The organism is Microbulbifer sp. S227A (assembly GCF_049800935.1).
Genome location: NZ_JBNAFZ010000006.1, coordinates 115343 through 339139 on the forward strand (window position 1 = coordinate 115343; position 223797 = coordinate 339139).

At 62.6% G+C, this 223797-nt stretch carries 215 protein-coding genes, 4 tRNA genes, 3 pseudogenes and 1 riboswitch (1 of these 223 running past the window's edge); of the genes and pseudogenes, 120 read left to right on the plus strand and 102 right to left on the minus strand.

Features of this window, described 5'->3' with window-relative positions:
• Nucleotides 1-2121, plus strand: the 3' portion of a protein-coding gene (gene uvrA, locus ACP15R_RS15375) for an excinuclease ABC subunit UvrA (protein ID WP_424987560.1). It extends 753 nt beyond the left edge of the window; only the last 2121 of its 2874 coding nucleotides appear in the window; the start codon falls outside the window, past its left edge; it ends in the stop codon at nucleotides 2119-2121.
• A 12-nt stretch (nucleotides 2122-2133) separates the two neighbouring features.
• Here uvrA and ACP15R_RS15380 read toward each other — a convergent pair whose 3' ends face one another.
• On the minus strand, nucleotides 2134-2481 hold the full coding sequence (locus ACP15R_RS15380; RefSeq protein WP_424987338.1) for a hypothetical protein: 348 nt from the start codon (nucleotides 2479-2481) through the stop codon (nucleotides 2134-2136).
• Nucleotides 2482-2625: 144 nt separating this feature from the next.
• Here ACP15R_RS15380 and ACP15R_RS15385 point away from each other — a divergent pair, with 144 nt between their 5' ends.
• Nucleotides 2626-3216, plus strand: coding sequence for a VOC family protein (locus tag ACP15R_RS15385; RefSeq protein WP_424987339.1), 591 nt, complete (start codon nucleotides 2626-2628; stop codon nucleotides 3214-3216).
• A gap of 64 nt (nucleotides 3217-3280) precedes the next feature.
• Here the strand turns inward: ACP15R_RS15385 and ACP15R_RS15390 are convergent, their stop codons facing one another.
• The 10 genes from ACP15R_RS15390 to ACP15R_RS15435 all read right to left on the minus strand — a co-directional run bounded on the left by ACP15R_RS15390 (nucleotide 3281) and on the right by ACP15R_RS15435 (nucleotide 12601).
• Nucleotides 3281-4153 (minus strand): substrate-binding domain-containing protein, encoded by an 873-nt coding sequence (locus ACP15R_RS15390; RefSeq protein WP_424987340.1) that lies wholly within the window; start codon nucleotides 4151-4153, stop codon nucleotides 3281-3283.
• A complete protein-coding gene (locus ACP15R_RS15395; RefSeq protein ID WP_424987341.1) occupies nucleotides 4150-4281 on the minus strand; it encodes a hypothetical protein in 132 nt (43 codons plus the stop codon). The genes ACP15R_RS15390 and ACP15R_RS15395 overlap by 4 nt, the downstream gene beginning before the upstream one ends.
• Nucleotides 4278-5588 carry a c-type cytochrome gene (locus tag ACP15R_RS15400; protein ID WP_424987342.1) on the minus strand — a complete coding sequence of 437 codons (1311 nt, stop codon included), beginning with the start codon at nucleotides 5586-5588 and terminating at the stop codon, nucleotides 4278-4280. Before ACP15R_RS15400 ends, ACP15R_RS15395 begins: the two co-directional genes overlap by 4 nt.
• A 2-nt stretch (nucleotides 5589-5590) precedes the next feature.
• On the minus strand, nucleotides 5591-6844 hold the full coding sequence (locus ACP15R_RS15405) for a formate dehydrogenase subunit gamma (protein WP_424987343.1): 1254 nt from the start codon (nucleotides 6842-6844) through the stop codon (nucleotides 5591-5593).
• A gap of 78 nt (nucleotides 6845-6922) precedes the next feature.
• Nucleotides 6923-7516: a formate dehydrogenase FDH3 subunit beta gene (gene fdh3B / locus ACP15R_RS15410; protein WP_424987344.1), complete on the minus strand. Its 594-nt coding sequence runs from the start codon at nucleotides 7514-7516 to the stop codon at nucleotides 6923-6925.
• Nucleotides 7517-7528: 12 nt separating this feature from the next.
• Entirely contained in the window at nucleotides 7529-10345 is a 2817-nt protein-coding gene (locus tag ACP15R_RS15415) for a formate dehydrogenase subunit alpha (protein ID WP_424987345.1), read from the minus strand.
• Between the two features lie 215 nt (nucleotides 10346-10560).
• Entirely contained in the window at nucleotides 10561-10752 is a 192-nt protein-coding gene (locus tag ACP15R_RS15420) for a ubiquinol-cytochrome c reductase iron-sulfur subunit N-terminal domain-containing protein (RefSeq protein ID WP_424987346.1), read from the minus strand.
• Between the two features lie 59 nt (nucleotides 10753-10811).
• Entirely contained in the window at nucleotides 10812-11423 is a 612-nt protein-coding gene (locus ACP15R_RS15425; RefSeq protein WP_424987347.1) for a TorD/DmsD family molecular chaperone, read from the minus strand.
• Nucleotides 11424-12047 (minus strand): DUF3306 domain-containing protein, encoded by a 624-nt coding sequence (locus ACP15R_RS15430; protein ID WP_424987348.1) that lies wholly within the window; start codon nucleotides 12045-12047, stop codon nucleotides 11424-11426. It abuts the gene before it with no gap.
• On the minus strand, nucleotides 12044-12601 hold the full coding sequence (locus ACP15R_RS15435) for a DUF3305 domain-containing protein (protein ID WP_424987349.1): 558 nt from the start codon (nucleotides 12599-12601) through the stop codon (nucleotides 12044-12046). Before ACP15R_RS15435 ends, ACP15R_RS15430 begins: the two co-directional genes overlap by 4 nt.
• A 217-nt stretch (nucleotides 12602-12818) precedes the next feature.
• On the opposite strand from ACP15R_RS15435, the gene ACP15R_RS15440 reads away from it, so the two are divergent.
• On the plus strand, nucleotides 12819-14774 hold the full coding sequence (locus tag ACP15R_RS15440; RefSeq protein ID WP_424987350.1) for a 4Fe-4S binding protein: 1956 nt from the start codon (nucleotides 12819-12821) through the stop codon (nucleotides 14772-14774).
• Here ACP15R_RS15440 and ACP15R_RS15445 read toward each other — a convergent pair.
• On the minus strand, nucleotides 14768-15496 hold the full coding sequence (locus ACP15R_RS15445) for a hypothetical protein (RefSeq protein WP_424987351.1): 729 nt from the start codon (nucleotides 15494-15496) through the stop codon (nucleotides 14768-14770). The genes ACP15R_RS15440 and ACP15R_RS15445 overlap by 7 nt on opposite strands.
• 65 nt (nucleotides 15497-15561) lie before the next feature.
• Between ACP15R_RS15445 and ACP15R_RS15450 the strand changes: the two genes are divergently transcribed.
• From ACP15R_RS15450 to ACP15R_RS15465, 4 genes are read left to right on the plus strand one after another with little or no spacing between them, the layout of a single operon-like run.
• A complete protein-coding gene (locus ACP15R_RS15450) occupies nucleotides 15562-15756 on the plus strand; it encodes a DUF6494 family protein (protein ID WP_424987352.1) in 195 nt (64 codons plus the stop codon).
• 3 nt (nucleotides 15757-15759) lie between these two features.
• Entirely contained in the window at nucleotides 15760-16821 is a 1062-nt protein-coding gene (locus ACP15R_RS15455; protein ID WP_424987353.1) for an Mrp/NBP35 family ATP-binding protein, read from the plus strand.
• Nucleotides 16818-17528: a DUF4444 domain-containing protein gene (locus tag ACP15R_RS15460; RefSeq protein WP_424987354.1), complete on the plus strand. Its 711-nt coding sequence runs from the start codon at nucleotides 16818-16820 to the stop codon at nucleotides 17526-17528. The genes ACP15R_RS15455 and ACP15R_RS15460 overlap by 4 nt, the downstream gene beginning before the upstream one ends.
• The gene (locus ACP15R_RS15465; RefSeq protein WP_424987355.1) at nucleotides 17525-18004 is read left to right on the plus strand and encodes a DUF6505 family protein; all 480 of its coding nucleotides are present in this window, start codon (nucleotides 17525-17527) and stop codon (nucleotides 18002-18004) included. The genes ACP15R_RS15460 and ACP15R_RS15465 overlap by 4 nt, the downstream gene beginning before the upstream one ends.
• Nucleotides 18005-18015: 11 nt before the next feature.
• On the opposite strand, the gene ACP15R_RS15470 is transcribed toward ACP15R_RS15465, so the two are convergent.
• Complete coding sequence (locus ACP15R_RS15470) at nucleotides 18016-18525, minus strand: flavin reductase family protein (protein ID WP_424987356.1); 510 nt, start codon at nucleotides 18523-18525, stop codon at nucleotides 18016-18018.
• A gap of 311 nt (nucleotides 18526-18836) precedes the next feature.
• On the opposite strand from ACP15R_RS15470, the gene ACP15R_RS15475 reads away from it, so the two are divergent.
• Both ACP15R_RS15475 and ACP15R_RS15480 read left to right on the plus strand, forming a co-directional pair.
• A tRNA-Ser gene (locus tag ACP15R_RS15475) sits at nucleotides 18837-18926 on the plus strand.
• 349 nt (nucleotides 18927-19275) lie between these two features.
• A complete protein-coding gene (locus tag ACP15R_RS15480; protein WP_424987357.1) occupies nucleotides 19276-20112 on the plus strand; it encodes a DUF3883 domain-containing protein in 837 nt (278 codons plus the stop codon).
• 3 nt (nucleotides 20113-20115) lie between these two features.
• On the opposite strand, the gene ACP15R_RS15485 is transcribed toward ACP15R_RS15480, so the two are convergent.
• The 5 genes from ACP15R_RS15485 to ACP15R_RS15505 all read right to left on the minus strand — a co-directional run bounded on the left by ACP15R_RS15485 (nucleotide 20116) and on the right by ACP15R_RS15505 (nucleotide 24058).
• On the minus strand, nucleotides 20116-20499 hold the full coding sequence (locus ACP15R_RS15485) for a hypothetical protein (protein ID WP_424987358.1): 384 nt from the start codon (nucleotides 20497-20499) through the stop codon (nucleotides 20116-20118).
• Nucleotides 20496-21821, minus strand: coding sequence for a recombinase family protein (locus ACP15R_RS15490; protein ID WP_424987359.1), 1326 nt, complete (start codon nucleotides 21819-21821; stop codon nucleotides 20496-20498). The genes ACP15R_RS15485 and ACP15R_RS15490 overlap by 4 nt, the downstream gene beginning before the upstream one ends.
• Before the next feature lie 2 nt (nucleotides 21822-21823).
• Nucleotides 21824-22321 (minus strand): DUF2924 domain-containing protein, encoded by a 498-nt coding sequence (locus ACP15R_RS15495; RefSeq protein WP_424987360.1) that lies wholly within the window; start codon nucleotides 22319-22321, stop codon nucleotides 21824-21826.
• Between the two features lie 397 nt (nucleotides 22322-22718).
• On the minus strand, nucleotides 22719-23636 hold the full coding sequence (locus ACP15R_RS15500; protein ID WP_424987361.1) for an ImmA/IrrE family metallo-endopeptidase: 918 nt from the start codon (nucleotides 23634-23636) through the stop codon (nucleotides 22719-22721).
• Complete coding sequence (locus tag ACP15R_RS15505; RefSeq protein WP_424987362.1) at nucleotides 23633-24058, minus strand: helix-turn-helix domain-containing protein; 426 nt, start codon at nucleotides 24056-24058, stop codon at nucleotides 23633-23635. The genes ACP15R_RS15500 and ACP15R_RS15505 overlap by 4 nt, the downstream gene beginning before the upstream one ends.
• A gap of 63 nt (nucleotides 24059-24121) precedes the next feature.
• On the opposite strand from ACP15R_RS15505, the gene ACP15R_RS15510 reads away from it, so the two are divergent.
• Nucleotides 24122-24709: a hypothetical protein gene (locus ACP15R_RS15510; protein WP_424987363.1), complete on the plus strand. Its 588-nt coding sequence runs from the start codon at nucleotides 24122-24124 to the stop codon at nucleotides 24707-24709.
• Here the strand turns inward: ACP15R_RS15510 and ACP15R_RS15515 are convergent.
• Nucleotides 24676-25650, minus strand: coding sequence for a hypothetical protein (locus tag ACP15R_RS15515; protein ID WP_424987364.1), 975 nt, complete (start codon nucleotides 25648-25650; stop codon nucleotides 24676-24678). The two genes, ACP15R_RS15510 and ACP15R_RS15515, sit on opposite strands and share 34 nt — an antisense overlap.
• Nucleotides 25544-25945: a hypothetical protein gene (locus ACP15R_RS15520; RefSeq protein ID WP_424987566.1), complete on the minus strand. Its 402-nt coding sequence runs from the start codon at nucleotides 25943-25945 to the stop codon at nucleotides 25544-25546. Before ACP15R_RS15520 ends, ACP15R_RS15515 begins: the two co-directional genes overlap by 107 nt.
• Before the next feature lie 27 nt (nucleotides 25946-25972).
• Here ACP15R_RS15520 and ACP15R_RS15525 point away from each other — a divergent pair, with 27 nt between their 5' ends.
• Complete coding sequence (locus ACP15R_RS15525; RefSeq protein WP_424987365.1) at nucleotides 25973-26407, plus strand: hypothetical protein; 435 nt, start codon at nucleotides 25973-25975, stop codon at nucleotides 26405-26407.
• Nucleotides 26408-26496: 89 nt separating this feature from the next.
• On the opposite strand, the gene ACP15R_RS15530 is transcribed toward ACP15R_RS15525, so the two are convergent.
• The 4 genes from ACP15R_RS15530 to ACP15R_RS15545 all read right to left on the minus strand — a co-directional run bounded on the left by ACP15R_RS15530 (nucleotide 26497) and on the right by ACP15R_RS15545 (nucleotide 33255).
• Nucleotides 26497-26787 (minus strand): DUF6127 family protein, encoded by a 291-nt coding sequence (locus ACP15R_RS15530; protein ID WP_424987366.1) that lies wholly within the window; start codon nucleotides 26785-26787, stop codon nucleotides 26497-26499.
• Between the two features lie 19 nt (nucleotides 26788-26806).
• Nucleotides 26807-27256, minus strand: coding sequence for a hypothetical protein (locus ACP15R_RS15535; protein WP_424987367.1), 450 nt, complete (start codon nucleotides 27254-27256; stop codon nucleotides 26807-26809).
• 142 nt (nucleotides 27257-27398) lie between these two features.
• On the minus strand, nucleotides 27399-30692 hold the full coding sequence (locus ACP15R_RS15540) for an AAA family ATPase (protein ID WP_424987368.1): 3294 nt from the start codon (nucleotides 30690-30692) through the stop codon (nucleotides 27399-27401).
• 391 nt (nucleotides 30693-31083) lie between these two features.
• Nucleotides 31084-33255 carry a trypsin-like peptidase domain-containing protein gene (locus tag ACP15R_RS15545; RefSeq protein ID WP_424987369.1) on the minus strand — a complete coding sequence of 724 codons (2172 nt, stop codon included), beginning with the start codon at nucleotides 33253-33255 and terminating at the stop codon, nucleotides 31084-31086.
• 144 nt (nucleotides 33256-33399) lie between these two features.
• Between ACP15R_RS15545 and ACP15R_RS15550 the strand changes: the two genes are divergently transcribed.
• Together ACP15R_RS15550 and ACP15R_RS15555 are read left to right on the plus strand one after the other, a co-directional pair.
• Entirely contained in the window at nucleotides 33400-34536 is a 1137-nt protein-coding gene (locus ACP15R_RS15550) for a hypothetical protein (protein WP_424987370.1), read from the plus strand.
• Nucleotide 34537: 1 nt separating this feature from the next.
• Complete coding sequence (locus ACP15R_RS15555) at nucleotides 34538-36529, plus strand: OmpA family protein (RefSeq protein ID WP_424987371.1); 1992 nt, start codon at nucleotides 34538-34540, stop codon at nucleotides 36527-36529.
• A 208-nt stretch (nucleotides 36530-36737) separates the two neighbouring features.
• Here ACP15R_RS15555 and ACP15R_RS15560 read toward each other — a convergent pair whose 3' ends face one another.
• Nucleotides 36738-37397 (minus strand): response regulator transcription factor, encoded by a 660-nt coding sequence (locus ACP15R_RS15560; protein WP_424987372.1) that lies wholly within the window; start codon nucleotides 37395-37397, stop codon nucleotides 36738-36740.
• A 740-nt stretch (nucleotides 37398-38137) separates the two neighbouring features.
• Here ACP15R_RS15560 and ACP15R_RS15565 point away from each other — a divergent pair.
• The 5 genes from ACP15R_RS15565 (at nucleotide 38138) to ACP15R_RS15585 (ending at nucleotide 45656) form a co-directional block, all read left to right on the plus strand.
• A complete protein-coding gene (locus tag ACP15R_RS15565; RefSeq protein ID WP_424987373.1) occupies nucleotides 38138-39175 on the plus strand; it encodes a helix-turn-helix transcriptional regulator in 1038 nt (345 codons plus the stop codon).
• A complete protein-coding gene (locus ACP15R_RS15570; protein ID WP_424987374.1) occupies nucleotides 39175-39663 on the plus strand; it encodes a hypothetical protein in 489 nt (162 codons plus the stop codon). Before ACP15R_RS15565 ends, ACP15R_RS15570 begins: the two co-directional genes overlap by 1 nt.
• A 64-nt stretch (nucleotides 39664-39727) precedes the next feature.
• Nucleotides 39728-41479, plus strand: a complete 1752-nt coding sequence (locus ACP15R_RS15575) for a type I secretion system permease/ATPase (RefSeq protein WP_424987375.1) — start codon at nucleotides 39728-39730, stop codon at nucleotides 41477-41479.
• Nucleotides 41476-42852 (plus strand): HlyD family type I secretion periplasmic adaptor subunit, encoded by a 1377-nt coding sequence (locus ACP15R_RS15580; RefSeq protein WP_424987376.1) that lies wholly within the window; start codon nucleotides 41476-41478, stop codon nucleotides 42850-42852. Before ACP15R_RS15575 ends, ACP15R_RS15580 begins: the two co-directional genes overlap by 4 nt.
• Nucleotides 42853-43115: 263 nt before the next feature.
• Nucleotides 43116-45656, plus strand: coding sequence for a calcium-binding protein (locus tag ACP15R_RS15585; RefSeq protein ID WP_424987377.1), 2541 nt, complete (start codon nucleotides 43116-43118; stop codon nucleotides 45654-45656).
• A gap of 209 nt (nucleotides 45657-45865) precedes the next feature.
• Here ACP15R_RS15585 and ACP15R_RS15590 read toward each other — a convergent pair whose 3' ends face one another.
• The 3 genes from ACP15R_RS15590 to ACP15R_RS15600 all read right to left on the minus strand — a co-directional run bounded on the left by ACP15R_RS15590 (nucleotide 45866) and on the right by ACP15R_RS15600 (nucleotide 48008).
• Entirely contained in the window at nucleotides 45866-46180 is a 315-nt protein-coding gene (locus ACP15R_RS15590) for a hypothetical protein (protein ID WP_424987378.1), read from the minus strand.
• Between the two features lie 470 nt (nucleotides 46181-46650).
• Nucleotides 46651-47418 carry a nuclear transport factor 2 family protein gene (locus ACP15R_RS15595; protein WP_424987379.1) on the minus strand — a complete coding sequence of 256 codons (768 nt, stop codon included), beginning with the start codon at nucleotides 47416-47418 and terminating at the stop codon, nucleotides 46651-46653.
• 83 nt (nucleotides 47419-47501) lie between these two features.
• A complete protein-coding gene (locus ACP15R_RS15600; protein WP_424987380.1) occupies nucleotides 47502-48008 on the minus strand; it encodes a nuclear transport factor 2 family protein in 507 nt (168 codons plus the stop codon).
• A gap of 400 nt (nucleotides 48009-48408) precedes the next feature.
• On the opposite strand from ACP15R_RS15600, the gene ACP15R_RS15605 reads away from it, so the two are divergent.
• The 10 genes from ACP15R_RS15605 (at nucleotide 48409) to ACP15R_RS15650 (ending at nucleotide 56752) form a co-directional block, all read left to right on the plus strand.
• Entirely contained in the window at nucleotides 48409-49659 is a 1251-nt protein-coding gene (locus ACP15R_RS15605) for a GAF domain-containing sensor histidine kinase (RefSeq protein WP_424987381.1), read from the plus strand.
• Entirely contained in the window at nucleotides 49656-50399 is a 744-nt protein-coding gene (locus ACP15R_RS15610) for a response regulator (protein ID WP_424987383.1), read from the plus strand. The genes ACP15R_RS15605 and ACP15R_RS15610 overlap by 4 nt, the downstream gene beginning before the upstream one ends.
• A gap of 134 nt (nucleotides 50400-50533) precedes the next feature.
• Nucleotides 50534-50743, plus strand: a complete 210-nt coding sequence (locus ACP15R_RS15615; protein WP_424987384.1) for a tautomerase family protein — start codon at nucleotides 50534-50536, stop codon at nucleotides 50741-50743.
• On the plus strand, nucleotides 50740-51630 hold the full coding sequence (locus ACP15R_RS15620; RefSeq protein WP_424987385.1) for an SMP-30/gluconolactonase/LRE family protein: 891 nt from the start codon (nucleotides 50740-50742) through the stop codon (nucleotides 51628-51630). The genes ACP15R_RS15615 and ACP15R_RS15620 overlap by 4 nt, the downstream gene beginning before the upstream one ends.
• Before the next feature lie 75 nt (nucleotides 51631-51705).
• Complete coding sequence (locus ACP15R_RS15625) at nucleotides 51706-52905, plus strand: ABC transporter substrate-binding protein (RefSeq protein WP_424987386.1); 1200 nt, start codon at nucleotides 51706-51708, stop codon at nucleotides 52903-52905.
• A gap of 99 nt (nucleotides 52906-53004) precedes the next feature.
• Nucleotides 53005-53898, plus strand: coding sequence for a branched-chain amino acid ABC transporter permease (locus tag ACP15R_RS15630; RefSeq protein WP_424987387.1), 894 nt, complete (start codon nucleotides 53005-53007; stop codon nucleotides 53896-53898).
• A 4-nt stretch (nucleotides 53899-53902) separates the two neighbouring features.
• The gene (locus tag ACP15R_RS15635; protein ID WP_424987388.1) at nucleotides 53903-54826 is read left to right on the plus strand and encodes a branched-chain amino acid ABC transporter permease; all 924 of its coding nucleotides are present in this window, start codon (nucleotides 53903-53905) and stop codon (nucleotides 54824-54826) included.
• Complete coding sequence (locus ACP15R_RS15640) at nucleotides 54823-55578, plus strand: ABC transporter ATP-binding protein (RefSeq protein WP_424987389.1); 756 nt, start codon at nucleotides 54823-54825, stop codon at nucleotides 55576-55578. Before ACP15R_RS15635 ends, ACP15R_RS15640 begins: the two co-directional genes overlap by 4 nt.
• Nucleotides 55568-56269 (plus strand): ABC transporter ATP-binding protein, encoded by a 702-nt coding sequence (locus tag ACP15R_RS15645; protein WP_424987390.1) that lies wholly within the window; start codon nucleotides 55568-55570, stop codon nucleotides 56267-56269. The genes ACP15R_RS15640 and ACP15R_RS15645 overlap by 11 nt, the downstream gene beginning before the upstream one ends.
• Before the next feature lie 21 nt (nucleotides 56270-56290).
• Entirely contained in the window at nucleotides 56291-56752 is a 462-nt protein-coding gene (locus ACP15R_RS15650) for an OsmC family protein (protein WP_424987391.1), read from the plus strand.
• 11 nt (nucleotides 56753-56763) lie between these two features.
• Here the strand turns inward: ACP15R_RS15650 and ACP15R_RS15655 are convergent, their stop codons facing one another.
• From ACP15R_RS15655 to thiD, 11 genes are read right to left on the minus strand one after another with little or no spacing between them, the layout of a single operon-like run.
• Nucleotides 56764-57411 carry a TenA family protein gene (locus ACP15R_RS15655; RefSeq protein ID WP_424987392.1) on the minus strand — a complete coding sequence of 216 codons (648 nt, stop codon included), beginning with the start codon at nucleotides 57409-57411 and terminating at the stop codon, nucleotides 56764-56766.
• 11 nt (nucleotides 57412-57422) lie between these two features.
• Nucleotides 57423-58172, minus strand: coding sequence for an ABC transporter permease (locus ACP15R_RS15660; RefSeq protein WP_424987393.1), 750 nt, complete (start codon nucleotides 58170-58172; stop codon nucleotides 57423-57425).
• Nucleotides 58163-58894, minus strand: coding sequence for an ABC transporter ATP-binding protein (locus tag ACP15R_RS15665; protein WP_424987394.1), 732 nt, complete (start codon nucleotides 58892-58894; stop codon nucleotides 58163-58165). The genes ACP15R_RS15660 and ACP15R_RS15665 overlap by 10 nt, the downstream gene beginning before the upstream one ends.
• Nucleotides 58894-59574 carry a thiaminase II gene (gene tenA, locus ACP15R_RS15670; protein ID WP_424987395.1) on the minus strand — a complete coding sequence of 227 codons (681 nt, stop codon included), beginning with the start codon at nucleotides 59572-59574 and terminating at the stop codon, nucleotides 58894-58896. Before tenA ends, ACP15R_RS15665 begins: the two co-directional genes overlap by 1 nt.
• Nucleotides 59571-60509: an ABC transporter substrate-binding protein gene (locus ACP15R_RS15675; protein WP_424987397.1), complete on the minus strand. Its 939-nt coding sequence runs from the start codon at nucleotides 60507-60509 to the stop codon at nucleotides 59571-59573. Before ACP15R_RS15675 ends, tenA begins: the two co-directional genes overlap by 4 nt.
• Nucleotides 60506-61501, minus strand: a complete 996-nt coding sequence (locus ACP15R_RS15680; RefSeq protein ID WP_424987398.1) for a ThiF family adenylyltransferase — start codon at nucleotides 61499-61501, stop codon at nucleotides 60506-60508. Before ACP15R_RS15680 ends, ACP15R_RS15675 begins: the two co-directional genes overlap by 4 nt.
• Entirely contained in the window at nucleotides 61498-62094 is a 597-nt protein-coding gene (locus tag ACP15R_RS15685) for a thiamine phosphate synthase (protein WP_424987399.1), read from the minus strand. Before ACP15R_RS15685 ends, ACP15R_RS15680 begins: the two co-directional genes overlap by 4 nt.
• Nucleotides 62091-62864 (minus strand): thiazole synthase, encoded by a 774-nt coding sequence (locus ACP15R_RS15690; protein ID WP_424987400.1) that lies wholly within the window; start codon nucleotides 62862-62864, stop codon nucleotides 62091-62093. The genes ACP15R_RS15685 and ACP15R_RS15690 overlap by 4 nt, the downstream gene beginning before the upstream one ends.
• Nucleotides 62865-62866: 2 nt before the next feature.
• Nucleotides 62867-63064, minus strand: coding sequence for a sulfur carrier protein ThiS (thiS, locus tag ACP15R_RS15695; protein WP_424987401.1), 198 nt, complete (start codon nucleotides 63062-63064; stop codon nucleotides 62867-62869).
• Complete coding sequence (locus ACP15R_RS15700; protein ID WP_424987402.1) at nucleotides 63048-64043, minus strand: FAD-dependent oxidoreductase; 996 nt, start codon at nucleotides 64041-64043, stop codon at nucleotides 63048-63050. Before ACP15R_RS15700 ends, thiS begins: the two co-directional genes overlap by 17 nt.
• The gene (gene thiD, locus ACP15R_RS15705; protein ID WP_424987403.1) at nucleotides 64040-64849 is read right to left on the minus strand and encodes a bifunctional hydroxymethylpyrimidine kinase/phosphomethylpyrimidine kinase; all 810 of its coding nucleotides are present in this window, start codon (nucleotides 64847-64849) and stop codon (nucleotides 64040-64042) included. Before thiD ends, ACP15R_RS15700 begins: the two co-directional genes overlap by 4 nt.
• Before the next feature lie 53 nt (nucleotides 64850-64902).
• A riboswitch (TPP riboswitch) is annotated at nucleotides 64903-65002 on the minus strand.
• A gap of 195 nt (nucleotides 65003-65197) precedes the next feature.
• On the opposite strand from thiD, the gene ACP15R_RS15710 reads away from it, so the two are divergent.
• The 4 genes from ACP15R_RS15710 (at nucleotide 65198) to ACP15R_RS15725 (ending at nucleotide 67317) form a co-directional block, all read left to right on the plus strand.
• The gene (locus ACP15R_RS15710; RefSeq protein ID WP_424987404.1) at nucleotides 65198-65647 is read left to right on the plus strand and encodes a YtoQ family protein; all 450 of its coding nucleotides are present in this window, start codon (nucleotides 65198-65200) and stop codon (nucleotides 65645-65647) included.
• A gap of 149 nt (nucleotides 65648-65796) precedes the next feature.
• Nucleotides 65797-66228: a large conductance mechanosensitive channel protein MscL gene (mscL, locus tag ACP15R_RS15715; RefSeq protein WP_424987405.1), complete on the plus strand. Its 432-nt coding sequence runs from the start codon at nucleotides 65797-65799 to the stop codon at nucleotides 66226-66228.
• 95 nt (nucleotides 66229-66323) lie between these two features.
• A complete protein-coding gene (locus ACP15R_RS15720; RefSeq protein WP_424987406.1) occupies nucleotides 66324-67130 on the plus strand; it encodes a mechanosensitive ion channel family protein in 807 nt (268 codons plus the stop codon).
• Nucleotides 67131-67240: 110 nt separating this feature from the next.
• Nucleotides 67241-67317, plus strand: a tRNA-Met gene (locus tag ACP15R_RS15725).
• An 81-nt stretch (nucleotides 67318-67398) separates the two neighbouring features.
• Here the strand turns inward: ACP15R_RS15725 and ACP15R_RS15730 are convergent.
• Together ACP15R_RS15730 and ald are read right to left on the minus strand one after the other, a co-directional pair.
• A complete protein-coding gene (locus tag ACP15R_RS15730) occupies nucleotides 67399-68532 on the minus strand; it encodes a hypothetical protein (protein WP_424987407.1) in 1134 nt (377 codons plus the stop codon).
• 224 nt (nucleotides 68533-68756) lie between these two features.
• Nucleotides 68757-69872, minus strand: coding sequence for an alanine dehydrogenase (gene ald, locus ACP15R_RS15735; protein ID WP_424987408.1), 1116 nt, complete (start codon nucleotides 69870-69872; stop codon nucleotides 68757-68759).
• Nucleotides 69873-70013: 141 nt separating this feature from the next.
• Between ald and ACP15R_RS15740 the strand changes: the two genes are divergently transcribed.
• On the plus strand, nucleotides 70014-70472 hold the full coding sequence (locus ACP15R_RS15740; protein ID WP_424987409.1) for an Lrp/AsnC family transcriptional regulator: 459 nt from the start codon (nucleotides 70014-70016) through the stop codon (nucleotides 70470-70472).
• Between the two features lie 40 nt (nucleotides 70473-70512).
• On the opposite strand, the gene ACP15R_RS15745 is transcribed toward ACP15R_RS15740, so the two are convergent.
• From ACP15R_RS15745 to ACP15R_RS15770, 6 genes and pseudogenes are all read right to left on the minus strand, one after another.
• Nucleotides 70513-70740 carry a WGR domain-containing protein gene (locus ACP15R_RS15745; RefSeq protein WP_424987410.1) on the minus strand — a complete coding sequence of 76 codons (228 nt, stop codon included), beginning with the start codon at nucleotides 70738-70740 and terminating at the stop codon, nucleotides 70513-70515.
• Between the two features lie 54 nt (nucleotides 70741-70794).
• Complete coding sequence (locus ACP15R_RS15750; RefSeq protein WP_424987561.1) at nucleotides 70795-71166, minus strand: winged helix-turn-helix domain-containing protein; 372 nt, start codon at nucleotides 71164-71166, stop codon at nucleotides 70795-70797.
• Nucleotides 71140-71223: pseudogene (locus ACP15R_RS15755) on the minus strand (DNA-binding response regulator); the annotation flags it as partial. The pseudogene ACP15R_RS15755 and the gene ACP15R_RS15750, both read right to left, overlap by 27 nt.
• Nucleotides 71212-71496 (minus strand): annotated as a pseudogene (locus ACP15R_RS15760) (response regulator transcription factor); the annotation flags it as partial. The pseudogenes ACP15R_RS15755 and ACP15R_RS15760, both read right to left, overlap by 12 nt.
• The gene (locus tag ACP15R_RS15765; RefSeq protein WP_424987412.1) at nucleotides 71493-73427 is read right to left on the minus strand and encodes a PAS-domain containing protein; all 1935 of its coding nucleotides are present in this window, start codon (nucleotides 73425-73427) and stop codon (nucleotides 71493-71495) included. The gene ACP15R_RS15765 and the pseudogene ACP15R_RS15760, both read right to left, overlap by 4 nt.
• Nucleotides 73428-74027: a 2-hydroxychromene-2-carboxylate isomerase gene (locus ACP15R_RS15770; RefSeq protein ID WP_424987413.1), complete on the minus strand. Its 600-nt coding sequence runs from the start codon at nucleotides 74025-74027 to the stop codon at nucleotides 73428-73430.
• Nucleotides 74028-74233: 206 nt separating this feature from the next.
• Here ACP15R_RS15770 and ACP15R_RS15775 point away from each other — a divergent pair, with 206 nt between their 5' ends.
• The 10 genes from ACP15R_RS15775 (at nucleotide 74234) to ACP15R_RS15820 (ending at nucleotide 85238) form a co-directional block, all read left to right on the plus strand.
• The gene (locus ACP15R_RS15775) at nucleotides 74234-76207 is read left to right on the plus strand and encodes an AMP-binding protein (RefSeq protein ID WP_424987414.1); all 1974 of its coding nucleotides are present in this window, start codon (nucleotides 74234-74236) and stop codon (nucleotides 76205-76207) included.
• Nucleotides 76208-76279: 72 nt separating this feature from the next.
• Nucleotides 76280-77098 carry an ABC transporter ATP-binding protein gene (locus ACP15R_RS15780; protein ID WP_424987415.1) on the plus strand — a complete coding sequence of 273 codons (819 nt, stop codon included), beginning with the start codon at nucleotides 76280-76282 and terminating at the stop codon, nucleotides 77096-77098.
• Nucleotides 77099-77127: 29 nt separating this feature from the next.
• Entirely contained in the window at nucleotides 77128-78138 is a 1011-nt protein-coding gene (locus ACP15R_RS15785; protein WP_424987416.1) for a branched-chain amino acid ABC transporter permease, read from the plus strand.
• A gap of 2 nt (nucleotides 78139-78140) precedes the next feature.
• Complete coding sequence (locus tag ACP15R_RS15790) at nucleotides 78141-78398, plus strand: hypothetical protein (protein ID WP_424987417.1); 258 nt, start codon at nucleotides 78141-78143, stop codon at nucleotides 78396-78398.
• A 2-nt stretch (nucleotides 78399-78400) separates the two neighbouring features.
• On the plus strand, nucleotides 78401-79477 hold the full coding sequence (locus tag ACP15R_RS15795) for a branched-chain amino acid ABC transporter permease (protein WP_424987418.1): 1077 nt from the start codon (nucleotides 78401-78403) through the stop codon (nucleotides 79475-79477).
• 93 nt (nucleotides 79478-79570) lie between these two features.
• Complete coding sequence (locus ACP15R_RS15800) at nucleotides 79571-80854, plus strand: ABC transporter substrate-binding protein (protein WP_424987420.1); 1284 nt, start codon at nucleotides 79571-79573, stop codon at nucleotides 80852-80854.
• Nucleotides 80855-80923: 69 nt separating this feature from the next.
• Entirely contained in the window at nucleotides 80924-81760 is an 837-nt protein-coding gene (locus ACP15R_RS15805) for an ABC transporter ATP-binding protein (RefSeq protein ID WP_424987421.1), read from the plus strand.
• The gene (locus ACP15R_RS15810) at nucleotides 81748-82218 is read left to right on the plus strand and encodes a hypothetical protein (protein WP_424987422.1); all 471 of its coding nucleotides are present in this window, start codon (nucleotides 81748-81750) and stop codon (nucleotides 82216-82218) included. The genes ACP15R_RS15805 and ACP15R_RS15810 overlap by 13 nt, the downstream gene beginning before the upstream one ends.
• A 22-nt stretch (nucleotides 82219-82240) precedes the next feature.
• Nucleotides 82241-83464 carry a phenylacetate--CoA ligase family protein gene (locus ACP15R_RS15815; RefSeq protein WP_424987423.1) on the plus strand — a complete coding sequence of 408 codons (1224 nt, stop codon included), beginning with the start codon at nucleotides 82241-82243 and terminating at the stop codon, nucleotides 83462-83464.
• 103 nt (nucleotides 83465-83567) lie between these two features.
• Nucleotides 83568-85238, plus strand: a complete 1671-nt coding sequence (locus ACP15R_RS15820; RefSeq protein ID WP_424987425.1) for an ABC transporter permease — start codon at nucleotides 83568-83570, stop codon at nucleotides 85236-85238.
• Nucleotides 85239-85281: 43 nt separating this feature from the next.
• Here ACP15R_RS15820 and ACP15R_RS15825 read toward each other — a convergent pair whose 3' ends face one another.
• The 3 genes from ACP15R_RS15825 to ACP15R_RS15835 all read right to left on the minus strand — a co-directional run bounded on the left by ACP15R_RS15825 (nucleotide 85282) and on the right by ACP15R_RS15835 (nucleotide 88425).
• Complete coding sequence (locus ACP15R_RS15825; protein WP_424987426.1) at nucleotides 85282-86148, minus strand: CobW family GTP-binding protein; 867 nt, start codon at nucleotides 86146-86148, stop codon at nucleotides 85282-85284.
• A 114-nt stretch (nucleotides 86149-86262) separates the two neighbouring features.
• The gene (locus tag ACP15R_RS15830) at nucleotides 86263-87156 is read right to left on the minus strand and encodes an adenylate/guanylate cyclase domain-containing protein (protein ID WP_424987427.1); all 894 of its coding nucleotides are present in this window, start codon (nucleotides 87154-87156) and stop codon (nucleotides 86263-86265) included.
• 252 nt (nucleotides 87157-87408) lie between these two features.
• Nucleotides 87409-88425 (minus strand): Fe(3+) ABC transporter substrate-binding protein, encoded by a 1017-nt coding sequence (locus ACP15R_RS15835; RefSeq protein WP_424987428.1) that lies wholly within the window; start codon nucleotides 88423-88425, stop codon nucleotides 87409-87411.
• Between the two features lie 225 nt (nucleotides 88426-88650).
• On the opposite strand from ACP15R_RS15835, the gene ACP15R_RS15840 reads away from it, so the two are divergent.
• The gene (locus tag ACP15R_RS15840; RefSeq protein WP_424987429.1) at nucleotides 88651-89421 is read left to right on the plus strand and encodes an IclR family transcriptional regulator; all 771 of its coding nucleotides are present in this window, start codon (nucleotides 88651-88653) and stop codon (nucleotides 89419-89421) included.
• Between the two features lie 2 nt (nucleotides 89422-89423).
• Here the strand turns inward: ACP15R_RS15840 and ACP15R_RS15845 are convergent, their stop codons facing one another.
• Nucleotides 89424-89828 (minus strand): rhodanese-like domain-containing protein, encoded by a 405-nt coding sequence (locus ACP15R_RS15845; RefSeq protein WP_424987430.1) that lies wholly within the window; start codon nucleotides 89826-89828, stop codon nucleotides 89424-89426.
• A gap of 114 nt (nucleotides 89829-89942) precedes the next feature.
• Here ACP15R_RS15845 and ACP15R_RS15850 point away from each other — a divergent pair, with 114 nt between their 5' ends.
• From ACP15R_RS15850 to ACP15R_RS15865, 4 genes are read left to right on the plus strand one after another with little or no spacing between them, the layout of a single operon-like run.
• A complete protein-coding gene (locus ACP15R_RS15850; protein WP_424987431.1) occupies nucleotides 89943-91217 on the plus strand; it encodes an NAD(P)/FAD-dependent oxidoreductase in 1275 nt (424 codons plus the stop codon).
• Between the two features lie 3 nt (nucleotides 91218-91220).
• Nucleotides 91221-93308, plus strand: a complete 2088-nt coding sequence (locus ACP15R_RS15855) for a hydantoinase/oxoprolinase family protein (RefSeq protein WP_424987433.1) — start codon at nucleotides 91221-91223, stop codon at nucleotides 93306-93308.
• Nucleotides 93305-94951 (plus strand): hydantoinase B/oxoprolinase family protein, encoded by a 1647-nt coding sequence (locus ACP15R_RS15860; protein ID WP_424987434.1) that lies wholly within the window; start codon nucleotides 93305-93307, stop codon nucleotides 94949-94951. Before ACP15R_RS15855 ends, ACP15R_RS15860 begins: the two co-directional genes overlap by 4 nt.
• A 4-nt stretch (nucleotides 94952-94955) precedes the next feature.
• Complete coding sequence (locus tag ACP15R_RS15865; protein WP_424987435.1) at nucleotides 94956-95705, plus strand: SDR family NAD(P)-dependent oxidoreductase; 750 nt, start codon at nucleotides 94956-94958, stop codon at nucleotides 95703-95705.
• 52 nt (nucleotides 95706-95757) lie between these two features.
• Here ACP15R_RS15865 and ACP15R_RS15870 read toward each other — a convergent pair whose 3' ends face one another.
• Genes ACP15R_RS15870 through ACP15R_RS15880 form a run of 3 tightly spaced genes read right to left on the minus strand, consistent with a single transcriptional unit; the run spans nucleotide 95758 to nucleotide 99066 of the window.
• Nucleotides 95758-97902: a protein kinase domain-containing protein gene (locus tag ACP15R_RS15870; protein ID WP_424987436.1), complete on the minus strand. Its 2145-nt coding sequence runs from the start codon at nucleotides 97900-97902 to the stop codon at nucleotides 95758-95760.
• Nucleotides 97889-98599, minus strand: coding sequence for a hypothetical protein (locus tag ACP15R_RS15875; protein WP_424987437.1), 711 nt, complete (start codon nucleotides 98597-98599; stop codon nucleotides 97889-97891). The genes ACP15R_RS15870 and ACP15R_RS15875 overlap by 14 nt, the downstream gene beginning before the upstream one ends.
• 41 nt (nucleotides 98600-98640) lie before the next feature.
• Entirely contained in the window at nucleotides 98641-99066 is a 426-nt protein-coding gene (locus tag ACP15R_RS15880) for a hypothetical protein (protein WP_424987438.1), read from the minus strand.
• Nucleotides 99067-99306: 240 nt separating this feature from the next.
• Between ACP15R_RS15880 and ACP15R_RS15885 the strand changes: the two genes are divergently transcribed.
• Both ACP15R_RS15885 and ACP15R_RS15890 read left to right on the plus strand, forming a co-directional pair.
• Nucleotides 99307-100794: an aldehyde dehydrogenase family protein gene (locus tag ACP15R_RS15885; RefSeq protein WP_424987439.1), complete on the plus strand. Its 1488-nt coding sequence runs from the start codon at nucleotides 99307-99309 to the stop codon at nucleotides 100792-100794.
• A 46-nt stretch (nucleotides 100795-100840) separates the two neighbouring features.
• Nucleotides 100841-101722 carry an NAD(P)-dependent oxidoreductase gene (locus tag ACP15R_RS15890; protein WP_424987440.1) on the plus strand — a complete coding sequence of 294 codons (882 nt, stop codon included), beginning with the start codon at nucleotides 100841-100843 and terminating at the stop codon, nucleotides 101720-101722.
• A 27-nt stretch (nucleotides 101723-101749) separates the two neighbouring features.
• On the opposite strand, the gene ACP15R_RS15895 is transcribed toward ACP15R_RS15890, so the two are convergent.
• The 5 genes from ACP15R_RS15895 to ACP15R_RS15915 form a co-directional block, all read right to left on the minus strand.
• Entirely contained in the window at nucleotides 101750-103006 is a 1257-nt protein-coding gene (locus ACP15R_RS15895; protein ID WP_424987441.1) for an FCSD flavin-binding domain-containing protein, read from the minus strand.
• Between the two features lie 25 nt (nucleotides 103007-103031).
• A complete protein-coding gene (locus tag ACP15R_RS15900; protein ID WP_424987442.1) occupies nucleotides 103032-103391 on the minus strand; it encodes a c-type cytochrome in 360 nt (119 codons plus the stop codon).
• A 169-nt stretch (nucleotides 103392-103560) separates the two neighbouring features.
• Nucleotides 103561-103890: a thiosulfate oxidation carrier complex protein SoxZ gene (gene soxZ, locus ACP15R_RS15905; RefSeq protein WP_424987443.1), complete on the minus strand. Its 330-nt coding sequence runs from the start codon at nucleotides 103888-103890 to the stop codon at nucleotides 103561-103563.
• Between the two features lie 34 nt (nucleotides 103891-103924).
• Nucleotides 103925-104341 (minus strand): thiosulfate oxidation carrier protein SoxY, encoded by a 417-nt coding sequence (locus tag ACP15R_RS15910; protein ID WP_424987444.1) that lies wholly within the window; start codon nucleotides 104339-104341, stop codon nucleotides 103925-103927.
• A gap of 391 nt (nucleotides 104342-104732) precedes the next feature.
• Nucleotides 104733-105908, minus strand: coding sequence for an acetyl-CoA C-acyltransferase family protein (locus ACP15R_RS15915; RefSeq protein ID WP_424987445.1), 1176 nt, complete (start codon nucleotides 105906-105908; stop codon nucleotides 104733-104735).
• Between the two features lie 186 nt (nucleotides 105909-106094).
• Here ACP15R_RS15915 and ACP15R_RS15920 point away from each other — a divergent pair, with 186 nt between their 5' ends.
• A complete protein-coding gene (locus ACP15R_RS15920) occupies nucleotides 106095-106661 on the plus strand; it encodes a helix-turn-helix domain-containing protein (protein WP_424987446.1) in 567 nt (188 codons plus the stop codon).
• Nucleotides 106662-106665: 4 nt separating this feature from the next.
• Here the strand turns inward: ACP15R_RS15920 and ACP15R_RS15925 are convergent, their stop codons facing one another.
• The 3 genes from ACP15R_RS15925 to ACP15R_RS15935 are packed head-to-tail and all read right to left on the minus strand — an operon-like array spanning nucleotide 106666 to nucleotide 108972.
• Complete coding sequence (locus ACP15R_RS15925; RefSeq protein ID WP_424987447.1) at nucleotides 106666-107784, minus strand: CaiB/BaiF CoA transferase family protein; 1119 nt, start codon at nucleotides 107782-107784, stop codon at nucleotides 106666-106668.
• A complete protein-coding gene (locus ACP15R_RS15930) occupies nucleotides 107784-108452 on the minus strand; it encodes a DsbA family protein (RefSeq protein ID WP_424987448.1) in 669 nt (222 codons plus the stop codon). The genes ACP15R_RS15925 and ACP15R_RS15930 overlap by 1 nt, the downstream gene beginning before the upstream one ends.
• 10 nt (nucleotides 108453-108462) lie before the next feature.
• The gene (locus ACP15R_RS15935) at nucleotides 108463-108972 is read right to left on the minus strand and encodes a DUF721 domain-containing protein (RefSeq protein ID WP_424987449.1); all 510 of its coding nucleotides are present in this window, start codon (nucleotides 108970-108972) and stop codon (nucleotides 108463-108465) included.
• 82 nt (nucleotides 108973-109054) lie between these two features.
• On the opposite strand from ACP15R_RS15935, the gene mutY reads away from it, so the two are divergent.
• The 5 genes from mutY to ACP15R_RS15960 all read left to right on the plus strand — a co-directional run bounded on the left by mutY (nucleotide 109055) and on the right by ACP15R_RS15960 (nucleotide 113075).
• Nucleotides 109055-110110, plus strand: coding sequence for an A/G-specific adenine glycosylase (gene mutY, locus ACP15R_RS15940; protein WP_424987450.1), 1056 nt, complete (start codon nucleotides 109055-109057; stop codon nucleotides 110108-110110).
• 36 nt (nucleotides 110111-110146) lie between these two features.
• Nucleotides 110147-111280, plus strand: a complete 1134-nt coding sequence (locus tag ACP15R_RS15945; protein ID WP_424987451.1) for an alkane 1-monooxygenase — start codon at nucleotides 110147-110149, stop codon at nucleotides 111278-111280.
• 89 nt (nucleotides 111281-111369) lie between these two features.
• Nucleotides 111370-111750, plus strand: a complete 381-nt coding sequence (locus ACP15R_RS15950) for a response regulator (protein WP_424987452.1) — start codon at nucleotides 111370-111372, stop codon at nucleotides 111748-111750.
• Nucleotides 111751-111887: 137 nt separating this feature from the next.
• Nucleotides 111888-112070: a hypothetical protein gene (locus tag ACP15R_RS15955; protein WP_424987454.1), complete on the plus strand. Its 183-nt coding sequence runs from the start codon at nucleotides 111888-111890 to the stop codon at nucleotides 112068-112070.
• A gap of 15 nt (nucleotides 112071-112085) precedes the next feature.
• Nucleotides 112086-113075, plus strand: a complete 990-nt coding sequence (locus ACP15R_RS15960; protein WP_424987455.1) for a Hint domain-containing protein — start codon at nucleotides 112086-112088, stop codon at nucleotides 113073-113075.
• 9 nt (nucleotides 113076-113084) lie between these two features.
• Here ACP15R_RS15960 and ACP15R_RS15965 read toward each other — a convergent pair whose 3' ends face one another.
• A complete protein-coding gene (locus ACP15R_RS15965) occupies nucleotides 113085-113945 on the minus strand; it encodes an N-formylglutamate amidohydrolase (RefSeq protein WP_424987456.1) in 861 nt (286 codons plus the stop codon).
• Between the two features lie 147 nt (nucleotides 113946-114092).
• Between ACP15R_RS15965 and ACP15R_RS15970 the strand changes: the two genes are divergently transcribed.
• From ACP15R_RS15970 to ACP15R_RS15980, 3 genes are all read left to right on the plus strand, one after another.
• Nucleotides 114093-114167: transfer RNA gene (locus tag ACP15R_RS15970), tRNA-Val, on the plus strand.
• A 78-nt stretch (nucleotides 114168-114245) separates the two neighbouring features.
• The gene (ykgO, locus tag ACP15R_RS15975; protein WP_005850168.1) at nucleotides 114246-114371 is read left to right on the plus strand and encodes a type B 50S ribosomal protein L36; all 126 of its coding nucleotides are present in this window, start codon (nucleotides 114246-114248) and stop codon (nucleotides 114369-114371) included.
• A gap of 406 nt (nucleotides 114372-114777) precedes the next feature.
• Nucleotides 114778-116220 (plus strand): NAD-dependent succinate-semialdehyde dehydrogenase, encoded by a 1443-nt coding sequence (locus tag ACP15R_RS15980; RefSeq protein WP_424987457.1) that lies wholly within the window; start codon nucleotides 114778-114780, stop codon nucleotides 116218-116220.
• Nucleotides 116221-116272: 52 nt separating this feature from the next.
• On the opposite strand, the gene ACP15R_RS15985 is transcribed toward ACP15R_RS15980, so the two are convergent.
• Complete coding sequence (locus ACP15R_RS15985; RefSeq protein WP_424987458.1) at nucleotides 116273-117118, minus strand: DUF4437 domain-containing protein; 846 nt, start codon at nucleotides 117116-117118, stop codon at nucleotides 116273-116275.
• 498 nt (nucleotides 117119-117616) lie between these two features.
• On the opposite strand from ACP15R_RS15985, the gene ACP15R_RS15990 reads away from it, so the two are divergent.
• The 4 genes from ACP15R_RS15990 to dctP all read left to right on the plus strand — a co-directional run bounded on the left by ACP15R_RS15990 (nucleotide 117617) and on the right by dctP (nucleotide 121453).
• The gene (locus ACP15R_RS15990; protein WP_424987459.1) at nucleotides 117617-118402 is read left to right on the plus strand and encodes an SDR family NAD(P)-dependent oxidoreductase; all 786 of its coding nucleotides are present in this window, start codon (nucleotides 117617-117619) and stop codon (nucleotides 118400-118402) included.
• 44 nt (nucleotides 118403-118446) lie between these two features.
• Entirely contained in the window at nucleotides 118447-118989 is a 543-nt protein-coding gene (locus ACP15R_RS15995) for a TRAP transporter small permease (RefSeq protein WP_424987461.1), read from the plus strand.
• 75 nt (nucleotides 118990-119064) lie between these two features.
• Nucleotides 119065-120351 carry a TRAP transporter large permease gene (locus ACP15R_RS16000; RefSeq protein ID WP_424987463.1) on the plus strand — a complete coding sequence of 429 codons (1287 nt, stop codon included), beginning with the start codon at nucleotides 119065-119067 and terminating at the stop codon, nucleotides 120349-120351.
• A gap of 49 nt (nucleotides 120352-120400) precedes the next feature.
• The gene (gene dctP / locus ACP15R_RS16005) at nucleotides 120401-121453 is read left to right on the plus strand and encodes a TRAP transporter substrate-binding protein DctP (RefSeq protein WP_424987464.1); all 1053 of its coding nucleotides are present in this window, start codon (nucleotides 120401-120403) and stop codon (nucleotides 121451-121453) included.
• A 150-nt stretch (nucleotides 121454-121603) separates the two neighbouring features.
• On the opposite strand, the gene ACP15R_RS16010 is transcribed toward dctP, so the two are convergent.
• Nucleotides 121604-121975 carry a winged helix-turn-helix transcriptional regulator gene (locus ACP15R_RS16010; protein WP_424987465.1) on the minus strand — a complete coding sequence of 124 codons (372 nt, stop codon included), beginning with the start codon at nucleotides 121973-121975 and terminating at the stop codon, nucleotides 121604-121606.
• 200 nt (nucleotides 121976-122175) lie between these two features.
• Between ACP15R_RS16010 and ACP15R_RS16015 the strand changes: the two genes are divergently transcribed.
• The gene (locus ACP15R_RS16015) at nucleotides 122176-122904 is read left to right on the plus strand and encodes an SDR family NAD(P)-dependent oxidoreductase (RefSeq protein ID WP_424987466.1); all 729 of its coding nucleotides are present in this window, start codon (nucleotides 122176-122178) and stop codon (nucleotides 122902-122904) included.
• 128 nt (nucleotides 122905-123032) lie between these two features.
• On the opposite strand, the gene ACP15R_RS16020 is transcribed toward ACP15R_RS16015, so the two are convergent.
• From ACP15R_RS16020 to ACP15R_RS16030, 3 genes are all read right to left on the minus strand, one after another.
• Nucleotides 123033-124163, minus strand: a complete 1131-nt coding sequence (locus ACP15R_RS16020) for a mandelate racemase/muconate lactonizing enzyme family protein (RefSeq protein WP_424987467.1) — start codon at nucleotides 124161-124163, stop codon at nucleotides 123033-123035.
• A gap of 16 nt (nucleotides 124164-124179) precedes the next feature.
• Nucleotides 124180-125784 carry a GMC family oxidoreductase gene (locus ACP15R_RS16025; protein ID WP_424987468.1) on the minus strand — a complete coding sequence of 535 codons (1605 nt, stop codon included), beginning with the start codon at nucleotides 125782-125784 and terminating at the stop codon, nucleotides 124180-124182.
• 75 nt (nucleotides 125785-125859) lie between these two features.
• Complete coding sequence (locus tag ACP15R_RS16030) at nucleotides 125860-126723, minus strand: 3-keto-5-aminohexanoate cleavage protein (protein ID WP_424987470.1); 864 nt, start codon at nucleotides 126721-126723, stop codon at nucleotides 125860-125862.
• A 224-nt stretch (nucleotides 126724-126947) separates the two neighbouring features.
• Here ACP15R_RS16030 and ACP15R_RS16035 point away from each other — a divergent pair, with 224 nt between their 5' ends.
• Nucleotides 126948-127709, plus strand: a complete 762-nt coding sequence (locus ACP15R_RS16035) for an SDR family NAD(P)-dependent oxidoreductase (RefSeq protein ID WP_424987471.1) — start codon at nucleotides 126948-126950, stop codon at nucleotides 127707-127709.
• 15 nt (nucleotides 127710-127724) lie between these two features.
• Here ACP15R_RS16035 and ACP15R_RS16040 read toward each other — a convergent pair whose 3' ends face one another.
• The gene (locus ACP15R_RS16040; RefSeq protein ID WP_424987472.1) at nucleotides 127725-128435 is read right to left on the minus strand and encodes a GntR family transcriptional regulator; all 711 of its coding nucleotides are present in this window, start codon (nucleotides 128433-128435) and stop codon (nucleotides 127725-127727) included.
• Nucleotides 128436-128545: 110 nt separating this feature from the next.
• Between ACP15R_RS16040 and ACP15R_RS16045 the strand changes: the two genes are divergently transcribed.
• The 4 genes from ACP15R_RS16045 to ACP15R_RS16060 all read left to right on the plus strand — a co-directional run bounded on the left by ACP15R_RS16045 (nucleotide 128546) and on the right by ACP15R_RS16060 (nucleotide 131861).
• Nucleotides 128546-128857, plus strand: coding sequence for a TRAP transporter large permease subunit (locus tag ACP15R_RS16045; protein WP_424987473.1), 312 nt, complete (start codon nucleotides 128546-128548; stop codon nucleotides 128855-128857).
• A gap of 93 nt (nucleotides 128858-128950) precedes the next feature.
• The gene (locus ACP15R_RS16050) at nucleotides 128951-129130 is read left to right on the plus strand and encodes a hypothetical protein (protein ID WP_424987474.1); all 180 of its coding nucleotides are present in this window, start codon (nucleotides 128951-128953) and stop codon (nucleotides 129128-129130) included.
• A 13-nt stretch (nucleotides 129131-129143) separates the two neighbouring features.
• Nucleotides 129144-129932, plus strand: coding sequence for a 3-hydroxybutyrate dehydrogenase (locus tag ACP15R_RS16055; RefSeq protein WP_424987475.1), 789 nt, complete (start codon nucleotides 129144-129146; stop codon nucleotides 129930-129932).
• Between the two features lie 9 nt (nucleotides 129933-129941).
• A complete protein-coding gene (locus ACP15R_RS16060) occupies nucleotides 129942-131861 on the plus strand; it encodes an acyl CoA:acetate/3-ketoacid CoA transferase (RefSeq protein WP_424987476.1) in 1920 nt (639 codons plus the stop codon).
• Nucleotides 131862-131870: 9 nt separating this feature from the next.
• Here the strand turns inward: ACP15R_RS16060 and ACP15R_RS16065 are convergent, their stop codons facing one another.
• The 4 genes from ACP15R_RS16065 to ACP15R_RS16080 all read right to left on the minus strand — a co-directional run bounded on the left by ACP15R_RS16065 (nucleotide 131871) and on the right by ACP15R_RS16080 (nucleotide 135619).
• On the minus strand, nucleotides 131871-132401 hold the full coding sequence (locus ACP15R_RS16065; protein WP_424987477.1) for a gamma carbonic anhydrase family protein: 531 nt from the start codon (nucleotides 132399-132401) through the stop codon (nucleotides 131871-131873).
• Between the two features lie 39 nt (nucleotides 132402-132440).
• Nucleotides 132441-133421, minus strand: coding sequence for a LacI family DNA-binding transcriptional regulator (locus tag ACP15R_RS16070; RefSeq protein WP_424987478.1), 981 nt, complete (start codon nucleotides 133419-133421; stop codon nucleotides 132441-132443).
• A 334-nt stretch (nucleotides 133422-133755) separates the two neighbouring features.
• Entirely contained in the window at nucleotides 133756-134814 is a 1059-nt protein-coding gene (locus ACP15R_RS16075) for an ABC transporter ATP-binding protein (protein ID WP_424987479.1), read from the minus strand.
• Between the two features lie 25 nt (nucleotides 134815-134839).
• A complete protein-coding gene (locus ACP15R_RS16080) occupies nucleotides 134840-135619 on the minus strand; it encodes an IclR family transcriptional regulator (RefSeq protein ID WP_424987480.1) in 780 nt (259 codons plus the stop codon).
• Between the two features lie 122 nt (nucleotides 135620-135741).
• On the opposite strand from ACP15R_RS16080, the gene ACP15R_RS16085 reads away from it, so the two are divergent.
• The 26 genes and pseudogenes from ACP15R_RS16085 to ACP15R_RS16210 all read left to right on the plus strand — a co-directional run bounded on the left by ACP15R_RS16085 (nucleotide 135742) and on the right by ACP15R_RS16210 (nucleotide 167356).
• Nucleotides 135742-137010, plus strand: a complete 1269-nt coding sequence (locus ACP15R_RS16085; RefSeq protein WP_424987481.1) for an ABC transporter substrate-binding protein — start codon at nucleotides 135742-135744, stop codon at nucleotides 137008-137010.
• Between the two features lie 139 nt (nucleotides 137011-137149).
• A complete protein-coding gene (locus tag ACP15R_RS16090) occupies nucleotides 137150-138079 on the plus strand; it encodes a carbohydrate ABC transporter permease (RefSeq protein ID WP_424987482.1) in 930 nt (309 codons plus the stop codon).
• 1 nt (nucleotide 138080) lies between these two features.
• Nucleotides 138081-138929: a carbohydrate ABC transporter permease gene (locus tag ACP15R_RS16095; protein WP_424987483.1), complete on the plus strand. Its 849-nt coding sequence runs from the start codon at nucleotides 138081-138083 to the stop codon at nucleotides 138927-138929.
• The gene (locus ACP15R_RS16100; protein ID WP_424987484.1) at nucleotides 138926-141010 is read left to right on the plus strand and encodes an alpha-galactosidase; all 2085 of its coding nucleotides are present in this window, start codon (nucleotides 138926-138928) and stop codon (nucleotides 141008-141010) included. Before ACP15R_RS16095 ends, ACP15R_RS16100 begins: the two co-directional genes overlap by 4 nt.
• A complete protein-coding gene (locus ACP15R_RS16105; RefSeq protein WP_424987485.1) occupies nucleotides 141007-141798 on the plus strand; it encodes an SDR family NAD(P)-dependent oxidoreductase in 792 nt (263 codons plus the stop codon). Before ACP15R_RS16100 ends, ACP15R_RS16105 begins: the two co-directional genes overlap by 4 nt.
• A 6-nt stretch (nucleotides 141799-141804) precedes the next feature.
• Nucleotides 141805-142716, plus strand: coding sequence for a 2-dehydro-3-deoxygalactonokinase (locus ACP15R_RS16110; protein WP_424987486.1), 912 nt, complete (start codon nucleotides 141805-141807; stop codon nucleotides 142714-142716).
• Nucleotides 142713-143318, plus strand: coding sequence for a 2-dehydro-3-deoxy-6-phosphogalactonate aldolase (locus ACP15R_RS16115; protein ID WP_424987487.1), 606 nt, complete (start codon nucleotides 142713-142715; stop codon nucleotides 143316-143318). The genes ACP15R_RS16110 and ACP15R_RS16115 overlap by 4 nt, the downstream gene beginning before the upstream one ends.
• Nucleotides 143315-144166 carry an SMP-30/gluconolactonase/LRE family protein gene (locus ACP15R_RS16120; RefSeq protein WP_424987488.1) on the plus strand — a complete coding sequence of 284 codons (852 nt, stop codon included), beginning with the start codon at nucleotides 143315-143317 and terminating at the stop codon, nucleotides 144164-144166. Before ACP15R_RS16115 ends, ACP15R_RS16120 begins: the two co-directional genes overlap by 4 nt.
• Nucleotides 144166-146097 carry a beta-galactosidase gene (locus ACP15R_RS16125; RefSeq protein ID WP_424987489.1) on the plus strand — a complete coding sequence of 644 codons (1932 nt, stop codon included), beginning with the start codon at nucleotides 144166-144168 and terminating at the stop codon, nucleotides 146095-146097. Before ACP15R_RS16120 ends, ACP15R_RS16125 begins: the two co-directional genes overlap by 1 nt.
• Before the next feature lie 163 nt (nucleotides 146098-146260).
• Nucleotides 146261-147595: a hypothetical protein gene (locus ACP15R_RS16130; RefSeq protein WP_424987490.1), complete on the plus strand. Its 1335-nt coding sequence runs from the start codon at nucleotides 146261-146263 to the stop codon at nucleotides 147593-147595.
• Nucleotides 147592-152004 (plus strand): hypothetical protein, encoded by a 4413-nt coding sequence (locus tag ACP15R_RS16135; protein ID WP_424987491.1) that lies wholly within the window; start codon nucleotides 147592-147594, stop codon nucleotides 152002-152004. The genes ACP15R_RS16130 and ACP15R_RS16135 overlap by 4 nt, the downstream gene beginning before the upstream one ends.
• A gap of 25 nt (nucleotides 152005-152029) precedes the next feature.
• Nucleotides 152030-152449, plus strand: a complete 420-nt coding sequence (locus ACP15R_RS16140) for a hypothetical protein (RefSeq protein ID WP_424987492.1) — start codon at nucleotides 152030-152032, stop codon at nucleotides 152447-152449.
• 85 nt (nucleotides 152450-152534) lie between these two features.
• On the plus strand, nucleotides 152535-155138 hold the full coding sequence (locus tag ACP15R_RS16145; RefSeq protein WP_424987493.1) for an AsmA-like C-terminal region-containing protein: 2604 nt from the start codon (nucleotides 152535-152537) through the stop codon (nucleotides 155136-155138).
• Between the two features lie 137 nt (nucleotides 155139-155275).
• Nucleotides 155276-156358 (plus strand): AI-2E family transporter, encoded by a 1083-nt coding sequence (locus tag ACP15R_RS16150; protein ID WP_424987494.1) that lies wholly within the window; start codon nucleotides 155276-155278, stop codon nucleotides 156356-156358.
• Between the two features lie 171 nt (nucleotides 156359-156529).
• Nucleotides 156530-156742 (plus strand): hypothetical protein, encoded by a 213-nt coding sequence (locus ACP15R_RS16155; RefSeq protein ID WP_424987495.1) that lies wholly within the window; start codon nucleotides 156530-156532, stop codon nucleotides 156740-156742.
• Nucleotides 156743-157586: 844 nt separating this feature from the next.
• A pseudogene (locus ACP15R_RS16160) lies at nucleotides 157587-158742 on the plus strand (IS256 family transposase).
• 494 nt (nucleotides 158743-159236) lie between these two features.
• Complete coding sequence (locus ACP15R_RS16165) at nucleotides 159237-160172, plus strand: helix-turn-helix domain-containing protein (protein ID WP_424987497.1); 936 nt, start codon at nucleotides 159237-159239, stop codon at nucleotides 160170-160172.
• Between the two features lie 229 nt (nucleotides 160173-160401).
• Nucleotides 160402-162102 (plus strand): AMP-binding protein, encoded by a 1701-nt coding sequence (locus ACP15R_RS16170; protein WP_424987562.1) that lies wholly within the window; start codon nucleotides 160402-160404, stop codon nucleotides 162100-162102.
• 494 nt (nucleotides 162103-162596) lie between these two features.
• On the plus strand, nucleotides 162597-163733 hold the full coding sequence (locus ACP15R_RS16175) for an amine dehydrogenase large subunit (protein ID WP_424987498.1): 1137 nt from the start codon (nucleotides 162597-162599) through the stop codon (nucleotides 163731-163733).
• Between the two features lies 1 nt (nucleotide 163734).
• A complete protein-coding gene (locus tag ACP15R_RS16180) occupies nucleotides 163735-164265 on the plus strand; it encodes a MauE/DoxX family redox-associated membrane protein (RefSeq protein WP_424987499.1) in 531 nt (176 codons plus the stop codon).
• A gap of 1 nt (nucleotide 164266) precedes the next feature.
• Nucleotides 164267-164857: a redoxin domain-containing protein gene (locus tag ACP15R_RS16185; protein WP_424987500.1), complete on the plus strand. Its 591-nt coding sequence runs from the start codon at nucleotides 164267-164269 to the stop codon at nucleotides 164855-164857.
• A 30-nt stretch (nucleotides 164858-164887) separates the two neighbouring features.
• On the plus strand, nucleotides 164888-165415 hold the full coding sequence (locus tag ACP15R_RS16190; protein ID WP_424987501.1) for a methylamine dehydrogenase light chain: 528 nt from the start codon (nucleotides 164888-164890) through the stop codon (nucleotides 165413-165415).
• The gene (locus ACP15R_RS16195) at nucleotides 165412-165858 is read left to right on the plus strand and encodes a c-type cytochrome (RefSeq protein ID WP_424987503.1); all 447 of its coding nucleotides are present in this window, start codon (nucleotides 165412-165414) and stop codon (nucleotides 165856-165858) included. The genes ACP15R_RS16190 and ACP15R_RS16195 overlap by 4 nt, the downstream gene beginning before the upstream one ends.
• Before the next feature lie 7 nt (nucleotides 165859-165865).
• Nucleotides 165866-166309 carry a c-type cytochrome gene (locus ACP15R_RS16200; protein WP_424987504.1) on the plus strand — a complete coding sequence of 148 codons (444 nt, stop codon included), beginning with the start codon at nucleotides 165866-165868 and terminating at the stop codon, nucleotides 166307-166309.
• Nucleotides 166310-166364: 55 nt separating this feature from the next.
• Nucleotides 166365-166991, plus strand: a complete 627-nt coding sequence (locus tag ACP15R_RS16205; RefSeq protein WP_424987505.1) for a ferric reductase-like transmembrane domain-containing protein — start codon at nucleotides 166365-166367, stop codon at nucleotides 166989-166991.
• Complete coding sequence (locus tag ACP15R_RS16210) at nucleotides 166988-167356, plus strand: cytochrome c3 family protein (protein WP_424987506.1); 369 nt, start codon at nucleotides 166988-166990, stop codon at nucleotides 167354-167356. Before ACP15R_RS16205 ends, ACP15R_RS16210 begins: the two co-directional genes overlap by 4 nt.
• A gap of 89 nt (nucleotides 167357-167445) precedes the next feature.
• Here ACP15R_RS16210 and ACP15R_RS16215 read toward each other — a convergent pair whose 3' ends face one another.
• The 4 genes from ACP15R_RS16215 to ACP15R_RS16230 are packed head-to-tail and all read right to left on the minus strand — an operon-like array spanning nucleotide 167446 to nucleotide 173388.
• Nucleotides 167446-168399 (minus strand): glycine betaine ABC transporter substrate-binding protein, encoded by a 954-nt coding sequence (locus ACP15R_RS16215; protein ID WP_424987507.1) that lies wholly within the window; start codon nucleotides 168397-168399, stop codon nucleotides 167446-167448.
• A gap of 54 nt (nucleotides 168400-168453) precedes the next feature.
• The gene (locus ACP15R_RS16220) at nucleotides 168454-170001 is read right to left on the minus strand and encodes an ABC transporter permease (RefSeq protein ID WP_424987508.1); all 1548 of its coding nucleotides are present in this window, start codon (nucleotides 169999-170001) and stop codon (nucleotides 168454-168456) included.
• Nucleotides 170002-170005: 4 nt separating this feature from the next.
• Nucleotides 170006-171067, minus strand: coding sequence for a quaternary amine ABC transporter ATP-binding protein (locus tag ACP15R_RS16225; RefSeq protein WP_424987509.1), 1062 nt, complete (start codon nucleotides 171065-171067; stop codon nucleotides 170006-170008).
• Entirely contained in the window at nucleotides 171064-173388 is a 2325-nt protein-coding gene (locus tag ACP15R_RS16230) for a DUF1989 domain-containing protein (protein ID WP_424987510.1), read from the minus strand. The genes ACP15R_RS16225 and ACP15R_RS16230 overlap by 4 nt, the downstream gene beginning before the upstream one ends.
• Nucleotides 173389-173584: 196 nt before the next feature.
• Between ACP15R_RS16230 and ACP15R_RS16235 the strand changes: the two genes are divergently transcribed.
• The gene (locus ACP15R_RS16235) at nucleotides 173585-174583 is read left to right on the plus strand and encodes a LacI family DNA-binding transcriptional regulator (RefSeq protein WP_424987511.1); all 999 of its coding nucleotides are present in this window, start codon (nucleotides 173585-173587) and stop codon (nucleotides 174581-174583) included.
• Nucleotides 174584-174593: 10 nt separating this feature from the next.
• On the opposite strand, the gene ACP15R_RS16240 is transcribed toward ACP15R_RS16235, so the two are convergent.
• The 3 genes from ACP15R_RS16240 to ACP15R_RS16250 form a co-directional block, all read right to left on the minus strand.
• The gene (locus ACP15R_RS16240) at nucleotides 174594-175904 is read right to left on the minus strand and encodes a TRAP transporter large permease (protein ID WP_424987512.1); all 1311 of its coding nucleotides are present in this window, start codon (nucleotides 175902-175904) and stop codon (nucleotides 174594-174596) included.
• Nucleotides 175901-176395, minus strand: coding sequence for a TRAP transporter small permease (locus tag ACP15R_RS16245; protein WP_424987513.1), 495 nt, complete (start codon nucleotides 176393-176395; stop codon nucleotides 175901-175903). Before ACP15R_RS16245 ends, ACP15R_RS16240 begins: the two co-directional genes overlap by 4 nt.
• 84 nt (nucleotides 176396-176479) lie before the next feature.
• A complete protein-coding gene (locus tag ACP15R_RS16250; protein ID WP_424987514.1) occupies nucleotides 176480-177496 on the minus strand; it encodes a TRAP transporter substrate-binding protein in 1017 nt (338 codons plus the stop codon).
• A 327-nt stretch (nucleotides 177497-177823) separates the two neighbouring features.
• Between ACP15R_RS16250 and ACP15R_RS16255 the strand changes: the two genes are divergently transcribed.
• From ACP15R_RS16255 to ACP15R_RS16295, 9 genes are all read left to right on the plus strand, one after another.
• Complete coding sequence (locus tag ACP15R_RS16255; protein WP_424987515.1) at nucleotides 177824-178513, plus strand: GntR family transcriptional regulator; 690 nt, start codon at nucleotides 177824-177826, stop codon at nucleotides 178511-178513.
• Nucleotides 178514-178626: 113 nt separating this feature from the next.
• Nucleotides 178627-179376: an SDR family NAD(P)-dependent oxidoreductase gene (locus ACP15R_RS16260; protein WP_424987516.1), complete on the plus strand. Its 750-nt coding sequence runs from the start codon at nucleotides 178627-178629 to the stop codon at nucleotides 179374-179376.
• Between the two features lie 114 nt (nucleotides 179377-179490).
• Complete coding sequence (locus ACP15R_RS16265) at nucleotides 179491-180477, plus strand: tripartite tricarboxylate transporter substrate binding protein (protein WP_424987517.1); 987 nt, start codon at nucleotides 179491-179493, stop codon at nucleotides 180475-180477.
• A 94-nt stretch (nucleotides 180478-180571) separates the two neighbouring features.
• Nucleotides 180572-181045: a tripartite tricarboxylate transporter TctB family protein gene (locus tag ACP15R_RS16270; RefSeq protein WP_424987518.1), complete on the plus strand. Its 474-nt coding sequence runs from the start codon at nucleotides 180572-180574 to the stop codon at nucleotides 181043-181045.
• Between the two features lie 6 nt (nucleotides 181046-181051).
• Entirely contained in the window at nucleotides 181052-182557 is a 1506-nt protein-coding gene (locus ACP15R_RS16275; RefSeq protein ID WP_424987519.1) for a tripartite tricarboxylate transporter permease, read from the plus strand.
• Nucleotides 182558-182632: 75 nt separating this feature from the next.
• Complete coding sequence (locus ACP15R_RS16280) at nucleotides 182633-183595, plus strand: DUF1403 family protein (RefSeq protein ID WP_424987520.1); 963 nt, start codon at nucleotides 182633-182635, stop codon at nucleotides 183593-183595.
• On the plus strand, nucleotides 183592-184203 hold the full coding sequence (gene scpB / locus ACP15R_RS16285; protein ID WP_424987521.1) for an SMC-Scp complex subunit ScpB: 612 nt from the start codon (nucleotides 183592-183594) through the stop codon (nucleotides 184201-184203). The genes ACP15R_RS16280 and scpB overlap by 4 nt, the downstream gene beginning before the upstream one ends.
• A 116-nt stretch (nucleotides 184204-184319) precedes the next feature.
• On the plus strand, nucleotides 184320-185009 hold the full coding sequence (locus tag ACP15R_RS16290; RefSeq protein ID WP_424987522.1) for a GntR family transcriptional regulator: 690 nt from the start codon (nucleotides 184320-184322) through the stop codon (nucleotides 185007-185009).
• A 195-nt stretch (nucleotides 185010-185204) separates the two neighbouring features.
• Nucleotides 185205-185954 (plus strand): VPLPA-CTERM sorting domain-containing protein, encoded by a 750-nt coding sequence (locus tag ACP15R_RS16295; protein WP_424987523.1) that lies wholly within the window; start codon nucleotides 185205-185207, stop codon nucleotides 185952-185954.
• Between the two features lie 23 nt (nucleotides 185955-185977).
• On the opposite strand, the gene ACP15R_RS16300 is transcribed toward ACP15R_RS16295, so the two are convergent.
• Nucleotides 185978-187462 carry an inorganic phosphate transporter gene (locus ACP15R_RS16300; protein WP_424987524.1) on the minus strand — a complete coding sequence of 495 codons (1485 nt, stop codon included), beginning with the start codon at nucleotides 187460-187462 and terminating at the stop codon, nucleotides 185978-185980.
• A 62-nt stretch (nucleotides 187463-187524) separates the two neighbouring features.
• Nucleotides 187525-188007: an NUDIX hydrolase gene (locus ACP15R_RS16305; RefSeq protein ID WP_424987525.1), complete on the minus strand. Its 483-nt coding sequence runs from the start codon at nucleotides 188005-188007 to the stop codon at nucleotides 187525-187527.
• A gap of 220 nt (nucleotides 188008-188227) precedes the next feature.
• Here ACP15R_RS16305 and trxA point away from each other — a divergent pair, with 220 nt between their 5' ends.
• From trxA to ACP15R_RS16325, 4 genes are all read left to right on the plus strand, one after another.
• Entirely contained in the window at nucleotides 188228-189142 is a 915-nt protein-coding gene (gene trxA / locus ACP15R_RS16310) for a thioredoxin (protein WP_424987526.1), read from the plus strand.
• A gap of 27 nt (nucleotides 189143-189169) precedes the next feature.
• A complete protein-coding gene (locus tag ACP15R_RS16315; RefSeq protein WP_424987527.1) occupies nucleotides 189170-189814 on the plus strand; it encodes an LON peptidase substrate-binding domain-containing protein in 645 nt (214 codons plus the stop codon).
• Nucleotides 189811-189996 carry a Trm112 family protein gene (locus ACP15R_RS16320; protein ID WP_424987528.1) on the plus strand — a complete coding sequence of 62 codons (186 nt, stop codon included), beginning with the start codon at nucleotides 189811-189813 and terminating at the stop codon, nucleotides 189994-189996. Before ACP15R_RS16315 ends, ACP15R_RS16320 begins: the two co-directional genes overlap by 4 nt.
• Before the next feature lie 73 nt (nucleotides 189997-190069).
• Nucleotides 190070-190261, plus strand: a complete 192-nt coding sequence (locus ACP15R_RS16325) for a hypothetical protein (RefSeq protein ID WP_424987529.1) — start codon at nucleotides 190070-190072, stop codon at nucleotides 190259-190261.
• A 12-nt stretch (nucleotides 190262-190273) separates the two neighbouring features.
• On the opposite strand, the gene ACP15R_RS16330 is transcribed toward ACP15R_RS16325, so the two are convergent.
• On the minus strand, nucleotides 190274-191536 hold the full coding sequence (locus ACP15R_RS16330) for an FAD-dependent monooxygenase (RefSeq protein WP_424987530.1): 1263 nt from the start codon (nucleotides 191534-191536) through the stop codon (nucleotides 190274-190276).
• A gap of 48 nt (nucleotides 191537-191584) precedes the next feature.
• Here ACP15R_RS16330 and ACP15R_RS16335 point away from each other — a divergent pair, with 48 nt between their 5' ends.
• The 5 genes from ACP15R_RS16335 to ACP15R_RS16355 all read left to right on the plus strand — a co-directional run bounded on the left by ACP15R_RS16335 (nucleotide 191585) and on the right by ACP15R_RS16355 (nucleotide 199192).
• Nucleotides 191585-192913 (plus strand): amidase, encoded by a 1329-nt coding sequence (locus ACP15R_RS16335; RefSeq protein ID WP_424987532.1) that lies wholly within the window; start codon nucleotides 191585-191587, stop codon nucleotides 192911-192913.
• 106 nt (nucleotides 192914-193019) lie between these two features.
• Nucleotides 193020-194201 (plus strand): aminotransferase class I/II-fold pyridoxal phosphate-dependent enzyme, encoded by a 1182-nt coding sequence (locus tag ACP15R_RS16340; protein WP_424987533.1) that lies wholly within the window; start codon nucleotides 193020-193022, stop codon nucleotides 194199-194201.
• A 13-nt stretch (nucleotides 194202-194214) separates the two neighbouring features.
• Nucleotides 194215-197136 carry a DNA translocase FtsK 4TM domain-containing protein gene (locus ACP15R_RS16345; protein ID WP_424987534.1) on the plus strand — a complete coding sequence of 974 codons (2922 nt, stop codon included), beginning with the start codon at nucleotides 194215-194217 and terminating at the stop codon, nucleotides 197134-197136.
• Between the two features lie 74 nt (nucleotides 197137-197210).
• Nucleotides 197211-198503 (plus strand): hypothetical protein, encoded by a 1293-nt coding sequence (locus ACP15R_RS16350; protein ID WP_424987535.1) that lies wholly within the window; start codon nucleotides 197211-197213, stop codon nucleotides 198501-198503.
• A gap of 80 nt (nucleotides 198504-198583) precedes the next feature.
• The gene (locus ACP15R_RS16355; protein ID WP_424987536.1) at nucleotides 198584-199192 is read left to right on the plus strand and encodes a LolA family protein; all 609 of its coding nucleotides are present in this window, start codon (nucleotides 198584-198586) and stop codon (nucleotides 199190-199192) included.
• Nucleotides 199193-199237: 45 nt separating this feature from the next.
• On the opposite strand, the gene ACP15R_RS16360 is transcribed toward ACP15R_RS16355, so the two are convergent.
• The gene (locus tag ACP15R_RS16360) at nucleotides 199238-199825 is read right to left on the minus strand and encodes a hypothetical protein (RefSeq protein WP_424987537.1); all 588 of its coding nucleotides are present in this window, start codon (nucleotides 199823-199825) and stop codon (nucleotides 199238-199240) included.
• Between the two features lie 238 nt (nucleotides 199826-200063).
• Here ACP15R_RS16360 and hspQ point away from each other — a divergent pair, with 238 nt between their 5' ends.
• Nucleotides 200064-200390, plus strand: a complete 327-nt coding sequence (gene hspQ, locus ACP15R_RS16365; RefSeq protein WP_424987538.1) for a heat shock protein HspQ — start codon at nucleotides 200064-200066, stop codon at nucleotides 200388-200390.
• A gap of 13 nt (nucleotides 200391-200403) precedes the next feature.
• On the opposite strand, the gene ACP15R_RS16370 is transcribed toward hspQ, so the two are convergent.
• From ACP15R_RS16370 to ACP15R_RS16380, 3 genes are all read right to left on the minus strand, one after another.
• Complete coding sequence (locus tag ACP15R_RS16370; RefSeq protein ID WP_424987539.1) at nucleotides 200404-201981, minus strand: gamma-glutamyltransferase family protein; 1578 nt, start codon at nucleotides 201979-201981, stop codon at nucleotides 200404-200406.
• Nucleotides 201982-202223: 242 nt separating this feature from the next.
• Nucleotides 202224-202670 carry an ATP-binding protein gene (locus tag ACP15R_RS16375; RefSeq protein ID WP_424987540.1) on the minus strand — a complete coding sequence of 149 codons (447 nt, stop codon included), beginning with the start codon at nucleotides 202668-202670 and terminating at the stop codon, nucleotides 202224-202226.
• A 19-nt stretch (nucleotides 202671-202689) separates the two neighbouring features.
• Complete coding sequence (locus tag ACP15R_RS16380; protein WP_424987541.1) at nucleotides 202690-203028, minus strand: STAS domain-containing protein; 339 nt, start codon at nucleotides 203026-203028, stop codon at nucleotides 202690-202692.
• 92 nt (nucleotides 203029-203120) lie between these two features.
• Between ACP15R_RS16380 and ACP15R_RS16385 the strand changes: the two genes are divergently transcribed.
• Entirely contained in the window at nucleotides 203121-204296 is a 1176-nt protein-coding gene (locus ACP15R_RS16385) for a thiolase family protein (protein WP_424987563.1), read from the plus strand.
• Nucleotides 204297-204339: 43 nt separating this feature from the next.
• On the opposite strand, the gene ACP15R_RS16390 is transcribed toward ACP15R_RS16385, so the two are convergent.
• From ACP15R_RS16390 to glpD, 10 genes are all read right to left on the minus strand, one after another.
• A complete protein-coding gene (locus ACP15R_RS16390; RefSeq protein WP_424987542.1) occupies nucleotides 204340-205485 on the minus strand; it encodes an HPP family protein in 1146 nt (381 codons plus the stop codon).
• Nucleotides 205486-205712: 227 nt separating this feature from the next.
• Nucleotides 205713-207197 carry a glycerol kinase GlpK gene (gene glpK, locus ACP15R_RS16395; protein WP_424987543.1) on the minus strand — a complete coding sequence of 495 codons (1485 nt, stop codon included), beginning with the start codon at nucleotides 207195-207197 and terminating at the stop codon, nucleotides 205713-205715.
• Between the two features lie 106 nt (nucleotides 207198-207303).
• A complete protein-coding gene (locus tag ACP15R_RS16400; protein ID WP_424987544.1) occupies nucleotides 207304-209025 on the minus strand; it encodes an extracellular solute-binding protein in 1722 nt (573 codons plus the stop codon).
• A gap of 74 nt (nucleotides 209026-209099) precedes the next feature.
• Nucleotides 209100-209372 carry a DUF2160 domain-containing protein gene (locus tag ACP15R_RS16405; protein ID WP_424987545.1) on the minus strand — a complete coding sequence of 91 codons (273 nt, stop codon included), beginning with the start codon at nucleotides 209370-209372 and terminating at the stop codon, nucleotides 209100-209102.
• A gap of 13 nt (nucleotides 209373-209385) precedes the next feature.
• Nucleotides 209386-209730, minus strand: coding sequence for a hypothetical protein (locus ACP15R_RS16410; protein WP_424987546.1), 345 nt, complete (start codon nucleotides 209728-209730; stop codon nucleotides 209386-209388).
• Nucleotides 209730-210506 carry a carbohydrate ABC transporter permease gene (locus ACP15R_RS16415; protein WP_424987565.1) on the minus strand — a complete coding sequence of 259 codons (777 nt, stop codon included), beginning with the start codon at nucleotides 210504-210506 and terminating at the stop codon, nucleotides 209730-209732. The genes ACP15R_RS16410 and ACP15R_RS16415 overlap by 1 nt, the downstream gene beginning before the upstream one ends.
• A gap of 63 nt (nucleotides 210507-210569) precedes the next feature.
• Nucleotides 210570-211439: a carbohydrate ABC transporter permease gene (locus ACP15R_RS16420; protein ID WP_424987547.1), complete on the minus strand. Its 870-nt coding sequence runs from the start codon at nucleotides 211437-211439 to the stop codon at nucleotides 210570-210572.
• Nucleotides 211439-212521: an ABC transporter ATP-binding protein gene (locus ACP15R_RS16425; RefSeq protein ID WP_424987548.1), complete on the minus strand. Its 1083-nt coding sequence runs from the start codon at nucleotides 212519-212521 to the stop codon at nucleotides 211439-211441. Before ACP15R_RS16425 ends, ACP15R_RS16420 begins: the two co-directional genes overlap by 1 nt.
• Before the next feature lie 12 nt (nucleotides 212522-212533).
• Nucleotides 212534-213622, minus strand: a complete 1089-nt coding sequence (locus ACP15R_RS16430; RefSeq protein ID WP_424987550.1) for an ABC transporter ATP-binding protein — start codon at nucleotides 213620-213622, stop codon at nucleotides 212534-212536.
• Entirely contained in the window at nucleotides 213619-215232 is a 1614-nt protein-coding gene (glpD, locus tag ACP15R_RS16435; RefSeq protein ID WP_424987551.1) for a glycerol-3-phosphate dehydrogenase, read from the minus strand. The genes ACP15R_RS16430 and glpD overlap by 4 nt, the downstream gene beginning before the upstream one ends.
• 266 nt (nucleotides 215233-215498) lie before the next feature.
• Here glpD and ACP15R_RS16440 point away from each other — a divergent pair, with 266 nt between their 5' ends.
• Nucleotides 215499-216266, plus strand: coding sequence for a DeoR/GlpR family DNA-binding transcription regulator (locus ACP15R_RS16440; protein WP_424987552.1), 768 nt, complete (start codon nucleotides 215499-215501; stop codon nucleotides 216264-216266).
• Between the two features lie 8 nt (nucleotides 216267-216274).
• Here the strand turns inward: ACP15R_RS16440 and ACP15R_RS16445 are convergent, their stop codons facing one another.
• The 3 genes from ACP15R_RS16445 to hemC all read right to left on the minus strand — a co-directional run bounded on the left by ACP15R_RS16445 (nucleotide 216275) and on the right by hemC (nucleotide 219014).
• On the minus strand, nucleotides 216275-216955 hold the full coding sequence (locus ACP15R_RS16445) for a GNAT family N-acetyltransferase (RefSeq protein WP_424987553.1): 681 nt from the start codon (nucleotides 216953-216955) through the stop codon (nucleotides 216275-216277).
• A 91-nt stretch (nucleotides 216956-217046) separates the two neighbouring features.
• Entirely contained in the window at nucleotides 217047-217997 is a 951-nt protein-coding gene (locus tag ACP15R_RS16450; RefSeq protein ID WP_424987554.1) for a fatty acid desaturase family protein, read from the minus strand.
• Nucleotides 217998-218042: 45 nt separating this feature from the next.
• Nucleotides 218043-219014 (minus strand): hydroxymethylbilane synthase, encoded by a 972-nt coding sequence (hemC, locus tag ACP15R_RS16455; protein WP_424987555.1) that lies wholly within the window; start codon nucleotides 219012-219014, stop codon nucleotides 218043-218045.
• Between the two features lie 100 nt (nucleotides 219015-219114).
• On the opposite strand from hemC, the gene hemE reads away from it, so the two are divergent.
• Complete coding sequence (gene hemE, locus ACP15R_RS16460; RefSeq protein ID WP_424987556.1) at nucleotides 219115-220158, plus strand: uroporphyrinogen decarboxylase; 1044 nt, start codon at nucleotides 219115-219117, stop codon at nucleotides 220156-220158.
• 75 nt (nucleotides 220159-220233) lie between these two features.
• Here hemE and ACP15R_RS16465 read toward each other — a convergent pair whose 3' ends face one another.
• Together ACP15R_RS16465 and ACP15R_RS16470 are read right to left on the minus strand one after the other, a co-directional pair.
• Nucleotides 220234-221433, minus strand: coding sequence for a winged helix-turn-helix domain-containing protein (locus ACP15R_RS16465; RefSeq protein WP_424987557.1), 1200 nt, complete (start codon nucleotides 221431-221433; stop codon nucleotides 220234-220236).
• On the minus strand, nucleotides 221430-222455 hold the full coding sequence (locus ACP15R_RS16470) for a LacI family DNA-binding transcriptional regulator (RefSeq protein ID WP_424987558.1): 1026 nt from the start codon (nucleotides 222453-222455) through the stop codon (nucleotides 221430-221432). Before ACP15R_RS16470 ends, ACP15R_RS16465 begins: the two co-directional genes overlap by 4 nt.
• A 112-nt stretch (nucleotides 222456-222567) precedes the next feature.
• Between ACP15R_RS16470 and ACP15R_RS16475 the strand changes: the two genes are divergently transcribed.
• Nucleotides 222568-222644: transfer RNA gene (locus ACP15R_RS16475), tRNA-Arg, on the plus strand.
• A gap of 224 nt (nucleotides 222645-222868) precedes the next feature.
• Nucleotides 222869-223654: a hypothetical protein gene (locus tag ACP15R_RS16480; protein WP_424987559.1), complete on the plus strand. Its 786-nt coding sequence runs from the start codon at nucleotides 222869-222871 to the stop codon at nucleotides 223652-223654.
• Nucleotides 223655-223797 lie beyond the last annotated feature (143 nt).

The following is a 223797-nucleotide window of genomic DNA, read 5'->3' on the forward strand; positions in this document are numbered from 1 at the left end:
TTTGCCTGCCCGGTCAGTGGGTTCACCATCCCCGAGATCGAACCGAGGCTGTTTTCGTTCAACGCCCCGTTTGGGGCCTGCCCGGAATGTGACGGGCTGGGCAAGGAGCTGTTCTTTGACGAACGATTGGTGGTGCCGGATCAGAACCTGAAAATCTATGACGGCGCGCTGGCTCCGTGGCGCAAGGGCAAGAGCCCCTATTTCCTGCAAACCATCGAGGCGATTGCCAGGCATTACGAGTTTGACCGCAACACCAAGTGGAAGGATTTGCCCAAACATGTGCAGCAGATTTTCCTCTATGGGTCGGGCAAGGAAGAGATTCCGTTCCGCTATGACGAGGGCGGGCGTGTCTACGAGGTGACGCGCGTGTTCGAAGGCGTGATCCCGAACATGGAACGGCGTTACCGCGAGACCGACAGCAACTGGATCCGCGAGGAATTCGAACGCTATCAGAACAACCGACCCTGTGGAGCCTGCAACGGCTACCGGCTGCGCGATGAGGCGCTGGCGGTCAAGATCGGCCCGGCCAGGGGCGGCAAGGACGAGCTGCTGCATGTGGGGCAAGTGGTGCAGATGAGCATCCGCGAGGCCTATGCCTGGTGCCAGAAGGTCCCGGATTACCTCAGCAACCAGAAGAACGAGATCGCCCGCGCGATCCTCAAGGAAATTCGTGAACGTCTGGGTTTCCTGAACAATGTCGGCCTGGAATACCTGACGCTGTCGCGTTCGAGTGGCACGCTCAGCGGCGGGGAAAGCCAACGTATCCGTCTGGCGAGCCAGATCGGTTCGGGTCTGACCGGGGTTCTCTACGTGCTCGACGAACCCAGCATCGGCCTGCACCAGCGCGACAATGACCGGCTTCTGGACACGCTCAAGAACCTGCGCGACCAGGGCAATACGGTGATCGTGGTCGAACATGACGAAGAGGCGATCCGCGAGGCGGATTACGTGTTTGACATTGGCCCCGGCGCCGGCGTGCATGGCGGTCAGGTGGTCGCCAAGGGGGCTCCGGCCGAGATCGCGGCGGACGCCAACAGCATCACCGGGCAATACCTGTCTGGCACCCGGTCGATCCCGATCCCGTCGGAACGGCGCAAGGGCAAGGGCAAGGCGATCAAGGTCGTCAAGGCGACCGGTAACAACCTGAAAAACGTGACGGCGGAGTTTCCGCTGGGCAAGTTCGTCTGTGTCACCGGGGTTTCCGGCGGCGGCAAGTCCACCTTGACCATCGAAACCCTGTTCAAGACCGCGTCGATGCGGCTGAATGGTGCGCGCCAGACGCCGGCACCCTGTGAAACCATCAAGGGGCTGGAACATCTGGACAAGGTGATCGACATCGACCAGCGGCCCATCGGGCGCACACCCCGGTCGAACCCGGCAACCTATACCGGGGCTTTCACACCGATCCGCGACTGGTTCGCGGGCCTGCCCGAGGCCAAGGCGCGCGGTTACAAGCCGGGCCGGTTCAGCTTCAACGTCAAGGGCGGGCGCTGTGAGGCGTGCCAGGGCGACGGGCTGATCAAGATCGAGATGCACTTTCTGCCCGATGTCTATGTCACCTGCGAGACCTGCAAGGGCGCGCGGTACAATCGCGAGACGCTGGAGATCCGTTTCAAGGGAAAGAGCATTGCCGATGTTCTGGACATGACCGTCGAGGACGCACAGGAATTTTTCAAGGCGGTGCCGTCGATCCGCGAGAAGATGGATGCGCTGATGCGGGTCGGGCTTGGCTATATCAAGGTCGGGCAGCAGGCCACCACGCTGTCGGGCGGCGAGGCGCAGCGGGTCAAGCTGTCAAAGGAACTGGCCAAGCGGTCGACCGGGCGCACCTTGTATATTCTGGACGAGCCGACAACCGGGCTGCATTTCGAAGATGTGCGCAAGCTGCTGGAAGTGCTGCACGAGCTGGTGGAACAGGGCAATTCGGTGGTGGTGATCGAGCATAACCTTGACGTGATCAAGACCGCCGACTGGATCATCGATATCGGCCCTGAGGGCGGCGATGGCGGCGGCGAAATCGTCGCCACGGGAACGCCCGAAGCGGTTGCCGAGGTCGAGAGCAGCCATACCGGGCGTTACCTGAAGCCGATGCTCACCGGGGAACGGCTGGCGGCGGAATAGCGCCGCCAGCCCCTAGTTCAAAAGCGCGGCCGCGGCGCCGATGAAATCAAGCACTTCGCGGGTCTCGCGGTTGACCCGAAAGATGTTGTCGCCAACGCGATAGTAGGTCTGGCGCGGGTCGAGCCCGTAACGTCCGGGCCGATCGACAATCACGTAATCGCCGATGATCCGGTCGCCAACGCGATACGGCGTGGCATGTTTTTTCGCCTGTCCCGGCGGTACGCAGGCCGGCGATTTCTTGGCCAGCCCCGGCGGGCACCCCGCGATGATATGCGGTTTGTCCTTGGCGTCGACGGAGATGGCCGAGGCCAGCAGAGCCACACAGAAGCCAAGGGCCGGGATAACATAGGTCAGTCGCATGGTTCGCTCTCCTTTGACCAGATATAGGGGCGTGCATGGCGCAAGTCGCGGGGAGGCATCCTCCGTCGGCAAGGCGTTGCCGGTCGCGAATGGATGACAGGCGGGAATTCGCGTGGCAGGCTGGGGCCAGAGAGAGGAGCCAGCATGCGCAAGTTGCAGACCCAGGGGGTGCATCACATCACCCTGACCGGAGCCGACCGGCAAACCACCATCGATTTCTGGGAAGGCGTTCTGGGGATGCCGTTTGTGTTTGATCAGCCAAACCTGGATAATCCCGACGAAGGACATGTGTATTTCGATCCGGGGGACGGGCGTCTGATCACCGTTTTCACTGATGAAAGCCGCAAGGGCACACCGGATCGCACCCCGACCGAGCCGGGATGTGTGCATCATCTTGCCTTTAACGTGAGCCAGGCGACGTTCTGGCAGGCGGTCGAGCGGCTGGACGAGCGCGGTATCCGGCATTCCGGTCCGAAGGATCGCGGGTTCATGGATTCGATCTATTTCAAGGACCCGCTGGGATTGCTGATCGAACTGGCCAGCTATCGTTTCGAGCCGCCGGCGGGGTGCAGCCATGCGGATGTGATGATCCGGGCGCATCGTCACCGCGTGGCGCGCGGCGATCATCACATCGACCGTATTCACCTGGCGGATGCCATCGAGGATCTGGTTACGGCGGGCCAGGACAGCCTGTCGTCGGACCGATCGCCGAAAGACCCTTATGCTTCGCGGTGATGAGGCAGGCTGAGGGGCGCTGCCCCTCAGACACCCCGGAGTATTTTTCCAAAGATGAAGGGGGTTAACCGCTGGCGCCGTTGTGGTGGATGGTTCCGAGGCCGGTGAGATCGTAGCCGGGCAGTTCGGTGGCGCGCGCGGCGCAGGCAGGGGAGGCGAGAAAGCGCATGAGTTTTTGCAGCGGCGGGTCGAACCAGGCGCGCCGCCAGATCGCCAGGTCGAACCGTTCGACGGTGAGCGGAATGAAGTCGAGCCCGTAGAGCCCGGCCAGCGCACCCAGTCCGAAACCCACTTCGGCCTTGCCGTCATGCAGGGCGATGGCGAGTTCCTCTTCGGTGCGCGCCCGGGTGGGCAGGGGGGCGATGTCATGCAGGGTCAACCCCGCAGCCGTCAGTCGGGTTTCGAATTCGCGCTGGCTGGCGGCGCTGGCCTGGCGCAGGGCGACACGGTGGCCGGCGAGATCGGAGAAATCGGAAATCCCGCTGGTGTTTGGGGCCAGCAGCAGGCCCCGTTGCCGTTCGGTGATTTGCACGAGGACCACCGGGGCTTCTCCGAGGGTGTCGCGCAGGGCGGTGCGGTTCCAGCCGTCATCCTCGCGGATATGCAGCCCGGCGGCCTGTGCGGACCGTGCGGCGAGGCGGTCAAGCCCGTCATAGGAGCCGTCATAGAAGCTGGCCAGTTCCGAGCGGCTTTCGCGCAGGGCCCAGTCGAGCAGGGGATCATGGCTGCCGGCGATGATCGGCGGCAGGGGGGCCTCGGCCACTTGCGGGCCGCTGCGCGAGGCATTCAGCCAGGCGGTGATTTCAGCGCGGGGAAACAGCAGCTTGCCGACCGCCCGCACGCAGGGAACCTCGCCATTGGCGGCGAGATCATAGACCTTGCGCTCGCCGATGCGCAGCAGGTCGGCCAATTCGCGCGTGGTCAGGTAGTCGCTCATCTGCTGTCAAGGCGGACATCGGGGCCGCTGCCGTTCTGGGCAGCGGAGAAGCCGGCCCTGTGCAGCCCGTAGGAGGCAAGGACCGCGATCAGGGCGATCATGGCAAAGGCGCTCAGCATGGGTTTCATTCAATGGTTTCTCCGGCTGTGGCTCGGCGTATAAAGGCAATCAGGTCGGCCCGGTCGCCGGGATCGGTGATGCGTTGCATCGGCATCTTGCTTCCGGGAATGTAGTGATCGGGGCCGAGATCGAAAAGCGCATTTATGCTGTCGGCGGTCCAGACGATGCCGGATGTGCTGAGGCGGGGGGAATAGGCGTAGTCCGGCACGGTTCCCGCCGGGCGCCCGAACAGCCCGTACAGGGATGGACCGGCGCGGCGGGCGCTGCCGGGGGTCAGGCTGTGGCAGATTGAGCATTTGCGCAGGAATTGCCGCTCGCCATTGCTCATTTCGGCGGGGTCCCTGAGATAGCTGTGTTCGTTCGTGCCCATCGGACCATGGGCACCAAGCTCGCCCAGCGGCCAGCTGTACATGGCCTCGTCCAGCCCGCCCGCATGGATGTTCGCGCCGTCCCGTGAAAAGGCCAGCGCCCAGACCGGGCCGCGCAGGGTGGCGCGAAAGTCGTGGGCGATGCGCCAGCGATCTGTGTCGATGACCATGATATAGCCCTCGCCATCGCCGACCGCGAGGAACCGGCGATCCGGCGACAGGGCCATCGCGAGGATCGGCCGCCGATCCAGGGTAAAGTCATGCAGTTCGGCCCCGGTGACGTGATCGACGATCCGTGTCACCCCGTCGACGGCCCCGTAGGCAAGCCATCCCGCCGTCGGGTTCAGGACAATTTCGTTGATGCCAAAGCCATGATTGACGAGGATTTGCTGCTGGCGGGCCTGTTCGACATCCCAGAGGCGGATCGTGCCGTCCACCGATGCCGAGTAGAGCGTGCCGCCATCGGGGGAAAAGGCGACATTGTTGACCCCCTGATCGTGCCCGTGGAGCATGGCATGCGGTGCGGTGCCGTTCTCGCCGGGCAGGGGCCACAGGCCGATGGAGCCATCCCAGCTTGCCGAGGCGAGAAGATCGCCACCGGGGGCGGCGGCAAGGTCGACGATCTTGCCCTTGTGCGCGCCGATTGTCTGGCCGCGATCCCCGGCGATATCCCAGGTGCGTATCTGGAAATCATCGCCGGCCGAGGCCAGGGTTGCCGGGCTTGCAAACAGGACCGTGTTGACGGCGGCGCGGTGCCCTTCGAACCAATGCGGTGCATTGCCGGTCCACAGCCCGACCGCGTTGTCGAAGCTGGCGGTTGCGATCTGGCCCGTCGGGGACACGGCGATGTCCATGATCGGCCCACCATGACCCTTGAGCGTAAAGAACGCCTGTGCCGCTGCCGGCAGTGGCAGCAGGGCAGCGATCAGGACGAAGGCGCGCCACATGGTTACTCGGCGGGGGTGGCAGAGCCGCTGGCTGCTTGCCGGGCCTTGACCTCGTCGACCCAGAGGCCGTGATGTTCGCGGGCCCATTGCTCGTCCACTTCGCCGGTGCCCATGGCATCAAACGCGCCTTCCATGCCGATGGTGCCAAGGTAGATATGGGCAAAGATCATCGCCATGAAGACAAAGGCGATGATGGCATGCCACAATTGGGCGTATTGCATCTCTTCCTGCGCCGCCAACTGTTCGGGGAGCGGTGCAAGCCCGACCCAGCCGGATGCGCCGATGTCGTTCAGGATGGCAAAGGTCTTGGCAAACATCGGCATTTCAAACGGGAACAGCAGCGACAGTCCCGAGGCGCTGATCGACAGGCCCAGCACGACACAGCCCCAGAAGATCATCTTCTGTCCGGCATTGAACTTGCGCGCGGGGGCGTGCACGCCCTTGGAAAACAGCCCGCCGCCCTTGGCCAGCCACACGAGGTCGTGGCGGTTGGGGATGTTGTGCAACGTCCAGTTCAGGATCACGATGGCCAGCCCGAGCATAAAGGCCCAGGCGACATTGTTGTGGACCCATTTGCTGGCGATGGCGATGGTGGAAAAGAACTGGTGTCCGAAAACCGGGATCAGCACGGTGCGCCCGAACAGCGAGATCAGCCCGGTTGCGCCGAGGATCAGGAAGCTGCCCGCAAACAGCCAGTGACCAAAGCGTTCGAAGCTGGTGAAACGGGTGAGGGTACGCCCCGCCTTTTCGCCCTCGATCCGAATCTTGCCGCGCAGCAGGTAGAATAGCGCCAGCAGGATCAGGGTGCCGCCCAGCAGCCAGGCACCATATTGCGCCAGAGGGCCTTGCCGGACCTGTAGCCACCACATCCCGCCATCCTGCATGATGACATCCGCCGCCGGGCTGCGCGAAGTGACGGTGATGTCGGCGCTGCCATAGCGCATGGCGCGCAGCAGTTCGGAATCCGAGCTGCCGCCCAGAGTACCAAGCTGTGCGGCGATGCCGCTGGCGCTGTCGGGATCGCCGGTGGCGTTGCGGCGAAAGCTGTCGTCGATTGTCTCGCCACGCTGCCGGGCGAGGATATCCGCCAGTGTCTGCGCGCCGCCGGTCGCCGCGCGGCTGTCGCCCGGCGCGGCGGGGACCGGACCGGGATCAACCGCAAGGGGTTCGGTCAATTGCCGCACGGTGGCATCCTGTGCGGCGGCCGATAGCGGCAGAAGCAGGCCGACAAGCAGCGTCAATAGGCGAAGGCGCATCTTGCGTGTCCCATTCTTGGTTCGGTCGGTTGCGACTTTGTCGGGCGGCAGCAGGTGGCACCGCCCGATTGGCAGGGGTTAGCCGCCCTTCTGTTCATAGGCGGTGCCCCAGCCCCAGGCCCCGGTGCCGAACCCACGGGCCACGACGCGTTCGCGGTAGATCGCCGAAACCACGTCGCCATCCCCCGCCAGCAACGCCTTGGTCGAGCACATCTCGGCGCAGATCGGCAGCTTGCCTTCGGCGATCCGGTTGCGGCCATACTTGGCGAATTCGGCGGTCGAGTGGTTCTCTTCCGGGCCGCCGGCGCAGAAGGTGCATTTGTCCATCTTGCCACGCGATCCGAAATTGCCCGCCTGCGGGTATTGCGGCGCGCCAAAGGGGCAGGCGTAGAAACAATATCCGCAGCCGATGCACAGGTCCTTGGAGTGCAGCACCACGCCTTCTTCGGTCTGGTAAAAACAGTCCACCGGACAGACCGCCATGCAGGGTGCGTCGGAACAATGCATACAGGCCACCGAGATCGACCGCTCGCCGGGTTTGCCATCATTGATGGTGACCACCCGCCGCCGGTTGATGCCCCAGGGCACTTCGTGTTCGTTCTTGCAGGCGGTGACGCAGGCGTTGCATTCGATGCAGCGTTCGGCGTCGCAGAGAAACTTTGCTCTTGCCATGTCTCTTACTCCTTATGCTGCCGAGATCTTGCAGAGAGTGGCCTTGGTCTCCTGCATCTGGGTGACGGAATCATAGCCATAGGTCTGGGCGGTGTTGCTGCTTTCGCCGAGCACATAGGGGTCTGCCCCGCTCGGGTATTTGTCGCGCAGGTCCTTGCCTTCGAAATGACCGCCGAAATGGAAGGGCATGAAGGCGACTCCGGCCCCGACCCGCTCGGTGATCATCGCCATGACCTTGACCTTGGTCCCTTCGGCCCCTTCAACCCAGACTTGTGTCCCGTCGCGGATACCCAGGTTGTTGGCGTCCCTCGGGTTGATCTCGACGAACATGTCCTGCTGAAGTTCGGCCAGCCAGGGGTTGGAGCGGGATTCCTCGCCGCCGCCCTCGTATTCAACCAGGCGCCCCGACGTCAGGATCATCGGGTAATCCTTGGAAAAGTCGTTCTTCTGGATCGAGGCATACATGGTCGGCAGGCGATAGAACTTGCGATCCTCGTAGGTGGGATAATCGGCCACCAGATCGCGGCGCGGCGTATAGAGCGGCTCGCGATGGACGGGGATCGGGTCGGGGAAGGTCCAGACCACGGCCCGCGCCTTGGCATTGCCGAACGGGGCACAGCCATGGGCGATGGCAACCCGCTGGATTCCGCCCGACAGGTCGGTTTTCCAGTTGGTCTTGGGCCCGGCCACGGCGTCGATTGCGGCACGTTCCTCGGCGCTCAGGTCGCCATCCCAGCCGAGATCCATCAGCATCTGCATGGTGAATTCGGGATAGCCGTCCTGGATCTCGGAGCCAACGGAATAGACACCATCCGCCAGCAGGTTGTCGCCATCGCGTTCCACCCCGAACCGGGCGCGGAAGGTCAGACCACCCTCTGCCACCGGTTTGGACATGTCATAGAGGTTCGGCGTGCCGGGATGGTTCATCTCGGGCGTGCCCCAGCAGGGCCAGGGCATGCCGTAATAATCCCCGTCCGCCGGGCCGCCGATCGCCTGCAAGGTGGTGCGGTCGAACGTGTGCTGGTTGGCCATGTGCAGCTTGATCCGCTCGGGCGACTGGCCCGTATAGCCCACCGTCCACATGCCGCGATTGAATTCGCGGGTGATGCTCTCGACATTGGGGGTTTCGGGGTTGTCCATCTCGATATTGCGGAACAGCCGGTCGGCCCAGCCGAACTTGTTGGCGAACTTGGCCATGATGACCTCGTCCGGCAGGCTTTCAAACAGCGGTTCCACCACCCGGTCGCGCCATTGCAGCGAGCGGTTCGATGCGGTGACCGAACCACGTGTTTCAAACTGCGTGCAGGCGGGCAGCAGATAGACGCCATCGCTGCGGTCATGCAGCACCGCCGAAACCGTCGGATAGGGATCGACCACGACCAGCATGTCAAGCTGCTCCATCGCGGTCTTCATTTCCTTGCCGCGCGTCTGGCTGTTGGGGGCGTGGCCCCACAGGACCATGGCGCGCACCTTGTCGGGGTTGTCCATGTTGTCCGGGTCTTCGAGCACGCCATCGATCCAGCGGCTGACCGGGATGCCGGTGACATTCTGCAACGAGCTTTCCTTGCCCTCGCTGTCGGTCATGCTGGCGAACTGGGCCGCGAGCCAATCGGGGTCTTCATCCCAGACACGCGCCCAATGCGCCCATGCGCCCGCCGAAAGGCCGTAATAGCCGGGCAGGGTGTGCGACAGGACGCCAAGATCCGTGGCCCCCTGAACATTGTCATGACCGCGGAAAATATTGGTGCCGCCGCCGGAAACGCCCATGTTGCCAAGCGCAAGTTGCAGCACGCAATAGGCGCGGGTGTTGTTGTTGCCATTGGTGTGCTGGGTGCCGCCCATACACCAGATCACGGTGCCGGGGCGGTTGTTCGCCATGGTCCGGGCCACGCGGCGCAGCTGGCTGCCCGGTGTGCCGGTGACGCGCTCGACCTCTTCCGGGGTCCAGCGGGCGACCTCTTCGCGGATCTGGTCCATCCCCCAGACGCGGGTGCGGATGAACTCCTTATCCTCCCAGCCGTTGTCAAAGATGTGCCACAGGATACCCCAGACCAGCGCCACGTCGGTGCCGGGACGGAAGCGCACATACTCATCCGCATGGGCCGCCGTGCGGGTAAAGCGCGGATCGCAGACGATCAGAGGCGCGTTGTTCTGTTCCTTGGCTTTGAGCAGGTGAACCAGCGAGACCGGATGCGCCTCGGCGGGGTTGCTGCCGATCAGGAAGATCGCCTTGCTGTTGTGGATGTCGTTATAGCTGTTGGTCATGGCGCCGTAGCCCCATGTGTTCGCCACGCCGGACACCGTTGTTGAGTGACAGATGCGCGCCTGGTGGTCGACATTGTTGGTGCCCCAATAGGCCGCGAACTTGCGGAACAGATAGGCCTGTTCGTTGTTGTACTTGGCCGAGCCAAGCCAATAGACGCTGTCGGGCCCGCTTTCTTCGCGGATTTTCATCATGCCGTCGCCGATCTCGTCGATCGCCTGTTCCCAGCTGATGCGCTTCCACTCGCCGCCTTCCTTTTTCATGGGGTATTTCAGGCGGCGTTCGCCGTGGGCGTGTTCGCGAACCGCGGCCCCCTTGGCGCAATGCCCGCCAAGATTGAACGGGCTGTCCCAACCCGGTTCCTGTCCGATCCAGACACCGTCCTGGACCTCGGCAATCACGGTGCAACCGACCGAGCAATGGGTGCAGACGGATTTGACGGTTTCAACCGCGGCTCCGGCGGCGGTCTGGGCGTTGGCGGGGGCAACCGTGCCGCCCGTGGCGCTGATCGCGGCGAGCCCGCCGATGGCAAGCCCCGAACCCCGCAGAAATGCGCGGCGATCCACGGATGTCTCTGTAACGTCAGACAGGATACTTGCCCGTTGGGGACGACGTGATCCCCCGTTGGTCTTTTTCCTTAGCATGTTCTTTCCTCCGTGCTGGCCAATGCGGCGGGCTGGGTGTCTCCGGTTCGGCGTTGTCAGGGCATCATGCGGTCGCCTGTTTCGGAGCCCGTCGTCCGGTCAGGAGTGCCGGGCGCGGTCGTGGTTTGGGGCGCGGCTCAGAACCGGGCCGATTCGAGATAGGCGCGGGTATGTGCCGTGTCCTGAAGCCGGGTCTCGTCAACCGGCAGGGCGGCGGCCTCGGCCTGGGAACCACCAAGCGCGGCGGCGGCAACCGCCGCGGGGGCCGCGCTGCCCGCCAGTTTGAGGAAATCGCGGCGGCTGCTGCCGTCTTCCTTGGGTTTGCGCATCGGAGTGTCTCCTTTCCGTTATGCGATGTGCCCCGTCGGCGGGGCGGTGAAGGGCGGGATCAACCCGCGAGCATCCTGAAACCGTCGCGTTCGATCTCCATGAAGATCCGGCCGGCGGTGCCGACCGAAGCGTAGAGAACCGAATGTTCCGCGGCTTCGAGATCCGAATAAAAATGCCCGGCCCAGGGGCCGATATGGCGCGACCAGAAGGTTTTCTGATCGTCCAGCGGTGCCGGGGTGCCAAAGCGGCCGACGATCATCCCGGCCATCATCTCCATCAGGCTGGCGATGTTGTCCTGGGGTTCGTAGACATTGGGCGCGCGGCTGATTCCCCGCGCGGCCATGTCCGCGCGCAGCTGGGCAAGGGGTTTCTCGTTGAGGAATCCGGTGAGATAATAGCTTGCATAAGGCAGCAACTCGCCCCGGCCCAAGCCGATGAAGAGCGCGTTGAACTCGCGCTCGGCGGCGGCAGGGCGGGTGACACGGGCGACCCGCGCCATCGCGCCGATCGCACGGCCCAGATCGCTGTCGTCGCCGTCAAGCGCCACCATCTGGTCAAGCACCAGCTGGTCCGGCGGGCCGGCCAGCAACAGGCCGAGAAAGTTGTAGAAATCCGCGCGCAGCCGGTCTTCGGCGGGTACGTCGGTGGCGGATATGGCGGCGTTGGTCATTCAGGTGGCCTCGCGTGCTGCGGGGAAATCGAAACGCATCCGGCGGGCCGTGGGGCGGTCGACAGGCGCGTCGGGGTCCCCGTGGGGGACCGCCTCCTTGCCTGTGTCGGCCGCCGGGGCGGCCTCCGCCACGCGGGCCGCGACCGTTGTGCCCGGCTCGTCCGCGGAGTTGTCCGGGGCAGGGTCAGGGTCAGCGACTTCGGCATTCGCGGTGCTCGCGGCCTTTGAGGTTTCGATATGGGCCAGCATGCCCTTGCCCACCTGGTAGGCCGATTTCAGGTTGTCGATGACGGTGGCCTTGTCGGTAAAGTCTTCGCCATAATCGACCAGGCCGTCCACGTTGGCCAGAACCGGGTTGAGCCGCCAGAAGCGCCGCAATGCCCGGCGTCGCAGGCGGTCGGGGACGAGCCGGTCCATGAAGGCGCTGACATTGTCGTCAGCCCCGAGCGTATCGGGATCCGGCAGGTTCAGTTCCCGCAGGATCTCGGCATCGTCGCGGGTTTCAAGCGCGGCGCGTCGTTGGTCGATCTCGGCCTCGGCCATCGCCTGGGCTTCGGTGCCGGATTCGGCCTCGACGGCGGCGCGTCGGCGCGACCAGAAATCACCGTGATCGCGCGGGTTCATGACAGCCCCCTGCCGGGTGCCCGGTAGACATCGGAGTCCTGCCGGATGCGGGCGTCGCCCTTGCCGTCCTGCAAGAGATCGATCCGCTCGCGGTCGCGGCGGCGCTTGACGAAGGTTTCATGTTCGTGATGCGCGAGCGCGAAATCCCGTACCCATGCGACGAGCCCCTCGGGCATCGGCACTTTTTCGACGATGTCCTCGCCATTGTCGGCATAGTCCTGACCTTCATAGGGCGACGCCGTCAGGAGCAGCATGGTCAGCGGCGCGCCTTCGTCCCCCTCGTCGCGCATCACGACATAGATTGACGGGCTGTGATCGGACAGGTTTGCAAGATAGGCTTCGGTATCGCTGGCCCAGAGCGTCAGGGGCAGCGTCGCGGCATGGTATTCCACCGCCTCGCCCTCGCGCCGCAGCGTAACCCACCGGGCCGGCGCGGCCCCGGGCAGAACGGCGACCGCGGACCAGTTCCATTTCACCCAGCGGGTGACACCGGGCGTCTTGCGAACAACTACCCCAAGGGGCATTTCGATCTTGTTTCCGACCGCTTGTGACACGTTTCCTCCCTCACGCGCCCGTCGACTATGGGACAGAATTCTGATTTCGCCAAGTTTTTTGCTCGCGCCCGTGTCGACCTGCGACCAAAGTCGTAGTCGTTCGGGGCGGTTGCGCCGGTTGCCGCGCGGTTCCGGCTTTACCTTGCAGACATGCTTGGCCTAGGCTCGCGTGACGCCGCTGCCGGGGTGCAGCGACATGGAACCGGGGAGGGATGCCATGGCCAAGTCACTGATCCTGTGTGATTGCATGGGGACACAGCGCATCGATCCGGAGGTCATTTCCGAAGCTTGCGGGGTGACATGTTCACGTGTTCACACGGCGCTTTGCACCACAGAAACCATGTCCGCCGCAGCGTTGATGGAGCAGGGCGACGCGATTGTCGCCTGCGGGCAGGAGCGGTTGCGCTTTGAGGAATTTGCCGAGGAAGTCGGAGTGGAGCCGCCGGGATTCGTCGATCTGCGGGATCGGGCGGGCTGGTCGCGGCAGGGGGCGGATGCGACGCCCAAGATGGCGGCGCTGGTGGCCGAGGCGCTGTTGCCCGCATCCGGGCGGCGCAGCATCGACGTGGTGTCGGAGGGGGTGTGTTTCATCACCGGCCCGGGCGAGGTGGCGCTGGAGCTGGCGGCACAGCTTGCCGATGCCCTGGCCGTCACGGTGCTGTTGACCGACGATACCGAGCCACCGGCGGTGCGCAGCTTTGACGTGGTGCGAGGGCGGCTGACGCGGGTCAGCGGGGCGTTTGGCGGTTTCGAAATCCTGATCGACGCGCTGCGGCAGATCGCACCGGGCGGGCGCGGTGCCTTTGGCTGGACCGAACCACGGTATGGTGCGCGTTCGACCTGTGACATGGTGATCGACCTGACCGGAGCCGCCCCGATGGTGCCGGCCCCCGACAAGCGCGAAGGTTATCTGCGTGCCGATCCGCGCGACCGGAGCGCGGTGCAGCGGGTTGCGTTCGAAGCGGTTCAGATGGTCGGGACATTCGAAAAGCCGCTCTATCTCAGGCTGGACGAGTCCCTTTGCGCGCATTCCCGGGCGGGACAGGTCGGCTGTTCCAACTGTCTGGATAGCTGCCCGACAGGTGCGATCGTGCCCGATGGCGACCACGTGGCGATTGACCCGATGGTGTGCGCCGGGTGCGGTGCCTGTGCCGCGCTGTGCCCGTCGACGGCGATCACCTACCAGGACCCGCCGGTCGGGCATGTGATCGCCCGGATGTGCGCGCTGGCCGAGGGATTCCGGGCCGCCGGGGGGCATGCGCCGCGCCTGTTGGTGCATGACGCGCATGGGGCCGAGATGATCCGTCTGGCCGCGCGGTTTGGACAGGGGCTGCCGGCGGATGTGATCCCGCTGGAGCTGGGCGTGGTGTCCGGGTTCGGCCATGCGGAGATGCTCGCGGCGCTGGCGCAGGGCTTTGCCTCGATCCATGTGCTGCTTGGGCCCGCGACCGAACGGGATGCATTGTCACGCGAGGCCGGGCTTGCCGAGGCGATGGGCGCGGGCGGGCGGGTGACGGTGCTGGACGAGGCCGATCCCGACCTGATGAGCGATGCGCTCTATGCCGCCACCGCCGGGCCGGTCGATGTTGCGCCGGTCCTGACGCTGGGCAATCGCCGCCAGATCGCGCGGCTGTCCGCGCAGGCGTTGAACCCGGCGGCGGATGCTCCGCTGTCCCTGCCCGAGGGCGCGCCCTATGGGGCGGTTCTGGTTGATGCCGACGCGTGCAGCCTGTGCCTGTCTTGCGTGTCGCTTTGTCCGTCAGGCGCGTTGATCGACAATCCGGACAAGCCGCAATTGCGGTTCCAGGAGGATGCCTGCCTGCAATGCGGGATATGCCGCACGATCTGTCCCGAAGAGGCGATCACGCTCGCGCCAAGGATGGACACCAGCGATGCCGCCCTGACGCAGCGCGTGCTGAACGAGGAAGAGCCCTTTGCCTGTATCGAATGCGGCGCGCTGTTCGGGGTGAAATCGACGGTCGAGCGGGTGATGGACAAGCTGGCGGGCAGCCATCCGATGTTCGCCAGCAGCGAGCAGGCCAGGATGATCCAGATGTGCGATGATTGCCGGGTCAACCGCCAGTTCCACAGTACCGACAATCCGTTCGCGGGCAAGGACAAGCCACGGGTTCGGACCACCGAGGATTACCTGTCGGGGCGGCGGGATCACTGAAAGGCGAGCGGTGCACCGAGATCGGCGGCGCGGGTGCGCGCCACATGGGCAATGATCGCGTCGATATCATCCACCGTCAGCTCGAGCGGTACGATGGGCGGCGGGCGTTCGGGATCAAAGGGCGGGGTCACGCCGTCAATCTGGGTAAAGGCGCCATGGGGGTTGCGGATAAAGAATTGCTCGAACCGTTCGAGCCAGTCGGGCAGGCTGCGCAGCACCGCAAAAGAGGGGGTCGAGCCCAGCCCGTTCATCCGGTTTTCGGGGCCGACCACGTGACAGCGCCCGCAATGCAGCAACGACAGCTCCGCCCCGCGCGTGACATCGCCGGAGGGGGCCGGGGCCTTGACCGTTTCCGTCACCCCGAACCGCGCGGAAAAGGGGTGGCCCTGATCCGGCCGGAATCCGTCGATGGTGGATTTGCCCACCTCGGAGAGCAGCCAGTCAAGAAATCGCTGGTGGCGCGGGTCATCGCCAATGCGCAGATGATAGGTGGTGGTGCCGTCGCGGAACACCGGCACGCCCGGCGGCGAGACGCCAAGGACCATAGGGCCGGATGGATCGGCAACCACCCGGATCGAGGTCTTGAGCGAAAATCGCGGCAGGATATGTTTCAGCAGGCCGCTGTCGGTCACGCGGTCCGGCGCCGCGAGACCAACGCTGTCCTGGGCGGCGACCGGGCTGGAACTCAGCAACAGAGTGAGGCAAAGAAGCAGCGCACGCATCTTGCGGATCCTACGGGGGCATGGGGCGCTGCGTCAATTGCAGGAACCGGATGGAGAGACAGACGATGAGCGAAGATTTCAACATGTCGATGCGCAAATTCCTCAAACAGGTGGGTGTCACCAGCCAGCAGGCGATCGAGGACGGTTTGCGCAAGGCGGGCGAAACCCGGGGCAAGAGCTATGAAGCCAGGGTGGTTCTGACCATCGACGGGCTGGATGTCGAACATGTGGTGACCGGCACCATCAAAGGGGCCGAATAGACCATGGCAACGCGCGAATCGGTTCTGGCCGAGCTGAAACAGATCACCGATCCCGCAAGCGGGCAGGACATTGTCGCCGCCGGGATCGTGCGGGCGCTGAACGTCGAAGGCGGCGCGGTGCGGTTCGTGCTGGAAATCGACCCGGCCCATGCCAAGGCGATGGAGCCGGTCCGCGCCGAGGCCGAGGCGCGGGTGCGGGCGCTGGATGGTATTGCAACCGTGTCGGCGATGTTGACCGCGCATAGCGACAAGGCACCGCCCGATCTGAAACCGGCCAAGCCGGCGGAACCCAAGGGGCCGCAAAAGGTGCCGGGGGTCGACCGGATCATCACCATTGCCTCGGGCAAGGGCGGTGTCGGGAAATCGACCGTATCGGCAAATCTCGCCTGTGCGCTCGCCGCCGAGGGGCGGCGTGTCGGTCTGCTCGATGCGGATGTCTATGGCCCCAGCCAGCCGCGTATGCTGGGTGTTTCGGGGCGTCCGGCCAGCCCGGATGGCAAGACGATCCTGCCCCTGCGCAACCATGGCGTCACGATGATGTCGCTGGGCCTGATGACAAACGAAGATCAGGCCGTGGTCTGGCGCGGCCCGATGCTGATGGGGGCGTTGCAGCAGATGATGATGCAGGTGCAATGGGGGGCGCTGGATGTGCTGGTGGTCGACCTGCCGCCGGGCACCGGGGACGTGCAACTGACCCTGTGCCAGAAATTTGCCGTTGACGGGGCAATCATCGTCAGCACGCCGCAGGACGTGGCGCTGTTGGATGCGCGCAAGGGGATCGACATGTTCAAGCAACTGAACACGCCGATCCTGGGCATGATCGAGAACATGAGCACGCATGTCTGCTCGAATTGCGGTCACGAAGAGCACGTGTTCGGCCATGGCGGCGTTGTTGCCGAGGCCGACAAGCTGGGCGTTCCGCTGCTCTCGGAAATCCCGCTGCACCTGGATATCCGGCTCGCCGCCGATGGGGGGGCACCGGTGGTGGTGAGCAAACCCGACAGCCCGCAGGCCGAGGCGTTTCGCCATGTCGCCCGCAACCTGATCGCCAAGGGGCAGGCATGACCCGGACGCCACGCTTTCCGCCCTTGATGGTCGGCGTGGCGGTCGCGGGGCGCGACGACCCGTTCGATATGGCCCGCGTCATGGCGGCGCGCGGCTGTGACAGCGGCACCATCGTGCACAATGTGCAGGCCGACCGTCTGCGGGCCGCGATGGTGTTCGCGCCCGAGGTGACGGTCGAGGACGCCATGGTGATGCTGCCCCTGTGCGGTGTCGGGTTCCAGAATGCACTTGGGGCGCTGTCCCCGCCCGAAGTGGCAGTGCATCTCGACTGGGCTGGCGGTATCCGGGTGAACGCCGGGCAATGTGGCCGCTTGCAGGTTGCGGTGTCGCCGGGGCCGGTGGATCAGGTGCCGGATTGGCTGGTCATCGGGCTGGACCTGGCGATTCTGCGCACCGGCGACCGTCCGGGGGATACTCCCGACGTGACGGCACTCTATGACGAAGGCTGCGCCGAAGTGGATCCGGGGCAATTGCTCGAAAGCTGGGCGCGGCATTGCCTGGTCTGGATCAACCGCTGGAGCGATGAGGGCAATGCGCCCCTGCACGACGCCTGGTCCGGGCTGCTGCATGGTATTGGCGAACCGGTTGCATATGCGGGGCTGCGTGGTTCCCTGCTTGGCGCGGATGAGCGTTTCGGTATGCTGCTCCGCGACGAGGAAACCACGCATCTGGTGCCCCTGAGCGCCCTGTTGGGAGAAAACACATGAAGCTGGCCCGGGCCATCCATTTCGACGACAGCGACCGAAACGTGTTCCACAACCCGGCGCGCACCGGCGAATGGTGCATTTCCGGCGGGTTCGAGTTTTCCAACTGGACCCAGGCCGACCTGAGCGGCAAGTCCCGGCAGGCCTTTGCAAATGGCTGGCTGGGGCTGGAGACATTTGGCCGGGTGACCTTTGTCGCCGTCACCCAGGCGGAACCAGCCGAGGTCGCAACGCTGACCGAGGCATTGGCGCGGCATTTTGTCGACCTGTATGGCGCGCCGTCGGTGGACGAGGCGCGGGGTGTCGCGCAACAGGAGATCACCCATATGGCCGATCTCTGCGACGAACATGACGCCAATACGCTGATCACCGTTTCGCGCGAGCTGACCGATGCCGGGGTGCGCGAGGCCTATCGCACGATCACGGCGCAGGCCGCCGGGCTTGACCAATTCGCGGTGCATGGCTCGCCCGATGATTGACCCGAGGGGCGTTAACCCTGTGGATCAAAGCCGGTAAAGCCGCCGTACTGGCCGGATTTATGCAGCAGCCCGGTGCCCTCGCTGCGCATGACCCGCTGCACCTCGCCAACGATGATCGTGTGATCCCCGGCATCGTGCAGCGCCGCCCGCCGGCAATCGAACCGCGCGATGCACCCTTGCAGGATCGGCACGCCCGCCGCGTCCGGCTGCCAATTGGTGGGCGAGAAATCGGTGCCGATCCGCGAGAAATGCAGCGCCAGATCCATCTGGTCCTCTGCAAGTATGTGGATCGCGTAGGCGTCCGCCGAGGTAAAGGCGTCGTAGCGCTTGGAGTGTTTGGCGGCGCACCAGAGCACCATCGCCGGCTCCAGGGAAACCGAGGCAAAGGAATTCGCCGTCATCGCCAGCGGGCCGTCCGCGGTCGCGGTGGTGACCACCGTCACGCCAGTGCCAAAACACCCGAGCGCCATGCGATAGGCGCGGCTGGTGTCAGGGCCGGGAACGATGGTGAGGTCGGACATGAACGCGTGCTCCTGTTTTTCTGAAACGTTGGGTGCCATGACTGCCGGGTTTTGTCCATGCCTCACCCCCGGTTGGGCGCGTGATGGCACCGCGCGACCACAGCTGGCACGGGAATCGGGTACAACCGGACAGGCAGCGACCCATTGTTCTCACAGCGCCTGCAATCCATGGCTCCGGCCACAACACGCCCGGATCGTTCCGCGAAACAATGGCCCGACACCACGGATTCGCAGCCGGAACGCAAGCAGCGCCGCCAGCGTCGTTTTCCACCTTGCAATACCGCGCATGTTCCGGCACATATCGCCCCCACGGAGAGGTGGCCGAGTGGTCGAAGGCGCACGCCTGGAAAGTGTGTAGGCGGGAGACCGTCTCCAGGGTTCGAATCCCTGTCTCTCCGCCACCAACCATTCGCAAACCCGAGATGAGGTTCCTAACGAGGCCTTTTTTCTTTTTGGTTCAAAGGGGTTTAGCGATGCCATCCGACTTTCGGAGACTGGTAGTTTGGCCAAAATCGGTCTCCGAACGTCCCGCGTCTCTTTCCATCCGTCCCGCACCCAGATTAAGACGGAAGTGAAAATAGTTGTCTTTTCAGAGGCTTGGCGAGAATGGACTGCGCCGCAGTTGCAGTGAATTTGACCGCTAGGGGTGCGAACAAAGACAACCGAAGGCGGCGTGGTTGTGCGTGTTGGTGCGAACGATCACGAGAAGTCTCTGATGACAAAGAGACTTTCCGCTCATAGCCTGGCGGCATGTCGAATGGGCCCTGGACAGACGAAGAAAACGATCTGATCGTCGCAGATTACTTTGCGATGCTGGCCGATGACATCGCTGGGCACCGCTATAACAAGGCCGAGCATCGACGGGCGCTTCTGCCGTTGCTGAACGATAGATCTGAGGGATCGGTCGAGTTCAAGCACCAGAACATCAGCGCAGTGCTAAAGGGGCTCGGGGAAGCCTGGATCCCCGGCTACAAGCCTGCATTCAATTTCCAAATGACCTTGGTGGATGCCGTGGCGCGCTGGCTGGCGCTGAACCCGGCGTGGCTTGGTCGCGGTCCCGCTGCGCGACCGCCGACCGGCCTGGCTGACGCCGCGCCGATCTGGATCGGGCCACCGCCGACGCTGTCGAACCAGCCACCGCCGCAGGAGCTGGAGCAGATGCTGCACGTCGCCCGCAAATTCGATGTCGCGGCGAGAGACGAGAAAAACCGCGCCCTCGGCCGTGCCGGTGAGGAGCGCGTCCTGGCGCACGAGCGTGCAGCCCTTAAATCAGCGGGCCGCGAAGACCTCGCGCGCAACGTCCGATGGGTTTCGGAGGAGGATGGTGATGGAGCCGGCTACGATATCGCCAGCTTCGCACCGGACGGTCGTCCGCGCCTGATCGAGGTGAAAACGACGAACGGCTGGGAACGCACGCCATTCCATATCAGCCGCAATGAACTGGCCGTGGCCGAGGAGCGGCGCTCGGAATGGTCCCTGTTCCGCCTGTGGAACTTCGCGCGCGAGCCAAAAGCGTTTGAGCTGCACCCGCCGCTAGACGCGCATGTCTCTCTGACCGCGACGTCCTTTCAGGCGAGTTTTCATTGAAGGTCAGCGAAACGTTCGCTTAGCCTGCTCCTGCCATGTCTCCCCAGCCAGAAAACAAAGATCGTACAAGCTGACCATCGACGCCTCGCGCCCACATGTCAGTCGCTTCAGCACCTCCGGCGCGAGGTATGCAAGCCGTAACTGGCGGCTGACATGACGTTCGGCCAGACCGACGGCTTCGGCCAGTTCCTGGATTGTGGCGAACTCGCCCGCTTCCATGCGACGGCGCCAACTCCATGCGCGGCCGATGGCGCGCAGGATGTGGGGATCCTGTGCCTGATCCGCACTCGGGCTATGGTCGGCGGGAGGCAGGATCTTCGGTCGCCCGTTTTTCTTCCGTACCTTGAGCGGGATCAGTATGCGGATGGTGTCATTGGAATTGGTCATTCGGCGGCCTCCATCTCGCGCGGGGCGAACATCTCGCGGATGACCCCGGCGATGCCCTCCCGCCGGATATCGACCTCGAGCCCAGCGGCCGTCACCGTGATGCGTCGCACAAGGAGCTGGATGATCCGTGCTTGCTCGGCGGGGAACAGGCGGGCCCATAGCGTATCGAACTCGTGGAGCGCTCCCAACGCGTCGGCTTCGGAGATGTCGGCGGTGTTGGATTTTAGCGCCGACAATACCTGCGTGACGACCTCTGGCGTTTGCAGGATCCGTCTGATTTCGGTCACCACCGCCTCCTCGACCATCCCAGCGGCCAGCCGCGTCGGCGCGGTCTCGTCGCCGGTATCGCGGTTCCGGATCACGTCCATGGACACGTAGTAGCGGTAGAGTTTTGGGCCTTTCTTCGTGGTGGTGGGGGTCATGGCCGCGCCGGTTTCCGAGAAGATCAGCCCTTTGAGCAGCGCCGGTGTCTGTGCGCGGGTGTTGTTGGCGCGTTTGCGGGGGCTCTCCTGCAAGATGGTGTGGGCGCGATCCCAGAGGGCCTCGTCGATGATGGCATCGTGCTCGCCGGGGTAAGCCTTGCCCTTGTGGACGGCTTCGCCGCGATAAACCCGGTTCTTGAGCAACCGGTAGAGATAGCCCTTGTCGATCCGTGTCCCCTGCTTGTTGCGGGCTCCTTCGCGTCGGAGCTCCCGCGCCAGCACGGTGGCGGATCCAAGTTCGACAAAGCGCTCGAATATGTGCTGCACCTGCGCGGCCTCGTCCTCGTTCACGATGAGCTTGCGATCGACGACATCGTACCCGAGGGGGACATAGCCCCCCATCCACATGCCCTTCTTCCGGGAGGCGGCGACCTTGTCACGGATCCGCTCGGCCGTCACCTCCCGCTCGAACTGCGCGAAGCTGAGCAGGATGTTCAGCGTGAGCCGCCCCATCGACGTTGTCGTGTTGAAGGACTGGGTCACCGACACGAAGGTCACGCCGTGCCGGTCAAAAAGTTCGACCAGCTTCGAAAAGTCCATCAGGGCGCGGCTGAGGCGGTCGATCTTGTAGACCACGATCACATCGACGAGGCCATCTTCGACATCGGCGATCAGCTGTTTCAACGCTGGGCGGTCCAGCGTGCCACCGGAAAACCCACCGTCGTCGTAGCGCTCGCGCAGGCAGGCCCAGCCCTCGGAGCGCTGACTGGCGATATAGGCCTCGCAGGCCTCGCGCTGCGCATCGAGGCTGTTGAACTCCATATCGAGCCCTTCTTCCGTGGACTTGCGCGTATAGATCGCGCAGCGCAAGCGGCGGTTCGGACGCGTGTTGGTGTCCATGGTCAAACCTCCCGCGAACGGGTTTGCAGGCCGAAGAAGCGGTAACCGTTCCAGCGCGTGCCGGTAATCTCCCGAGCGATGCCGGAGAGCGACTTGTATTTGCGGCCTTGCCATTCGAACCCGTCTTTCAAAACGGTCACCGTATGCTCGACGCCGTTCCATTCACGGATGAGCTGTGTGCCCGAGACGGGATTGCGAGGGTCCGTGATCTGATGCTTGCGGCGCGCGATCCCTTCGACCTCGTCGGCGAGCAGATCGAGCATGCGCCGCGTTTCGCGATCTGGCCCGCCATAGGTGAGTTCCTGAATGCGATAGGCGAGCCTGCCTTCCAAGAATGCGCGGCTGTTGTTGGGCGCTGAGCTGCCCATCAGGGTTTCCCATTCGGCCTTCAATTCCTTGACTGACAAGGTCTTCAACGCGGCCAGACGCGACAGGACCGTTTGGTCCAGGCTGGCATCCTGGCCCGGAACGGGCGGTGTTATCTTACTCTGATGCTTCATCAATTCCTCCGATGCGGATACGTTTTCTGCGACGACCACCGCTCTTTCGGGGCGGTAAGTCCACGAAACGGTCTCCGGTTTCGGCAGATAAAGAGCTGGACTTGTCGGCAAGAACACGAACCAAGCCGACAGCGAGGATGTGGCCGATTTCTTCGAGGCGCGCCTCAGGCGACATACGCTTAGGGCATAGGGGATTGGGCCCGGAAATTGGGCCTTCTGGATCAGGTGACATGGCGGCTTTTCGCGATTGAGATGATGTCCAAACGGTATCGCGAAATCGGGAAAACACAAGTATTTCAATAATTTGTGGAAGTCTTCGACCTGTGCGAAGAGACGCGCAAATCTGCGTATGCGTTTTGTCAGTTCATTGGCCGTCCTAACCGGGCCTCATGGCGAATCACCGCCCGGAAGCGCCCATGAATTTGTCGAACGCATCGACGGTAGCTTCTTCCTCGAGTTCGGCCATCTCCCAACGCGAGGGCGCCTGGTCTGGATAGAGCAGCAATGAGATCGACATCTCATTGCCCGGGGAGAACACCGTCATCTCGCGGACCGGTTCGTTGCCCAGCCAGACCCCGGCCGGATGCTCAACGCCGTGGCGACCTGTGTCCCAAACGACTTCCTGCGCCGCCAATGACGCTGCGGGCAATTCCGTCACGATTTGGCGTGCCCGGTAGAAGATCCCGGACTTCAACAGCGGTTCGCTGGACCAGGCCCAGTCGATGAAGCCTTCCTTGCCAACCACGATCATCGCGCGCTTGTCGGTGATCGTCATCCATTTCAGGATCGCGGCTGTGAGCGATACGGCATATCGATCTGCGAGTTTGGTCATCACGTCGATGTCGACGATCCGTCCTTTGATCTGTTCGCGGAAGTCGTCCAGCGGCATCAGCAGGTAGGAGGCGAATGTGTTTGCCTCCGCCTCGATCTTGTTCCGAGCCTCATCCCAATCGGCCATGTTGCGGTTGGTGCATTGCAGTCCCTGTGGATGCAGCTGCCGGTGAAGTAGGTAATGGCCCAGCTCATGGGCCAGCGTGAAGTTGCGCCGCCCCGGCGAGCGGACCGTCTCGTTGTAGATGATGCCCCACTCTCCAGAACCGTCAGGATTGGGCATCAGCATGCCTTCGATGCCCTTGGACAGGTCCAGCCCGCCGACCATTGTGATCGGCGCGTCCGGAAAGACCTGACGCGAGAAATCCTGCGCGAGCCCCGCCACATCGATGGGGAACCGAGGCAGGCCATGGACTGCTTTGTGCAGCGACAGGATCTGCGTCAGGCGGATCGCCCAACCCTGTGGTGTCTTGGGCAGGCTCAATCCTTCTTTCCCCACATATCGATCATCTGGTTGATTTTCTGTTGGTCTTCGGGATCGAGCTTGCTGAACTTGCGGAAGAACGCCTCCTTCAGAACCTCGTCACCGGGCTCCTCGCTGTCATCGAGTAGATAGTCGGTCGTGACCTCCAGTGCTTGGGCAATGCGGGTCAGCTTTTCGCCGGACGGTTTTCGTGTATCGCGGTTCTCGAGCTCCCAAAGATAGCTTTTGCTGGAGTCGGTCAGCGCCGCGAGCTTGTCGAGGGAGTACCCCTTCTCCTTGCGGTGGCGCTTGATCTTGGCGCCGAGGGACGTGGTCATCGTATCATCCTTGATTTCCTTGGTTGGAGGACGCTTGTTCGATATGCCGAACAAAAATGTTCCGCGCAAGTAGACCTGGCGCTTTGTTCGGTATATATCGAACATGATCGTATCGCATTTTCGCGATTCTGTCGTCCTCCTCCCTCCCAGGCTTAGAAAGGCCACGTCATGACAGCGATTGCTTCCTTCCTCCGCAAAACCCCGATTCCCCGGCTGCAGGACTATTTTACCGCAGGCGGCTTCACCTCCCTTCCTCCGGTCGACTGGACCAAACCCGAGCCGGAGGTTGTCGAGCCTTTAATCAAGGCCGTCGACGACATGGACGATGCTGAAAAGCAGCGCGTCATCCTTGATGCCGGGCGCGTTGCCACCCTCGCGGATGAGCCCGGACAGAATGCCTTGCAGAATGTCGTGCTGGATCGCGCGACGTTCGACACGCTCGAAGGCCCCAACAACCGGTCACTCTGGGTGTTCTTGAATGAGGCAGACCGGTTCCGGCTGGCCGAAGAGGTCCGCTATAACGACGAGCGCCGTCGTGGGCGGTCCTGGAGCGGCTTCGGTGTCGATGAAGGTCTGAACGTAAAGAAAGACCCGATCTCGATTGCGGCCTTCACTGCCGCGATCCGTGAGCGGTTCGAAACGCCCAACGTGCATGTCGACATCTTTGATCGCCATCGGGTGATCCTCGACGGTGAAGAATGCGAACTCGTTCAGGTGGCTGTCTACCGTGAAGGCCGCCCCGAGGACACCCGTTGATGCAGACGCCACAATTTCTGCTCTTTGATCCAGTCAAATAGCACGGACCGGAAACTGCCGGTTGTCGGGCCGAAAAAGCCGAAACTCACTCCGGCGAGATACTCCGCTTTCTTTCGGCTGGTCCAGATTTCAGCACCTGTTTGATCCTTGGCGCTGTGATTTCGCAGGACCTGCATCAATCCCTTGGCCGGTTGCGGAGCATTAGCTGCGAAATGCGGTTCTAATGCAGCAAGAATGGCCCGCCCCTTCTTCTGGGCATTATCCGCAACAAAATCGGTCGGGTCCGGTCCGAATACATAAAAGGAAGAGGCCAGGAAATCGTGCGGGCATTGCAACCTGTTCTTCTTCGGCACACCGCTCAGTTGGAATTCCTCTAGCGGTAGTCCGAACCACTCCGCCGCCAGTTTCGAGGTGACCCCGGCTATGAACTTTTCGCCCTCAAAGCGCTTGCCGCGCGGTTTAACGTAGGTGTTGTTACCCTCGCCATCGCTTTCTTCCGATTGCACCTCTATCGTCAGGTTTTTCAGTGCTTTCTTGGCGACCTCATAGGCCGATGCCCTCATCTCGTCCTTGGTTAGGGTTTGGAGGTAGTCCTTCAAAATGCCACTTTCGTCATTGTAGCGATCCCCTGCATCTAGACCCAGGTACTGCTCACCGATAGAGTTATTCATTCGCCGCATGTATTCACAGGTGGAATAGCCTTCGTTCTCATTCCGGAGGATTTCCCTGACTGCTGCATCGGTACCAACCAGGACCCCATAGGAATCCGCCTCGCAAGCGCCCTGTTTGCGAATGTCGACCCAATACGCCTCACGCTTGTCACGGCAATGTTCATCAGTGTTTTCCAGGCGCAGTTTTGTTGGATTCTCTCTCGTTGGAATTTCGGATGGTACGGTGTCTGCCCCATTCTCCGAGGTATCGCCCTGTGCCGGCGCGCTCAAAAGCTGGAGCCCGTGTCGGGACGGTGCAAACGCATAATCCCTGATCGAGCGCGGCGAGTTTCTTGTGCTCAGCAATATATGCCTGCACGTTTTTTGGTCTAGGCATGCGGAGTTTTGCAAGTTGATCCAGTATTTGCGCCTTGGTTTCCGGGCTGCCGAGTGGCGAAGCATGTACTTTCTTGTCGGCTTCTAGGAAATAGTCGCCGTCATCATAGCGGGTGGCGACACGACGCCAGTCCTTCAGGCGTCCGAACATGATCTCGATCCGGTTGCGTCGTTTGAGCAGATCGGGCATGTCTACGAGGGTCTTCTCGAGCGCACCGTGGACCACGTGCACGGCGTCACGTTGCAGCTGAAAGCAAGTGCCAATGTCGGAACTAGCCTGGCGACGCTTCGCGAACTCGAACAGGCACGTGAAAGCGGGCAAGGCGCGCTGATCAAGCTTCTCCAAGACAAGACGGAACGAAGCCCAAGCGCAATCGGCGCTGACTTGTCTGAAAACGCTGACCTAAGTGACATATCGGGTCTGTTGTCCTCTTGTCGCGGTGACGCGGAGCTTCGGGATCGCATCCTGCCCTTCGTGCGCCTCCTCGAAACCGACCCTTGGGGCTTGCCTAGCCGTTCCCTCAGCGCCTGCAGCTTGTCGAGCGCGGGCTCGTTGATCAGTAGCTTGCCGGTGCCCCGGCAGGCGATCTCGGCGGGCGAGAAGTTCGGCCAGCGCCAAGCACCCTTGGGCACCTCGCGCCAGTGCTGGTAGAAAATCGTGGTCATGGGGGTCCTCCAGAAACGAAAAAAACCCGCCACGGAGGCGGGTCGATTGGACTGATAGTTTGGAGTGGCGAGCGGCTATGGACCGCCACCGAAGATTTTGAGCTTGATCGCGATGCCCGCGAGCAGCGCCAGCATCACGCCGTTGGTGATCATGCGGACGGCGGTCTGCATCGCGGTGCGGCGCACCAGCCGGACGCAGTCGAGCAATGATCGCAGATCCCGTATATCGAGCGCCGCTTCTTCACCGTCGAGACCAACATCGGCGAGCGCGCGCTTGGCGCCTTTCTCGGCGGCCCGTGCCAGCATCGCCTCGAACTCGGCGTCGGGCATGCGCACGAAACCCTGATCGGATCGGGGTGGTGTCATGAGGTAATCCTCTCTCCGATCAGCCGATCTTGCAGCCCCAAAGGGACGTGTGATCGGCCGCGAAATACCCATCCTGCGCGCGGAAATACCCATGGAGCTCAATGGTATCGCCCGCCACCAGCGGCACCATCGTCTGCAGCCAGAGGGCCGTGGCTTCCGAGACATGCGCGCCACTGATCTCGCCATAAGACCCTCGGATTTCGGTCCCGCCGTTTAGCACGAGCCGCCCGCGCATCCGGGCCGAGGTGCTGGAATTGACCTTGTAGAGCAGCGTCGCGCCGAAGAGGTAGGTGCCGTCCACGGGCGTTGTGAACAGGTTGGTCCCGGCATCAAAGGCACCCTGATCGTTATAGTCGGTGTTGTTGAGGCCGATCTTCGTCCAGCTCCCGACGCCGACATAGTTGTCGTAGTTGGTGTACGCCTTGAAGCGCGGCAATTGCGGCTGAGCGAAATGGGGGATCGTGATCACGACCGTATCGCTCTCCTGCGCAAAGAGATTCTCAAGAGCATGGCTGTCCGGCCGATACCTGACTTGCTACACCGGCGGGCAGCGAAAGACATGAATCTGTCAGGCATCGAGGTGCAGGAGGATCAGCCGATCGTATTCAGTATCAGGTCGGCAATTGCGGATGGCGGCGACCACGAGGCGCTGCTGTTCGGTGGCGACTACAATGAAAGCGACCCGCCGATGCACGCCTGGCCATTGCGGCACCTGCACCCTCGCCAGTTTCGTCGGCCCAAGCCAGCGCCCGCTGCGCTGCCCGCCTGGCGTTACCTTCTTGCCCGGCATCCGCAAGTACATCGGCGAGCCATCCGAAAATCAACGAGAGGTACAACCGCATGCCCTGCGCATCCAGCCAGTTGGCAGTAATTTCCAACTCGTTGATATTATGGAATTTTCGGCTGATTTTCCAATCTGCATAACAGAACAGACATCGGGCGGTTCCGATCAGATAAGACGCGCCTACTCGTTCCGAACGCTGGCGCGACCGCTGCGCATATGTACGCGCCTTGTGCCAGTTTCCGCGCCAGAGGTAGATGATCGAGCCGAGGTTCAGGATCGAGCTCTCAATCTCGTGCTTGAATTTCTCAACTCGTGCTAATGCCGCATCGAGCAGCGAGATCGCTGTTTCAAACTGTCCTTGTTCCGCATGGAGCATCGCAAGAACCGAGCTGGAATAGGTAGATGTTACTGGCGCATGGTCTGCCTGGGCCGGAAACCTATCCTTGAGAGCGATTGCCTTTTCTATCAAATCCCGGGCCGCCGAATAGTCGCAGATGGCTGCCAGTGCAGTTCCGTGGACGGCCATGGACTCGACTGCGAGGCGATCCAACCCGCGACTCCGGGCAAGCGCAATCGAGCGGACAAGATGATTGATCGCCTCCTGAAATCGACCCTGCACCAGCAGATTGTACCCCAGCCAGTACGATACCTCGGCCAATCTCGGTGAATCCTCTGCAGCTTCGGCCAGAGCGTTCGCGCGCTGGAGAACCGGGATGTGCTCGACCGAAGCAGAATACACGCAGGGCCTCGCCCAACGCAGTGCGATGGACAGCCAGCGATCTTGCAACTCAGGGCTGGAGGACAGGCGACCGATCATCTCGAGTGCAGTGTCATACTGGCGAATGGCCTGATCCAAGGAAGACAACGCAAGTGCCTTGTTCCCAGCCTGCTCGGCATAATCCGCGGCGGCTTCGTGATCCCCGGCCTCAACAGCATGCAATGCCAGTTGCTCGACGATATCATTCGTGCTTTCCGCATCTTCGACACGTCTGCGCAAGGCGGTGAGATAGGCGGCATGCAGCGCCTGACGGCGCGCCCTGGGGATCATGTTGTACACGACATCGCGCTTGATCCCGTGCTTGAATCTGAGCGATTCCCCTGTCAGCGTCTCACTAAGTATCCCCAGATCGCAGAGGCGCTCGAGGCTGGCGTCGGATACCTCATGACCAACCACCTCATTGAGCAGGTCAACATCGACAATCTCGCCATGGGGTGCGATGGCAAAAAGGATCGCGGCGTCACCAGGCGCAAGCAGATCGATCCGATGAACCAGCAGCGCCTGCAGGCTGGCGGACAGAGCACTGAATCCCTGCCCTTCGCCGGTATTCTCCCGCGCCATGGAATGGCATATTTCCTCCAGAAACAGTGGATTTCCACCGGATTTGTCGAACAGCAATCGGCGCAGTTTCATATCGGCTGGCCGGCGAAGAAGCTGTTCGATACACCTTTCCACTTCCCTGACATTAAAGGGCGGCAGGTGAATCTGATGCGAGGCGCGCACCAGACCATCGTCAATCGAAACTTCGCGTGACGCGATCACCAATAGGACACGGCTCACGTCGAGGATGCGCATCACGTCCTGCAGGACCAGGCGCGACGCCTGATCGATCCATTGCCAGTCGTCGACGAATATGATGGTGCGCCGGGTTTCGATGACCTCGGCAATTGCCTTTGCCATTTCGCCTGCATCGCGCAACGGCTCGGTGTGTGCAGAATTAAGCTGACGGATTATTGCATGTATAGGCTCGAACGGTGCACTTCGGTCATAATGGTTGCAGCCAACTGCGATGACGCGATCAGAGTCATCGCTGATCTCGTTGAAGAATTCAGATACAAGGCGGGTCTTTCCGACACCGGCGGCGCCATGGAGGCTTACGATCTGTGACGTCCCCGCGCAGACCTCGTTCCAGGCGAAACGCAAGATCCCAAGGAACGGCGCCCGGCCGATGAATGTGGTCTGATACCCGGCGTCAGCTTCGGCGATTGCACCACCGGCCGCGCGATCGAGCACTTGAACCTCGGGTAAACCAAGGGCGGGGTTTGGTTCTTCACTCAAGATGAACAAGTGCCGGAGGCGCCGAATGGCTTGCCTTGTGGCGCAGATTGCGGGCTCGCGGAATTGGCACGCAAGAGTGCGTGCATTGTCAAGCACCTGCCCTGAAACCTGCATCTCCGCTCCGGAAAACTCCACGTCACGCAGGTTGAGCAGGCCAGTATCCAGCCCGATTCCGAGCATGGTATCCTGCGCATCCCTTGCTGCCGACTGAATGCAGTTCTGAAAAAGGTAACGCAGGTCGATCGCCGCCTCTAGGGCATCACGCGCATCGCTCTCCCTGGCAACGGGCAGACCAAAGAGCGCACACAGATCCGCGCCGGGGTCGGAAATCAACCGGCCTCCATTGTCATGCAGAAATGTCGTGGCATTCTGAACAAACCGAAGCTTCAATTCATCAAATGCAGTGTCTGAGCATAACCGCGAAGGACGCAGGCACAAGCTCAACACGCATAGAAACTTGCGTTTCTCTGTCGGCTCCGTGTCGCCGTGCAACTCCGGCAAATGGACGGCAAGATCGTGCCGCGCCTGCCCCACCAGCGCCTGCAATTCCAGTGATGGCTCTTCCTCCCAAGCGTCCGAAAGCGCATCCCAGAGCCGTTTGTATACACGCAAAAGCTCGACGACATTTCCGGTTCGAATATGTTCTTCAATGACAGGGCGTGCGGCGATTTCAATCGAAGGGTCAATGCGATTTAGCAGCGAAGCGACAGGCAATTGCAGTTCCGGTGTCGCGCCGCTCGTCAGCTTATTAGTAAGTGCCTCGCAAACGGTGGCTTTCGTGATTCGACGGCAATCCCAAAGCCATTCCGAGAAAGCCGGGTCGAGATCTTCGAATCCATAGAGCAGGCGGTCCAGGTTGACCACGCTCCCGAAATCCGATTGTTTTGGGGCTCCGTCTCTGATCGCATCGATATCGGTTTCGATCTGTTCGCAGTCAATTTCGATGCTGTCTTTGGAAATTGTGAGAAAATTTGCACCAAAGCCGTTTAGCGTATCCTTCAGTTGATGAAGGCATTGTCGCAAGGAGGTTCGGGCCGCCGTTTCGGGTTTTTCGCTCCAGAGCAATCCGGTCAACCTGTTGCGGGATGCATATGGGTATTCGGAAAGAAGTAGGTAGGCAATTAGGGCAGCGCCCTTCGTGACTGAAATACGAATCTCAGAACCATCCAAGTCGAACAGGCGAAAACCGTCAACTAGCTGGCATCTATATGAAGCCGGTCCCGACAAAAGGTCCTCAAAATATCACGCATTCTCAGAGGCGAAAAGCAAAATTGAAACATATCACCTAACGAAGCCACCCTAAGGTTGCAGACTATCCGTTAAGTTGAATTATTCATAGCCTTTTTCTGCCCGGCAAAATGGGATCGGCTTTTGGCAACCGGGATAGTGATCTTGGGCCGAATGCAGAAGAGCAATCTGCATCCCGCAAGTTTAACAGCCTATCCGGCTCGAATTATCAGGCCAAGAGCGCTTCCATCTCGTGGTTCCAGCTGCCGGTGGCGAAGGACAGCTTGCTGTATTGCAGCTCGGCCACGGCAAGCTTTGTACTCGGCCCGAAAATCCCGTCCTGCTTGGATTTTACAAGGGCTTGCAAAGCTGCAACCTGCGGGCCCGTAGACCCATGGCGCAGGCAGGACAGCGCCGCGCGGGCGTTATCATCCACAGCTTGAGCAAAGGCAGCGGCCTCATGACCGGTGATCAGGAGAACCGGATAGGTTTCGCCGTGGTTCTTGCCATCAAAGCCGGCGCTCTTGCGGAAACGGCTCCAGTTTCCGGTACCTGTTGTATGAGATGTACCGTGTCCGCTCTGCCGACCGGAAAGTGTCAAGCAACCCTGCGATGAAAAGCTGCCGGGAATGAAACCTGGATGGATATTGTCCGCCGGGCGGCATTTGTCCCAGATGTCCCACGTACCATATGTCAGGTCGTTGGCGGTGCGAAGTGTCGTGACCGTTGAGCGATTTGCGGGTTCTGGCCCGTCGCCCTGTCGCAGCACATAGGTCACCGCGCCGTTCTTGGCGGAATAATGGGTGCCCACGCAGTACTCGTAACATCCCGTTGGAAGCATATTGCACAATGTCGAGCCGATATTGAAGTTGACGTTGTCGTAATAACGCTTCATCTCGGTTCGCCGGGGCACTGTCGAGCCGGTATAGGCTGAAAGTTGATTGCTGGCCCGGTGCCAGACTCCGATAATACATCTCGGTGTTTCATGATCGACAGTGGCGGTAGTCAGCGAAATATCGTCACGCTTTTCAGCCATGTCGGTTCCGTCGGCAAGCCGACATCCACGCAACGCGAAGATCACCGTGTTCAACGGGCCGTCGTGCAGGACAAAATGACTGGTATCTGCGATTTGCTGCAAAAGTTCCGCATTCAGATCAAAGGTCGCATCGGCGGCAGAGCTCGGCAGGTGCCAGGTGTCGGGGGCATTCTTGCTGTTGGATGGCCAGCTCGCAGCGGTAAACGACAGGCTCGGCCTCGTGCTTTCGGGTTCCGGCGCGCGAAGCACCGAACCAGTCTGACCGATGCCTTCGGCCCAGTCATCCGGATCCGGGGTCCGAACTTCCGTTGCATCTGCCATTGCACCGAGAAATACTGGTGGGACGGAAGTCGGAATCGGCAACGCTGGTCCAGAACGAACCGACTGCAACGCCGCATCGATCTGTTCCGCGTCACTTCCGGGCATATCGCGATGGCGGGAAATGTCCTGCAAGATGCTGCTAATACGAATGCCGCGATTTGCAACATAGCCCTGGTCCGGCGTTCCATCAGAAATTGCCATATGATGCAGCGCTGCAATCTGCCATTCGGTATTGAATACAGGAGAGCCCGAAGAGCCAGGCAGGGTATCGGATTTGTAGTAGAGGTGAAGCTCATCTCGACCGACAACCTCGTTGCCGCGCACCACCACCTTTTTGAAGTTACCTCCCGGGTGCTGAATGATACAGACATGCTCCCTTTTCAGAGCCTTGCCTGACCGGGGCAGCAACTCGATATAGCCGTATTGTTCCAGCGGTGTACCGCTCGTGGAGTGCGCTGCGACCTTGACGATGGTATAGTCAAGCGCCTTGGACGTCATGAACAGTGCATCCGAAAGCTGAAAATGCTGTGCCCGCAACGGGGTGTTATCAGCGTTCAGTTGGTGATCGAAAGTGACCAGCGCCAATCTCGCCGCATCGCGCGAAGGGATCACATGGTTGTTGGTCATCAGAAGTCCTGGCGCGATCAGGAATCCGGTGCCATAGCCGCCTTGGGCGCCGCGAACATAAACTCGGCCCACTGCCCGCCCGACTTCGTGACCCAGTGAGAGGAAATAGTATTCATCCAGATCGTTTGTGTTGATAATCGCTTCGTAACTGCGCGTGCCCGAATTACGAGAGTATTCGAGCCGCGCTTCGATCCTTTCCCTGTCTTCCTCGGTATAGTCTTCAGCATTCAAACGGTTGAACTCGCGCAGCGCAGCATCGTGTTGCTGCCGGCTATGTTTGGAGTCAACATCAGTTGTGTCAGATAGCGCTCCGCCAGTGCTTTGAGGATGTAGCATCGGTACGGGGCTTTCGCCGAACCCTTGAAATGCCCGTGCTCTTCGGGAACGGTCAAGCAACTCTTTCTCGCAGTCAAACAAGCCCGCGAACGGCTGGTTCGCCTCGCTTCAACTCAGGGAGCCGCGCTTTCGGCGGCTGAAGCTCGCACCTTTCACGTTTCTTGGCGCAACCTCACCTGGATCGATTGCGTGATGCACAGGCGCGAACAGGCGGCAATTGGCGGGATGACCGACGCCCGCACCAAAGTTCTCACGTTACTAAAAGAAATGGAGTCTACCGATCTGTACGATGTCGCGAAACAGGAACTTGATCGCGCGGCCGAGGCGATAGAGACGGAGTTTCACGAGAATGTCGTGGCTCCGCTGACGACAAGATTGAAAAATCGCAACGAGGACAATGAATTCGCAAAAAACCTCGCCCGAGGCATCGACCTGTCAGAAAAGGCGCTGTCAGACGCCGAAAACACGCAAGTCCGGCGCGGCGAGGTCGCCGGAACAGCGGAGCGTTACATCGATGGGTGTGGCCGAATGATCGTCCGCAAGCGACCGATTGTGCCTTTCGGCGTCAATCCCGAAACACGAGATTCAGAACCGTTCGCCACACCGATCGAGGATTCCGGTGGCGGGACCATCCACCGCTATTACCTTGACTGGACATATGCCGCCCAAAACACGGATATTCATGGACAATGCGGTAAAATCTCGCTTGGCGCCGAGAGCTCGAATTTGCCGCTCAGAGAACAGTTGATCGAACTGAACCGGGCGTTTCGAGGTGTCAGGGAAGCGGATTTGGAAACGCTCGATCTGTCGTTTCCGTCGATCCGCAATGCACTTTGTGAACGCAAACGCGATGATTCCTTCAACCAGCCTTCTAGCCCCCAGGAACAGATCGTATTGCGTTGGCACCGGGCACATCCACATCGACAGATCGAATTACGCCGCAACACACGCGGATTTGTCGTGATCGGCCTGGCCTGCTGCGGCGAGGACACGAAATCCGACCAAATCTGCGAGAATATCGCCGCATTGCTTTCCGATCTGGTTCGCACGCAAGTCAGAACGCCGTTTCACGCGCTGATGTCTCTGCAGCCACGCGATGGGGTCGTCTACATTCCACCGGCCTTTGTGCCGCCGGTCAGGATCGCACCCCAGGTCCCTATGGAAGCAGCCACACTGGGCCAAGCGGTCAGCGCGATACTGGACAACGGAATTCAAGCCGACCAGCAGGACGAATTTGGCCTGCCAAGTACAGTAATCAGAACGCTCGCGGACCGGTATCGTCGCGTGTTGCACGAAAACCTGGACGCTCTGGATCAGATTCAGAACGCGATTGACGTGAGCCGATTTCAAAAGGAGCGATAACATGAAGCGAGGCGATACTGGGAAGTTCCTGGCGTTTTATCAGAACCTTTTGAGCATCACTGTGGCCCTGAGTATTTTGTTGTTGTTCTTGCCCAGCCTACTCTGGAGCAACCCGCTGAATCTCGTCGGGTATTGGCTCCCAAGCTCAAGGCCGGAATTTCCGGGGTTTTTCACAGATCGCCAGAGCCTTGGTGCCTTGTCCCTGACAATTGTTTTCGTTGCCGCATTGCAAATATGTGCAGTGCACTTCTTCAGGACTTGCATCGACAAGGGCAGAAAACTGGGTTCGTGGCGCGGTTGGATCTTCTGGAATATGTTCCAAAGCCGTAATGTCTGCGTCCTGCTGCACATTTTCACCTACTTTGTGGTCTTCGTTTTGACCTACCTCATTCTGGGTTGGGTCTCGCAGGGGTTGCAGCAACTTGACCAAGAGATGATCCAATCCAATCAGCGCAGAGCGAGCTATCGCGAGGAACTCAAGAAGGTCCTATGGATTGCGCCTTTGCTCAGTCTTACGGGCACGCTGTACGTATACCGACTGTTGGGAGACATCAAGAACGGCGTGCTTGCAAACCCGCTCCTGTCCGACGTGATTTCGGAACTGAGCAGGCTGGCCGACCAAAGTGAACGCTTTTTGAGAGAAATTCAGGCCGATGACAGGGTGATGGACGTGAAGGGATTCAGGATCGCGATCGACCAGCGCGAAAAACGGTACAAGAGGGCCGTCAAGCTGGCACACGAGCGAACGCTGCGCCAAACAGCACTTGTGGCCACCGCCCTGACCATTGTCTCCAGTATCGGTCCTTTGCAAAGAATGGAGCCGAAGGATCTGCCGACGCTGCCGTCCAGCGCGATTGTCCAGGAGTTGCGTCAGGCATTCGAACACACCCGCAAGAACTCATCAGCAACGCCTCTTCAAGTCGCGTCGATCGCGTCCTCTGGTGTATACCCCACCGGCGCAGCGCCAACGCCCTTGCACAATTATTGCGAAGAGAGCGCTCTACTCCGCAATCCGCAGGACGGGCCGGTGCTAACGGATGAACAGCTCCTAAAGCGCGTAACGGCCTGCAGAGTGATGGCAGCCCGGGCGGCTATTTCGCTGAACAACAAACTTTTCGACAATGAAGGCGTCGCATCGCAGACGCTGCAGAACCTTGCCGGCCTTCAGACACGGGTCGATGACTATATTGCGGAAATCAACAAGCACACGCAACTGCTGACGCAGGGTGTGGTCATGCCGGTGCAGATCGAGTTTGTGGATCACGACAAGAATGGACCCGTTGACCTGGTTTCGCTGCTCACGCCCGATAATCCTGTTCCGATCAGCGTTACACTGTCCCTTGGCAAAGCTCCGTTTGAAGGCAACACGGCGTTGGCGGACCAACTGAATGGCAATGAGGCCGCTTCACTGCCGCTGCGCGCCGCGCTCACCATTGAGACGGTTGAAGGTCCAGCGGGCGAAAGGCTTGCACCGGGGTCCCCTGTCGAGGTTCCGGTCGCGGCAAAGCTCATCGAACCACTCGGATTGCGCGACATCGTAAGCTCTGAACTCGAAGAACCGTTTCTTGTGCGCCTTCAGACCGAGCAGTCCGGAGAAGTCATGGACGCTTCCCCACGATGCCTCAAAAGCCCCTGGGAGTTCAGGTTCGGTATCGGGATGCATGCTTTCGATCTGGGGCTGGACCAGCACAGGGAGGCCATGATTGGCCTGATTGGAGAGCTCAAGCAGCAACGGAACGACCGGACACGCCTGCTGCTTGTCGGTCACGCGGATCCGCAGGGCAACGTGCTGTTCAACTACAATCTCGCTGAGCGTCGGGCAGAGGCCATTCGGATTGCGATCCTGAACCAACTTAAAGGGTCCGGCGCCGAAGTCGAATTTGCCTCATCTGTTCTCAGCATCGGCGAGCAGGAACGCGTCGGCATAGGCCTGTCCTTCACTGCGGAAGACAATGCTGAGCAACGCAAGGTCGAGGTTCGGATCTGCGGGTGAGGCTTTCGAACGGGTGTTGTCACATTAGCTCAACCAGTCTTCAGGCGGCATTGCCAAGTTGATCCGTCAAGGCAATGTGTTCACATGGCACAATTCTCAGTGAAAATCTGCGGCGTTACCGGATCACATCTCCGCGGAAATCAACAGCAGGGTGCTGACCGAACGGGGACGGGTTGGAAGCGGCTTTCGCGACCGTGTGTCACCTGAATCAGTCGGGGAAATTCTGTGTTGCCCAGACCGCCGCCTGGGTACGGTTATGTGCTCCGATCTTGCGAAAGCAGCCCCTGAGATGAACCTTTACGGTGCTTTCGACGATATCGAGCATCTTGGCGATATCCTTGTTGGATTTGCCGTCGCGCACCTGTCGGAGCACCTCTTTTTCGCGCGCTGACAGCTTTGCAAGCGCGATCTGCGCCGAACCTATCGGATTTGGTCGTTCACCAAGTTCGGGTTTCGGCGATGACTCGCAAAACAGCGGCGAGCTTTGCGAGAGGCTTTCGGTAGAATACCCGCGCGGTGCCGTCGTGCCACTGAGCGGGTCGACACGCGCGGTATCGTCGGTTTCGGGTTTGCGGATTTTCGACGGAACGATGCTGAACCCCTCCTGAATGACCTTGAGGATCCTTGCCAGCGTCTCCAGCGACCGATCGTCCGGGACGGTTGCATCAGCGAGTCCGGCGATCTCGTCCAGATGTTCATGCGGCAGCGACGAGGAAACCAGCGCCACGACGCTGAATTCGGGAAACCGTTTCTTGAAGCTCTCGATGCCAAGCAATCTCAGGTCTGCGCCGTAGGGCACATGCAGCACCACATGCATCAGGTCCTGTTCGGGATCAGACCTGTCGAGGCTTTCTGAAAGCTCTGACAAGGACGAATGCACCCCGGTCGCATTGATCCCTTCGCATATGCAATGGGAGACAATTAAATCACGATACAGGCTCAGCGATGAAACTACTGAAATTTCCATAACAAATCGACCAAACTACAATGCTTAAACTGTTCAGCTAAAAATTGCTTAACAAGAGATGGGACGGCTCGCGATTAACGTCCATCTCACTCCTCCACGCCAAAGAGTAGCACAAACTCGCAATTCACCACCTATTATCCTTAACAAACTGTGCAATATGTTGACTGAAAATGATAAAAAGCACTCGGCATTGAGGGGAGCGGCAACCTTAGCGAAAGCTTGTTAGGCGGTAAGCTAAACCGTAGATTGCATAGCGAATCGCATCGCCTGAAAATACGGCGGACCGTTCTTTTGCTACCTGTCTCTGAGGTGCATGGATGTTTCACCGATAGGCAGACAGATATTGGCCTTTGGATCAGGTTCCGGGCGCAATGACTACTCCTTTGGTGTAGAACTTGGAGCCTCATACACGATCGGAGTATGTCCAGGTCGCGATCACTACCCTGTCCGACCAGTGCGCTTACCCCTCGCTACAAGAATAGGTTGTGTCGGCATTCACCTTTCGAAGCGGTGTTTTTTCATCGGGTCTAGGTTAAAATCATATTCAGAGTGGACCAATTCATTAAATCAAAATCCGAATCGTCAGCAGAGGAATTCGTCAAAGAAATATTTTAGTTGAGCCTTTTTTGGGGGGAGCTTTTATGGGTGCGATTGAAGGTCGCTTTTTTACTTCGGCCATGTGTTTGCATAGTGCGTATTTACTTGATTTCATTACTTCTATTGCAGATCAAGCGATTGCCCGTCTGGAGTGTGAGCCGGGGCATCTGATTTTCACGTCGGAACCGTCCTGGGGGATCGAGCCGGAGGGTGACATACCATCGTGCAGGGAAGCCAGGGGAACGTTGGAGGTCACCGAAAGTGATCTTGGGGCGTCGGCCCTGTCGGCGTTTCTGGATCATCCTGATCTTGGTGCCAAAGGTGCTGGGCGCCGCAATTGGCGGGGATTTCGATGTCGTTTCAGCGACGGTCAGGAAGACCTGCTCGTCTTGCGGAATGTCGACAATCCACGAGAGGCAGAAAGCTATCTCACATCGGTCTGGCCGGCATTGCGCCGCGCCTGTTTGAACGCACAATATTCGTCTGGACCGGACCTTTCCGACGATGCGCTGCTCTGGGTGATCGACCAGAAGGTCAATGCCGCGATTTTGGTCATTGACGCGCATTGCCGAGTGCTCAAGACCAATGCCGCCGCCGACGAGTTTCTGGAAGGGGGACGTCTGCTGCAACTTGGTCCGCAAGGACTGGTTTGCGCCAGCCGCAAGGAAACCGAGGCCCTGCGCGCGGCGGTGCGCGAAAGTTATCAGAGCGATTCAGACACAAAGCGCGAGTTTGTCCTGTTGCTGCGCGGCAAATCCGGAACCGCGCATATGCCAATGTCATTGTCGACCTATGTGCAGGCGGAGACCGGGGCGCGCCTGATCCTGCTGATGCTGCCGCGCCCGCCGGATCACGAGAGGATTGAGGGCCTGGCCCGCCAGATGGGGCTGACCCCGTCGGAAGCACGCGTCGCCGCGCTGATCCGTGAGGGCCATTCCAACAAGAAGGCCGCCGAAATCGCAGGTCTCAAGGTCGAGACCTTCAATACCTATGCCAAACGAGCCCTGTCCAAGATGAACGTCAAGTGCCGTGCCGAGATGGCACAGATGCTCACCTGGCAGGCCGCGCTGGAGCGCCCGTGATGAACATGAACGTGACCAACACCGACAAAGACATTGAAGCCACCCAGGCCCCGGCCCCGCAGCGGTCGGCAACCCTGAACGAGGCCGACATTGCCATGCTGCACAAGACGCTGGGGCAGGGGCTGGCCGGATTCGCGCGGCAGGGCGACATTGTCGAACTGCACAAGCGTATCGGGGAAAAATTCGAGAAACTGCCGGGCGAGTTGAACGCGCTCGACAAGGAAACCCGCGACACCCTGCTGGCCCGGGTCGAGGCGCTGGAAACCGGGTTGAACAGCCTGGAAGCGGCGCTGCGGATCGAATTGCCGCCGCTGCTGACCCGGACCATCGACGAGGCGGCACGGGAAGCCATCCCGCGGCGGCGCGGCGGCATCCTGAAGTTTTTCTTCCTGCTCTTTGTTGCCGGCGGCGGCGTTGCCATCGGTGCATTCTATCACGCGCCGATCATGGAGTTTGCCGCCCGCCTGCCGGGCTATTTGTCGTACTGAGTTCAAGGCCCGGTATCCCGCGCTGCCGCGTTTCGTTCCGGCCTGTTCGTAAAAGGAAAATCCGATGCAAAGAAGACAAGTCTTCGATGGTCAGCGCAGCCTGGTCGTGGCGATATTCGTCGCCAGCCTCTGCCTGAACCTGCTGATATTGACCGCCCCGATCTACATGTTGCAGGTATTTACCCGTGTTCTGTCGTCCGGCAGCTACGCGACGCTGCTGTTCCTGACAATCGGTGCCGCGATCGCTCTGATCTTTTTCGCGCTGTTTGACGCCCTGCGTCAGCGCCTGGTGTCGCGCCTTGGCAACCGGCTCGAGGCCGGTCTGGGCCCGGTGATCCTGAGCGCGGTTGTGCGTGGCACCGGCGGTGTTTCTGATACCCAGCCGGTGCGCGATCTGCACGAGCTGCGCGGCTTTGTCATCTCGCCCTCCTTCACCTCGCTGCTCGACGCGCCGTGGTCGATCCTCTTCGTGGCGCTGATCTATGTCTTTCATCCGTTGATGGGGGTGGTTGCCACCATCGGTCTCTTGATCCTTCTGGTGCTTGGCATCATCAGCGAACTGACAGGGCGCGAACCGGCCAAGGCCGCTTCGGGCAGCGTGCGCGAGGCCAATTCCGCCGCCGACGAAATCCTGCGCAATGCCGAGATCGTGCGCGCCATGGGCAAGACTCCGACGTTGATTCAGCGCTGGCAGAACCTGTCCTTTGCCTCGATCCTGTTCGGAACCCGTGCCAATGATCGCATCGCCTCGATGACATCAATTGCCAAGATGGTGCGCATGATGTTGCAGATCGGTATCATGGGTATCGGTGTCGTGCTGGTGCTGCAAGGCCAGCTGGGGCCGGGCATGATGATCGCGGCATCGATCCTGCTCGCCCGTGCGGCGGCACCGGTTGAACAATCGATTGCCGGCTGGCGGGCGCTCTTGTCGGCGCGGCTCGCGCTGCAGCGGCTGAATGCGCTGCTTGCGGAAACCGAGATCGAAGCCGACCGCATGGAATTGCCCGAACCCGAGGGCTTCCTTTCGGTCGAAGACGCCACGGTCGTGACGCCGAACCGCCAGGACCCCCTGGTCATGGATGTCAGCTTCAGGCTCAAGCCCGGCGACAGCCTCGGGTTGATCGGGCCATCGGGTGCCGGCAAGACGACGCTGGCGCGGGCTCTGGTCGGGCTGCAACCGCTGATCCGGGGGTTCGTTCGTATCGACGACGCCGCGCTGACCGACTGGCCGGCCGAGCAACTCGGACGCAACATCGGGTTCCTGCCGCAACGCGTGGACCTGTTTGACGGAACAATCGCAGAAAATATTGCCCTGATGGACCCGGAGGCGAAGCCCTCGATGATCGTCGAGGCGGCGAAACGGGCCAATGTGCATGAGCTGATCCTGTCGATGCCGGGTGGCTATAACGCGCAGGTCGGACCGCAGGGCAACCTGCTGTCCGCCGGACAACGGCAGCGCATCGGCCTGGCGCGGGCGTTCTATGGAGAACCCCGGCTGATCGTGCTGGACGAGCCCAACGCCAATCTCGATCCCGAGGGCGAAGAGGCGCTCGCCGAGGGCATCCGCGCCGCCACCGCCGCCGGTGCGGTGGTCGTTGTCATCACCCATCGCATGAGCCTTTTGAAGGCGGTGAACCACGCCGGGCTGATGGAAGGCGGTCGACTCGTGCGGTTCGGCAAGTCCAGCATCGTTCTGAACGAAGAGTCCGGACACATGGCCGCGCGGGTGAGCGGGGGCGACAAAAAGCCCAACGTCTATGTGCTCAACCGCAAGGACAGGGTTCAGACCGACAAGCTGGTGGAGGCGTCGCAATGAGCACCGAATTGACCCAACGGCGGGGCACCGAACCCTCATTGCCGGACCGGCTGCCGCAGACCGGCACCATCGTATCGGCACCGCCGACCCGGATCGGCTTTCTGGTGTTTCTTCTCATTCTGCTCTGTGCCGGACTATGGGGCGGGCTGGGAATCTGGGCGGCGACGGCGCCGTTGCAAAGCGCGGTCATTGCCCAGGGCAGTTTCAAGGTCGAGGGCAACCTGCCTTCGATCCAGCACCTCGAAGGCGGGTTGGTGCGCAAGGTCCGGGTGGCCGAGGGCGACCACGTCGCCAAGGGGCAGGTCTTGGTCGAGCTCGAGACCGTCGCCTCGACCGCACAGGACCGCATCCTGATGAACGAGCTGGTCAACGGGCTGGCGGTCGATGGTCGTCTGGCCGCCGAAATGAGCGACGCGGACGTGATGGTGTATGGCGACGAACTGCAATTGCTGGTGGACAATTACGCGCCTTTCGCGGAACTCGCCGAAACCCAGCATGACCTGTTCCTGACCAATACCGAGATGTGGAAAGGCCAGGTTGCGATCCTTCAGGAACGCTGGGACGAGTTGCAGCAACAGCTACAGGGGCAGATCGCGCGCCGGGATGCGTTGCGGCAACGTCTCGAGATCGTCCAGGCGGATTTGCGCGATCTCAAGGGGCTTCTGGACAAGGGATTGGTGACCAAGACGCGATACACCGCCCGGCGCGAGAACGAAATCGCCCTGCTGGGTGATCTGAGCGTGATCGACAGCCAGACCGAGGCCGTACGACAGCGCATATCCGAAACCAGCGAGCGCATCCTGCAGGTGCGCCGCGAACGGGCCTTGCGGATTTCCGGCGAAAGGCAGGCCATCACGCAGGAAATTTTCGAGATACGCCAAAGGCTTGTCGCCAATGACAATGTGCGGGAACGGGCGCTGATACGGGCACCGGTTTCGGGCCGCGTGATCGGGCTCAGGGTGAATGCCCATGGCGAGGTGATCGGCCAGGGCCAGCGCATCATGCAGATCGTGCCCAAGGACGCGGTGTTTATTGCCGAAGGCCGCGTGCGCCCGGCCGATGTCGACCAGGTGAGCGAGGGCATGCAGGCCCGGGTGCGCCTGACCGCCTATAATTTCCGCACGACTCCGCCCGTCGACGGCACCGTTCGCCACGTTTCGGCGGATGCGCTGACCGACGACGCGTCCGGTGCCGACTATTACCTGGTCAAGATCGAGGTGCCCGAAGAGGTTCTGGCCGGTTTGCCGGAGGTCGATGTTCAGCCGGGCATGCCCGCGCAGATCATGATCACGACAGGCGAGCAGACAGTCGCCGATTATATCCTCAGCCCGGTGCTGGCGGGTGTGGAAACGGCGCTGCGCGAAAGCGACTGACCTATCCGCGGACCGGATGGTGGGCGGCGGCCTCGGGAGGCCGCCGCCATTTGTTCTTCTGCCGGTTGATGCCGGTGCATCTATCCGGCTGAAACTTCGTCTGATTTCGCCTTTTGTCCCTAAATGGGGGCAGTTGGCTCCGGGGAATGGTCGTCTACTCGTCTCAGAGCGTTTTTTTGTGCTCGCTTTCCGCGTCAGCAATCGAAGCGGGAGGTCGTGTTATAGGGCCGGCTATTCGGTCCGCGTTATTTATGGAGACAGATATGCCTACTAATCCAACACCATATGACAATTGGGGCGAATGCGATCCGAACAAGCCATTCCCGGATCCGGAAGATCCCGTACTTCAGCTAAAGGATGACGACGACGTCGGCACGCTCATGTCGGATTTCGACGCCGATCACGTCGAGGCGGGCCGCGGAAACGATACCATCTTTGGCAACGAAAACTGGAACTATATCAACGGCGAACAGGGGCAGGATAGTCTCTGGGGCATGGATGGCGAGGACTGCATTTATGGCGGGTCCGGCGACGACTATATCTACGGATATGACGGCGATTACGACTTCCTGCCATTCAGCTTCAATGATGATGACTATCTGAACGGCGAATGGGGCGATGACTGCCTCTGGGGCGAGTACGGCAACGACAGCATGATCGGCGGCTTTCAGAACGACGTCATGTGGGGCGGTTCCGGCGACGACATCATGTCCGGCGACGACGCCACCATCGATACCGACAGCATCTATGACGGCAACGACTGGATGGACGGCGAGTCCGGCAACGACTGCATGGACGGCGAAGGCGGTGACGACTGCATGTGGGGCGGCGAAGGCTATGACCTCATGTATGGCGGCTCCGGCAACGACCGCATGGATGGCGAATCCGGCGAAGACAAGATGGCCGGTGGTCTCGGTCATGACCTGATGCTCGGTGGCGAAGACGCCGACGAGATGTATGGTGATGTCCGCGTTGGCCTGGGTCCCAACCTGAACTACGGCACCGACACCTCCAAGGATGGTGACGACTGCATGTTTGGCGAAGGCGGCAATGACGAAATGGACGGTCAGGGCGGCGACGACACCATGTTCGGTGGCGCCGATGACGACCTGATGTTCGGTGGCCGCGGCAACGACACGATGAGCGGCGGCGAAGGCAAGGACACCATGAATGGCGATGCCGGCCATGACATCATGCGTGGCGGCGGCGGTGCCGACATCATCGACGGTGCGGCCGGGGTGGACATCCTGTTTGGTGACAACGGCAACATCACGGGCTTCCCGGTGATCCCAAAGCACCCGGTCTATGATTGTGACGAAGACTGGGCCTGCCCGCCCATTTCCTTTGGCGCACAGTCGAACAAGCATGACGGTGAATGCCCCGAAGCCCTGGCACCGGAAGGTGACAGCGAATTCGAAAGCGCCGATATCATCACCGGTGGCGGCAAGAGCGACTGGATCTTTGGTGAAGGCGGCAATGACCGTCTCTATGGCCAGGCCGGTGACGACTTTGTGTCCGGTGGCAAGGGCAAGGACAAGGTCGCGGGCGGCAACGGCGATGACTTCCTCGTTGGCGACCAGGGACACGACAAGATCAAGGGTGGCGACGGCAACGACATCGCCTATGGCGGTACGGGTCATGACAAGATCAAGGGCGGTGAAGGCGACGACACGCTGAAAGGCAATGACGGCAACGACCTGATGTATGGCGAGGCCGGTGAAGACTGGATGGAAGGCAACAACGGCAGAGACAACATGTATGGCGGCACCGAAGGTGACACCATGCAGGGCAACGCCGATACCGACTACATGTATGGCGAAGACGGCGACGACATCATGTGGGGTGATACGGGTCACGAAGCAGACCTGAATCAGGACGGCATCTGCGAAGACTACAGCCCGCTGCCCGAACTGTCGCGCCCCTATGATTGCGAAGACGGCCCGGATGTGTCCGGACCCGCAGGAGAAGGCGCCCGGGACTACATGTATGGTGGCGAAGGCGACGACATCATGCTTGGCCAAGAGGGCGACGACGTGATGCGTGGCGAGGATGGCGAAGACGTCATGTTTGGCGGTGTCGGCAATGACGATGTCGATGGCGGCAACGACGACGACGTCATCTTTGGCATGGATGGTGACGACAACCTGAAAGGCGGTCGGGGCGATGACTGCATCAGCGGTGGGGAAGGCGACGATACCATTGATGGTGGCCGCGGCGACGACTTCATCCTTGGTGGTGCCGGTGACGACGATCTGACCGGCGGCAGCGGCAAGGACGTCTTCTTCTCGGAGCTGACCCTGTCTTATGACGATGACGACGGGTATTCGTTCACCTCGGGCGACGGCACCGATATCATCCGTGACTTCGACTTCAACGAAGATCAGGATGTGCTCGGCTTCCGCGTCACCGTGGACGAAAGCGCCGAAGGCACCCTGGGCAGCACCATGGCGCAGATCCGGACCCGTATCTTCGAGCTGATCGACGAGGCGGCCGTGGTCAAGGAAGAGGACGCCGGTGTCGGGTCCACCGAACTCGATACAACGATCGAGATCGGTGGCCACAAGCTGATCCTGCAGGATATCAACTGGCAGGGTGTGACCGATGCGGACTTCCGCTTTACCGAGTTCAGTTCGCTGGGTCAGGATGCAAACATCCAGGGTGGTGTCGGCATCAATGCCACGGCAAACGGCCTGGACTCGGGCGGCTATACCGCCGTTGGGTCCTGGGACGCCGAGAACGACCTCTACTGCCCGAAATGCCCGGTCGAGGAAGACTGGCTGTGCGATGTGATCACACCCGTGTAAGGGCCTGATCAGGTTAGGCTGCCGGAGCCCACTCACAATCTCTCGGCAGCCTGGCGTCCTATTCCGCTCGCTCGGCTATCCCCCCAAAGGGTTCTGGTCGAGAGGACGGGATCAGGGCGCCACTATGCTGAGAGTATCGTGAAAATGAAAACACCCGGCGCCAGATGCGCCGGGTGTTTCATGTCTGTTCCGGTTGTTGTGACGTTCGCTCAGTTCACGCTGGCCGGAGCGGGCTTTTGCGGATCAAGCGGGTTGTGCTTGATCCAGTCATTAGTTCCCGGATAGGCGTGCAGAAAATAGGAATTCGCGGAGTCGATCCGCGCCGCAAAAATTCGGTCCGTGTCTTCAAGATGCGGTTTCAGGTGATCCAGCAATGTCTTTGCGCTGCCGGACTTGATATTCACCAGACAGGAATTGTTCATGATCCTGTGACCCCGAAGCTTGTTCAGTTCGGCGACGAAACCAGAATAGTGATCATAGCCGTCATCGTGGTTCAGGTCGAATGATACAAAAAACACCGGCATTATTTGTTACTCCATCAATTTCATTTGCAATACGGCAATTTTAACACGGAGTTTTGCGATCTGGCCAGAAATTTGCGGGCTCAATGGCGTTGTAAGATTGCCCCGATCAGTAAATCACAAGTTGCAACATTCAATATGCGGTGCCGCGTTTTGCACCAAGGTTTCTGACAATTTCTATTCCCCGGGGGCGGGGCGAGTCGTTTCCGATCGACGGTCATAGGTCAGGCAAGCCATGGTTCGGCGGGATCGCTTGTGCATTCGTCACACCCGGCTGAGAAACTCAAATGGGAGTCGAACTGGGCAGATGTCCGGTCTGCCCGCATTCGAGAGACATCGACAGCGCATATCCCCGAACAGGTCCCTGCGCAGAGAAAAGCCGGGTTTTCTGCCTCTGGTCAAGAAGCCATGCGCCTTTGACATTTGCCGCCCGTGCCGCGCTGTTCCGACGCGAAAGCAGGCGGAGTGCAGCGTCAGAATTTCCCCGAATTTCCCCATGTTTCGCGCGGGCCGATGGTTTCGGCGTTTGTCCATTGTTCGACGATCTTGCCGTCCGCAACGCGGTAGACGTCGAAGACCGCGAGGTCTTTGCCGTTGGCGTGCCGCTTGGCGTAGGTGGCGACAAAATCGCCCTGGCCCACGAGCTTGAACAGGAACTCGAAATCTCCGGCCTCGTCCGAGGCCAGCCATTCCACGAGCCCGTCGCGACCGTCGGCGGGCGAGGGGGCGTGCTGGATGAGGTCTTTGGCAACATAATCCGGCAGCTTGTCGAGTTGGCGCTGTTGCAGCACCTGCTTGGTATATTCGCGGACCAGCACCTTGTTGGCCTCGCTGTCGGCGGCGGTGTCGACCGTGCGGGTGCCGCCCGCCATGTCATGGCCCGAACGGGTTTCGGCGACATAGGGGGCGATGGTGTCCCAATGTTCGAGGATCAGCCCGGTCTCATCAGTGTGAAACAGGTCCATCGTGACCCATTCCGCCGCGCCGTCATTCAGCGACTGGTAGGCCGAGCAGAACACCCAGGGGCCGTCCTGGAAAATCCGCCTGATCTCGATATCACGTTTCGGATTGCGCGCGACGAAGGGTTCGAAAAAGGCCAGGAAACCTTCTGCCCCGTCCCCCACGCCGGTGGAATGCTGGGTATAGCGGTGGCCGGTATAGTCCAGAACGGCCTGCCGGGCGTTGCCGCCGGCGATCCCTTCGAGATAGAGGCGGCGGACATTGTCCAAACCCTTGCCCATGATCGGTCTCCTGATGTTCCGTGCCGGTATCCCAGACTGGTTTTGATGCGTGGGGCGGGTGGTATCGCACCCGCCCCGGCTGATCAGCCGTGATAGGCCTGGCTGACAGCATAGCTGTCTTCGAACCAGTGCCAAAGCACGACCTTTCCGTCCTTTACCTTGGCGCGCAGGGCAAAGGAAAAGTCACCCGTGCTTTTGCCGGTCTTGGTTGCGGTTGCCGCCATAACGCCGAACACCGCGACGGTGTCGCCGGAGGCAAAGGCATCGGTGTTTTCCCATTTGGTCGTCGTCAGGTTTGCACCAAAGACCGGCAGGAATTCGAAGATGGCCGTCTTGCCCTTGATGTCGCCAAGGATCCACGGCAGCGACGAGTCGCCTTCGTTGTGCCAGACCATGTCGTCCGCCATCAGTTCATTCATCTTGTCCATGTCGCCGCTGCCCATGGCGCCCATGAAGGCCATGACCGTATCAAAAGTGGCCTGGGATTGTGCGTCCATTTCCTGTGCTCCTGCTTTGCTTGCCAGTGTTGCAGTCAGCGCCGCCGCGGTCGAGGTTGCGAGAACGGCGCGTCGGGTTGGGTTGGTGTTCATGTGGTCCTTCCTTTCATGTCGTGGCCACCCACTCGTCCACGGGGATCGTGGGGGCTTCATTCGGCCCGAGTTGAGGCTGGGGATCGAGGCGGCATCCGTGCCCCTGAGCCTGCCAGCCGCCTGGCCCGGCATCGCGGGTTCCGGGTCAGGCCCAAGGTCATAACGGGTCCGGCAGTGCCGCCGCCGGTGACGATGTGGTCAAACATTTCTCATCGTTCTTCCCCGATCCGGGAACCCTGGCTCGTGTGAATAAGGCCCCATTGGGTGACGGATACAACAGGGGGAGCAATGTGCCTTTTGATGCAGGGCCGAATTTGCGGCGCTTGACCCGGGCACGCGGGCTGCATGATAGTGTTCACGTTAACATCCGGGAGAGAAGCCGTGTTGCGGATGGTTTGCCATGGTCACTGAAACGTCAAACAGCTGGTTGTTGGGGCGATTGCGCGCAATTTCCCGCGCGATTGCGGGACCGCTCGAACATGATCTGGTGCTGCGCAGCTTTGTTGACGAAATGCAAAAACTCCTGCCGCATGATCACCTAGATATCGTGCTGCTGCATGGCGCGGGGATGCAGGTCTGTTACGAGGCCGGAATTTCCACCAGCTGGACCGACAGCGGAAAGTCGCTGCGACCCACCGCCACCAGCCCGATCCGTGATCTGCTGCTGGGCCGGGTCGACTGGATTGTGTCCGGCGATGCCCAGACCGACAAGCGGTTCCTGTTCCTGGGGGCCGATAACGGGCCGATCTTTGACGCCAACCTGCGCAGCCGCATCATCGTACCGCTAACGATCCAGGGGCAGATCATCGGATCGCTGGCGGTCAGCCGTTGCACCGTGGGGGCCTATGACGAGACCATGCTCGACCGGGTGCGGGCGGTTGCCGATCTTCTTGCCCCTTATCTCTTTGCCATCGAGGAAGGCCGGCGCGCGCGGGTTGCGGCGGTGGCCGAGGCCGAAGCAATCGGACGGGAGGAAGCGCTGAGGATCGGGGCACAACGCCTGACCGAAGGCATGGAGCACGAGCGCCAGCGGCTTGGCATGGACATTCACGATCAGACGCTTGCCGACCTTGCCCGGATCGTGCGCCGACTCAGCCGCGCCCGGCGGCAACGGCCCGGCGACACCCATGAACTGATGCTGATCGAGAACGAGCTTGGTGCCGCGCTGAACGACCTGCGGGGGATCGTCGAAGACATGCGGCCCGGCATCCTGCAACTGTTCGGCTTTACCGAAGCGGTGGAAGCGCATCTCGACCGGTCCTGTTCGAACGCCAACGCCTTGCTGTCCAAACATGTCATCGATGACACCGCGGGGGCGGTGGACCGTTTGCCCGACACCATGCGCACCACCCTGTTCCGGATCGTCCAGGAGGCGGTCACCAATGCCGTTCGCCATGCCGATGCCGCGACGATCACGGTCAGGGTATCCGAGACAGAGGGCCGGCTCTGTGTTGTCGTGGATGACGACGGTGCCGGCATTCCCGAGGCCGCTCATACCTCCAGCGGCGGGTTGAGCAACATCCGCACCCGCTCTAGGCTGATCTCGGCCAGTGAAAGCATCCATGCGCGCCCGGGCGGCGGCACGCGGGTGGAGATCCGGTTGCCCGGCCTGCCAGAGCGAAACGTCGCAACGGAGACACCGATATCATGACCATGCTCATCGTCGAGGATGACGCGCTGCACCGGACCTTTCTGCGCTCTGCATTGCGGCATGCGATGCCCGCCGACATCGACATCATCGAGGCCGAGAACGGTGCGCGCGCGCTGAAGCTTGCCGAAGAATGGGACGTGGACGCGGTGGTGCTGGATTTGCAGATGCCCGAATTGAACGGTGTCGAGGCGGCGCGCCGGCTGTGGCGGCGGCGTCCCGAAACCCGGATCCTGTTCTGGTCGAACTATTCAGAAGAGGCCTATGTCAGGGGCATATCGCGGATCGTGCCAGACAAGGCGGTGTACGGGTATATCCTGAAATCTGCCGCCGAGGACATGCTGCAACTTGCGATCCAGGGGGTTTTCATCGGCGGGCAATGTGTCATCGACCGCACCGTGCGCGAACTGCAGAACGCCGACAGCCCGCCGCAGGGCGCGCTGACCGAATCCGAGCGCGAGGTATTGCGGGATCTGTGTGTGGGTCTGACCGACAAGGCCATCGCGAACCGGCGGCGGATCTCGTTGCGAACGGTGCAGGCGCGGCTACAGGCGCTCTATGGCAAGCTTGGTCTCGACCGTGGCGATTCATCCTGCGAGGCGTGGGGCGAGACCTTCAACATGCGCACCCGCGCGATCTCTACCGCGCTGACGCGCGGGCTGGTGACGCCGGACCAGCTTGCCTCGGACGATGCCGAACTGGAACGCTGGCTATCGGACAGGCTGGCCGAGCGCGACTGCTGAGATCCGCAAGGCTGCGCAGGGGTATTGCGGATTCCCGCAATATTCTCTGCGGAGACCCTCGCAGACAGGTTGTCGCACCTTGCCTAGGCTTGCTCTCAGGACCCGCGAGTTTCCGGTCCCGAGAGGAGGAGCATATGCCATTTGTGAATATCCGCCTGGTGCGGGAGGTGATTGCCAACGACCCGGAAGGGATCAAGGCAAAGGTGTCGACATCCGTCACCAACGCCCTGTCAGAAGCCGCGGGCATCCCAAAGGAAAACGTCTGGGTGGTTTTCGAAGAGGTCGCCGAGGTTGACTGGTTCGCCGGCGGCACCCGTGTCAAAGAATTGCGGGCCGGATCATGACCGCCGAGTCGAGAGACCCCCGATTTGCCGAGGTGATCGGCGAGGATGTCGTGGTCGAACAGCTTGGCACCGGGTTCGAGTTTACCGAGGGGCCGATCTGGCACCACCTCGAGCGTCACCTGACCTTTTCGGACATGCCGGGCGACCACATGCGCCGCTGGGATCCGGATACCGGTGCCATCAGCACGTTCCGCAAGCCATCCGACATGGCCAACGGAAATGCCTATGACCGGCTGGGCCGTATGCTGTCCTGCCAGCACGCGACCAGCAGCGTCACCCGCACGGAACCGGACGGTTCCATCGTGACGCTGGCCACGCATTTCGACGGCAAGGAGCTCAACAGCCCCAACGACATCGTCGTTCACAGCGACGGCCGCATCTATTTCACCGACCCCACCTATGGGCGGATGCCGGTTTTCGGGGTCGAGCGCGCCTGCGAGTTGGATCATCGCGGGGTCTATTCGATGAACGAGGACGGTTCGGACCTGCGCTGTCTCGCGGATGATTTCGGTCAGCCCAACGGGCTTTGCCTGTCGGTGGATGAAAGCGTTCTTTACGTGAATGACACCGAAAACCTGCATGTGCGCAAGTTCACGCTCGCGCCGGACGGTTCGCTGGCCGGTGGCGAAGTCTGGGTCAGGCCCGAAGGGGCCGCGGCGGGGCATCCGGACGGCATGAAGGTTGATTGCAAGGACAATCTCTATTGCACGGGCCCCGGCGGGGTTCACGTGTTCGCGCCCGACGGCACCTGCCTGGGCGCGATCCTGGTCCCGGAACTGGTGGCGAATTTCACCTGGGGCGATGACGACATGCGCAGCATCTTCTTTACCGCCTCGACATCGCTCTACCGGTGCAGAACCCGCACTCCGGGGCTGCATCTTTTTTGACGACCCGGCCGCGGAGGAGCGGCCAAACCTAAGGCATTGCCAGGCAAATGGCCACATAACGGGAGGATTCCAACCATGAAATACAAGGCACTCATTAGTTCCGGCGTGATCGGCACCATGCTCGGCCTCGGCGCCACCGCTGCGGCGGCGGCAGAAGATGAAATCAGGATCGGCGCGCTATATGCCACGTCAGGCCCCTGTCTGATCTTTGGCGATCTCGCGCTCAAGGGGCACCAGATGCTGGTCGACAAGATCAATGCCGAGGGCGGGCTGAACGGCAAGAAGGTCGTGACCTATCACCGCGACAGCAAGTGCAACCCCGGCGAGGCCACATCCGCCGCCCGCGACCTGATCACCAAGGACGAGGTCGATTTCCTGGTTGGCGGTATCTCGTCCTCGGAGGGACAGGCGATTTCCGAAGTCGCCAAGCAGGAAGGCGTGGTCTATATCGCGTCGATCCCCAAGACCACCGAGATCACCAAGCCCGAGAATTTTCACAAATACGTCTTCCGGGCGGCGGCCAACACCAATACCGAGGGAAAATCCGCGGCCGTCATCGCCGACCGGCTGGGGCTCGACAAGATTTGCACGATCTTGCTGGACTATTCCTATGGGTACAGCCTGGACGAGGCCTTTGGCGCGCATCTGAAAGAGATCCGCCCGCAGGCCGAGATCGTCGAACAGGTCTGGCCGAAATTCGGCACTGCCGATTACACGCCTTTCATCACCAAGGTGATGGGCGCGGATTGTGACGGCGTCTTTGCCAATATCTGGGGTGGAATTTTCCCGACCTTCGCGAAACAGGCCAAGCCGTTCGGGTTCTTTGACAAGTTCCAGTATATCAGCGCCGGCGAAGTGGGCGCGCCGGTCGTGTCCGAACAGATGGGCGACGACATGCCGTCCTCGATCTGGACCAACACCTACGAGGCCTTCTATTTCTCGCCCAATGACGATCACAAGGCCTTTGTCGCGGAGCTGAGCGAGGTGCTGGGACAGGAACACACGCCCTCCTGGCCGTCGACCGGGTATATCGCCACCCAGTGGCTGGCCGAGGCGATCGAAAAGGCCGGCAGCGACGACACCGATGCGGTCATTGCCGCGCTCGAAGGGCTGACGATCAACACGATCATCGGCGAACAGACGATGCGCGCCAGCGACCACCAGGCCAATCGCGGCCAGTTCTGGGGCCAGATGGGCGACAGCACGCTTGAAGGGTATCCCTACAAGATGCTGAACGGCATCGAATATGTTCCGGCCGACGGGCTGATGGACTGAGTTTCTCCCTGTCCGGCCCGTCCAGAAGCCTGCGCTTCGCCAACCGGACGGGCCGGTCTTTTTCCGAGCGACCAATCATCTCCGAAAGGAACCGGACGGATGTTCGATAATCCTGTGCTGCTGTTTATCCAGCTCATGAATGGCCTGTCCTTCGGGCTGAACCTTTTCATCATCGCGGCGGGCCTCACGCTCATCCTCGGGGTCCTTGGCGTACTCAACTTCGCCCACGGCGCGTTCTACATGATCGGCGGCTATGTGTGCTTTTCGCTGGTCAATCTGCTGGGCGGGTTTCCCGGTGGCTTCTGGCTGGCGGCGCTGGGCTCTGCGGCGGTGCTGGCGGCAATTGCCTGGGGCATCGAGCGTTCGATGTTGCGCCACCTTTATGACCGGGATCATTTCTACCAGTTGCTCTTTACCTTCGCGCTGGTTCTGATGATCGGCGATTTCGTCAAGTTCTTCTGGGGCAGCAACATGTTGTCCGTCTCTTTCCCGGCGGGGCTGGACGGCGCGGTCAACCTGGGGATTGCCTGGTATCCGGCCTATCGCCTGGTGCTCTGCGTGCTTGGCGTGGCGGTGGCGATCGCGCTCTGGTTCTTTGTCAACAAGACCCGTGCCGGACGCCTGGTGCGGGCCGCGCGGCAAGACAGGGAAATGCTCCAGGCACTGGGCATCAACGTGGGGCGCATCTACATGCTGGTCTTTGTCACCGGTTCGGCGCTTGCGGGCTTTGGCGGCGCACTGGCCGCGCCCGCTATTGCGCTGGCACCGGGAATGGACGCCGAGATCATCGTCGAATGTTTCATCATCGTCATCATCGGCGGGCTGGGCAGCCTAGGCGGCGCTTTCCTGGGGGCCATCCTGCTGGGGCTGCTGTCGGCCTTTGGCATCCTTCTCATTCCGGAACTGGAGATCGTCATGGTCTATCTGATGATGGTGCTGGTGCTGCTGATCCGGCCCTGGGGCCTGCTCGGAAAACCGCAGGCGGGAGAGTAACATCATGTCACGACTTTCTACACCGATCATCTCGATGGCCGCCCTGGTGCTGTTTGCGCTGTTGCCGCTGACGGGGGACTGCTTCTTTATCTATCTCGGCACCGAGATCATCATCTTTGGGCTGTTCGCCCTGAGCTTCAACCTGCTGCTGGGCTATGGCGGCCTGCTCAGCTTTGGTCATGCGGCGTATTTCGCGATGGGGGCCTATGCCTGTGCGATCTTCCTGACGACGCTGGAACTGCCCTTTGTGCTGGCCTTTGCCGGGGCGGTCGCGTTCAGCGCGGCGGGGGCGGCGATCATCGGCTTTTTCTGCGTCAAGCTGACCGAAGTCTATTTCGCCATGCTGACGCTGGCTTTTGGCCAGCTGGTCTGGGCCGTCGCCTTCAAATGGGTGTCGGTGACTGGCGGCGATACCGGCTTTATCGGCGTCGCGGTGCCCCAGGCGCTGAAATCACCAACCACCTTCTACTATTTCGCGCTGGTCATCTGCGTGCTCTGCGTGGCGGCGATCTGGGTGCTGGTCCACTCGGCCTTTGGCTTTACACTCCAGGCCACGCGCGAGAACCGGAACCGGGCTGAGTTCATCGGCGTCAACGTTCGCAGGGTCCAGCACGTGGCCTTTGTCATCGCGGGAATGTTCGCGGGGGTGGCCGGGGCGCTGTTCACGCTGTTCAACCACTCGGTCTTTGTCGAGAGCGCCTGGTGGTCGGCTTCGGCCGAGGTACTGATCATGACCGTCCTGGGCGGTGTGGGGTCGTTCTTTGGCCCGCTGATCGGGGCCGGCGCGCTGATCGTCTTTGACCGGATCACCACCGAGTTCACGGTCTATTGGCCCACCGTGCTGGGAGCCATTCTGCTGGTGGTGCTGTTCTTCTTCCCGGACGGGCTGGTCGGGGCATTCAAGAAACGCGGAGGGCGAAACAAATGAGCCTGCTCAGCATCAAGTCCCTGGGGATGAATTTCGGCGGGTTCCAGGCGCTCAACGGGGTCAACCTGTCGCTGGACGAGGGCGAGAAACACGCCATCATCGGCCCCAACGGCGCGGGCAAGACGACGTTCTTCAACTGCATCACCCGGCATCTCAGGCCGACGGAAGGCAAGGTGAGCTATCGTGGCAAGGAGCTTACGGCGCTCAAGCCCTACCAGATCGTCAAGCTGGGCATTGCCCGGTCGTTTCAGCGGATCAACATCTATCCCGAACTTTCGGTCTTTGAGAACGTGCAGGTCGCGCTGATCGCCGACCGTGGACAGATGTTCAACATGCTGCGGCCGGGGGCCTCGCTGTTTCGCGAGGATGTCATGCGCATGCTCGACCTTGTGCATCTGGGCAACGAGGCCGGGAACACGGCGGGCGTGATGTCCTATGGCAAGCAAAAACAGCTGGAACTGGCGGTGGCGCTTGCCTCGGAACCGGACCTGCTCTTGCTTGACGAGCCGACCGCGGGCATGTCGCCGCAAGAGACGATCGACAGCATTTCGCTGATCGGCCAGATCGCCGAGTCGCGAAATCTGACGCTGCTGTTTACCGAGCATGACATGAACGTGGTGTTTTCCATCGCCGACCGGCTGTCGGTTTTGCATCACGGCGAACTGATCGCGACCGGCAATCCCGACGAGATCCGGCAAGACCCGGATGTGCGTCGCATCTATCTGGGGGAGCATGCCGACAATGCTGCTTGATGTCGAAAACATCCGAACGTCCTATGGCATCTCCGAAGTGCTGTTCGGGCTGTCTTTCAAGGTTCAACAAGGCGAGGTTGTCGGTCTGCTGGGCCGCAACGGCGTGGGCAAGAGCACGACGATGCGATCCATTGTCGGGCTGACCCCGCCGCATCAGGGCGCGATCCGCTGGAAAGGTGCGGATATGCGCGGGCTGTCCACATTCCAGATCGCCCGCAACGGCATCGGCTTCGTGCCCGAGGATCGCCGGGTCTTTCCGGAGCTTACGGTCTGGGAAAACCTCGATATCGCGCGGCGGGCCGGGACAGGTGGCGCGGATTGGACCGAAGAGCGGGTCTTTGCGCTGTTTCCGGATCTCGAACGCATCCAGCTGCGCAAGGGGGGCTATCTGAGCGGCGGGCAACAACAGATGCTGACCATCGCACGTGCGCTGATGGGCAATCCCGAGCTGTTGCTGCTTGACGAACCCTCCGAAGGGCTGGCACCGCTGGTGGTTGACGACCTGCGCGACCAGATCGCGACGCTCAGGCAACAGGGGCTGTCGGTGGTGCTGGCGGAACAGAACCTGGAATTCGTCCTGTCCCTCAGCGACCGCGTCTACATCCTGGAAAAGGGCGAGATCCAGTTCGAGGGCCTGCCCGATGACGTACGCGGCAATACCGAACTGATCGAACGTTACCTGACCGTCTGAACAGAAGGAAGGAGACCTGTCGTGGCCCACACAATGCCCGATATATTCAAGATTGCGGTTGATGGCACCGCGATCAATGCCGCCATGACCGAACTGACGGCGCGCCAGCATACCATCGTTGTGGACGAGCCCCCCGAACGGGGCGGAACCGATATCGCCGCCACGCCGCTGGAACATATGCTGTCGGCCTTTCTGGCCTGCACCAACGTCATCACCCAGTTCATCGCACAGCAGAAACGGCTCGGGATCGATGACATGCGGATGTCGCTGGTCGGGCATTTCGACACCCGTGGCGTGTTTGAAAAGGCCACGGTGCGCCAGCCGTTTCCGGTGATCGAGCTCAAGGTCCGGATCGCCGGATCCATCAGCCCCGCGGAGCTCGATGATCTCCGCGAGGCCGTTGCCCGGCGTTGCCCGGTTTCGGTGATCCTGCGTGAGGCGGGCTGTGACATCCGCGAAGACTGGCAGATCGGCACCGGGTGACGGTGCGACTCCTACACCTCCCACGCAGCCTCGAAAAACGCCAATTCACAGGCCACCGCCTGCTGGAACAGTGCGGTGGCATCGGCCCGTTGCCGATCGTCAAGCCCATCCCAGATCGCGTCAAGCTGGCCGCGCAGATAGGCCACGACCGATTGAAACCCTTCGCCGCTATGCAGGTCGATCCACTCGGCGAACCAAAACGGCAGTTCCGCGTCATAGGACGTATAGCGCTCGGCCCATGTGAGATAGCTCCACTCGGCGACCACGAGAACCGCGAGCATCTGTTCATAACGCCCCGAATTCCGTGCCGTGGTCATCAGGTCCTGAAACGCGCGCGTCGGGGGCGCGGCGGGCGCGTTGCGGTCATCTTCGGACACCTCCAGCGCCTCAAGGCTGCGCAGGAAATAGGTGTTCTCGGTGCTGGTCACCAACCCGAGGAACTGCGCCGCCGGCACCCCGTCGGCCAGGGTCGGTGCATGGGCGATGGCGGTGGCCAACAGCCGCACAAAGTGATCGACGAACTTGTAATCCTGCACCAGGTACCAGCGCATCCTGGACAGCGGCAGCGACCCGTCCGCCAGCGCCTTGCAAAACGGATGATCGGTTGCCGCGTTCCAGGTGTCTTGTACGGAGCTTCGCAAGGTGTCGGTGGCGCGCATGTCTGTGCCCTCTAGTTGGTGGATTTGCCCCGCGCATAGCGGGTGAGTTGGGTGGCCAGCAGGCCAACAAGGATGTGCAGGGTCACTGTCAGGCTGGCCAGCACGATCAGGCTGGCGAACATCAGGTCGATCTTGGCCCGCCCATTGGCCAGCAGCATCAGATAGCCAAGCCCGCGCGACGCCCCGACCCATTCGCCGATCACCGCCCCGATCGGGGCATAGACCGCGGCCAGCCGCAAACCGGTTCCAAGGCTGGGCAGGGCGTTGGGGATCTGAACGTGGCGCAGGAATTTCCACTTGCTGGCGCTCATCGAGATCGAAAGATCGCGATAGCCGCTGTCGATCCGCACCAGCCCGTCATGAAAGGCCGAGGTCACCGGGAAATAGATGATCAGAACCGCCATCACGATTTTCGACCCCATGCCATAGCCGAACCACAGGGTCAGCAGCGGGGCCAGCGCGAAAACCGGCACGGCCTGAGTGAACACGAGGATCGGCAGCATCAGGCGTTCCGCCGTACGGGAATAGGCAAGCTGGATCGCGGTCATCGCCCCGAGGATCGTGCCGACCAGCAGGCCTAGCATCACTTCGGTCAGCGTCACCCATGCGTTTTCAAGGATGATCGCCCGGCTGTTCCATGCGGCCTGGGCCACCCGCCATGGCGAGGGCAGGATGAAATGCGGCGCGTCGGTCAGCACCACGACAAATTGCCAGAGACCGATCCCGATCAGCAGCGCCAGCAGGATATCTCTCAGGCGCATGCCTTGTGCCCCCGCAGGTAATCGAGCAGCTGCGCCTGGCAGGACAATGTGTCGGGTTCATTGATCGCGCGCAGGGCGGGGGTTACGGGCACGGGCCAGTTCTGTGCACCCTCGGTGGTCAGGACCGTGATCTGATCCGCCAGCCGTGCGGCTTCGGCGGGGTCATGGGTCACCAGCAGGACGGTCCGCCCCGAGAGCACCTCGGCGGCCAGTTCCTGCATGTCGGCGCGGGTGCCCGCGTCGAGCGCGGAAAACGGTTCGTCCAGGAACACGATCGGCCGGTCTTCGAACAGGGTGCGCGCCAGCGCCGCCCTTTGCCGCATGCCACCCGACAGCGTGGCGGGCTTGTGTGCGGCATGTTGCGACAGCCCCACCCGGTCGAGCAGCCGGCTGGCGCGCGCCAGATCGGGGGTGTCGCCGCGCAGCCGAGCACCGATGCAGATGTTTTCGAGTACCGACAGCCATGGCAGCAGCAGGTCGGACTGTGCCATGTAACTGATCCGCCCATCCAGCGGCGCGTTGTCCGTTGCGTGGAACGTACCGGCAAAGCTGCCGCCGGTTTCCAGCCCGAGGATCAGCCGCAGGATGGTAGATTTGCCAACGCCCGATTTGCCCAGCAGACAGGTCCACCTGCCCGCCGGAATGGCAAGATCGACATCAAACAGCAGCTTGCCGTCGATACGATGCCGCCCCTGCAACTGGATCCCCGGTGAGGTCGACATCAGGGGGTCAGCCCCATTTGCCAGAAATTGACCTCAAGCTGCGTGGTGCGGGTGAACCGGCTTTGCAGCTGGGCCGCGCGCGGTGCGCCGGCCAGGTCGCCGATCCGTCGGGCGACGGCGGAATCGATCATCCCGCCCACTGTCTTGCAAACCGCCTGGTATTCGGGATCGGCATAGGTGGCGATCCATTCGGCATAGGGCGTGTCGGCGGCCTGTTCCTCGGCCAGGCGCAGCCCGATTTCCCCATACCCCATGACGCAAGGCGCAAGCGCGGCCATCATGTCAAGGAAATCGCCCTGCAAACCGGCATCCATGACATAGCGGGTATAGGCGAGGTTTTCATCCGCTTCGGTCGCGTTGAACAATGCGGCCTCGTCGATGCCGGCCTTGGCGCAAGTCTTGACGTGCAGCCCCATCTCCTGGTTGACCAGCGCGTCAACGGTACCCGCGCAAACCTTCATCTCGTCAAGCGTCTCGGCCTTGATGAGAGCCAGCGACCAGGCGCGGGAAAAATGCACGAGGAACACATAGTCCTGGATCAGGTAATGCAGGAAGCATTCACGCGGCAGGCTGCCGTCGCGCAGCCCTTCGACAAAGCGGTGATGCGTGTAGCTGTGCCATGGCTCTGACGCGCCCGCGCGCCAGAGCCCAAAGGTCTTGCCATAATCGGGGGGCATCATTGCGCCGTCACATCGATTGCAATTGCCGCCACGGGGTTCACCGCCGGGGTCAGTCCGGCTTCGTTCAGAAAGCTCTCGAACGCGGCATAGCGCCCGGCATCCAGCGCGGCGGGGCGCAGCGCAAACCGCGGCAGCGTATCAACCCAGGCCTTGGCGTTCAGCTCGTCTTGAAGCTCGGCAGAGGTGCCTGAAAAGACCTCCCAGCTGTCCTCGGGGTGGTTCACGATATACTGGGTCGCCTTTTCGGTCGCGGCCAGAAAGCGGGCGATCATGTCCTTGTCCATCGACCCGGTATTGGCGACATAGATCAGCTCGTCATAGGCGGGCAGGCCCTCTTCCTCGACAAAAAAGCAGTTGCCCTCGACCCCTTCGATTTCCATCTGGTTCAGTTCGAAATTCCGGTAGGCCCCGATCACCGCGTCGACCTGTCCCGACATCAGCGACGGCGACAGCGACCAGTTCACATTGACCAGTTCGACATCCTCGAGCGACAGACCGTGGTGGCGCAGGATCGAGCCGAGAACCGCGCCCTCGACGCCGCCGACCGAAAAGCCCACCTTCTTGCCTGCGAGGTCCGCGGGCGTGCTGATCGGCCCGTCGGCAAGTGTGAGCAGGCAGTTCAGCGGGGTCGCCACCAATGTGCCGACCCGTTGCAACGGCAGGCCCTCGTGGATTTGCAGGTGCAGTTGCGGCTGGTAGGAAATCGCCAGGTCCGCCTGGCCCGCAGCGACCAGTTTCGGCGGGTCCGACGGATCGGCGGGGGCGATGATTTCAACCGCCAGATCCTGTTCCGCGAAATATCCCTTTTCCTGCGCCACGATGATCGGGCCGTGGTCGGGGTTGATGAACCAGTCGAGGATGATGGTCATGTCATCCGCAGCCATCAGGGGCGAGGCGGCAAGCGTCATGGCCGCAGTCAGTGAAGCAAGTCTCATATGTCGGATCTTTCCTTTGATGGCGTATCGCCCATGGCGACGAGTGAAATGTCTCCGTCCCAATAAGACCGGAGGGCGGTGGCCGCCTGCCAGGCGCGCAGCCCGGAGCGGCAAACCAGGACGGCGCGTTGATCGCTGTCGGGTCTGGGTTTCTGGTCGGCGAACTCTGCCACGCTCAGGCGGCGGGCATGGGGGCAGACCGGTGCCGGGGCCTCGTCGATACCGCGCAGTTCGACGACGAAATCCGGGGTGGCGATGGCACCGGGGGCAATGAATGCCAGGTCCGGCCGGGGGTCGGGCGCAGTGTCAAAGCGAAAGCCGGAGGTTCGAAAACCCTGCATGTCAAAGCTGATCAGCTGGCCCAGCGGTGACGGGGTTTGTCCGAGGAGACAGGCCAGCGCCATCTGCGCCTGCGCCGCGCCGATCATCCCGACCACCGGTCCCATGACCCCCGCCGTGGCGCAGGTCGCGGCGCGGTCGGGCAGGTCGGGAAACACCGCGCGCAGGGACGGGGCCGAGCCGCAGAACCCGCCAACATAGCCGGTGAACCCCAGCACCGAAGCGCTGATCAGCGGTACGCCCGCCGCGCGGCAGGAATCGGACAGGACATAGCTGGCGGCGAAACTGTCGGCGCAATCCAGCACAAGCGTGCTGCGCCGCACCAGATCGGGGGCATTTGCGGGGTCCAGCGGGGCAATCAGCGTTTCAATCCTGCAATCGCCGTTCAGCGCGCGCAGGGTGTCCGCGGCGGCGGTTGCCTTTGGCTTGCCGATGTCGGATTCACGAAACAGCGTCTGGCGATGCAGGTTCGACATCGCAACCGTATCGCCATCCACCAGCGTGAGCCGCCCGACACCCGCACCGACAAGATATTGCAGTGCCGGAGCGCCCAGCCCGCCAACGCCAACCACCGTGACATGCGCCGCCGCGATGGCGGTTTGTCCGGCCTCGCCCATTTCGGGCAGGCAGATCTGGCGCGCATAGCGGTTCATCTTGTCGCCGCCAGCCATGCGCGCACACGGGTTTCGGGGCTGTCATTCAGGGTGATGTCGGTGACGGCAGCCACGATGTCGGCCCCGGCCTCAAAGGCACCGGGCGCGCGTTCGATTGACATGCCGCCGATGGCCACCAGCGGTGTATCGCCGATCAATCCGCGCCATGTGGTCAGCCGGTCGAGCCCCTGCTCGTGCCATTTCATCTTTTTGAGGATCGTGGGATAGATCGGCCCAAGCGCGATGTAATCCGGCGTCAGCGCCTGGGCGCGGGCGAGTTCCGCCTTGTCATGGGTGCTGATCCCCAGGCGCAGGCCCGCGCCCCGGATCGCGGCGATGTCGGCCTCGTCCAGGTCTTCCTGTCCAAGGTGAATGAAATCACAGCCTTCGTCGATTGCGATCCGCCAGTAATCGTTGACGATCAGCGTGCAGCCATGGGCGTCGCACACCGCCTTGCCCCTGCGCAGCTGCTGGCGGATATCGTCGGGCGTTGCGTCCTTGATGCGCAGCTGCACCAGCTTGATCCCCAGCGGCACCAGCCGGTCGAGCCAGTCGGCGTTGTCAAAGATCGGATAGAAACGGTCAAGCGTCATTCCAGAAAGGCCTTTCCGATGATCGGGGTCGAGGGCGCAGCCATGTCGCGGGGTTCCATCGGGTCGGCGGCATGGGCCTGTTGGCCCGCGCGGATCGCCAAGGCAAAGGCTTCGGCCATCGCGGCGGGATCGCCGGCTTTGGCCACGGCGGTGTTCAGCAGCACCGCGTCAAACCCCAGCTCCATCGCCGCCGCCGCCTGCGAGGGCAGGCCCAGCCCCGCGTCGATCACCAGCGGGACGTCGGGAAAATGCGCCCGCATCGCGCGCAGCCCAAAGATGTTGTTGAGCCCAAGCCCCGAACCGATCGGCGCGCCCCAGGGCATCAAGACCTCGCATCCCGCGTGCAGCAGCCTGTCGGCCACGACGAGATCCTCGGTGGTGTAGGGAAACACCTGAAACCCGTCTTGCGACAGGATTCGCGCGGCTTCGACCAGGCCGAACACATCCGGCTGAAGCGTGTCTTCCTCTCCGATGACCTCGAGCTTGATCCACTTGGTATCAAAGACCTCGCGCGCCATGTGGGCGGTGGTCACGGCCTCTTTGACACTGTGACAGCCGGCGGTGTTGGGCAGGATGTGAACATCCAGGTCGCGGATCAGTTGCCAGAAATCCTGTCCTTGCCGGTCCCGCCCGCTCTCACGTCGCAGCGATACCGTCGCGACGCTGGCGGCGCTGCGCCGGAAGGCATCGGCCAGGATGGCGGGTGACGGGTATTGCGCGGTGCCAAGCATGAAGCCGCTGGCCAGCCGGGTGCCGTAAAAATCGCGCATCGTTATCCGCCCTGCATGGGCGCAAGCACTTCGACGCTGTCGCCTTCTGCCAGTATATGCCCGGCCCGCAACCCGGCGGGTACGAAGGTACCATTCACCGCGGTGGCAACCTTGGCTCCGCCGAACCCTTCCGCTTCGAGCAGGTCGGCCAGGGTGTCACCCCGCGTTTCGACCGGTTCGCCATTAAGCTGCAATTTCATCCATCACCTCGGGGGTTGTGTTGTCAAAGATCAGTTCCGCCACCATCCGCGCCAACGCCGGGGCCAGCAGGAAGCCGTGGCGATACAGCCCGTTGGCCCGGATCAGGTTGCCGTCGCGGCGGATGCGCGGCAGGTTGTCGGGAAAGGCCGGGCGGCTGTCGACGCCGATTTCTATCACCTCGGCCTCGCCAAACGCCGGGTTCAGGGCATAAGCCGCGCTCAGCAGTTCGAGCATCGCGCGCGCGGTGACATGTCGGCCGGCGCTGCCCTCGATCATGGTGGCACCCAGCATGAAGATGCCGTCGCCACGCGGCACGATATAGAGCGGCACGCGCGGGTGCAGCATGCGGATCGGCCGGCGCAATTCGATGTCCGGGCAGGACAACACCAGCATTTCGCCCTTGACCCCGCGCAGATCGCGCAGGGCATCGCGGGCCTGAAAGCCACGGCAGTCGATGGTCAGCCCGCGCCCGGCATGGGCCTCGGGATCGGCGTCTTCCTGCACGAAGGTGACGCCATCGGAGGCAAGGCCGTCCCGCAGGCGGGCAAGCGCGGTGCGCGGAGCCAGATGCGCTTCGGTTTCAAAGAACAACCCGGTCGCAAAGCGGTTGCCAAGGTCGGGTTCAAGAGTCTCGATCTCGGGGGCCGTGACCTTGCGATACCCGCTGGTGCGGCGTGCAAACCGCACAAGATCCGATTTGTCGCGGCTTGGCGACACCACGAGCGAACCGTTGCGCGAAACGGCACCGGTCTTGGCTGCCCACCAATCCGCGGCTTCGGCCCCAAGGCGCACTACCGGTTCCTCGGCGCTTTCGCCCTCGCAGAACGGGGCCAGCATGCCGCCGGCCCACCACGAACAGGCATGCGGGCCGGGCTGCGCGTGCCGGTCGACCAACGTGACATCGGCCCCCCGGTCGCGCAGGGCGCGCGCAACGCACAGGCCCGCAACGCCGGCCCCTATGATGGTGATCCGGGTCATGACCACTGCGCGTGAAAATGGTGAACCGGGCCATGTCCATTGCCGATATGCAGGTCGTCCGCCGCGCGGATCGCGGATTGCAGATACCCATGCGCCGTTTTCACGGCTCCGGCGAGATCGGCCCCCCGCGCCAGATGCGCCGCAATGGCCGCCGAATAGGTACAGCCGGTGCCGTGGGTGTTGCGGGTATGCACCCGCGTGGCCTCGCAGGTCGCAATCACGCCGGTCGCGTCAATCAGCAGGTCGGTACAGGTTTCGCCGGTGGCATGGCCGGCCTTCATCAAAACGCTGGCCGGCCCCATCGCCACCAGCCGCCGCCCCTGTTCGGCCATTTCGTCGGTCGATTGGGCTTCGGGTTCCCCGAGCAGCCGCGCGGCCTCGGGCAGGTTCGGGGTCAGCACGGTGGCACGGGGCAGGATATGGCGGATCATCGCATCAATCGCCGCGTCCTGCAAAAGCGCATCGCCGGATTTTGCGATCATCACCGGATCGACAACGACAGGGCCGCGATAGGTGCCAAGGCATTGTGCCGTGGCTTCGATGACCGCCGGGGAAAACAGCATTCCGATCTTGATCGCGTCAACCTCGAGATCCGACAGTACCGCCTCGATCTGCGCGGCAACGATCGCCGCCGGGATTTCGTGCACGGCGGTCACGGCGGTCGTGTTCTGCGCCGTCACCGCGGTGATAACGCTGGCCCCATAGGCACCATTTGCGGACATCGCCTTGAGGTCGGCCTGCACGCCGGCACCGCCGCCGCTGTCAGAGCCTGCAATCGTCAGGGCAATCGGGGTCTTGGCGGTCAACGGCACGTCTCCGGTTTGCCGGGGTGCCAACGAGGAAGGGAGTTCATGCGCGGTTGCGCGATCTACCCGTTCCCTACGCCGGAATTGCCCGGATCAGGTTCGACGGGTCGGTGCACGCACCTCTCAGCCCCAAGGGCCCCCCGACGGATGATAGTTTGGCCGCATGCCCCGCCGGGGCCAGGGCGACCTATGACGCCGCGTCAATAGGCCAGCTTTAACCAATTCGCAATGCCCAATCCCCGCGGTGCGGCATCATGGCGGCCCGTCAGATGGCGGTGCGGCGTGCCCGGTTGCCGCCCGTGCAGAGCTGCGATAGGTCTGTGCCGAAGGCAGCAGGAGGCGACAATCATGAGTTTGAACATATATCTATCCGGCGAAATTCACACGGATTGGCGCGAGCAGATCATCGAGGGGTCGCAGGGGCTGGATGTGAGTTTCAACAGCCCGGTCACCGACCATGATGCCAGCGACGATTGCGGGGTCGCGATCCTGGGGGCCGAGCCGAACAAGTATTGGCATGACCACAAGGGCGCGATGGTCAACGCGATTCGCACCCGCAAGGGGCTGGAGGATGCCGATGTCGTGGTGGTCCGCTTTGGCGACAAGTACAAGCAATGGAACGCCGCCTTTGACGCGGGCTATGCCGCGGCGCTTGGAAAATCGCTGATCGTGCTGAACCCGCCCGAGCATCAGCACGCGCTCAAAGAGGTACACGCGGCGGCGCTTGCCGTGGCCGAGGAACCGCGCCAGGTGGTCGATGTGCTGCGGTATGTGCTGACCGGAAAACTGCCGGGCTGACCGTAACAAGGCCCTGAAACTGTCTCCCCTTCGGGCGCTTGAGGGGGAGAAGAGGCCGTGCTTTCCCCCTGACCGCAGCGGGTGTTGCCGGATAGGACTCATATCCATCGCAGGGATGTGATTTCAATTCGAGCTTCATTCTAGGGGAAATGATTGTGATCCAGGAATTCAAGGACTTCATCGCCAAGGGCAATGTCATGGACATGGCGGTTGGTATCATTATCGGTGCGGCCTTTACCGCCATCGTCGGCTCGTTGGTTGCCGACCTGATCAATCCGATCATCAGCCTGTTCCTGGGCGGTATCGATTTCGCGGGGCAATATGTCTTGCTCGGCGAGGGCAGTTTCGCCTCGATCGCCGAAGCCGAAGAGGCCGGTGCCGCCGTCTTTGCCTGGGGCCGTTTTGTCATGGCGGTGATCAATTTTCTTATCATCGCCTTTGTCGTTTTCCTTCTGGTCAAGGCCGTCAACCGTGCCAAATCGATGGCCGAAAAGCCCAAGGAAGAGGCACCCGAAGAACCCGCTGGTCCAAGCGAGATCGATCTGCTGATTGAAATTCGCGACTCTCTCAAAAAGCAATAAAAATACCACTCACGCGAATGGAAAGGGCTTGCCTCTGGCAGGCCCTTTTTCTTTAACCGGGGCAGGAGTTAACAAAACAACAAAAGGCAGAAGACATGGAACAATTGATGGACCAATTGGGCGGCTTCGGTCCGCTTGTTCTGAATGCGGCCAAGGCACTGGCCGTCCTGATCGTCGGCTGGATGTTTGCCGGTGGCCTGTCGGGCTTTGTGCGCAGACGGGTGAACCGGCATCCGCGCATCGACAAGACGCTGGGCAATTTTGCCGCCAGCATGGTGCGCTGGATCGTTCTCTTGATGGTGCTGGTTGCGGTGCTGGGCATCTTTGGTATCCAGGCGACCAGCCTCGTGGCGATGCTGGGGGCCGCGACCCTGGCCATCGGCCTTGCCTTGCAGGGCACGTTGTCGGATCTCGCGGCGGGGTTCATGCTGATCCTGTTCCGGCCCTACAAGCTCGGGCAATATGTCGATGTCGCGGGCACCTCGGGCACGGTGGTCGATCTCAACCTGTTCTTCACCGAACTGGCCACGCCCGACAACGTGCAGATCATCATACCCAACGGCCAGGCCTGGGGCGCGATCATCCGGAACTTTTCCCATCACGACACCCGTCGCGTCGACATGGTATTCGGCATCGACTACGGCGATGACGCGGGCAAGGCGATGCAGATCATCCTGGACCAGGTGACTGCGGACAGCCGTGTCCTGAAAGACCCGGAACCGTGGGTGCGTGTGACGAATCTGGGTGACAGCTCGGTTGATCTGACCACCCGCATCTGGTGCAATTCCGCAGATTACTGGGATCTCAAGTTCCAGATGACCCGCAACGTCAAGGAAGCGTTTGACGCGCAGGGCATCTCGATCCCCTATCCGCACACGGTCGAGATCAAGAAAGCCGGCTGATCGTCGCGCAAGGGCAAAGATGATCGTCGCGCAAGGGCAAAGAATGGGCCGGATGTCACTTCTGCTGATTGACACCGGCCCCGGTCCTCGCTAAGTGGCCCCCCAAGGTCGGCGTGATAGCTCAGTTGGTTAGAGCACAGCACTCATAATGCTGGGGTCGGCGGTTCAAGTCCGCCTCACGCTACCAATCTTTCCCGAGCGCATTTTTTCCTGTCCGATGTGGTCGCCTTGCGCCCGCCACCAAGCCGGGCGCTCCGGGCGCAGCGATTCAGGCCAGCGTGGTACAGATACCATCCAGCAACCCGGCGACGCGGGCCACAAAGGCCTGATCCTCGTCCTCGGAGTCGGAAATCCCGGATTTTACGTCGCGGTGATGCCGTTGCCAGCCGATTGGGTCGGCGTCGAGTTCGGCAATGATTCCATCGGTAATCCGGCCCAGCTCGGTGATCTGTGCGGGGCTGAAATGGTCAGCCATTGCAAGCGATTGATGCGCGTCGGTCGTGTTGCGTGCGGCATCCTGCAAGGCGTCGCTGAACGGGGTGCCGTCAAAGAACCTCTTGTCCAGGGCGGCGGCGTCTTCGCCATAGGCTTGCTGCATGGGAGCGAGAACCGAGGCCGGCATTTTCAGCCGCTGGCCGGGAGTGTCCGCGGCCGCTTGCAGCCTGACCGACAGGCTTGCGCAGATTGCCTTGCGTGCCGGGTCCGGGGTTGCCGTGCCCTGCAACCGCGATTGCACGAATCGCAAACAGGCCAATTGGGCGACGCTGGGCGATTCATTCTGTCTTGTATCGGCGGTGATCTCGAAATCGTCGGTTTCAAGCACCGTGTGCAGGAAATCGGCGACCACGTCCTGCCGGTGAAGCCGCGACCCGACAAGCGGACGCAGGGTAAACCGGGCGTCGAACGTGGCCTGCCATTCGGCAAACCGGGGCGCATAATGAAACCGCCGCGAGGTCACGGCACCCTGGCAGAAATCTTCGAAACTGCCCTGGAACCCCCGAATTTTCACGGCCTGGGAAAAGGACGAAACCAACCGGCCCATATGCGGCCGGGCATAGGCGATGATTCCCATGTCATCGGCATGGTCCGGCATGAAGCGCCGGGTGACGGACCTGAGTTTTGCGGGTGCGACAAAGGCGAAATGTTCCGCCGACAGCACCGACACATCCGCCGATTGCATGGTCAGCCATTCGGCGCTTGCGGTGAACAGGTTTCTGCGCCGTTTCGCCCGGGCGTCGGGATACAGCGATTTGGCCATGGGCACCGCGCTGATCCGGTCGGGATAGGCGAGCGTGCGGCTTGGGCTGGTCCAGCCGCTGCTGAACAACACGCGCTGAATCGAGGAACTGCCGGTCTTGGGGTCGCCGATATGAAATATCAGCCTGGTGTTCGGTTTGGTCACAAATGCACGGGCTCCGTCTGGGCAATTGCCGATTTGATGGCATCCCCCCGACGATACGTGCGCTGATCGCAAATGGCGACCGGTCTTGTGCGGTTCGCGCGGTGGTTGCGGCAGGTTTCTGGCGATTGGCCCGCAAGGGGTCGTCATGCGATGCGCCACGACAGAGGGCGCATCGCCGAGGTTCATCGCGGGCTGGTTTCATGCCCCCCGCGCAAAGCGCTCGGTCAAGCGATCGCCTGTTGCGGGGTGATGACATCAATGCCAAGCGCCTCGCCCACGGCGGCATAGGTCAGCTGCCCGGCATGCACGTTCAGGCCGGCCAAAAGATGTGGATCATCGGCACAGGCCTGTTTCCACCCCTTGTTGGCAAGCGCCAGCATGAACGGCATGGTCGCGTTGCCCAGGGCGATGGTCGATGTGCGGGCGACCGCGCCGGGCATGTTGGCCACGCAATAATGCATCACGCCGTCGACCTCGTAGATCGGATCGCTATGGGTTGTCGCCCGCGAGGTTTCAAAGCATCCCCCCTGGTCGATGGCCACGTCCACCAGCGCGGCACCGGGTTTCATGTTGCCCAGTTGCGCGCGTGTCACCAGCTTGGGAGCCGCCGCGCCGGGGATCAGGACGGCCCCGATCACCATGTCGGCAAGCGGCAGCAGCTCGTCCATCAGCCCGGCAGTGGAATATCCGGTGTTGAACACGTTGCCGAATACATCGTCGAGATAGCGCAGGCGCGGCAGCGACCGGTCCAGCACGGTGACATCCGCGCCCATGCCCGCCGCAATGCGCGCCGCGTGGGTTCCGACGACACCGCCGCCGATAACGATGATGCGCGCCGGTCCGACACCGGGCACGCCACCCATCAACACGCCGCGCCCGCCATTGGCCTTTTGCAGCGTCCAGGCCCCGACCTGCGGCGCGAGCCGGCCCGCAACCTCGGACATCGGCGCCAGCAAGGGCAGCCCGCCAGCACGGTCAGTCACGGTTTCATAGGCAATCGCGGTGCAACCGCTGGCAAGCAGATCGCGGGTTTGCTCGGGATCTGGGGCCAGGTGCAGGTAGGTAAACAGCAACTGCCCCTCGCGCAGCATCTTGCGCTCGACAGCTTGTGGCTCCTTGACCTTGACGATCATGTCGGCCTGTTGAAACACCTCTTCTGCGGTTCCCAGGATCGTGGCGCCGGCGGCGATATAGGCCGCGTCGTCAAATCCGGCACCGAGTCCGGCCTGCGTTTCGATCACGACATCGTGCCCATGCGCAACCGCTTCCTGGGCGGCGTTCGGGGTGATGCCGACGCGAAATTCCTGGGGTTTGATTTCCTTGGGGCAGCCAAGCTTCATGACGAATCCTGTGTTGAGTTTCGGTCTGAAGCGAGTATCGGACGATGTGGCCGCAAGGTTCGTGATAATGTTGCTGGTGGATCGCGATGATATCGAATAATCTTGCGCCATTCCGTGATCTACAGCAAGGGAGTTGCGCGAATGGGGCTGGACGCGCTTGACCGACGCATTCTCGCCGTTTTACAGACATCGGGCCGGATTTCCAATTCGGACCTGTCCGACAAGGTCAATCTGTCGCCCTCGGCCTGTCACCGCCGGGTGCAGCGGCTGGATGCAGAAGGCTATATCCGCAACTACGTGGCGCTGCTGGATGCGCGCAAGATGGGCGTGGGCACTACGGTGTTTGTCGAGATCACCTTGCAGGGGCAGGCGGACGAAGTGCTGGATGCCTTTGAAAAGGCGGTGGCGCGTATTCCCGATGTGCTGGAATGTCACCTGATGGCGGGGACGGCGGATTACCTGCTCAAGGTGGTGGCCGAGAACACCGAGGATTTCGCGCGCATTCACCGGCAATTCCTGGCGCGTCTTCCGGGGGTGGCGCAAATGCAAAGCAGCTTTGCCCTGCGCACGGTGTTCAAGACGACCGCGTTGCCGGTATAGGGGGCATGTACGGGGTCAGCCGGGAACCGGGGCCGCGTGGTCAGGCCCGCGCATAGCCCCGGCCAAGGGCGCGATCGCGGTACCGATCCGCCGCCAGCGATGCGTCGCGCAGGTTGCCATAGACATTGATCACCCCATGTCCGCGCCCGCGCGCCACACCCCATTCCCGCAGAACCGAGACCTCGCCAAACAGGTTCATCGCGATCTCGACGCGATAGAACCGGGGCGCGCGGTACGGTGTTTGACGATAGAGCAGACAGACAGCCATGCTGGGATCTTAGGGCGGGGGATCCTGCCGGGCAAGAGTCAAATTCGCCCCTGTTCAGCTCCAGGTGACATCGCCCAGAAAGATATATCCTGCACCGTAGATGGTTTTGATCAGGCGGGGGTTCTTGGGGTCTTCGCCCAGCTTGGTGCGCAGGCGGGAAATACGCACATCCATCGCCCGGTCAAAGCTCTCTCCCGCCGCGCCGCCAAGGCTTTCCTGCATCTGTGCGCGGCTGATCAAGCGTTTCGGGCTGTCCAGGAACAGCCGCAGCACCTCGGCCTCGGCATGGGAAAAAGTGGTTTCCCGGCCTGCCGCGTCTTGCAGCGCGTAGCGTTCGAAATGCGCGGTCCAGCCGTTGAAATGCGCGGTGTTTCCGGCCGGTGGTGTCGCGCGGTTGCTGCGCAGCCGGGCGCGGATACGGGCCACGACTTCGGCGGGATCAAACGGCTTGGTGATATAGTCGTCCGCGCCCAGCTCCAGCCCCGCCACCCGGTCCTGCACCTGGGCACGGCCGGAAATGATGATCACCGACGCGCCTTTTTCAAGCGCCAGCCGATGCACCAGCGCCAGCCCGTCAGTATCCGGCAGCGACAGGTCGACAAGGCAGACATCCGGTGTCGCGTGTTTCAGCGAGGCTTCGAATTCGCGGGCGCGGGCAAAGCTCTGGGTGCGAAACCCGGCTTCGCTCAGAACCTCGCCCAGCATCTGCCGGATTTCGGGCTCGTCATCCAGGATCGTGACAAAGGGTTCGCTCATGCGGCGGCCTCCGGCTGGATCAACGCCGCGAGCTGGGCGGCGGAGAACGGTTTGTGCAAAACCGGCGCAACCGCGAGCGCCGCCACATGCAGCGGGTCGTCCGGGGGCAGCGAGGTCATCAGGATACAGGGCAGCTTGCCGCGCTCAAGCCGGTCGACAAGGTCAAGCCCGGTGCCGCCGTCGCGCAGGTTGATGTCCGAGAGCACCAGCGAAATGTCGTCGATATCGGCAACCAGCGCCGCGGCTTCGTCGACCGACGTGGCCTCGATCACCGCATGTCCCAGGTCGATCAGCATGTCGCGAAAGGTGGCGCGCAATGGCTCGCTGTCTTCGACCAGCAGGGTCAGCCCGCCCTTGGTGGCGGGCGCGGCGCGATAGGGCAGGCGCAGGGTGACGCTGGCCCCGGTGATGGTATTGCCCAGTTGCAGATCGCCGCCCGCCAGCTTGGTCATGTCATAGACCATCGGCAGGCCAAGGCCGCTGCCCTCGCCGCCCTTGGTCGTGAAAAACGGGTTCAACGCCTTGTCGAGCGCATCCGAGGAAAAACCGGGACCGGTATCCGATACCGTGATTTCGATCCATGTCTGGTCGATGCAATGGGCGCTGACGGTGATCTGGCCGGCGGCGCCACAAGCATCCCGCGCGTTCAGGATGAGATTGAGCAATGCGTCCTGCAATAGCCCGGCATCCAGCAGCAGGGTGTCGTCGGGCATGTGGTCAAGCACCGTCAGCCCCATCGCCTGTGGCAGGCTTGGCGTGGCCAGAAGCTTGAGATCCGAGAGCAGCATGTGCATGTCGGTTGCCTTGGGGCGCAGGGTGCGCCCGCTGGTCATGTCCGCGAGCCGGTTGAGCAGCCTCCCGCCGCGCCGGGCCGCCGACCGGGTTGCGGTCACAAGGCTGCTGGCTTCGGGGGGCAGGTCCATGCGGGCAAGCTTGGACTGCATCCCCAGGATGATGGTCAGCAGGTTCGAGAAATCATGGGCCATGCCGCTGGTCATTTGCGCCGCCAGCGCCCGCCTGCGCGATTGTTGCAGGGCCACCCGCGCCTGGGTCTCTCCGGTGATGTCCATCGACAGGATATAGACTCCGCCGGTGCCGTCCGGGGTAAAGGCCACACGGATGCGCCGGGCGCTGTGGTTCTCGGTGAATTCGAAAACCGGGCTCTCTCCGGCATAGGCCGCGGTCAGGTGCGGCGCGATCCGTTCGAAGGCTGACGCGCCAAGGGCCTCGGCAATATGCATGCCCACGATATCCTGCGGCCGGCCGGGCATGACGCTGGACAGGCGGCGGTTGGAATAGGTGTAGCGCCCCTCGTGATCCACATGGGCGATATGGGCCGGCATCATCTCGGTGGTGAGCCGGGTGCGGGCCTCGATCTCGGTCAACTGGCGCTTGGCCTCTTCCAGCGCGGTGATCGTCGCGGCGAGTTCGCGGTTGGTTGCCGCGAGGTCTTCGGCATGGGTCAGCACCTGGTCGGTCAATTCTTCCGAACGGGCGCGCAGCAATGCCTCGGAGCGTTTGGCGCGGGTGATATCCGTATAGACCGTGACCCATCCCCCCAGCGGCAGCGGCGAGCCTTCGATCGAGATGGCCTGCCCGTTGGGCCGCAGGCGTTCGACATAATGCGGTTCAAAGGCGCGGGCCTGTTCGACGCGCTGGCGCACGGCGGTTTCGATATCCGCGTCAATGCCGTATTCACCCTTGCTGGCCATGTGGCGGATGGTGTCGTCAAACCGCGCACCGGTCCGGACCAGGTGATCGGGCAGGTCGAACATTTCCTGGAACCGGCTGTTGCAGACCGCGAGCCGCAGGTCGCTGTCATAGATCGACAGGGCCTGGGCGATCAGGTTCAGCCCGACGGTCGTCATCGCCTTGGTCTGGTCGGCAGGGGCGGGGATGGGATTGGTCTCCTTGCGGCTGGGCCGGATCATTTAACCATGCTGCCCGGCCCAGTCCAAGGCGTCTTGCAGCCGGTCATCGCCCCAGAACAGTTCTTGTCCCACCAGAAAGCTAGGCGCGCCGAACAGCCCGAGAGACGCCGCCCGTTCTGTGCAGTGGCGCAGGCCGAGCTTGTTTTCCGGCGTTTCGGACCTCGGGATGATGTCATCGGGCAACCCCGCGCGTGCGGCGCAATCGGCCAATGTCGCCGGGTCCGAGATGTCGCGCGCCTGGGCAAAGGCTGCGTCATAGACATGCTGGCAAAAGGTGATTCCGCCCGGATGGCGCAGGGCCAGCTGGGCGATGCGCGCGGCGCGCAGACCGTTCTGGGGAAAGACCTCCGGGCGGCGAAACAGCAGATCGTGGGCCGCGGCCCGGCGTTCCATGTCGCGCCACATATAGGCCCCCTTGGATGCAAAGAGGTTGAACGGCGAATCCGAAAGACCCTGTGCCGCAAAGATCGGCCCCAACAGGAACGGACGCCATATGATCTCGACTCCGGCGGCGCGGGCCGCGCCCGGCAGGCGCATGGCGCTCAGATAAGAATAGGTCGAGGCAAATTCGAACCAGAATTCGATCACCGGTCGCGGCATTCATTCGTTTCCTTGCTCCGTGCCGGGGCATTCCCCGGCCTGTGCGGCGGAAAGTCAAGCGGGGGCGGCTTGTTACAATTCGAAAGGTTTGGGAAATCATCAGGAAAAAGTTGACGGCGAGTGTCACGCCGGGTTGTGTAAGCGACAAGGTCGCAAACAAAACGATCAGGGATCGGCCGGATGGCCGGTTGTGGGAGGAAACAGACTTGGCTCAGCCGCTGACAGGCGCCGGAGGATTGCAATCCGTTCCGGCGTTGCTTCATCGCAATGCAACCGAATACGGTTCGCGCCCGGCCTATCGGGAAAAGGAATTCGGCATCTGGCAAAGCTGGACCTGGGCCGAGACCGCCGCGGAAATCGAGGCGCTGGCCCTTGGCCTGATCAACATGGGGGTGAACGAAGGCGACTTTATCGCCATCATCGGGCGCAACCGCCCCTATCTGTATTGGTCGATCGTCGCGGCGCAGATGGTCGGGGCGGTTCCGGTGCCGCTCTATCAGGATGCCAATGCCGAAGAGATGGCCTATGTGCTTGGCCATTGCGGCGCGCGGTTTGTCATTGCCGGGGACCAGGAACAGGTCGACAAGGTGATCGAGGTGCAGGAGCAGCTGCACCAGTTCGAGCACATGATCTATCTGGACCCGCGCGGCCTTCGCAAATACGACCACACGCATCTGCACCAGTATTCCCATGTGCAGGATCAGGGCCGTGCCGCGCGTGACGAACTGGCGGGTGAACTGACCCGGCGGCGGGAAAAGCCGGATTACGACACGACCTGCGTGATGCTCTATACCTCGGGAACCACGGGCAAGCCCAAGGGCGTGGTCCTGTCCAACCGCAACGTCATCGAGACCGCCAGGGCATCGTCGGAGTTTGACAAGCTGCGGCAGGATGACGAAATCCTTGCTTATCTGCCGATGGCATGGGTCGGGGATTTCATCTTTTCCATCGGCCAGGCCTATTGGTGCGGGTTCTGCGTGAACTGCCCGGAAAGTGCCGACACGATGATGACCGACCTGCGCGAGATCGGTCCGACTTATTATTTTGCGCCGCCACGGGTGTTCGAGACACAGCTGACCAACGTGATGATCCGGATGGAAGATGCCGGCGCGTTCAAGCGCAAGATGTTCGATCACTACATGGCCCATGCGCGCAAAGTCGGCCCCGCGATCCTAGATGGCGAACCGGTGAGCGCGGCGGACCGGCTGAAGTACCGCATCGGCGACATGCTGGTCTATGGCCCGCTCAAGAACACGCTTGGTTTTTCCCGCGTGCGGGTGGGCTATACGGCGGGCGAGGCAATCGGCCCCGAGATTTTCGATTTCTACCGCAGCCTGGGCATCAACCTGAAGCAGCTTTACGGGCAGACCGAAGCGACGGTGTTCATCACCGCGCAACCGGACGGGCAGGTGCGGTCCGATACGGTGGGCGTTCCAAGCCCCGGGGTGGAGTTGAGGATCGCCGAAAGCGGGGAAGTGTTCTATCGCAGCCCCGGCGTTTTCGTCGAGTATTACAAGAATGCCGAAAGCACGGCGGACACCAAGGACCCGGAAGGCTGGGTCGCGACGGGGGATGCCGGGTTCATCGAGGAAGAAACCGGCCACCTGCGGATCATCGACCGGGCCAAGGACGTGGGCAAGATGGCCGATGGCAGCCTGTTTGCGCCGAAATACGTGGAAAACAAGCTCAAGTTCTATCCCAACGTATTGGAGGCGGTGGTGTTCGGCAACGGGCGCGACCAGTGTACGGCATTCATCAATATCGACCTGACGGCGGTGGGCAACTGGGCCGAGCGCAACAATGTCGCCTATGCATCTTACCAGGAACTGGCGGGGCATCCGCAGGTGATGGACACGATCCAGGGCCACGTGGAAGAGGTGAACCGTTCGGTGGCCGAGGACCCGATGTTGTCGGGGTGCCAGGTTCATCGATTTGTGGTGCTGCACAAGGAACTGGATGCCGATGATGGCGAGCTGACCCGGACCCGCAAGGTGCGCCGCCGCATCGTAGAGGACAAATACGCCGATATCGTCGCGGCGCTGTATGACGGTTCGCCCAGGGTCAGCGCGGTGACCGAAGTGACCTATGAGGACGGGCGCAAGGGCAGCATCAAGGCGACGCTCGAGATACGCGATGCCAAGGTCGTGCCGGTGGTGCCGCAGAAAGTGGCCGCGGAATGAAGGCCGGAGAGACGGCGCTCGACCTGCGGTCATCGCCCCGCCCACCGTCCCGTAGAAGGAAAGGAACATCCGATGCTTGATGCGTCCGAAGGCTATACCACCGCAGATGGCCGCAAGATCGGCGGGGTGGTGATGGAGATGAAGAACATCACCTTGCGATTTGGCGGTGTGAAGGCGATCACCGATATCAGTTTCGACATTCGCGAGGGCGAGATCCGTGCCATCATCGGGCCGAACGGTGCCGGCAAGTCTTCGATGCTGAACGTGATGTCGGGGTTTTATGTGCCGCAGGAGGGCGAGGTCTGGTTCCGGGGCAAGCCGCGGCCGCAGATGCGACCCTATGAAGTGGCGCAGCAGGGGATTGCACGCACCTTTCAGAACATTGCCCTGTTCGAGGGGATGAGCGTTCTGGACAACGTGATGACCGGGCGCCTGACCCAGATGAAGACGGGGATGTTCGCACAGGCCCTGTGGAAGGGGCGCGCCGAGGCGGAAGAGACCGCCAACCGCGAGATCGCGGAGAAGATCATCGATTTCCTGGAGATCCAGGCGATCCGCAAGACCCCGGTGGCGCGGCTGCCCTATGGGTTGAAGAAGCGGGTCGAGCTGGCCCGGGCGCTGGCCGCCGAGCCCAAGCTGTTGCTGCTGGATGAGCCGATGGCGGGGATGAATGTCGAGGAAAAGGAGGACATGAGCCGCTTTATCCTGGATGTGAACGACGAATTCGGCACCACCATCGCATTGATCGAGCATGACATGGGCGTGGTCATGGACCTGTCCGACCGCGTGGTGGTGATGGATTACGGCAAGAAGATCGGCGATGGCACACCGGACGAGGTGCGCAGCAACCAGGAGGTCATCGACGCATATCTGGGGGTGGAACATGACTGAGCCGAGGACAGGGACAGGGGGGCACGCGGATGTCTGACCAATTCGTTTTCGCGATGGAGGTCACGCTCAACGGGTTGATGGCCGGGGTGCTCTATGCGCTGGTCGCGTTGGGTTTCGTGCTGATCTACAAGGCCAGCGGCATTTTCAACTTTGCCCAGGGGGTCATGGCGCTGTTTGCCGCGATGACGCTGGTGGGGATCATGAACGGACAGGTGCCTTTCGCGCATCTGATCAATGCCACCCTCGGCACCGACCTGCATCATTTCGGCTGGCATCTGCCGGCGCTTCTGGCGATTGCGCTGACGGTTGCGGTGATGGTGTTGCTGGCGTGGTGCGTGCAGCGTTTCGTGTTTCGACATCTTGTCGGGCAAGAGCCGATCATCCTGTTCATGGCGACCATCGGGCTGGCCTATTTCCTCGAAGGTGTGGCCGATCTGATGTGGGGATCCGAGATCAAGACCCTGAATGTCTGTCTGTTCGGCCAGTCCGGATGCCTGCCGCAGGGGATCAACGAGACCATCGACTCCGTGACCTATGACTGGTTCGGCTATGGGTTCTTTATCGACAACCTGGATATCACCGCGACCATCGTGGCCGCGATCCTTGTTGCCGCGCTGATCGCGTTCAGCCAATACACCAAGCAGGGCCGCGCCCTGCGCGCCGTGGCGGATGATCATCAGGCGGCGCTGTCGGTGGGGATTTCGCTGAACTTCATCTGGATTCTCGTCTGGTCGCTGGCCGGGTTCGTGGCGCTGGTCGCCGGGATCATGTGGGGGGCCAAGTCCGGGGTACAGTTCAGCCTGTCGCTGATCGCGCTCAAGGCTCTGCCGGTGCTGATGCTGGGCGGGTTCACCTCGATTCCCGGTGCCATTGTCGGCGGGCTGATCATCGGTGTCGGCGAAAAACTGTTCGAATTCGCCATTGGCGCGCCTTTCCTTGGCGGCGCCACCGAGAACTGGTTTGCCTATGTGCTGGCGCTGGTGTTCCTGGTGTTCCGTCCGCAGGGGCTGTTCGGTGAGAAGATCATCGAGAGGGTGTGAGGATGACCAAACTGATCGCCATCATCAATGTCATCGCGTGGTCCGGGTTCTGGGCGTTTGGCTATCTTGCCCTGACCGCCGAGGGGCTGAGCGATGGGCAATTGGTGATCGCCGCTCTGCTGGCCTTTGGTGGGCTGGTCACCGGGATCATTGCCTATATGAAACTCGTGCGCTCGGCCGAAATCAGCGGCTATGCACGCAAATCCAATCAGCTGGACGCCGAAACGCGTAACCGCGCCCATGCCAAGGGGACGATCTGAGCATGTTCTATCGTGAAGCCGGTGATTTCCACACCACCTATACCTCGGACAGTCAGACCTTTCCGATCAAGTTCGACCGCTACCGGTATTACGTGGTGCTGGCCTTTGCCTTTCTCGTAGTTCCGTTTGTCATCAACGATTACTGGGCCAATGCGATCATGTTGCCCTTCCTGATCTATGCCATCGCGGCGATCGGGCTGAACATCCTGACCGGCTATTGCGGGCAGGTGTCGCTGGGCACCGGGGGGTTCATGGCGGTGGGGGCCTATGCCTGTTACAAGCTGATGACCGCCTTTCCCGAGGTCAGCATGTTCATCCATATCATCCTCGCCGGGGGCGTGACCGCGCTGGTGGGGGTGTTGTTCGGCCTGCCAAGCCTGCGGATCAAGGGATTCTATCTGGCGGTGGCGACGCTTGCGGCACAGTTTTTCCTGCTGTGGCTGTTCAACAAGGTGCCGTGGTTCTACAACTATTCCGCCTCGGGGCAGATCAACGCGCCGGAACGCACGGTGTTCGGCCTCGAAGTGACCGGTCCGAATGCGGCGGCCTCGACCACCTATCTCTTCTGCCTCGTGTTCTGTGTTCTCTCTGCCATGATCGCACGCAACCTGACGCGTGGCACGGTGGGGCGCAGCTGGATGGCGATCCGTGACATGGACATCGCCGCCGAGATCATCGGGGTGAACCCGCTGCGGGCCAAGTTGTCGGCCTTTGCGGTATCCTCGTTCTTTGTCGGGGTTGCCGGGGCGCTGTTCTTTTCGGTCTATCTTGGTGCGGTCGAAGTTGGCGAGGCGTTCAGCATCCAGAAGTCATTTCTGGTGCTGTTCATGATCATCATCGGCGGTTTGGGGTCGATCTTTGGCTGTTTTGCCGGGGCGGCGTTCCTGGTGCTGCTGCCGGTGGCGCTCAAGGTTCTGGGCGTGGACATGATGGGCTGGCCCACGGATATCGTGGCGCATTTCCAGCTGGTCATCGTCGGTGGTCTGATCATTTTCTTCCTGATCGTCGAACCGCACGGGCTGGCCCAGCTGTGGCGGCTGGCCAAGGAAAAGCTGAGATTGTGGCCCTTCCCGCACTAGGGGCGGGCCGGCGGGACATGTTCCGCCAGACTACGACCCGCGGTTAACGCGGACCTGCGACATCGGACAGAACCAAAGGGAGGGAATAACCCGATGAAAATGAAACTGACAACACTGGCGCTTGGTGCCGTTCTCGCGGCTGGCCCCGCGCTGGCGGACCTGGTGTTTCCGTCAATGAGCTATCGCACCGGGCCCTATGCCGCGGGTGGCATCCCGTTTGCGGATGGCTATGCCGACTATTTCACGCTGCTGAACGAGCGGGACGGCGGCATCGGCGGGGAAATGCTCCAGGTGCCGGAATGCGAAACCGCCTATAACACCGAAAAGGGTGTGGAATGCTATGAATCCCTCAAGGGAAGTGGCGGGCTGGTTTATCAACCGCTGTCGACCGGGATCACCTATCAGCTGATCCCCAAGGTGACGGCGGATGACATCCCCATGCTGACCTCGGGTCTCGGGCGTACCTCGGCCAAGAACGGCGATGTGTTCAGCCACGTGTTCAACTTTCCGGCCAACTACTGGGATGGGGCCTCGGTGGCCATCAAGTACATGCTGGACGAAGAAGGCGGCGACCTGAGCGGCAAGAAAATCGCGCTGGTCTATCACAACTCGGCCTATGGCAAGGAACCGATCCGCACGCTCGAAGAGCTGTCCAAGAAGCACGGCTATGAACTGAAGCTGCTGCCGGTCGATCACCCGGGCCAGGAACAGAAATCCCAGTGGTTGCAGGTGCGCCGTGACCGCCCGGATTACGTGATCATGTATGGCTGGGGCGTGATGAACCAGGTCGCCATCCAGGAAGCCGCCAATATCCGTTTCCCGATGGACAAGTTCATCGGTATCTGGTGGTCCGGCTCCGAGAATGACGTGCTGCCCGCCGGCGATGCGGCGAATGGCTACAAGGCGCTGACCTTCCACAATGTGGGCAGCGACTATCCGTTGTATGACGATCTCAAGAAATATGTCATCGATACCGGCAAGACCGCCGGCGCGGGCGATCAGGTGGGCACGGTTCTCTACAACCGTGGTCTCTATGCGGCGATGCTGGTGGCCGAAGCCGCCAAGACCGCGCAGGAAATCCACGGCACCTCGGCCATCACGCCGGGCCAGATGCGCGACGGCATGGAAGCGCTGGAGATCACCGAAGAGAAGATGGCGGCACTTGGCCTGCCCAACTTTGGTCCCGAGTTCAAGGTGACCTGCGCGAACCACGGCGGCAACGGCTTTGTGGCCGTCACGCAATGGGACGCCAGCGCCAAGCAGTGGAACCTGATCACCGAATTCGTTCAGTCCGACCAGGACGTGATCCAGCCGCTGATCGACGAAGATTCGGCAGCCTTCGCGGCCGAGAACAACGTCGCATCGAACTGCGAGTAATCGCGAACTGCCCGGCGGCGGGTCTGATCGCCGCCGGGACTCCTACAGGATTTGCCGGAAAGACACCCCATGCTGGACGCTGCCAAGACCACGGATGTGCAGGCCGAGACCCTGCTGGAAGTCAACAATGTCGAAGTGATCTACAATCACGTGATCCTGGTGCTCAAGGGCGTCAGCCTGAACGTGCCCAAGGGCGGGATCACCGCGCTTTTGGGGGGCAATGGCGCGGGCAAGACCACCACGCTCAAGGCGGTCAGCAACCTGCTGCATTCCGAGCGCGGCGAAGTGACCAAGGGCTCGATCATCTATCGCGGCGACCGGGTGCAGGATCTGGACCCCGCCGAACTGGTGCGGCGCGGCGTGATCCAGGTGATGGAGGGGCGTCACTGTTTCGAACACCTGACGGTCGAGGAAAACCTGCTGACCGGGTTCTACACACGCAACGCCGGGCGTGGCGAGATGATGGCCGACCTTGAAAAGGTCTACGAGTACTTCCCGCGCCTGCGCGAGCGCCGCCGCAGCCAGGCGGGCTATACCTCGGGGGGCGAACAGCAGATGGTGGCAATCGGGCGCGCGCTGATGTCGAGGCCCGAAACCATCCTGCTCGATGAACCCAGCATGGGTCTGGCGCCACAGCTGGTCGAAGAGATCTTTGGCATCGTCAAGGACCTGAACGAAAAGGAGGGCGTGTCCTTCCTGTTGGCCGAGCAGAATACCAACGTGGCCCTGCGCTTTGCCCATTACGGGTATATCCTGGAATCCGGCCGTGTGGTCATGGACGGCCCGGCCGCCGAACTGCGCGAGAACCCGGACGTCAAGGAATTCTATCTTGGCATGTCGGATGAGGGCCGCAAATCGTTCCGCGACGTGCGCAGCTATCGCCGCCGCAAGCGTTGGCTGAGCTGATGGCGACCCCGGCGACAGATTTGCTGACGCAGGAATATCTGGCGATTTTCCAAGTCTACGAATCCTATAACGACCAGAGCCTGATCATCAAGGGGTGGAGCGTCACCGTAGGTATGGCCGCCCTGATCGCCGCCTATGCGAGCAAACCGGCGGAACGGCCCGGCACCATCCTTGTGGTTCTGGCGGCATGTTCGGTGCTGCCCTTCTATCTGACCGACGCGATCTGGAAGGCCGTTCAGGAAGGGTATCACCTGCGCCTGCTTGATATCGAGGGCGCGATTGCCCGGGGAACATCGATCGACGCGTTGCAGATGTTCACAACCTGGAGCCAGAAGTTCCATCTTGGACCGGCTGAATTTTTAGCGGCGGCAGTGAATCCGACGGTCATGCTGCCGCATCTTCCCATCTTTGTCGCAGGTCTTCTATTGGCGTGGTTACGTCCGCCGACCAGCACTTAACGTCAGAGGACACGAGGGCGAAATGTCATCATCATTCTACGACGCGCTTGAAACCCGCAGCGCGGACGAAAGAGCCGCCGATCTGGCCCGCACCCTGCCGTTGCAGATTGCCCGCGCCCAGTCGCTAAAAGGGTATGCCGCATCGCTCGGGGAGGTGGATGCCGCTGCCATCACCGATGCCGCCGCGCTGGCCAGCCTGCCGGTGCTGCGCAAATCGGAGCTTGGCAAGGCGCAGTCGGCCAACCCGCCCTTTGGCGGCTTCACGGCGCATCCCGCGTCGGGCTTTGCGCATGTGTTTCAATCGCCGGGACCGATCTATGAACCGGGTGGCGTCGATCATGACTGGTGGCGGTTCGGCCGGGTGCTGCATGCGGTGGGCATCGGCAAAGGCGACATCGTGCAGAATTGTTTCGGCTATCACCTGACCCCGGCGGGGATGCTGTTTGAAAGCGGCGCCCGAGCGGTTGGGGCGGCGGTGCTGCCGGCGGGCACCGGGCAGACCGAATTGCAGGTCACCGCGGCGCGCGACGTGGGCACCACGGCCTATGCGGGCACGCCGGATTACCTCAAGGTCATTCTCGACAAGGCCGACAGTATGGGGGTGACGCTGGGTATCACCAAGGCGACGGTCGGTGGCGGCGCCCTGTTCCCCAGCCTGCGCGCGGAATACGCCGATCGCGGCATTGCCTGTCTGCAATCCTATGGCACCGCGGATCTGGGCAACATCGCCTATGAAAGCGCGGCGATCGAGGGGATGATCGTCGATGAACACGTGATCGTGGAAATCGTCACCCCCGGCACCGGCACCCCGGTTGCGCCGGGCGAAGTGGGCGAGGTGGTCGTGACCACGCTGAATCCCGATTACCCGTTGATCCGGTTTGCCACCGGTGATCTGAGCGCGGTGATGGCGGGCCAGTCGCCCTGCGGACGCACCAACATGCGCATCAAGGGCTGGATGGGGCGCGCCGACCAGACCACCAAGATCAAGGGCATGTTCATCCGCCCCGAACAGGTTGCGACGCTGGTGTCGCGTCATGACGAAATCGTCAGGGCCCGGGTGATTGCCAGCCGCGAGGGCGAAATGGACGCGATGACCGTGCGGATCGAGGCGACCGGTGGCGATGCGACCGCCTATGCCAGGACGGTTGCCGATGTGCTCAAGCTCAAGGGGGCGATCGAGGTGGTTTCGCCCGACAGCCTGCCCAAGGACGGCCTGGTGATCGAGGATCAGCGCAGCTACGACTGAGCCTTGTGGTTTCGGGCTGGAAAATCCGTGGCATTTGACCGAATAAGAGGGGCGGGGCACCTGCCCCCTTGTTCCGTCACGTCAGCAATAAGGCAAATCCACGATGTCCGAAGCCCTCCAGCTGGCCGCAAACGGCAAGCGGCGACGCAGACATGGTGGGGCCGGGGCACTGGCCGGGCTTGCCTATGCGATTGCCGCGATCTGCCTGCTGCCGATGCTGGCGGTGGTGCTGGCGGCTGTGACCGGCGGCACCGACACGGTTGCGCACCTGCTTGAAACCGTGCTGCCCCGCTATGCGTGGACGACCCTCGCGCTGGTGACGCTGGTGGCGGTTGGCACCTTTGCCATCGGTGTCGGGGCGGCGTGGCTGGTGACGATGACGCGCTTTCCCGGCGCGCGGCTGCTCGAGATCATGCTGGTGCTGCCGCTGGCCTTTCCGGCCTATGTGCTGGCCTATGCCTATACCTACCTGCTGGATCATCCGGGGATCGTGCAATCGACCCTGCGTGATGTGACCGGATGGGGGCCGCGCGACTATTGGTTTCCCGAGATCCGGTCGCTCTGGGGCGCGGCGGCGATGTTGGTGCTGGTGCTTTATCCCTATGTCTACCTGCTGGCGCGGGCGGCGTTCCTGCAACAAAGCTCGGCGGCGTTCCTTGCCGCGCGCACGTTGGGCAAGAGCGCCTGGGCCGCGTTCTGGACGGTGAGCCTGCCCATGGCGCGGCCGGCGATTGCGGGCGGCGTCTTGCTGGCGGTGATGGAAACCATCGCCGATTTCGGCACGGTCGCCTATTTCAGCGTCCAGACCTTTGCAACCGGTATCTATACCAGCTGGTTCTCGATGGCGGATCGCGCCGCCGCCGCGCAGCTTGCCCTGTGCCTGCTGAGCTTTGCGCTGCTGCTCGCGGTGACCGAACGGATACAGCGGGGGCGGGCAAAATACCACGAAACCGGAAAACGCCAGATGGCCATGGAACCCGCGCAATTGCGGGGATGGCGGGCGGTGCTGGCGGTGCTGCTCTGCGCGATCCCGGTCATCCTGGGCTGTGTGTTGCCGGTGTTGGTGCTGTTCGTTATGGGCCTGGAGGGCGAGCAGGACCTGCTCAGCCGGCGCTATATCGGCTTTGTCCGCAACTCGGTGACGCTGGCGGGAACGGCGGCGGCGGTGACGCTGCTGGCGGCGATCACCATCGGGTTCTATCAACGCATGCGTCCGGGGCGGCAGTCGGCGGTTGCCGGCTATGTCGCGCGTCTGGGCTATGCGGTGCCCGGTGGCGTGATCGCGGTCGGGTTGATGGTGCCCTTTGCGGCCTTTGACAATGCGCTTGATGCGTGGATGCGGGCCACGTTCGACTATTCCACCGGCCTGTTGATCACCGGGTCGATCTGGCTTTTGGTTGCGGCCTATATGGTGCGGTTCCTCGCGGCGGCTCTCGGGGCCTATGAGGGCGGGCAAAGTACCGTTCACGCCAACATGGATGCGGCCTCGCGTTCGCTGGGGGAAACCCCGCTTGGCACGTTGCGGCGGGTACATCTGCCGATCCTGACGCCCAGCCTGCTGACCGCCTTGCTGATCGTGTTCGTGGACGTGATGAAAGAGCTGCCCGCGACGCTGATCATGCGCCCGTTCAACTATGACACCCTCGCGGTGCAAGCCTATCGGCTGGCCAGCGACGAGCGGCTCGAAGGGGCGGCGGTGCCGTCGCTGGTGATCGTCGCCGTGGGCCTGTTGCCGGTGATCCTGATCTGCCGGCAGGTGGGGCGCAATCGCTGACCGCGTTTCGCGCCACACCGGCAGGCCGGGGGGTGAACCCGTTTCAGCCGCGCCACCACGTCTCGATCTCGTCGCGGCTGATCCGGTCCGCGAGGCCGAGTGCCACCAATGTCGTGCGGTCGGTCCGGGCGCGGTTGGCTTTGACATATTGCCCCACGACATGCACCTCATAGCCGCCATCGTCGGTCTGCACAAAGCCCTTGAGCCGATAGAGCCCCTGTGGCCGGTTGGCCAGCTTGTCGCCCATGTCGCGGCGCTCGATCACCGTGTCACTGTCATGTTGCCAACTGACATAGGCGGGGTGCGCAGCCTGTGACCGGCCCCGGGGGCGGGGCATGATGTCAAACAGCAACGGCGCAAGCGACGTGTCGTCCAGCACCCTTGGCGCGCGCGCACCAAGCCTGGCGAGCCGGTCCAGCAGGGCCGCGTCGGCGGACTCGGTCTTGGTCAGCAGCACCAGATCGGCGGCAGTGACCTGTTGTGTGACCTGCGGCGCGACGGCGGGATCATCCAGAAGCCCGTTGACGTTCTGCGCGTCCACAAGCGTGATGATGCCGGCATAGCCCAGCTCGGGCTCCGCGATCGCGGTGCTGGCAATGGCGGCGGGATCTGCGATGCCGCTGGCTTCGATGATCAGGTGATCGGGCCGGTCGGCGCGGTCCAGAACCGAGCCGAGCGCGGTAAACAGATCGTCGCTGATGGTGCAGCAGACACAGCCATTGGTCAGCGCGATCATGTCGTCGCCCCGGACCTTGATCAGCGACTGGTCGATATTGATCGAGCCGAAATCGTTGACGATCACCATCAGCCGCAACCCGTGATCCTCGGCCAGAAGCCGGTTGATTAGCGTTGTCTTGCCCGCGCCGAGATAGCCGCTGAAGATGGTCAGGGGGAGCCGCGTGGTCTTCATGTCCGGGCCCTGTCTGGTGTTGCTGCGGCGGTCACTGGGATGTTCTCCTGGCTGTTTTCCCAGCCCTAGCGCAGCGGCGGGCCAAGGAAAACCGGATATCACTGCGGGGTCGCTTCAGACCGCCTGTTTGGGCTGGGTCAGGGCGAGTTCATGGGTGATGAAACGGATGCAGCAATCGTCGCCGGCATGGGTGCGCGGCCCGAGGTAGATCGCGCCGCTGCCATGCAAAAGCGTTGCGCGCCGATGCAGGGCGACTTCGCTGCCATCGGCCATGCGGACAAGGCTGCCCGAGCTGCTGTGATCGGTGAATTCAAGCTGGCCGCGCCGGATCGACAGGGCGGCGTGCTTGCGCGAGACCCAGGCCGGTTTCAGCACGATGTCGCATTCCGCAGAGCGCCCGAGCGTCAGGCTTTCGCCCTCGCTGATCTGCCATGTCTGCCCGTTCAGATGCAGATCGGCCAGTTCGGTGCCGCGCGCGCGTTCCTGGCTGGCGCCGCCAAAGATCACCGTCTGTTCGCTCAGCTCCGTGACCGAGCAGGAATAGACGCGGGTGGGTGTGGATTTGCCGCGCAGCTGAATTTCACCGATCATCAGCATGCGGTCCTTGCTCTCGGGGGACAGGTCGTCATAGCTCCGGTCGCCAACCAGGATCTCGCCGGGCTTGGCCAGCGACGAGAGCCGCGCGGCGGTGTTGACCGCGCTGCCGTAAATGTCGTTCTCGTGGTTGAGGATCTCGCCGAAATAGGTGCCCACATGCACCGACAGGCCGGCGGGCCAGCTTTCGTTCAGCATCGCCCAGGCCGCCTGGAACGCCTGTTCGGACGTGTCAAAGAAGCTCAGCACATCGTCGCCCTGCGACTTGACGCATTCGCCGCCCGTGCCTTCGATGATCTGCCGCATCCGTGCCAGCACCTTGCTGACCTGCTCGAGCGCGGCCCGGTTGCTCGCTGTCTCGTAGAGCTGGGTGCTGCCGGTGATGTCGGATATCAGAACGCAGGCAAGGGGCATCTGGAAAGGATCCTGATCGGGTCTGGACGGTTGCGGGCCGCGTGCGCGGGATTTCGAGGTCGATATGGAACTCGTCAACGCGGCGCAAGCTGCCACAAATCGCGCCTGCCCGTAATACCGGTCTTCCTTACCTTCACTGTGTCAGATCTGAATCGAATAATCCATGAATCACGCGGTTTTCGCTGAACCTGCATGAAAACGGGCGCAAAGTCGACCTTTGCGCCCGCTGCTGCTCGTCAGGGTTGTTTGCCCCTACTTCCAGTTCACTTCGTTAAAGATTCGCTGCGCCGCGGGAATGTTCTCGGCGACAGCCGAAAGGTCGACATCGTCGGGCTTGAAAAAGCCAAGCGCCGCGATCGAGGGGGACAGGCCGACGCCCGGAACCGCCGGATATTCGTCATTGCCGGCCGAGAAATACTGCTGCGCCTGATCGCTGGCGAGGTATTCGAGGAACTTGACCGCATTGTCCCGGTTCGGAGCATTTGCCGCGACACCGCCGCCGGACAGGTTCATGTGCGCGCCTTCTGCGTCCTGCGACGGGAACACCCAGCCGATCATGTCACGTTCGGCGGACAGGCCGTCCACGTCCTTGCGGATCGAGCGGGCAAAGTAATAGGTGTTGGCCACCGCGATGTCACATTCCCCCGACACGATACCGCGCAGCTGGTCGGTATCGCCGCCCTGCGGTTCGCGCGCCATGTTGTCGACCACGCCCTGTGCCCAGGCCTTGGCCGTCGCCTCGTCGGAATGGGTGATGATCGAGGCCAGAAGGGTCTGGTTATAGGTGTTTGTCGAGGAGCGGATACAGACGAGCCCCTTGTACTTGGGATCGGCCAGATCGGCATAGGTCAGCGGCGGTTCGCTCACATCGGCCTTGTCGTAATAGATGATGCGCGACCGCTGCGAGAAACCGAACCACTGGTTGTCGGAATCCTGAAGGTATCCGGGCACACGGGCTTCGAGCACGTCGCTGTCCACCGCTTGCAGCACGCCGGCATCCTTGGCCCGCTTGAGCCGGGACGTATCCACCGTCAGCAGGATGTCGGCGGGCGAGTTGGCACCCTCGGCCTGCATCCGGGCAATCAGTTCGTCAGCCTTGCCCTCGATGCGGTTGATGGTGATGCCGGTGGCTTCTTCGAAATCCGAATACAGACGCTCGTCGGTGTCGTAATGACGGGAGGAATATAGGTTCAGCTCGCCTTCAGCGCTGGCTGTGCCGGCCATGGTGACCAGCAGGGCGGCTGTGATGCAGGTGGATGATTTCAGCATGAAGCAATGTCCTGTCAGTTGCGTGTCGGGTCCTGATGCTTTCCGACTTATTTAGTCAATTATAGGATCCTTGACGGGATGCAACCAAATTCCGAGTGAAACACTCGGAAACGGCGGCCGCGCGCCGGGCATCCCCCAGAGCGGCGGGCGACATGGCCCCTTGTTCCGCCACCTTTCGGACCGCTGGCCTAGCTGTTAGCCTGCACAAAACAGGACAAGACCGAGATGACGACAGGCGAGCAGCGCAAACCCAAGGTGGATTCCACCCTGTCCAAGGGGCTGTCGATCCTTGAAACCCTTTCGGCGTCGCCTGAGGGCAAGGGGGTGACCGACCTGTCGCGAGAGCTTGGGCTGACCAAGTCGAACACCTTTCGGCTTTTGCAGACGCTGACCACGCTGGGCTATGTCCAGCACCTGCCGGACAAGACCTATTCCGCGACGCTCAAGGCCTGGCGGGTGGGGCGTGCGCGGGTCGAGAACCTGAAGCTGCGCGATATCGCGGCGTCCGAATTGGCCTTTCTGTCCCGGGAAACCGGTGAAACGGTCTATCTCGCGGTGCGCGAAAACCTGTCGGTCGTCTATATTGACAAGGTCGACAGCCAAAAGCCGATCCGGTCGTGGAATGCCATCGGCGGCACGGCACCGCTGTATTGCGTGGGGACGGGCAAGGCCATGCTGGCGGCGGATTTCGATACGCTGCGCGATCAGATCGGCACCGGGATGATCGCCTATACCGACCGCACGATTACCGACCTTGCGGCGCTGGAGCAGGATGTTCAGGCAACGCTTCGGCGTGGCTATGCCCTGGACACGGGGGAATTCCGCGACCGTATCCTGAGCTTTGGGGCTGCCATCACCTTGCCGGGGGGCGAACCGGTGGGCGCCTTGGGGATCTCGCTGCCGGACATCAACCTGCCCGAGGACGGGCAAGAGCGTTTTGGTGCCCTCGTGGTCCATGCGGCGCGCAGTGTCTCGGAGAAACTGCGCGCCATGTAGCGTCAGGATTTGGCGTCGGGGAAGGCGACGGGGCCGCCCTGTTTCTCCCAGGTTGAAAAGCCCTCGCGCAGGTGTGATGCCTTGAACCCCATGTCCTGAAGCGTTGCCGTGGTCAGCGCCGAGCGCCAGCCCGAGGCGCAGTGAAAGACAAAGGTCTTGTCCTGCTGGCCAAAGATGTCCTTGAAATACGGGCTTTCGGGGTCGACCCAGAATTCGATCATGCCGCGCGGGGCGTGAAAGCTGCCGGGGATGAAACCGCTGCGCTGGCGTTCGCGCACATCCCGAATGTCGACCACCACCAGGTTCGGATCATCGAGCATGGCGATGAGGTCCTTGGTTTCGATCTCGTCTATCCGCGCGCGGGCGTCGGCCACCATCTGTGCCGAAGAGGTCTTGAGCTGTGCCATTCTGTTTCCTGTGCTGGTATACGGAACAAAGTTTTCAAATGTTGACACGGCGAGAATCGCCATGCAACCTTTCGCCCGGAGATGACAGCCGTCTCATCGCAGGAGAATCAAGCCATGACCGCGCAGGACGCCATTTCGCTCTGGGATGTCTCGGCGCAGGAGCCGGACTATCGCGCATCTCTGGGTGGCGACAGCACGGTGGACGTGGCCATCGTGGGCGGCGGGTTCACCGGATTGTCGACCGCGCTGCACAGCGCCGAAAGGGGCCTGTCGGCGCATGTGATCGAAGCCCAACAGATCGGTTATGGCGGGTCGGGCCGCAATGTCGGGCTGGTCAACGCGGCGGCCTGGCTGCCACCGCGCAAGGTGCGCGAAATGCTGGGCGAGACCTATGGTCCGCGTTTTATCAAACAGTTCAGCAAGGGGCCGGAAACCGTCTTTTCGCTGATCGAAAAGCACCAGATCCGCTGTGAAGTGACCCGCACCGGCACGATTCATGCAGCCCACGGCCCCGGCGGTTTCGCGGATCTTCAGGATCGTCACAAGGAATGGCAGCGGCTGGGCGAGCCGGTCGATCTGCTGGGCCCCGGCGAGGTGTCAGAGATGATCGGCACCGGTCATTTCCACGGCGGGCTGCTCGACCATCGCTGTGGCACCATCAATCCGATGGGCTATTGCCGCGGTCTGGCCCGTGCCGCGCTCGGGGCCGGAGCAAAGATCAGCACCGGGGTGCGGGCCACCAGGCTGCGCCGCGACGGCGCGCTGTGGAAGGTCGAGACGACCGGCGGCGTGGTGAGCGCCAAGGCGGTGGTGCTGGGAACCAACGCCTATACCGACGACCTGTGGCCCGGCTTGAAGCGCATTTTTACCATAATCAACTATTTCCAGCTGGCCACCCGGCCGCTCGGTCCCGAAGCCGGTCACATCCTGCCGGGGCGGCAGGGGGTCTGGGACACCGGCCAGATCATGTTCAGCGTGCGCCGGGATGCGCATGATCGCCTGTTGATCGGGTCCATGGGCAAGGTCATGGGCGGCAAGGATGGCGGCCTGTCGCATCGCTGGGCGAAAAAACGGATCGCCCGCCTGTTTCCCGGCCTCGGGCCGGTTGAATTCGACGAGGCCTGGCATGGCCAGATTGCGATGACGCCCGACCACCTGCCCCGCATTCATCAGCTTGCGCCCAATCTCTATACCCCCATCGGATATAATGGCCGGGGTATCACCACCGGCACCATTTTCGGGCAGACCATGGCAGAGCTGTTGACCGGCATGGACCCCGCCGGGCTGCCGTTGCCGATGAGCGAGATGTCGACGGTGCCCACCGCGCCGTTGCAATCGCGCCTGTATCAATCCGCCTTTACCGCCAACCAGATAATCAAGGCCATCTGATCCATGACCCAATCCATGATCCGCGTCGGTGTCGATATCGGCGGCACCTTTACCGATGCCGCGCTGGCCCATTCCGGCGGGTTGGCCACCAGCAAGGTTCTGACCGATTACGCCCGGCCGGAACAGGCGATCCTGGACGGGATCGAGATCGCCGCCGCCAAGGCCGGGGTGCCGCTCGCCGAGATCGGACAGGTGATCCATGGCACCACGCTGGTCACCAACGCCCTGATCGAGCGGCGCGGGGCCAAGCTGGCCTTTATCACCACCCAGGGGTTCCGCGATGTCATCGAGATGCGCTCGGAAAACCGGTTCGAGCAATATGACCTGAACCTCGCCCTGCCCAAACCGCTGGTGCCGCGCCAGGATCGCTTTACCTTGCCGGAACGCATCGGGCCGTCGGGCGAGGTGCTGTTGCCGCTGGAGCAGGCCGAGGTCGCCGCGATGGTGCGGCAGGTTCTGGATGGCGGCTATGAGGCGGTGGCCATCGGGCTGATCCATGCCTATGCCAATGACGCCCATGAACGCCAGATGGCCGAGGCGCTGCGCCGGGCCGCGCCGGATCTGTCGATCTCGCTGTCCTCGGTGATTTCGCCGCAGATGCGCGAATTGCCCCGGTTCAACACGGTGATCGCCAATGCCTATGTCCAGCCGCAGGTGGCCGATTACCTTGGCCGGCTGGTGCGGCGGCTGGGCGAGGCGGGGGTGACGGCACCGGTCTTCATGCTGCATTCCGGCGGCGGGCTGATCTCGGTCGAAACCGCGGCGGAGCAACCGGTGCGCCTGCTGGAATCCGGCCCCGCGGGGGGCGCGATCTTTGCCGCCGATTATGCCCGCGGGCACGGGCTTGACTCGGTACTGTCCTTTGACATGGGAGGCACCACCGCCAAGATTTGCCTGATCGAGGACGGAACCCCGAAAACCGCGAACACGTTCGAGGTTGCCCGCACCTATCGTTTCAAGAAAGGCTCGGGCATGACGGTTTCGACCCCGGTGGTCGAGATGGTCGAGATCGGAGCCGGGGGCGGGTCGATCGCCTCGATCGATACGCTGGGCCGTATCCAGGTCGGGCCGCGTTCCGCCGCATCCGAGCCCGGGCCTGCCTGCTATGGGCGCGGCGGCAACGAGCCGACCGTGACCGATGCAAACCTGTTGCTGGGCCGGCTGGACCCGGAGAATTTCGCGGGCGGGGCGATCCCGCTCTCGGTCGCCGCTTCGCAAACCGCCCTCACCGACACGCTGGCCCAGAAGCTCGGCATGTCGGCCCCGGATGCCGCCTTTGGTGTCACCGAGATGGTGGATGAGAACATGGCTAATGCCGCCCGTGTACACACGGTCGAGAATGGCCGCGACATCGAACATTTCACCATGATCGGCTTTGGCGGCGGCGCGCCCTTGCATGCGTGCCGTTTGTGCGAAAAGCTGGGCATTCGCGAGCTGATCATCCCGCCGGGCGCAGGGGTTGGCTCGGCCATCGGATTTCTCAGGGCACCGTTCAGCTATGAGGCGACGCGCGGACTTTTCCAGCGGCTCGACGGGTTTGACGCGGCCAGCGTCAACCTGGCATTGGCCGAGCTCGAGGAGGAGGCCACCGCCTTTGTCGAGCAGGGGGCCAAGGGGGCCGAGACCACGACCCGTCTGACCGCGTTCATGCGCTATGCCGGGCAGGGGTGGGAAATCCCGGTGGTGCTGCCTTACAAGCCCTTTGCGGATGGCGACCGGGCGGCGATCCTGACGGCGTTCGAAACCGCCTATCGCAGCCTGTTCGGACGGGTGATCGAGGGGCTGGGCATTGAAATCACCAACTGGTCGCTGGTCGTGGCCTCGCGCCTGCCCGATACGCCGGAAGTGTGCCGCCATGACACCGGCGCGGCGGTTGCCGCCCTGCGCACCCGCGAATTCTATGACGCCGCGCTGCGCCAGACGGTCGAGGCACAGGAGGTGGACCGCGCCAGCATGACACCGGGCCATGCGGTCGACGGACCCGCCATCATCGTCGAGAACGAGACCACGACCATCGTCACCTCGGCCTATCGCTGTGTCGGGCAAGGCGATGGCAGCCTGCGCCTGATCCGCAAGGGAGACCAGCCATGACCCCCACCGCCATCGATTATCAGATCATGTGGAACCGCCTGATCGCGGTGGTCGAGGAACAGGCCACGACCCTGATCCGCACCGCGTTTTCCACCTCGGTTCGCGAGGCGGGCGACCTGTCTGCGGGGCTGTTTGACCGACAGGGCCGGATGATGGCGCAAGCGGTGACCGGCACGCCGGGGCATGTGAATGCCATGGCCGAAAGCGTTACCCATTTCGTGCGCGAAATCGGGCCGCAGAACATATTCCAGGGTGATGTTTTCATCACCAACGATCCCTGGATGGGCACCGGGCATCTGCATGACATCACGGTTGTTTCGCCGTCCTTTCGCGATGGCCGGCATATCGGTTTCTTTGCCTGCACGGCGCATGTGGTCGATATTGGCGGGCGCGGTTTTGGCCCCGATGGCAACGAGGTTTTCGAAGAAGGCCTGTTGATCCCGATCATGAAACTCGCCGAGCGGGGCGCGGTTGCCCGCGACCTGATCCGGCTGGTGCGCGCCAATGTGCGCGAACCCGACCAGGTGGTGGGCGACATGTATTCGCTGGCCGCCTGCAACGAGGCCGGGGACCGCCGGCTTCAGGCGATGATGGGGGAATTCGGGATCGCGGATCTGGACGGTCTGGCCGATTTCATCATCGACGCCAGCCGCAAGGCCACCCGCGCCGCCATTGCCAAGGTGCCGGATGGCAGTTTCAGCCACCAGATGCAGGTCGATGGCTATGACGCGCCGGTGCAGATGGTGGTGCGGCTGGATGTCGACGGCGACAGGTTGCGCGCCGATTTCGCGGGCACCTCGGGAATGAGCCGTTTCGGCGTGAACTGTCCCGAGGTCTATACCCGCGCCTATGCCTGTTACGGCCTCAAATGCGCGATCGCGCCGCAGGTGCCCAACAATACCGGCTCGCTCGAACCGTTTGAGATCACCGCACCCGAGGGCTGTATCCTGGCCGCCAAACGTCCGGCCCCGGTGTCGGTGCGCCATGTGCTCGGCCATCTGGTGCCCGACGTGGTGCTGGGCGCGTTGCACAAGGCGTTGCCCGCGACGGTGCCCGCCGAGGGGGCAAGCGCGCTGTGGAACATCCAGATTTCCGCCCGACCCCGCGATCCGGACAGCGGCTTGCCCAGCCGCGAGGTATTGATGTTCAATTCCGGCGGCACCGGCGCGCGCCCCGCGCTGGACGGTTTGTCGGCCACCGCCTTTCCCTCGGGGGTTTCGACGATGAGCGTCGAAGCCACCGAACATGTCGGCCCGATCACCGTCTGGCGCAAGGATCTGCGCGAAGGGTCGGGCGGTGCGGGGGCATGGCGCGGCGGGCTGGGACAGGTGATCGAGATCGAACCGCGCGCGGGGTATGATTTCTATTTCAACGCGATGTTCGACCGGGTCGACAACGCGGCGCGCGGGCGCGATGGTGGTGGTGCCGGGGCACCGGGTCGGGTCGAACTGGCCGATGGCACAGCCCTGCGCAGCAAGGGCCGCCAGCTCGTGCGCAACGGTCAGCGCCTGCGGCTGAGCTTGCCCGGCGGCGGTGGCTATGGCGCGCCGTCGGATCGCGATGCCGAGCGGGTGGCAGAAGATTTGCGCGCCGGTTTCATCTCCGCCGCGCAGGCCGAGCAGGACTATGGATACAAAGGATAGAGCCATGACACGCAAACCTCTCGCACTGATCACCGGCGCGGCGCAGGGCATCGGCTATGCCTGTGCCGAAGCGCTCATCCAGGACGGGTTCGACGTCATCCTGGCCGATATCAATGGCGACGGTGTGGCCCGCGCGGGCGAAACGCTGGGAGCGCTGGCGGCAATCACCTGTGACATGGGCGATGTCAGCCAGATCGAAGCCCTGTTCGCGCGCATCGCCGCAGATCACGGGCCGCTGCATGCGCTTGTCAACAACGCCGGCGTGGCGATGCCCGGCGATTTTCTGGACTATGATCTCGCCAGCTGGGAGCGGGTGATCGACATCAACCTGCGCGGCGTCTTTCTGGCCACCCAGATGGCGGCGCGCGCGATGGTGGAACACAAGATCGCAGGGGCCATTGTCAACATGTCGTCGATCAACGCCCAGGTGGCGATCCCGGCGATCCCGGCCTATTGCGCTTCCAAAGGCGGGGTGATGCAGCTGACCAAGACGGCGGCGCTGGCGTTGGCCAAGCACAATATCCGGGTCAATGCGGTGGGTCCGGGATCGATCGATACCGAGATGATGGCCGGGGTCAACGCCAACCCCGACGCCTTCAGGGTCGCGATGTCGCGCACCCCTCTGGGCCGCGCCGGGACCGCGCGAGAAATCGGCGACGTGGTGGCGTTTCTCTGCTCGGACAAGGCCAGCTATGTCACCGGCGAAACCATCTATGTCGATGGCGGTCGCCTTGGCCTGAACTATACCTGCTAGCGCCTGTCGCCTGACCGTGCCGGATGATTGCGTGCCGCAGATCGGGTAGCACCTAGACCGGGAACCGGGGAGAGGGCATCGCGGTCTCGATCTGTGCCAGTTCGACACCCGGTTGCCCGCGGAACAGCGAGCGATTGCAGGCCAGTGCCGGTATGGCATGGGCCATCTTGTGGGCATGGGCCGCCCATTCCCCGGACCCGCTCCAGCGGGCATAGGCGGCAAGCGCGATGGCCCGTCCGGCACGGCCACAGCACAGGTTGCCCGTCTCGTCCGGATGCCCCAGCGAATAGAGCGCGGCGGCCTCGGCCAATGATGCATGGCCCCCGTCGGGAAAGGCATCGGCGGCGTCCATCCAAAGCAACAGGAAGCCCGCGCTGCCATTGCACCAGCCCGGCGCAAGATCGGTGGTGACCGGGTGGTGCCCGTCGGCATTGACGGTGCCGGGCCAGGCGAGGCCCGAGGCGACGGGCAGGGCGTGCTGTTTCAGGGTCGTCAAGGCCCGGGCGATCACCGTGGCCGGGGTCTGGCCCAGAACCCTCGTGGCGCGCAGGGCGGCATAGGTCTGACCGCACAGCCCATGCGCCATGCCCAGATGTGTCGCCGCGCCGCTTTCGAGCCCGTCCAGCGCCGCCTCCAGCCGGTCAAGCTGCCGCGCCAGCAGGGCAGCGAGAGGGCCGGCAAGGTCTTGGATACGTGCATCTGCGGGGGCGTAATCGGCATGGAACCGGGCGAGATGGGCAAGATCGGCCGCCGATCCATCGAACAGTTCGGCGGCGGCGCGCGGGGTCCGGGCGAGGCGGGCAAGCGCGGACAGCCGGTCGCGGGCGGTGTCAAACCTTGTGCTGGCATAGGCAAGGCGCGCACACAGCACCGTCCGGGCCATCGGTGCATATACCGGGCTGGCGGTGTCGGGGCCGGGTCGCGTGCGGCCTTGTGCGGCGCGCAGACAGGCCCCCGCCAGGGCCAGGCAGGCCGGGTCGTCCGTCAATTCGGCGCGGCGCTGCAACAGAATGGCCCGATCGACAGAAGCGCCTTCACGTGGGGTGGCAAGCGACGGGGCCGCAGCCGGCAATGGCGAGGCGGCGCGTTTCAGCCGGGATTTGAGCTGGCGCAGATCGGTCTGGCGCCTGTCGATGGGCAGAACCGATCCTTGCAGCGCCGCGTCCACATCGGGCAGCCCGGTTTGGATGACAGGGGTGTTGCCCGCGATCTCTGCCAGCGCCGCGTCGCGCAGGGCGGGCAGATTGCGCATCGATTGCCCGGCCAGCGCCTCGGCCAATACCAAGGCCAGCGAACAGACCTCGCCCGCGGCGGTCAGTGGCGGCAGGTTGCCAAGGCGCAGCATGTCTGCGGCTTCGGGTTCGAGGTAGTCCAGTTCAAAACCCAGCCGGATCGCCGTGGGACCGGCCCGCTGCGACAGGCCGAAATCGACCAGGTGAACCCGCCCGTCCCCATCGACAAGAATATTCGAGGGCCGGATATCGCCATGCAGGAGGCCCGCCGCGTGCAACCGGGCATAGGCGTCGACGACGTTGGCGGCCAGCTGTGCCCGCTCTTTGGCTGTCAAACAGCAAGTGCGCGCATATCGGTCCAGCGGCAGGGCGTCGATCCACTGTGTGACCAGGATCGGCGCGCCAAGGTGCCGGACGACATCCAGAACGCGTGGGGCAATGTCACCCGACAGCGATCGGGCGATCTCGATCTCGCGGGCAAAGCCGTTGGCCGCCGCATCGCCGCAGGTGTTGCCCGGCGTCTTGAGAGCGACCGTCGCGCCGTTTTCATCGGTGGCCAGTGCAACCTCGGTATCCTGGGTCTGCCGCAAGATCCTGTGGACCAGATAGCCGGCAATGCCAGTGCCTTCGTGGAACCGGCGGGTCGGGGCGGGCGTCGCACCGTGTGTTTCAAGGATGCCGCATTGGCGCAGCGCTGCGATGACGGGGGCGGCCTGCTGCAACAGCGCAAAGGGGTCCGCATCGAGTTGTGACACCAGCGATGCGACCGCCTGCGGCAGGCGCCGGGGCTGGCGGAATTCCTGTAACAGGGCCGCAAGCTGTGCATTCACCAGCTTGGGATGGGTCCGGTGATCGGGGCGGTCGACAATCATGTCACCGACCTCTGCACCGGGAAGATCCGCGGCATCCTGCAAGGTCGCGTGCGCCGCCAGCACCAGTTCGGGTGAACCGTCATTGGGTTGCATGGTCGCTCCTTTGCCAGGTGGCGGGATCGACGCCGGCACCCCGCAGTGCAGATTGCACCGCCGCGAGATCCGGATGGTCGCGCCGGGTGACCTGCGTGGCGATGAGGCGCAACAGCCATGATCGCCAACTTTGTCCGGGCAGGTCCACGGGGTCGGTGGCCGTGGTGATCAGGCCCGCCGGATCGGCCCGCGTGGTGAATGGCACCGGGTTGGCCACAAGCCCGGCCAGCCCGGGAATGGTGTCCGCGATCCAGCTTGCGCGATCGGAAGGGGCATGGAAATAGACCATGATCTTGTCGGACCTCAGCGCCATCCAGCGTTGCGCCACGGTTTTGAACGCGGCAATTCGCGGATCGTCCAGAAATCGACCCGCGCGCAGTTCCAGCCGGGCCAGATCGACAAAACGCGGGTTCAGGTAGGCTTTGCAGACCGGCGGGATTTCGGCGGTGGGATCGCGGCTCCAGACGTGCCAGTTGCCGCAGGGGGCATGGTGGAACCGATGCGTCAGCCGCGCCCGCGTTGCCAGCGTCAGCACCGCCGAGCCCGCATCCGCCGCCCGCCCGCGTGCGGGAGTCAGTGGCTCGACCCCGTAATCGTACAGCCAGCGGAAACAATCCTCGGCGGTGTCGAAATTCATCGTCAGGGCCAGCGCAATCGCGGACAGGCCCGGATCGGTGCAATGATCCCCGCATGTCATGCGGGGATCAGGTGGTATGGCGGCGTGCATTGCCATGCGCATCAGCCGTCGAGCTTGTCGATCAGCTTCAGGGCGTCTTCCAGTTCGTTCCGCATGATCGCCAGGTCGACATTGGTGATCGTCTCGGCCATGCTTGCCCATGGGGAAATGCGCTGGTTCTGCGCGCAAGTGGGCATGTCCGCGGTGCACAAGGCGGTGCCAACGAACTTGCTGCCCACCACCGCGCGCCCGATTTCGGCGGCCGTGCGTTCCAGCGTTTCCGGCTCGATGTCTTCCACCCGGTTGCGGAACCCGTCGAGATAATTGAGCTGGGATTTGTACTTCAGGACCATCACCACCGGCGTGATCGGGGTAAAGTCGTCCGGATCCTGGTCCGGACCCAGCAGGCCGACGCTGCCGATCCCGCCCGCCGCACGCACGGTGACGCTTTTGGTGGCGAGATCTCTCAGTCTGAATACTGTTTTCATGTCATGTTTCCTTTAATAATTTTCCTAAAATCAACGCCAAACGGCGCAGCTACGAGTCTCGCGCGCCCGGGCAATACACGCAATGCGGGTAATCCATACCGACGATTGCCACATCACGGGGCGTTGATCGGCTGGCCTTTCCGGGACCGGCGGGTTTAAGTTGCGGGCGCGGCCCCCGGACATGTCTGATCCGTGCGGTCTGTCGGTGGGCATGGGCAACACGCACGGGGGATCGGTGACATGAAAGACTGGGGCGCGGCGGCAACGGCGCTTTATGATGGCGGGTTGCGCCGGATGTTCATTGACGGAACGTGGTGCGAGGCGCGCTCGGGCGAGGTGATCGAGGCGCGCAACCCCGCGAACGGATCGCTGCTGGCGACGGTGCCCAAGGGAGGCGCGGCCGATATCGATGCCGCCGTGGCCGCCGCGCGCAGGGCTTTTGATGGCCCCTGGTCGAAATGGACACCATTTGAACGGCAGGCCCTGCTGTTGCGTATCGCCGAGCGGTTCGAGGCCGGGTGGGACGACCTCTGCCTGTCCGATACGCTTGACATGGGCATGCCGATCCAGCGCACCCTGGCCAACAGCCGCCGGGTGCTGGGCATGTTGCGCTTCTATGCCGGTCAGGCGGTCGCGATCCACGGTGCCACGATCCCCAATTCGTTTCCCGGCGAAATCTATTCCCAGACCGTGCGCGAACCGATTGGCGTTGTTGGCGCGATCATTCCGTGGAACGCGCCGATTGCCGGGTCGATCTGGAAAATCGCGCCGGCCATCGCAACCGGCTGCACCGTGGTTCTGAAGCCGTCCGAAGAGGCATCGCTGACCGTGCTGATGATCGCCCGCATCATGCAAGAGGCGGGGTTGCCCGATGGTGTTCTGAACATCGTCACCGGGCTAGGCAGCGATGCCGGCGCGGCGCTGGCCGAACATCCGGGCGTGGACAAGATCGTGTTCACCGGCTCGACCGCGACGGGCCAGTCGATTGCGCGCGCGGCGGCGGGCAACCTCAAGCGGGTCTCGCTGGAACTGGGCGGGAAATCCCCGGTGGTGGTCTGTCGCGATGCCGATATCGACAAGGCCGTGCCGGTGGCCGCGATGGCGGTATTTGCCAATTCGGGGCAGATCTGTATCGCCGGGTCCCGCCTGTTCGTGGCCCGAGAGATCCATGACGAATTCGTCCGCCGGGTGGCCGATTATGCCGCCGCGCTGAAAATCGGGCAGGGCATTGACGATGACACGGATATCGGCCCGATCATCACCGCGCGGCAGGCCGAGCGCATTGCCGGATATCTCGAAGCCGGACCCCAAGAGGGGGCCCGGGTCGTGACGGGCGGCACCCGCGCCGAGGGGCCGGGGCTTGAGGGCGGACATTTCTTTCACCCCACGGTGCTGGGCGGGGTGACCGATCAGATGCGGGTTGCGCGGGAAGAGATTTTCGGCCCGGTGATCTCGGCCCTGCCCTTTGACACGATCGACGAGGTTGTCGAACGCGCCAATGCCACGCCCTACGGGCTGGCCGCCGGGGTGTTTTCCACCCATCTTGGCACCGCGCATAAACTGGCGCACCGCCTCAGGGCGGGGTCGGTCTGGGTCAACATGTATCATGCCATCGATCCGGCCGTGCCCTTTGGCGGCGTCAAGATGTCCGGCTATGGCCGCGAAGGCGGGACCGAGCATATGGAAGAGTATCTCGACACCAAGGCGATCTGGATGAACACCGACTGAGGCCCGCCCGGAGCGCAGCATTCGCCAAGACAGAGGGAGTATTGAAATGCAAGTCGGCATCATCGGCGTTGGCCTCATGGGGCACGGTATCGCCCGCAACATCCTGTTGCGGGGCGGTTTTACGCTGAGCTTTCTCGATCATCCGGGCAACCAGCCGACCGACGATCTCGTCGGGTTGGGGGCCAGGGCCTGCGCCACGCCCGCCGAGATCGCCGGGGCAGCCGAGGTTGCGATCCTCTGTGTCACCGGGTCGGCACAGGTCGAGGCGATCATCACGGGTGAGAGCGGCTTGGCATCGGCGCTTGGCCCCGGCACGGTGGTGGTGGATTGCTCGACCGCGCTGCCCGACTCGACCTTGCGCATGGCCAAGGTGGTTCGGCGGGCGGGGGGCGACTACATCGACGCGCCGATGACGCGTACCGCCAGACACGCGCATGAGGGCACGCTGAACCTGTTGGCCGGTGGCGCGGCCGAGGTGCTGGACAGGGTACGCCCGGTGCTCGCAGCCTTTACCGAGAATATCGATCATGTCGGCCCGCTTGGGCAGGGGCACCGTCTCAAGCTGTTGCACAATTACGTTTCGGTCGGCTTCATGACGCTGCTTGCCGAAGCCGCCGCGCAGGCCGCCGATTCCGGAGTGGACCCGCAGGTTTTTGTTGATGTGCTGGCCAATGGCGGCGGTGCCAGCGCGGCACTTGACCGGCTGGCCCCCTATATCACCGAGCAGAACCGCGACAGCCTGCCGTTTTCGGTGTCCAACGCGCTCAAGGATATCGACTATTACCGTGACATGTCAAAGGCCTCCGGTGCGGCAACCACCGTTGCCGACGGGGTTTCGGAAGCCTTGGCCGCGCCGGTCAGTGGCGATGACGGCGACGCCTATGTCCCCGAACTGGTGCGCCTGTTCAGACGGTCACCAGACAGCTGAACACGCGCGCCCTGCGTTCCGGTGGCACTAGCCGAACATGTCCGACGTGATGCCCGCGTACCAACCCAGCGATTCTTCGTAGGTCGCCTTTCGCAATTGCGCATCTTCGCCGGTCTGGCTGATGAAGCCGTCGACCCTGGCGATTTTCTCGGGCGTCGCCTCGTAGGTGGCACCGACCTTGACCCCATCATTTGTGTCGATCAGCGACCAGCAGGTATTCGAATACCTAGCCGGAAACACCTTGGACCCGGTCAGCGCACCGCGCACCGCATTCGCACAGACCTTGGCCTGGCTGTTGGCCGAGAAGCCGGATTTCGGCATGTCGCCCTGCTGGCTGGCATCGCCCAGGACGTGGATATCGGGATCGGCCTTGGCGGACATGTCCGCGGCGTTCACCGGGGCCCAGTTGCCTTCGGTCAGACCGGCACGTTCCGCGATATGGCCGGCCTTCATGGCGGGGATCACGTTGCAGACATCAACCGCGATTTCTTCGCCATCGATGGTCAGGGTCATCGCGTCCGGGTCGACCGAGACATTGCCGCCGCCGAAATCCTCGCCGATCCAGTCGATCATGCCCGGGTAATGGTCGCCCCAGCCTTCCTGAAACAAGGCCATCTTCGAAAATTTCGGCTTGGGATCGGCGATGATGATCTTGGCCGTGGGGTTGTTTGCCCGGAGCACATGCGCCACCATCGACACCCGTTCATAGGGGCCGGGAGGGCAACGATAGGGGTTCGGCGGTGCCACCATCGCAAAGGTCCCGCCCGGGGGCATCGCCATGACCTGTGCCCGGAGAAGCTCGGTCTGGGAACCGGCCTTGTAGGCATGTGGCATCCTGTTCTGCGTGGTGATGTCCCAGCCGTCAACGGCCCCGTCGACGAAATCGATACCCGGGCTCAGGATCAGCTTGTCATATGACACCGACCCGCCCCCCGCCAGCGATACGGTTCGGGCATCGCGATCGACCCCGGTGGCCCAGTCATGCACCACGTTGATGCCATAGGCCGCCGCCAGCGTGCCATAGCTGTGCGCGAGGTCCGACAACTCCTGAAACCCGCCCAGGTACAGGTTCGAGAAAAAGCAGGAGTAATAGCTGCGCGACGGTTCGATCAGGATCACGTCGATCTCGCCAGCGCTGTCCTTGGCGATATAGCGCGCGGCAGTTGCGCCGGCCGCGCCGCCGCCGACAACAACGACGCGGGGCTTGCCCTGCGCCAGCACCATCGGTGCCGCCAACCCCGCCGCCGCCCCGGTTCCGAGAAATGTTCGTCTGCTGAGTGTCATCGCGGTTCCTCCCCTTATTGCTCCGTCACTCTGGATTGTTGAAATATGCGGCCAGGGCCGCGATCTCTTCGTCGCTCAGCCGGCCGGCAATCATCTGCATCACCGGATGTGGCCGGTCCTTGTTCTTGTAGGCCCGCATCGTCACGACGAAATCCGCCACCGGCCAATGGGTTATCGAAGGAATGCCGTCATCAGTGCCGCCGATCTGGTGGCAGGTCGTGCATTCGCCGCTGAGATAGGCCCCGAATTCCGGGTCTCCCCGGATCATTTCCGCTTGCCCTGGATCGGTCTGGTTCTCCGCTTCTGCAACGCGCCCATGCACCGCCAGCACCAGGGTCGCAACACCCAGAAGCGACAGGACAACAGGTCGAGCAGATTGCGGCATTCTCGGCGGTCCCCTCATACGCGCATGCACCGGATCCGGCCAAACATGATCCGGCTCAGGTCAAAGGCAAAGCGCCACCGCAATATAATCCGGGTCATGGGCCCGCGATGTGCGCCTTGCCGGTCAGTCTCGCCCCTTTCCGGCGACCCGCGCCGGCCTTCCCTTGCGGTCAGGCGATCTCGATCGATTTTCGCGCGTCGTAGACCGAGCCATCATCATCATACCAGGTAAAGACAAATTCACCGGCCTCGGGCACGGTTGCCTCGAACTTGAAATACGGGTTTGTCGAAACCGCCGGCTCGATCGCCACATCAATGACCAGCGCACCGTTGAAGGTGCAGGTAAAGCGGTTGATGATCGAACGTGGTATGACTTTGCCGCTCTTGTCCTTGCGCTGGCCGCTTTCCATCTGATGGCTGATCAGCGTCTTGATGGTGATCGTGTCGCCCACCGCGGCGGTCTTTGGAACCTTGATGCGGGGTTTTGCGCCGCCTGCCATTGATTGATCTCCTGCTGTTCAGGGCGTGCGGCGATCAGGCACCGCAGCCGCCGATTGTCACCTCGATTGTCGCGGATGCGCTGGCAAAACCGCCATCCGCCATTCTGGCCACGGCGATGACTTCCTGGGTTCGGGCCAGGCGGATGCGGGTCGAAACGGACGGCGTACCGGCCAGCGGGCCGAAATGGAACGTCGCGACGCCCGGTTCGGGATTGTCGGCGGCCACGATCAGAATGGCCGTCGCACCCGGCGCACTGACATCGATCGGCACGTTGTTCCCGTCTTCCTCGATGGCCGGCGCGGTCAGCGTCACACCACCCCGGGCCAGCTCCGCGCCCCCGGTAAAATCGGCAATCGCCTGTTTGGCGGCGGCATTGGTCCGAAGCGGCAGGATTGCCAGGCACGCGGCCCCGATCCCAAGCGCCAGCGACCCGCGGCGAGAGAGCTCCATTTCCAATCTCCTCCTGTGTTCCGAAACCACATGGCGGGCGCTGTTCCGGCGTCCTGCCCCCCTGCCAGGCACCCCCGGGCATGTCGCGGTTCAAAACCTTGCCCCAGCGTAGCGGACGGGCAGGGATCATCGCAACATCAATTCGTTTTTGTGATTTCTTGCGGTCGCAGAGGATTATCTGCCATTCGGATGGCGGGTCAAATGTGACGGGCGGCAAGATTTCCAGACCACAAGGCAAGTCTCTTCGGGGTGGCCTGTCCGCCACCAGCTCCCCGGAGGACCATCAGGGAACCAACCGCTTTCATTTTCTCAGAGATGAAAGCGGAGGCAATGTCTTGCGCATAAACCTCGGGGCGTCCGGGGGGCTGTCAGCCCCCCAGTGGTACCGGGGTCAAAGCCGCTCGATGGCAAGCGCGATGCCCTGACCGCCACCGATGCACATGGTGATCAACGCCTTGGACCCACCGATCCGCTCAAGCTCATAAAGCGCCTTGATGGTGATGATAGCGCCGGTTGCGCCAACCGGATGGCCCAATGCGATGGCCCCGCCATTGGGGTTCACCTTGCCGGAGTCCAGCCCCAGTTCCTTGTTGACCGCAAGCGCCTGTGCCGCAAATGCCTCGTTGCTTTCGATCACGTCGAAATCGTCAACGCTCAGCCCGGTTCGTTCGAGCAGGTTCCGCACCGCCGGCACCGGTCCGATCCCCATGACCTCGGGGCGAACGCCGGCATGGGCATAGCCGAGTATCCGCGCCTTGGGCTTGAGCCCGGCCTTCTGGGCCGCATCCGCCGTGGCTAGGACAATGGCGGCGGCACCATCGTTGATACCGCTCGCATTCCCGGCGGTGACGCTGCCATCCTTCTTGAACACCGCGCGCAACCCGGCAAGGGCCTCGATGGTGGTGGCCTTGGGATGTTCATCCACCTTGAAATCGACCATGTCACGGCGAACCTTGACCTGAACCGGAGCGATCTGGCTGTCAAACACACCATTTTCGATCGCCTTGGCGGCGCGCTGCTGACTGGCCAGTGCGAATTCATCCTGCGCCTCGCGGCTGACCTGATGTTCCGCCGCGACGTTTTCGGCGGTGACTCCCATGTGCCCGGTGCCGAACGGACAGTTCAGCGCGCCCAGCATCATGTCGAGCGTCTTGATGTCGCCCATCTTGGCGCCCCACCGCTGCTGGGGAATGATGAACGGGCTGCGCGACATGCTCTCGGCCCCTCCGGCCAGGGCAAATTCCGCGTCGCCCAGCATCAGGGATTGGACCGCGGACACGATGGCCTGCGCCCCCGACCCGCAGAGCCGGTTGACATTCATCGCCGGCGTACCCTCGGGCACCCCGGCCTGCATGGCGGCAACGCGCGACAGGTACATGTCGCGGGGCTCGGTGTTGATCACGTGGCCAAACACGACATTGCCGATCTGCGCCGCTTCGACACCTGAGCGTTCCAACGCGGCTTCGCTGGCCACCGTCGCCAGATCGATGGGCGCGGTGCTCGCCAGCGCGCCGCCGAACGTTCCGATGGCGGTGCGGGCACCGTCCAGAATCACGATGTCAGTCATGTCAGTTCCTCTCCTATGGCCTCTATCCCACCCGCGACGCGATCCGGACATGTCCTGCGCGCGGGTCCCAGGATGACAATCCGTTACATTGGTACACGCTTTGCCCCCTGCCGCAATGCGGCATCGGGTGCCGAATTTGGCCGAACCATATTGACAACAGCGTTGCGAGGCCCGAATGAATCCGTCATGACGGAAAATGTCGACGATATCCTGACCTTGCTTCCCGCGCGGCTGAAGGAAGCCCGGCGAGAGCAGGGCCTGTCGCTCGAGGCGGTGTCGAACCTTTCGGGCGTGTCCCGCTCCATGGTCAGCCAGATCGAGCGCGGCGAGAGCAGCCCGACCATCGCGACCCTGTGGAATCTGACCCGCGCGTTGCAGGTTGATTTTGCCGGACTGCTGGAAACCGATACCGCGAGCGACCGGATCGACCTGCTGCGCGCCAGCGACGTTCCCAGCATCGACAACATGGGGCAGGGGTGCCGCATCCGCATCCTGTCGCCACCGGAAGAGGCCGGTGGTCACGAGGTCTATGACATCACCTTCAAACCCGGCGGGGCCCTGCGCAGCCAGCCCCATGCGCGGGGCGCGCGCGAACAGTTGACCGTGCTGGAGGGTACGGTGCGCGTCACCTCGGGAAACGCCTCAAGCGTGCTGTACAGCGGGGATACCGGGCGCTATGCGGCGGATATCGAACATGCGATCCTTGCCGAGGGCGGCGCGGCGCGGGTGTTCCTGATCGTCAAGAGCGCCTGAAACCTTACGCGGGATTGTCTTCGCCCAGTTTCGGAGCAGGTCGGTGCAGCGCCAGATCCGCGTCCGAAAACCGGAATGGCGCGCGGATGCCCGGCACCCCGTCCAGCTCGATCTGCATTCCCCGGGCGACCACCTGTGGATCCGTCATGACCTCTTGCAGGTCGTTGATCGGGCCGGCGGGGATGCCCTGAGCTTCGCACCCGGCAAGCAAGTCGGCCTTGGTCCAACCCGCCGTTGCCCCGTTCAGGCGGGCGATCATCACCCGCCGATTGGCCAGCCGGTCCTTGTTGTGCAGAAACTCGGGTGCCTCGGCCATGTCGTCCAGACCAAGAAGGCGGCACAGGCGCTGGTATTGCCCGTCATTGCCGGTGGCTATGATGATATGGCCGTCAGCGCAATCAAACGCCTGATAGGGTGTCAGGTTGACATGGCCGTTGCCCATGCGTCGGGGCGCGGTGCCGGTTGTCAGGTAATTCAGCGCCTGGTTGGCGGTCACCGCGACCGCCACATCCAGCAGCGCCATGTCGATATGCTGGCCCCGCCCGCTGCGCGCCCGTTGATGCAGCGCCGCGAGAATGCCGGTGGTGGCATAGACGCCGGTAAAGATGTCGGTGATCGCCACCCCGGATTTCTGGGGCTGGCCATCGGGTTCGCCGGTGATCGACATCAGCCCGGACATGCCCTGGATGATGAAATCATAGCCTGCGCGATGTGCATAGGGGCCGGTCTGTCCAAAGCCGGTGACCGAGCAATAGATCAGGCGCGGGTTCAGTGCCGACAGGCTATCATAATCCAACCCGTATTTCCCGAGCCCGCCGACCTTGAAATTCTCGATGAAGATATCCGCATCCCGGATCAGCTCGCGCAGCCGTGCCTGGCCGTCCGGGGTGGAAAAGTCGATGGTGATCGACGCCTTGCCGCGATTGGTCGAATGGAAATAGGCGGCGCTTTCATCATCGCCGTGGGTCACAAAGGGCGGTCCCCAGGCGCGGGTATCGTCGCCGGCGGGCGATTCAACCTTGATGACCTCGGCACCCAGGTCCGACAGCGTCTGACCGGCCCAGGGGCCGGCCAGAATGCGGGCCAGTTCGACAACTTTCAATCCGGCCAGCGGTGCAGTCATCAGTTGCCAAGCTCGGCTTCGAACAGTTTTTCGAATTCGGCATAGCTCTGGTTCGCGACTTTTTCGCCGTTGATCACAAAGGACGGCGTGCCGGTCACCCCGTCCTCTTCCGCGTTCTGCTGGTACCAGGCAACAAGGGTCTGGGCTTTTTGGCCGTCTTGCAGGCAGGCATCCAGCTCGGCTTCGCCAATCCCGGCCAGGCGGCCGATCTTGCGGAATTCATCGACGATTTCCGGCGCACTGCCCAGCTTGGACCAGTCCGACTGGCCCTTGTAGATCAGGTCCGAGATGCCAAAGAACTTGTCGGTGCCGCCACAGCGGGCCACCATCGACGCCCACAGCCCGTATTTGTCGAAATACACCTCGCGATAGATCAGCTTGACCTTGCCGGTATCGATATAGTTTTTCTTGATCTCCTGATACGGCCCCTGGTGAAACGCGGCGCAATGGGGGCAGGTAAACGAGGCGTATTCGATCATGGTGATCGGCGCATCCACGGCACCCTGCACCATTTCCACGATGGTCGAGGTATCGACCTCGGCGGCATCCTGCGCGTTGGCGGCACCGATAAAGGTCTCGGACGTTACCGGGCCACGCTGGCCTGCGTAAAAGGCAGCCCCGACAGCCAGAACGGCCGCCGCGCCAAGGATCGCGAAATGTCGGGTCATGAGAACCTCTTCATTGATGTTTGGATTTGCTTAGAACGTTGCGGCCAAGCCGTTCAAGGGCCTGACGCAAATCGTCGTTTTCTATCGGGCTGGCTGCCTGTGAGGCGCTGGCGAGGATTTCCGGGGCCAGCGTCGTTTCGCTGGCGGCTTGGTGTTTTTCGAACTGGGCCTGGCCCTCGGCAAACCCTGTCGCGGCGGTTTGGGTGATCCGCACCCTGCTGATCGCGTTATAGCCGTACACCGCGTTCACCTTGGCTCTCAGCGACTCTTTCTGCATTTCCAGCATCGGAGCCTGCGCACCGGTGGTCAGCAGGGTCAGGGTGGCGCCGAAACCGCCACGCCCATAGGTGACATTGACCGGGCGCGCGATGCGGGCCACGTCGGGGCCGGCGATGTCGGCCCAGTGGGTCAACAGGCGCGACACCGCGAATCCCCGGCTCTCGCCGGCCTTGCGAATCCGGTCGCTGAGAACGCTGGCGGTGCGCTTGAACCCTCGGGTGGTCGATTTCCGTTGTGCCATGGCTGGTTTCCGTTTCGGTTGCGCCTATTGTAAAGCCCGCACGGGCAGGTGCCAGCGAAACCGGAGGCCAGGGGCATAAAGAATGCGTGACGAAGAGAGTATCCCGGCCAGCTCGATCGCGGCGACCCTGCTGGACTGGTACGACCGCCACGCCCGGGTTCTGCCGTGGAGAATTCCGCCCGGCGATACGCGCATGCCCGATCCCTACCGCGTGTGGCTGTCCGAAGTGATGTTGCAACAGACCACGGTTGCCGCCGTCAAAGACTATTTTCATCGCTTCACCGAACGCTGGCCCACGGTTTCCGATCTGGCTGCCGCCGAAGATGCTGCGGTGATGGGGGAATGGGCCGGCCTGGGATATTACGCGCGTGCGCGCAACCTGTTGAAATGCGCGCGTGTCGTCACGGATGATCATGGCGGACGATTCCCCGATACCCACGACGCGCTTCTGGCGCTGCCCGGCATCGGCCCCTATACCGCCGCCGCGATTTCCGCGATTGCGTTTAACCGCCCCGAAACCGTGATGGATGGCAATGTAGAGCGGGTGATGGCCCGGCTATATGACATTCACACCCCGCTGCCGGCCGCCAAACCCGAACTGCGCGCCCATGCCGCCGCGCTGACTCCTGACCGGCGACCCGGGGACTACGCGCAGGCGGTTATGGATCTGGGCGCGACAATCTGTACGCCGAAATCACCGGCCTGTGGTATTTGCCCGTTGCGCGCGCCCTGCACTGCCCGGCGCCAAGGCACCGCCGCGCTGCTGCCCCGCAAATCGCCGAAAAAGCCGAAACCGACCCGCCAGGGCATCATCTACCTGGTGCGCCGGGTCGATGGGGCATGGCTGCTGGAACGGCGGCCGGACAAGGGATTGCTCGGCGGGATGCTGGGTTGGCCCGGTTCCGAATGGGGCGAGGCTCCGACGGAAGCGCCGCCGCTGGATGCCGAGTGGACCACGCTGCCCGCTCAGGTGCGCCACACCTTCACCCATTTCCACCTGGTCCTGACGGTGCGAACGGCGGTTGTCGCCGCCGATGCGCGACCCACCACGGGCAGCTTTCTCGGCATCGACGCGTTTCGGCCTTCGGATTTGCCCACCGTGATGCGCAAGGCTTTTGACCTCTGGCGCGGCGCGTGACACAGGTAGCTGACTCCTGACAACACGGACAGGCCGATGATTTCCAACGCAACGCTCAAGACCTGGCAGACCGCGATCCCCTTCTGGATCTCGTTCCTGCTGATCCCCGTCGCCTGGATCAGCGCCGTCTGGGGCGGCTGGACCGTGCTGCTGCTGCCGCTGGCATCATGGTACGTGTTCGCCGCGCTGGATGGGTTGGTCGGGCTTGACCTTGAAAACGCCGACCCTGACACGCCGGATGCCGACCTGACCTGGTACAAGGCGCTGACGATCATCTGGGTTCCGGTACAGTTCCTGACCTTGTTCAGCCTGATCTGGTACGTGAGCGACGCCGCGCACCTGTCGGTGCTGGAAAAGCTCATGGTGTTCTTTGGCGTCGGCGTGATCACCGGCACCATCGGCATCAATTACAGCCATGAGCTGATGCATCAAAGCAGCCGGCTTGAACGGCTGCTGGCGGATATCCTGCTGGCAATGGTGCTCTATTCGCATTTCCGCTCCGAACACCTGTTGGTGCATCACCGCTATGTCGGTACCCCGCGCGATCCGGTGACGGCGCGATACAACGAAGGTTTTCATCGCTACTATCCGCGCGTGCTGCGGCAATGCCTGGCCTCGGCGTTCCGGGCCGAGCGCGACAAGCTGGCCCGCAAGAACCTGCCCTGGACCCACCGATCCAACCCGTTTTTCCGTTACTGGGCCTTGCAGGGCGGCATGTTGCTGCTGGCGGTGCTGCTGGGCGGGTGGGGCGGTGCCGGCCTGTTCCTGATGCAGGCCGGTGTCGCGATCTGGCAGCTGGAACTGGTGAATTATGTCGAGCATTACGGGCTGACCCGGAAACATCTTGGCGATGGAAAATATGAGCATGTGCAGCCCCGGCATTCCTGGAACGCGGCACAGAAGGCATCGAACCGGTTGCTGATCAACCTGCAACGCCATTCCGATCACCATTACAAGCCCGACCGCCGGTTTCCGCTGCTCCAGACCTATGGCACCTCGCAGGCGCCGCAATTGCCCCATGGCTATCCGGTCATGACCATTGCGGCGATGGTTCCCCCCCTGTGGCGGCGCGTCATGAACCCGCGTGTCAGGCGCTGGCGGCAGAGATATTACCCCGAGATCACCGACTGGCGCGCCTATAACAAGGGCACCAACCCCTTGCCACGATAGGCACCAACGGTTCCTTAACGGTTATGCGGCAGGCTTGGCGGGCATCAATATTGGGGGCAATTGACATGCAATGCCGTATTCAGACGGAGATGACTCCGTGCTGCCTTATTGTCGAGGACAGCGTTCAAGATCAGCAAATGTTGAGCAAGGCGGTTCACTATGCGCACAAGGATATCCACGTAGAGATCGCAACAACGGTGCGCCAGGCGAGGCAGGTGCTGCGGCAGTTGCCGGTATCGCTGATCCTTATGGAAAACACCCTGCCGGACGGGCGCGGCGTCGAACTGGCGCTGGAGCTGTCACAGCACGCGCGGTTCTGTTCGGTTCCCGTCATCATCGCCACCGATTGGCCGTCGCCCTTCATGTGGCACAAGGCCAGGCAGGCCGGTGTGCGCCATGTGGTCGCCAAGGGCGAGTTCGGGCCGGCGCTGATTCGTGATGTTCTGAACCTTGGCCGGGCCTACGGATAGCGCGGTCTGGCGCTTCGAAATCCCGGATGACTGAAACAATCGGCCTCAGACAGGCCGATTGAACGCGTCTTGAGGCAAATGCAGCTTTTCCGAACGGCGCGGGTCATAGCTCGCCAGCCTGCCAGAAGATTCTTCGCATGCTGGCGCCAACCGCCAAAGAGACAGGCCCCGGCGGCGACGGACAGCTTGCAGGTTTGCCCGGATCGGCATCGATTCGCATGGGGGACGTGGCCGTATGGTCACCAATTTTTGCGACGAAACCGGTAAAGTCTTACTTTTCTCTGAATATTGCGGTAATTTCTTTAGGAAATTGCCAGTGAAATTGTCAGAGACCGATGCCCACATCATATACCGACCAGTTCTGGACACTTGATCCATTCGCCCCGCCCGGCACCGGAACCCTGCTGACCGTCAGCGTTTACGAGATCATCGATCAGAATGACGATGACTTTCTGACCGGATCGGGCGGCGACAGCATCAATGGCATCGACATTACCCAGACCTATCTGGGCGATACGGTGACGGTGATTATTGGCGGTGCCCCAACCACGATCACGGGTGCGACCTTTTATCTTGCCAACGGAACCCAGGTCTTTACCCCGACCGATGGATCGATCCTGCAAGACGCGATCATCAGCACCGCCACCGGCGTGCCCAGCCAGACACCGATCCCGGTGGCGGACCTCGCACCGCCATGTTTCATGCGCGATACGATGATCGCCACGCCTGATGGCGAGCGGCGGGTTCAGGAATTGCGCGCGGGCGATACGGTGCTCGACAGCGATGGCGCACCGATGGTGCTGCGTTCGGCGATGAGCCGCAGGATCAGCGCCGACGAGCTGCGCGCCTATCCCAAGCTGCGCCCCGTGCGCATCTGTGCGGGCGCGTTGGGCAATGGGCTGCCGAACCGCGATCTGTTGGTCTCGCGGCAGCATCGCATGCTCGTATCCTCGAAAATCGTGGAGCGCATGTTCGCCGCCACCGAGGTTCTGATCCCCGCGATCAAGCTGACCGCGCTGCCGGGCATTTTTGTCGATGACAGCGTCGAAACCGTTGAATATTTCCACCTGCTCTTTGACCGGCACGAAGTGATCCTCGCCGAATCCGCCCCGACCGAGAGCCTGTATCTCGGGCGGCAGGCGCTGAAATCGGTTTCGGCAGAGGCGCGGCAAGAGATCTACGCGATCTTTCCCGACCTCAAACATGCCAAGTCCGACCCGGTTCCGGCCCGTCCGATCCCGTCGGGCAAGCGTCAGAAAAAACTGGTCGAACGGCATGCCGCCAACCAGAAGCCGCTGTTGCAGACCGAGATCGCGACCCACTGACGGGGCGCGCTATTCCGCGGCCAGGGGTATCCGGTCTTGTCCGATGGCGGTGATATCGGCGATCACCCCGCGCATCAGGGTTCTGAACGCTTCGAAATCGGCGTTCGGACAGATCTGACGCTCGTTCATGTAAAGCGCCCGGTCGATCTCGATCTGAACCGCGTGTTGCTGCCGGGACGGGCGGCCATAGGCCTGCGCAACATAGGCCCCGGCAAAGGGCGCGTTCCGCGCAACACGTAGCCCGGCAGCGGCAAAGGCGGCTTCGATCCTGTCCACGATATCACCATCCGCCGCCGCGCCGAACCGGTCGCCCAGCACGATGTCGGGCGCGCGTCCACGGCTGCGGGCGGCCCCGTCCATCGCCTCGTGTGGCATCGAATGGCAATCTACCAGAATCGCCTGGCCAAAGGTCAGATACGCGGATTCGAGCAACCGTTGGACCGCGTTGTGATAGGGCCGCCAATAGCGATCGATCCGCGAGCGGACCTCGCCCATCGTCAGCTTGCCGGCATAGATTGCCCGCCCGTTCGACACCACGCGCGGGATCACGCCCAGCCCCGAGGCCACGCGCGGATTTTGCCCCCGGCGCACCGCCCCGAGGATCAGCGCGGGATCAAGTTCATCCGGGCTGCGATTCAGGTCGACATAGGCGCGCGGCACCCCCGCAACCAGCAGTGGCGCGCCAAATTCCGGCGCAGACTCAATAAGTTCATGAACAAACGCATCCTCGGACGAACGAATCGTTACGGGGTCGAGAATGCTCTGTTCAAGGAAATCGGCCGGGTAGGTACGGGCACTGTGAGGCGACGCAAAAACGACGCTGGAGAGGCGTTGTTCCGGTTCAGTCAGGTGAAAGGGTGGGTGGTTCATTGAGTCTCCTCGTTCACTTCACCATAAACAGGAAAACTCTCTTGCCAAAAGCCCTTGATCACGCTGCCGACTCCTTTTATAGACCCCGCTACCGGCGCGGGTTTCCGCGCCCCATTTTGTTGGGGCAGGTGACGCGCAGGTATTCATGGGCGCTTAGCTCAGCGGTAGAGCACTTCGTTGACATCGAAGGGGTCACAAGTTCGAACCTTGTAGTGCCCACCATGAATTCACTGTCCCGGCCACCACCGGGGCACCCGCAACAGAGGCGCTGGCCCGCGCCGCAGGAACAGGAGAAGGACCATGAAGGTCAGGAACTCGCTCCGCTCGCTCAAGAACCGGCACCGTGACTGCCGGGTTGTGCGTCGCAAAGGCCGCGTCTATGTGATCAACAAGACGCAGCGCCGGTTCAAAGCCCGTCAGGGCTGATTTACCGGACAGACAGACATGAAACCGCGCCCCGCAGGCGCGGTTTTTTTTATGCCCGCTGGTCTGGCATGCGCTTTGTCGGGCAGAGCTTTCTGAACCGCTGGACCCGGACGGGTGCCGTATTGATGGGGTGTTCCGGCCTCTGGGTTCTTCCGGGCCGGTTCGCTTGGGCACCTGCCGTTTGATCTTTCCAATTTGCCAACCGAAGCCACGGACCCGGCAAGGGGGCGCAGGCTTGCCTAAAAACATATATATGTATATATGTTTTGTGGAATTGAGTCGCGCTGCTATCGACTCGCTGCGCCGTTCCCCGCCCCGCCGCCAAGCCGCGCGCAGGGGCGGGATGACCGGAAAATGCGGTCCGCCGTTCCGGGCGCGACCGCGAAATCAGAAAGGAAAGACCAGAATGACCGCCTATCCCGAGCTGAAATTGCTGATCGATGGTGAATGGTGCGATGCGTCTACCGGGGCCACGCAGGACGTCATCAATCCGGCCACCGAAGAGGTGTTGGGCACGCTGCCCGCGGCGTCGCCTGCCGATCTGGATGCGGCGCTGCAATCGGCACAGCGCGGTTTTGAGGTCTGGAGCACCATGTCACCCTATGGGCGCGCGGCCATCCTTGTGGCTGCGGCACAGTTGATCCGCGCGCGTACCGAGCAGATCGCCATGTCGGTGACCCTTGAAAACGGCAAACCGCTTGCCGAAGCGCGGATGGAGATCGGCACGGTGGTCGATATCCTCGAATTCTCCGCCGAAGAGGGCAAGCGCCTGCACGGTCGTATCGTCGAGGGCCGTGCGCCGGGCGTGCGCCATCACGTTGTCAAGGAGCCGGTGGGCGTTTGCCTGGCCATCACGCCGTGGAACTTCCCCATCAATACCGTCGCCAAAAAGCTGGGCGCGGCCCTGGGTGCGGGGTGTTCGGTGATCCTCAAGGCGTCCAATGAAACCCCCGCATCGGCGCTGCACCTGGTGCGGGCGCTGGTGGATGCCGGGTTGCCGGCGGGTGTGGTGAACGTGGTTTTCGGCCCTTCGGCACAGCTGACCAATCACCTGATGTCATCGGATATTGTGCGCAAGGTGTCGCTGACCGGGTCGGTGCCGGTGGGCAAGCAATTGGCGGTGTTCGCCGCCGAACGGATGCAGCGGTTGACCATGGAACTAGGCGGTCATGCCCCGGTGGTGGTGTTCGACGATGTGGATATCGGCAAGGCGATCGATCTTTTGGTGCCGGGCAAGTTCCGCAATTCGGGCCAGATCTGTATCTCGCCCACCCGGTTTTTTGTTCAGGACGCGATCTATTCGCAATTCGTCGATGCGTTTACCGAAAGGGCCGCCGCGATCAAGGTCGGCAACGGCATCGAGGACGGCACCATGATGGGCCCGCTCGCCAATGCCCGCCGTCTTGGCGCCATGGACGGGTTTGTCGCGGATGCACGTGCGCGCGGTGCCACCATCACCACGGGAGGGGAGCGGATCGGCAACAAGGGTTACTTCTTTGCGCCGACCGTGATCAAGGATGCGCCGGATGACAGCATGGTCATGACCGAAGAGCCGTTTGGCCCATTGGCCCCGATGACGCGCTTTACCACGATTGACGAGGTGGCCGAACGCGCCAATGCGCTTGAACTCGGGCTGGCATCCTATGCTGTGACCAACTCGCTTGATCGGGCAAGCCGGATTGGCGATGCGTTGCAGGCCGGGATGGTCGGGATCAACACCGTGGGCATCGCGATCCCTGAAACTCCCTTTGGCGGCGTCAAGGAGAGCGGTTACGGCGTCGAAGGCGGCCCCGAGAGCCTTGAACACTATGTGGTTCCCAAATCCATCGCGCTGAAAACCGTCCTCTGACACCGGACCGGCCACCGCATATCGCGGTGGCCGGATTTGGACGCACTGCGGTTTAGCTGGCGGTCAGCGTGTAGACGCCTTCGGCGTGCATATAGAGGATGCAAGCCTCTTCCGATGTGCAGGACACCGCGTGCGAGGCCGCCCCGCGCGAGCCGAAATAGCTGCCGGGATTCAGGCTCTCGGTCGCGCTCTCGCCGGACATCGTGACTTCGGTTGTTCCCTGGATCGTGACCGCCCGCAGCAACGGCGCTTCGGTGCTGATCGTACCGAAAAAACCTGCGGGCATGCGGACAAAGCTGCCGCTTTTCTCGCCGGTCCTGAGGTTGCCCCACAGGTAGGACATCTCGACCCCATCGGCCTCGATCCACTGGGCTGCGTCGGAATCCAGCCACACGACATTGCGCGCTTCGACATTGATCGGGCGTTCGCCATCGTCAAACGCCTGGTCCGACGGTTGCACGAGGTATGGCCCGGACAGGATTTCGAGAAAGATCACGCCACGCTCGCCTTCGTTTTCGCCCCGGGAAGCGGTGATGTGATCTTCGCCCAGCGGTTGCACCCAGAACGAGCCGGGGCCCATCCACATCTCGGCGGCGGCTGGGTCGTCGTTGTGAACCTCGCCTTTGATCACAACGGCGCGATAGGTGATGTTGTGAATGTGCGGCGGCGAGGAAAAGCCATCCTGGAACGTGACCAACATGCCCGAGGGCACGTTTTCGCGGATATTTCCCCACAGCGCACCGGCCCGGGGGCTGGCATCGCCGCGCTTGGGGTTCAGCGGGATGAATTCTACATCCGTGTCCCGCACCAGCTCATTGGCGTCGGCGGCTCCGGCAAGCGCGCCGGTCGTTGCGATGGCCAACGCCACGGCAAGTGCCGGCATCTGTTTCGGCATCATGTCATGTTCTCCATTTCAAGATTTGGGAATGACGCCCCGAATCGCAGCTTGGTTCGATTCTGCCAAGTAGGCACAATTTTCTATCATACGATCATAAATGATAGTGGTTTGCCCTTGCGACTCGGGCTGATCCGGAGTCCGGAAAGCTGTTGTTTCGATGTTTCCACGATGGGCTGGGCGCCGAAGGAGAGGCGCAAAACCGCAAGTATTCCAGTCGCTTGGGTTCAATTCCCGGTTTCTAGATAATCTCTATTGATATAAAGGTATATATGTTTTAATGTAGTGCGTAGCAGATGATCGCCGCATCAACGCATGCCGAGGATCATCAGAATTGGAATGTCGGGAAAATCAATGCTTACAAAATTGTAAGTACTTGAGTTTTTGGACTCGGGGCGGGAACCTCTCGCCGGGGTGAGGATTGGGCAATCGTCGGATGCGGCGGCGCGCCGGGTGGTGCGTCTGGCCGGGCGGTATCGCATTGCCAAAGGAGGGAATGACATGTCTCACGACAAGCCGCTTGCGGGAAAAACCGCGGTTGTAACGGGTGCCGGCCGCGGTGTCGGGCGTTCGGTGGCCCTGTATTTCGCGCGGGCTGGTGCGGATGTGGCGATTTGTTCGCGTACCATCGCCGAGCTTGAAGCCGTCAAGGCCGAGATCGAGGCGCTGGACGTGCGCTGCCTGATGGGCGCGGTCGACCTGTCCGACCAGGACGCGACACAGGTGTTCTGTGCGCGGGTTCTGGAGGAGATGAAAGCGGTTGATGTTCTTGTGAACAATGCCGGGGCCGAGCTTGATACCGGTCGCATCGAAGCCTCTGATCCATCGAAATGGTGGAAGACCATCGAGATCAACGTGCGTGGCCCCTACATGGTGACGCGGTTCCTGATGGAGGGCCTGTCCGAAGGGGCCAAGATCATCAATGTCACGTCGGGCATGGGCAAGCGCGCGGGCGACAAGAACAGCGCCTATCACATTTCCAAGGCCGCGATGAACATGTTCACCGATGCGCTGGCCAATGAATTGTGGCCACGCCGGATCGACGTCAACAACCTGATCCCCGGTCCCGTCGCCACCAGCATGTTGAACAAGGACAAGCCCGGCGACCGGCGGACCACGCCCGAAGAAGTACTCGAGCGGTTTGCCGAAGGGGTGCCACCGGGCTTCCCGGAATGGGAACGGCTGAAACATCCCGACGAGGTGGCCGAACTGGCGCTCTACATGGCGACGCGCCCCGTTGGGGGCCCGACGGGCCAGAGTTTCTCGCTGGCGCGGCGACCGCTCTAGACGGAGATTGGGGCCGACAGACGGCTGCGAGGAGGACAGGGAATATGAAATCGATAATCTCGGGACTGGACCGGCTGAACCGCGTGATATGCGGCGGCCTGCGGTGGCTGACGATCTTCCTGATGGCGGCGATCACCCTGAACGTCTTCGTCGGCGTGTTCTGGCGTTATGTCGTCAACAGCTCGCTGCCCTGGTACGAAGAGGCGGGGAAATACATGATGTTCTGGCTGGTCTTCGTGGCCGCCCCGATCGTGCTCAAGAACCGGGGACAGATCGCGCTCGATATCATACCCAACCTGCTGTCGCCGCGGCTGCGCAATCTCAATTACTTGATCATCTATTCGATCGTGCTGGGGTTGATGGGGGTCTTTGTCTGGCAGGGTTACAGCCTCGCCTGGATCGCGCGGAACCAGCAACCCTCGTCCTTTGAGCTGTCCTTCTTCTGGATCTACTTCGCCATTCCTTTCGGCTGCGCCGTGATGGCCCTGATCTCGCTCGAGTTCGCCCTGACCGCGCTGCGCGGCGTGTTCCGGCCCGACGATGTCAATCTCGAACCGGGCGACATGATCGACAATTCCCTGACCTGAACCGGGTGTTGTCCCCGGGATGCGAGCAAGGCCGCTGCTCTGACCGCTGCCGTTTTTCAAGAGGAGTATGCTGACATGCCCTTGACGTTTTTCTGGGTTTTTCTGGTTTTGATGGCGGGAGGTATCCCGATTGTGTTCGCGTTGGCGGCGGGGCCGTTGGCGGGGTTTTTGCTGGCGGATCAGGCGGCGTTTCTCAAGATGTTGCCACAGCGCATGTTCGGGGGGATCGCGCAGTTTCCGATCCTGGCCATTCCGCTGTTCATCCTCGCGGGCGAGGTGATGAATGTTTCTGGCATCACCAGGAGCCTGGTCAACTTTGCCAACGTGCTGATCGGCCATGTGCGCGCCGGGCTGGCGCAGGCCAATATCGTGGCCTCGATCATGTTCGCGGGGCTGTCGGGCTCGGCGGTGGCGGATACCTCGGCGCTTGGTTCGATCTTTGTTCCGGCGATGGAAAAGGACGGCTATAGCCGCGCCTTTTCGGCGGCGGTGACGGCGGCGAGCTCGGTCATCGGGCCGATCATCCCGCCCAGCATCATCATGGTGATCTATGCCTACGTGATGAACGTGTCGGTTGCGGCGCTGTTTCTGGCGGGCATCATCCCCGGCGCGATGGTCGGTATCGGCCTGATGGTGGTGACCGCCATCATCGGCAAGAAACGCAACTATCCCAAGGCCCATAAACGCGCCTCCGGCGGCGAGGTCTGGGCCGCGTTCAAGTCGGCGGCGCTGCCCTTGATGACCCCGGTGATCATCCTTGGCGGCATCGTGTCGGGCATCGTGACCCCGACCGAGGCGGCGGGCGCGGCGGTGTTCTATGCGCTGGTGTTGTCGATGCTGATCACCCGCACGGTCAAGCCGGCGGACCTCGTGGGCATCTTCTATCGCACCGGGCTGGTGTCATCCTCAATCCTGCTGATTGTCGGGTCGGCCACGATCTTTGGCTGGGCGGCGACGGTGTCGGGGGTGCCGCAGGCGCTTGGGCGGTTCCTGTTCACCATCACCGAGAATCCGTTCCTGCTGCTGATCCTGGTGAATATCCTGCTGCTGTTCATCGGCATGTTCCTCGATGCGGTGCCGGCGATCCTGATCCTGGGGCCGATCTTTGCGCCGGCGCTGGCGCAGGTGGGCGTGGACCCGGTGCATTTCGCGATCATCATGTGCGTCAACGTCACGGTCGGGCTGGTGACGCCGCCGATGGGGATGATCCTGTTCGTGGCCTCGGGGCTGACCCGCACCGGGATCGAGGTGATCTCGCGCGAGCTCTGGCCCTACCTCGCCGTGCATTTCCTGGTGATCGTGCTGATCTCGATGATCCCGGCCCTCACCCTGACCCTGCCAAAACTCTTCGGTTTCATGTGAACACCCCAATTCCAAACCTGACATAGCATCAATAACGGGAGGACCCACCATGTCTGTCACATCCAAACTCAACAAGCTTGCCATCGGATTAACAAGCGCCATCGCGCTGGCATCCGCCACGCAGGCCGCGGATTTCACAATGAAAATCGGCCATGTTTCTGCCGTGACCCAGCCGCTGTCAACCTGTGCGGAGGTGATGAAATCGCATGTCGAACGCTATTCCGGCGGCCGCATCGAGGTTCAGCATTACCCGGCGGGCCAGCTTGGCAACTTCCGGGAAAATGTCGAAGCGGTACAGCTTGGCACGCTTGAAATGACCCTGACCTCGGGCGGCGGCATCGCCAATTTCTTTGGCCCGATCCAGGCCTTTGACATCCCGTATCTCTTTGCCAATGACCAGGTGATGGACAAGGTCATGGCCGACCGCGAGCTGACCGAAAAGCTCCGCGCAGACGTGATGGCCGCCACCGGGTCGGTCCGGCTGATGGGGATGACCGGTGGTGTCGGCTGGCGCGATTTCTTTGCCAATGTGCCGGTCAAGACCGCCGCCGACCTGCAAGGGGTCAAGATGCGCACGGTGGAATCGCCGGTTTCCATGGAATTTGCCGGTGCCCTTGGCATGAACCCGACGCCGGTGCCGTGGCCAGAGCTCTATACATCGCTGGCCACCGGCGTGGTGAACGGCACCAAGAACGCGCTGTCGGACGTGGTTGATACCAGCCTGAACGACTATGTGAAATACGCGGTCGCCGACCACCACACCCATAACCTGATCTTTTGGTGGATGTCGGATACCTGGCTGCAATCGCTGCCCGCGGATCTGCAGGGCGTGGTGGTTGACGGGTTTCACGAGCTGACCAAGACCTGCAACGGTCTGCCCGGTGCGCTGTATCTTGAGAAATACGAGAAATTCGTCGAATCCGGCGGCGAGGTCCACATCCCGACCGAAGAGGAAAAGGCCACCTTCCTGCCCGGCCAGCAACCGGTGATCGACTGGTTCGTCGAGAAATACGGCAGCGAATATTACGACCTCGTCCAAGCCGCCGTCGCCCGCGCCGAGGCCGAAATCGAAGCCGAACGCGCGAGCTTTACCGGTCAGTAACGGCATGAAACCGCACCGGCTCTGGCAAATCAGGGCCGGTGCATCACGGGTGGCCGACATGGGAGTTGGCCACTTGTCGCCCAAACCCCAGGGATGCGCAGATGTTGATTTCCGCCCTGATGCCTGACGCCCTGAGCCCGGATTGCCGTCTCAGGCTGCGTCGTCGGTCTTGGGGTCCTGCGCGGCCTCTTCGGCAAGTTTGCGTTCTTTAAAGGCTATGCCCCATTCACGCATCACCGACAGGACCGGTTCCAGCGAGCGGCCAAACCCGGTCAGCTCGTATTCGACGCGGGGCGGGACCTCGGCATATACGTGCCGTTTGATCACGCCATCGGCTTCAAGCTCGCGCAGTTGCAGGGTCACCATGCGTTGTGTCGCGTTCGGCATGTTGCGGCACAGCTCGCCAAAGCGCAAACGGCCCACCAGAAGGTTGCACAGGATAACCGGTTTCCACCGGCCGCCGATCACGCTCAGTGTTGCCTCGACATTGCTGCCGGTTCTCCAATCGTATTTGCGGGCCACGGGATACTCCTCGGAATTCGAAGGCGTTGCATGGGCTCAACTACGCGAAACGCCGCTATTCGTCAATAAATGCTTAAACTTACATTTTTGTAGGTATGTGCAGTTCCCCGCGCTCCGGGCCGGTCAATCGGGCGGGTCCGGACCGGTTCACGTCAACCAGGTTGCAACGCCGCCATCGCGGCCCAGAAGAAGGATTTCAAATGAATCGCCTCGATAACAAGATTGCCCTCATCACCGGGGGAGCAAACGGGCAGGGGGCCGCCGAGGCCGAACTGTTCATCGATGCGGGGGCCAAGGTGGTCATCACCGATGTCAACAGCGAGGCCGGCGAGGCGACCGCTGCCCGGCTGGGCGAGAATTGCGCCTTTTTGCAACATGATGTCAGCTCGCAAGACGATTGGGCGCGGGTGGTGGATGCGGTTGTGGACCTGCATGGCCGGATCGACGTGTTGGTGAACAATGCCGGGATCTTTCGGGTGCTGGGTCTTGCGGATACGGATCTCGGCACCTGGGAGCAGACGGTGGCAATCAACCAGACGGGCGTGTTCCTGGGCATGAAGGCGGTTGCGCCGGTCATGCAGGCAAACCGCGCGGGCAGCATCATCAACATTTCCTCGATCGCCGGGCTGGCGGCGTCCAAGGCGCATGCCTATTGCGCAACCAAATGGGCGGTGCGCGGGATGACCAAGGCGGCGGCGGTTGAATTGGGCCCGTCCAACATCCGGGTCAACTCGATTCACCCCGGCTATATCGAAACACCGATGCTGGACGCATTTGGCGTGCCGCGCCAGGAGCTTGTGGCCAAGATCCCGTTCGGCCGCACGGCCGAGGTGATCGAAGTGGCCAAGGTGGTGTTGTTCGTCGCGTCAGACGATGCGGGGTACTGTACCGGCCACGAATTCGTGGTCGACGGCGCGATCAAGGCCTGATCGTCGCCGCGAACCTGCCCTTGGCCGACCGTCTCCCCCCGGCACAAGGGCAGGTTCATTACCGTTCAGACAACGAGAAACCGGGGCCAGCCAGCTGACCCCGGTGTCCTGTTTTCATCATATCCGGGTCAGGTAAATTCCCGCTCCACCGCCGCCACATTGATGCCCAACCCCGGTGCGTCCGACAGGGTGACCCATCCTTCGCTCAGATCGAGCGGGAACACCTCGTCGCGATAGGTGTTTTCGTTGACGTCGCATTCCAGCAGGCCGGCACCGCCCGCCGCTGCCAGCAGGTGGGCCGAGGCCGCCAGCGCGATCCCCCCGCCCAGCGAATGCGGGCAGTAGGTCAGACCGCTTTCGACCACGGCGCGCGCGACCGGCAGGCATTCGGTAAAGCCGCCCCACTTGGCGATGTCGGGCTGCACAAAGTCCAGCCACTTGGCGCGCGTCACGGCGTCATATTCATCGCGCAGCAGGAAATTCTCGCCGCCCGCAATGGGGATCGATGTCGCTGATTTCAGCGCCTGCCAGCTTGCCGTGGGGGTGTCAACGGGCATCGGCTCTTCGATCCACAGCGGTGCATGCGGTTCGATCCAGCGCATCGCCTGCATCGCGTCTTCGGGTGACCAGCCCTGGTTGGCATCGAGCAGAAACCTCTCGCCCTCCTTGAGGTCTTCGGCCACCGCCTTGACGTTGCCGCGATCGGTGTCTTCGCCAAAGCCCACCTTGACCTTGAACTTGCGATGTCCCTGGCTGCGGGCCTGTGCAACCGTGTCGAGAACGCCAACCGGGTTGATGCCGCTGGCATAGGCCGGGATGCGGTGGGTTTCGGCTCCCAGCAGAGCATAAAGCGGGTCGCCCAGGCGCTTGCCGAGCATGTCCCAGATGGCGATGTCCACACCCGCGATGGCCTGCGAAATCGGGCCGGGTTCGCCGGTTTGCAGCCGCAGGATCCGCAGCCGCGCATTCATTGCCTGGTAACAGGCTTGCGGACCCGCAAAGGTCTCGCCCACGATCCGCGGTGCGATTTCGCTTTCGATCAGGCGAACCCGATGCTCGGCACCGCAGACCGGAAAGTTGCACCAGACCTCGCCATAGCCCTGGACCCCGGAGGCATCGGTGACCCGCACCAGCAGCGTAGGCCGGTCATGCATGACCCCAAAGGACGTGCGCACCGGCGTTGAAATCGGCGTGCGTACCAGCCGCGCGTCGATCGCGGTAAGCGTCACGTCGGTGTTCTTGGTGGTTAGCTTGCTCATTCTGCTGTTCCCTTGCTCAAGCGTTGCGCGCGTCTTGCAGGATCATGTCGCTGGCTTTTTCGGCGATCATGATCGCGGGCGCATTGGTATTGCCCGAGACGATTTCCGGCATGATCGAACAATCGACCACCCGCAGGCCCTGAACCCCGTGCAGGCGCAACCGTTCGTCCACCACCGCGCCGTCATCGCGACCCATCCGGCACGACCCGGTCGGGTGATAGACCGTGGTCGAGTTGCCCCGCACCCAGTCGAGGGCCGCGTCATAATCATCGAGATCCAGATCGCGGGGCGGGCGGAATTCCTCGGTGATCTCGCCCGCCAGCGCCGTCTGTCGCGCGATGTTGCGCGAGATGCGCACGCCTTCGACGGTACGGCGGCAATCGTCTTCGGTGGACAGGTAATTGGGTTGAATCCTGGGTGCCGCAAGCGGGTCGGGGCCGGCCAGCGTGATCTCGCCTTTGCTGGTCGGGCGCAGCACGCAGACCGTGGCGGTAAAGGCGGAAAACGCATGCACCCCTTCGGCCGGGCTATCGGCGGACCAGGGATTGATATGAAACTGGATATCCGGCGTCGCCTCGTCGGGGGAACTGCGCAGAAATCCGGCAACCATGCTGGCCCCCATAGTCATCGGGCCGTTGCGGTTGAAGCCATAGCGCATGGCGGTTTTCATCTTGGCGATGAGGCTGCGTACCTCGTCATTCACCGTGGTGTTGCGGGTCTTGAAGGTCGTGCGGGCCTGGAGGTGGTCCTGAAGGTTCTTGCCGACGCCCGGCAGATCATGGTTCGGCGCAACCCCCGCCTTGCGCAATTCCGCGCCATTGCCGATTCCCGACAGCATCAGGACCTGCGGCGAACCAACCGCGCCACAAGACAGGATGACCTCGCGCCGCGCGGTGATCCTGCGCACCTGCCCCGACCTGTCGGTGATCTCGACGCCGGTGGCCCGTTTGCCGTCCAGCACGATCCTGCGCACCTGCGCACGGGTCAGGATTTCCAGGTTCGGGCGGTTCTTGACCGGGTTCAGATAGCCCACGGCCGTGCTGCACCGACGCCCGTTGCGAATGGTCAGCTGGTAATATCCAACCCCTTCCTGCGTTGCGCCATTGATGTCGTCATTGGCCGGATACCCCGCCTGTTGCGCGGCCTTGATCCAGGCATCGCAGATCGGATGGGTATAGCGCGGGTTGGAGACCCCCAGAGGCCCATCCGCGCCATGCAGATCGTCCGCGCCGCGTTCATTGCCTTCCGAGCGTCTGAAATAGGGCAGCACGTCATCCCAGCCCCAGCCGGCATTGCCCATCTGCCGCCAGCGGTCGTAATCTTCGGCCTGCCCACGCACATAGAGCAATCCGTTCAGCGCCGAACTGCCGCCCAGAACCTTGCCGCGCGGCCAATTGATCGACTTCTGGTTCAGGCCGGGGATCGGTTCGGTCTTGAAGCACCAGTCATAGCCGGGATTGTTCATGGTTTTGAAATACCCGGCCGGAACATGGATCCACGGATAGGTATCGCGCCCGCCGGCCTCGATCAGCAGAACCCTGTGCCTCGGGTTTTCGCTCAGCCTGTTGGCCAGTACACAGCCTGATGACCCGGCGCCGACGATGATGAAATCCGCTTCCATGTTAACTCCCGAAGCTGAAGGACAAGATTGGGTGCCGGCCCGGCACATGCGCCCGGGCCGGTGGGCAATGCCGGATCAGAGCGGCCTGAGCCCCAGGATCTCGCGTGCCTCTGCCGGGGTCGCCATTGTCCCGCCCAGGGATTCGACGATGCCAATGCCTTTTTCCACGAGCTGGGCGTTGCTTTTGCACAGCTCGCCCTTGTCGATGTAAACCGTGTCTTCCATGCCGATGCGCACATGGCCGCCCATCAGGTAGGACAGCGCCATCATGCGGAACGCGTTCCTGCCGATGCCAAAGGCGGCCCATTCGCTCTGTTCGGGAAGCTGCGAGATCAGGTAGGCCAGCGTCTGATAATTCGCCGCCGCGCCGAAATTGATCCCCATGACGAACTGGAACATGGTGGGCGATTTCAGGATGCCCTTTGCGATGAAATCCTTGGCCATGTTCAGGTCGCCGGAATCGAAAATCTCGATCTCCGGCTTGGTGCCTGCCTCGTTGGCGATATCGGCCATCACCTTCAATGTCGGCGGCGTGTTGATCACCGTCCAGGTCTTGTTGACCATGGTGTTGAAATCCAGCGTGCAGATCTCGGGTTTCAGTTCCTTCACATGTGCCGACCGCAGGGTCGGGTGGCATAGCGTGGTGCCGGGTCCGGCCACGCTCGGATCGGCTTCGCTGGGCACAAAACGCTGGCCTTCGCCGGTGGTCAGGTTGATGACGATGTCCGAACCCGCATCACGAATGCGATCAACCACCTCGCGATACAGGTTGATGTCCATCGACCCCTTGGCGGTCTCGGGATCGCGTACATGCATATGGGCGATGGCGGCACCGGCCTTGCCCGCATCAATCGCGGCCTGCGCGATTTCGGCCGGGGTTACCGGCAGGTTTTCATTCTGCGAGGGCATCGTCCCGTTTCCGGTAACGGCGCAGGTCATGATGGTTTTCCTGGACAAGTCTAAGCCCCTTTTCGTGTTGCTGCGGCGGCGCGGTCGCGGCCTCCGTTTGGGTGGCTCTCGGAGCCATTCATAAATTTCTATTGTTATAAACTACTATATGTTTTAATGTTTGTCAAATCAGACAACAGGCCCAACCCCGACCGGCGGGGTCTCGGGCGCCGGATCCGCAGGGATCCCCGAACAATCGTTGATGGGAGAAGGCAATGGAAAATCAATCTACTAGCCCGCGCACCGCGCTGGTCACCGGTGGTGCATCGGGCATTGGCCTGGCCTGTGTCACGCTTTTGGCGCGGCAGGGGATTCGCGTCGCCATGAATCACCTCGAAGACGATTCGCAGGGGGCGGAGCAGGTTGCGCGGCTGCGCGCCGAGGGGCTTGACGTGATCTCGGCCCCCGGCAACGTGTCGATCCCGGGCAACGCGGAAGCGATGGTCGAGGCCGCGATTTCCGAGCTTGGCGGGCTGGATTACCTGGTCAACAACGCCGGGATCTCTGCCACCCGCGATCCGATCCCCCCTTCGGATCTGGACAAGATTGGCGAGGACATGTGGATGGCGTTGTTGAACACCAACCTGATTGGCGTGTTCCGCTGTGCCAAGGCCGCCGCGCCGGCATTGCGCGCCGCGGGCGGGGCGATTGTCAACACGGCCTCTACCGCCGGTGTCGGACTGCAGGGCAGCAGCACACCCTACGCCGCCAGCAAGGCGGGGGTGGTCAGCGTGACCCGGTCGCTTGCCCGTGGCCTTGCCCCGGAGGTGCGGGTCAACGCGGTTGCGCCCGGACAGGTGGCAACCCCCTGGACCCAGAACTGGCCCGCCGAGCGCAAACAGGCAGCCTTGGACAAGATGTTGATCAAGCGCCACGTCCAGGCCGAAGATGTCGCGCAAACCATCGTCTACCTGTTGACCGGCGCGCCGATGATCACCGGCCAGACTCTGGTGATTGATGGCGGGATGACGCTCTAGTGCGCGTCGCCATTGCTATCCAAGGAAATCGATGCGGAATTCCAGCGCGTCGCCCGGATAGATCAGGTCGCCGAAATAGATCAGCTGGCCGTCCTTGTCCTTGACCTTGCGGACGACCTTGAACACCGGCGAATTCACTTCGACCTGCAAGCCTTCGGCCATCTCAAGATCGGCCGAGGCCAGCGCCACCGTCTGGGTCGCCGATCCCAGGTCGATACCAAGGTCCTTGAAGGCCAGCACAATCAGTTCCCGGTCAAATTGCTCAGGAGCGCTGTCATAAATGTCCTTTTTCAGGTGCACATCCAGGATGCAGAATGGCTGGCCGCCAAGCTCGTGCCGGCGCTTGAGCCGTTTGAACGCAACGCCATCGACCATGATGTCATCCTCAAAGGCGGTGTCGGTGCTGAGCACGACCTCAAGTGGCATGTCGCCGCCCAGCAACTGCGACATGTCCGAGGTGACGGAAAACACCCGGCGCGGTTTGAGCTCCACATGTTTCACAAAGGTGCCGCGCCCCGAGGCCCGCTCGATCAGGCCCTCGGCGTCCAGCGTGTTCATCGCCTGCCGGACCGTCAGGCTGGTGACACCGAATGTCTGGGCCAGTTCGGCCAGCGACGGCAGTTTCTCGCCGCTCTTCAGATCGCCGCTCAGGATGCGGCTGCGCAAGAGCGAGGCCACTTCGACATGCAGGGGCACATTGCTCCGGCGCATGGATTGCAGGGACATGGGGGCTGACCTTTCCGGAGTGGCTAAAGTTAGAAACATATATAGGTCTTTGGGGTGGGAAACGGCAACCCTCCACATGACCAAACACTGCGCAAGAGGAGTATGCTGACATGCCCTTGACGTTTTTCTGGGTTTTTCTGGTTTTGATGGCGGGAGGTATCCCGATTGTGTTTGCGTTGGCGGCGGGGCCTTTGGCGGGGTTTTTGCTGGCGGATCAAGCGGCGTTTCTCAAGATGTTGCCGCAGCGCATGTTCGGGGGGATCGCGCAGTTTCCGATCCTGGCCATTCCGCTGTTCATCCTCGCGGGCGAGGTGATGAATGTTTCGGGCATCACCAGGAGCCTGGTCAACTTTGCCAACGTGCTGATCTCGATGATCCCGGCCCTCACCCTGACCCTGCCAAAACTCTTGGGTTTCATGTGAACACCCCAATTCCAAACCTGACATAGCATCAATAACGGGAGGACCAGTAATGCCCCGAGAACGCAATCGGATGCAGGGCGCGCGGTGGCGGTGATGGACCACACCAACACGCACTGCAACAGCAAGGTGCTGCGCGAATGCACCCTGCCGCTGACCGGCAAGGAGGTGGTCCAGGGCGGGCTCACGATCGCCGAATGCGCCGACGGCGTCACAGAACAAGACCTCCGGGACGCAACGCTGGCAACGATTATCCGCCAGCCTCAAGAGCGATAAAAGGAACTGAAACATGACAGATATGAGTGACAAGACCGTTGTCGTGACGGGATCGACCTCGGGCATCGGGCTTGGTCTGGCGCGCGGGTTTGCGCAAGCGGGTGCAAATGTCGTTCTGAACGGCTTTGGCGATGCTGGCGAGATCGAGGCGACGCGGTCCGAGCTTGACGGGCTGGGTTCGGGCGCGGTGTGCTATGACGGTGCCGACATGACCAGGCCGGACGAGATCGAGGCGCTGGTGACGGCGGCGGCGGCCCGGTTCGGCGGGGTTGATATCGTGGTCAACAATGCCGGAATCCAGACCGTATCGCCGGTTGAGGATTTCCCCAGAGACCGGTGGGACATGATCATCGACATCAACATGAACTCGGCCTTTCACGTCATCCGCGCCGCGGTGCCTTACATGAAGGCGGCCGGGTGGGGGCGGATCATCAATATTGCCTCGGCGCATGGGCTGGTGGCGTCCCCGTTCAAATCGGCCTATGTCACTGCCAAGCACGGGGTCGTGGGGATGACCAGGACGGTTGCGCTCGAAGTGGCCGAGGATGGCATCACCTGTAACGCGATCTGCCCGGGCTACGTATTGACACCGCTGGTCGAGGCGCAGATCCCCGACACCGCCAGGGCGCGCGGCATGAGCGAAGATCAGGTCAAGCGCGACGTGTTGCTGGCGGCACAATGGACCAAGAAATTCGTCACCGTCGAACAACTGTCGGGGGTCGCGCAATTCCTCTGCTCGGATGTAGCAGAGAACATCACCGGAGTCGCCTTGCCCGTAGACGGCGGCTGGACTGCGGCATAGGCTGGAGGAATGTTGCACAAAGTCGTTTCTGCCGCCGATGCCGCCGCCCTGATCAAGGATGGCGATACCCTCACCACCTCGGGCTTTGTCGGCATCGGGGTGCCCGACGAGTTGCTGGCCGCCGTCGAGGCCCGGTTTCTTGAAACCGGGCATCCCCGTGACCTGTCGCTGGTCTTTGCGGCGGGGCAGGGGGATGGCAAGACTCGCGGGTTGAACCGGCTGGGCCATGACGGGTTGCTGAGCAAGGTGGTCGGTGGGCATTGGGGGCTGATCCCCAAGGTGGCGGCGCTGGCGGTTGCGGGCAAGATCAAGGGCTGGAATCTGCCGCAAGGCTGTATCAGCCAGCTTTATCGCGACATCGCTGCGGGCAAGCCGGGAATGCTGTCGCGGGTGGGGCTTGAGACCTTTGTCGATCCGCGCAACGGGGGCGGCGCGATCAACGACATATCGACCGAAGCACAGGTCGAACTGATCGAGATCGGCGGCGAAGAGATGCTGTATTACCCGGCTCAGCGGCTGAGCGTGGCGCTGTTGCGTGGCACCACGGCGGACGAGGCAGGCAATATCACCCTGGAACGCGAGGCGCTGACCATCGACAACTTGGCTCAGGCAATGGCGGTCAAGAACGCCGGTGGCGTGGTCATCGTCCAGGTCGAGCGGATCGCCAAGGCCCACACCCTGCCTGCCCGCGATGTGCAGATCCCCGGCATCCTTGTTGACGCGGTGGTGGTGGCAAAGCCGGAAAACCACGTTCAGACCTATGCCACGGCGTTCAGCCAGGGGTTCACCGGCCGGATGCGCACGCCCGAAGGGGCGATCCCGCCCATGGCGCTGGATGCCCGCAAGGTCATCGCGCGGCGCTGTGCCTTTGAGTTGCCGGTGAACGGGGTGGTGAACCTGGGCATCGGGATGCCCGAAGGCGTGGCGGCAGTGGCCGCCGAAGAAGGGCTGCTTGATCACGTGACCCTGACCGCCGAGCCGGGGGTAATCGGCGGCCAGCCGGCCTCGGGGCTGGATTTCGGTGCGGCGGTCAATACCGATGCGGTGATCCCGCAGAACAACCAGTTCGATTTCTACGATGGCGGCGGGCTGGACATGACCTGCCTTGGATTGGCGCAGGCGGATGCGACGGGCAACGTCAACGTGTCGCGGTTCGGGCCGCGGCTGGCCGGGGCGGGCGGGTTCATCAATATTAGCCAGAATGCCCGCGCGGTGGTCTTTGCCGGGACTTTCACCGCCAAGGGGCTGGACATTGCCATTGACGGCGGCGCCGTCGAGATCCGACAGGAGGGCAGCCAGCGCAAGTTCCTTGATCACGTGGAGCAGATCACATTTTCCGGGGTCCGCGCCGCGCGCCTGGGCCAGCCGGTGACTTATGTGACCGAGCGCTGCGTGTTTGAATTGACGCCGGAGGGGTTGAAGCTGATCGAGATCGCACCGGGGGTGGATCTCGACCGGGATATCCTGTCACAGATGGCGGTACGTCCGATCATCGACGAGGTGACACAGATGGATGCGCGCATCTTCCAGCCCAGGGAAATGGATTTGCGCACGGACCTGCTGCATCTTGACCTGCCCGACCGCATCGCGCTTGACGGCGCAAGCAACCAGCTTTTCCTCAACTTTGAAAAGATGCGTGTGCGTTCGTCGGTCGAGGTTGAGCGGGTCGGGCACCTCGTGGCGGAAACCTGCGCCGCACATGGGCAGCGGGTGGACGTGATCGCCAATTACGACGGGTTCCGCATCGACGAGACGCTTGAGCTGGATTGGGCCCGCATGGTAGCGCGTCTGACCGAGCGGTATTATCGCCACATCTCGCGCTATTCCGGATCGGCCTTCATGCGCATGAAACTGGGCAAGGTTTTTCCCGAAGCCCGGACCCACATCTTTGAAACCAGCGTGCAGGCCCGGAGATTTCTTGAACAATAACGGTTGGGATTACCCCACAACCGTCATTTCCGCGGCGAACCGTTTCCAGTTCTTGACATAATTGTCCGCCGGTTTGCGCAGCGAGGCGAGCCCCTCTTCGCCAAGCGGGCGGATTACTTTGGCCGGGGCGCCCATGACCAGAGAGCCATCGGGGATCTCCTTGCCCTCGGTGACCAGTGCGCCCGCGCCGATCAGGCAGTTCTTGCCGATCCTGGCGCCGTTCAGCACCGTGGCTCCCATCCCGATCAGGGTGCCGTCGCCGATGGTGCATCCGTGAACGATGGCCCGATGGCCAACCGTGACCCCGGCACCGATGGTCGCGGGAAAACCCGGATCCGCATGGATCATCGCGTGTTCCTGGATGTTGGTGCCGTCCCCGAGGATCAGCGGTTCCTTGTCGCCGCGCAGCACCGCGCCGAACCAGATGCTGACATCGCGGCCAAGGTGAACGTCACCGATGACATGTGCGCCGGGCGCAACCCAGAACGTGTCGGGGCCGGCGGTTTGCGGAGCGATATCGCCAAGGGCATAGATGGGCATGGGAAAAACCTTTCATAATTGTGGATACGGTACGGGCCGCTAGGTGCTGCCACGCTGGATCAGTTCAAAGCCGAGATCGACGATCTGGCGTTCGGTATCGGGACGGGTTGCGTTGCGCAGGATGCTCTGGGCGATCAGCCGGCCCATTTCCCGATGGGGCGGGCGGATCGTGGTCAGGGGCGGGTGGCTGGCGCGGCCGGGGTCAAGATCGCCGAAACCGATCACCGACAGGTCGCCGGGCACCCGGACCCCCAGGTCGGCGGCGGCGGACAGGCCGCCAAGCGCAACCGCGTCACCCGAGAACGCGATGCCATCCACGTCGGGCGTTTCTTTCAGGATGCGGCGCAGGATGGCATCGCCGGCGGCGACATTGCGTTCCGTCACCTCGACAACGTGGCCCTCCACTCCGTCGTGGTCGCGCACGGTTTCCATGAACGCTTCTGCCCGCATCCGGGCGCGGGGGTCGCGGGCCAGGATATGGCCGACAAAGACGATGTTGCGGCGCTGTTTCTCGATCAGGTGCTTTGCGACCGCACGACCGGCCCCTTCCATCGAAAACCCGATGATGTTGTCCACTGGTCGGCGGGTGAAATCCCACATTTCATAGACCGGACACTCCGCACCCGACAGCAGCCGGACCGCCCCGCGCGCGTGATGTATGCCCGTCACGATCAGCGCCACGGGGTTCCAGCGCAGAAAGGCACGGATCGCGTTTTCTTCGCGCTGGTCGTCATATTCGTGGGTGCCGATCATCATCTGGAAGCCCGAGTTTTCAAGCTCCGACGACATCGCCTGAAGCGATTGGCTGAAAAACGCGTTGGCCAGCGTGGGCACGACCACCCCGACAATCGGGCTGTGCGCGCCGGACATCGAACTGGCGATCGGGCTGGGGCTGTATCCCAACCGGTCGACGGCGGCCTGCACGCGCTTGGTCAGTTCGGGGGATGCCGAATCAGGGTTACGCAGAACGCGGGATACCGATGCCAGCGACACGCCCGCCGCCGCCGCAACGTCTTGCATTCTGACCTTTCCATTGGTGCTGCCGCGGCGCTTCGACATGTCAAATCCGGGGGTGGTGTTTGATTCAGCTTTCTGAAAGCGTTTACATCATACGGGTCGTTTTTCCAATGGGCTAAGTATTACTGTTTAATAATAAGGGAGTAGTTCGAAAATGGACGTGATTCCATCCAAAGTAACGTTTTCTTGTGACGGTTGAGGTGGGCGACTCCCCAGGGGGTGATCCTGACGTGGCGGGGCGCGCGACGCCGGCCCGCGCCGGATGCCGCTGGCGTCATTTCAGAAACGGGTGGTGATCACCGCATGGCAAAGGGCACGCCTGGCGGCGGCGCAGGGGCTAGCGGATGCGGGCCTCGGTCTTGCGGTCAAACAACATCGCCCGATCCGGGGCAAAGGTGATGCCAACGCGCGCGCCTTCTTGTGAGCGGTGGTCGCCATGCTCTTCGACAACAACCTTCTCGCCGGTGGCCGAGACCAGATAGGCATAGGACGTACCGCCAAGCGCCTCGGTCAGGTCGATGTCATGGGTGTCGCCCGCCGCATCGATCTGGATATGCTCGGGGCGAATGCCAAGCGATACCTCGGTGCCGTCGCCGGGCAGGTCAACGGGCAGATCGAAACGCGCGCCAAGTCCCGGAACATGCACTTGCCCGCCTTCGACGATGCCATCCATGAAATTCATCGCGGGCGAGCCGATAAAGCCGGCGACGAACCTGTTGTCCGGATCGCGATAGAGGTCGAGCGGCGCACCAACCTGTTCGATATTGCCGGCGCGCAGGACCACGATCTTGTCGGCCAGCGTCATCGCCTCGACCTGATCGTGGGTGACATAGATCATGGTTGCGCCGATTTCCTTGTGCAGCCGCGCGATCTCGACCCGCATTTCGACGCGCAGTTCCGCGTCGAGATTGGACAATGGTTCATCAAAGAGAAAGACCTCGGGGCCGCGCACGATGGCGCGCCCGATGGAGACCCGCTGGCGTTGCCCGCCAGACAGGGCGGCGGGTTTGCGATCAAGATATTGTTCCAGCTTGAGAATACGCGTGGCTTCCGCGACCTTGGCGGCGATTTCGGCCTTGGGGTGGCCATTCATCCTGAGCCCGAACCCCATGTTTTCCCGGACCGTCATATGCGGGTACAGCGCATAGGTCTGGAACACCATCGCCACGCCGCGCTCGGCCGGATCCATCCGGGTGACATCGCGGGCACCGATGCCGATGGCACCCTCGGTGGTTTCCTCGAGCCCGGCCACCATGCGCAACAGGGTGGATTTCCCGCAGCCCGACGGGCCGACGAACACACAGAACTCGCCGTCTTCGATTTCCAGGTCGACCCCATGAATGACCTGCGCGTCCCCATAGCGTTTGATGACGTTTTGAAGTGTTACACCGGACATTCGTGTGTTCCTCTGTTGTGTAGGGTCAGGACGGGAATTGCCAGGACGTTGCCTCGGCCCCGATCCTTGCCGTTGTTTCCAAAAGGGCAGTGCGAAAGTTGTTCAACGAGTCAAGCGAGTGGTGATTGGTGGAGGTCGCGATCGATACCGCCCCCAGGACCCGGCCGTTATCCGACAGGATCGGCGCCGCGATCGAGATGATGCCCTGTTCATGTTCTTCACGGTCATAGGCGATGCCAAGGTCGCGGATCTCGTGCAGTTCCGGGATCAGGGTCTCGGCGCTGCCATGGGTGGAGGGGGTGTATTTGAAATAGGCCTGCTGTTGCAGCGCGATATCGAGTCGCCGGGGCCCCATGAACGCCAGCATCGCCTTGCCGACACCGGTGCAATAGGCCGGCACCACCTTGCCCGCCTTGGCCAGGGTCTGCGACCGCCCCGGTGCCTGAAGCTTGTCGATGAACAGCACCTGCCCGTTGTCGATCTGGGCGAGATGCACCGTTTCCCGGGCCTGTGCGGCCAGTGATTCGATGAATGGCCGCGCAATCGGTGCCAGCGAGGCAGTTTTCCACGCCGCATGGGCCAACCGTATCAACCGCAGCCCAAGGCTGTAGGTCTGTTCGCCCGGATCAAAGGACAGCATCGATTGATCGACCAGCGTCTTCATCAGCCTGTAAAGGGTTCCTTTCGGGAAATCAGACAGTTCAAGGACTTCGGGAAAACGGACCGGACGTTCGAACGACGCCACCAGCTCAAGCACGACCAGGGCCTTCTTGACCGTTCCGCTGCCTGGTTGTGTTTCCGCCATTTGTTTCAATCCCTGGTTTGCCCGGCTGACCGGGCAACGATGTTGACAACAGTAGGTGCTGTGTGGCTATGTTGCAATATACAAACTAGTGCTTCACTATTTGGAACAACAGGGAGGACACCATGCGTTCCATTTTCAAGGCGTCTGTCGCGGCGCTTTCGACGGCTGCGATATTGTCGGCTGGCGGTTTCAGCGCGTCGGCGGAGGGGCTGACCGGTGATCTGACCATCTTTCTCGACACGTCGAACCCGGCGCCCCGCAAGGTGATGGAGGACACGATCGCGCAGTTTCAGGACATGAACCCCGACCTGAACATCGAAACGACGATCATTGACCGCGACGCCTACAAGACCCAGATCCGCAACTTCCTGACCGCGAACGCACCGGACGTGGCCACCTGGTACGCGGCGAACCGGATGAAACCCTATGTCGAGGCGGGCCTCTTCGAGGATGTAAGCGATCTCTGGGCCGAGGAAGAGATTGCCAGGAACCTTGCATCGACCAAGGGCGCGATGACCATCGACGGCAAGCAGTGGGGCGTTCCCTATACCTATTACCAATGGGGCGTCTATTATCGCAAAGACATCTTTGACGAGCTTGGATTGAGCGAGCCGACCAACTGGGAAGAGGAAAAGGCAAACTGTGCGGCGATCCGCGAGTCCGGTCGGGTTTGTTACGCGATCGGGACCAAGTTCCTGTGGACCGCCGGCGGCTGGTTCGACTATCTGAACATGCGCACCAACGGCTTTGATTTTCACATGCAACTGGCCAGCGGCGAAATCAGCTGGCAGGATGACCGGGTCCGCCAGACCTTTGCCAACTGGCGCGAGCTGATCGATATGGGGGCGTTCCTTGACAACCACCAGTCCTATAGCTGGCAAGAGGCTTTGCCCTTCCTGGTGCAGGGTGACGCGGCCTCTTACCTGATGGGCAATTTCGTGGTCGCACCCCTGCGCGAGGCGGGGCTGACCGACGAGCAGCTGGATTTCTACCAGTTCCCGGTGATCAACCCCGATGTCGCCCTGGCCGAAGATGCCCCGACCGACACGTTCCATATTCCGGCCGGTGCCAGCAACAAGGAGAACGCCCGGGCCTTCCTGCGCTTCATGGTGTCCCCCGAGGTGCAGACCGCGATCAATGCGGGCGATGCGTTGGGCCAGATGCCGATCAACGCCATGTCGGCGGTGGATGATGACAAGTTCCTGAACGAAGGCTTTGCGATGCTGTCCACGAATTCCCCCGGCGGCGTGGCACAGTTCTTTGACCGCGATTTCCCGGCGGAAATGGCCAAGGTCGGCATGGAGGGGCTCCAGGAATTCATGGTGCGGCCCGACAATCTGGACGCGATCCTCAAGCGCCTGGATAAGGCGCGCGAGCGTATCTACAAATAGCGGTTCCGGGGCAGGCGGCGCGTCTGCCCCATATCCGCCCAGAGACTGATATGCAGACCCTGACAGGCAATATCGCGACCAAAGCCCGGGTCTGATCCGACCCGACCCGCCGCACCGCGCAAGCGATACGAGGTTCAAGATGACGACAAGCCCCGACATCCAAGACAAGTACGCCCCGCCCCGACGGTCGTGGTACAAGCGAAACGAGATCGCGTTAACGCCCTGGTTGTTCCTGATCCCGGCGGTGCTGTTTTTTCTGGTCTATGTCATTCTCCCGATCATCCAGAGTTTCAACGTGTCGACCCTTGCCTGGGACGGGCTGGGCGAAAAGGAATTCATCGGGCTCGAAAACTATCGCGAACTCTGGGACGATCCGGCGTTCTACATCTCGTTGCGCAACAACCTGATCTGGCTGCTGCTCTACCTGCTGGCGATCCCGGCGGGCCTGTTCATCGCGCTGTTCCTGAACCAGACTGTGCGTGGCATCCGTATCTACAAATCGCTGTTCTTCTTTCCCTTTGTCATCAGCCAGGTGGTCGTGGGGCTGGTGTTCAGCTGGTTCTATGATCCGACCTTCGGGTTGCTGAACGCCATTCTCGGCGTGGTCGGGCTGGGGCCGATCAACGTGCTGGGCGACCCGACCTATGTGACCTATGGCATCATCGCCGCCGGACTCTGGCCCCAGACCGCCTATTGCATGATCCTGTATCTGACAGGGCTGAATGCGGTCGATCCCGAACAGGTCGAGGCGGCGCGGCTTGACGGGGCCAGGGGGTGGAAGATGCTCTGGTACGTGATCATTCCCCAGCTCAAACCCGCCACGTTCATCGCCTTCGTGGTGACGATCGTCGGCGCGCTGCGCTCGTTTGACCTGATCTCGATCATGACCAATGGCGGACCGTTTGGCGAAAGTCGCGTGCTCAGCTTTTACATGTTCGAGGTCGCGCTCTCGGAATACGGGTTCCGCATGGGGTATGGCGCGGCCATCGCCGTGGTGCTGTTCCTGATCATGCTCTGCTTCATCGCCTATTTCCTTTACTCGATGTACAAAGACGAGAAGGGCCGCTGAGATGTTCCCCAAGCCTATCGCCAAATCATCCCGCGGGGCCCAGCTCGGTTATCAGGCGCTGCTGCCTGTTGCGCTGATCTTCTGGCTGTTGCCGCTGATCGCGGTGGCGCTATTCTCGGTCAAACCGGCGGCGGATTTCTCGACCGGTGACTACTGGAACCTGCCATCGACCTTTGGCGGACTCGAGAATTACGGCAAGGTGTTCTTTGACTCCGACATGCCGCGCTATCTTCTCAATTCGCTGCTGATTACCGTGCCCACGGCCATCGGCGCGGTTGCGTTGTCCTGCATGGCGGGGTTCGCGCTCGGCATTTATCGGTTCAAATCCAACCTGTGGCTGTTCTTCATGTTCGTGGCCGGCAATTTCGTGCCGTTCCAGATCCTGATGGTGCCGGTGCGTGACCTGACCCTCGATCTGGGGTTGTACAACACCAAGACCGGGCTGGTGCTGTTCCATATCGCGTTTCAGACCGGGTTCTGCACGCTTTTCATGCGCAATTTCATCAAGGGGCTGCCCTTTCCCCTGATCGAGGCGGCGCGGGTCGAGGGGGTCGCGGAATGGAAAATCTTTGTCTACGTGGTTTTGCCGCTGATGAAGCCCGCCATTGCCGCACTGTCGGTGCTGATCTTTACCTTTATCTGGAATGACTATTTCTGGGCGGTGGTGTTGACGCAGGGCGCGGAATCACAGCCGGTGACGGCCGGGATCACCTCGTTCAACGCCCAGTACCGCGCCGCCTATCACCTGATGAGCGCGGGGGCGATTGTTGCCGCGCTGCCACCGGTGGCGATGTTTTTCCTGATGCAGAAACACTTTATCGCCGGCCTGACGCTGGGGGCCGTCAAGTGATCAGGTGCTGGCGACTGGACGATGACCGCCAATCCCTGGTGCTGGGAAGCGACGGCGACCGTCTGGCCGAAATGGTTTATTGGGGCCCACGATTGCCCGATGGCGAGGATCTCGCGACGGTGTACCGGGCAAATGCCCTTGATGTGACGGGCGGGATGCTGGATGCCAATCCGGAGCTTTCGATTTGCCCCGAGGCCACGCGCAGCTTTCCGGGGCAACCCGGCCTGATCCTGAGCACCGGTGACGGGACACCGATCTTGCCGAAATTCCGTCTCGCCGAGGCGCAGGAGGGCGGGGATAGGCTGGTGCTGACCTATGCCGATGACGCGCATGGGCTGACCTATGCGGCCAGTTTCGGGATAGACCGTACAACCCATGTCATCGAAGCGCGCAGCATTCTGCGGGCCCGCGCGCCGGTGCGCCTGCACTGGCTCAGCGCGCCGGTGTTTCCAGCCTCGCAGCAATCGGACGAGATGATCGATATGTCCGGGCGGTGGTGTGGCGAGTTTCAGTTGAACCGAACCCCGTGGACCGCAGGGATGCGACATCGCGAAAACCGGACCGGCCGCACCGGACACGAGCATTTTCCGGGCCTTGTCGTGCCCTGTCGCGGGGCGACCAACACCCGTGGGCATGCCCAAGCGTTTCACTATGGCTGGTCCGGCGGGCATCGCATGGTTGCCGAGGAGCTCCCGGATGGGCGGCGGCAGATTCAGTTCGGTCATGCCACCGGCCTCGAGACCGCGCCCGGTACCCGGTTCGAGACCGCGCCGCTCTATGCGGTGTTTTCACAAGACGGCATCAATGGGTGCGCGGTGGCCTTTCAACGGCATCTGCGCGACCGGATCGTAACCTGGCCAGACCCCGACCGACCCCGTCCAGTGCATTACAATTGCTGGGAGGCGGTCTATTTCGATCACGACCTGCCGGTGCTGTGCGACATTGCCGACCGCGCCGCCGCGCTTGGGGCCGAGCGGTTCGTGCTGGATGACGGGTGGTTTGGCAAACGCGATGACGATTGCCGCGCACTTGGTGATTGGGAGGTTGACCCGCGCAAGTATCCCAACGGGCTGGGGCCATTGATCGACAGGGTTCACCAATTGGGCATGACCTTTGGGATCTGGTTCGAACCCGAGATGATCAACCCGGATTCCGACACGTTCCGGGCCAATCCGCATTGGGCTCTGGGGGACGGGGACCAGATCCCGGGCCGCCAGCAGATGACGCTGAACATGGCCTTGCCCGAGGTACAGGGGTTTCTGTTCGACCGTATCGGCAAGGTGTTGCGCGACAATGCCATCGACTATGTCAAATGGGATCATAACCGGGTTCTGCCGACGCCTGATGCCGCGCAAACCCGCGGAACCTATGCCCTGATCGACCGGCTGCGCGGGGCGTTCCCCCATGTCGAGATCGAAAGCTGTGCGTCGGGTGGCGGGCGGATCGATTTCGGGATCCTGTCGCGCAGCCAGAGGGTCTGGCTCTCGGACAGCAACGACGCGCTTGAACGGCTCAGGATGCAGCATGACGCGGCGCTCTTTCTGCCGATGGCAGTGACCGGCAGCCATGTGGGCCCGCGCACCTGCCACACCTCGGGGCGCACGCTGGACATCCGGTTCCGGGCCTGGGTCGCGGCGCAGCGGCACATGGGTTTTGAAATGGACCCGCGCGAACTCTCCGCAGACGAGGCCCGGCTGCTCGGGGATGTGACCGCGTGGTGGAAATCAAATCGCGACTGGCTGCACCGTGCCGATATCCTGCGGCTGGATAGCCCCGATCCGGCGGTGATCGCCGAACAGCAGCTGGCGCAGGACGGGACGCGATTTGTCGTCTTCGCCGGCAAGGCGGCGACATCAGGCCAGATCGCCCCGCGCCCGCTGCCGCTGACCCGGCTTGCGCCGGATGCGCGCTATCGTGTCGAGCTGCTCAACCGGGCGGATGCCGGGCCGTTGTCGCGGGGGGATCAACCGCTGAAATCCGGTCCGCTCGAACTGAACGGCGGATACCTGATGAACCACGGGCTGACCCTGCCCTGGGCTTTTCCGGAAACGATGTGGGTGATTGAAGGAACCTTGATATGACCGACAGGCAACGCGCGCAGACACCAACCGCACGCTTTCATGATCTCGCGGGCAAAAGCGTCTTTGTGACCGGCGGCGGCGCGGGGATTGGTGCCTATCTGACCGACGGGCTGATGGCGCAGGGCGCCAAGGTGACGTTTGTACAGCGATCCGATGCCACGGCGTTTGCCGACCGGATGGAGCAAAAACACGGTGCGCGCCCGCTCGCGCTGCAATGCGACGTCACCGATATCGCCCGGCTCAGGGCCTGTATCGCCGAGGCTGGCGCGGCACATGGCGCGGTGACGGTTCTGGTCAACAACGCCGCCAACGATCAGCGCCACCAGACTCTCGAGGTTGACGAAGACTTCTGGGACTGGTCGCAGGCGGTGAACCTCAAGGCCTATTTCTTTGCCTGCCAGGCGGTGATCGAAGGCATGCGGGCGGCTGGCGGCGGGTCGATCATCAACTTTTCATCGATCAGCTACATGATGGGCAACGCGGGATATCCGGCCTATACCACCGCCAATTCCGGCATCAACGGCATGACCCGCAGCCTCGCGCGCGAGTTTGGCCCCGACCGGATTCGCGTCAACGCACTTGCACCCGGCTGGGTCTTGACCGACAAGCAAAAGGAAATGTGGGTGACGCCCGAGGCGCTGGCGGCGCATCTTGAGCGGCAATGCCTGAAAGAAACGCTCGATCCCCAGGACATGGTGGATGCGGTGCTGTTCCTGGCATCCGATACCAGCCGGATGATGACGGGTCAGGCATTGGTCGTGGATGGCGGCGTGGTAACAACGGGGTAGATGAACGTGCCTGAACTTGCAGACTGGATCGCGGTGGATTGGGGAACGTCGAACCTGCGCGCCTGGGTCTTTGGCCCTGATCAGGCCGTGATCGCGCGGCTGGGGTCGGATCGCGGCATGGGATCGCTGGCGCCCGACGCCTTCGAAGCCGCGCTGCTTGACCTGATCGCGCCGCATCTGGGGGACGATCCTGTGCCGGTGATCTGCTGTGGCATGGTCGGCGCGCGGCAGGGATGGCAGGAAGCGGCCTATGTCACGGTGCCCTGCGCACCGCCGGGGGCCGGACAGGCCACCGTGGTCACGGCCAGCGACAAGCGGATTGCGCCGATGATCCTGCCGGGGATGCAACAGGGCACCCCCGCCGACGTGATGCGTGGCGAAGAGACCCAGATCGCGGGATTTATCGCTCAACATCCGGATTTCGACGGGGTGCTGTGCCTGCCCGGCACGCATACCAAATGGGCCCGGATCAGCGCCGCGGAAGTGGTGAGTTTCCGCACTTTCATGACCGGCGAGCTGTTCGCGCTGCTGTCGGGAAAATCGGTGTTGCGCCATTCGGTCCAGACCCCGGACTGGGACGAGGCCGCCTTTGCCGAGGCGGTGGGCGACGCGCTTGGCGCGCCGCAGAACCTGGCGTCGCGATTGTTCGGATTGCGGGCGGAAACACTGGTCAATGACATGCCGGCAGGTGCTGCACGGGCGCGCCTGTCCGGGTTGTTGATCGGCCTCGAACTGGCGGGGGCGCGGCCCTATTGGCTGGGGCAACGGATTGCGGTCATTGGCGATCCGGCCCTGTCGGCGCTGTACGAGACCGCACTTGGGCATCAGGCCGTACCGGTGGAGCGCGCCGACGGGGATGCGATGACTCTGGCCGGGTTGCGGGCCGCCTATGAAAGCTGGAAGGGAAACAGGACATGAGCCGGAACATCATTGCGATCCTGCGGGGGATCACCCCGCCCGATGCGCTGGAACTGGCCGGGGCGCTGATCGAATGCGGCATCACCAGGATCGAGGTGCCGCTGAACTCCCCCGAGCCGTTTGACAGTATCGGACAGATGGTGCGCGCCTTTGGCAATGACGCGCTGATCGGGGCGGGAACGGTGCTGACACCCGAGGATGTCACGCGGCTGGGCGATATCGGGGCCACGTTGGTGGTGTCGCCCGATTGCAACCCCGCCGTGATCGAGGCCACCAAGGCCGCTGGCATGTTGTCCTATCCCGGCGTGATGACGCCGACCGAGTGTTTCACGGCGCTGCGCCATGGAGCCGATGGTCTGAAGTTCTTTCCCGGCAGCCTGATCGGCCCCGACGGCGTCAAGGCCATTCGCGCGGTGTTGCCCAAGGGGACCGAGGTGCTTGCCGTGGGGGGTGCCGGCCCCGAGAACTTTGCCGAATGGAAAGCCGCCGGCGCGGATGGGTTCGGCATTGGCAGCGCACTGTACAAGCCCGGTTTCACCGCCGCGGATATTCGCGAACGCGCGGCGCGCATGGTCGAAGTCTATGACCAGGTTTTTGCATGACGGGTGTTGCGGCCTTTGATCCCCGCGCCTGTACGCTGGGTGAAGGGCCGCTCTGGCATCCCGAACGGCAGCAGCTCTTCTGGTTCGACATCAACGCCAAACGGCTGCTGAGCCGTGTCGCTGATACCGCGCTGGAATGGCAATTCGACCGGCATGTTTCGGCGGCCGGTTGGGTCGATCGTGACCGGTTGCTCGTGGCCAGCGAAACCGATCTGTTCCTGTTCGACATGGAAACCGGCACCAGCGAAACCCTGTGCCCGCTGGAAGCAGAGCAGATCGGGACGCGGTCAAACGATGGCCGGGCGGATCCCTGGGGGGGCTTCTGGATTGGCACCATGGACAAGCATGCCGCGCCACGGGCCGGGGCCATCTATCGTTTCTACAAGGGCGAACTGCACCCGTTGATCCACGACCTGACGATCCCCAACGCGATCTGTTTCTCGCCGGATCGCAAATACGCCTATTACACCGACACCACCACCCGCCAGATCATGCGCCAGAGGCTCAAGGCCGAAGGCTGGCCCACGGGGCCCGCAGAGGTGTTCGTGGATCTGCGCGATCGGGGGCTCAATCCCGACGGGGCGGTTGTCGATGCCGAGGGGTGCCTCTGGAATGCGCAATGGGGGGCGTCGCGGGTGGCACGGTATTCCCCCGATGGGCGCGAGCTGATGCATGTCGACATGCCCGCCACACAGATGACCTGCCCCTCGTTCGGAGGGCCGGATTTTGCAACGCTCTATGCCACGTCGGCGCAGGAAGGGATCGACTTGCCGTCACCCGAACAGGGCCAGACCCACGCCACCCCGGTTGCGCATCGCGGCCTGCCGGAATATCGCGTGATCCTCTGATGCGGCGTACGCTTGGCACCTGTTACTATCCCGAGCACTGGCCCCGCGAAATGTGGGCGCAGGATGCCCGGCGCATGGCCGAGACCGGGCTGACCTGGGTGCGCATCGGGGAATTCGCCTGGTCGCGTCTTGAGCCGCAACCGGGCCGGTATGAGTTCGGCTGGCTTGACGATGCCATCGCGGTGCTGGGGAATGCGGGGCTGCGCGTCGTTCTGGGCACGCCAACGGCGACCCCGCCGCGCTGGATGATCGGGCGGCATCCCGACATGCTGGCGGTTGATGCAGCGGGACGGCCGCGCAAATTCGGATCGCGGCGGCATTACTGTTTCAGCCACGAGGGTTACAGGCAGGACTGCGCCGCCATCGTCAGCCGGCTTGCTGAACGTTACGGGGCCAACCCGCACGTGGCGGCGTGGCAGACCGATAATGAATATGGCTGTCACGACACGACCATTTCCTACAGCGACGCGGCGCGCCGGGCGTTTCGCATATGGCTGCGCAACCGTTATCCGGGGGCCGGGAATGACGGTGACATCGCGGCCCTGAACGCGGCATGGGGCAATGTATTCTGGTCGATGGAATATGATGAATTCGACCAGATCGACCTGCCCAACCTCACGGTGACGGAACCCAACCCGTCGCATGTGCTGGCTTTTCGCCGGTTCAGCTCGGATCAGGTGGTGGCGTTCAACCGGATGCAGGCCGAGATCATCCGGCGTCATTCAACCGCTCCGATAGCGCATAATTACATGGGCCGGATCACCGAGTTCGATCATTTCAAGGTGGGCGCGGATCTGGATATCGCATCTTGGGACAGCTATCCTCTGGGCTTTCTCGAAGACCGCGTGGGGGCCGGACCGGCGCATCAGCGCGCCTTTGCCCGGCAGGGCGACCCGGATTTCCAGGCGTTTCATCACGATCTCTATCGCGCGGTGGGGCGTGGCCGCTGGTGGGTGATGGAGCAGCAACCCGGCCCGGTGAACTGGGCACCGCACAATCCCGGCCCTCTGCCCGGCATGGTTCGCCTGTGGTCGTGGGAGGCCTTTGCCCACGGGGCCGAGGCGGTCTGTTATTTCCGCTGGCGGCAGGCCCCCTTTGCGCAGGAACAATTGCATTCGGGCCTGCTGCGCCCCGATGGCGTCGATGCGCCGGGGATGGCCGAGGCGCGACAGGTCGCACAAGAGATCCGCGACGCACCCGATGTGGCACCGGCGCGGGCGGCGGTGGGGCTGGTGTTCGACTATGACGCGGATTTTGCCTGGGCAACACAACCGCATGGCGCGGGGCTGAGCTATTTCGGGCTGGTGTTCGACACCTATCGCGCGTTGCGGGCCCTTGGCCTGTCGGTCGATATCCTGCAACCCGATTGCCGCGATTTCGCGGGGTACCGGCTGATCCTGGCTCCCGGCCTGATGCACATGCCGCGCGCGCTCGGGACCGCGCTGGCAGCTGGCAAGGCGCAGGTGGTGCTCGGCCCGAGAACCGGTGCGCGGAACATCGACATGGCCATCCCGGTTCCCTTGCCGCCGGATTTTCCCGGTCTGGACGCCACCGTGTCGCATGTCGAAAGCCTGCGTGCCGATATGCCGATCCCGCTATTGTCGGGCGGGCAGGTCGTCCATTATCGCGAACATCTGCAAGGCGATGCGACGGTGGTCGAGCAGACCATGGATGGCGCGGCGGTTGCCATGTGCCAGGGCAACGTGACCTATCTTGGAGCATGGCTCGATCAACCGGCAATGCGGCGGTTTCTGGCCCGCGCCTGCGATCAAGCGGGGATCGCGACGATGACCCTGCCCGACGGACTGCGGGTCCGTGATTGCGGGGGCGAACGGTTCTGGTTCAACTACGGCGCGGAACCGGTGACGTTTGACGGCCTGTCGCTCGCCCCGGCGGGAGTCTTGCGGCAAACGTCTCGCGGGCAGGGGTGACGCCTTGGGGTGATCCCCAAAAGGTTGCTTTGTGTAGAAATAATTCCTCTCCTGCGAGAATTTGACCCTAGGTAAATTCGCCGGGCGGGGCTAGGCTCTTTCGGGCAAGCCATGCGGCATTGGACATCCGCGCGGCGGGGCAATGTCGAGATCGGAGGCCGTCATGAGTTTGACCGACACCCAGGACGAGTTTGTCAAGAAATTCATCCTGCTGACCGACAGCGAAGATGTGTCCGACCTGCAAGAGGTGCTCGACCGGCTTGCCCGGGTCGAGGTTCCCGCCGGAGCCACCGAGCAAGAGGCAAAGGATATCGGCGCGGAAATCGCGCTTGCCCGCGAATTGCTGCGCGACCCGGACACGCCGATGGTTGTCGATCAGGCGTCGATGGCAACGGGCGGGGCCGAGCGGCTGGTCGAGCAGGTCGCAGAACGCATCAAGCGGACCGGCGAAGAGGCCGCGATGCTGCTCAAACGCGCGGGCGGGCTTGAGGCGACATTGGATGGCGAGGCCCCGGCGGATGAGCGCGAGACGCTTCGCAAGAAGGCCCTGGATCTTGCCGCGACCCTTGATGGTGCCACCGATCCCGTCATCGTTGCCACCGCGAAATCCGGTGTCGAGGAGCTGGAGAAACGCATCCTTCTGGTGAATGAAACGGCAGAGCGGGACCGGGAGACGCGCAAGAAAAAGGCCGAAGAACTGCGCGCCCAGGCTGCCAAGATGACCCTGCCGCCGGATGCGCTCGAGGGGGAGACATCGACGGCGGAAACGCTGGTCAGGAAACTTGCGGACCTGCCCGAGATACCCACGCCCGAGGCGCTGGAACAGGCGGGCAAGGATATCGCCGCGCTGGTCGAGACCCTGAATGACCTGGAACTCAGGCTCAAGGAACGCCGCACCCGCTTTGCCAGGGTTGCGCCGCTGTTGGAGCGGCTTGCCAATGATGCGCCCAAGCTGGCGGCGCATCCGCGTGCGCCCGCCAACGGCGAAGCCGCCGAGATCGCCCAGGACGCGAAAAAGGTGCTGGCGCAGTCCCAGCCGCTTGCGGATTGGTCCAAGGTTGCGGAGTGGGGCGAGGATTCGCTGAGCAGTCTGGAAAGCTCGATAACCGAACTCGAACGGCGCATGGACGAGTTGAACAAGGCCATCGCGCAAAAGGTTCTGGATGTCGACAAGGCGATTGAGGCGGCGATGACCTGCATCTCGACCCCCGAGGGCCGCGCGTTTGCCAAGGGGCAGGTGACGGCCTTTGAGCTGTTGGTGACGCAACAGGCCAAACTGGCTGGGGATGATCTGGACCAGGCGGAAACCGTGATCTCGGAACTGGGTACGCTGGTTGGCGGGCTGAACCGGTTGTCCAGGGCGCTGGCGGCCCGGGAGGCGCGGATCAATGCGGTTGTGGTGCCGCCGGATACCGACCTGTCCACCAAGGAAAAGGCGGCCTTGGTGGCGGCCAGGAAAACCGCGCTGGATGCCCTGGACAAGGTGGACGAGCTATGAAGATCGATAAACTCGCAGGACCGATTGCCGAGTATGAACGCCTCGCGGCCAGGATCGCCGCCGCGGTTCTGAAACGGGCGGACCTTGCCGCCAAGCTGGGCGGTGGCGCGGAACTGGTCAAGGTGATCGACGGCTTTGGCGATGCCGATGCCTTTGCCGAATTCGCCGACCGGATGCCGGCCAACCCGCCACTGGAGGACGTGATCAAGGCGTTCGGCACCGATGTGGGGGATATCGGCCAACTGGTGACAACGATCCTCAAGGGCAACACCGATCTGCTGGTCGCGCTGGCGGAACAGGGATGCGGGCGTGAACCGGCCAAGCTCAAGGCGCTGTCGGACGAGCTCAAGAAAGATCCGAAACCGATGCAGGACATGATTGCCGAGGGTGGCTTGGGAGAGAATCCCGAGGCGCTGGCGGCGATTTTTGACGCGGGATGCGGGCAGGATCCGGGCAAGTTGCAAGTCTTTCTCAAGAAGTTCGGCAAGAAGGACGAGCGCGAGAAACTGGCCGGGGTGCTGGGGCAGGGTGGCCTGGGCCAGGCCCCTGAGGCGCTTGGTGCGCTGGCCAGAGAGGGGGATGGCGACCTGCTCAAGTTGTTGTCGGCAAAATACACCAGCGATGGCGACAAGGACGCCTTGCGCGGTTTGCTGAGCCAGACGGCGCTGGACGGCCGGGCCCCGTCAAACCCCGAGATGTTGCGCAACGTGATCGTCGACGGGCTGGGCGGCAAACCCGAACGACTCAAGGAATTGCACACGGCCTTTAGCGGCGGGCCGGAAACCGGTCTTGGCGATCTGGATCGGGTGCTGACGGGTCTGGATGGTGATGACGCCAAGGGCGGCAAGCGGCTCGACCGGCTGTTCAAGGCGCTGAAGGGGCGCGACGGAACCATGAGCGATCAGGCGCTGGCCGATCATCTGCGGGATCCGTTTCTGAAAACCTTTGCCGCTGAAGGGGCCGCCAGCCGGATGCCGCCCGTCGGCGGCACCGATGGTGTCACCGCCGGGATCGCGGCGGCGCAGGCGCATGGGAAACCGGGCAAGGCGGGGATGGCCGGTACCCTTGCCATCGGAATCGGCCCGGCACAGGCGGCGGACATGTTGTCTGCGGGCATCGTCGGTGAGGACGCCCGTGCCACGTTTGACGAGGCGATGTTGCAGGCCGGGGAGCTAGATGCACGGGGGAGCGCGCTGGAGCTGTTGGCGGCGCAGGGGGACAGCACGCAGACCCCTTTGACCAAGCTTGCCACCGAAGCCGTGCACAAGGCGACGACGGCGATGAACGCCCGTCTCGAAGGCGCGACCCCCGCCGAGATCGCGGCGCTGGTCCAACTGGCCGAGGACGCCATGAGCGCCGCCGGGATCGAACCGGATGCGGGAGAGCGGAGCAAGGCCATCGCGGCGGCCAAGGCGGCAGGTGCGGCGGCCCGCCTCGCGGCGCAACGGGCGGCTGCGATGAAGCTGGCCGCAACCGCCAGCGGTGGTGCGGCCGTGGCGGCGACCGAGGCGCTGGCCGCCGTGCCCCCGACGCCGGCCAGCACGCCGCCAACCCCGTTGCGTATCGCGGCGGATTCCTACGCCAGCACGGCACAGGATGCCGCCGTTTTTGCCGCAACCCTAGATGCGGCGCGGCAGAATGCGGCGGGTTCGGCGGCGGCGAATGCCAAGGTCCTGAGCGCGCCCGAGAGCACCGCGGCGACCAAAGCGGCGCAGGCGGCGGCGGGCGCGGCAACAAGGATGGCCGAGACGGTCAAGAACGCCCCGCGCCCGGTTGATCCGGCCTTGCTGGCGCGGGCGGCGGCGGTGGCCGAGGCCGCGCTGGCGCAGGCGCGCGCGGTGGCGGATCAGGGGGTTGCCGAAACTACCTGTGATGCGGGCAAGGCGGTGACCGATGCAATTGCCGCTGCAATAAACGAAGCCGCGTCGCGCATTGCAACCGACCGGGTGCGTGGCAATCCCGAGGGGAAAAAGGCGCTAAAGAACCTAGCGGTTGCGGATACCTGCAACGGCATCGCCGGTCGGTGTCTGAAACCGGGCAGCGAGGGCGGCACGCTTGCCGCGTCACATGGCGATATTCTGGCCGGGGCGCAGACCGGCAAGGATATCGCCGCCTATGAACTCAGCGCCACGCAAAAGGCAGATGCCGAGGCCGAGGCCAAGGCGCAGGCGGGTCCGGCGGCCAAGAAGATCGATATCGACAACCTGGTGGCACAGTACAAGGCCGACGCGATCCTTGCCCAGCAGGCCGCCAACCAGGCGGCGCAGGCCCTTGCCCTCGCGGTGCCCAGTGACGATCCGGCGATCTATAACGGGCTGCTCAAGACGGCGGCGGATGCAGCGGCCAAGGCCTTTGCCGCCGCCCGGAAGGTCGTCGATGATGGCGAGCGCGCCAAGACCCTGACGGCGGCCAAGGATTGCGCGGCGGCCATTGCCACCGCTTCGACGATACCGTCGATCAAGGTGGTGTCGGTCGCGGTCAGCGCCAAGGCCGATCTGGATGTCGCCACCGGTGCGGCGCGCGGTGCAGCGATGACGGCGGCGGCGGCGGATGACCTGCTCAAGGCGACCGCGCCGGATCTGAAACAGGCGGCATCGGACGCGGCCTATCGCGCGGCGGCGGAGACGGCGGGGGGAACACCTGACGCCACGGCCATTTCCGATGCGGAAACGGCGGCCAATGACAAGGCGGACAAGGCCAGGCAGGCGGCCGATCTGGCGGTGACGGCCCTGGCGGGTGCGACCCCGGCGGCGGATTCCGCCGCCTATGCCGTGTTGATCAAGGACCTTTCGGACAAGGCCGAGGCGGCGCTGGTGGCGGCGCGTGATGCAGTGGACGATACTAAGCGCGACGCCGCCCTGACCGCTGCGCAGAACGGTGCGCAGGCCGCCGCAGCGGCCACCAAGGCGCTTGCCGACCATCATCTGGCCGAGGCGGCCAGCGCCGCCAAGGCCAAGATGGACGAGGATATGCAGGACATCACCAGCCATGTGTCCGCCAATATGGCCGCCGCGCCGGTGGCAAAGGTGAACAAGACCTTTGAGCGGGGCAAGGCGGCGCTTGCGGATGCGGCGGCGGCGGTGCTGGCACAGCGGGCCGAGGCCGAGCCGGCTGTGCGCAGCGCCACCGAACTGGCCGAAGAGAAACAGGCCAAGGCGGCGCTGCCCGGTGCCGACCAGAAGGCCAAGCTCGATGCGCTGGTGGCGGCGCGGGATGCGGCCAGGCTTTTGGCGGAAAAGGCGGTGGAACATTTCGCCGGCCCGCCACCTGCGCAATGGGGCGGGCTGGTTGCCGGGCTGCCCGCCGCGGCACCGGCCAATGCCGCCCCGATGCCGGCCCATCCGGAAACACAGTTTCAGAATGCCCTGGTTGCCGGTCAGGCCGCAAGCAGCGCCACCACCGCCGCCCGGGCCGCGGCCCAAAAGGTCGAGAGCGCCAGCAAGGCCTTTGAGCGCGAGCTGAAGGCGATCAGCAAGCCGACCAAGGCCGAAGGCGATGCGCTCAATGCGGTCACGCCGATCAAGACCGGCGCCGAGGCCGTGACCACGGCGATTGTCGGCAGCCAGGATTTTGTCGCCGATGCGCTCAAGGCGGTTACCCAGTCTCTCAAACAGGTGACGATGTGGGCGAACGCCAACCATGCCGCCGCGCCGGAAACCCTTGCCTTGCAGGCGACGACAGGGTTTTCCAGCTCGGCCTATGAAGACGCCAAGGTCGCCGCCATAGGCGAGGCCGACCTGATCCGGGTTTCGGCGGGGCTGGTCAAGGATCCCTATACCGGCCCGGCCCATCCGGCGGCGGTGGGCATTCCGGGGGGCACGGTGGACATGGCCCATATCACCGACCGGCACGTGGCCGAAACCTATCTCTTTGACGCCGAATCCTGCCCCAAGGGGTCGCAACATGATGCCGGGATACTGTTGGAGGCCACGCTGATCGGCCAGGGCAAGACCAACGCGCAAAAGGCGCTGATCAAGGAGGGCAAGCGCAACAAGCCGAACTCCTTCTTTCCCGAGGACATGGATGCGCCAAAGGCCAAGCTGCTTGCCGAGGAGGCAATGCTCGACGCGGTCGGCGCGAATATCGCCACGACCATGTGGAACCAGATCAGCGTCCCGCTGGCGGCGGCGCGGGTAACTCTTGCTAATGCGGTTGGCGGCGCCATTCCCGCCGCGGCGGCGCAGGTTGAAAAGGAATGGAAAAAGGCGTGGCAAGACCACACCTACAACAATCCCAACCCGCCGCCGAAATCCGTGACGGTCGGCGTCAATTTCCACTCGGATCCCGGTGCAAGCGCCGTCAGCGCGGCGGGCGTTCTGAATGCGCGGATGTTCTATCCGAATGATGGCGACAAGCTGTCGACGCCGGATGTATTGATCATTGCCAAGGCGTTGGGGGTCAACCAATGATTTCGACAGATGGAGAGGCACCGGAATGAGCATGCTGCGTGGGGAATTGTGGGTGATGATACCGGGAACGGGTCTGCGTTCGCTCGAAGATCTCAAGGAAACCCCGGCTTTGCTGAGCGGCATGGAACCGGGCCGGCGCGCCGATCCCAATGGCGCGCTCGGCATCACGGACGAGATCGAATATGTGATGGTCGAGGATGCGTTGAACGGTGCGGCGGGGTTCTTTCTGGATGACCTTCCCGATCTGTTGCGCGCGGGCCAGGGGGGAGAGTACGGGTTTCGGTCCGGCCCCGAACGGGTCGCGGTCGAGGTGGATGGCGACGAGGCCACGCTGACCGGATGGGACGGTAGCGAACTGAGCACACCGGTAGCAGACCTGCTGCGGGTGTTGGAACAGATGCAGGCCGAATATGCCGAACTGTCCGCGCTGTTGTCGGGGGGCTGACCGGCGGCTTGATCTGATCCGCGATATCGCGTCAACTTGGCACATGCGTTTGAGCGGTTGGATCGATCGGCAGATGGGGTAGGCCATGCGGCACTGGATCACCTGGATCGCGGCCACCTGCCTTGGGCTGGTGTTGGTGACGTGGCTGGTTCTGGATTCGTCCCTGCTCGCGGGGGTGCGCGGGAAACTGGTTGAGACCATGCTGGCCCGCAAGATCGGCGGCACCGTACAGATTGACGGTGGCGTCTGGATCGATCCCGGCGAGACATTGAATATCACTGCCGAAGGGCTAGTGGTGGCTGGCCCGTCGGGGGCCACGCCGCCTCTCGCCAGCGTGGACAGGATCGCCTTTGACCTGCCGTTCCGGGCGTTGATCGGGGGGAGCGTGGAACCGCGCGACATCAGGGTGAGCGGCGCGACTGTCACCTTGCCGGTGATTTCGGATGCGACTCAGCCGGGCAAGGGAGCCAACCGGGCTATCCGTGGCGCCCTGCGATTCCTGGCGGATCATGACATCTCGGTTTCCGACTCGGGCATTGCCTATCGCGATCCCGGCAACGGGCTCGATCTGGACCTGCGGCTGACGATGTTGCAGCTGGGGCAATCCGCGGATGGTGTCTCGGTTCAGGGCAAGGGGGCGCTGAACGGTCAGGACGTGACGCTGAGCGGCGGGTTTTCCGACACGGATCCGTTCACTCTGGAGGCTGATTTCGGCGAGGTTGACGTGAAACTTGCCGGCACACCGGGTCCGGATGGGATCGCCGGGGGCTATGCGGCAGAGCTCAGCGCGACGGTGTCCGATATCAACCGGCTCATGGCGATCCTGAAGCTCTCCGGAGACATCGACGGCGAGGGTACGATCAGGGTATCGGTCAGGAAATCGGGCGATGGCGGCACGGCCAGCGGCAATCTCGCCTTTGATCTGACCACCGGCGAGAGCCTTCGGGTCGATGCGGTTATCGGCGATCTGAGCCAGCCGCGAGACTCTACGATCAAGACTAGACTTAGGCTCTATCCCAAGGGAAAAGAGCCTGAACCGACCCGTATCAGGCGCGATCTCAAGCTGGTCGGGGTCGACATGGACCTGACCAGCCGACCCGGCCAAGAGCCGTTGCGCGCGATGGTGATCACCACCAACGGGTTCGTGCTCGACACCGGCGGGGTCGGGCCGCCGCCGATCTCGGTTTCCGAGATTTCCCGGACCCGTGATGGCAAGTTGCGGATTGGCAAGGCCGAGCTGAGGATCGGTCCGCCGGACAGCCCGCTGGTCATGCTTGAGGGGGTGATCGGCGATTTGCTGGCGTTGCAAGGGTTCGATTTCGACGGCAGGCTGGACTCTCCGGGCGGCAACCTGATCGCGCCGGAGCGGCTTCAGACCGACACTGCCCTGGGCCGGCTGTCGGGGGTGTTCAAGCTGGCTGGAGACACCAGGGTGCTCAGCCTGTCGGGGCTCGATCTTGAACTCAGGGATACATCGCTCTGGTCGCTGAAAACCACGGGCTCGGTCGAGAACATCCTCAAATTCGACACGGTCACTTTGGATATCGCGGCACGGATCGCGTCGGTGCCTGCGTTCCTGAAGGCACTGGACCTGGCTCCGGGCAACGAATTGTCGGCGGCACTGGACCTGACACTAAGCAGCCATGACACCGAATGGGGCTCATCGGCCAAGATTTCGATCGACCGGTCGGAACTGCGCGCGGACCTGTCATTGCAGGCGGATGCGCAGCATCCCACCGTGCGCGGCAAGATCAACAGCGACCTGATCCGCGTCAGCCACCTGCGTGACATCATCAACGCTTCCATCGAGTTGAGCCAGCTCGACCGGCCAGCGGCCCCGCAAAAGCACCCGGCTAGCGGCTCGGAAGGGCCATTGCGCGACGTGACATTGCAGCCGATCGGCCAGGCCATACTGCTTTCGGACATGGATGTGGACATCAAGATCGACCTCGACAAGATCGAGATGGCCAAAGGCCAGGGCAGCATTCACAGCGAGCTGGTCGTGGTGGATCACAAGGCAAAGCTCGGCCCGGTCAAGTTTTTTTATGGCGGTGGGCATTTCGATGTCAGCGCGGCAATGGACATGGCCAAGGCCCCGGGTGTCCTGGGCCTCAAGGGGTCGACCGGCGGCTGGGATTTCGCGCATGTCCTAGAGTTTCTCAAGTTCAAGAAACATGCCAGCGGCATTCTGGATGCAAGTTTCGATGTTTCCGGCGAGCACGCATCGGTGCGCCGCTATTTCAAGACCCTGTCCGGGTCGGGCATGGTCTCGATGCGCAATGGCAGCATCGATAGCCAACTGCTCGACCTTGCGGGGCTGGGCGTGATCCCGTGGCTGTTCGAGAAGGATCGCAAGAAGACCGCGGTGATCGTCTGTCTCAGGGCGCCGCTGAGCGCGTCAAACGGCCGTTTTGTGCTGAGGAACGGTGTCGTCGAAACGCCCCGCGTGCAGGTTGTCCTGAACGGTGATGTCAACCTGCGCGATGACCGGCTCGATCTTGATGGCCAGCCCAGGAGGATTGGCAAGCCGCTGTCCCGCAGCCCCTGGCCATTCAAGATCGAGGGACCGATCAAACATCCCAAGGTCAGGGTCGGGGATGGCCCCAGGCGGTTGCGGCGGTCGGATGGCGCGTCGCGGATGCCTGCGCGCCGCAAGACCTGTGTGCCGGATATCCTGCAATTGAAGTAACCGGCGGGCGACAGGGTCCGGGTTGGTGTGTTTGTGACGGGCAGCGCCCATATGGGCCTTGACCTTGCGGCGGGATCGGCATCCAAATCCCATGCGATGGGGGCGCCAATTCGGGCCGATTGAAGCAGGGACGATCCATGAACGGTCGAACGCGCCGCGCGATTTTCGGGAACAGCGTCGTGGTACTGGCCTCTGCGGGGCTGCTCGTGGTGCTGTCGCCATTCTGGGCGGCGATATTCTGGGCAATCGTGCTGGCAATCCTGTTCTGGCCCCTGCGCCAGCGGCTGACCCGGCGGTTGCCGGGCCGCAAGGCGACGATATCGGGTCTGATCATCCTGCTGATCGTGATCTTCATCCTGTTCCCCGCCTTCCTGCTTGCCGGTCTGATCGCCGATGGCGCGGCGGCGGTGGTGACTCAAATCCAGTCCGGCGCGTTCAAGCCGGCGGAGGTGCTCGAGACGCTGCCAGACCGGTTCCCGAAAGTGGCCAAGGTGCTGCCTCAACTCGGGCTCGACCTTGACATGATCAAGTCGATGGTCGGCGAAGGGTTCGTTTCGGCGGGGCAATACGCGGTATCGCATCTCGCTGGGATCGGCCAGAGCGCGTCGGCCTTTCTGTTCCATGTTTTTCTGGCGCTCTATGTCCTGTTTGCCCTGCTTCAGGATGGCGACCGGATATACAAGTCGTTCTACAACAGCTTTCCGGCCTCGGCACATAGCAAGCAGAAGTTCTTTGCCGCCTTTTCCGACATGGCCGTGGCGACGATCAAGGGCATGGTGTCGGTCGGGGTTGTGCAGGCCTTTCTGGGCGGGCTGATCTTCTGGATCCTGGGGGTGCCAAGCCCGGTGTTCTGGGGCGCGCTGATGGGGCTGCTGTCGGTGGTACCCCCGTTCGGCGCGGGATTTATCTGGGGGCCGGCGGGGATCATGATGATGCTGAGCGGCAACATTCAGGGCGGGCTGATCCTGCTCGCGTTTGGCGCGACGGTGATCAGCATGTCCGACAACGTGGTGCGCCCGATCGTCGTGGGCCGCGCCAGCAGCGTTCCGGGTTACATGGTGCTGGTGACGACGTTGGGCGGGCTGGCCATGTTCGGATTGACCGGGCTGGTGCTCGGGCCGGTCATTGCTTCACTGTTCCTGTCGGTGTGGCGGCTGTTCGACGAGGCCGAGCACGACCCCGAATTGTTGATGAGCGACGAGCCGCCAAAGGCGAACTGACCGCGCAACGCCAATCCTTGCCATGCGGAATCTGCAACGCGGCATTGCGAAAACGCGTTGCGTATTCGCTTGCGTGTTTGCCCAAAGCACCCCAAATGCCGCGGAACGGAGACGCCTGCACAACAAGCTCCGCCTTCACCCAACATCACCAAACGGATCATCGAGGCTATCATGTCTTACGCTACCCTTGCCCCCAGTGCCGAGGAACGCCGCTACGGCGTGGTCGGCCTGTTTCTGCGCGCGACTTTCGGTCGGGCCAACACCCGCGCGAATGCAGAGATCACCGCCGTTCCCGGCGCCCTTCCGGAGAACGAGCTGACCGATATCGGACACGCGCGCGGTATCCTCTCGGGCGCGAGCCAGCAGAGCACCCCGTTCCGCTGAGCCCAATCGTTTCGTCATCCTGTCGAAACCAAGGGAACCTGCGACCAATGCGGGTTCCCTTTTCTTGCTTTGTCGCCAACAGTTTCAGCGATTGCAGAAAATCCAGAGGGACATCAGGGTAAGGCCGCCAAAACAGTCACGCGGTATTTCGCGAGGCTTGTTCCGATCAATCCGCCCGGCAAAAGCCACCTGCTCGGATGACCGATAGCGCGCGTATGGGGTCAGCTCGGATTATCGGCGTTGCGTGGCCTTGTTGATGGCGTAAATGCCCCTCCTGGCGGCATTGCAAATCTCCGATGTGATGAGTGTGGAAGCCATCACAAGAGGAGAGAACATCCCTGTCCGAGGATGCCATCACCGGAATCGATCTGGCAAAGCGCATTTTCCAGCTTCATGCCGCACGCCCAAATATTGCATGTGACCCCGGCGTTGTTTCGGACGGGGCACGATGTCTGCCAGGGAAAGTCGGAACGGCTGGCACGACCCGACCAAATTTTTGAAGCGTTCCAGCCAATGGCTTGCGGTCTGCGTTCTTGAAGAGGGCTGGGCCTTCGTAATATTCGCCTGCCACCCGAGAATTGCCGATGTGACCGTGCGCGAGCAACTGAAGATGTGTGACCTCAGGTAAAGTATTTCATGGCACCTTGCTCAGGTCTGGGCGGGCCATTCAGACACCGGCAATCAACGCCCATTTTCCATCCGAAGGGCGGATTGGCAAATGCAGTTATTGTCTGAGCAGGTGGCGTAATTTCATCGGCGGTGCCGATGTGATCCGGGTGGCCATCGAGGTGTATGGTCGAGGTGGAGTTTGGCGACTTCAACCACGGACGACATGGAGACCCCGATGACCAAGACCAACATGGACCTTTCCGAGCTTCTTCAAAAGCAGGGCGGCGGCGATTTTCTGCGCGCCGTCGCCGAGGCCGTTCTACAGCTGATCATGGGGGCCGATCAGCGGACGATCTGGCGCAATGGGTATCGGGAACGCGCTTTCGATACCCGTTTGGGCACGCTGAACCTGAAGGTGCCGAAGCTGCGGCGGCGCAGCTACTTCCCCGGCTGTCTTGAGCCGCGCAAGACCTCGGAGAAGGCGCTTGTCGCGGTGATCCAGGAGGCCTGGATCGGCGGCGCCTCGACCCGCCGCGTAGACGAGCTGGTGCAGGCGATAGGTTTGCAGGGCATCTCGAAAAGCATGGTGTCGAAGCTCTGCAAGGACATCGATGAACGCGTTGGCGAGTTCTTGAACCGCGCTCTTTCCGGGGAATGGCCCTACGTCTGGCTCGACGCGACCTATCTGAAGGTGCGCCAGGGCGGCCGGATTGTCAGCGTCGCAGCCATAATCGCCGTCGCTGCCAATACCCCTCTCGGGACATCGCTGCGCGATGCCCTGCCGGGCAGTGGACGGGCGCCGGGAAATCATCGGCCTGGGCCTCGGTCCCTCCGAGGAGGTAACCTTCTGGATGGATTTCCCACGCGGTCTGAAAGCCCGCGGGCTGGATGGCCCAAGCTGGTCATCAGCGCGCGCATAGCGGCCTCAGGGCGCCATCGAGCGCGTCTTCGAGGCCACCTGGCAGCGCTGCGGTGTTCGCTGGATGCGGAATGCGCTGGCCCACGTCTCGCGCGGCCAGCACACCGTCGTTGCCGCCGCGATCCGCCGGGCCTTCGACCAGCCTGACCGCAAACATGCCGGCGAAACCTGGCGGCATGTCGTGGAACAGCACCGCACGAAGTTGCACTCGACCAACCGGATCGAGGGACTGAACATGGAAGTGAAGCGCCGCGCCGACGTGGTGGGCATCTTCCCGAACGAGGCCTCCATCACCCGTCTGATTGGCGCGGTGCTATTCGAGCAGAACGACGAATGGCAGACCGCCAGCCGCTACATGATGGTCGAGGCTTTCGCGGAAATCGGCGCAGAGGAGACCGATCCCATTCTCAGCATCACAACCCAGGCCGCCAGATCATGCGCGCAGGCCATCCGGGAAATAACACCACCTTGACGGACGTGACCCAAATGCACGCTGCACGAATGGTTCCGAAAGATCCCCCTGGTACTCAATCCGGCGGGTCTGGGGGCGCTGCCCCCGCCGCCCTGCGGGCGGCTCCCCCGGAGTATTTCTACAAAGATGAAGAGCGCAGGTCTGGGCTTCATCTTTGTCAAAATACTCAAATTCCAAATGTCTCGATACGCGAAGCGCTCAGCTGTTTTCGCGCAGGATGGCCTCAGCAGGACAAGGGGGCCACAAATCAGGATGCGTAAGCGCGGCTTGTGGCACATACCATGTGAGGGTAGATACGACGTTGATTTGCGCAAAGCCGTTACCTCTTGACTGAGCCGCCATATGGGAATGTGATGGGTGCCGCTGCAAGCGTCGCAGTAAGCCACTTCCGGTTTGGCATCAGGGGCCGAACCGAACCAGAGGATCAGGGATGAATATCGATCATCGTCGCCCAGAGATCGGTCATTGCCCTGTGTTCGGGAGGAGCAACGCCGATGATGTGTCTAGACGAATGGGACGAGACCATTCTAACCAATTGCGGCCGCTTTCACACCGAACCCAGACGCGGGGCGCATAAGCAGATCGGTAATTTCGTCAAGCGCGCCCGTCTGGGTGTGGATATTGCCGAAATCGATTGTACCATCGAACATATCCAGCGGTCTCGTCTGGGCATTCGCCGCGACGACCGGGAATACATGTTCCTGTTGTACCAGAAGACCGGTGAAACCGCCGTGTTGCATAATCAGCGCGAAGAGGTCCTGAAGTCCGGCGAATGCCTGCTGCTGGACTCGACCAAGACCGCGACCATGGGGTTCAGCGGTCAGCATGCCAGCTTTTTCTCGGTGCATCTGCCGCGTGGCCTGTTCCTGGACGAACGGGGGTTCTTTCCGGCGGCGGGGCGCAAGATCGGCGGGGGACATGCCCTGCATGGCAGCCTGAACACGGTCCTGTTTTCGGATGATGCGCAGGGAGAGGGCGATTTTTCCGCCGATTACCTGTTTGATTTCATCCGGATGATCTTCGGCACCGAGAGCGGCACCGTCGAAGCCTCGCGGTTTCGAAATCGCGATGACCTGTTTCGGTATGTGCAGGACCGGATTGATCGCAAGCTGACCGATGCCAGCTTTACCATCGACTGCCTTGCGCGGGATGTCGGCCGTTCGCGGCGGCAGTTGCAGCGGGATTTCTGCGACAACGGCACGAGCTTTACGCGGCAGGTTCAGCAGCGCCGCCTGATGTTCGTGCGTTCGCGGCTCGAACGGAACGTGCGGCTGGGCATGCGGACGCCGATCTCGGAAATCGCCTTTCAATCCGGGTTCAACGACCTGTCGCATTTCAACCGGCTGTTTCGGAAGCATCACGGATTGTCGCCGCGCGAATTCTGTTCGCAGATGGCGGCCACCGGCGCGGCCGCTGAAACGCAACATTAATTTTGGCGCGATCCACAGAATGGATGGCGCGCGAAACCAAGAATTGCGGCGGCTGTTGTGATTAGGTGCCGCTCGTTGCGGTGCAGGGAGAGGTGACCCCTAGGGGCCGATGAATCGCGGGGCATGCCCCGGTTTGTCACCGACGGGCTTGCCAGGGCGGCAACCAGGCAGGTCGCAACCCCCGGGGTTCCGGCCCCGCCAGATCGTGAGGAGAAAGCAATTGAATACTGTGGAGCATGACCGGTCGGCACCGGTCGATGGATTGTCGCATGTGGTCGGGGCGATCCACCCGGAGCTGAAGGATGTGACCATCCCCCAATTGTTCCGCGAGACACGCGCCGCGTATGGCGATCGCGAGGCATTGGTGTTTTCCGAAACCGGCCTGCGCCTGACCTATCGGGAATTCGACGAGAGAATCGATCAATGCGCCGCGGGCCTGCTCGCGCTTGGCCTGCAAAAGGGCGACCGGGTGGGGATTTGGTCGCCGAACCGCTTTGAATGGGTTCTGACCCAGTTCGCCACCGCGCGCATCGGCGCGATCCTGGTCAATATCAACCCGGCCTACCGGTTGTCCGAACTCGAGCACGCGCTGCACAAGGTGGGGTGCAAGGCGCTGATCGCGGCGCCGGTGTTCAAGAGTTCGAACTATGTGGACATGCTGCGCGAATTGCTGCCGGAACTGGCGACGGCCAAGCCCGGTGAACTGCATGCCGCCAAGCTCCCCGAGTTGCGCCATGTCATCGTGATGCACAGCGAGCCGGGGCCGGGCATGATGTCTTTTGACGCGATCGCGACGCTTGGCGGTGCCGGGGAACGCGCAGAGCTTGACACCATCGACGCCACGCTGACACCGCAGGACCCGATCAATATCCAGTTCACCTCGGGTACGACCGGTTTGCCCAAGGGCGCGACGTTGTCGCATTTCAACATCGTCAACAACGCCCGGTTCGTGACCGATCGTATCGATATGACCGATAGCGACACGCTGGTGATCCCGGTGCCGTTGTATCACTGTTTCGGCATGGTCATGGGGGTTCTGGGCGCGGTCAGCAAGGGCGCGCGGATCGTGTTCCCCGGCGAGGCATTCGACCCGGTTCAGACCTTGGACGCCACCGAAGCGGAACGCGCGACCGCGCTCTATGGGGTGCCGACCATGTTCGTGGCGATGTTGCAGGATCTGGCCAACCGCCCGCGCGACCTGACGAGCCTGCGCACTGGCATCATGGCGGGCGCACCCTGTCCGATCGAGGTGATGAACCGGGTTGGCAGCGAGATGCACATGTCCGAGGTCACGATCTGTTATGGCATGACCGAAACCTCGCCGGTGTCATTCCAGAGCTTTACCAACGATCCGGTCGACAAGCGGTGTGAAACCGTGGGGCGCATTCATCCGCATCTTGAGGTCAAGCTGATCGACGAAGCGGGCGAAACCGTTCCGGTTGGCCAGCGGGGCGAGATCTGTACCAGGGGTTACTCCGTGATGACCGGCTATTGGGGCGACGAGACCGCCACCAGCAAGAGCATCCGCGATGGCTGGATGCTGACCGGTGATCTGGGCGTGTTCGACGAGCTTGGCTTTTGTTCGATCGTCGGGCGGGTCAAGGACATGATCATCCGGGGCGGCGAGAATATCTTTCCGCGCGAGATCGAGGAATTCCTGATCCGGCATCCCGAGGTCAGCGAAGCCCAGGTTTTTGGCGTGCCCGACGAAAAACTTGGCGAGGTCGTCTGTGCCTGGATCATCGGAAAACCGGGGTGCACGCTCGCCGCCGAGGATGTGCAGGAATTCTGCAAGGGGCAGATCGCCCACTACAAGGTGCCCATGCATGTACGGATGGTTACGGAACTGCCCATGACGATCACCGGCAAGCCGCAGAAATTCGTCATGTCCGAACGCATGCAGGCCATGCTCGCGCAAGAGGCCGACTGACGTCCGGGCCGTGCCGGAATTATCGATGCCGGGCGGGGGCTGGCGTGGTTCTGGCCCCTTGCAACCGATAATTTTGTTGATCGGCCGATGATCGCTTCGTAGCATCAGGCCTGTATCGTTTGGTGCCGGACTCGCTTGAACTTTCTGCGGAAAAGGAAAGCTGCATTGAAAACAAAGGATAAATTTGGCGCAATTGTCCCGGATTTTGGCGCGCAAGGCCAAGACCCGTTTCCATCCTTGTGGTGTCGTTTGGGGCAACGAAGCCGGAACAGGACGACGGGGAAGGACACCGATGGCTCTGACGGGACTGCCTCAGACATGACGACATGTATGCCCATTCCGCACGGGTGCGCCGCTGTCGCCTGGTATCCTGTTCCCGACAGCCGGTCAACTCATCGGCGGCCATTGGGTCCGCTCATTCTTGCCGCCCCCGTCAGACGGCAGGCCACGACATGACACGCAATACTCATTCACAACATACCAGCAGGTTGCCCATGAAAAACAACGCTATATCCGCCCTTTCGCTCTTGGCTGTCCTTGGTGGGCCGGCCATCGCGCAGGAAGTCGACCTGGAGCCGGAAACGCTCGTTGTCGAAGAACGCATCTCGGAAGGTGAGCATGTCTATGTCATGGACATGGGCATTTCCGGGCCCAGTTCCATCATGGTGCTGAATGCCGACGACCTGTCGCTGGAGGGCAATATCGGTGCCGGCAACTTTAGCCAGATGCTGATGAGCCCGGACAAGTCCAGTGTCTATACCTCGTCGGTCTTCATGAGCCGCTATACCTATGGCGATGTCGAGGCGGTTGTCACCGAATGGGATTCACAGGCGCTGACCGCCAAGCGCGAGATCATCGTCTCCAACAAGCTGGCCCAGACCCTGAGCCAGCGCGGCGTGCTCAACCTGTCATCCGATGGCGGATATCTCGTGGTTCAGAACGCGACGCCCGCCACCTCGGTCAGCATCGTCGACCTGGCCGCGAACAAGGAGTTGGCCGAGATCCCGACACCGGGCTGCTGGACCGCCTACCCGGCGATGGACGGCATGGCATTCTCGACCCTGTGTGGCGACGGAACCGTGGTCAAATACAGCTATGCCGCGGATGGCAGCTTTGGCGATCCGGCGCGGTCGGACAAGATCTTTGACCCCGATGCCAACCCGGTCTTTGCCAATGCGGTACGCGTCGGCGGCAATCTTGTCTACGTGTCCTATGCCGGGGCTCTGCTGGTGGTTGACGACAGCGGTGACACGCCGACGCTGGTCAAGACCATCGAGTTTGCCGAAGAGGGCTGGGCACCGTCGGGATATAACCTGATGGGGTATCACGACGCGTCGCAGACCCTGTTCATCACCATGCATTCGAACCCGTTTGATGGTTCGCACAAGCTGCCCGCCGAGGAAATCTGGGCGATCAACATGCAGAGCGAAGCGGTCACCGGACGGTCCGAGGCCCATGGCGAAGGCAACATCACCGTCAGCGGTGGCGATGTTCCGGCGGTGATCGGTGTCGACCACCTGGGTGGGGTGCATCGGTACGAGGTGACGCTTGGCGATACGGTGAGCCTGACGCAGGCGGTGCAGCGCGATGGCGTCGCGTTCTTTGCCACCATCCTCTCGACCGACTACTGAGATGCAGGCGATTGCCCCTCTTGCATCGGTGACGATCACCACTTTCCTGGTGATCGTGATCATGCGGGCCGCCTGGCACAAGCTTGAACGGTTTCTTGAAACCGTGGGTTTTGCGCAGGGCTACGGGGTGGTTTCCGAGCAGTGGACGGCCCCCATCGTGCGCGTGTTGACGGCGGTCGAGATCGGCACCGTGCTTGCCCTGTTGCTGCCGGGAACCCGGATGCCGGGTGCGGTGGTGGCGGGCCTGTTGTTCACCGGCTATGGCCTGCTGATGGCCACCGCACTGATGCGCGGGCGCAGCGAGATTGATTGCGGTTGCGGTGGCGCTCCGCAGATCGTGTCGGGATACACGCTGTTGCGGAACGCGATACTTGCCGCGCTGGCGTTGATCGTGGCGGTGCTGCCCGCCCAGGCCATCGGGGCGGTCGATGCCGCTGCCGCCATTGCCGCGGCCCTAGTTCTTGCCGCGATTTACGCGGTTGTCGAAAAACTCGCCTCGCACCTGCCCAATATTCGCGCAGGAGAAAGTTGACATGACTCTGCTTATCTTTTCCAACCTGTTGCTTTGGATCATCGTGATCGTTCAGATCGGGGTCATCTTTGCCCTTGCCCGCCAGGTCGGCATCCTGTTCGAGCGGGTGTCTCCGGTCGGCGCGATGATCTCGGACAGCGGTCCGGGGCTGGGCGACAAGGTGGCGCAAATGGCGTTGCCGAACCTGAATGGCGAGGGGCTGACCCTTGCGGGCAAAACGGGCCGCGCCCAGCTGGTGTTCTTTCTCTCGACCAGCTGTCCGATCTGCAAGGCGCTGTTGCCGGCGCTGAAATCGATCCAGTCGGACGAGGCCGCCTGGCTGGACGTGATCCTGGCATCGGATGGCCGCGAAACCCTGCACCGCCGCCTGATCGAGGCCGAAGGGCTTGAGGGGTTCCCCTATGTCCTGTCCTCGGAGCTCGGGATGAGTTTCCGGGTCTCCAAACTCCCCTTTGCCGTGCTGATCGACAAGGATGGCAAGGTCGATGCCAAGGGTCTCGTGAACAGCCGCGAACAGCTGGAAAGCCTGTTTACCGCGTCCGAGACCGGAATACCCTCATATCAAGCCGCCGTTGCCGGCATGACTTCGTAACTCTTCGTTCCATCAAGAAGGAAACCGCCCATGACCCGTATCATCGACAAACTCCTCGACCGTCTCGACAAGAGCGTCGAGAGCAATATCCGCACATCGGCACGCCAGCACGGGCGCCGGTCGTTCCTGGCGCGCACGGGATCGGCGCTGTTCGGGGCCGCCGTTCTTTCGCCGGTGCTGCCCTTTGACCGCCGCGTCCACGCATCCGAAGGTGGCGGCGCAGAGGACCCGTGCAGCTACTGGCGTCACTGTGCAATCGACGGCTTTCTGTGTGACCAGTCCGGCGGCTCTCTGACCACCTGCCCACCGGGGTCATCGGTATCGGCGGTGTCCTGGGTCGGCACCTGCAACAACCCGGATGACGGCAAGGAATACCTGATCAGCTATAACGATTGCTGCGGCAAGCCGTTCATCCCCACCGCGACCTTCTGCAACAACAACAAGGGCGAGCGCCCGGGCTATCGCATGAGCCTGTATAACGACGTGAACTGGTGCACGGCCAATACCGACAAGGGCTATCACTGTACCGTTTCGGTCGTGGTGGGAACCGCGGAATGATGCGACCGGTTGTTCTTGGTGCCGTGGCCGCGCTGAGCAGTGTTGGCCTGTCACAGCAGGTGCTTGCGGATGGTGCGCAATTGTTCGAGGACAATTGCGCCATCTGCCACAACGCGGGCGGCACCGGCACGCCGGGGCTTGCTCCGGCGCTGGACCGGCCCGAATTCTGGCAGGCGCTTGGCGATGACGCGGGGGCCTATGTCAGCACCGTTGTGACCAAGGGGTTCAACATGCCGATCACCGTGCGCGGCGAGCGGTACGCCGGGATGCCGATGATCCCGGTTACGGGGGTGTCGGATGATGATCTCGCCTTGATCTCAACCTGGGTGCTTGCGGAGCTGGGCGGGCTTGACCAGACGGTATCGGCGGACGACATCGCCACGGCGCGCGGCGGCGCATTGAGCAACGCGGATCTCAAGGCGCTGCGCCCCGAGTCCGAGTGAGGCCAGAATGAAGAGCGTTCTTGTTGCCCTGACGGCCCTGTTGATCGGTGGATTTCCCGATGTTCCGTTGGCCGGTGCCGAGGCACTGTCGCCGCGCGCGAACTATCTATTGCATTGCTCCGGGTGCCATCGTCAGGATGGGGCGGGGGCAATAGAAGGCGGTATCCCGCCGTTTCAGGATTCGGTCGGCCATATTGCCGGGATCGAAACCGGGCGCACCTATATCATGCATGTTCCCGGCGTGATCTCGACAAACATGTCCGACGCCGATGTGGCCGGGGTTCTGAACTATATCCTCGACCGATGGGGCGGGGGCGGCGCGGAATTCTCGGCCGAAGAGGTCACGCATCGACGCGCCCTGCCGGTGGCGGATGTGGTGGTCTATCGTCGCCAGGTGGTGGACGAACTGAAGGAAACCGGGATCGAAATCGCCGACTATCCCTGGCCCTGATCGCGCCGCCCGTGCCTCGCTTGCAGGTGGGGGAACGCACCCACGAAGGTGGCCCATGACGGTTCTCGCGATCCTGATAGCGCTGGTGTTCGCGGCAACCTTTGCCGCGGGCCGCGTGGGGGCCGGATATTATTGGGATTTCGGCAATGCGCTCGGGTTTCTGGCGCTGGCCGGCCTGCTGTTCCAGATGTTGCCCTGCCGCAGATCGGGAACCGCGCGCCGGCACGAAACACTTGGCTATTGGGTGCTTGGCATGGCCATCGCCCACGCGCTGTGGTTTCTGGCGGGTGATGCGACGGTGCGGGTCTATCTGCAACCGGGCGCCCCCCTGTACATGTGGGCGGGGTTGATCGGAATACTGGCGCTGGCGGCGTTGTGCGGCATCGCGCGGATGCCCGACCGGATGCGGGTTCACAGGCGATATGGCAGCTTTCGCATGACCCATCGGGGCCTTGGGTTTGCAGTTGTGATTGCCGCCTTGCTGCATGTGATGCTCAGCGGGTTTTACCTTGCGACCTGGCCGCAATGGGCGGCGCTGGTGCTGATCGCGCTCTGCGCCTGCTTTGGCCGACGCTATTGGGCCCGGTTGCCGGGTCCGCCCTCCGCGTCCAGCATGGTTTACCTTATATGCGGTGGCGTTGCGGTGTTGTTCTTTGTCCTGCTCCGGAACGGCGGGGCATGAAAGGGATCCTGGCCATTCTGCTATTGATCGGTACGGCGCTTGTCGTTCTTGGGCCGCCCTTTGCGCCGGTGTCGGCAAATCGGGTGCAGTTGTTTGAAGATGGTGAACCGATCCTGCCCATGACCTTTGCCCATAACGATCATTTCGGCGTCGCCTGTGCGACCTGCCATCATGAGTTTGTCGATGGAACCACCGGTCTGCCCTGCATCGCCTGTCATTCAACGGACCGCACGGTGGCGCATCTGTTTGAACATCAGTTCCACACGCTGTGCCGATCCTGCCACATGCGCGAGCAGGCCGCCGGCAAGGCCAGCGGTCCCACCCGGCGTTGCATCGATTGCCACCTGCCCGACAGCGCGTTTTGATCAGCCGGGGCGCCGGTAGCTCCAATGAATACACCCGGCCGGACATGTCTGTCTTGCCGGGTGCGCGAGTGGTGGGGCGTTGCGATTGCTCAGTTGATCCAGCCGTTCACGATATCCATGTTCTCGGCAACCCAGTCTTCGGCGACGTCACGGGGATCGAGCTTGTCCCGGCCGATCCGGAGAATCCATTGGTTGACCACATCGGGATCGAGCTGAATCTGGCTGAGGAACTTGGCCGCCGCCGGGTTGCGGGTTTCGAGAGATTTGGAATAGGCCACATAGATTTCGGCATCGCGGCTGGCGCAGGCAAAGCTTGAGGCTTCCAGCCAGTCTTCGGCGTCCAGATCGACCTTTTCACATCCTTCGGTGCGCGCCGGTTCCGCGATCGGAGACAAATCATAGGCCGCGTGGACCCATTCCGGGGTCCAGTAATAGAACAGGATCGGCTGTTCGCGCTGTACCGCGGTCTTGAGCTGGGCCTTGAAGGTCGCGTCGGGCAGGTTCTCGGCCTCCCACAGGTCGGACAGGCCATAGCTCTTGAACTTGACCTCCCACATGCGGGTCGATTTCCAACCCACGTCACCGGCCCAGTATTCGCCCTTGCCGTTGCCATCCTTGTCGAACATTGCCGCAATCTCGGGATCGGCCAGGTCTTCGATCGAGCTCACCCGGTCTGCCATGAAGGCCGGAACATAGAGCTTTTGCGTGCCTGCATAGGGAGAGTTATGGCCGACGGTCTTGGCACCATCGACGAATTCGTCCCAGATCGCCTGACGGTTGGGCATCCACAGATCGGTATAGACATCGGCGGAACCGTCGCCCTTGTCCATGCCCGCGGCGATGACCGAGCCATCCGAAAGGCCCGACACGATGACCGCTTCGGATTCAAGCGGTCCGTTGATGATGGCCTCGATCACATGGCCGATGGCGGATGTCCCGGTCCAGGTCAGATCGCCGATGGTAACGGTGGCATCGTCCTGCGCCAGCGCGCCGCCTGCCGTCAGGGCGGTCAGGGCCGCGCCAGTGAGTAGGTTCCTGATCATTTCAAGTGTCTCCTGTTGGTTGGTCGGACGGGCACAACCTGTGCCGTCCCGGTTTTATTGTTCGCGGTTGGGGTTGGTTTTCTGCACGACGCGATCGATCATCATGGCAAGCAGGGCGATGCCCAGACCGGCGAGGATCCCGCGCCCGGTTTCGGTGTTTTCCAGCGCCTCGGCGACGATGTAACCCATGCCGCCCGCGCCGATCAGCGCCGCGATGACCACCATCGACAGGCTCATCATCACCACCTGGTTGACCCCGGCCATGATCGAGGGAAGCGCCAGCGGCAACTCGACCTTGGTCAGCAGCTGGCGTGGGTTGGCACCAAAGGCGAGCGCGGCCTCCTTGGTATTTTCCGGAACCTGACGGATGCCCAACGCGGTCAGTCGTACCATCGGGGGCATGGCAAAGATCACGGTCGCGAGGATCCCCGGCGGCTTGCCGATGGAAAAGAACGCAATTGCCGGGAGCAGGTAGACGAATGAGGGAATCGTCTGCATCACGTCAAGGATCGGGGTCACGATGCTCTGTCCGCGCGCCGATTTGCCGACGAGAATCCCCAGCGGCAGACCCAGCACGACACAGATGATCGAGGCCGCCACCACCAGCGACATGGTGTCCATCGCGGTCTGCCAGAACCCGAAGATCGCGAGATAGAACAACGATGCCCCGACAAATATCGCGGTGCGTGTGCCGGCCATCTTCCATGACAGAAAGAGCAGCACCCCCATCGTGATCGGCCAAGGGGTGCCGACAAAGACCGAGGTGATCGCCCCCAGCATCCCGCGCAGGAACTGGGTGATGCCGTCAAAGAGGAAACCGTAGAACACCGTGAGATAGGCAACGCCGGTGTCGATCTTTTCGGACACGAAGGTCAGCAGGTTGACCGGCGGTGCTTCCGGCGAGGGCGGGGTGGCAAGCATGATGCGGTTGCCGTCCTCGTCGCGGGGGAAAGTGATCTCGTCAGGGCGGTCGATCCAGACCAGCGTCGGGAATTCACCGATGAACGAGCAATCGAACCGAGCCTTGAAGCCAACCTCTTCACCGCTGGCGATGGCGCGATCCTGTCGCAGGCAGGCGCGCTCGTCTGGCGCGAATTGTGTCGTGCGATAGAGCAGCAGGGGCACGATCAACACGAAGACGAGGGCGCAGATCACCAGGCGCTGAACCGATACGCCGCTGTTGACGCTGCGGTCGACGCGCCACTTGCTGTACTGGTTGGCATAGAACCGGTCCGCGAGCCACGCAAACAGCAACCGCCCCAGAACAAAGGTCACGATGGCCGCAACGAGGTGGGTCGATGTCCAGCCTTCGTACCGCGCAACCAGGAAATCCTTGTCGGCATTGGCGATGGCGGCGTTGGAATACTTCCAGACCAGCGCCAGGTTGACCGCCGCGATCAGGTCGATCACGAAGGCGATCGAGAACAGCAGCCAATTGCCCCGCAGCGCCGCCCAGACAAAACTGCCCAGCAGCGCGGCGGTGTTGATATGGGCCCGGCCCAGCGTGGATTTCTGGATTTTCAGAAAGGTGTCGGCGTAGTAATCGCCATTGGGGCCGGCGAATTCGACAAAGGGTTTGCTCAGATCCGTGTCGGTGTTCATGGTTTCAGACCTCGCCCTTGATGCCGTGCAGCAATGCGTCCTTGGTGACGATGCCAACGGGGTTTCCATCGCTCATGATGATGATCGGATGCTCCTGGTCGACCGCGCGGGTGACAAGGACATCCAGATTGTCTTCGGGATCGGCGGTGGGACATTCGGCAAGCGGCGGCAGCGTCACCCCGTCGCGCGTGTAGGATTCGATCGGCTTCATCACCGTGTGCGCGTAGATCAGTTTCAGTTTCGAGATCCCGGCGACAAAATCGGCAACATAATCGTCCGCCGGGTTGGTCACGATGTCTTCGGGTGTGCCGATCTGCACGATTTCGCCGTCTTTCATGATGGCGATGCGGTTCCCCATCCGGATCGCTTCGTCGAGGTCATGGGTGATGAACAGCGTAGTTTTCTTCATGGTGCGGGCGAGTTCGAGGAATTCGTCCTGCAAACCCCGCCGGATCAGCGGATCAAGCGCCGAGAACGGTTCATCCATCAACAGGATGTCCGGGTCCGCCGCCATGGCGCGGGCCAGGCCGACGCGCTGCTGCATGCCGCCGGACAGGTCGGCGGGCAAACGGTCGCCATAGCCTTGCAGGCTGACCAGTTCGATTACCCGGTCGGCCATCTTGGCGCGGGTAAAGGCATCGACATTGCGCAATTCCAGGGCAAAGGCGATGTTGTCGCGCACCGTGCGATGCGGCAGCAGGGCCATGTTCTGGAACACCATCCCGATCTTTTGCGCGCGCACCTGCCGCAGGTCTTCGGGGCCAAGCTTGCCCACGTCGACCCCGTTGATCAGGATCTCGCCGCTGGTCGGTTCGATCAACCGGTTGACGTGGCGCACGAGGGTCGACTTGCCCGACCCCGACAGGCCCATGATGCAGAACACCTCGCCTTCGCCGACCGAGATCGACACGTCGCGCACGCCGACTACGGCCTGAAACCGTTCGAGCACCTCGGCCTTGGACAGGTTTTCTTCTCGCACCGCCTGCATGGCCTCTTCGGCACGGGCGCCAAAGATTTTCCAGACGTTCCTGGCGACGACTACTGCATCTGAGCTTGGTTCGTTCATGCGCGGGCCTTTGTGCGTTTGGGATCAAGGAAGGGAAGCGCAACAACCGTGCAGGGCAGGCGCTTCATGTGGCCGTCAAGTTTGCCGATTTCGAGTTTGCCACCGATCTCGGAATTCTCAACTGCGATGCGGGCCATCGCGATGGCATGCCCAAGCTGCGGCGAGTGGCAGGCGCTGGTGACGATGCCGACCTGTTCGCGGCCGACAAAGATACCGTCACCGTGATGCGGAACCTGGTCGCCGGACAGGTGCAGGCCGACCAGAACGCGGCGCGGCGCGGCGGCGTTGCGTTCAAGCGCGGGTTTGCCGATGAAATTCTCTTTGTTGAAATCCACCGCGAACCCGAGACCGGCCTCGAGCGCATCGCAATCGGGGCCAAACTCGGCCCCGGCGATCATCAGCCCGGCCTCGATCCGCACCATATCGAGCGCCGTACCACCCATCGGGACCAGCCCGTGCGGCGCGCCAGCCTCGATCAGCGCGTCCCAGATGTCCAGCGCGTGGTCACGATCACAGAAGATCTCATAGCCAAGCTCACCGGTAAATCCCGAGCGGCACAGCATGAACATCGGCCCGTCGCGATCATGCAGCCGGGCAATGGTAAAGCCGAACCATTTCACGTTTTCCAGCGCCGGGTGGCCGGGTTGGGTAAACACGAGCCGGCGCAGGATATCGCGCGATTTCGGCCCCTGCAGCGCGAGGTTGACCATGCGGTGGCCAAGGGACAGAACACGCACGTTCAGCCCCAGCCGCTCCGCCTGTTCGCGCAGGTGTTCGGCCGAGTTGTCCGATCCGCAACACCAGCGAAAGGCGGCGGCCTCCAGCCGGAACAGGGTACCGTCATCCAGCACGTTGCCACGCGCGTCGCACATCAGCGCATAGATGCCGCGATACTGGGCCAGCTTGCCAACATTCCGCGTCAGGCAATGTTGCAACAGCGCCTCGGCGTCCGGGCCGACCACGTCGTATTTGCGCAGGCCGGACATGTCTTGCAGCGTGGCGGCGTTCTTGCAGGCCCAATATTCGCCGATTGCACCGGTGGCGTCATACTCGGAGGCCACCCATAGGTCGCGGGCGTGGTGAAACCGGCTGGTCAGCGCAGAGGTACGCGGGTGAAAAGCCGAATGGCGGGTCAATCTGCCGGCTTCATCCGGCTGGGCACGCCAGGAAACGGAATGGGTAATCGGGGTGTCCTCTTGATAGATGCGAACATGAATGTCCGTGGGGTTCCAGCCGTTGATCGGGTCGACGTCATCGGGGCAGGCGGTGGAAACGCAGACCAGATCGTTCAGGGCCTGCATGACCACGTGATCGCCGGGGCGCGACCATGCCTCGTCCCCGGCCAGATGGTGCTGTTGCCAGTCGATCCACGAGTTGAAGAAAAAGTTGATCGCGGGCCAGGCGCGGCGTGATGCGATGCCATAGGGGGCAAAGGCCGCGGTGATATTGTCGGAACAGTTCAGATGGCCGGGAAAGCCCCGGTCTTCGTAGCCGCGCGCGGTGCAGGCGAGTGCAAACGTGTCGTGCCGCCCCACCGTGTCGCGGCGAACGGCCAGCAGGGGATGAATGTCCTGGTCATAGAACTTGTCGCCCAGTCCGGGCTGCGGATAGGCGCTGCGGGTCATGGTGCGCGATACGGTCGAGTCGATATAGCGCTCGATGCCCGCATCCAGCGCCGAGGACCGCATTGCCATGAAGTCGGAACATTGCTGTCCCTCGACATCGATGATCTGGACGAATTCGCCCTTTTTCAACTCATAGGCCTGCGCGGTGCCGCGCGAGACGCGCCATTCATCGCGCACCTTGCCCAGCGGTTCGGGCAGGATGACCGCGCTGTCGCTCCCGGCGGGGGGCTTGACGGTGACGGACATGGTGCCGCCGCCGCCCCGGGTCAAATAGCCATCCGTGACCGGGACGATCACGAACAGATCGCAATCGGTGCTTACCTTGGCGATATAGGTGTCGCCGGGGGCGGTTTCCCGGTCAAAGATCCGCAACGCGCGGGCATCCTCAAGCCGGGAATCGCGCGCGCCGGCCATCGCCGTCATCTGGCGGTGGTCGAACCTTGTGGAGTCGAGCCGGTCGCCCACCGCGTCAGGCAGGCCGAGCGCAGACAGGTCGAAAACACCGGCGGTCGCGGTGCGCGCCGTCATCCAGGCATCACAGCCACCATCCATGCTTGTCACCGATACCACGCTGCCGGCGCGGACGCGGATGTGCCCGGCCTCGCCGCATCCGACATGCAGTTTGAGGTGATCGGCCTGTCCGATTCCGCGATAGCGGGTCCGTGGGAGGGTCGTTGGGTCATTGACGGTCAGCACGGTCGTCTCTCCGATGCAAGTCACGTGGTCCGAAGCGCCATGTCAGCGCCGAAGTAACCGGTTACATTGTTGCTCGCAGAGCCGGTCGGGAGGATCGATTCTGTCAAGAAACTGTGATTGTAACCGGTTACAATGAAGCACTTGCTCCTAGCATCCGTCAAGAATAATAGTGATGGAACCCCATGCGGAGACAGGGATGGCCAAAAAATTCGGCAGCATTCGGGACGTGGCGCGGGCGACCGGGTTGTCCACCGCGACGATCTCGCGGGTGATGAACGGCGCACGCAATGTCAGCCCCGAAACCCGCGACCGGGTGCTCGAGGCTTGCCGGCGCATGGATTACGTGCCCAACCCGGCGGCGCGGGCGCTGTCCACCAACAAGTCGCGCACCATCGCGGCGATCATTCCGAATATCGATAACTCGGTCTTTTCCAAGTACATAGCCGGGATCGAAGAGGCGCTGGACAAGCGGAACTATTCGCTGGTTCTGGCGGTTTGTCACGGTGATCCGGAACAGGAATTCCTCGCCGCGCGCAAGCTGTTGGGGATGGGGGCCGAGGCGTTTATCCTCAGCGGCGCGGTCCATTTGCAGGAGCTCACACAGACCCTGACGCGGCGGCAGGTTCCTTATGTGTTCACGTCGATCTGGGACGCGGAAAGCCCCACGCCGACCATCGGCTATGACAATTTCGGGATCGCCAGGAACTCGGTACGTTACCTTGCCGATCGGGGTCATCGGCGGTTGGGAGTGATTCACGGACCGCTGGCAGAGAGCGACCGGACCGCGGCAAGACGGGCGGGGGCTCTGTCGGCGGCGGATGATTCGCTGTCGTTGGATTGCGTCGAAACCGACCTGTCGGTGGAAGGCGGCAAACGCGCCATGGTCGACATCCTGTCACGGGATCCGGGGGTGACGGCGGTGTTGTGCATGTCGGACGTGCTGGCGCTCGGGGTCTATTTCGGGCTTTTCGAAGCCGGCCTGCGCGTGCCCGACGATGTTTCGGTCATGGGGTTCGACAATCTCGACTGGGCCAAAGATGCCGCGCCGCCGCTGACCACCAATGACCTGCCTGCCGGGTCGATGGGCCGCGAGGTTGCCAACCAGTTCGTCGATCACCTGGAAGACGGGGCGGCCCTGGAATCGCGTTTGCTCCCCAGTCGGATTGTCGAGCGCGCGTCGGTGCGCGCGCTCTGACGCGTGCAGGTTACTGGAACGTCATCGGCATCAAGGTGCGGGGCAACCAGAGCGCGATCTCGGGGAAAATCATGATCAGCAGCAGGATCAGCAGCATCGGTGCCAGGATGATGCAAACGTCCCGCATGACGCTGACCACGTTCATCCCGCCGATCGCCGCCGAAATCAACAGGCATAATCCGTAGGGTGGCGTCACCAGGCCGAAGGCAAGCGAAATGATCCCGATGATGGCAAAGGCGATGGGATGAATATCCGCTGCCGTCGCCACCGGGAGCAGCACGGTGCCAAGGATGATGATGGTGGGGATCGCGTCGATGAAAAGCCCGAAGAACAGGAACAGCGCCGCGATGACCAGGGCGGTCCCGACCATGCCGAACTCATGCGCGGTCAGGGTTTCGACGATCAGGCGCGGCACGTTGTAAAAGGCGAGCATCCAGCCAAAGGCCGATGCGGTGCCAATGGCAAAGAGCGAGATCGAGGCAAAACGCCCGGTGTCATAAAAGATGCGGCCGAGATCGCGGATGGTGACGGTGCGATAGACGAACACGCCGAGGATCAGGGCATAACCGGCGGCGATGATGGCGCTTTCGGTGGGGGTGACGATGCCGCCCACGATGCCGCCGATCACCAGGATCGGTGTCAGCATGGCCAGCGCGGCACCTTTGAACACCTCCCAGAACTCGGCAAAGGTGGGTTTCAAGGCGATCGGATAGTCATAGACCTTGGCATAGCCGAACACCGTCGCCATCAGCGCAAAACCGATGAGCAGCCCCGGAATCGCCCCGGCCAGAAACAGAGCGCCGACCGAGATCTGCATGACGCCACCCCAGACAACCATCAGGATGCTGGGCGGGATGATGACCCCCATGACCGAGGAACAGGCCGTGATCGCGATGGCAAACCGCGTATCGTAACCTTCCTTGATCATCGCGGGGATCAGGATCTTGCCGCAGCCCGCGGCATCGGCGGTGGAAGAGCCGGAAATCCCGGCGAACAGCATCGACACCGCGACATTCACATGACCCAGCCCGCCGGGCATCCACCCGGTCAGCACGCGCGCCAGGTTGATAAGTTTGGTCGTGATCTTGCCCGAGTTCATCAGGTTGGCAGCCAAAAGAAAGAACGGCACCGCCAACAGGATGAAGGAGTTGTAGGACTGGAACATCCGGTCAAGGATGATGAAGGGGGTGAGCCTGAGATCGAGGATGACAATCGGGATCGTAGCAATCCCCAGTGCAAAGGCGACCGGAACACGGATCAGGATCAGCGCAAGGAAACCGCCGACAAGGATGGCGCAGGCGACGCCGGTTGAAACGATCATGACGCCGTCCTCTTGCTGTTCTTGTAGGTGGCAAAGGCCTCGTACAGGCGATAGGCGCTGAAGCTTGCCCAGACGATGCCGGCGATTGGTACGGTGATATATGTCCACAGCAGGTTGACCCGCATCATGACCGAACTCTGGATCGAGCCGACCTTGGCATATTCAATGCCGTACCACGCGAACAGCATCGCAAAGATGGTGATGAACACATAGACCACACAGGTCTGGATCAGGGTGCCGAGCGGGCTCTTGGCGTCGGGTGTGATGACCACGTCGAAATGCGTGCCATCCCAGATGGCCACCATCGAACCGATCATGACAACCCAGACGAAAATGAACGTGGCCAGTTCCTCGGTCCAGAGAAATGTCGGGATGATCCCGGTATAGCGTGAGATGACCTGCATCCCCACCGGGACGGCGAGCAACGCCATGAGGCAGCCGAGAAGAACGCGAAGCCCGTTGCAGAATGTATCGAGAAGCTGACCGACCATGGTGAAATCGCCCTGTGATTGCGGGGCTTGCCCCAAAAAGAGTGAAAGAGCGCCCCGCGCGGGGGGCGCTCGCCGGGGCGTGGCTTACATGCCGCGCACAGTGCCGAGCAGGTCGGTGGCTTCGATGTCGGCGGCAAAGGCGTCCTGAACCGGGACAACCATTTCCAGCAGCTTTTCGCGGCCGTCGAACTCCTGCACCTGCACCTGGCCCGCATCGACCATTTCCTGGAGCTTTTGTGCGTCTTCGCGGGATTCCAGTTCGCGGCCATAGGCACCGGCTTCTGCGCCGGCTTTCAGAACGGCGGCTTGCAGGTCTTCGGGCAGTTTGCGATAGGTTTTGCCGCTCATCACGATGGGGCGCACGGTGATCGTGTGCTTGGTCAACGTGACATGCGGGGCAACTTCGTAGAACTTGAGGTTCTGGATGCTGGCCGCCTCGTTCTCAAAACCCGCGATCACCCCGGACTGGATGGCGTTGTAAACCTCGTTATAGGCGATGGCCGAAGGGGCCGCGTTCAGCGCGGAAAAGATCTGTGCCTGAATCGGAGCGCCCATGACCCGCATCTTGTGGCCGGTCAGCTCGTCCATGTTGCCGATCGGCTCGCTTGACACCAGGTTGCGCACACCGCCGCCGGTATAGCCGATGACCATGATGTCGGCATTCTCGGCAAGCTGTTCCTCCAGCGGCGCGAAGGCATCGCTCGACAGCACGGTGTTCCAGTGGTCGAGATCACGGAACAGGAACGGCATGTCCATCAGCGGAATGGCGGGCGCGAATTTGGCCATGTTCGAGGGTGCAATGATGGTATAATCGATGGCGACGCCCTGCTGCAGGAAGTTGACATAGTCCTTTTCAACGCCCAGTTCGCCGTTCAGCCGCAGGTCGAATTCGACGTCGCCATCGTAATATTCATCGACCAGTTCCGCGAATTTCACCATTGTCTTGGTAAAGGCGTGGGCATCGTCAAACATGCTCGCGCCCCGCAGGGTCACGTCTTGTGCGTATCCCGCCGTCAGCGAAGTCGCACAGATTCCCGCGGCCAGCGCCAGGGTTCTGGTCAGGCGCGTTGCCTGTTTCGTCGTCACTTCAAGAAACGTCATATCGGTCCTCCCATTTGTCATTTTCGGCGTTCAGCAACCGCGCGGAACGTCCAGATTCTGAGCAAATCTGGAGCGAGATAAGCGGGCGAAAGGCGATCCGTCAAGAAAAATGTAGACTAGTATGTTACTTTGTGATGTGCGACGATGCGATACGGCCCGGCATGGTCAGGCCAGTGTCAGGGCCGGTATCAGAGCCTGAGTCAGGGGCGGTGCCGGCGGGTTTGACGCGCCGGGCAAAGCGTTGAAGGTGCCCGGGTTTGGATTAGACTGCCACATGTCCATGCGCGCCGGTCCGGGTGGCGCGCCCAAAGGGAAAGCCGAGCGCAAATGAATACACGACAGGCCTTGCAGAACGTGACCAAGCTGACTGCGGCAGAAGAGATTTTTGCCCAGCTTCGGGAAGACATCATTTCCTTGTCGCTGGCACCGGGGGCGAAGCTCTCGGAGGTTGAGGTCGCCAGGGCCCATGATGTATCCCGACAGCCTGTCAGAGAGGCATTCATGCGCCTTGGCGAGCTGAACCTGCTGGAAATCCGGCCACAGCGAGCGACGCGGGTGCGCAAGATATCACATCGGGACCTGCGCGATACGCGCTTTGTGCGGACGGCGATCGAGGTCGAAATCGTTCGCGTTGCCTGTCGGGTCGCGACGGCGCAGGGCCTGACGGCGATTCGCGACAACCTTGACCGGCAGGGCGCGGTCGTTGCAGCGGGACGGGCCGCCGATCTGCATGCGCTGGATTACGAGTTTCACCGGCTGATCTGTGCCGCCGCCGACCGTTTGCCGGCCTTCCGTGTCATTGCCGAGAACAAGGCGCATACCGACAGGGTCTGTATGCTCGAACTCGCGGACGAGGCGGGGATGCAGGACGTGCTGCGAGGCCACACGGCCATGTTCGATGCGATTCGCGATGGCGATCAGGACCGGGCGGTCGCCGCGACTCGCCACCATCTGAAACATCTCGATGTGACGCTCGCCAAGGCCAGCGAAAACCACCCCGACCACTTCGAAGACTGAGGCCGCGCCGCCCCGCCGAAAGGCAATCTTGACAGAAGAGGGATACTACCATACTAGTTGATCCGTGAGACGGGCCGACTGTTGCCCGCAAGCTTTAGATTTGGGGATTCCTGATGGGACTGAACGGAAAGACGGCGATTGTGACCGGTGGTGGCCGTGACATTGGCCGTGCCTGTGCGTTGCGGCTCGCGCAAGAGGGCGCGCATGTGGCGATCAACTATCATTCGAGCGGTGCCGGCGCCGAATCCGCCGTGGCGGAGATCGTTGCGGCGGGGGGCAAGGCCTTTGCCATGCAGGGCGACATGACCAGCCAGTCGGATGTAGACGCGTTGGTTGAAAGAACCCGGTCCGAGCTTGGCGGCACCATCGACGTGCTGGTTCATGTGACCGGCGGTCTGGTGGCGCGCAAGACCTTTGCAGAGATGGACGCGGCGCATTGGAACGCCGTGATGGACCTGAATGTCACGTCGCTGTTTTATCTGGCCAAGGCGGCGACACCGCACATGCCCGAAGGCAGCAGCATCATCACCTTTGCCAGCCAGGCGGGGCGCGACGGCGGCGGACCGGGGGCGGTGGCCTATGCGGCCTCAAAGGGCGCGGTGATGACGATGACCCGTGGCATGGCCAAGGAATTCGGGCCGGGAATCCGGGTCAATTCGATCTGTCCGGGCATGATCGACACCGATTTCCACAACATCTTTACCAAGGATGACGTGCGCAAGGTGGTGGCAAATGCCGCCCCGCTCAAGCGCGAGGGGCTGCCGGTGGACGTGGCGAACCTGACCGCGTTCCTGGCCACCGATCAGTCGGCTTTCATGACCGGTGCCTGCGTGGATATCAACGGCGGCATCCTGTTTTCCTGACACACAGGAAACAAAACATGTGAATTACTCTCAACCAGCGCATTGAGGCTGGTTGAGCAAATCGAACCGCGCCATACTCGCGGTTGTTGGAAAAACACTCTGGGAGGAATGTTAATGACCAAGTCAATATCTCTGAAGGCGATCGCGCTCGGCGCGGCCATGATTGGTGCCGGGCTGATGGCAACAATGGCACCGGCCTATGCGGAATACCCCGAACGTCCGCTTACGCTGATCGTGCCGTGGGGGGCAGGGGGCGGGACCGATGCTACCGGTCGCATGATCGCCAGCCTGCTGCAAGAGGAGCTTGGGCAGCCGGTAAACGTCGTCAACCGCACGGGCGGCAGCGGCGTGGTCGGGCATTCCGCCATCGCGACGGCCGAGCCGGATGGCTATACGATCGGGGTTGTCACCGTGGAAATCGGCATGATGCATTGGGCCGGTCTGACCGAATTGACCGGCGCGGATTACACCCCCATCGCGCTCTACAACTCGGATGCCGCCGGCATACAGGTGCGCTCGGACAGCGAATGGGAGAGCGCCGGCGATTTCCTTGAGGCGGTCAAGGCGGATCCGGGCAAATACAAGTCATCCGGCACCGGGCAGGGCGGTATCTGGCACCTGGCGCTTGCCGGCATGCTGAATGACGCGGGGGCCGGAGCGGATGGCGCGCCCTGGGTGCCGTCCAAGGGTGCGGCAGCCGGGCTTCAGGAACTGGTCGCCGGCGGTGTCGATGTCGTCACCTGCTCGGTGGTTGAAGCCGCCGCGTTGATCAACGCCGGCAAGGTGAAATCGCTGGCCGTGATGGGCGAGGGCCGTCTGGGCGCATTCCCCGACGTTCCGACCCTCAAGGAAGCCACCGGCTCCGACTGGCAAATGGCCGCGTGGCGCGGCATCGCCGGCCCCAAGGGCATGCCCGAGGAGGCCACCGCGAAACTGTCCGCCGCGCTGGAAGTGGTCTGGAACTCCGCCGAGTTCCAGGAATTCATGGATGGCCGCGGCTTTGGGCTCGTCTGGAAGCCGGGCGAGGAATTCGCGACATGGATGGCCGATAGCGACGCCGCATTGGGCACCGTCATGAACGCCGTCGGGCTGGCCAAATAACCGGGCCTTTCGACGATTGCAGCTGAAGGGGTCCGCGGCATCTGGTCTGCGGTCCCCATTACTGCGTTCATTTCATTCAGATGAGGGGGCCACCATGCGATTCAACAATGCCGTTCCCGGCGTGTTCCTGATCCTGTTCGCGATGGCAGAGATTGCCTATGCGACGACCTTTCCGCGACTGCACGGCCAGAATTATGGTCCCGACCTGTTCCCGACGCTGATCGGGATCGGGCTGATCGTATGCGGTGCGATCCTGATCTTTCAGGGTATCGCCCAACGGGGCGCCGTGCCCATGGTACAGATCGGCAGATGGGCGAAGACTCCGGACAACATTGTCAATGTCGCGATCCTGCTGGGCAGTATCGTGCTCTATATCCTGCTGTCCGGCTGGCTGGGGTTCATTCCGCTTTCGCTGCTGATCCTGACGACCCTGCTGCGGCGTTTCGGCTCTGGCTGGGGCACCAGCATCATCGTCGCCGTGGTGACGACGCTCGTCATTCACACCCTGTTTGCCAAGCTGCTGCTGGTTCCGCTTCCCTGGGGCATACTATTGCCCGTGGCGTGGTGACCTGACATGGATGTCCTGCTCAAATCCCTTGACCTGATCGCCGATCCACAGACCCTTGGCGTCATGGTTCTGGCCGCGATGTTCGGTCTGTTTGTCGGCGCGATCCCCGGCTTGACGGCAACGATGGCGACCGCGTTGCTCATCCCGTTTACCTTTTTCATGGACCCGGTTCCCGCGATCGCGGCAATTGTCACCACCGTGGCCACCGCGATTTTCGCAGGCGACATTCCCGGTGCGCTGCTGCGCATCCCCGGCACGCCCGCCTCGGCGGCCTATTGCGACGAAGCCTATGCGATGACGCGCAAGGGGCTGGGCGAGCGGGCGCTTGGCATTGCGCTGGTGACGTCGGTGATCGGCGGGCTGACCGGCAGCGTGGTCCTGTCGCTGAGCGCGCCGATGCTGGCGGAATTCGCCATCCAGTTTTCGTCATTCGAATATTTCTGGCTCGCCTGCCTGGGCCTGTCCTGTGCGGTGATCATTTCCACCGGCTCGACGCTCAAGGGCTTTGTGTCGTTGTTCATCGGCCTGTTCATCGCAACGGTCGGCATCGACGGCACGGCGGGGCATCCGCGTTTTACCTTTGGCAGCGTCGAATTGATGGGCGGGGTCAGCTTTATCCCCGCGATGATCGGTATGTTCGCCATTTCCGAGGTCTTGCGCTATGTGGCCTCGAACCGCACCGTGACCGAGGTTCCGCATCGTTCGGCGGGCCACGTGTTTCGCGGGCTGGGGCCGATCCTGAACAAGTACCGGTTCAACATCCTGCGCGGCTCGTCGCTTGGCGCGGTGGTCGGCATACTGCCGGGGGCGGGGGCGGATATCGCGGCGTGGATTTCCTATGCCATTTCCAAGCAACGCTCCAAGGAGCCCGAGAAATTCGGCACCGGCAACCCCGAGGGGCTGGTCGATGCCGGGGCCGCCAACAATGCCAGCCTCGCGGGGGCCTGGGTGCCGGCCATCGTGTTCGGCATTCCCGGCGATTCCATCACGGCGATTGTCATTGGCGTGCTGTATATGAAGGGCATGAATCCGGGGCCGATGGTGTTCATCGAACGGCCCGAACTGATCTATTCGGTCTTTCTCGCCTTTTTCCTTGCCAATCTTGCCCTGTTGCCGCTCGGGTTCGGAGCGATCAAGCTCTCGCGCTATATCCTGCGCATTCCACGTCAGGTGTTGATGCCGATCATCCTGATCTTTTGCATGGTGGGCGCGTTCGCGATCAACAACACGGTGTTTGGCATCACGGTCATGCTGGTGCTTGGTATCCTGGCCTACCTGATGGAGGAAAACGGCTTTCCGGTTGCGCCCGCCATTCTCGGGATCGTCCTTGGCAACATGGTCGAAGACAATTTCATGGCCTCGATGATCAAGGCGGATGGTGATCCGCTGGGCTTTTTTTCCCGCCCGATTGCCGGTTTCCTGGGGGGTGTGACGATCCTGCTCTGGCTTGCGCCGCTTGTGTCGATGTTGCTGCGCTGGCGGGCGAGGCGGGCCGGGCGGGGTGCGTCCTGAGCGTCACGGGCGCGGCGCAATTTGATCGCCTGTGGTTTATGGCCATGACCGGCGGGGCGGTTTACACTGGCCCGCATGACGCAGCAGAGCACCATAGACGCGGACCATGCCGCGCGCTTTCCCGGCCCGCCGGCCTGGGCGCGTGTGGGTCCGCCGCCCACCGCCCCGGGCATCGCCTTTGCATCCGGCGCGTGCCTGTCGATGCTGGACGCCGCGCTTGGCGATCCTGTCCTGGCCGTGCCGCGCACGCTCCTGGCCAATACCATGGCCTTGCGGGCCGCGACCGCGATCTCGCGGCTCGAAGGCCGGCTGGCGCGCGAAAGCGACATTCGCGATGCCTATCACCTGACACCGCCGGGCGAGGCGCGCGGCCCGGATGGCGAGTTGCTGGCCTTATGGCGGGATGCGGTGCGGCTCGGGCTGAGCCGGTCGGGATGGCAGGATCGGCTGCGCGTGTTTGCGGGCCCGGATCACGAACCCCGGATCGACGGGTGGCTGGGCGATGCACAGGACCACGCGCGGGCCAACGGGCCGCTGGCCGGGTGCAGCCGGATCCTGCGGCTGGTGCTGTCCACGGATGATCGTGCCGAGCGGCTGGCCTGCCTGTTGTCTGACGTGGTGCTGGCGCGGATGCTCAACTGGGCGCACCCGCTGCCCATATCCGCGCAACGATTGACCAGGCCGGGGGTGCGGGCGTTGATCGCCGACGGTGCCGATGGCGAAATCGCCCTACAGGCGCGTCTGCTGGATGCCCTGCGCGATACCGCGTTGCTGGCCCGCGATCTGGCGGCGCGGGCCCATGCGCTGACCACGGTTGCGCCAAGGCTGCGGTCCAAGGCGTCGGTGGCGGCGGTCGACCTGTTTCTCGCGCAGGATGCGATTGCGCCTTCGACGATGCTCTCGCCGCGCATTCAGGGCACCAACATCCCGATGACAGATCGCGCCGCCCGGCGGTTTTGCAGCCGATTGGTCGAGCTTGGGGTTGCGCGCGAGCTGACCGGGCGCTCGACATTTCGGCTGTATGGGATCGGTCCATGAGTGTCGATCCGCAGCGGGATCAGGGAATTGACCGTGAGCTTGCCGATCTTCCCGCCGAGTTGCGCTGGCGCGAATGGATGGCGCGCGTCGAGGCGGTACTGTTTGCCAGTGCCACGCCGGTCGACCGTGACAGCCTCGCGCGGGTCATCGGGCGGAACGCCTCGCTCGAACTGCTGATTGATGACCTTCGGGCGGATCTCGCAAATCGCCCCTACGAGCTGGTCGAGACCGCGGGGCAATGGATGTTGCGCACCCGCAAGCAATTTGCCGACGCGATCCGGGCGGCGGCCGATACCGGCGACGGGGCGCTCGAATTCAGCGAACTGGAAATGGCCGTTCTCTGCGCGATTGCCTACCATCAACCGATCGACCGGGCCGGGCTGGCCGAGATTTTCGGCAAGGAGATCAGCCGTGACCTGTTGACCCGCCTGCGGTTGCGCGACCTGATCGCAACCGGCCCACGCGCGCCCAGACCCGGCGCGCCGCATACCTTTGTGACCACGCCGGTTTTCCTGTCGACCTTCGATCTGCCAAGCCTCCGCGATCTGCCCGATCTCGGACTGGCCGAGGTGAACCCGCTGCCCGGACGTGCGGCGACCTCGGGCTAGCGCCGCCGGACCCTGCCGATAGCGTCGACCTGGGGGCGGTCTTGCAATATATATGGACCTGGACGCATTATGTTTGCACAAAACCGTAACGCTGGAACCACGGGGTCATGCCGCGCATGAGGACGACGTTCAGAGATGTCAAATCGGACATTCTTGCCAAGATCACCCTGGGCGAATGGGCACCCGGAACGCTGTTGCCGAATGAGGTCGACCTTGCCGAGACTTATGGGTGTGCGCGGGCAACGGTCAACCGGGCGATGCGCGAACTGGCAGAGGACGGCATTGTCGAACGCCGCCGCAAGGCGGGCACACGGGTGCGCAGCGCCCCCATCCGGCAGGCACGGTTCGACATTCCCATAGTCCGCGACGAGATCGAAGGTGGCAACGCGGAATACCGCTATGCGCTTGTCAGCCGCGAGGCCGGCCCGGCCCCAGACTGGCTCAGGGCACAGCTGGCCCTCGGGCCGGGAACGCGGGCGGTTCACCTGACCTGCATGCACTACGCCGATGGCGCACCCTATCAATACGAGGATCGCTGGATAAATCTCGATGTGCTGCCCATGGCCGAAACCGCCGATTTTGCCGCGACCGGGCCAAATGAATGGCTGGTTTCAACCATCCCGTTCTCCAATGCCGAGATCAGCTTTTCCGCGTCGGCCGCCGATGCCCGGCTGGCCGAGTACCTGCGCTGTTCGGTTGGGCAGGCGCTCTTTACCATCGAACGGTCGACCTGGTGGGAAGACCGCCCGATCACCTTCGTGCGGCTGTTCTTTCGTCCCGGACACCGCATGACGACGCGGTACTAAGCCGGTGGTTTCATGTTAACCACATGAATTTGCAAAGCAAACATGCCTTTCGGGCCGTATGTGGTATCCAGCGTGTCGCAGAAAACCGGTCTTCGGGCTTAACCATGTTCACGTCAGCAATTGACAAAGGCGTGATCACTTCCTATCTCTCACATCGTTAAGTGGTGAATTACTGTAAAAATGTGAGTAACGATTGTGTGTACGCTTGTTCTGAAGCGCGGTGTTCTGGCCGCGATACTGGCGGTGTCAGGTTTTGGTGCCGCACATGCCGCAACGGTGAATATCGTCACCGCCGCGACGAACCCCCAGGAAACCAAGACCGGTATACGCGCCGACACGGCGACCTTTGGTCGTGACCTGGCGGGGATGACGGTTACCGCGGCCTATGATGATGGCACGCAAGAGGTCTTGACCTGGGAGGCGCTGCCGGTGCGTCCGGGCCATGGTCTCGACGGAGAGGCCGCCGGTGCGGATGTTCGCCTGTTTGCGGGCGACACCTATAACGGTTTTCAACTGACCACGACCAAGCTGCTGAGCTCGCTGAAACTGCAAGCGGCACCGGCCAACTCGATTTTCGACATGGCAATCGCCAATGATGGTGCCCTGGGCGACACGCCGTCCACCAAGATCGGCTTTCCGCTGGAAATCATGACCGGGGGGAACCTGTTGAACGGGGTGGTGACGGCCAGCTATTCGGGCATCGTGAACCTTGCCGGGCGCGCGGCGGACGGCGATGCCTATACCGACCTCTTTATCGATTTCTCCGCCGTCGCCGAGCGCGGCCTGCTTGGGTATATCGAGTTTCGCTCTGACATGGACACGCTCGAGGTCGCTGGCGATCTGGTCGCGGTTTCGGCTGTTCCCTTGTCCGCATCCTTCCCGCTCCTGGCCGGGGGTATCGCGGCGTTCGGGCTGTTGCGGCGGCGCAAGCTGCGCACGTCCTGAGCTTTGCTGTGGCGCATTGCATGTCAATGCGCCAGCGTATCGATCAGCAGAAAGACAAGCGCCGATATTGTCGCCGAGGCCGGGACGGTGATGACCCAGGCCGCAACGATTGTCATGAAGTGAGAGCGGCGGACGAGCTTGCGGCGTTTGCGCTCTTCGATGGCATGACCGACGTGATCCTGGCGCGCGAGCTGGGCCTTGCGCATGCGCCGCCCGGCATCCCATTCGCGAAAGAAACCGACGCCGAACACACCGCCGATCGCAATATAGGTCGAGCTGACCGGCAGACCGAGCCAGCTGGCCAGGATCACGGTGGCCGCCGCCGACAGGGCAACGCAATAGGCGCGCATGGGATTGAGACGGGTGATCTGCGCCCCCACCATCCGGATCAGCTTTGGCCCGAACAGAAACAGGCCAAGCGAGATACCAAAGGCCCCGATCATCATTACCCAGGCGGGAACGGTGATGGTGATTCCGACGCCGCCGGATTGCGAAGCCTGCACGATGGCGGCCAGCGGTCCGACCGCATTCGCCACGTCATTTGCGCCATGGGCAAAGCTCAGCAGGGCCGCCGAAACCACGAGGGGAATGCCAAACAGCGTCTTGATCGACTTGTTGCGGTTATCCAGCCCGTCCGATTGCAGACGCACCACCGGGATCATCGCAAGCCAGGTCGCCCCCCCAATCGCGATGCCGATCGCCGCTGTCTGCCACGGCGCGATGGTAACGATCTTGTTCAGACCCTTGAGCGCGAGATAGGCGGCAAAGGCACCGGCCATGATGCCGACAAGCACCGGAACCCATTGCCGCGCGGCGGCGATCTTGTCCTCGGCGGACATGATCCTTGCCTTGATGAACCTCAGCGTCAACGCCGCGATCATGCCGCCGAGGACCGGCGAGAGTATCCAGCTGAAGGCGATGGTGCCGACAATCGGCCAGTTGACCGCGGCAAAGCCCGCCGCGGCGATGCCCGCACCCATCACCCCGCCGACGATCGATTGTGTCGTCGAGACCGGGGCACCGATCCACGTGGCCAGGTTGACCCAGAGCGCCGCCGCCAGCAGCGCCGCCATCATCGCCAGCACAAAGACCGGGGCGGCGTCGATGCTGTGGGGGGCTATGATGTCTCCGGCGATGGTTGACGCGACATCGCCCCCGGCCAGCAGGGCCCCGGCACATTCACAGATGACGGCAATGCCGATCGCCGATTTCATCGAGAGCGCCTTGGCCCCTACGGCCGGTCCCATGTTGTTGGCCACGTCATTGGCACCGATATTCAGCGCCATGTACCCGCCAAGACAGGCGGCGATCACCGGAATCGCCGGACCGTTGCCCAAACCGAACAGCGACAGCGCCAGCAGACCCGCCAGCAGGATAAAGCACAGCGCCAGCCCCTGACCGACCATCGGTCGCGAGACATAGCTTGTCGCGGTTTCGAGATTCGAGTACCGCGCGAGATCGCGATCCAGCCGTTCGAGATGGCGCGGCGCGTCGTCGCGGTTATCCATGCTGACGCGGCTCTGCTGGGAACGCGGCAATCGGGGCCTGATACGTCGGGTTCAGCAAGAACTCAGGACTGGCCCGTGTTGTTTGCATGCTCGCGAAGGAAGATCTGTTTCAATTCCTCTTCCTGCACCATCTCGGCGGCGGTGGCGGCGTCGACCCAAACCCGGCGGCGCTCATGGGCTTCGGGAAAGGCGCTCATCAACCCGCCGACCGCGACCGAATAGACCAGCGTTTCCACCGGCGTGGCCCAGCCCGTGTCGTGCTGTTTGTCATATGTGTATAGGCCGATGGGCTCATCCACGACCTTGCTGCCGGTCACGCCGGCCTCTTCCCATGCTTCGCGCAGTGCGGTTTCCTGTGATTTCAAGCCCCGGATCGGCCAGCCCTTGGGGATGATCCAGCGGCCCGTGTCCCTGCTGGTGACCAGCAGATATTCGCGGTCGGACCCGTCGCCACGATGGCACAGGGCACCGATCTGGAGTTTTCTGGGACGTTGCAGCAGCGGGCCGGGGAAAAACTCCCATACGGTTTGAAATACAGAGCTCATTACTATGGTACTCGACGCTTATTGTTGTTTTTCACCAATATAGGGCAGTTTGCACGATGATACAAATCTTGCCCCGCTTGCGGCCCTGTTCCCGTGTGTGCGGCGCGACACACTCGCGCGCGGGTTGCGTGGGCGAGCAAGGTCACTTTTTGCGCCTGTTCCCCCTTGGTTTCTTGGGCCGTAGCTTTCATATAGGGCCAAGCTCCAAGGAGAGAACGACATGCTCGAACTATCGACCGGCGCCGAAACGCCCGCTGATCTGATCAAGGACACCACCGAGGCCAGCTTTATGGCCGACGTGGTCGAAACCTCGCAAACCACCCCGGTGATCGTCGATTTCTGGGCGCCGTGGTGTGGCCCCTGCAAGACGCTTGGCCCGATGCTGGAAAAGGCGGTGGTCGCGGCCAAGGGTGCGGTCAGGATGGTCAAGGTGAATGTCGACGAGGCCCAGATGATTGCCGGCCAGTTGCAGATCCAGTCGATCCCGACCGTCTATGCGTTCTTCAAGGGCCAGCCGATTGACGGTTTCCAGGGCGCGCAGCCCGAATCCGAGATCAAGGCCTTTGTCGATCGCGTGGTATCGGCGGCCGGTGGCGAAGCGCCGGGCGAGACGCTGAACGCCGCGGTCGAGGCCGCGGAAGAGATGCTTGCCGATGGTGCCGCGGTGGACGCGGCCCAGACCTTTGCCGCCATCCTTGCCGAAGACCCCAATAACGCGGGGGCATATGGTGGCCTTGTGCGGGCGCATATCGCGATGGATGACCTGGACCAGGCCGAAGCGATCCTGAACGGCGCACCTGCCGAGATTTCGGGCAGCGCCGAGCTCGAGGCCGCCCATGCCCAGATCGAGTTGGCGCGGCAGGCGGCGGATGCGGGGCCGATTGCCGAACTGACCGCCGCGGTCGAGGCCGATCCAGGGAATTTGCAGGCCCGTTTCGATCTTGCGCTTGCCCATCATGCCGGTGGCGACGTGCAGCAGGCGGTTGATATGCTGCTGGAGCTGTTCCGCAAGGATCGCGAATGGAATGACGGGGCCGCCAAGGCGCAGCTCTTTACCATTTTCGACGCGCTCAAGCCCAATGATCCGGTGGTCCTGAACGGGCGGCGCAAGCTCAGCTCGATGATATTTGCCTGACGCGGCAACAAGGCTACACTCTTCTGCATGTTGAAAACCGCTGACCTGCCGGACACCATCGCCGTGTTTCCGCTCCCCGGGGCGCTCTTGCTGCCCCGGTCGCGGTTGCCGCTGCACATTTTTGAGCCGCGCTACTTGCAGATGCTCGAAGATGCGCTGAAAACGCCGCAGCGGCTGATTGGCATGGTACAGCCCAACCCCTTGCCCGGTTCGGAGGCCGCAGTTCACAGCATCGGTTGCGCCGGGCGGGTGACGCAGTTTTCCGAAACCGAGGACGGGCGTTACATGATCACGTTGACCGGGGTGTCGCGTTTTCGCACCCGGCGCGAGAATGATGGATTCTGTCCCTATCGCCGGTTCGAAATCGACTGGGACGGGTTTGACCGGGATCTCGGGCCGACCGAGGCGGATGACGGCTTTGACCGGGGCCGGTTTCTGGACCTGCTCGACCGGTATTTTTCGGCGCAACAACTGGCGACCGACTGGGACACGATCAAGGAAGCGGATGACGAGCTGCTGATCAACTCGTTGTCGATGCTGCTGAATTTCGCCCCGGAAGAGAAACAGGCACTGCTGGAAGCGCCGAGCCTTGAGACCCGCCGGGAAACGCTGGTCACCTTGATCGAATATGCCCTGCGCGGCGGTGGCGAACATGAGGAATTGTTGCAATGACCGAGACCGGATCCGGGTTCGACCGGCGCATGCTCGAAGCGCTGATTTGCCCGCAGACCCAGACCACTCTGCGCTATGACGCGGCACATCAGGAATTGATTTCCAAGGCCGCCGGCCTCGCCTTTCCGATCCGCAATGGCATTCCAATCATGCTGGTCGACGAGGCGCGCAGCCTGGATTGATCGCGGGCCTTAACCCGGTCTTAGAATTCGTCTGCCTAGTCTGCACACACAACAGAGCGGACGGATGATGACCATGACCTACAAACCCGTGAAAGAGCTGGATGACATCCGTATGGAGATCCGGCGATTGAAGGCCCGCGAAAAATCGCTGCGCGCGATATTGATGTCGCGTCCGCGGCCTCAGGGTGGGCAAGAGGACGCCACCGAGCGGCAGCTGCGCCAGGCGTTCCGGCATCCGGGGTTGTTCGCCCGCATCGCGTCCTGATCGGCGAAACGCTCAGATCGGTTTGCCCTGCATCAGGCGGGGCAGGTCTCCGGTCAGCCCGGCGGCTTCGCGGATAAAGCCGCGCCGCAATCCGGGCATCGCATTGACCAGCCCCATGCCAAGGTCGCGGCCAAGGCGCAGCAGGGCGTTGTCATTCGAGAACAGCCGGTTGAACGCATCGGTCGCCAGCGCGAGCGTCGTCGCGTCAAAGCGCCGCCATTGCTGATAGCGTTCAAGCACCGTGGGCGCGCCGATGTCTTCTCCACGCCGCGCCGCCAGCGTCAGCGTTTCGGCCAGCGCCGCCACGTCGCGCAGCCCCGCATTCAGCCCCTGGCCCGCGATCGGATGCACCCCGTGAGCCGCGTCGCCGATCAGGGCAAGGCGCGTCCCGACGAACCGGTTGGCGAGGGTCAGGTCGAGCGGATAGGTAAAGCGTTTGCCGGCAAGCGTTATCTCTCCGAGAAAGTCCCCGAACCGCGGGCGCAGCGCCGCGAGATAGCCCGCGTCATCCAGCGCGTTGATCCGCCGGGCCTGGGCGGTGGTCTCACTCCATACGATCGAGCTGCGGTTGCCGGTCAACGGCAGGATCGCCAGCGGACCCGGTGGCATGAAAAACTGGTGCGCGATACCGTCATGGGGCCTCTCATGGGCAATCGCGCAGACCAGAGCGGTCTGCCCGTACGCCCACCCTGTGCGCTTGATCCCGGCGCGCGTGGCGGTGCCGCTGCTGCGGCCATCCGACCCGATCAGCACCCGACCGGTGATCCGGTTGCCATCATCCAGCGTGACCGACACATGCGACAGTTCGGTTTCCTGGCTCACGACGCGGCGGCCGTTGATTTGGGTGATCCCCGGTGCCACGTCCATCGCCGCTACGAATGCCGGACGCAGGTGGCGATCCTGGACCATGTAGCCCATCGGGCCTTCTTCGATTTCGGCGTGGTCAAAATGCATGAACAAGGGCGACGGGCCGTGCCCCGCATGGCCATCCGTGACCTTGATTTCCAGCATCGGCTGGGCCTCTGCCGCGACCCGGTCCCAGAGGCCGATCCCCTGCAACAGCCGTTGCGAGGTCAGCGCCAGCGCATAGCCGCGCCCGTCAAACCCGGCATCGGTTCGGGTTTCGGCGGGCAGGGCGTCGATGATCGTGACCGCGTGGCCGGTTTGCGCCAAAGCCAGCGCCAGCGCCGGCCCGTTCAGCCCGCCGCCCACGATGATGATATCCGTGTCGATGTCCATGCTGCGCAATATGACCGTGCGCGCGGGATTGTCCATGCGCGGTGCTGTCGCTAGGGTCGCGGCAAATTCACGGGAGAGCGCGACATGCAAGACTGGTTGACACAAGGCGCGGGCGATCTGGGGCGCGGTATTGCCAGCGGTGACATCGATCCGGTGGCGCTGGCGCAGATCTATCTGGACGCCATCGACGCGCATCCATTGCGGGACCGGATTTTTGCACGGGTGACGCATGATCGCGCCATGGCCGAAGCCCGCGCGGCGCGCGAGCGGGCCGGAGCGGGCCGCCGGTTGTCGCCTCTGGACGGGGTGCCGATCAGCTGGAAAGACCTGTTTGACAGCGCGGGTACGGCCACCGAATCCGGTTCGGCCCTGTTGAAAGACCGGGTGCCGCAAGCGGATTGCGAGGTGCTGCGCAATGCCACCGCCATGGGAACGGTCTGTCTGGGCAAGACTCACATGAGCGAACTGGCCTTTTCCGGTCTCGGCTATAACCCGGTGACGGCGACGCCGCCCTGCGTGAATGACGAAAACGCGGTTCCGGGCGGGTCATCCTCGGGGGCCGGGGCATCGGTGGCCTTTGGCCTGTCGGCAATCGGTATCGGGTCGGATACCGGCGGGTCGGTGCGGATTCCCTCTGCGTGGAACGATCTCGTGGGGCTGAAAACCACGTCCGGCCGTGTCAGCCTGTCGGGGGTTGTGCCCCTGTGCCTGGAATTCGACACTGTCGGCCCGCTCGGGCGTACGGTCGAGGATGCGGCGCTGATGCTGGCGGCGCTGGAAGCGGGGCGGGCGGCGGACCTGCGGGGCGCATCGCTCAGGGGGCGGCGGCTGGGCCTGCTTCAGACGGTGGCGCTGGAGGACATGCGGGATGTGCCGCGCGCCGCCTATGACAAGGCGGTCGACCGCCTGGCCCGGGCCGGGGCCGAGATCGAGCCGGTTTCCGTGCCCGAACTCACCGACGCCATGGGGCTGAGCGGGGTGCTCTATACATCCGAAGCCTATGGGCTCTGGCGGGATGTGATCGAAGCCAATCCTGACCTGATGTATGATCACATTCGCGACCGGTTCCGGGTGGGGGCGACATTCTCCGGGCCGGATTACGTAGCCGCATGGGCCAGCCTGCGCAGGGCGCGGGCAGCGTGGCACGATCGGACCGCGGGCTTTGACGCCATCCTGTGCCCGACCGCGGCCAACCTGCCGCCGAATCTGGATCGCCTGCTGTCGGACCCCGAATATTACGTCACCGAAAACCTGTTGACCCTGCGCAACACCCGGATCGGGAACCTTATGGGGCTGTGCGCGTTGACCCTGCCGACGGGCACGCCAAGCTGTGGCATATCGCTGATGGGGGCACCGAACGGGGAAGAGGCCTTGTTGCGGCTGGGTGCGGCGGCCGAGGCGGCTTTGGCCTGAAAGCCACAAATCCGGTTTGCGGCCACCGTTTGTCTGGACGCAGCCGCACCGCCTCTGTAATCTGTTGCGCAACGGGACGCCAATGATCCCGACCTGAGGCAACAACATGAATCTTCCCGAGCGGTTCTCGAACCTACCGGAATACGCATTCCCGCGTCTGCGCGCGCTTCTGGACGTTCATACGCCCGGCGGCGATGTCGTGCACATGACAATTGGCGAGCCGAAACACGATTTTCCCCAATGGGTTACGGATGTCATCGTCAAGAATGCGGCCGGTTTCAACTCTTACCCCGCGAATGACGGGGATGATGCGCTGCGCGGCGCGATCGCCGGCTGGATCGCGCGCCGCAATGGTGTGACACTGGATCCGGACCGGCAGGTCATGGCGCTGAACGGCACGCGCGAGGGGCTGTACAATGCGGCAATGGCGCTGTGCCCCGAGGGCAAGAACGGTCAGAAACCGGCAATCCTGACGCCGAACCCGTTTTACCAGGTCTACATGGTGGCGGCGATTTCGGTGGGGGCCGATCCGATCTTTGTGCCGGCCACCGCCGCGACCGGACATTTGCCGGACTATGCCTCGGTCGGGGCGGAGATGTTGAACCGAACCGCCATCGTCTATGTTTGTTCCCCCGCCAACCCGCAGGGTGCGGTGGCTAGCCGGGATTACTGGGCCAACCTGATATCGCTCGCCGAGCAATATGATTTCCGCATCTTCGCGGATGAATGTTACTCCGAGATTTACCGTGACACGCCGCCGCCCGGTGCCTTGCAGGTCGCACAAGAGATGGGCGCCGATCCGGAGCGGGTGACGATCTTTCACTCGCTGTCCAAGCGATCCAACCTGCCGGGGCTGCGCTCGGGATTCGTGGCCGGAGGGCCCGAGAGCATTGCGCAGATCAAGCTGTTGCGCAGCTATGCGGGCGCACCGCTGCCCGCGCCGTTGCAGGCCGCCGCCGCCGCGGTCTGGGCGGATGAGGATCATGTGGCTGAGAACCGGGCGCTGTACCGGGAAAAATATGCCATTGCCGACGAGGTGTTCGCGTCGGTGCAGGGCTACATGCCGCCCGAGGCGGGGTTTTTCCTCTGGTTGCCGGTCGAGGATGGCCAGGCGGCGGCGTTGAGGCTGTGGAAGGAAACCGGGGTTCGCGTCCTGCCGGGGGCGTATCTCGCGCAGGGAAGTCCGGGGAACAACCCGGGCGAAGGTTACATCCGGGTCGCGATGGTGGCCCCAAAAGACGACACGCAGGGCGGGCTGATCAAGCTGCGCGACTGCTTGTACAGGTAAATCGAGGGTAGTTATGGCATATCACACACGCAGTCGGGATCCTTTGCTGGACAGCAACATGCAGGCGGCAATCGAAAAACGCGGCAAGGAATTGCTGGGGATCGTGCTGATCTGTCTGGGTCTTGCGGCTGCGTCGATGATTGCCTCGTATACTCCGGACGATCCCAACTGGATGGTGTCGACCGATGCGCCGGTTCAGAACTGGCTTGGCTCCTTTGGGGCCTCGGTCGCGGCACCTTTGTTCATGATCGTCGGCTGGGGAAGCTGGGGCATCGCGTTGGTCTGCCTGGTCTGGGGGGCGCGTTTTGCGTTCCATTCCGGCGAAGATCGCGCGATGGGCCGTGTGATCTTTGCGCCGATCGCCATCGCCCTGGCTTCGATCTATGCCGCGACGCTGGTGCCGGATGCGGAATGGCGTGCGACCCACAGCTTTGGGCTGGGCGGGCTGTTTGGCGATACGGTCATGGGATTGCTGCTGACCCTGCTGCCCATCGGATCGCATCTCGCGCTCAAGCTGATGTCGTTCCTGACGGCGATCTGCATGGTGTGGCTGGCGGCCTACGTGTTCGGCTTTACCCGTGCCGAGCTTGGCCGGGGCCTGCGCCTGTCGCTCTATGGGCTGATCATGGGCTATAGCTGGCTGCGTACGGCGCTTGGCCGCGGGGCGGTCTCTGCTGCCGGGGTCGCGCGGGAACGTGCGGCCCAGTTCGCCGAGCGTCGCATTTCGCGCGCGGATGTCGAATACCAGGACGATAATACCGATGCCTTTACCATTCGCCGGGTGGCCGAGGACCCGGAGCTCGACGTGGTAGAGGACTATGACCATGAGGACGCACGCGAAGAGCGGGGCGGGTTCCTGTCGCGCATGCCGTCGCTGATCCGCCGCGCCGATCCGATGCCCCAGGCCGAGCTGGTCGAGGCGGCGGAAGAGATCAACGGCTATGACGACATGCCGGGTGATGACCGTATCCGCGCCAAGATCGCCGATGCGGTGCGTTCGCGGCTGCGCCCCGGCGAACCCAAACCCGATCCGACGCGTCCGCTGACCAAAGGGCGCGGGCGTGGTCCCGACCCGTTGCTGCTGGATACGTCGCGCGCCACGGGCCTGCGGGCCGAGCCGCCGCTGACCGCTGCGCAGGCGGAATTGCCGCCGGAACCCATGCTGCGCGCACCCGCCGCCATGCCTGTGCCCGAGCCGACCCTGATCGACCCGGCGATGCTTGCGCCCGAGGACGCGGTGATCGAGGCCGAGGATCCCGATGACATCCTGCCCCTTGCGGAACCGGCGAAACCCGAGCTGCCGCCAATCCCGACGGTCGAACCGCGCAAGGTCGTGCTGAACCCGCTGCGCAAGACCCCCACGCCGTCGCGCCGCGCCCAGGCCGAGGCCCAGCCGGCGTTGGCATTCGAGGAAAACGGCTCGGATTTCGAGATCCCGCCGCTCAACCTGCTGAGCGATCCATCCACCATCAAGCGCCATCACCTGAGCGACGAGGCGCTCGAGGAAAACGCGCGGATGCTGGAAAACGTGCTGGATGATTACGGCGTCAAGGGCGAGATCGTCAGCGTGCGCCCCGGCCCGGTGGTGACCATGTACGAGCTTGAACCCGCGCCGGGTCTCAAGGCGAGCCGGGTGATCGGCCTTTCGGACGATATCGCGCGCTCGATGATGGCGCTGTCGGCACGGGTCAGCACGGTGCCGGGCCGCTCGGTCATTGGTATCGAACTGCCCAACGAAAACCGCGAGATGTGCGTTCTGCGCGAAGTTCTGGCGGCGCGCGATTTCGGCGACAGCAACATGCGCCTGCCGCTGGCACTGGGCAAGGATATCGGCGGCGATCCGGTTGTTGCCAACCTTGCCAAGATGCCCCACCTGCTGATCGCCGGAACCACCGGTTCGGGCAAGTCGGTTGCGATCAACACCATGATCCTGAGCCTGCTGTACAAGCTGACGCCGGAAGAATGCCGCCTGATCATGATCGACCCCAAGATGCTGGAGCTGTCGGTCTATGATGGCATCCCGCATTTGCTGTCGCCGGTTGTGACCGATCCGAAAAAGGCCGTGGTGGCCCTGAAATGGGTCGTGGGCGAAATGGAAGACCGCTATCGCAAGATGTCCAAGATGGGTGTGCGCAACATCGAAGGCTATAACGGCCGGGTGCGTGACGCGCTGGCCAAGGGCGAAATGTTCAGCCGGACCGTCCAGACGGGCTTTGATGACGAAACCGGCGATCCGGTATTCGAAACCGAAGAGTTCGCCCCCGAGGCAATGCCATTCATCGTGGTGATCGTCGACGAGATGGCCGACCTGATGATGGTTGCCGGCAAGGAAATCGAAGCCTGCATCCAGCGTCTTGCACAGATGGCGCGGGCCTCGGGTATCCACCTGATCATGGCAACGCAACGCCCCTCGGTGGACGTGATCACCGGTACGATCAAGGCGAACTTCCCCACGCGTATTTCCTTCCAGGTGACATCAAAGATCGACAGCCGCACCATCCTCGGTGAAATGGGGGCGGAACAGCTTCTGGGCATGGGCGACATGCTCTATATGGCGGGCGGCGCCAAGATCACCCGCTGCCATGGTCCGTTCGTGTCGGACGAAGAGGTCGAAGAGGTGGTCAACCATCTCAAATCCTTTGGTCCGCCCAGCTATATGAGCGGTGTCGTCGAGGGGCCGGACGAAGAGAAAGAAAGCAATATCGACGCTGTTCTGGGGCTGGGTGGCAACACCAATGGCGAGGACGCGCTGTATGACAAGGCGGTACAGGTGGTGATCCAGGACCGCAAATGCTCGACCAGCTATATCCAGCGCAAACTGGCCATCGGTTATAACAAGGCGGCCCGCCTTGTCGAACAGATGGAAGATGAGGGTCTTGTGTCTCCGGCCAACCACGTGGGCAAACGCGAAATTCTGGTCCCGGAACAATCTTGAGTAGAACAGTCTGGAAAATCGAGAGGTTCGGCGCTATGATCTAGGCTGGTGAGACTGTGTGTGAGGGGTGGCGTATGCCTGTGGTTAGTGATTATACGGCGATCCTCGCCTATCTGGATGCTGAAGAGTATCGCTGGAACGCCACCGAAGATCTCGGGTTTCCGGTTTTTGTAAGTTACAGTTTCCATACCGCGGCCAACCTGCCGTCGCTCGGCAGCCTGCCTTATGCGGCGAACGCGGTTCAGGTCATGTCCAACGCGCAAAAAGCCGCTATCCGCTCTGCGATGACACAGTTCGAGGCAGTCTCGGGCATCAAGTTTGTTGAAACCACGGGCGACGCGATGATCACGGCCCATGCGGTGGTCGGGTCGGGCTATGGCGGCTGGGCGTATTACCCCTATGTGACAGATTTCAGCTCTTCCAGCGGCGGCTATGTGATCGACGTGACACGGGGCGACAAGCTGACCGGCAACAATTTCGGAATTCTGCTGCACGAGCTGGGCCATTCGGTAGGGTTGTCCCACACCCATGACGGCGGGCGAACGCTCGTGTCCGCGCTGGACAATTTCAGCCATACGGTCATGTCGTACAATTTCGCATCGACCCCAACCGACGATCTGGGGCCGCTGGATGTACAGGCGCTCAGGCTGATCTATGGCGATCCGATCGACCTGACCGGATGGAGCTATGGGTTCGAAGGGGACGTGTTCAAACTGCACGGCTCGGTTCGCGATGACGCGATCATGGGTGTCGAAGGCAGGAATATCCTGTCCGGCGGCGCGGGTGACGATATCATCATCGGGCGGGATGGCGATGACAGGCTTTATGGCGGCGCGGGCGATGATGTCTTGCGGGGTATGGAGGGCGCTGACTGGCTGTTTGGCAAGGACGGCGACGATCGCCTGATCGGCAGTGTCCAGGACAATGTGAACTATTCCGACCCCGGCATTCACAAGCTGTTCGGCGGGGCGGGGAACGATATCTTGCTGGGCGGGGACGGGAACGACCTGATGCAGGGCGGCGCTGGCCATGACCGGCTGCGTGGCGGCTTTGGCCGGGATAGGCTGGAGGGCGGCAAGGGCAACGACATCCTGATCGGCGGCGGCGGCATGGATGTTTTCATCTTTGAACCCGGCAGGCTCGGCGGAACCGACAAGATCCGCGATTTTGTCTATTATTCTGACAGCCTGGATTTTGCCGGGGCGGACCTGTCTCGGGACGATTTCACGCTCAAGGGCCGGGCCGGGGGAACCCATACGTTGCTCAGGGTCGATGATGGTGCTGATATCGACTTTGACATCGTCTTCAGAAACACACCGGTTCAGGATGTGAGAAACTATCTCGACGGTTACCACGATTTCGGTTGATTGCGCATTTGCGCGCCAAAACACGCCGATGTGAGAAATCGGGGGATGTATAGCGGTTCAGGCGGGGTTATCTGGGCGATATGAACAATTTGGCAAAGCTTTTTGCCGGGCTTGTCCTGGCCTTGTCGGCAACCTCGGCCCTGGCGCAGGGCAAGGTGCCGCTGTCGACGATATCCACCTACCTGAACGGGCTGACCACGGTAACAGCGCCGTTCACGCAGTATAACGACGATGGCAGCCAATCCACGGGGCAGCTTTATCTGCACCGGCCGGGCCGGATGCGGTTTGAATACGATCCCCCCAACGGCGCAACGGTTGTCGCGGGGTCCGGCGCCGTGGTGATCCACGACCCGAAATCCAACCAGCCGCCAGAGAGCTATCCGCTCAAGCGGACGCCGCTGTCGATCATCCTGGACCGCCGGGTGAACCTGGGTCAGGCGAACATGGTTGTCGGTCACAGCTTTGACGGCACCTCGACCGTGGTGACGGCGCAAGATCCCAAGAACCCGGATTATGGCCGTATCGACCTGAAATTCTCGGGCAATCCGCTGGAGCTGCGAAGCTGGGTCATTCACGACAATGCCGGGGGGCAGACCACGGTTGTGCTCGGCGCGTTGACCAAGGGGCAGAACCTGGGAAGTTCGCTCTTCAGTTCGCAAGGTGGGGGGCGGCGCGGCACCAATCGCTGATGCGTGGCCGGTTTCGGGCGGCACGGGTTGCGCCGCCCTCGGCGATCAGCGGATGGATTTGCAATTCGCCAGCTGCGCCGCGTAGATGTTCGAACGGTCCTGCACCTGGTCCGCGACCCGCATGAGCCAGCTCTTGTTCTTGTAGGTGCCCCGTGCAAACCCGTTCTGTCCTTCGTGATAGGCCAGGTATTGATTGCGCGTATCGGTCAGGGCGATGCCGTTCTTTTCCCGGCTCTGGTTCATGTACCACCCCATGAAATCGGTGGCGTCGCGGATGCGGTCGCGTTTGGCGCTGCGGCGGCCAGTCTGGTTGCGGTAATCATCCCACGTCCCGTCCAGGGCCTGGCTATAGCCATAGGCGCTGCTTTGCCGCCCCATCGGGATGACCCCCAGAACATAGTTATACGGGGTGCGCGCGTTGCCCCGAAACCGGCTCTCCTGGTAGATGGTCGCCATCTGCACATGCATCGGTACGCCCCAGCGGCGCTCTGTTGCCTGGAACGCCTTGACGTATTTCGGTCGCTGTTTCGCGATGCTGCATGCGTCATCCATGTTTCGCGGCGGGGATTCGTGACCGCCACCGCAGGATGCCAGGATCAGCAACAGCATCATCGCGCGAAGAGTTCTGCTCATCTGCCTCGTGCCTTTTTTGAACGAACCCTAGCGGAAAACGCTTCGCGTGGGAATCACAATTCCGCGTGATCAATCGGGTTGTGGCCCGCCTGGCCAGCCCGCGCATGTGCCCGCCGAAACGCTGTGCAGCAGAGACTGTCAAGCCGCCGTTCACAGACTGTTTCTTTGATTTTGAACGCATTTATTGGACAAGCATGGCTTGAAAAGGCTATTTAAGGAGGGTAGGGGCACCATTGTCATGCTGAGAACGCGCGCAAAATATAATCTCGGTCAGGTTGTCCGTCACAAGAAACACCCGTTTCGCGGTGTTGTGTTCGACGTCGACCCCGAATTCGCGAATACCGAGGAATGGTATCAGGCCATTCCCGAAGACAGCCGCCCCATGCGTGATCAGCCGTTTTACCACCTGCTCGCCGAAAACGATCAGTCCTATTACGTGGCCTACGTGTCCGAGCAGAACCTTGTCGCGGATTATTCCGGCGAGCCGGTTGACCATCCGGACATCCCCGACATGTTCGGCCCGTTCGAGGACGGGGCCTATCCGCTGCATTTCCAGCTGAACTGACCCAGCCGCTTCGTCAGTACCCTAGCGCACAGCCGTCCTTGCGCGGGTCGCTCGCGCCCACCAGCACGCCGTCATCGGTGATCCGGATGGCCTGTGCACCGCCGATGGCGGTCTCGGGGATCGAAACGGCATGGCCCAGATCGGCAAGCTGTTGGCGCACCGCGTCGCTGTATCCGCGCTCCACCTTCATGTCGCCCGCATCCGAAAAGCTGCGCGGCGCATCCAGCGCCTGCTGCATTTCCATGCCGAAATCGCTCAGGTTGCTGATCAGCCGCGCATGTCCATTCGGTTGATAGGCCCCGCCCATGACGCCAAATGGCATGGTCACGCGGCCGTTTTCGCGCAGCATTCCCGGAATGATCGTGTGCATCGGACGCTTGCCGCCGCCCAGTTCGTTGGGGTGTCCGGCGTCGAGCGTAAAGCCCTGGCCCCGGTTCTGCAGCAGGATGCCGAACTTGTCGGTGGCGATCCCCGAGCCAAAGCCGTGAAAGATCGAATAGATCAGCGAAACCGCCATCCGGTCCTTGTCGACCACGGTGATATAGATCGTGTCCTTGTGGACCGCTTCGGCCAATGGTGCCGCGGCGGGCATTGCCCTGTCGCGCCGGATCAGCGCCGCCAGCGCGGCGGCGGTTTCCGGCGCAAGCATGTGGTCGAGCCGATCCGTGTGGTTTGCATCTGCGATGAACCGGTTGCGGGTATCATAGGCTAGCTTGGCGGCCTCGGCCTCGATATGCGCGCGTTCGGCCCCCAGCGGATCCATCGCCGCGATGTCGAAATGCGACAGGATATTCAGCATCAGGATTGCGGTGGCGCCTTGCCCGTTGGGCGGATGCTCGACCAGTTCGACCCCGCCATACGTGCCGCTGACCGGGGTCGTTGCCTCGCAGGCGGTGGTCGCGAAATCCTCGAGGCTGTGGACCCCACCCAACGCGGCGAGCGAATTGACCATGTCTTCGGCGATCTCGCCGGTGTAAAAGGCATCGCGCCCGTCCCTGGCCACCCGGCGCAGAACCTCGGCCTGCCCCGGAGCGCGAAACAGCTGGCCGGGTTTGGGAACCTCGCCATTCACGAGATAACTTGCGCGCGCGCGTGGGTTCAGCACCGGCGCGTCATTCCCCCAGTCAAAGGCCACGCGCGGTGCGACCGGCACGCCGTTCTCGGCATAGTGGATAGCCGGTTGCAACAACGCGTCCAGCCCAAGCACGCCAACCGTTTCCGACAGGTGACAGAACGCATCCATCGCGCCGGGCACGGTAACGGCATCGGGGCTGCCCTGTTGGATGGCGGTCAGCCCGGCGGCGCGCAGGCGGCTGGCATCCGCCGCGGCGGGGGCCTTGCCCGAACCGTTCAGGGCGAGGATGTCATCGCTGCCAGAAGGGGAGTAGAGCACGAAACAATCGCCGCCTATGCCGGTCATCTGGGGCTCGCAAATACCGAGCAGCACCGCGCCGGCGATTGCCGCGTCCATCGCGTTGCCCCCGCGCCTGAGAATATCCACCGCCGTCTGTGCGGCCAGCGGATGCGAGGTGGCGCACATGCCGTTCGTGCATAGAACGGCGGAACGCCCCGGAACCTGAAAATCGCGCATCTTGTCTCTCCCAATCGTCGGGCGAGCCTATGCGGCGATCCGCAGAATGCCAATATGAGCAGGATCGTTTGCCGCAAATTCCTTGGTGCCACGTACTGGGTGGGGGCTATGACACGTGGCACCAAGGGAAGCCATTTGCAGCTACCCTTATGTTTTGCCCTTTCATTGGGTCAGCGGTTGGGAGGCAATTGGGCCATTTTGGGGCGCTGCCCGAGAACCGGGCCGTTCGCCCCGAAGCGCGATCATTCGACGCCGGGGATCAGGTCAAAGGTCAGTTGCAGGTGGTTTCGTCCGCCCATCCGCCTGTAACGGATGGTCCGGGCAAGGGCGCGGATCATGAACCAGCCAAAGCCACCTTCGGGAAGGTCCTCCAACGGTGTATCGATATTGGCCGGTTTTCCCTCGGGCAACGTGCCACCGGGCAGCGTCGCACCCGCATCCACGAGCAGCACCCGCAGCATGGTGTCGTTCACGCGCGCACGAAACACCACGCGACCATGGGCGATGTCGCGATACGCATGTTCGACGATGTTGTTGACCACTTCGGCGAGCGCGATTTCCACCGCGCCGATCTGCTCTTGCGAGACACCGATCCTGCGCAGGCGCATCATGATGTCAGACAGTGCGCCGCGCGTGTCCAGCTCGGTCGCCATGAACTCGTGTGTAAAGCCTGTCCACTTGCCACTCACCACAAACGACTCCGATGACTTAGCCCACCTCGGTGGCGATGGCGTCATCCAGCGAGGCAAACAGGTTGAACACCGTATCCATCCGGGTCAGGCGAAACACCTTGTCCACGGTCGGGGTCAGCCCCGCGAGATCGAGCTTGCGACCGCTGCCAAGCTGTTTCATCGAGGCGACGATGGCACCAAGCCCGCTTGAATCGATGAATTCGACCGCGGACAGGTCGAGGATGACACGGGCCGGGCCGTCGGCCGCCTGTGTGCGCATGTCTTCCTTGAACTGAATCGCCATTGCCGCATCAATGCGTGCCGCATGGACGGTGATGATCTTGGTGGTTTCGGTTGCTGTGCTGGTCAGGCTCACCGGATTGCTCCATTTCAGGCATCGATCGTGCAGGAAACGCTAGACGGCAATCCTTACCATTCGGTATGCAACCCACAGGTAATGGAGGGATTATCATGAAAGAGGTGGTCATCAGCGGCGCGGCGCGCACGCCCATGGGTGGTTTTCAGGGTGTGTTCGACAATGTGCAGGCGGCGGATCTGGGCGGGGCGGCGATCCGGGCTGCGTTGAAAGGCGCCGGGACGGACACGGTTGACGAGCTGCTGATGGGGTGTGTGCTGCCCGCGGGGCAGGGACAGGCACCCGCGCGCCAGGCCGGTTTTGCCGCCGGGCTGGGCGAAGAGGTGCCGGCGACCACGCTCAACAAGATGTGCGGTTCGGGCATGAAGGCGGCGATGATCGGATATGACCAGATCGCCCTGGGGAATACCGATATCATGGCGGTTGGCGGCATGGAGAGCATGTCGGGCGCGCCGTATATCCTGCCCAAGATGCGCGGCGGTGCCCGGATCGGCCATGGCCAGGTCATCGACCACATGTTCCTTGACGGGTTGGAAGACGCCTATGACAAGGGCCGCTTGATGGGCACCTTCGCCGAAGACTGTGCCGAGGCGTTCCAGTTCACCCGCGAGGATCAGGATCAATACGCCATCGGCTCGCTGGACAACGCGCTGGCGGCGGAACGCAGCGGTGCCTTTGACGATGAAATCGCCCCCTTTACCGTGCATGCCCGGACCGGCGAAGAGATCATCACCCGCGACGAACAACCGGCCAAGGCGCGCCCCGAAAAGATCCCGATGCTGAAACCCGCGTTTCGCAAGGGCGGGACGGTCACGGCGGCCAACAGCTCGTCGATCTCCGACGGAGCCGCGGCGCTGATCCTGTCGTCGCGCGACCACGCGGAAGCCAACGGCCTGACCATCCGCGCCCGCATCCTGGGACATGCCTCGCATGCCCAGGCCCCGGCCTTGTTCCCGACCGCCCCGGTGCCGGCGGCGAAAAAGCTGCTCGACCGGCTGGGCTGGAACAAAAGCGATGTCGACCTTTGGGAGGTCAACGAGGCCTTTGCCGTGGTGCCGATGGCCTTCATGAAGGAAATGGGCCTGCCGCGCGACATCGTCAACGTGAATGGCGGGGCCTGTGCGCTTGGGCATCCGATTGGTGCCTCCGGGGCCCGGATCATGGTGACCTTGCTGAACGCGTTGGAAAAACGCGATCTCAGGCGTGGAGTTGCGGCGATCTGTATCGGTGGCGGCGAAGGCACTGCCATCGCCATCGAGCGGGTTTGATACCTCTGGCTGTCCGGGCCGCCTCGCGGTCTCGGCGGCCTGTTCACGCCTGGCGCACGGCCTGACGCGCCATCGCGGCAATCAGGTCGGTGCGTGTGACAATGCCGGTGACGCGCCCGTGTTCGAGCACCGGCACCGCATCCACATCCCCGTCCGCCATCATGGCCAGCAAAACACCGATCGGGGTGCCCGTGGTGGCGCGCGGCCCCGCGACATTCATGATGTCACCGGCCCTGACCGGCCGTGTCCTGTCGCGGTCAAGCAGCCGTTTGAGAGCGGGCAGAAAGCCGCGATCCAGCCGCATTGCATCGTTTCGGGCCTGGTTGATCAGGTGGATTTGAAAGATCACCCCCTGAAACTGCCCGTTTCCTGCGACCACCGGGAGCGAGGTGAAGCGATGGCGTCTGAACAGGTCGGCAACCTCGGACAGGCCGGTGTCGGGACTGATCGACACCGGGTCGCGCGACATGATGTCCTCTGCGGTGAGCGGGCCTGTGCTGTGAGCCGCGGCTTGCAGCTCCGCGGCACCGATCAGCCGGGCGAGAGCTTCGACACCGAGGTTGAAAGACTGCCGATAGCGGTCGAGAATCCGGGTCAGTTCACCCTCGGACAGGCCAAGCCGTTCCAGCGGCGGGCGGTCGCCGGTGCCATGGGGGTTGGGGGCGTCGAATTGCCGGAACGGATAGCGGCGACCGGTGAGCCGCGCATAGATCGCGGCCAGGATGACAAGCGCCACCGTGCCGGCTGCGATGGGTGAGAGGGCGAACCAGAAGCCGAGCGCGTCAATCGCCTGGGGATTCATCGCGGCGGTCATCGCCACCGCCCCGGCCGGGGGATGAACCGCGCGGCACAGCATCGTCGCCGCAAGGGCGAGGCCCACCGCCAGCGCGATGCGCAATACCGGGTCGGCGATCAAGAGGCAGACGGCAACTCCCACAAGCGCGGCAACCGTGTTGCCAACGATCGCGGACCAGGGTTGTGCCAGCGGGCTGTTGGGGATCGCGAACAGCAGTACCGAGCTGGCACCGAACGGGGCCACGAGATAAAGCCCGAGGTTGAGATCGACCCCCGGCGACAACAGGAAAAGCCCGGTCAGCCCAAGGCCGGCAAGGGCACCCGCGCCCGCGCGCAGTGCTTCCAGCGGTGAAACCTGCGCCACCGCCGGTCCAAGTGATCGAAAAAATTGCACGAGTCGGGCCTTTGCAAGGAATTCGCGCAAAATTTCAGCGATTGATGCAAAGGGCAAGGCCCGCGCCCAAATAAGAACAAACGCGACCGCCCCGGCAGATCGGTAAAACGCGCGGCCCGTCCCGGGCGGGTTTTGCAAAACCGCGATGTGCCGCCTGGCCGCGGGTCACAACGCTGTAATGCCATGCGAGAGCGGCAAGCCCGCCGCGCCGGTCAGGTGCGAAGCCCCTAGAACCCCTGCGCGGCGGTCACGGCCCGTTGCCATGCGGCGTATTTTTCGGCGCGGGTGTCCGGGTTCATGGCGGGGGCAAAGCTGCGTTCGAGCGCCCATGTGCGGGCGAACCCGTCCATGTCGGGATAGAGCCCGGCGCGCTGCCCCGCCAGCCAGGCTGCCCCCATGGCGGTGGTTTCCAGTATCTCGGGCCGGTCGACCTGGGCACCGAGAATGTCCGCGAGAAACTGCATCGACCAGTCAGAGGCACTCATCCCGCCATCTACGCGCAGCGCGGTATCGCCCGAGGTGCCCCAGTCGGCCTGCATGGCCTCGAGCAGGTCGCGGGTCTGATAGCCGACGCTCTCAAGCGCGGCGCGGGCGAACTCCGCCGGCCCCGAATTGCGGCTGAGGCCGAACACCGCGCCGCGGCATTCGGCATTCCAATAGGGCGCACCAAGGCCGGTAAAGGCGGGCACCAGCACCAGGTTCTGCGCGGCATCCGCCTGTTCCGCCAGCGGCTGGGTTTCGTTTGCGGCCGCGATGATCTTCAGCCCGTCGCGCAGCCATTGCACCACCGCGCCGGCGACAAAGATCGAGCCTTCCAGCGCATAGGTCGGTTTGCCGTCCAGTTGATAGGCAATGGTGGTCAACAGCCGGTTCTGCGAGACAACGGGCGTTTCCCCGGTATTGAGCAGCGCGAAACAGCCGGTGCCATAGGTCGACTTCATCATGCCGGGCTGAAAGCAGGCCTGGCCGATGGTTGCCGCCTGCTGGTCTCCGGCGACGCCAAGGATCGGGATCGGCGCGCCGAGCAGGTCGGCCTCGGCCTGTCCGAAATCGGCGGCGCAATCGCGCACTTCGGGCAGCATCGACATCGGTACGCGCAGCATGTCGCACATGGTCTGTGACCAGCGGCCCTTGCGGATGTCATAGAGCAACGTCCGGGCGGCATTGGTGGCGTCGGTTGCATGGACCTTGCCGCCGGTCAGGTTCCAGATCAGCCAGCTGTCCACCGTGCCAAAGGCAAGCTCGCCCGACTCGGCCCGCTGCCGCGCACCGTCGACATGATCCAGTATCCACGCCACCTTGGTGCCGCTGAAATACGGGTCGAGCAACAGGCCCGTGCGTTCGGTTGCGGTGGCTTCGTGCCCCTCTGCCCGCAGGTGCTGGCAAATATCCGAGGTGCGCCGGTCCTGCCAGACGATTGCGTTATGGATCGCCTTGCCGGTGGCGCGGTCCCAGACCACGGTGGTTTCGCGTTGGTTGGTGATGCCGATGGCGGCGATGTCCGAGGCGGTTGCGCCGATCTGCGCCATCGCCGCGCGGCAGGTCGAGAGCGTCGTGCTCCACAGGTCGTTGCAATCATGCTCGACCCAGCCGCTGGCGGGGAAATGCTGGGTGAATTCTTCTTGTGCCAGGGTCGCGATCTTCAGATCCTGATCGAACAGGATCGCGCGGCTGGACGTGGTGCCCTGATCGATCGCCAGAATGAACGGCATCTGTTTTCTCCCCAAGAAATGCCCGGCGAATTCCGGACCGTTCATGCCTGATTGTCAAATGGAAAAACGAATGATGCCGGGGCCTGCGGGCCCCGGCGCGCCCGGCTTACTGCCAGGATTTGATCAGCTCATCATAGGCGATGGTCTGTGGCTCTTCGTCCTCGTTGTCGAGCTTGGCAACCGGCGAGCCGGGCTGCGCATACCAGTACTCGGGGTCCTGGGGCTCGTTCATCTTGGGGCCGATATCGCCCTGGATACCCGCGCGCTCCAGACGCTCCATGACCTTTTCCTGTGCCTCGCACAGTGCATCAAGCGCTTCCTGCGGGGTTTTGGCACCGGACATCGCGTCGCCGATATTCTGCCACCACAACTGTGCCAGCTTGGGGTAATCCGGCACGTTGGTGCCGGTGGGCGACCATGCCACCCGAGCGGGCGAGCGGTAGAATTCGACCAGACCGCCCAGCTTGGCGGCACGTTCGCTGAAGTGATCGGAATCGATGGTGGATTCACGGATGAAGGTCAGGCCGACATCCGCCTTTTTCAGATCCACCGTCTTGGAGGTGACAAACTGGGCGTAAAGCCATGCGGCCTTGGCGCGGTCCACCGGGGTGGATTTCATCAGCGTCCAGGACCCAACGTCCTGATAGCCGACCTTCTGGCCCTCCTTCCAATAGACCCCGTGCGGCGAGGGGGCCATGCGCCATTTGGGCGTGCCATCCTCGTTCATCACGGGCAAGTCGGGCAGCACCGTCGCCGCGGTAAAGGCGGTGTACCAGAACATCTGCTGGGCCACGTTGCCCTGTGCGGGGATCGGTCCGGCTTCGCTGAAGGTCATGCCGGCGGCGGCGGGCGGCGAGTATTTTTGCAGCCATTCGATCGCCTTGGTCACGGCATAAACCGCCGCCGCGTCATTGGTGGCACCGCCACGGGCGACACAAGAGCCAACCGGCTGGCTGTTCTCGTTCACCCGGATGCCCCATTCGTCAACCGGCAGGCCGTTGGGTTCGCCCACATCGCCCATACCGGCCATCGACATCCACGCATCGGTATAGCGCCAGCCAAGGCTCGGGTCCTTCTTGCCGTAATCCATGTTGCCAAAGACATCGCCATCGACGCCCATATGGCTCAGGTCGCGGCCGGTAAAGAATTCGGCGATATCCTCGTAGGCCGACCAGTTGACCGGCACGCCAAGATCATAGCCGTATTTCTCCTTGAAATCGGCCTTGTTCTTTTCGTCGTTGAACCAATCATAGCGGAACCAGTAGAGGTTCGCGAATTGCTGGTCCGGCAACTGGTACAGCTTGCCATCCGGCGCGGTGGTGAACTGGGTGCCGATGAAATCGTCCAGATCCAGCCCCGGATTGGTCACATCCGCGCCTTCGCCCGCCATCCAGTCGGTCAGGTTGCGCACCTGCTGATAGCGCCAGTGAGTGCCGATCAGGTCGCTGTCGTTGATATAGGCGTCATAGATGTTTTCGCCCGACTGCATCTGGGTTTGCAGCTTTTCCACCACGTCGCCCTCGCCGATCAGGTCATGGGTGACGGTGATGCCGGTGATCGCGGTAAAGGCCGGGGCGAGCACCTGGCTTTCGTATTCATGGGTGGTGATGGTTTCCGAAACCACCTTGATATCCATGCCGGCAAAGGGTTTGGCCGCGTCGACAAAGAACTGCATCTCGGCTTCCTGACCGGCCCGGTCCAGAACTGACACACCGGCGATCTCGTTGTCGAGAAATGCCTTGGCCGCCTCCATGTCGGCCCATGCCGGCATCGCGAGACAGGCGATCAACGCGCCCGTAGCGGTTGTTGATTTCAAGGATAAGTTCATGATTGTCCTCCCTAGACGTTATTGAACTTGATGTCGTGGGCTGCCCGGTTGAGTCCGGGCATACCGGTCGTGGCCTAGACCCAGCGAAAGACCGCCGCCGCATAGGCAAGGCAGACGATCATCGCATAGGGCTGGTTCGCACCAACCAGGCCGAGCCAGGCCAGATTGATGAAGGCAGAGCCGAGCAACGTGATGAACAGCCGGTCTCCGCGCGTGGTTTCGATCCGCAGGATCCCGACACGCGGTGTCTCGGGAAACCTGATCGCGAGGATCGTGAAGGTTATGAGTAGTGCCGCGATGACCAAGAAGAATATCGCGGTCGGCCAGGTCCATGCCATCCATGCCATGTTCAGTTCCTCCCTAGCACTGGCAATTGTTGCCAAGATCGGCGTGAGCCGGGCAATACAGCTCTTGCCGGGCGAACCCGAAACGCGTGCCCTCGAAACTGGCGACAAAACCGCCATTGCCCCAGCACCAGCGCCCCGTGCCAAGGGTTTCGCCATAGGTATCACAGCTCTTGCCCAGATATATCGTCGTGTTTGTGCCGCCAGTGCCCTGTGATTGGGCCACGGCATTGTCTGCCGTCAGAACAAAGCCGGAGGCATTGCAGTCCATCACGAAATTCACGCCATTCGCCGAGTAGGTCTGAGACATGCCGGCCTGTGCGCAAACCATGAGGGCGGCGATCGGAACAAACTTGCCCATCACACCCTCCCCAATGCAAAGCCCTTGGCGATATAGTTGCGCACGAACCAGATCACGAGGGCACCCGGCACGATGGTCAGTACCCCGGCCGCCGCCAGAACGCCCCAGTCGATCCCCGCCGCGCCCTGTGTCCGGGTCATGATCGCCGCGATGGGTTTGGCATCAACGGTGGTCAGTGTGCGCGACAGCAACAGCTCGACCCAGGAGAACATGAAGCAGAAGAACGCCGCAACCCCGATGCCACTGGCCACCAGGGGCATGAAGATCTTCACAAAGAACCGGCCAAAGCTGTAGCCATCCAGATAGGCGGTTTCGTCGATTTCCTTGGGCACGCCGCGCATGAACCCTTCGAGGATCCACACCGCCAGCGGCACGTTGAAAAGGCAATGCGCCAGCGCCACCGCGATATGCGTGTCAAAGAGACCGACCGAGGAATAGAGCTGAAAGAACGGTAGCGCGAAAACCGCGGGCGGCGCCATCCGGTTGGTCAGCAGCCAGAAGAACAGGTGCTTGTCACCCATGAAGCTATAGCGCGAAAACGCATAGGCGGCGGGCAGGGCGACGGTCAGGCTGATCACCGTGTTCATCACCACGTAGATCAGCGAGTTGATATATCCCTTGTACCACGCCGGATCGGTCAGGATCGTGGCATAATTCGCCAGCGTCAGGTCGCTGGGCCAGAGGGTAAAGCTGTTGAGGATCTCGGTGTTGGTCTTGAGGCTCATGTTCAAGAGCCAATAGATCGGCAACAAGAGGAACAGCAGGTAGAGCGTCATCACCACGGCGCGGCCATTGATCGGCAGCTTGCGGACGGGGCGGCTGGTTGCATTGGTCATCGCTTAGCCCCCTTGCCGGTCAAGATTGGTCATGACGGTATAGAATACCCAGGAAATCAACAGGATCACCAGGAAATACATGATCGAGAATGCCGCCGCCGGGCCCAGGTCGAACTGGCCAAGTGCCATTTTCACAAGGTCGATCGACAGCAGCGTCGTGGCGTTGCCGGGCCCGCCGCCGGTCACGACAAAGGGTTCGGTATAGATCATGAAACTGTCCATGAAGCGCAGCAGGATCGCGATCATCAGAACCCCCATCATCTTGGGCAGCTCGATAAAGCGGAACACTTTCCAGCGGCTCGCCTGATCGATCTTGGCGGCCTGGTAATAGGCGTCGGGGATCGATTTCAGCCCGGCATAGGCCAGCAGCGCCACCAGCGAGGTCCAGTGCCAGACATCCATCACGATGACGGTGATCCAGGCGGCCAGCGTATCCTGCGTGTAGTTATAGGAAATCCCGAGCGCATCCAGCGTGTAACCCAGAAGGCCGATATCCACCCGGCCAAAGATCTGCCAGATGGTGCCCACCACGTTCCACGGGATCAGCAGGGGCAGCGACATCAGCACGAGGCAGAAGCTGGCCCAGAACCCGCCCTTGGGCATGTTGAGCGCCACGAAAATGCCCAGCGGGATTTCGATGATCAGGATGATCGCCGAGAACATCAACTGACGGCCCAGGGCATCCCACATGCGTTCCGATGCCAGCATCTCTTCGAACCATTCCAGCCCGGCCCAGAAGAACTGGTTGTTGCCGAACGTGTCCTGCACCGAGTAGTTCACCACCGTCATCAGCGGGATCACCGCGGAAAACGCCACCAGCACCAGCACCGGAAGCACCAGGAACCATGCCTTGTGGTTGACGGTCTTTTCCATCACGCAGCCTCCCCTTGCGGTTTCACGCGCCAGTCATTGGCATAGACATTCACATGCGCCGCATCGAAGGTGACGCGGTTCATGTCGGCGCTGACGGCATCGTCTTCGCCCGCGATAATGTTGATCTCGTTCCCGAACAGGTCGGCGCGGATGATCTTGTGCCGGCCCACATCCTCGATCCGGCGCACCGAAACCGGCAGGCCCTCGGCGCGGGTCAGGCGCGCGAATTCCGGGCGCACGCCGATCTCGACCTTGCCGTCGAGCGGCCCGTACCCGCCCGCCAGCGCAACTTCGGCGCCGTCGATGATGGCGCGGTTTCCGGCCACCTGCGCCGGGATCACATTCATGCCGGGCGAGCCGATGAAATAGCCGACAAAGGTATGTTCGGGCGTCTGGAACAATTCGTCGGGTGTACCGATCTGAACCACGCGCCCGTCATACATCACCACCACCTTGTCGGCGAAGGTCAGCGCCTCGGTCTGGTCATGGGTCACATAGATCATGGTGTGGCCGAAATCGTGGTGCAGCTGTTTGAGCTGGGTGCGCAATTCCCATTTCATATGCGGGTCGATCACGGTCAGCGGTTCGTCGAACAACAGAGCGTTCACGTCCTTGCGCACCATGCCGCGCCCCAGGCTGATCTTTTGCTTGGCATCCGCCGTCAGCCCGCGCGCCTTGCGATCCAGCCAGTCCTCCATGCCGATCATGCGGGCGATTTCCTGAACGCGTTCGGCCACATAGGTCTCGTCGCGCCCACGGTTGCGCAGCGGAAAGGCCAGGTTGTCACGCACGGTCATCGTGTCATAGACCACCGGAAACTGGAAAACCTGCGCGATGTTGCGTTCGGCGGTGGGGGCATGTGTCACGTCCTGGTCGTCAAACAGGATGCGGCCCTGGCTGGGCTGGAGCAGCCCCGAGATGATGTTGAGCAATGTCGATTTGCCACATCCCGACGCGCCAAGCAGGGCATAGGCCGCGCCGTCATCCCAGTCGTGGTTCAGCTCTTTTAGCGCAAAGTCATCTTCGCCCTTGGGATTGGGCAGGTAGGAATGCGCGAGATTGTCGAGCGTGATCTTGGCCATGTCCGCTCCTCCTCAGGCTGCCAGCGCATAGGCGGCGGGTGCGATCAGCGTGCCGTCTTCGCCAAAGATGTAAACGTGGCGCGGGTCCAGGAACACGGTCAGCGCCTCGCCCAATGCCAGGTCATGAACCCCGTGGATCAACCCGACCCAGCGTTCGCCGTGGTGATCAAGGTGGATAAAGGTCTCCGACCCGGTGAGCTCGGTAACGCCCAGCCGGGTGACGAATTGCAACGCATCTTCCGCGTGTTTGCTGATCTCCAGGTGGTTCGGGCGGAACCCGGCGGTATAGCGGCCATCCGGCAGGTCGGCGAGCTTGCCCATCGCGGGGGCGCTTTGCCCGTCGCCGAATTTCAGTTCGGCCCCGGATTTGGTGATGGCAAGGAAGTTCATCGGCGGGTCGGAAAACACCCGCGCGGTCGTGGCGTCAACCGGCTGGCGATACACTTGTGGAGTGGCACCGAATTGCGTCACGCGCCCTTCCCACAGCGTCGCGGTATTGCCGCCCAGCAACAGCGCCTCTTCCGGTTCGGTCGTCGCATAGACAAAGATCGCGCCCGAGGCTTCGAAGATGCGCGGGATCTCGATCCGCAATTCTTCGCGCAGCTTGTAGTCGAGATTGGCCAGCGGTTCGTCAAGCAGCACCAGGCCGGCATTCTTGACCAGCGCCCGCGCCAGGGCACAGCGTTGCTGTTGGCCGCCGGACAGTTCGAGCGGCTTGCGCTCAAGCTGTGGTGTCAGCTGCATGAGTTCCGCCGTGTCGCGCACCCGCCGGTCGATCTCGGCGCGGTCCAGCCCCAGGAGCTTCATCGGCGAGGCAATGTTGTCATAGACGCTCATCGACGGGTAGTTGATGAATTGCTGATAGACCATCGCCACCTTGCGATCCTGCACCCGTTGGCCGGTGACATCTTTGCCGTGCCACAGGATGCTGCCGGTGGCCGGAACGTCCAGCCCCGCCATCAGGCGCATCAGCGATGTCTTGCCCGACAGGGTCGGACCCAGCAGCACGTTCATTGTGCCGCCTTCCAGCATCAGGTCGGTCGGGTGAATATGGGTCTGCCCCCCGACCGTCTTTGAAACGCCCCTGAGTTCAAGCGTCATTGGCGGGCTCCCTCTGCTTGGTCACGGGGTTGGTCCGTGCCGGCCTGTGCGGTCATCCAGTTGTCGATCGCCGTGACCTGTTCGGCGCTCAGCCGCAGGCCCAGCTTGCTGCGACGCCAGACCACGTCTTCGGCGGTATGTGCGAATTCCTGTTTCATCAACCACGTCACTTCGGCCTCGGTCAATGTCGCGCCGAAATCGCGGCCCAGATCGTCCGCGGTTTTGGATGTGCCCAGGACAAAGCGCGCCTCGGTCCCATAGGCCCGAACCAGCCGCCGCGCCCAGAATTCGCCAAGATAGGGATAGGCCATTTTCAGGTCCGCCACCTGGGTTTCAAACCCATCCACGGGAAAATCGCCACCGGGCAGCGGGGCGCCGGCGGTCCAGGGGGCCGCCAGCCCGCCCAACTGGGCACCGATCTTGTCCATCGCGCTTTCGGCGAGACGGCGATAGGTGGTGATCTTGCCGCCGAATATGTTCAGCACCGGCGCGCCGTTTGCGTCAACCTTGAGTGTATAGTCACGGGTCGCCGCCGTGGCGCTGCTGGCACCGTCATCATAAAGCGGGCGCACGCCGGAATAGCTCCAGACGATATCCGCATCGCCGATATCCTGTTTGAAATACTGGTTGGCGAAATCGATCAGGTATTGCCGCTCCTGGGGCGTGCATTCAGGTTGGGTATCCGGGTCGTGATGTTCCGCGTCGGTGGTGCCGATCAGGGTGAAATCGGTCTCGTAGGGGATCGCGAAGATGATCCGCCCGTCGGTGCCCTGAAAGAAATAGCATTTGTCATGGTCATACAGCCGGCGGGTCACGATATGTGAGCCACGCACCAGCCGCACCCCTTCGGACGAGTTCAGCCGCACGGTATTCTGGATCAGCTTGCCGACCCAGGGGCCCCCCGCATTGACCAGCATCCTTGCGCGATGTTCGCGGGTCTCGCCCGTCCGGGTGTCTTGCGTGTCGATGCGCCAGATGTCGCCCTCGCGCGTGGCAGAGATCACCTGTGTGCGGGTCATGATCCGGGCCCCGCGCGCCGCCGCGTCGCGGGCATTCAGAACCACCAGCCGCGAATCCTCGACCCAGCAATCGGAATATTCGAACGCCTTTTCAAAGCGATCATCCAGCGGCGCGCCTTCGGGACTGCCGCGCAGCTTCAGCGAGCTTGCCCCGGGGAGGATTTCGCGCCCGCCGAGCGTGTCATACATGAACAGCCCCAGCCGGATCAGCCAGCGCGGCCGCCGCCCGCGCATCCATGGCATCACGAGGCTGAGCAGGCGCGAGGTCGGGGTTTCCGATTCAAAGCGCATGTCCTGATGGTACGGAATGACAAAGCGCATCGGCCAGCTGATATGCGGCATGGCCCGCAACAGCGTTTCCCGTTCGATCAGCGCCTCGCGCACAAGGCGGAACTCGAAATATTCGAGATAGCGCAACCCGCCGTGAAACAGCTTGGTCGATGCCGACGAAGTGGCGCTTGCCAGATCATTCATCTCGGCGAGCGTCACGGCAAGGCCGCGCCCCGCCGCGTCGCGCGCAATGCCGCACCCATTGATGCCCCCGCCGATGATGAAAAGGTCGGTCACATTGGTGTTCTGCTGATCCGCCAAACGTCCCTCCCATGGCGCAAGCCGTGGCTGAATCTATGCCAAACACTTTGCGTTTCGGCAACAGGGTATTTTCGTTTTTGTTCGTTTTTTCCTAAGCCTCTGAATTTCCAAGAAATCCCCGTGCGCGTTGCGAAATACCGGGGAATAAAAGGGATAAATCGCAGAAAACCCTCCGCGAATCCGGCGGGGCGGGTGGGGATCCGAGAAGCAAACTTGCCAGCGTGCCGAAATGATGCCACCATAAGCGAGCATAAACGAAAACGAACATGTCGCAAACTTTTCGCCACCCGGAAATCATCGAAATCGCCCGCCGCGATGGCAAGGTCACCGTCGAGGGGCTGGCGACGCATTTTGACGTGACGCTGCAAACCATTCGCCGCGACCTGACCGAGTTGGCCGAGGCCGGGCGGCTGGAGCGGGTTCACGGCGGCGCGGTTCTGCCCTCGGGCACCCACAATATTGGATATGAAGAACGCCGTTCGCTGAACGCGCCGGTCAAGAGGGCCATCGCAAATGCCTGTGCGGCGCAGGTGCCGGACGATATTTCGCTGTTCCTGAATATCGGGACCAGCACCGAAGCCGTGGCGCGGGCGCTGCGCGATCACCACAACCTGATGGTCGTCACCAACAACATGAACGTCGCCAATATCCTGGCCAACACCCCCGATTGCGAGGTCATCGTTACCGGCGGCAGCCTGCGCCGTTCGGATGGCGGGCTGGTCGGCAACCTGGCCGCCGATACCATCCGGCAATTCAAGTTCGATCTTGCGGTGATCGGATGCTCGGCGCTGGATCGTGACGGCGATCTGCTGGATTTCGACATCCAGGAAGTCGCGGTCAGCCAGGCGATCCTGCGCCAGTCACGGCGCACCTTTCTCGTGGCGGATCACTCCAAGTTCACCCGCAGCGCCCCGGCCCGTATTGCATCGCTGGCCGAGATCGACATGTTTTTTACCGACAAGCCGCTGCTGCCGGAGCTTGCCGCGAATTGCGAGGCCTGGAACACCAGGGTCGTGTTGCCAAAGGGGCGTTAGCCCTCGGATCACGGCTGTGCCAGACAGTCCTGCAATCGTCGTTTCTGCCGCTCGTGCGGGTCGAAATTCGCGGGGTCGAGCCAGCGTTGATACCCGGCCCTGAGCGCGGGCCAGTCGCCATCGAGGATCGCGAACCATGCGGTATCGCGGTTCTTGCCCTTGACGATCATGTGCTGGCGAAACACACCCTCGGCGGCAAAACCAAAGCGCAGCGCCGCCGCCTTGGAGGGCAGGTTGTCATTGTTGCATTTCCATTCGAACCGGCGATAGCCGAGATCGTCGAACACGTGCTGCATGAACAGAAACAGGGCCTCTGTCGCGCCGCGCCTTCGGGACAGGTCGGGGCCCCAATAGATATTGCCGATCTCGATCACACCGTTGCCGGCGTCGATGCGCATCAGGGTTTGCCGCCCCACCGCCCGCCCGGTCGCGCGGTCGATCACCGCAAAGAACAGCGGATCGCTACTCGTTTCGGCCTGCTCTGCCCAGCCCAGAAAGCCGGCTTCATCCTGCGGTGGATATTCCGGCAGCCAGCGAAACCGCTCCTCGGCATCCGCAACATGCGCCGCCTGAAACAGGTCGCGACCATGGCGCGCCGTCTCCAGCGGTTCGAGACGGACATATTGCCCTTCGATGGCCCGCCGTTCCGGCAGGGGGCGGGGGGTCCATGTGTTCAGGTCACGGGTCACGTTCGGTTCCTTGCTGGCGATGCGGTCTTGCGGGTATCAACACCTGTTTGCATCCTGACGGCAAGGGCGTGCGGCGCAAATCGTCAGATCCCTATGGCCCGACCGATTTCCACCCGGCCTCGGCGAGGGCATGCCCGTAGGAAGGCGCGACGCGCATCTGCTCGGTAATGCCTTTTTGCGCCAATATCGCATGCATCCGTTTCAACCGCCAGCAGGGCACATGCATCACGAGGTGATGTTCCAGGTGGTAATTCACCCAATAGGGCGCAACGAACAGCCGGGCGATCGGTCCGGCCAGTGTCGTGCGGGTGTTTTGCAGCGGGTTGTCCGAGCGTTCCGTCGCACCATGTTCCGCGATGTTGCGCAGCCGCAGGACAAACTGGAACCATGTCAGATAGGGCAGAAGCCAGAAGGCCAGCCCCCACCACCAGTCTCCGATGGCACCGAACAGGAGGATAACCCCAAGGAAGACCGGCAGCGATTTGAACAGGTCGCGAGCCTTGAACGCCTGCGCGAAATCGGCCGATGCCGCCTGAACCGCGTCGTCGTCACCGGCCAGCCGGATCGACATCATGATCTGGGCCATCAATTGCTTGTAGCCGGTCTGGCCGGTCAAATCCCGGATGAACTTGCGTTGCAACGATGCCCGCGTGGTCGGGAACTTGGAGGACAACACAAGGTCCGGATCCTTGTCGGTCTGGGTAAAGCGATGATGGGTCAGGTGATAATGCCGATAGGCGCCAAGTTCGGCGAGGATGGGCCGTCCGCAGAGCCACTCGCCCACGGCATCGTTCAGGCGTCGGGACCGGAACAGGGCGTTATGCGCCGCTTCGTGCATCAGGATGGCAAGCCCCAGCTGCCGCGACCCGATGATCGTGACGGCCAGAACAAAGGTCAGCGGGTTGGGCCAGACCCCGAACAGCCCAAGCGCCAATGCAATCGTGCCCCAGCAATGGATGACGAGCCAACCCCCCATGATGTCCGAGCGCGCCGCGAGGGGGCGGATTTCATCGGTGCTCAGATAGGCTTTTCCCGGTGTCATTGCAGGTTCCTCCTGCATTACCGTCCCAGATCGCGCCACGCCCTGTCAAACTGAGCGCGGCGTCACATGCTCCTGGCGCCAGTCGAAAAAGCCCGCGCCGGCCTTGGCGAGCAGTTCATTGGCCATTTCGCGGCCCATCCCTGCCCCGTCTGCGATGGCACAGCTGCGTTCGTCATGAAGCCGTTCCGACCCGTCCGGGCGCAGAATTTCGCCGCGCAGTCGCAGCGTATCGCCCTCAAGTTCGGCCAGCCCGGCAATCGGGGTTTCGCAAGAACCGTCAAGTGCCGCGAGAAAGGCCCGTTCTGCGGCCAGGCGCTGTCCGGTGGGGGTGTCGTGAATCGCCGCCAACATCTCGGCGGTGCGGGCGTCCAGACTGCGCCGTTCGATGCCGATCGCCCCCTGCGCCACGGCGGGCAGCATCGCGTCCACGGGGATCGGCGTGGCGGGTACATCGTCGCGCCGCAACCGGTTGAGCCCGGCCATCGCCAGAAAGGTGCAATCGGCCACCCCATCGTCGAGCTTGCGCAGGCGCGTCTGTACGTTGCCGCGAAACTCGACCACGTTCAGGTCGGGCCGCCGGTTCAGGATCTGCGCCTTGCGCCGCAGGCTGGAAGTGCCGACGGTTGCGCCGGGTTCGAGCGCGTCAATCGCGGATTTCGTCGGGGAAACAAAGGCATCGCGCACATCTTCGCGCGGCAGGTAGGTGTCGAGGATCAGGCCCGCGGGCTGCTCGACCGGCATGTCTTTCATGGAATGCACCGCGATGTCGATGCGCCCCTGCAAAAGATCATCCTCGATTTCGCGGGTGAACAGCCCCTTGCCGCCGATTTCCTTGAGCGGCCTGTCCTGCACCGCGTCGCCGGTGGTCTTGATCACCACGATCTGGAAGGCCTCTTGTGGCAGATCAAAGGCCGCGGCCAGCCGGTCGCGGGTTTCATGGGCCTGGGCGAGCGCCAGCGGCGAACCACGGGTGCCAATTCGCAACGGAGCGTCGGGCGTGGGGAGAAGCAATGTCATGCCCCCTCTTTAGTCGCGTCATTTTGGCCTTACAAGCGGTCGGGCTTGACATTGCCGCCCCCAGAAAGGACGCATGGCGGAACGGAACCGGGAGACCAGCATGGGCGAGACCAAGAAGCTGTTGCGCGCTTTGGCGGGCGAAACACAGGCGGTGCCGCCGATCTGGATGATGCGCCAGGCGGGGCGCTATCTGCCGGAATACCGCGCCACCCGCGCCGAGGCCGGGGATTTCCTGTCGCTCTGTTACAACAGCGAACTGGCGGCCGAGGTCACGTTGCAACCGATCCGTCGCTATGGCTTTGACGCGGCGATCCTGTTTGCCGATATCCTGCTGGTGCCACAGGCGCTTGGCGCGGATCTGTGGTTTGTCACGGGCGAGGGGCCGCGCCTGTCCACGGTGACGACACAGGGCGATTTCGACGCGCTGAAACCGGCGGATGCGATCCATGACACGCTGGCCCCGGTCTATGATACGCTGCGCATCCTGACCGGCGCGTTGCCGTCCGACACCACGCTGATCGGTTTTGCCGGAGCCCCGTGGACGGTGGCGACCTATATGATCGCTGGTCGCGGCACGCCCGATCAGGGGCCGGCCCATGCGCTGCGCGAGGAAAACAACGCCCTGTTCGAGGCGCTGCTGGACCGGATCACCGAAGCCACGATCGATTACCTGTCGATGCAGATCGAGGCGGGGGCCGAGGTGATCAAGATTTTCGACAGCTGGGCCGGGTCACTACACGGCGCGGCGTTTGACAAATACGCGGTCGAGCCCTGTCGCCGCATCACCGCCGCGCTCAAACAGAAGCACCCGGATGTTCCCATCATCGGGTTCCCGCGCGAGGCCGGCGAGAGATACGTGGGCTTTGCCCGGACCACCGGCGTCGATTGCGTGGCTCTGGACAATTCCGTTGACCCCGCATGGGCCGCCGCCAATGTACAGGTTGATGGCTGTGTGCAGGGCAATCTCGCCTCGTCGCACATGGTGAGCGGCGGTCAGGCGCTGATCGATGACACGCGGGCGATCGTGCGGGCGTTCTCCGGCGGGCCGCACATTTTCAACCTCGGCCACGGCATCACCCCGGACGCCGATCCGGACAACGTGCAGCTGATGATCGACACGGTGCGTGCCCCCGCGCGTGACTGAAGCGCGCCGGTTATTCCGGCGTTTCGCCTGACCCCTCGCCATGCGCCAACCCGGCCTGCTGGCGCCGGTGATCGCTCAGGTGCTGCGCAGCCAGCCGTCTTGCATGTGGATATCGTCCAACTCGGCGAACCGGCGCACGCGGTCGAGCTCGGCCATCAGCCGCCCGGTACGGGCCGATGACCAACGCACACCGCGCTCGGGCCAGAGCGCGGTGACGCACAGGTTCCGGCGGTCGCGTTGCGCCTTGACGTCGATCCGCCCGACCAGCCGGTCGCCTTCGAGCAGCGGAAACACGTAATACCCGTATTTGCGCTTGCTCGCGGGAACGAAAACTTCGATGCGATAGTGAAATCCGAACAGCCGCTCGGTGCGGTCGCGGTTGCGCAGGGCCGGGTCAAACGGGCTCAGGATCCGCATCCGGCCCGGCGGGTTGGGGGCCCGACCGGCGCTGTCCATAATATCCGGCCGGGCCAGGCAGCGGCGCGGTTTGCCATCATGCCCTTCGATCTCGACCGGGAGCAGAGTGCCGCGCCTGACCGCCTCGTCACACCAGCGTCGCGCCTCATCCGCGCGCACCGTGTCCCAGAAGGCGGCGATTTCCCCCGATGTGGCAAAGCCAAGCCGGTCGATTGCCGCGTGACACAGCCAATCGATGGTCTCGTCCGGGTCCGGGCCTTGCGGGGCGGTGTCGATGACCCGCTCGGTCAGCTCATAGCGTTTCTGGAAACCGTCGCGCCCGATCACCGTGAGCGCCCCACTGCGCCACAGGTATTCCAGCGCGGTCTTGGACGGATGCCAGTCCCACCAGCCGCCGCTGCCTTTTTTCTCGTCCTTGCCGACATCCGCAGAACAGACCGGCCCATGGTCGCGGATATGGTCCAGAACGGTCTTGAACTGCTGTTCGAACCCGTCCCGCCGTCCGTTGCGCCATTGCCGCTTCAACCGGTCGGCATCGCGCCGAAAGCGCAGCTGCCAATGCGGGTAGAATTCCATCGGAATGACGGCGGCATCGTGGGTCCAGTGCTCGAACAGCATCCGGTCACGCTCGTACAGCCGCTTCAGGTTCCCGGGCCGATAGGTCGGACGCCGCGCGAAAAGGATCATGTCATGGGCGCGGGCCAGGGTGTTGATGCTGTCCAGTTGAACAAAGCCAAGCCGGTGGATCAGCCTGTGCAGATCGCGCCCCCTGGCCGGGCCGGCGGGTTGCTCGGCAAGCGCGTGCCGGTCAAGAAACAGCCGGCGCGCCGCCCGGTTGCCGAGCCTTGGTATGCTCATCGCCGTTTGAGCGTGTCGCCATATGCGATGGTCGGGGTCAGCGTGACATTGCCGCCATGTCCGCCCTCGGGATCGGCAAGGCGATCCGCGATGATCTTGGCCGCTGTCCGGCCGATCTCAAGCCGGCAGGCATCCATGGTTGCCAGCTTGCGCGGCAGGCCCTGCAACAGCTCGACACCGTTGAACCCGGCCAGCCCGATTTGTCCGGGCACGTCGATCCCTTGTTCCAGCAAGTACAGCAACCCACCCGCGCCGATCATATCGTTGGAGTAATACAAAAAATCCAGTTCCGGCGTGCGTTCCAGCATCTCTTGCGTCATCTCGCGCCCCTTTGCGAGTGCCGAGCCGCCGGAGTAAAAGGCCCGGTCCTCGATCTCGACACCGTTCTTGGCCAGCACCTCGGTAAAGCCCTCGAACCGCTTGCGCGCGCGATGATCGAGCGGCATCTTGGTGCCCATAAAGCCGATATGCTCGTACCCGGCCTTCAGTATCGCGCTTGCCATTTCCCGCCCGGCACGGCGATGGGAAATGCCGACCATCGCATCAACCGGCACCCCGTCGGTATCCATGATCTCGACCACCGGGATTCCGGCGGCCCGCAACATGGCGCGGCTGGCATCCGAATGCTCAAGCCCGGCGATGATCACCCCCGAAGGCCGCCAGGACAACATCTCGTACAGGACGCGCTCTTCCTTTTCCGGCAGGTAGTCGCTGACGCCGACAACCGGTTGCAACTCGGTATCTTCCAGCACCTGGTTGATGCCGGTCAGGACCTCGGGGAATACCATGTTCGAAAGCGACGGAATGATGACCGCGACCAGGTTGACGCGACTGGAGGCAAGCGCCCCCGCGATCTTGTTCGGGACATAGCCAAGCTCCTTGGCCGCCGCCAGAACCCGGCCCCGGGTCGCGTCCGACACGTCCCCCCGGTTGCGCAGCACGCGGCTGACCGTCATTTCGGATACGCCGGATGCTTCGGAAACATCGCGCAGCGTCAGGGGGCGTTTGGAATCTAGCGACAAGGGCGTAACTTTCTATATGACCTACACCGATGTTATCGCGAACATGGCTTCGGGATCAACTCTGTGCCAAACCCCATGACAATCCCTTTCAGCCGGGCTATGAGAAGCACAAGGCCCCGTGGCTCAACTGGATAGAGCAGCCCCCTCCTAAGGGGCAGGTTGCAGGTTCGAATCCTGCCGGGGTCGCCAAAAACACCTGAAAAATATGGCTTATTTGCAAGGCATTGTGCAGAAGCGTGCAGAAACGCCCGTTTCGATTTCTGGCGAATTCCCCGAAAACGACCGAAATCTCGTACAAAACCTGTACAAAATTCGCACGTACGCGCGGTTTTTGGGGCGTGCTCATGAGTTGGCGGGTCGCAAACGCTTGCGCAGAACGGAAGTTCGGGAGTGCGACGCGCAAGCAGATCATCATGTTCTTGGCGGACAAGGCCTCGGACGATGGGTCAGGCATCTGGTGTTCGAAGGGGACAATCCAGCGGCATACTGAACTGGGCGAGACCACGGTCAAACGGACGATCCGGGACTTCCTGAAGGAGGGCATCCTGGTCGAGACTGGGGCGCGGGGCTGCAAGAACGGGTTCACGGTCGTTTACCGGATCGACCTGGCGCGGATCGAAGCTTTGGAACTCACTGCTGAACCCGATATCGAGACGGGGGCCACAGTGGACCCCGTCCAGACTGGACCCGGAACGGGGGCCACAGTGGCCGGGGTACCGGGGCCACCACGGCCCCCAAACCATCCTAAAACCATCCATAAACCTCCTACGCGCGAGCGCGTGGCGGTGGAGGACGAAGAAGCTGAGAAGGTGTTGGCGGCCTACCCACCGGACAGAGTCCGGGGGAAGGCTGAGTGTCTCAGTCGGATCAGGGAAGCCTTGGACGCCGGGACGGAGGCCGAGGACTTGTTGCAGGCCGTGAAGACCTACGCCACGGAGAGCGCGGGTTTCACCCGGTCGAAGGTCTGTTTTTCCGACAACTGGTTCAAGTCTGGGCGATGGCGCGCCTATGTCGAGGACATCGCCAAGGGACGAGAAGAGACGAAGGCGAAGGAGGCTGAGATGTTGGCAGGCTTGGCGAACTGGGTCACAGACAAGCATCCGCTGTGTCGACACATCACACCCGGCCAGGTCGACGCACTCTTGGCCGCTGAGCTGGTGACACGAGACCAAATCCAGGCGGCAGGCCTCAGAGCATGACCAGCACCGGACCGACCGAAGCGCAAACAGCAAGGCGACCCATGTCATACGCTGGCGCTGCTGACACGGGACCTTGCGAGGGGCGGCAAGCCTCCCCTTCGAACCCCACCGGCGCGGGCAAAGCCCCCGCCAAAGAGCCGCTG

Excerpts from the sequence above, each read along its gene's own strand:
- ACP15R_RS15925 (WP_424987447.1), bottom strand. The coding sequence starts at position 107,784 with ATGACTGCACCGCTGGCCGGATTGAAAGTTGTCGAACTGGCCCGCATT.
- ACP15R_RS15685 (WP_424987399.1), bottom strand. The coding sequence starts at position 62,094 with ATGACGCTTGACCGTTTCTATCCGATCTTTGACAACGCCGACTGGCTC.
- ACP15R_RS16020 (WP_424987467.1), bottom strand. The coding sequence starts at position 124,163 with ATGAGCAAGCTAACCACCAAGAACACCGACGTGACGCTTACCGCGATC.
- ACP15R_RS15880 (WP_424987438.1), bottom strand. The coding sequence starts at position 99,066 with ATGAAAACAGTATTCAGACTGAGAGATCTCGCCACCAAAAGCGTCACC.
- ACP15R_RS16040 (WP_424987472.1), bottom strand. The coding sequence starts at position 128,435 with ATGTCCCTGCAATCCATGCGCCGGAGCAATGTGCCCCTGCATGTCGAA.
- soxZ (WP_424987443.1), bottom strand. The coding sequence starts at position 103,890 with ATGGCAGGCGGCGCAAAACCCCGCATCAAGGTTCCAAAGACCGCCGCG.
- ACP15R_RS16235 (WP_424987511.1), top strand. The coding sequence starts at position 173,585 with ATGGCCAAAAAATTCGGCAGCATTCGGGACGTGGCGCGGGCGACCGGG.
- ACP15R_RS15910 (WP_424987444.1), bottom strand. The coding sequence starts at position 104,341 with ATGGAGCTCTCTCGCCGCGGGTCGCTGGCGCTTGGGATCGGGGCCGCG.
- ACP15R_RS16420 (WP_424987547.1), bottom strand. The coding sequence starts at position 211,439 with ATGGAAAAGACCGTCAACCACAAGGCATGGTTCCTGGTGCTTCCGGTG.
- ACP15R_RS16305 (WP_424987525.1), bottom strand. The coding sequence starts at position 188,007 with ATGAGCTCTGTATTTCAAACCGTATGGGAGTTTTTCCCCGGCCCGCTG.
- hspQ (WP_424987538.1), top strand. The coding sequence starts at position 200,064 with ATGCTGAGAACGCGCGCAAAATATAATCTCGGTCAGGTTGTCCGTCAC.
- ACP15R_RS15765 (WP_424987412.1), bottom strand. The coding sequence starts at position 73,427 with ATGATCCGGCCCAGCCGCAAGGAGACCAATCCCATCCCCGCCCCTGCC.
- ACP15R_RS15950 (WP_424987452.1), top strand. The coding sequence starts at position 111,370 with ATGACTCCGTGCTGCCTTATTGTCGAGGACAGCGTTCAAGATCAGCAA.
- ACP15R_RS16065 (WP_424987477.1), bottom strand. The coding sequence starts at position 132,401 with ATGCCCATCTATGCCCTTGGCGATATCGCTCCGCAAACCGCCGGCCCC.
- ACP15R_RS16165 (WP_424987497.1), top strand. The coding sequence starts at position 159,237 with ATGATGTGTCTAGACGAATGGGACGAGACCATTCTAACCAATTGCGGC.
- ACP15R_RS16120 (WP_424987488.1), top strand. The coding sequence starts at position 143,315 with ATGACGGGTGTTGCGGCCTTTGATCCCCGCGCCTGTACGCTGGGTGAA.
- ACP15R_RS16085 (WP_424987481.1), top strand. The coding sequence starts at position 135,742 with ATGCGTTCCATTTTCAAGGCGTCTGTCGCGGCGCTTTCGACGGCTGCG.
- ACP15R_RS16210 (WP_424987506.1), top strand. The coding sequence starts at position 166,988 with ATGAAAGGGATCCTGGCCATTCTGCTATTGATCGGTACGGCGCTTGTC.
- ACP15R_RS15485 (WP_424987358.1), bottom strand. The coding sequence starts at position 20,499 with ATGACCAATTCCAATGACACCATCCGCATACTGATCCCGCTCAAGGTA.
- ACP15R_RS15745 (WP_424987410.1), bottom strand. The coding sequence starts at position 70,740 with ATGGCTGTCTGTCTGCTCTATCGTCAAACACCGTACCGCGCGCCCCGG.
- ACP15R_RS15510 (WP_424987363.1), top strand. The coding sequence starts at position 24,122 with ATGACAGCGATTGCTTCCTTCCTCCGCAAAACCCCGATTCCCCGGCTG.
- ACP15R_RS15460 (WP_424987354.1), top strand. The coding sequence starts at position 16,818 with ATGACCCGGACGCCACGCTTTCCGCCCTTGATGGTCGGCGTGGCGGTC.
- scpB (WP_424987521.1), top strand. The coding sequence starts at position 183,592 with ATGAGTGTCGATCCGCAGCGGGATCAGGGAATTGACCGTGAGCTTGCC.
- ACP15R_RS15710 (WP_424987404.1), top strand. The coding sequence starts at position 65,198 with ATGAGTTTGAACATATATCTATCCGGCGAAATTCACACGGATTGGCGC.
- ACP15R_RS15565 (WP_424987373.1), top strand. The coding sequence starts at position 38,138 with ATGGGTGCGATTGAAGGTCGCTTTTTTACTTCGGCCATGTGTTTGCAT.
- ACP15R_RS15660 (WP_424987393.1), bottom strand. The coding sequence starts at position 58,172 with ATGCGCCTGAGAGATATCCTGCTGGCGCTGCTGATCGGGATCGGTCTC.
- ACP15R_RS15615 (WP_424987384.1), top strand. The coding sequence starts at position 50,534 with ATGCCATTTGTGAATATCCGCCTGGTGCGGGAGGTGATTGCCAACGAC.
- ACP15R_RS16410 (WP_424987546.1), bottom strand. The coding sequence starts at position 209,730 with ATGGGCAAGTTTGTTCCGATCGCCGCCCTCATGGTTTGCGCACAGGCC.
- trxA (WP_424987526.1), top strand. The coding sequence starts at position 188,228 with ATGCTCGAACTATCGACCGGCGCCGAAACGCCCGCTGATCTGATCAAG.
- ACP15R_RS16080 (WP_424987480.1), bottom strand. The coding sequence starts at position 135,619 with ATGGCGGAAACACAACCAGGCAGCGGAACGGTCAAGAAGGCCCTGGTC.
- ACP15R_RS15830 (WP_424987427.1), bottom strand. The coding sequence starts at position 87,156 with ATGCCCCTTGCCTGCGTTCTGATATCCGACATCACCGGCAGCACCCAG.
- ACP15R_RS16000 (WP_424987463.1), top strand. The coding sequence starts at position 119,065 with ATGCCCTTGACGTTTTTCTGGGTTTTTCTGGTTTTGATGGCGGGAGGT.
- ACP15R_RS16215 (WP_424987507.1), bottom strand. The coding sequence starts at position 168,399 with ATGATCAGGAACCTACTCACTGGCGCGGCCCTGACCGCCCTGACGGCA.
- ACP15R_RS15575 (WP_424987375.1), top strand. The coding sequence starts at position 39,728 with ATGCAAAGAAGACAAGTCTTCGATGGTCAGCGCAGCCTGGTCGTGGCG.
- ACP15R_RS16220 (WP_424987508.1), bottom strand. The coding sequence starts at position 170,001 with ATGAACACCGACACGGATCTGAGCAAACCCTTTGTCGAATTCGCCGGC.
- ACP15R_RS16200 (WP_424987504.1), top strand. The coding sequence starts at position 165,866 with ATGAAGAGCGTTCTTGTTGCCCTGACGGCCCTGTTGATCGGTGGATTT.
- ACP15R_RS16205 (WP_424987505.1), top strand. The coding sequence starts at position 166,365 with ATGACGGTTCTCGCGATCCTGATAGCGCTGGTGTTCGCGGCAACCTTT.
- ACP15R_RS16400 (WP_424987544.1), bottom strand. The coding sequence starts at position 209,025 with ATGAACTTATCCTTGAAATCAACAACCGCTACGGGCGCGTTGATCGCC.
- dctP (WP_424987464.1), top strand. The coding sequence starts at position 120,401 with ATGTCTGTCACATCCAAACTCAACAAGCTTGCCATCGGATTAACAAGC.
- ACP15R_RS15990 (WP_424987459.1), top strand. The coding sequence starts at position 117,617 with ATGTCTCACGACAAGCCGCTTGCGGGAAAAACCGCGGTTGTAACGGGT.
- ACP15R_RS15860 (WP_424987434.1), top strand. The coding sequence starts at position 93,305 with ATGACCCCCACCGCCATCGATTATCAGATCATGTGGAACCGCCTGATC.
- ACP15R_RS16275 (WP_424987519.1), top strand. The coding sequence starts at position 181,052 with ATGGATGTCCTGCTCAAATCCCTTGACCTGATCGCCGATCCACAGACC.
- ACP15R_RS15770 (WP_424987413.1), bottom strand. The coding sequence starts at position 74,027 with ATGCCGCGACCGGTGATCGAATTCTGGTTCGAATTTGCCTCGACCTAT.
- ACP15R_RS15890 (WP_424987440.1), top strand. The coding sequence starts at position 100,841 with ATGCAAGTCGGCATCATCGGCGTTGGCCTCATGGGGCACGGTATCGCC.
- ACP15R_RS15960 (WP_424987455.1), top strand. The coding sequence starts at position 112,086 with ATGCCCACATCATATACCGACCAGTTCTGGACACTTGATCCATTCGCC.
- ACP15R_RS15440 (WP_424987350.1), top strand. The coding sequence starts at position 12,819 with ATGGCCAAGTCACTGATCCTGTGTGATTGCATGGGGACACAGCGCATC.
- ACP15R_RS15495 (WP_424987360.1), bottom strand. The coding sequence starts at position 22,321 with ATGAAGCATCAGAGTAAGATAACACCGCCCGTTCCGGGCCAGGATGCC.
- ACP15R_RS16340 (WP_424987533.1), top strand. The coding sequence starts at position 193,020 with ATGAATCTTCCCGAGCGGTTCTCGAACCTACCGGAATACGCATTCCCG.
- ACP15R_RS16225 (WP_424987509.1), bottom strand. The coding sequence starts at position 171,067 with ATGAACGAACCAAGCTCAGATGCAGTAGTCGTCGCCAGGAACGTCTGG.
- thiS (WP_424987401.1), bottom strand. The coding sequence starts at position 63,064 with ATGAAATTGCAGCTTAATGGCGAACCGGTCGAAACGCGGGGTGACACC.
- ACP15R_RS16090 (WP_424987482.1), top strand. The coding sequence starts at position 137,150 with ATGACGACAAGCCCCGACATCCAAGACAAGTACGCCCCGCCCCGACGG.
- ACP15R_RS16260 (WP_424987516.1), top strand. The coding sequence starts at position 178,627 with ATGGGACTGAACGGAAAGACGGCGATTGTGACCGGTGGTGGCCGTGAC.
- ACP15R_RS15875 (WP_424987437.1), bottom strand. The coding sequence starts at position 98,599 with ATGACATGCGGGGATCATTGCACCGATCCGGGCCTGTCCGCGATTGCG.
- ald (WP_424987408.1), bottom strand. The coding sequence starts at position 69,872 with ATGAAGCTTGGCTGCCCCAAGGAAATCAAACCCCAGGAATTTCGCGTC.
- ACP15R_RS15920 (WP_424987446.1), top strand. The coding sequence starts at position 106,095 with ATGACGGAAAATGTCGACGATATCCTGACCTTGCTTCCCGCGCGGCTG.
- ACP15R_RS15470 (WP_424987356.1), bottom strand. The coding sequence starts at position 18,525 with ATGTCCGACCTCACCATCGTTCCCGGCCCTGACACCAGCCGCGCCTAT.
- ACP15R_RS15630 (WP_424987387.1), top strand. The coding sequence starts at position 53,005 with ATGTTCGATAATCCTGTGCTGCTGTTTATCCAGCTCATGAATGGCCTG.
- ACP15R_RS15455 (WP_424987353.1), top strand. The coding sequence starts at position 15,760 with ATGGCAACGCGCGAATCGGTTCTGGCCGAGCTGAAACAGATCACCGAT.
- ACP15R_RS16035 (WP_424987471.1), top strand. The coding sequence starts at position 126,948 with ATGGAAAATCAATCTACTAGCCCGCGCACCGCGCTGGTCACCGGTGGT.
- ACP15R_RS15820 (WP_424987425.1), top strand. The coding sequence starts at position 83,568 with ATGTCCGAAGCCCTCCAGCTGGCCGCAAACGGCAAGCGGCGACGCAGA.
- ACP15R_RS16345 (WP_424987534.1), top strand. The coding sequence starts at position 194,215 with ATGGCATATCACACACGCAGTCGGGATCCTTTGCTGGACAGCAACATG.
- ACP15R_RS15640 (WP_424987389.1), top strand. The coding sequence starts at position 54,823 with ATGAGCCTGCTCAGCATCAAGTCCCTGGGGATGAATTTCGGCGGGTTC.
- ACP15R_RS15645 (WP_424987390.1), top strand. The coding sequence starts at position 55,568 with ATGCTGCTTGATGTCGAAAACATCCGAACGTCCTATGGCATCTCCGAA.
- ACP15R_RS16405 (WP_424987545.1), bottom strand. The coding sequence starts at position 209,372 with ATGGCATGGATGGCATGGACCTGGCCGACCGCGATATTCTTCTTGGTC.
- ACP15R_RS16185 (WP_424987500.1), top strand. The coding sequence starts at position 164,267 with ATGACTCTGCTTATCTTTTCCAACCTGTTGCTTTGGATCATCGTGATC.
- ACP15R_RS16135 (WP_424987491.1), top strand. The coding sequence starts at position 147,592 with ATGAAGATCGATAAACTCGCAGGACCGATTGCCGAGTATGAACGCCTC.
- ACP15R_RS15790 (WP_424987417.1), top strand. The coding sequence starts at position 78,141 with ATGACCAAACTGATCGCCATCATCAATGTCATCGCGTGGTCCGGGTTC.
- ACP15R_RS15700 (WP_424987402.1), bottom strand. The coding sequence starts at position 64,043 with ATGACCCGGATCACCATCATAGGGGCCGGCGTTGCGGGCCTGTGCGTT.
- ACP15R_RS15835 (WP_424987428.1), bottom strand. The coding sequence starts at position 88,425 with ATGCTGAAATCATCCACCTGCATCACAGCCGCCCTGCTGGTCACCATG.
- ACP15R_RS16125 (WP_424987489.1), top strand. The coding sequence starts at position 144,166 with ATGCGGCGTACGCTTGGCACCTGTTACTATCCCGAGCACTGGCCCCGC.
- ACP15R_RS15580 (WP_424987376.1), top strand. The coding sequence starts at position 41,476 with ATGAGCACCGAATTGACCCAACGGCGGGGCACCGAACCCTCATTGCCG.
- ACP15R_RS15865 (WP_424987435.1), top strand. The coding sequence starts at position 94,956 with ATGACACGCAAACCTCTCGCACTGATCACCGGCGCGGCGCAGGGCATC.
- ACP15R_RS16480 (WP_424987559.1), top strand. The coding sequence starts at position 222,869 with ATGTTCTTGGCGGACAAGGCCTCGGACGATGGGTCAGGCATCTGGTGT.
- ACP15R_RS16140 (WP_424987492.1), top strand. The coding sequence starts at position 152,030 with ATGAGCATGCTGCGTGGGGAATTGTGGGTGATGATACCGGGAACGGGT.
- ACP15R_RS16325 (WP_424987529.1), top strand. The coding sequence starts at position 190,070 with ATGACCTACAAACCCGTGAAAGAGCTGGATGACATCCGTATGGAGATC.
- ACP15R_RS15430 (WP_424987348.1), bottom strand. The coding sequence starts at position 12,047 with ATGAACCCGCGCGATCACGGTGATTTCTGGTCGCGCCGACGCGCCGCC.
- ykgO (WP_005850168.1), top strand. The coding sequence starts at position 114,246 with ATGAAGGTCAGGAACTCGCTCCGCTCGCTCAAGAACCGGCACCGTGAC.
- tenA (WP_424987395.1), bottom strand. The coding sequence starts at position 59,574 with ATGATGCCCCCCGATTATGGCAAGACCTTTGGGCTCTGGCGCGCGGGC.
- ACP15R_RS15400 (WP_424987342.1), bottom strand. The coding sequence starts at position 5,588 with ATGTGGCGCGCCTTCGTCCTGATCGCTGCCCTGCTGCCACTGCCGGCA.
- ACP15R_RS16150 (WP_424987494.1), top strand. The coding sequence starts at position 155,276 with ATGAACGGTCGAACGCGCCGCGCGATTTTCGGGAACAGCGTCGTGGTA.
- ACP15R_RS16050 (WP_424987474.1), top strand. The coding sequence starts at position 128,951 with ATGGACCACACCAACACGCACTGCAACAGCAAGGTGCTGCGCGAATGC.
- ACP15R_RS15965 (WP_424987456.1), bottom strand. The coding sequence starts at position 113,945 with ATGAACCACCCACCCTTTCACCTGACTGAACCGGAACAACGCCTCTCC.
- ACP15R_RS15980 (WP_424987457.1), top strand. The coding sequence starts at position 114,778 with ATGACCGCCTATCCCGAGCTGAAATTGCTGATCGATGGTGAATGGTGC.
- ACP15R_RS16070 (WP_424987478.1), bottom strand. The coding sequence starts at position 133,421 with ATGCAAGACGTTGCGGCGGCGGCGGGCGTGTCGCTGGCATCGGTATCC.
- ACP15R_RS15570 (WP_424987374.1), top strand. The coding sequence starts at position 39,175 with ATGAACATGAACGTGACCAACACCGACAAAGACATTGAAGCCACCCAG.
- ACP15R_RS16145 (WP_424987493.1), top strand. The coding sequence starts at position 152,535 with ATGCGGCACTGGATCACCTGGATCGCGGCCACCTGCCTTGGGCTGGTG.
- ACP15R_RS16025 (WP_424987468.1), bottom strand. The coding sequence starts at position 125,784 with ATGGAAGCGGATTTCATCATCGTCGGCGCCGGGTCATCAGGCTGTGTA.
- ACP15R_RS15885 (WP_424987439.1), top strand. The coding sequence starts at position 99,307 with ATGAAAGACTGGGGCGCGGCGGCAACGGCGCTTTATGATGGCGGGTTG.
- ACP15R_RS15825 (WP_424987426.1), bottom strand. The coding sequence starts at position 86,148 with ATGAAGACCACGCGGCTCCCCCTGACCATCTTCAGCGGCTATCTCGGC.
- ACP15R_RS15595 (WP_424987379.1), bottom strand. The coding sequence starts at position 47,418 with ATGGGCAAGGGTTTGGACAATGTCCGCCGCCTCTATCTCGAAGGGATC.
- ACP15R_RS15490 (WP_424987359.1), bottom strand. The coding sequence starts at position 21,821 with ATGGACACCAACACGCGTCCGAACCGCCGCTTGCGCTGCGCGATCTAT.
- ACP15R_RS15850 (WP_424987431.1), top strand. The coding sequence starts at position 89,943 with ATGACCGCGCAGGACGCCATTTCGCTCTGGGATGTCTCGGCGCAGGAG.
- ACP15R_RS15625 (WP_424987386.1), top strand. The coding sequence starts at position 51,706 with ATGAAATACAAGGCACTCATTAGTTCCGGCGTGATCGGCACCATGCTC.
- ACP15R_RS16180 (WP_424987499.1), top strand. The coding sequence starts at position 163,735 with ATGCAGGCGATTGCCCCTCTTGCATCGGTGACGATCACCACTTTCCTG.
- ACP15R_RS15465 (WP_424987355.1), top strand. The coding sequence starts at position 17,525 with ATGAAGCTGGCCCGGGCCATCCATTTCGACGACAGCGACCGAAACGTG.
- ACP15R_RS15945 (WP_424987451.1), top strand. The coding sequence starts at position 110,147 with ATGATTTCCAACGCAACGCTCAAGACCTGGCAGACCGCGATCCCCTTC.
- ACP15R_RS16115 (WP_424987487.1), top strand. The coding sequence starts at position 142,713 with ATGAGCCGGAACATCATTGCGATCCTGCGGGGGATCACCCCGCCCGAT.
- ACP15R_RS16030 (WP_424987470.1), bottom strand. The coding sequence starts at position 126,723 with ATGACCTGCGCCGTTACCGGAAACGGGACGATGCCCTCGCAGAATGAA.
- ACP15R_RS16315 (WP_424987527.1), top strand. The coding sequence starts at position 189,170 with ATGTTGAAAACCGCTGACCTGCCGGACACCATCGCCGTGTTTCCGCTC.
- ACP15R_RS16195 (WP_424987503.1), top strand. The coding sequence starts at position 165,412 with ATGATGCGACCGGTTGTTCTTGGTGCCGTGGCCGCGCTGAGCAGTGTT.
- ACP15R_RS15450 (WP_424987352.1), top strand. The coding sequence starts at position 15,562 with ATGAGCGAAGATTTCAACATGTCGATGCGCAAATTCCTCAAACAGGTG.
- ACP15R_RS15895 (WP_424987441.1), bottom strand. The coding sequence starts at position 103,006 with ATGACACTCAGCAGACGAACATTTCTCGGAACCGGGGCGGCGGCGGGG.
- ACP15R_RS15680 (WP_424987398.1), bottom strand. The coding sequence starts at position 61,501 with ATGAACCGCTATGCGCGCCAGATCTGCCTGCCCGAAATGGGCGAGGCC.
- ACP15R_RS16330 (WP_424987530.1), bottom strand. The coding sequence starts at position 191,536 with ATGGACAATCCCGCGCGCACGGTCATATTGCGCAGCATGGACATCGAC.
- mscL (WP_424987405.1), top strand. The coding sequence starts at position 65,797 with ATGATTGTGATCCAGGAATTCAAGGACTTCATCGCCAAGGGCAATGTC.
- ACP15R_RS16335 (WP_424987532.1), top strand. The coding sequence starts at position 191,585 with ATGCAAGACTGGTTGACACAAGGCGCGGGCGATCTGGGGCGCGGTATT.
- ACP15R_RS15675 (WP_424987397.1), bottom strand. The coding sequence starts at position 60,509 with ATGAGACTTGCTTCACTGACTGCGGCCATGACGCTTGCCGCCTCGCCC.
- ACP15R_RS16320 (WP_424987528.1), top strand. The coding sequence starts at position 189,811 with ATGACCGAGACCGGATCCGGGTTCGACCGGCGCATGCTCGAAGCGCTG.
- ACP15R_RS16155 (WP_424987495.1), top strand. The coding sequence starts at position 156,530 with ATGTCTTACGCTACCCTTGCCCCCAGTGCCGAGGAACGCCGCTACGGC.
- ACP15R_RS15505 (WP_424987362.1), bottom strand. The coding sequence starts at position 24,058 with ATGTTCGATATATACCGAACAAAGCGCCAGGTCTACTTGCGCGGAACA.
- ACP15R_RS16105 (WP_424987485.1), top strand. The coding sequence starts at position 141,007 with ATGACCGACAGGCAACGCGCGCAGACACCAACCGCACGCTTTCATGAT.
- ACP15R_RS15720 (WP_424987406.1), top strand. The coding sequence starts at position 66,324 with ATGGAACAATTGATGGACCAATTGGGCGGCTTCGGTCCGCTTGTTCTG.
- ACP15R_RS15815 (WP_424987423.1), top strand. The coding sequence starts at position 82,241 with ATGTCATCATCATTCTACGACGCGCTTGAAACCCGCAGCGCGGACGAA.
- hemE (WP_424987556.1), top strand. The coding sequence starts at position 219,115 with ATGGGCGAGACCAAGAAGCTGTTGCGCGCTTTGGCGGGCGAAACACAG.
- ACP15R_RS15985 (WP_424987458.1), bottom strand. The coding sequence starts at position 117,118 with ATGATGCCGAAACAGATGCCGGCACTTGCCGTGGCGTTGGCCATCGCA.
- ACP15R_RS16240 (WP_424987512.1), bottom strand. The coding sequence starts at position 175,904 with ATGATCGTTTCAACCGGCGTCGCCTGCGCCATCCTTGTCGGCGGTTTC.
- ACP15R_RS15590 (WP_424987378.1), bottom strand. The coding sequence starts at position 46,180 with ATGCCGGTGTTTTTTGTATCATTCGACCTGAACCACGATGACGGCTAT.
- ACP15R_RS15795 (WP_424987418.1), top strand. The coding sequence starts at position 78,401 with ATGTTCTATCGTGAAGCCGGTGATTTCCACACCACCTATACCTCGGAC.
- glpK (WP_424987543.1), bottom strand. The coding sequence starts at position 207,197 with ATGCCGTTCATTCTGGCGATCGATCAGGGCACCACGTCCAGCCGCGCG.
- ACP15R_RS15915 (WP_424987445.1), bottom strand. The coding sequence starts at position 105,908 with ATGACTGACATCGTGATTCTGGACGGTGCCCGCACCGCCATCGGAACG.
- ACP15R_RS15955 (WP_424987454.1), top strand. The coding sequence starts at position 111,888 with ATGCTGGCGCCAACCGCCAAAGAGACAGGCCCCGGCGGCGACGGACAG.
- ACP15R_RS15380 (WP_424987338.1), bottom strand. The coding sequence starts at position 2,481 with ATGCGACTGACCTATGTTATCCCGGCCCTTGGCTTCTGTGTGGCTCTG.
- ACP15R_RS15635 (WP_424987388.1), top strand. The coding sequence starts at position 53,903 with ATGTCACGACTTTCTACACCGATCATCTCGATGGCCGCCCTGGTGCTG.
- ACP15R_RS16355 (WP_424987536.1), top strand. The coding sequence starts at position 198,584 with ATGAACAATTTGGCAAAGCTTTTTGCCGGGCTTGTCCTGGCCTTGTCG.
- ACP15R_RS16255 (WP_424987515.1), top strand. The coding sequence starts at position 177,824 with ATGAATACACGACAGGCCTTGCAGAACGTGACCAAGCTGACTGCGGCA.
- ACP15R_RS15740 (WP_424987409.1), top strand. The coding sequence starts at position 70,014 with ATGGGGCTGGACGCGCTTGACCGACGCATTCTCGCCGTTTTACAGACA.
- ACP15R_RS15785 (WP_424987416.1), top strand. The coding sequence starts at position 77,128 with ATGTCTGACCAATTCGTTTTCGCGATGGAGGTCACGCTCAACGGGTTG.
- ACP15R_RS15585 (WP_424987377.1), top strand. The coding sequence starts at position 43,116 with ATGCCTACTAATCCAACACCATATGACAATTGGGGCGAATGCGATCCG.
- ACP15R_RS16290 (WP_424987522.1), top strand. The coding sequence starts at position 184,320 with ATGAGGACGACGTTCAGAGATGTCAAATCGGACATTCTTGCCAAGATC.
- ACP15R_RS16360 (WP_424987537.1), bottom strand. The coding sequence starts at position 199,825 with ATGAGCAGAACTCTTCGCGCGATGATGCTGTTGCTGATCCTGGCATCC.
- ACP15R_RS15845 (WP_424987430.1), bottom strand. The coding sequence starts at position 89,828 with ATGGCACAGCTCAAGACCTCTTCGGCACAGATGGTGGCCGACGCCCGC.
- ACP15R_RS15855 (WP_424987433.1), top strand. The coding sequence starts at position 91,221 with ATGACCCAATCCATGATCCGCGTCGGTGTCGATATCGGCGGCACCTTT.
- ACP15R_RS15550 (WP_424987370.1), top strand. The coding sequence starts at position 33,400 with ATGACCGACGCCCGCACCAAAGTTCTCACGTTACTAAAAGAAATGGAG.
- ACP15R_RS15655 (WP_424987392.1), bottom strand. The coding sequence starts at position 57,411 with ATGCGCGCCACCGACACCTTGCGAAGCTCCGTACAAGACACCTGGAAC.
- ACP15R_RS15405 (WP_424987343.1), bottom strand. The coding sequence starts at position 6,844 with ATGCGCCTTCGCCTATTGACGCTGCTTGTCGGCCTGCTTCTGCCGCTA.
- ACP15R_RS15385 (WP_424987339.1), top strand. The coding sequence starts at position 2,626 with ATGCGCAAGTTGCAGACCCAGGGGGTGCATCACATCACCCTGACCGGA.
- ACP15R_RS16265 (WP_424987517.1), top strand. The coding sequence starts at position 179,491 with ATGACCAAGTCAATATCTCTGAAGGCGATCGCGCTCGGCGCGGCCATG.
- ACP15R_RS15520 (WP_424987566.1), bottom strand. The coding sequence starts at position 25,945 with ATGCCCGATCTGCTCAAACGACGCAACCGGATCGAGATCATGTTCGGA.
- ACP15R_RS15805 (WP_424987421.1), top strand. The coding sequence starts at position 80,924 with ATGCTGGACGCTGCCAAGACCACGGATGTGCAGGCCGAGACCCTGCTG.
- ACP15R_RS15610 (WP_424987383.1), top strand. The coding sequence starts at position 49,656 with ATGACCATGCTCATCGTCGAGGATGACGCGCTGCACCGGACCTTTCTG.
- ACP15R_RS16045 (WP_424987473.1), top strand. The coding sequence starts at position 128,546 with ATGCCCTTGACGTTTTTCTGGGTTTTTCTGGTTTTGATGGCGGGAGGT.
- ACP15R_RS15780 (WP_424987415.1), top strand. The coding sequence starts at position 76,280 with ATGCTTGATGCGTCCGAAGGCTATACCACCGCAGATGGCCGCAAGATC.
- ACP15R_RS15420 (WP_424987346.1), bottom strand. The coding sequence starts at position 10,752 with ATGCGCAAACCCAAGGAAGACGGCAGCAGCCGCCGCGATTTCCTCAAA.
- ACP15R_RS16190 (WP_424987501.1), top strand. The coding sequence starts at position 164,888 with ATGACCCGTATCATCGACAAACTCCTCGACCGTCTCGACAAGAGCGTC.
- ACP15R_RS15900 (WP_424987442.1), bottom strand. The coding sequence starts at position 103,391 with ATGCCGCAATCTGCTCGACCTGTTGTCCTGTCGCTTCTGGGTGTTGCG.
- ACP15R_RS15870 (WP_424987436.1), bottom strand. The coding sequence starts at position 97,902 with ATGCAACCCAATGACGGTTCACCCGAACTGGTGCTGGCGGCGCACGCG.
- ACP15R_RS16245 (WP_424987513.1), bottom strand. The coding sequence starts at position 176,395 with ATGGTCGGTCAGCTTCTCGATACATTCTGCAACGGGCTTCGCGTTCTT.
- hemC (WP_424987555.1), bottom strand. The coding sequence starts at position 219,014 with ATGACATTGCTTCTCCCCACGCCCGACGCTCCGTTGCGAATTGGCACC.
- ACP15R_RS16015 (WP_424987466.1), top strand. The coding sequence starts at position 122,176 with ATGAATCGCCTCGATAACAAGATTGCCCTCATCACCGGGGGAGCAAAC.
- ACP15R_RS16095 (WP_424987483.1), top strand. The coding sequence starts at position 138,081 with ATGTTCCCCAAGCCTATCGCCAAATCATCCCGCGGGGCCCAGCTCGGT.
- ACP15R_RS16465 (WP_424987557.1), bottom strand. The coding sequence starts at position 221,433 with ATGAGCATACCAAGGCTCGGCAACCGGGCGGCGCGCCGGCTGTTTCTT.
- ACP15R_RS15395 (WP_424987341.1), bottom strand. The coding sequence starts at position 4,281 with ATGAAACCCATGCTGAGCGCCTTTGCCATGATCGCCCTGATCGCGGTC.
- ACP15R_RS16130 (WP_424987490.1), top strand. The coding sequence starts at position 146,261 with ATGAGTTTGACCGACACCCAGGACGAGTTTGTCAAGAAATTCATCCTG.
- ACP15R_RS15390 (WP_424987340.1), bottom strand. The coding sequence starts at position 4,153 with ATGAGCGACTACCTGACCACGCGCGAATTGGCCGACCTGCTGCGCATC.
- ACP15R_RS15840 (WP_424987429.1), top strand. The coding sequence starts at position 88,651 with ATGACGACAGGCGAGCAGCGCAAACCCAAGGTGGATTCCACCCTGTCC.
- ACP15R_RS15480 (WP_424987357.1), top strand. The coding sequence starts at position 19,276 with ATGTCGAATGGGCCCTGGACAGACGAAGAAAACGATCTGATCGTCGCA.
- ACP15R_RS16350 (WP_424987535.1), top strand. The coding sequence starts at position 197,211 with ATGCCTGTGGTTAGTGATTATACGGCGATCCTCGCCTATCTGGATGCT.
- ACP15R_RS15445 (WP_424987351.1), bottom strand. The coding sequence starts at position 15,496 with ATGCGTGCGCTGCTTCTTTGCCTCACTCTGTTGCTGAGTTCCAGCCCG.
- ACP15R_RS15665 (WP_424987394.1), bottom strand. The coding sequence starts at position 58,894 with ATGTCGACCTCACCGGGGATCCAGTTGCAGGGGCGGCATCGTATCGAC.
- ACP15R_RS15930 (WP_424987448.1), bottom strand. The coding sequence starts at position 108,452 with ATGACCCGACATTTCGCGATCCTTGGCGCGGCGGCCGTTCTGGCTGTC.
- ACP15R_RS15620 (WP_424987385.1), top strand. The coding sequence starts at position 50,740 with ATGACCGCCGAGTCGAGAGACCCCCGATTTGCCGAGGTGATCGGCGAG.
- ACP15R_RS16250 (WP_424987514.1), bottom strand. The coding sequence starts at position 177,496 with ATGACGTTTCTTGAAGTGACGACGAAACAGGCAACGCGCCTGACCAGA.
- ACP15R_RS15600 (WP_424987380.1), bottom strand. The coding sequence starts at position 48,008 with ATGAACACCAACCCAACCCGACGCGCCGTTCTCGCAACCTCGACCGCG.
- ACP15R_RS16175 (WP_424987498.1), top strand. The coding sequence starts at position 162,597 with ATGAAAAACAACGCTATATCCGCCCTTTCGCTCTTGGCTGTCCTTGGT.
- ACP15R_RS15800 (WP_424987420.1), top strand. The coding sequence starts at position 79,571 with ATGAAAATGAAACTGACAACACTGGCGCTTGGTGCCGTTCTCGCGGCT.
- ACP15R_RS15690 (WP_424987400.1), bottom strand. The coding sequence starts at position 62,864 with ATGCGCGATTTTTACGGCACCCGGCTGGCCAGCGGCTTCATGCTTGGC.
- ACP15R_RS15555 (WP_424987371.1), top strand. The coding sequence starts at position 34,538 with ATGAAGCGAGGCGATACTGGGAAGTTCCTGGCGTTTTATCAGAACCTT.
- ACP15R_RS15995 (WP_424987461.1), top strand. The coding sequence starts at position 118,447 with ATGAAATCGATAATCTCGGGACTGGACCGGCTGAACCGCGTGATATGC.
- ACP15R_RS15935 (WP_424987449.1), bottom strand. The coding sequence starts at position 108,972 with ATGGCACAACGGAAATCGACCACCCGAGGGTTCAAGCGCACCGCCAGC.
- ACP15R_RS16300 (WP_424987524.1), bottom strand. The coding sequence starts at position 187,462 with ATGGATAACCGCGACGACGCGCCGCGCCATCTCGAACGGCTGGATCGC.
- ACP15R_RS16055 (WP_424987475.1), top strand. The coding sequence starts at position 129,144 with ATGACAGATATGAGTGACAAGACCGTTGTCGTGACGGGATCGACCTCG.
- mutY (WP_424987450.1), top strand. The coding sequence starts at position 109,055 with ATGCGTGACGAAGAGAGTATCCCGGCCAGCTCGATCGCGGCGACCCTG.
- ACP15R_RS16440 (WP_424987552.1), top strand. The coding sequence starts at position 215,499 with ATGTCGCAAACTTTTCGCCACCCGGAAATCATCGAAATCGCCCGCCGC.
- ACP15R_RS16450 (WP_424987554.1), bottom strand. The coding sequence starts at position 217,997 with ATGACACCGGGAAAAGCCTATCTGAGCACCGATGAAATCCGCCCCCTC.
- fdh3B (WP_424987344.1), bottom strand. The coding sequence starts at position 7,516 with ATGGCAAGAGCAAAGTTTCTCTGCGACGCCGAACGCTGCATCGAATGC.
- ACP15R_RS16370 (WP_424987539.1), bottom strand. The coding sequence starts at position 201,981 with ATGCGCGATTTTCAGGTTCCGGGGCGTTCCGCCGTTCTATGCACGAAC.
- ACP15R_RS16415 (WP_424987565.1), bottom strand. The coding sequence starts at position 210,506 with ATGACGCTCTACCTGCTGTTCCTCTTGTTGCCGATCTATTGGCTCTTG.
- ACP15R_RS16430 (WP_424987550.1), bottom strand. The coding sequence starts at position 213,622 with ATGACGCTTGAACTCAGGGGCGTTTCAAAGACGGTCGGGGGGCAGACC.
- ACP15R_RS16060 (WP_424987476.1), top strand. The coding sequence starts at position 129,942 with ATGTTGCACAAAGTCGTTTCTGCCGCCGATGCCGCCGCCCTGATCAAG.
- ACP15R_RS16280 (WP_424987520.1), top strand. The coding sequence starts at position 182,633 with ATGACGCAGCAGAGCACCATAGACGCGGACCATGCCGCGCGCTTTCCC.
- ACP15R_RS16270 (WP_424987518.1), top strand. The coding sequence starts at position 180,572 with ATGCGATTCAACAATGCCGTTCCCGGCGTGTTCCTGATCCTGTTCGCG.
- ACP15R_RS15605 (WP_424987381.1), top strand. The coding sequence starts at position 48,409 with ATGGTCACTGAAACGTCAAACAGCTGGTTGTTGGGGCGATTGCGCGCA.
- ACP15R_RS16075 (WP_424987479.1), bottom strand. The coding sequence starts at position 134,814 with ATGTCCGGTGTAACACTTCAAAACGTCATCAAACGCTATGGGGACGCG.
- ACP15R_RS15530 (WP_424987366.1), bottom strand. The coding sequence starts at position 26,787 with ATGACACCACCCCGATCCGATCAGGGTTTCGTGCGCATGCCCGACGCC.
- ACP15R_RS16425 (WP_424987548.1), bottom strand. The coding sequence starts at position 212,521 with ATGGCCAAGATCACGCTCGACAATCTCGCGCATTCCTACCTGCCCAAT.
- ACP15R_RS15425 (WP_424987347.1), bottom strand. The coding sequence starts at position 11,423 with ATGACCAACGCCGCCATATCCGCCACCGACGTACCCGCCGAAGACCGG.